The 222,895-nt window shown below is 62.1% G+C and carries 221 protein-coding genes, 6 pseudogenes and 1 riboswitch (2 of these 228 only partly in view); of the genes and pseudogenes, 133 read left to right on the top strand and 94 right to left on the bottom strand.

Annotation, left to right across the window (positions count from 1 at the left end; all coding sequences use genetic code 11):
* The 5 genes from AMC88_RS13745 to AMC88_RS13725 form a co-directional block, all read left to right on the top strand.
* On the top strand, positions 1-274 hold the 3' end of the coding sequence (locus AMC88_RS13745) for an adenylate/guanylate cyclase domain-containing protein (protein ID WP_064825434.1). Its footprint begins 821 nt before the window's first position; only the last 274 of its 1,095 coding nucleotides appear in the window; the start codon falls outside the window, past its left edge; the stop codon is at positions 272-274.
* A gap of 151 nt (positions 275-425) precedes the next feature.
* The gene (locus AMC88_RS13740) at positions 426-1,391 is read left to right on the top strand and encodes an ABC transporter substrate-binding protein (protein ID WP_064825433.1); all 966 of its coding nucleotides are present in this window, start codon (positions 426-428) and stop codon (positions 1,389-1,391) included.
* Between the two features lie 18 nt (positions 1,392-1,409).
* A complete protein-coding gene (locus AMC88_RS13735) occupies positions 1,410-2,414 on the top strand; it encodes a FecCD family ABC transporter permease (RefSeq protein ID WP_064825432.1) in 1,005 nt (334 codons plus the stop codon).
* Positions 2,415-2,455: 41 nt separating this feature from the next.
* The gene (locus AMC88_RS13730; protein ID WP_012484354.1) at positions 2,456-3,448 is read left to right on the top strand and encodes a FecCD family ABC transporter permease; all 993 of its coding nucleotides are present in this window, start codon (positions 2,456-2,458) and stop codon (positions 3,446-3,448) included.
* 7 nt (positions 3,449-3,455) lie between these two features.
* Positions 3,456-4,274, top strand: coding sequence for an ABC transporter ATP-binding protein (locus AMC88_RS13725; RefSeq protein WP_064825431.1), 819 nt, complete (start codon positions 3,456-3,458; stop codon positions 4,272-4,274).
* On the opposite strand, the gene AMC88_RS13720 is transcribed toward AMC88_RS13725, so the two are convergent.
* Positions 4,255-4,938, bottom strand: a complete 684-nt coding sequence (locus tag AMC88_RS13720; RefSeq protein ID WP_012484352.1) for a class I SAM-dependent methyltransferase — start codon at positions 4,936-4,938, stop codon at positions 4,255-4,257. The two genes, AMC88_RS13725 and AMC88_RS13720, sit on opposite strands and share 20 nt — an antisense overlap.
* Positions 4,939-5,097: 159 nt before the next feature.
* Here AMC88_RS13720 and AMC88_RS13715 point away from each other — a divergent pair, with 159 nt between their 5' ends.
* Both AMC88_RS13715 and AMC88_RS13710 read left to right on the top strand, forming a co-directional pair.
* Entirely contained in the window at positions 5,098-5,739 is a 642-nt protein-coding gene (locus tag AMC88_RS13715) for a winged helix-turn-helix domain-containing protein (protein WP_012484351.1), read from the top strand.
* A complete protein-coding gene (locus AMC88_RS13710; RefSeq protein ID WP_064825430.1) occupies positions 5,736-7,013 on the top strand; it encodes an MFS transporter in 1,278 nt (425 codons plus the stop codon). Before AMC88_RS13715 ends, AMC88_RS13710 begins: the two co-directional genes overlap by 4 nt.
* On the opposite strand, the gene AMC88_RS13705 is transcribed toward AMC88_RS13710, so the two are convergent.
* From AMC88_RS13705 to AMC88_RS13685, 5 genes are all read right to left on the bottom strand, one after another.
* A complete protein-coding gene (locus AMC88_RS13705; RefSeq protein WP_064825429.1) occupies positions 6,976-7,881 on the bottom strand; it encodes a LysR family transcriptional regulator in 906 nt (301 codons plus the stop codon). The two genes, AMC88_RS13710 and AMC88_RS13705, sit on opposite strands and share 38 nt — an antisense overlap.
* Positions 7,882-7,987: 106 nt before the next feature.
* Positions 7,988-9,010: an LLM class flavin-dependent oxidoreductase gene (locus AMC88_RS13700; RefSeq protein ID WP_064825428.1), complete on the bottom strand. Its 1,023-nt coding sequence runs from the start codon at positions 9,008-9,010 to the stop codon at positions 7,988-7,990.
* Between the two features lie 369 nt (positions 9,011-9,379).
* The gene (locus AMC88_RS13695; protein WP_010018093.1) at positions 9,380-10,093 is read right to left on the bottom strand and encodes a DNA helicase; all 714 of its coding nucleotides are present in this window, start codon (positions 10,091-10,093) and stop codon (positions 9,380-9,382) included.
* Between the two features lie 317 nt (positions 10,094-10,410).
* Positions 10,411-10,764, bottom strand: coding sequence for a hypothetical protein (locus tag AMC88_RS13690; protein WP_012484345.1), 354 nt, complete (start codon positions 10,762-10,764; stop codon positions 10,411-10,413).
* Between the two features lie 5 nt (positions 10,765-10,769).
* Positions 10,770-11,567, bottom strand: a complete 798-nt coding sequence (locus tag AMC88_RS13685; protein ID WP_064825427.1) for a DUF899 domain-containing protein — start codon at positions 11,565-11,567, stop codon at positions 10,770-10,772.
* Positions 11,568-11,683: 116 nt separating this feature from the next.
* On the opposite strand from AMC88_RS13685, the gene AMC88_RS13680 reads away from it, so the two are divergent.
* Both AMC88_RS13680 and AMC88_RS13675 read left to right on the top strand, forming a co-directional pair.
* Positions 11,684-12,904: a hypothetical protein gene (locus tag AMC88_RS13680; RefSeq protein WP_064829964.1), complete on the top strand. Its 1,221-nt coding sequence runs from the start codon at positions 11,684-11,686 to the stop codon at positions 12,902-12,904.
* Positions 12,905-12,932: 28 nt separating this feature from the next.
* Positions 12,933-13,562, top strand: coding sequence for a Vgb family protein (locus AMC88_RS13675; RefSeq protein ID WP_004675022.1), 630 nt, complete (start codon positions 12,933-12,935; stop codon positions 13,560-13,562).
* 303 nt (positions 13,563-13,865) lie between these two features.
* Here the strand turns inward: AMC88_RS13675 and AMC88_RS13670 are convergent, their stop codons facing one another.
* Entirely contained in the window at positions 13,866-14,402 is a 537-nt protein-coding gene (locus tag AMC88_RS13670; RefSeq protein WP_064825425.1) for a GNAT family N-acetyltransferase, read from the bottom strand.
* A 114-nt stretch (positions 14,403-14,516) separates the two neighbouring features.
* Between AMC88_RS13670 and AMC88_RS13665 the strand changes: the two genes are divergently transcribed.
* On the top strand, positions 14,517-16,256 hold the full coding sequence (locus AMC88_RS13665; RefSeq protein ID WP_064825424.1) for a sensor histidine kinase: 1,740 nt from the start codon (positions 14,517-14,519) through the stop codon (positions 16,254-16,256).
* A 10-nt stretch (positions 16,257-16,266) separates the two neighbouring features.
* Positions 16,267-16,668, top strand: coding sequence for a response regulator (locus AMC88_RS13660; RefSeq protein WP_012484340.1), 402 nt, complete (start codon positions 16,267-16,269; stop codon positions 16,666-16,668).
* A gap of 221 nt (positions 16,669-16,889) precedes the next feature.
* On the opposite strand, the gene AMC88_RS13655 is transcribed toward AMC88_RS13660, so the two are convergent.
* The gene (locus tag AMC88_RS13655) at positions 16,890-18,215 is read right to left on the bottom strand and encodes an IS1182 family transposase (RefSeq protein ID WP_049772018.1); all 1,326 of its coding nucleotides are present in this window, start codon (positions 18,213-18,215) and stop codon (positions 16,890-16,892) included.
* 131 nt (positions 18,216-18,346) lie between these two features.
* Entirely contained in the window at positions 18,347-19,768 is a 1,422-nt protein-coding gene (locus AMC88_RS13650; RefSeq protein ID WP_064825423.1) for an aminotransferase-like domain-containing protein, read from the bottom strand.
* A gap of 182 nt (positions 19,769-19,950) precedes the next feature.
* On the opposite strand from AMC88_RS13650, the gene AMC88_RS13645 reads away from it, so the two are divergent.
* Positions 19,951-20,814, top strand: a complete 864-nt coding sequence (locus AMC88_RS13645; RefSeq protein WP_064825422.1) for a DMT family transporter — start codon at positions 19,951-19,953, stop codon at positions 20,812-20,814.
* A gap of 183 nt (positions 20,815-20,997) precedes the next feature.
* Entirely contained in the window at positions 20,998-21,447 is a 450-nt protein-coding gene (locus AMC88_RS13640; RefSeq protein WP_064825421.1) for a DUF4168 domain-containing protein, read from the top strand.
* Positions 21,448-21,611: 164 nt separating this feature from the next.
* On the opposite strand, the gene AMC88_RS13635 is transcribed toward AMC88_RS13640, so the two are convergent.
* A complete protein-coding gene (locus AMC88_RS13635) occupies positions 21,612-22,826 on the bottom strand; it encodes an ROK family protein (RefSeq protein WP_064825420.1) in 1,215 nt (404 codons plus the stop codon).
* Between the two features lie 205 nt (positions 22,827-23,031).
* On the opposite strand from AMC88_RS13635, the gene AMC88_RS13630 reads away from it, so the two are divergent.
* The 6 genes from AMC88_RS13630 to AMC88_RS13605 all read left to right on the top strand — a co-directional run bounded on the left by AMC88_RS13630 (position 23,032) and on the right by AMC88_RS13605 (position 30,289).
* Positions 23,032-24,306 carry an ABC transporter substrate-binding protein gene (locus AMC88_RS13630; RefSeq protein WP_064825419.1) on the top strand — a complete coding sequence of 425 codons (1,275 nt, stop codon included), beginning with the start codon at positions 23,032-23,034 and terminating at the stop codon, positions 24,304-24,306.
* Between the two features lie 230 nt (positions 24,307-24,536).
* Positions 24,537-25,421, top strand: a complete 885-nt coding sequence (locus AMC88_RS13625; RefSeq protein ID WP_037116707.1) for a carbohydrate ABC transporter permease — start codon at positions 24,537-24,539, stop codon at positions 25,419-25,421.
* Positions 25,421-26,272, top strand: coding sequence for a carbohydrate ABC transporter permease (locus AMC88_RS13620; protein ID WP_064825418.1), 852 nt, complete (start codon positions 25,421-25,423; stop codon positions 26,270-26,272). Before AMC88_RS13625 ends, AMC88_RS13620 begins: the two co-directional genes overlap by 1 nt.
* 37 nt (positions 26,273-26,309) lie before the next feature.
* On the top strand, positions 26,310-27,455 hold the full coding sequence (locus tag AMC88_RS13615) for an ABC transporter ATP-binding protein (RefSeq protein ID WP_064825417.1): 1,146 nt from the start codon (positions 26,310-26,312) through the stop codon (positions 27,453-27,455).
* A gap of 16 nt (positions 27,456-27,471) precedes the next feature.
* The gene (locus AMC88_RS13610; RefSeq protein ID WP_064825416.1) at positions 27,472-29,604 is read left to right on the top strand and encodes a beta-galactosidase; all 2,133 of its coding nucleotides are present in this window, start codon (positions 27,472-27,474) and stop codon (positions 29,602-29,604) included.
* 244 nt (positions 29,605-29,848) lie between these two features.
* On the top strand, positions 29,849-30,289 hold the full coding sequence (locus AMC88_RS13605; RefSeq protein WP_004676578.1) for a lipid-binding SYLF domain-containing protein: 441 nt from the start codon (positions 29,849-29,851) through the stop codon (positions 30,287-30,289).
* 85 nt (positions 30,290-30,374) lie between these two features.
* Here the strand turns inward: AMC88_RS13605 and AMC88_RS13600 are convergent, their stop codons facing one another.
* Positions 30,375-32,081: an adenylate/guanylate cyclase domain-containing protein gene (locus tag AMC88_RS13600; protein ID WP_016733459.1), complete on the bottom strand. Its 1,707-nt coding sequence runs from the start codon at positions 32,079-32,081 to the stop codon at positions 30,375-30,377.
* 150 nt (positions 32,082-32,231) lie between these two features.
* Between AMC88_RS13600 and AMC88_RS34510 the strand changes: the two genes are divergently transcribed.
* Positions 32,232-32,363: a hypothetical protein gene (locus AMC88_RS34510; protein WP_257784686.1), complete on the top strand. Its 132-nt coding sequence runs from the start codon at positions 32,232-32,234 to the stop codon at positions 32,361-32,363.
* Positions 32,364-32,400: 37 nt separating this feature from the next.
* Here AMC88_RS34510 and AMC88_RS13590 read toward each other — a convergent pair whose 3' ends face one another.
* The gene (locus AMC88_RS13590; RefSeq protein WP_064825414.1) at positions 32,401-33,609 is read right to left on the bottom strand and encodes an MFS transporter; all 1,209 of its coding nucleotides are present in this window, start codon (positions 33,607-33,609) and stop codon (positions 32,401-32,403) included.
* 166 nt (positions 33,610-33,775) lie between these two features.
* Entirely contained in the window at positions 33,776-34,792 is a 1,017-nt protein-coding gene (locus tag AMC88_RS13585) for a zinc-dependent alcohol dehydrogenase family protein (RefSeq protein WP_016733455.1), read from the bottom strand.
* Between the two features lie 142 nt (positions 34,793-34,934).
* Between AMC88_RS13585 and AMC88_RS13580 the strand changes: the two genes are divergently transcribed.
* Positions 34,935-35,831, top strand: coding sequence for a LysR family transcriptional regulator (locus AMC88_RS13580; protein WP_064825413.1), 897 nt, complete (start codon positions 34,935-34,937; stop codon positions 35,829-35,831).
* 201 nt (positions 35,832-36,032) lie between these two features.
* Here the strand turns inward: AMC88_RS13580 and AMC88_RS13575 are convergent, their stop codons facing one another.
* On the bottom strand, positions 36,033-36,635 hold the full coding sequence (locus tag AMC88_RS13575; protein ID WP_064825412.1) for a hypothetical protein: 603 nt from the start codon (positions 36,633-36,635) through the stop codon (positions 36,033-36,035).
* Between the two features lie 422 nt (positions 36,636-37,057).
* On the opposite strand from AMC88_RS13575, the gene AMC88_RS13570 reads away from it, so the two are divergent.
* Both AMC88_RS13570 and AMC88_RS13565 read left to right on the top strand, forming a co-directional pair.
* Positions 37,058-39,841 (top strand): bifunctional diguanylate cyclase/phosphodiesterase, encoded by a 2,784-nt coding sequence (locus AMC88_RS13570; protein ID WP_064825411.1) that lies wholly within the window; start codon positions 37,058-37,060, stop codon positions 39,839-39,841.
* A 178-nt stretch (positions 39,842-40,019) separates the two neighbouring features.
* Positions 40,020-40,322, top strand: a complete 303-nt coding sequence (locus AMC88_RS13565; protein ID WP_150128062.1) for a hypothetical protein — start codon at positions 40,020-40,022, stop codon at positions 40,320-40,322.
* Positions 40,323-40,444: 122 nt separating this feature from the next.
* On the opposite strand, the gene AMC88_RS13560 is transcribed toward AMC88_RS13565, so the two are convergent.
* From AMC88_RS13560 to AMC88_RS13490, 15 genes are all read right to left on the bottom strand, one after another.
* Positions 40,445-41,107, bottom strand: a complete 663-nt coding sequence (locus AMC88_RS13560; protein ID WP_064825409.1) for a LysE family translocator — start codon at positions 41,105-41,107, stop codon at positions 40,445-40,447.
* A gap of 287 nt (positions 41,108-41,394) precedes the next feature.
* Positions 41,395-42,027 (bottom strand): hypothetical protein, encoded by a 633-nt coding sequence (locus AMC88_RS13555; RefSeq protein WP_041683680.1) that lies wholly within the window; start codon positions 42,025-42,027, stop codon positions 41,395-41,397.
* 870 nt (positions 42,028-42,897) lie between these two features.
* Entirely contained in the window at positions 42,898-43,836 is a 939-nt protein-coding gene (locus AMC88_RS13550; protein ID WP_010024025.1) for a sialate O-acetylesterase, read from the bottom strand.
* Positions 43,837-44,371: 535 nt separating this feature from the next.
* The gene (locus tag AMC88_RS13545) at positions 44,372-44,710 is read right to left on the bottom strand and encodes a slr1659 superfamily regulator (protein WP_037116682.1); all 339 of its coding nucleotides are present in this window, start codon (positions 44,708-44,710) and stop codon (positions 44,372-44,374) included.
* 7 nt (positions 44,711-44,717) lie between these two features.
* Positions 44,718-45,278, bottom strand: a complete 561-nt coding sequence (locus AMC88_RS13540) for a slr1658 superfamily regulator (protein ID WP_004676530.1) — start codon at positions 45,276-45,278, stop codon at positions 44,718-44,720.
* 3 nt (positions 45,279-45,281) lie between these two features.
* On the bottom strand, positions 45,282-47,642 hold the full coding sequence (locus AMC88_RS13535) for a SpoIIE family protein phosphatase (protein WP_064818523.1): 2,361 nt from the start codon (positions 47,640-47,642) through the stop codon (positions 45,282-45,284).
* The gene (locus AMC88_RS13530; RefSeq protein WP_010021711.1) at positions 47,639-48,805 is read right to left on the bottom strand and encodes a class I SAM-dependent methyltransferase; all 1,167 of its coding nucleotides are present in this window, start codon (positions 48,803-48,805) and stop codon (positions 47,639-47,641) included. The genes AMC88_RS13535 and AMC88_RS13530 overlap by 4 nt, the downstream gene beginning before the upstream one ends.
* Positions 48,802-49,308, bottom strand: a complete 507-nt coding sequence (locus AMC88_RS13525) for a hypothetical protein (RefSeq protein WP_016733445.1) — start codon at positions 49,306-49,308, stop codon at positions 48,802-48,804. The genes AMC88_RS13530 and AMC88_RS13525 overlap by 4 nt, the downstream gene beginning before the upstream one ends.
* A 76-nt stretch (positions 49,309-49,384) precedes the next feature.
* The gene (locus AMC88_RS13520) at positions 49,385-51,037 is read right to left on the bottom strand and encodes a putative bifunctional diguanylate cyclase/phosphodiesterase (protein ID WP_037140058.1); all 1,653 of its coding nucleotides are present in this window, start codon (positions 51,035-51,037) and stop codon (positions 49,385-49,387) included.
* Between the two features lie 201 nt (positions 51,038-51,238).
* Positions 51,239-52,072 carry a sugar phosphate isomerase/epimerase family protein gene (locus tag AMC88_RS13515; RefSeq protein WP_010017788.1) on the bottom strand — a complete coding sequence of 278 codons (834 nt, stop codon included), beginning with the start codon at positions 52,070-52,072 and terminating at the stop codon, positions 51,239-51,241.
* Positions 52,069-53,274 carry an NAD(P)/FAD-dependent oxidoreductase gene (locus AMC88_RS13510; RefSeq protein WP_064825408.1) on the bottom strand — a complete coding sequence of 402 codons (1,206 nt, stop codon included), beginning with the start codon at positions 53,272-53,274 and terminating at the stop codon, positions 52,069-52,071. The genes AMC88_RS13515 and AMC88_RS13510 overlap by 4 nt, the downstream gene beginning before the upstream one ends.
* Positions 53,275-53,334: 60 nt before the next feature.
* The gene (locus AMC88_RS13505) at positions 53,335-54,279 is read right to left on the bottom strand and encodes a substrate-binding domain-containing protein (protein ID WP_064825407.1); all 945 of its coding nucleotides are present in this window, start codon (positions 54,277-54,279) and stop codon (positions 53,335-53,337) included.
* A 72-nt stretch (positions 54,280-54,351) separates the two neighbouring features.
* Complete coding sequence (locus AMC88_RS13500) at positions 54,352-54,663, bottom strand: MocE family 2Fe-2S type ferredoxin (protein ID WP_012484306.1); 312 nt, start codon at positions 54,661-54,663, stop codon at positions 54,352-54,354.
* Positions 54,660-55,694 (bottom strand): sterol desaturase family protein, encoded by a 1,035-nt coding sequence (locus AMC88_RS13495; protein ID WP_010024271.1) that lies wholly within the window; start codon positions 55,692-55,694, stop codon positions 54,660-54,662. Before AMC88_RS13495 ends, AMC88_RS13500 begins: the two co-directional genes overlap by 4 nt.
* A gap of 168 nt (positions 55,695-55,862) precedes the next feature.
* Positions 55,863-56,864 (bottom strand): LacI family DNA-binding transcriptional regulator, encoded by a 1,002-nt coding sequence (locus AMC88_RS13490; RefSeq protein WP_064825406.1) that lies wholly within the window; start codon positions 56,862-56,864, stop codon positions 55,863-55,865.
* A 253-nt stretch (positions 56,865-57,117) separates the two neighbouring features.
* Here AMC88_RS13490 and AMC88_RS13485 point away from each other — a divergent pair, with 253 nt between their 5' ends.
* Together AMC88_RS13485 and AMC88_RS13480 are read left to right on the top strand one after the other, a co-directional pair.
* Entirely contained in the window at positions 57,118-57,810 is a 693-nt protein-coding gene (locus AMC88_RS13485) for a type 1 glutamine amidotransferase domain-containing protein (protein WP_064825405.1), read from the top strand.
* Positions 57,811-58,074: 264 nt separating this feature from the next.
* Positions 58,075-58,518 (top strand): SRPBCC family protein, encoded by a 444-nt coding sequence (locus AMC88_RS13480; RefSeq protein WP_016733436.1) that lies wholly within the window; start codon positions 58,075-58,077, stop codon positions 58,516-58,518.
* Positions 58,519-58,650: 132 nt separating this feature from the next.
* Here AMC88_RS13480 and AMC88_RS13475 read toward each other — a convergent pair whose 3' ends face one another.
* On the bottom strand, positions 58,651-59,031 hold the full coding sequence (locus tag AMC88_RS13475; RefSeq protein WP_064825404.1) for a hypothetical protein: 381 nt from the start codon (positions 59,029-59,031) through the stop codon (positions 58,651-58,653).
* A gap of 140 nt (positions 59,032-59,171) precedes the next feature.
* Between AMC88_RS13475 and AMC88_RS13470 the strand changes: the two genes are divergently transcribed.
* Positions 59,172-59,681 carry a cytochrome P460 family protein gene (locus tag AMC88_RS13470; RefSeq protein WP_064825403.1) on the top strand — a complete coding sequence of 170 codons (510 nt, stop codon included), beginning with the start codon at positions 59,172-59,174 and terminating at the stop codon, positions 59,679-59,681.
* 1 nt (position 59,682) lies between these two features.
* Here the strand turns inward: AMC88_RS13470 and AMC88_RS13465 are convergent, their stop codons facing one another.
* Complete coding sequence (locus AMC88_RS13465; RefSeq protein ID WP_064825402.1) at positions 59,683-60,612, bottom strand: hypothetical protein; 930 nt, start codon at positions 60,610-60,612, stop codon at positions 59,683-59,685.
* Positions 60,613-60,819: 207 nt separating this feature from the next.
* Entirely contained in the window at positions 60,820-60,993 is a 174-nt protein-coding gene (locus AMC88_RS33620; RefSeq protein WP_016733432.1) for a hypothetical protein, read from the bottom strand.
* Positions 60,994-61,165: 172 nt separating this feature from the next.
* Here AMC88_RS33620 and AMC88_RS13455 point away from each other — a divergent pair, with 172 nt between their 5' ends.
* From AMC88_RS13455 to AMC88_RS13445, 3 genes are read left to right on the top strand one after another with little or no spacing between them, the layout of a single operon-like run.
* Positions 61,166-61,522 carry a DUF1772 domain-containing protein gene (locus AMC88_RS13455; RefSeq protein WP_237353144.1) on the top strand — a complete coding sequence of 119 codons (357 nt, stop codon included), beginning with the start codon at positions 61,166-61,168 and terminating at the stop codon, positions 61,520-61,522.
* A 58-nt stretch (positions 61,523-61,580) separates the two neighbouring features.
* Positions 61,581-61,781, top strand: a complete 201-nt coding sequence (locus AMC88_RS13450) for a hypothetical protein (protein ID WP_016733431.1) — start codon at positions 61,581-61,583, stop codon at positions 61,779-61,781.
* 1 nt (position 61,782) lies between these two features.
* Complete coding sequence (locus tag AMC88_RS13445; protein ID WP_037140039.1) at positions 61,783-61,992, top strand: hypothetical protein; 210 nt, start codon at positions 61,783-61,785, stop codon at positions 61,990-61,992.
* A 213-nt stretch (positions 61,993-62,205) separates the two neighbouring features.
* Here AMC88_RS13445 and AMC88_RS13440 read toward each other — a convergent pair whose 3' ends face one another.
* Positions 62,206-63,096, bottom strand: a complete 891-nt coding sequence (locus AMC88_RS13440; RefSeq protein WP_064829963.1) for an SDR family oxidoreductase — start codon at positions 63,094-63,096, stop codon at positions 62,206-62,208.
* 91 nt (positions 63,097-63,187) lie between these two features.
* Between AMC88_RS13440 and AMC88_RS13435 the strand changes: the two genes are divergently transcribed.
* Both AMC88_RS13435 and AMC88_RS13430 read left to right on the top strand, forming a co-directional pair.
* Positions 63,188-64,012, top strand: a complete 825-nt coding sequence (locus tag AMC88_RS13435) for a helix-turn-helix transcriptional regulator (protein ID WP_012484295.1) — start codon at positions 63,188-63,190, stop codon at positions 64,010-64,012.
* A gap of 416 nt (positions 64,013-64,428) precedes the next feature.
* The gene (locus AMC88_RS13430) at positions 64,429-65,955 is read left to right on the top strand and encodes an Ig-like domain-containing protein (protein WP_064825399.1); all 1,527 of its coding nucleotides are present in this window, start codon (positions 64,429-64,431) and stop codon (positions 65,953-65,955) included.
* Between the two features lie 23 nt (positions 65,956-65,978).
* On the opposite strand, the gene AMC88_RS32040 is transcribed toward AMC88_RS13430, so the two are convergent.
* Positions 65,979-66,739 (bottom strand): IS5 family transposase gene (locus AMC88_RS32040; RefSeq protein ID WP_097541909.1). Its coding sequence is split into 2 segments (ribosomal slippage): positions 65,979-66,412 and positions 66,412-66,739, totalling 762 coding nucleotides; the frame shifts between segments, so codons are not numbered across the junction.
* Positions 66,740-66,875: 136 nt separating this feature from the next.
* Positions 66,876-67,898 (bottom strand): cell division protein FtsZ, encoded by a 1,023-nt coding sequence (gene ftsZ / locus AMC88_RS13415; RefSeq protein ID WP_012484292.1) that lies wholly within the window; start codon positions 67,896-67,898, stop codon positions 66,876-66,878.
* A 249-nt stretch (positions 67,899-68,147) separates the two neighbouring features.
* Here ftsZ and AMC88_RS13410 point away from each other — a divergent pair, with 249 nt between their 5' ends.
* The 12 genes and pseudogenes from AMC88_RS13410 (at position 68,148) to AMC88_RS13355 (ending at position 79,067) form a co-directional block, all read left to right on the top strand.
* Positions 68,148-68,552 carry a hypothetical protein gene (locus AMC88_RS13410; protein ID WP_064825852.1) on the top strand — a complete coding sequence of 135 codons (405 nt, stop codon included), beginning with the start codon at positions 68,148-68,150 and terminating at the stop codon, positions 68,550-68,552.
* Between the two features lie 422 nt (positions 68,553-68,974).
* A complete protein-coding gene (blh, locus tag AMC88_RS13405) occupies positions 68,975-70,255 on the top strand; it encodes a bifunctional sulfur transferase/dioxygenase Blh (protein WP_064825398.1) in 1,281 nt (426 codons plus the stop codon).
* 128 nt (positions 70,256-70,383) lie between these two features.
* Complete coding sequence (locus tag AMC88_RS13400; RefSeq protein WP_064825397.1) at positions 70,384-70,947, top strand: hypothetical protein; 564 nt, start codon at positions 70,384-70,386, stop codon at positions 70,945-70,947.
* Positions 70,948-71,114: 167 nt separating this feature from the next.
* The gene (locus tag AMC88_RS13395; protein WP_037141702.1) at positions 71,115-72,038 is read left to right on the top strand and encodes an MYG1 family protein; all 924 of its coding nucleotides are present in this window, start codon (positions 71,115-71,117) and stop codon (positions 72,036-72,038) included.
* 172 nt (positions 72,039-72,210) lie between these two features.
* Positions 72,211-72,600: a c-type cytochrome gene (locus AMC88_RS13390; protein ID WP_029531344.1), complete on the top strand. Its 390-nt coding sequence runs from the start codon at positions 72,211-72,213 to the stop codon at positions 72,598-72,600.
* Positions 72,601-72,746: 146 nt separating this feature from the next.
* Positions 72,747-73,565: a cytochrome c oxidase subunit II gene (locus AMC88_RS13385; protein WP_012484286.1), complete on the top strand. Its 819-nt coding sequence runs from the start codon at positions 72,747-72,749 to the stop codon at positions 73,563-73,565.
* 81 nt (positions 73,566-73,646) lie between these two features.
* Positions 73,647-75,416 carry a cytochrome c oxidase subunit I gene (ctaD, locus tag AMC88_RS13380; protein WP_004676446.1) on the top strand — a complete coding sequence of 590 codons (1,770 nt, stop codon included), beginning with the start codon at positions 73,647-73,649 and terminating at the stop codon, positions 75,414-75,416.
* The gene (locus AMC88_RS13375; RefSeq protein WP_064825396.1) at positions 75,413-76,126 is read left to right on the top strand and encodes a cytochrome c oxidase subunit 3; all 714 of its coding nucleotides are present in this window, start codon (positions 75,413-75,415) and stop codon (positions 76,124-76,126) included. Before ctaD ends, AMC88_RS13375 begins: the two co-directional genes overlap by 4 nt.
* Positions 76,127-76,137: 11 nt before the next feature.
* Positions 76,138-76,857: a heme-copper oxidase subunit III family protein gene (locus tag AMC88_RS13370; protein WP_012484283.1), complete on the top strand. Its 720-nt coding sequence runs from the start codon at positions 76,138-76,140 to the stop codon at positions 76,855-76,857.
* A 7-nt stretch (positions 76,858-76,864) separates the two neighbouring features.
* On the top strand, positions 76,865-77,230 hold the full coding sequence (locus tag AMC88_RS13365) for a cytochrome C oxidase subunit IV family protein (protein WP_010006534.1): 366 nt from the start codon (positions 76,865-76,867) through the stop codon (positions 77,228-77,230).
* Between the two features lie 108 nt (positions 77,231-77,338).
* Positions 77,339-77,920, top strand: coding sequence for a dienelactone hydrolase family protein (locus AMC88_RS13360; protein WP_064825395.1), 582 nt, complete (start codon positions 77,339-77,341; stop codon positions 77,918-77,920).
* Between the two features lie 95 nt (positions 77,921-78,015).
* Positions 78,016-79,067 (top strand): annotated as a pseudogene (locus AMC88_RS13355) (helix-turn-helix domain-containing protein).
* 348 nt (positions 79,068-79,415) lie between these two features.
* Here the strand turns inward: AMC88_RS13355 and AMC88_RS13350 are convergent.
* Positions 79,416-80,741: an IS1182 family transposase gene (locus AMC88_RS13350; RefSeq protein ID WP_049772018.1), complete on the bottom strand. Its 1,326-nt coding sequence runs from the start codon at positions 80,739-80,741 to the stop codon at positions 79,416-79,418.
* Positions 80,742-80,941: 200 nt separating this feature from the next.
* Here AMC88_RS13350 and AMC88_RS13345 point away from each other — a divergent pair, with 200 nt between their 5' ends.
* The 4 genes from AMC88_RS13345 to AMC88_RS13330 all read left to right on the top strand — a co-directional run bounded on the left by AMC88_RS13345 (position 80,942) and on the right by AMC88_RS13330 (position 85,318).
* Complete coding sequence (locus AMC88_RS13345; RefSeq protein WP_225880776.1) at positions 80,942-82,114, top strand: efflux RND transporter periplasmic adaptor subunit; 1,173 nt, start codon at positions 80,942-80,944, stop codon at positions 82,112-82,114.
* A gap of 126 nt (positions 82,115-82,240) precedes the next feature.
* Complete coding sequence (locus AMC88_RS13340; RefSeq protein WP_064825393.1) at positions 82,241-82,939, top strand: ABC transporter ATP-binding protein; 699 nt, start codon at positions 82,241-82,243, stop codon at positions 82,937-82,939.
* Entirely contained in the window at positions 82,936-84,075 is a 1,140-nt protein-coding gene (locus AMC88_RS13335; RefSeq protein WP_064825392.1) for an ABC transporter permease, read from the top strand. Before AMC88_RS13340 ends, AMC88_RS13335 begins: the two co-directional genes overlap by 4 nt.
* Before the next feature lie 4 nt (positions 84,076-84,079).
* On the top strand, positions 84,080-85,318 hold the full coding sequence (locus tag AMC88_RS13330) for an ABC transporter permease (protein WP_064825391.1): 1,239 nt from the start codon (positions 84,080-84,082) through the stop codon (positions 85,316-85,318).
* A 442-nt stretch (positions 85,319-85,760) separates the two neighbouring features.
* Here the strand turns inward: AMC88_RS13330 and AMC88_RS13325 are convergent, their stop codons facing one another.
* Both AMC88_RS13325 and AMC88_RS13320 read right to left on the bottom strand, forming a co-directional pair.
* Positions 85,761-87,107 (bottom strand): GAF domain-containing protein, encoded by a 1,347-nt coding sequence (locus AMC88_RS13325; protein ID WP_064825390.1) that lies wholly within the window; start codon positions 87,105-87,107, stop codon positions 85,761-85,763.
* Positions 87,104-87,538: a hypothetical protein gene (locus tag AMC88_RS13320; RefSeq protein ID WP_225884176.1), complete on the bottom strand. Its 435-nt coding sequence runs from the start codon at positions 87,536-87,538 to the stop codon at positions 87,104-87,106. The genes AMC88_RS13325 and AMC88_RS13320 overlap by 4 nt, the downstream gene beginning before the upstream one ends.
* A gap of 211 nt (positions 87,539-87,749) precedes the next feature.
* Here AMC88_RS13320 and AMC88_RS13315 point away from each other — a divergent pair, with 211 nt between their 5' ends.
* From AMC88_RS13315 to AMC88_RS13300, 4 genes are all read left to right on the top strand, one after another.
* Positions 87,750-88,457 (top strand): hemerythrin domain-containing protein, encoded by a 708-nt coding sequence (locus AMC88_RS13315; RefSeq protein WP_010024559.1) that lies wholly within the window; start codon positions 87,750-87,752, stop codon positions 88,455-88,457.
* A gap of 67 nt (positions 88,458-88,524) precedes the next feature.
* On the top strand, positions 88,525-88,731 hold the full coding sequence (locus tag AMC88_RS13310) for a hypothetical protein (protein WP_010024558.1): 207 nt from the start codon (positions 88,525-88,527) through the stop codon (positions 88,729-88,731).
* A 302-nt stretch (positions 88,732-89,033) separates the two neighbouring features.
* On the top strand, positions 89,034-90,527 hold the full coding sequence (locus tag AMC88_RS13305) for a right-handed parallel beta-helix repeat-containing protein (RefSeq protein WP_012484274.1): 1,494 nt from the start codon (positions 89,034-89,036) through the stop codon (positions 90,525-90,527).
* Between the two features lie 364 nt (positions 90,528-90,891).
* Complete coding sequence (locus tag AMC88_RS13300; RefSeq protein WP_041683675.1) at positions 90,892-92,364, top strand: right-handed parallel beta-helix repeat-containing protein; 1,473 nt, start codon at positions 90,892-90,894, stop codon at positions 92,362-92,364.
* A 20-nt stretch (positions 92,365-92,384) separates the two neighbouring features.
* Here AMC88_RS13300 and AMC88_RS13295 read toward each other — a convergent pair whose 3' ends face one another.
* From AMC88_RS13295 to AMC88_RS13285, 3 genes are all read right to left on the bottom strand, one after another.
* Positions 92,385-92,666 carry a hypothetical protein gene (locus AMC88_RS13295; protein ID WP_010021220.1) on the bottom strand — a complete coding sequence of 94 codons (282 nt, stop codon included), beginning with the start codon at positions 92,664-92,666 and terminating at the stop codon, positions 92,385-92,387.
* Positions 92,667-92,883: 217 nt separating this feature from the next.
* Positions 92,884-93,660, bottom strand: coding sequence for a dioxygenase family protein (locus AMC88_RS13290; RefSeq protein ID WP_012484272.1), 777 nt, complete (start codon positions 93,658-93,660; stop codon positions 92,884-92,886).
* 95 nt (positions 93,661-93,755) lie between these two features.
* Positions 93,756-95,657 carry a potassium transporter Kup gene (locus AMC88_RS13285; RefSeq protein WP_010024654.1) on the bottom strand — a complete coding sequence of 634 codons (1,902 nt, stop codon included), beginning with the start codon at positions 95,655-95,657 and terminating at the stop codon, positions 93,756-93,758.
* 215 nt (positions 95,658-95,872) lie between these two features.
* Here AMC88_RS13285 and AMC88_RS13280 point away from each other — a divergent pair, with 215 nt between their 5' ends.
* A complete protein-coding gene (locus AMC88_RS13280) occupies positions 95,873-97,456 on the top strand; it encodes a Na+/H+ antiporter (protein WP_064825389.1) in 1,584 nt (527 codons plus the stop codon).
* Between the two features lie 358 nt (positions 97,457-97,814).
* Positions 97,815-98,237 (top strand): TIGR02594 family protein, encoded by a 423-nt coding sequence (locus AMC88_RS13275; RefSeq protein WP_012484268.1) that lies wholly within the window; start codon positions 97,815-97,817, stop codon positions 98,235-98,237.
* Between the two features lie 68 nt (positions 98,238-98,305).
* On the opposite strand, the gene AMC88_RS13270 is transcribed toward AMC88_RS13275, so the two are convergent.
* The 3 genes from AMC88_RS13270 to AMC88_RS13260 form a co-directional block, all read right to left on the bottom strand.
* Entirely contained in the window at positions 98,306-98,728 is a 423-nt protein-coding gene (locus tag AMC88_RS13270; protein ID WP_016733408.1) for a hypothetical protein, read from the bottom strand.
* Between the two features lie 366 nt (positions 98,729-99,094).
* Entirely contained in the window at positions 99,095-100,516 is a 1,422-nt protein-coding gene (locus AMC88_RS13265) for a pyridoxal phosphate-dependent decarboxylase family protein (RefSeq protein ID WP_064825388.1), read from the bottom strand.
* A 239-nt stretch (positions 100,517-100,755) separates the two neighbouring features.
* Positions 100,756-101,676, bottom strand: coding sequence for a phytanoyl-CoA dioxygenase family protein (locus AMC88_RS13260; RefSeq protein WP_064822275.1), 921 nt, complete (start codon positions 101,674-101,676; stop codon positions 100,756-100,758).
* 96 nt (positions 101,677-101,772) lie between these two features.
* Between AMC88_RS13260 and AMC88_RS13255 the strand changes: the two genes are divergently transcribed.
* From AMC88_RS13255 to AMC88_RS13245, 3 genes are all read left to right on the top strand, one after another.
* Complete coding sequence (locus AMC88_RS13255; RefSeq protein ID WP_064822274.1) at positions 101,773-102,588, top strand: helix-turn-helix transcriptional regulator; 816 nt, start codon at positions 101,773-101,775, stop codon at positions 102,586-102,588.
* A 1,045-nt stretch (positions 102,589-103,633) separates the two neighbouring features.
* Positions 103,634-104,140 carry a GNAT family N-acetyltransferase gene (locus AMC88_RS13250; protein ID WP_064822273.1) on the top strand — a complete coding sequence of 169 codons (507 nt, stop codon included), beginning with the start codon at positions 103,634-103,636 and terminating at the stop codon, positions 104,138-104,140.
* Between the two features lie 97 nt (positions 104,141-104,237).
* The gene (locus tag AMC88_RS13245; protein WP_041683674.1) at positions 104,238-105,185 is read left to right on the top strand and encodes an ornithine cyclodeaminase family protein; all 948 of its coding nucleotides are present in this window, start codon (positions 104,238-104,240) and stop codon (positions 105,183-105,185) included.
* A gap of 93 nt (positions 105,186-105,278) precedes the next feature.
* Here AMC88_RS13245 and dapB read toward each other — a convergent pair whose 3' ends face one another.
* The 4 genes from dapB to AMC88_RS13225 all read right to left on the bottom strand — a co-directional run bounded on the left by dapB (position 105,279) and on the right by AMC88_RS13225 (position 107,492).
* Positions 105,279-106,049 carry a 4-hydroxy-tetrahydrodipicolinate reductase gene (gene dapB, locus AMC88_RS13240; protein ID WP_081277731.1) on the bottom strand — a complete coding sequence of 257 codons (771 nt, stop codon included), beginning with the start codon at positions 106,047-106,049 and terminating at the stop codon, positions 105,279-105,281.
* A gap of 13 nt (positions 106,050-106,062) precedes the next feature.
* Entirely contained in the window at positions 106,063-106,416 is a 354-nt protein-coding gene (locus AMC88_RS13235) for a hypothetical protein (protein ID WP_016733402.1), read from the bottom strand.
* A 61-nt stretch (positions 106,417-106,477) separates the two neighbouring features.
* Entirely contained in the window at positions 106,478-106,693 is a 216-nt protein-coding gene (locus AMC88_RS13230) for a hypothetical protein (RefSeq protein ID WP_004677210.1), read from the bottom strand.
* A 214-nt stretch (positions 106,694-106,907) separates the two neighbouring features.
* Entirely contained in the window at positions 106,908-107,492 is a 585-nt protein-coding gene (locus tag AMC88_RS13225) for a nucleotidyltransferase family protein (RefSeq protein WP_016733401.1), read from the bottom strand.
* A 197-nt stretch (positions 107,493-107,689) separates the two neighbouring features.
* Between AMC88_RS13225 and AMC88_RS13220 the strand changes: the two genes are divergently transcribed.
* Positions 107,690-108,163 carry a VOC family protein gene (locus tag AMC88_RS13220; RefSeq protein ID WP_064822271.1) on the top strand — a complete coding sequence of 158 codons (474 nt, stop codon included), beginning with the start codon at positions 107,690-107,692 and terminating at the stop codon, positions 108,161-108,163.
* A 55-nt stretch (positions 108,164-108,218) separates the two neighbouring features.
* Here AMC88_RS13220 and AMC88_RS13215 read toward each other — a convergent pair whose 3' ends face one another.
* Entirely contained in the window at positions 108,219-108,620 is a 402-nt protein-coding gene (locus AMC88_RS13215; RefSeq protein WP_010004584.1) for a GFA family protein, read from the bottom strand.
* A 212-nt stretch (positions 108,621-108,832) separates the two neighbouring features.
* Here AMC88_RS13215 and AMC88_RS13210 point away from each other — a divergent pair.
* A pseudogene (locus AMC88_RS13210) lies at positions 108,833-110,720 on the top strand (ABC transporter ATP-binding protein).
* Positions 110,717-111,307: a demethoxyubiquinone hydroxylase family protein gene (locus AMC88_RS13205; protein ID WP_064822270.1), complete on the top strand. Its 591-nt coding sequence runs from the start codon at positions 110,717-110,719 to the stop codon at positions 111,305-111,307. The pseudogene AMC88_RS13210 and the gene AMC88_RS13205 overlap by 4 nt, the downstream one beginning before the upstream one ends.
* A gap of 136 nt (positions 111,308-111,443) precedes the next feature.
* On the opposite strand, the gene AMC88_RS13200 is transcribed toward AMC88_RS13205, so the two are convergent.
* From AMC88_RS13200 to AMC88_RS13195, 3 genes and pseudogenes are all read right to left on the bottom strand, one after another.
* A complete protein-coding gene (locus AMC88_RS13200; protein WP_064825387.1) occupies positions 111,444-112,217 on the bottom strand; it encodes a phosphodiester glycosidase family protein in 774 nt (257 codons plus the stop codon).
* A 229-nt stretch (positions 112,218-112,446) separates the two neighbouring features.
* Complete coding sequence (locus AMC88_RS33615) at positions 112,447-112,620, bottom strand: hypothetical protein (protein ID WP_004672451.1); 174 nt, start codon at positions 112,618-112,620, stop codon at positions 112,447-112,449.
* A gap of 212 nt (positions 112,621-112,832) precedes the next feature.
* Positions 112,833-114,046 (bottom strand): annotated as a pseudogene (locus tag AMC88_RS13195) (argininosuccinate synthase).
* A gap of 125 nt (positions 114,047-114,171) precedes the next feature.
* On the opposite strand from AMC88_RS13195, the gene AMC88_RS13190 reads away from it, so the two are divergent.
* Both AMC88_RS13190 and AMC88_RS13185 read left to right on the top strand, forming a co-directional pair.
* Positions 114,172-114,639: an Lrp/AsnC family transcriptional regulator gene (locus AMC88_RS13190; protein ID WP_004672453.1), complete on the top strand. Its 468-nt coding sequence runs from the start codon at positions 114,172-114,174 to the stop codon at positions 114,637-114,639.
* 335 nt (positions 114,640-114,974) lie between these two features.
* Entirely contained in the window at positions 114,975-115,211 is a 237-nt protein-coding gene (locus AMC88_RS13185) for a hypothetical protein (RefSeq protein WP_064825386.1), read from the top strand.
* Between the two features lie 124 nt (positions 115,212-115,335).
* On the opposite strand, the gene AMC88_RS13180 is transcribed toward AMC88_RS13185, so the two are convergent.
* Complete coding sequence (locus tag AMC88_RS13180; RefSeq protein WP_064825385.1) at positions 115,336-116,175, bottom strand: SDR family oxidoreductase; 840 nt, start codon at positions 116,173-116,175, stop codon at positions 115,336-115,338.
* A 131-nt stretch (positions 116,176-116,306) separates the two neighbouring features.
* Between AMC88_RS13180 and AMC88_RS13175 the strand changes: the two genes are divergently transcribed.
* Complete coding sequence (locus AMC88_RS13175; protein WP_037114584.1) at positions 116,307-116,684, top strand: winged helix-turn-helix transcriptional regulator; 378 nt, start codon at positions 116,307-116,309, stop codon at positions 116,682-116,684.
* Positions 116,685-116,771: 87 nt separating this feature from the next.
* Here AMC88_RS13175 and AMC88_RS13170 read toward each other — a convergent pair whose 3' ends face one another.
* The 3 genes from AMC88_RS13170 to AMC88_RS13160 all read right to left on the bottom strand — a co-directional run bounded on the left by AMC88_RS13170 (position 116,772) and on the right by AMC88_RS13160 (position 119,646).
* A complete protein-coding gene (locus tag AMC88_RS13170) occupies positions 116,772-117,767 on the bottom strand; it encodes a DUF808 domain-containing protein (protein ID WP_064825384.1) in 996 nt (331 codons plus the stop codon).
* Between the two features lie 117 nt (positions 117,768-117,884).
* Positions 117,885-118,697, bottom strand: coding sequence for a hypothetical protein (locus tag AMC88_RS13165; RefSeq protein WP_064825383.1), 813 nt, complete (start codon positions 118,695-118,697; stop codon positions 117,885-117,887).
* A gap of 295 nt (positions 118,698-118,992) precedes the next feature.
* Positions 118,993-119,646 carry an O-methyltransferase gene (locus AMC88_RS13160; protein ID WP_064825382.1) on the bottom strand — a complete coding sequence of 218 codons (654 nt, stop codon included), beginning with the start codon at positions 119,644-119,646 and terminating at the stop codon, positions 118,993-118,995.
* Between the two features lie 93 nt (positions 119,647-119,739).
* Here AMC88_RS13160 and AMC88_RS13155 point away from each other — a divergent pair, with 93 nt between their 5' ends.
* Positions 119,740-120,366, top strand: coding sequence for a TetR/AcrR family transcriptional regulator (locus AMC88_RS13155; protein WP_064825851.1), 627 nt, complete (start codon positions 119,740-119,742; stop codon positions 120,364-120,366).
* Positions 120,367-120,520: 154 nt separating this feature from the next.
* Here the strand turns inward: AMC88_RS13155 and AMC88_RS13150 are convergent, their stop codons facing one another.
* Positions 120,521-120,724, bottom strand: coding sequence for a hypothetical protein (locus AMC88_RS13150; protein ID WP_010014174.1), 204 nt, complete (start codon positions 120,722-120,724; stop codon positions 120,521-120,523).
* A gap of 261 nt (positions 120,725-120,985) precedes the next feature.
* On the opposite strand from AMC88_RS13150, the gene AMC88_RS13145 reads away from it, so the two are divergent.
* Together AMC88_RS13145 and AMC88_RS13140 are read left to right on the top strand one after the other, a co-directional pair.
* Positions 120,986-122,431: an adenylate/guanylate cyclase domain-containing protein gene (locus tag AMC88_RS13145; RefSeq protein WP_064825381.1), complete on the top strand. Its 1,446-nt coding sequence runs from the start codon at positions 120,986-120,988 to the stop codon at positions 122,429-122,431.
* Positions 122,432-122,658: 227 nt separating this feature from the next.
* The gene (locus AMC88_RS13140; RefSeq protein WP_064825380.1) at positions 122,659-122,925 is read left to right on the top strand and encodes a hypothetical protein; all 267 of its coding nucleotides are present in this window, start codon (positions 122,659-122,661) and stop codon (positions 122,923-122,925) included.
* Between the two features lie 54 nt (positions 122,926-122,979).
* Here the strand turns inward: AMC88_RS13140 and AMC88_RS13135 are convergent, their stop codons facing one another.
* The gene (locus AMC88_RS13135) at positions 122,980-123,621 is read right to left on the bottom strand and encodes a dihydrofolate reductase family protein (RefSeq protein ID WP_064822267.1); all 642 of its coding nucleotides are present in this window, start codon (positions 123,619-123,621) and stop codon (positions 122,980-122,982) included.
* Positions 123,622-123,710: 89 nt separating this feature from the next.
* Between AMC88_RS13135 and AMC88_RS13130 the strand changes: the two genes are divergently transcribed.
* The 4 genes from AMC88_RS13130 to AMC88_RS13110 all read left to right on the top strand — a co-directional run bounded on the left by AMC88_RS13130 (position 123,711) and on the right by AMC88_RS13110 (position 127,784).
* Positions 123,711-124,232: a winged helix-turn-helix transcriptional regulator gene (locus AMC88_RS13130; RefSeq protein ID WP_012484239.1), complete on the top strand. Its 522-nt coding sequence runs from the start codon at positions 123,711-123,713 to the stop codon at positions 124,230-124,232.
* 541 nt (positions 124,233-124,773) lie between these two features.
* Positions 124,774-125,445 (top strand): response regulator transcription factor, encoded by a 672-nt coding sequence (locus AMC88_RS13120; protein ID WP_016733387.1) that lies wholly within the window; start codon positions 124,774-124,776, stop codon positions 125,443-125,445.
* Positions 125,445-126,791: a sensor histidine kinase gene (locus AMC88_RS13115; RefSeq protein WP_404817295.1), complete on the top strand. Its 1,347-nt coding sequence runs from the start codon at positions 125,445-125,447 to the stop codon at positions 126,789-126,791. The genes AMC88_RS13120 and AMC88_RS13115 overlap by 1 nt, the downstream gene beginning before the upstream one ends.
* Before the next feature lie 42 nt (positions 126,792-126,833).
* Entirely contained in the window at positions 126,834-127,784 is a 951-nt protein-coding gene (locus AMC88_RS13110; protein WP_016733386.1) for a DUF3313 domain-containing protein, read from the top strand.
* Between the two features lie 96 nt (positions 127,785-127,880).
* On the opposite strand, the gene AMC88_RS13105 is transcribed toward AMC88_RS13110, so the two are convergent.
* On the bottom strand, positions 127,881-128,459 hold the full coding sequence (locus AMC88_RS13105; RefSeq protein ID WP_016733385.1) for a GNAT family N-acetyltransferase: 579 nt from the start codon (positions 128,457-128,459) through the stop codon (positions 127,881-127,883).
* Between the two features lie 141 nt (positions 128,460-128,600).
* Positions 128,601-129,110, bottom strand: a complete 510-nt coding sequence (locus AMC88_RS13100; protein WP_064825379.1) for a BA14K family protein — start codon at positions 129,108-129,110, stop codon at positions 128,601-128,603.
* A gap of 199 nt (positions 129,111-129,309) precedes the next feature.
* On the opposite strand from AMC88_RS13100, the gene AMC88_RS33885 reads away from it, so the two are divergent.
* Positions 129,310-130,212, top strand: coding sequence for a hypothetical protein (locus AMC88_RS33885; protein WP_064825378.1), 903 nt, complete (start codon positions 129,310-129,312; stop codon positions 130,210-130,212).
* Between the two features lie 110 nt (positions 130,213-130,322).
* On the opposite strand, the gene AMC88_RS13090 is transcribed toward AMC88_RS33885, so the two are convergent.
* Entirely contained in the window at positions 130,323-130,538 is a 216-nt protein-coding gene (locus tag AMC88_RS13090) for a hypothetical protein (protein ID WP_012484231.1), read from the bottom strand.
* Between the two features lie 605 nt (positions 130,539-131,143).
* A complete protein-coding gene (locus tag AMC88_RS13085; RefSeq protein WP_064825377.1) occupies positions 131,144-131,980 on the bottom strand; it encodes an alpha/beta fold hydrolase in 837 nt (278 codons plus the stop codon).
* A gap of 567 nt (positions 131,981-132,547) precedes the next feature.
* Here AMC88_RS13085 and AMC88_RS13080 point away from each other — a divergent pair.
* Positions 132,548-133,504, top strand: coding sequence for a S1C family serine protease (locus tag AMC88_RS13080; protein ID WP_064825376.1), 957 nt, complete (start codon positions 132,548-132,550; stop codon positions 133,502-133,504).
* A 65-nt stretch (positions 133,505-133,569) separates the two neighbouring features.
* Here AMC88_RS13080 and dusA read toward each other — a convergent pair whose 3' ends face one another.
* From dusA to AMC88_RS13060, 4 genes are all read right to left on the bottom strand, one after another.
* A complete protein-coding gene (gene dusA / locus AMC88_RS13075; protein WP_185171493.1) occupies positions 133,570-134,535 on the bottom strand; it encodes a tRNA dihydrouridine(20/20a) synthase DusA in 966 nt (321 codons plus the stop codon).
* A gap of 192 nt (positions 134,536-134,727) precedes the next feature.
* The gene (locus tag AMC88_RS13070; protein WP_225884177.1) at positions 134,728-135,099 is read right to left on the bottom strand and encodes a DUF1643 domain-containing protein; all 372 of its coding nucleotides are present in this window, start codon (positions 135,097-135,099) and stop codon (positions 134,728-134,730) included.
* Positions 135,100-135,307: 208 nt separating this feature from the next.
* Positions 135,308-135,520, bottom strand: coding sequence for a cold-shock protein (locus AMC88_RS13065; RefSeq protein ID WP_003540801.1), 213 nt, complete (start codon positions 135,518-135,520; stop codon positions 135,308-135,310).
* 498 nt (positions 135,521-136,018) lie between these two features.
* Complete coding sequence (locus tag AMC88_RS13060; RefSeq protein WP_064829962.1) at positions 136,019-136,486, bottom strand: DUF3828 domain-containing protein; 468 nt, start codon at positions 136,484-136,486, stop codon at positions 136,019-136,021.
* Between the two features lie 282 nt (positions 136,487-136,768).
* On the opposite strand from AMC88_RS13060, the gene AMC88_RS13055 reads away from it, so the two are divergent.
* The 3 genes from AMC88_RS13055 (at position 136,769) to AMC88_RS13040 (ending at position 139,289) form a co-directional block, all read left to right on the top strand.
* Positions 136,769-137,491, top strand: a complete 723-nt coding sequence (locus tag AMC88_RS13055) for an SOS response-associated peptidase (RefSeq protein WP_064825372.1) — start codon at positions 136,769-136,771, stop codon at positions 137,489-137,491.
* A gap of 68 nt (positions 137,492-137,559) precedes the next feature.
* Positions 137,560-138,320 (top strand): IS5 family transposase gene (locus tag AMC88_RS32015; protein WP_097541909.1). Its coding sequence is split into 2 segments (ribosomal slippage): positions 137,560-137,887 and positions 137,887-138,320, totalling 762 coding nucleotides; the frame shifts between segments, so codons are not numbered across the junction.
* 249 nt (positions 138,321-138,569) lie between these two features.
* Positions 138,570-139,289: a hypothetical protein gene (locus AMC88_RS13040; protein WP_064825371.1), complete on the top strand. Its 720-nt coding sequence runs from the start codon at positions 138,570-138,572 to the stop codon at positions 139,287-139,289.
* Here the strand turns inward: AMC88_RS13040 and AMC88_RS13035 are convergent.
* Entirely contained in the window at positions 139,276-139,662 is a 387-nt protein-coding gene (locus tag AMC88_RS13035) for a GNAT family N-acetyltransferase (RefSeq protein ID WP_064825370.1), read from the bottom strand. The genes AMC88_RS13040 and AMC88_RS13035 overlap by 14 nt on opposite strands.
* Positions 139,663-140,012: 350 nt before the next feature.
* Entirely contained in the window at positions 140,013-143,054 is a 3,042-nt protein-coding gene (uvrB, locus tag AMC88_RS13030) for an excinuclease ABC subunit UvrB (protein WP_012484220.1), read from the bottom strand.
* 318 nt (positions 143,055-143,372) lie between these two features.
* On the opposite strand from uvrB, the gene AMC88_RS32010 reads away from it, so the two are divergent.
* Positions 143,373-143,627 carry a DUF982 domain-containing protein gene (locus tag AMC88_RS32010; protein WP_318656764.1) on the top strand — a complete coding sequence of 85 codons (255 nt, stop codon included), beginning with the start codon at positions 143,373-143,375 and terminating at the stop codon, positions 143,625-143,627.
* Between the two features lie 161 nt (positions 143,628-143,788).
* Here the strand turns inward: AMC88_RS32010 and AMC88_RS13025 are convergent, their stop codons facing one another.
* On the bottom strand, positions 143,789-145,528 hold the full coding sequence (locus tag AMC88_RS13025) for a rhomboid family intramembrane serine protease (RefSeq protein ID WP_012484218.1): 1,740 nt from the start codon (positions 145,526-145,528) through the stop codon (positions 143,789-143,791).
* Positions 145,529-145,983: 455 nt separating this feature from the next.
* Between AMC88_RS13025 and AMC88_RS13020 the strand changes: the two genes are divergently transcribed.
* Positions 145,984-146,373, top strand: a complete 390-nt coding sequence (locus AMC88_RS13020) for a hypothetical protein (protein WP_004672813.1) — start codon at positions 145,984-145,986, stop codon at positions 146,371-146,373.
* 195 nt (positions 146,374-146,568) lie between these two features.
* Entirely contained in the window at positions 146,569-146,946 is a 378-nt protein-coding gene (locus AMC88_RS13015) for a hypothetical protein (RefSeq protein ID WP_016733374.1), read from the top strand.
* 140 nt (positions 146,947-147,086) lie between these two features.
* Here AMC88_RS13015 and AMC88_RS13010 read toward each other — a convergent pair whose 3' ends face one another.
* Together AMC88_RS13010 and AMC88_RS13005 are read right to left on the bottom strand one after the other, a co-directional pair.
* Positions 147,087-147,542 (bottom strand): DUF805 domain-containing protein, encoded by a 456-nt coding sequence (locus tag AMC88_RS13010; protein ID WP_064825369.1) that lies wholly within the window; start codon positions 147,540-147,542, stop codon positions 147,087-147,089.
* Between the two features lie 161 nt (positions 147,543-147,703).
* Positions 147,704-148,474, bottom strand: a complete 771-nt coding sequence (locus AMC88_RS13005) for an adenylate/guanylate cyclase domain-containing protein (protein WP_029531315.1) — start codon at positions 148,472-148,474, stop codon at positions 147,704-147,706.
* A 274-nt stretch (positions 148,475-148,748) separates the two neighbouring features.
* Here AMC88_RS13005 and AMC88_RS13000 point away from each other — a divergent pair, with 274 nt between their 5' ends.
* From AMC88_RS13000 to AMC88_RS12985, 4 genes are all read left to right on the top strand, one after another.
* Positions 148,749-149,537, top strand: a complete 789-nt coding sequence (locus tag AMC88_RS13000) for a DUF899 domain-containing protein (protein WP_010024307.1) — start codon at positions 148,749-148,751, stop codon at positions 149,535-149,537.
* 109 nt (positions 149,538-149,646) lie between these two features.
* Entirely contained in the window at positions 149,647-150,012 is a 366-nt protein-coding gene (locus AMC88_RS12995; protein ID WP_012484214.1) for a DUF4087 domain-containing protein, read from the top strand.
* 183 nt (positions 150,013-150,195) lie between these two features.
* On the top strand, positions 150,196-150,573 hold the full coding sequence (locus tag AMC88_RS12990; RefSeq protein ID WP_004672819.1) for a response regulator: 378 nt from the start codon (positions 150,196-150,198) through the stop codon (positions 150,571-150,573).
* Positions 150,574-150,627: 54 nt separating this feature from the next.
* Positions 150,628-150,882, top strand: coding sequence for a hypothetical protein (locus tag AMC88_RS12985; protein ID WP_010024310.1), 255 nt, complete (start codon positions 150,628-150,630; stop codon positions 150,880-150,882).
* A 125-nt stretch (positions 150,883-151,007) separates the two neighbouring features.
* Here the strand turns inward: AMC88_RS12985 and AMC88_RS12980 are convergent, their stop codons facing one another.
* On the bottom strand, positions 151,008-151,922 hold the full coding sequence (locus tag AMC88_RS12980) for a LysR family transcriptional regulator (protein ID WP_012484213.1): 915 nt from the start codon (positions 151,920-151,922) through the stop codon (positions 151,008-151,010).
* 101 nt (positions 151,923-152,023) lie between these two features.
* Here AMC88_RS12980 and AMC88_RS12975 point away from each other — a divergent pair, with 101 nt between their 5' ends.
* The 6 genes from AMC88_RS12975 to AMC88_RS33105 all read left to right on the top strand — a co-directional run bounded on the left by AMC88_RS12975 (position 152,024) and on the right by AMC88_RS33105 (position 158,157).
* The gene (locus AMC88_RS12975) at positions 152,024-152,905 is read left to right on the top strand and encodes an NmrA/HSCARG family protein (RefSeq protein WP_012484212.1); all 882 of its coding nucleotides are present in this window, start codon (positions 152,024-152,026) and stop codon (positions 152,903-152,905) included.
* 122 nt (positions 152,906-153,027) lie between these two features.
* Complete coding sequence (locus AMC88_RS12970; RefSeq protein WP_064825368.1) at positions 153,028-153,834, top strand: class I SAM-dependent methyltransferase; 807 nt, start codon at positions 153,028-153,030, stop codon at positions 153,832-153,834.
* Between the two features lie 519 nt (positions 153,835-154,353).
* Positions 154,354-154,701 (top strand): DMT family protein, encoded by a 348-nt coding sequence (locus AMC88_RS12965; RefSeq protein ID WP_004672825.1) that lies wholly within the window; start codon positions 154,354-154,356, stop codon positions 154,699-154,701.
* A gap of 121 nt (positions 154,702-154,822) precedes the next feature.
* Complete coding sequence (locus tag AMC88_RS12960; RefSeq protein WP_064825367.1) at positions 154,823-156,334, top strand: DUF1800 domain-containing protein; 1,512 nt, start codon at positions 154,823-154,825, stop codon at positions 156,332-156,334.
* A gap of 115 nt (positions 156,335-156,449) precedes the next feature.
* Positions 156,450-157,634, top strand: a complete 1,185-nt coding sequence (locus AMC88_RS12955) for a DUF1501 domain-containing protein (protein ID WP_064825366.1) — start codon at positions 156,450-156,452, stop codon at positions 157,632-157,634.
* Between the two features lie 316 nt (positions 157,635-157,950).
* Positions 157,951-158,157, top strand: coding sequence for a hypothetical protein (locus AMC88_RS33105; protein WP_150128061.1), 207 nt, complete (start codon positions 157,951-157,953; stop codon positions 158,155-158,157).
* A 56-nt stretch (positions 158,158-158,213) separates the two neighbouring features.
* Here AMC88_RS33105 and AMC88_RS12945 read toward each other — a convergent pair whose 3' ends face one another.
* On the bottom strand, positions 158,214-158,597 hold the full coding sequence (locus AMC88_RS12945; protein WP_004672829.1) for an acyl-CoA thioesterase: 384 nt from the start codon (positions 158,595-158,597) through the stop codon (positions 158,214-158,216).
* Positions 158,598-158,868: 271 nt separating this feature from the next.
* On the opposite strand from AMC88_RS12945, the gene AMC88_RS12940 reads away from it, so the two are divergent.
* The 6 genes from AMC88_RS12940 to AMC88_RS12915 all read left to right on the top strand — a co-directional run bounded on the left by AMC88_RS12940 (position 158,869) and on the right by AMC88_RS12915 (position 165,127).
* Complete coding sequence (locus AMC88_RS12940; RefSeq protein ID WP_064825364.1) at positions 158,869-160,689, top strand: methyl-accepting chemotaxis protein; 1,821 nt, start codon at positions 158,869-158,871, stop codon at positions 160,687-160,689.
* Between the two features lie 151 nt (positions 160,690-160,840).
* Entirely contained in the window at positions 160,841-162,151 is a 1,311-nt protein-coding gene (locus tag AMC88_RS12935; RefSeq protein WP_064825363.1) for an extensin-like domain-containing protein, read from the top strand.
* Positions 162,152-162,276: 125 nt separating this feature from the next.
* Positions 162,277-162,624: a CAP-Gly domain-containing protein gene (locus tag AMC88_RS12930; RefSeq protein ID WP_008535048.1), complete on the top strand. Its 348-nt coding sequence runs from the start codon at positions 162,277-162,279 to the stop codon at positions 162,622-162,624.
* 182 nt (positions 162,625-162,806) lie between these two features.
* Entirely contained in the window at positions 162,807-163,424 is a 618-nt protein-coding gene (locus tag AMC88_RS12925) for a hypothetical protein (RefSeq protein WP_064825362.1), read from the top strand.
* 163 nt (positions 163,425-163,587) lie between these two features.
* Positions 163,588-163,983 carry an Ohr family peroxiredoxin gene (locus tag AMC88_RS12920; protein WP_010007112.1) on the top strand — a complete coding sequence of 132 codons (396 nt, stop codon included), beginning with the start codon at positions 163,588-163,590 and terminating at the stop codon, positions 163,981-163,983.
* Between the two features lie 106 nt (positions 163,984-164,089).
* On the top strand, positions 164,090-165,127 hold the full coding sequence (locus AMC88_RS12915) for a DUF3095 family protein (protein ID WP_064825361.1): 1,038 nt from the start codon (positions 164,090-164,092) through the stop codon (positions 165,125-165,127).
* A 24-nt stretch (positions 165,128-165,151) separates the two neighbouring features.
* Here AMC88_RS12915 and AMC88_RS12910 read toward each other — a convergent pair.
* From AMC88_RS12910 to AMC88_RS12900, 3 genes and pseudogenes are all read right to left on the bottom strand, one after another.
* Positions 165,152-165,568: pseudogene (locus AMC88_RS12910) on the bottom strand (NUDIX hydrolase).
* Between the two features lie 27 nt (positions 165,569-165,595).
* Positions 165,596-166,093 (bottom strand): MarR family winged helix-turn-helix transcriptional regulator, encoded by a 498-nt coding sequence (locus tag AMC88_RS12905; RefSeq protein WP_064818440.1) that lies wholly within the window; start codon positions 166,091-166,093, stop codon positions 165,596-165,598.
* Positions 166,094-166,236: 143 nt separating this feature from the next.
* On the bottom strand, positions 166,237-167,007 hold the full coding sequence (locus tag AMC88_RS12900) for a siderophore-interacting protein (protein WP_064825360.1): 771 nt from the start codon (positions 167,005-167,007) through the stop codon (positions 166,237-166,239).
* 266 nt (positions 167,008-167,273) lie between these two features.
* On the opposite strand from AMC88_RS12900, the gene AMC88_RS12895 reads away from it, so the two are divergent.
* Both AMC88_RS12895 and AMC88_RS12890 read left to right on the top strand, forming a co-directional pair.
* Entirely contained in the window at positions 167,274-167,879 is a 606-nt protein-coding gene (locus AMC88_RS12895; protein ID WP_064825359.1) for an O-methyltransferase, read from the top strand.
* Between the two features lie 211 nt (positions 167,880-168,090).
* A complete protein-coding gene (locus tag AMC88_RS12890) occupies positions 168,091-168,486 on the top strand; it encodes a hypothetical protein (RefSeq protein WP_010013771.1) in 396 nt (131 codons plus the stop codon).
* A gap of 64 nt (positions 168,487-168,550) precedes the next feature.
* Here AMC88_RS12890 and AMC88_RS12885 read toward each other — a convergent pair whose 3' ends face one another.
* Positions 168,551-169,891, bottom strand: a complete 1,341-nt coding sequence (locus AMC88_RS12885; protein WP_064825358.1) for an epoxide hydrolase family protein — start codon at positions 169,889-169,891, stop codon at positions 168,551-168,553.
* Between the two features lie 109 nt (positions 169,892-170,000).
* Between AMC88_RS12885 and AMC88_RS12880 the strand changes: the two genes are divergently transcribed.
* Positions 170,001-170,960 (top strand): acetylxylan esterase, encoded by a 960-nt coding sequence (locus AMC88_RS12880; protein ID WP_064825357.1) that lies wholly within the window; start codon positions 170,001-170,003, stop codon positions 170,958-170,960.
* Positions 170,957-171,685: an esterase family protein gene (locus AMC88_RS12875; RefSeq protein WP_064825356.1), complete on the top strand. Its 729-nt coding sequence runs from the start codon at positions 170,957-170,959 to the stop codon at positions 171,683-171,685. The genes AMC88_RS12880 and AMC88_RS12875 overlap by 4 nt, the downstream gene beginning before the upstream one ends.
* A 1-nt stretch (position 171,686) precedes the next feature.
* On the opposite strand, the gene AMC88_RS12870 is transcribed toward AMC88_RS12875, so the two are convergent.
* Positions 171,687-173,318 carry a dihydroxyacetone kinase subunit DhaK gene (locus AMC88_RS12870; RefSeq protein WP_064825355.1) on the bottom strand — a complete coding sequence of 544 codons (1,632 nt, stop codon included), beginning with the start codon at positions 173,316-173,318 and terminating at the stop codon, positions 171,687-171,689.
* A 476-nt stretch (positions 173,319-173,794) separates the two neighbouring features.
* Between AMC88_RS12870 and AMC88_RS12865 the strand changes: the two genes are divergently transcribed.
* The 5 genes from AMC88_RS12865 to AMC88_RS12845 all read left to right on the top strand — a co-directional run bounded on the left by AMC88_RS12865 (position 173,795) and on the right by AMC88_RS12845 (position 180,162).
* Positions 173,795-175,240 carry an MFS transporter gene (locus tag AMC88_RS12865; protein WP_016733350.1) on the top strand — a complete coding sequence of 482 codons (1,446 nt, stop codon included), beginning with the start codon at positions 173,795-173,797 and terminating at the stop codon, positions 175,238-175,240.
* 189 nt (positions 175,241-175,429) lie between these two features.
* Positions 175,430-176,494 (top strand): sensor histidine kinase, encoded by a 1,065-nt coding sequence (locus tag AMC88_RS12860; protein WP_016733349.1) that lies wholly within the window; start codon positions 175,430-175,432, stop codon positions 176,492-176,494.
* A gap of 89 nt (positions 176,495-176,583) precedes the next feature.
* Entirely contained in the window at positions 176,584-177,135 is a 552-nt protein-coding gene (locus AMC88_RS12855; protein WP_010012933.1) for a DUF924 family protein, read from the top strand.
* A 122-nt stretch (positions 177,136-177,257) separates the two neighbouring features.
* Positions 177,258-179,783, top strand: coding sequence for a mechanosensitive ion channel family protein (locus AMC88_RS12850; protein ID WP_064825353.1), 2,526 nt, complete (start codon positions 177,258-177,260; stop codon positions 179,781-179,783).
* Between the two features lie 112 nt (positions 179,784-179,895).
* A complete protein-coding gene (locus AMC88_RS12845) occupies positions 179,896-180,162 on the top strand; it encodes a hypothetical protein (RefSeq protein ID WP_064825352.1) in 267 nt (88 codons plus the stop codon).
* 7 nt (positions 180,163-180,169) lie between these two features.
* Here AMC88_RS12845 and arsC read toward each other — a convergent pair whose 3' ends face one another.
* From arsC to AMC88_RS12825, 4 genes are read right to left on the bottom strand one after another with little or no spacing between them, the layout of a single operon-like run.
* Positions 180,170-180,592 carry an arsenate reductase (glutaredoxin) gene (gene arsC, locus AMC88_RS12840; RefSeq protein WP_016733346.1) on the bottom strand — a complete coding sequence of 141 codons (423 nt, stop codon included), beginning with the start codon at positions 180,590-180,592 and terminating at the stop codon, positions 180,170-180,172.
* The gene (locus AMC88_RS12835; RefSeq protein ID WP_012484174.1) at positions 180,589-181,290 is read right to left on the bottom strand and encodes an MIP/aquaporin family protein; all 702 of its coding nucleotides are present in this window, start codon (positions 181,288-181,290) and stop codon (positions 180,589-180,591) included. Before AMC88_RS12835 ends, arsC begins: the two co-directional genes overlap by 4 nt.
* Complete coding sequence (locus AMC88_RS12830) at positions 181,290-181,820, bottom strand: arsenate reductase ArsC (RefSeq protein ID WP_012484173.1); 531 nt, start codon at positions 181,818-181,820, stop codon at positions 181,290-181,292. Before AMC88_RS12830 ends, AMC88_RS12835 begins: the two co-directional genes overlap by 1 nt.
* Positions 181,817-182,170, bottom strand: coding sequence for an ArsR/SmtB family transcription factor (locus AMC88_RS12825; protein WP_012484172.1), 354 nt, complete (start codon positions 182,168-182,170; stop codon positions 181,817-181,819). The genes AMC88_RS12830 and AMC88_RS12825 overlap by 4 nt, the downstream gene beginning before the upstream one ends.
* 42 nt (positions 182,171-182,212) lie before the next feature.
* Here AMC88_RS12825 and AMC88_RS33100 point away from each other — a divergent pair, with 42 nt between their 5' ends.
* The 3 genes from AMC88_RS33100 to AMC88_RS12815 all read left to right on the top strand — a co-directional run bounded on the left by AMC88_RS33100 (position 182,213) and on the right by AMC88_RS12815 (position 185,105).
* Positions 182,213-182,542, top strand: a complete 330-nt coding sequence (locus AMC88_RS33100; protein WP_150128060.1) for a hypothetical protein — start codon at positions 182,213-182,215, stop codon at positions 182,540-182,542.
* 214 nt (positions 182,543-182,756) lie between these two features.
* Positions 182,757-183,587 carry a response regulator gene (locus AMC88_RS12820; protein ID WP_004680626.1) on the top strand — a complete coding sequence of 277 codons (831 nt, stop codon included), beginning with the start codon at positions 182,757-182,759 and terminating at the stop codon, positions 183,585-183,587.
* A 186-nt stretch (positions 183,588-183,773) separates the two neighbouring features.
* Entirely contained in the window at positions 183,774-185,105 is a 1,332-nt protein-coding gene (locus AMC88_RS12815) for a diguanylate cyclase (protein WP_012484169.1), read from the top strand.
* A gap of 129 nt (positions 185,106-185,234) precedes the next feature.
* Here the strand turns inward: AMC88_RS12815 and AMC88_RS12810 are convergent, their stop codons facing one another.
* Positions 185,235-186,254: a GlxA family transcriptional regulator gene (locus AMC88_RS12810; protein WP_003579912.1), complete on the bottom strand. Its 1,020-nt coding sequence runs from the start codon at positions 186,252-186,254 to the stop codon at positions 185,235-185,237.
* Between the two features lie 462 nt (positions 186,255-186,716).
* On the opposite strand from AMC88_RS12810, the gene AMC88_RS12805 reads away from it, so the two are divergent.
* A complete protein-coding gene (locus AMC88_RS12805) occupies positions 186,717-189,509 on the top strand; it encodes a DEAD/DEAH box helicase family protein (RefSeq protein ID WP_064825351.1) in 2,793 nt (930 codons plus the stop codon).
* Between the two features lie 168 nt (positions 189,510-189,677).
* Here the strand turns inward: AMC88_RS12805 and AMC88_RS12800 are convergent, their stop codons facing one another.
* Positions 189,678-189,878, bottom strand: coding sequence for a hypothetical protein (locus tag AMC88_RS12800; protein ID WP_004680618.1), 201 nt, complete (start codon positions 189,876-189,878; stop codon positions 189,678-189,680).
* A 292-nt stretch (positions 189,879-190,170) separates the two neighbouring features.
* Complete coding sequence (locus AMC88_RS12795) at positions 190,171-191,007, bottom strand: carbon-nitrogen hydrolase family protein (protein WP_041683892.1); 837 nt, start codon at positions 191,005-191,007, stop codon at positions 190,171-190,173.
* Between the two features lie 228 nt (positions 191,008-191,235).
* Here AMC88_RS12795 and AMC88_RS12790 point away from each other — a divergent pair.
* A pseudogene (locus tag AMC88_RS12790) lies at positions 191,236-191,915 on the top strand (redoxin domain-containing protein).
* Positions 191,916-192,060: 145 nt separating this feature from the next.
* On the opposite strand, the gene AMC88_RS33610 reads toward AMC88_RS12790, so the two are convergent.
* Entirely contained in the window at positions 192,061-192,228 is a 168-nt protein-coding gene (locus tag AMC88_RS33610) for a hypothetical protein (RefSeq protein ID WP_157050079.1), read from the bottom strand.
* A gap of 294 nt (positions 192,229-192,522) precedes the next feature.
* On the opposite strand from AMC88_RS33610, the gene AMC88_RS12785 reads away from it, so the two are divergent.
* Genes AMC88_RS12785 through AMC88_RS12775 form a run of 3 tightly spaced genes read left to right on the top strand, consistent with a single transcriptional unit; the run spans position 192,523 to position 193,236 of the window.
* Complete coding sequence (locus AMC88_RS12785; RefSeq protein ID WP_003564293.1) at positions 192,523-192,756, top strand: DUF2171 domain-containing protein; 234 nt, start codon at positions 192,523-192,525, stop codon at positions 192,754-192,756.
* Between the two features lie 53 nt (positions 192,757-192,809).
* Entirely contained in the window at positions 192,810-193,019 is a 210-nt protein-coding gene (locus AMC88_RS12780; protein ID WP_010024503.1) for a hypervirulence associated TUDOR domain-containing protein, read from the top strand.
* A 31-nt stretch (positions 193,020-193,050) separates the two neighbouring features.
* On the top strand, positions 193,051-193,236 hold the full coding sequence (locus tag AMC88_RS12775) for a DUF3008 family protein (RefSeq protein ID WP_012484163.1): 186 nt from the start codon (positions 193,051-193,053) through the stop codon (positions 193,234-193,236).
* A gap of 17 nt (positions 193,237-193,253) precedes the next feature.
* Here AMC88_RS12775 and AMC88_RS12770 read toward each other — a convergent pair whose 3' ends face one another.
* The gene (locus AMC88_RS12770) at positions 193,254-193,970 is read right to left on the bottom strand and encodes an MgtC/SapB family protein (RefSeq protein ID WP_010024507.1); all 717 of its coding nucleotides are present in this window, start codon (positions 193,968-193,970) and stop codon (positions 193,254-193,256) included.
* 240 nt (positions 193,971-194,210) lie between these two features.
* Here AMC88_RS12770 and greA point away from each other — a divergent pair, with 240 nt between their 5' ends.
* Entirely contained in the window at positions 194,211-194,693 is a 483-nt protein-coding gene (gene greA / locus AMC88_RS12765; protein ID WP_010024509.1) for a transcription elongation factor GreA, read from the top strand.
* A gap of 114 nt (positions 194,694-194,807) precedes the next feature.
* On the opposite strand, the gene AMC88_RS12760 is transcribed toward greA, so the two are convergent.
* On the bottom strand, positions 194,808-195,737 hold the full coding sequence (locus AMC88_RS12760; RefSeq protein ID WP_012484162.1) for a LysR family transcriptional regulator ArgP: 930 nt from the start codon (positions 195,735-195,737) through the stop codon (positions 194,808-194,810).
* A gap of 99 nt (positions 195,738-195,836) precedes the next feature.
* Between AMC88_RS12760 and AMC88_RS12755 the strand changes: the two genes are divergently transcribed.
* Positions 195,837-196,445 (top strand): LysE/ArgO family amino acid transporter, encoded by a 609-nt coding sequence (locus tag AMC88_RS12755; RefSeq protein WP_010020265.1) that lies wholly within the window; start codon positions 195,837-195,839, stop codon positions 196,443-196,445.
* A gap of 116 nt (positions 196,446-196,561) precedes the next feature.
* Here AMC88_RS12755 and AMC88_RS12750 read toward each other — a convergent pair whose 3' ends face one another.
* Positions 196,562-196,780, bottom strand: a complete 219-nt coding sequence (locus AMC88_RS12750; protein WP_029531298.1) for a hypothetical protein — start codon at positions 196,778-196,780, stop codon at positions 196,562-196,564.
* A gap of 71 nt (positions 196,781-196,851) precedes the next feature.
* Between AMC88_RS12750 and AMC88_RS12745 the strand changes: the two genes are divergently transcribed.
* Together AMC88_RS12745 and AMC88_RS12740 are read left to right on the top strand one after the other, a co-directional pair.
* Positions 196,852-197,793 carry a LysR family transcriptional regulator gene (locus AMC88_RS12745; RefSeq protein WP_004680590.1) on the top strand — a complete coding sequence of 314 codons (942 nt, stop codon included), beginning with the start codon at positions 196,852-196,854 and terminating at the stop codon, positions 197,791-197,793.
* A 100-nt stretch (positions 197,794-197,893) separates the two neighbouring features.
* Positions 197,894-198,049 (top strand): entericidin domain-containing protein, encoded by a 156-nt coding sequence (locus AMC88_RS12740; RefSeq protein ID WP_004680588.1) that lies wholly within the window; start codon positions 197,894-197,896, stop codon positions 198,047-198,049.
* A 104-nt stretch (positions 198,050-198,153) separates the two neighbouring features.
* Here the strand turns inward: AMC88_RS12740 and AMC88_RS12735 are convergent, their stop codons facing one another.
* Entirely contained in the window at positions 198,154-198,507 is a 354-nt protein-coding gene (locus AMC88_RS12735) for a hypothetical protein (RefSeq protein ID WP_012484160.1), read from the bottom strand.
* A gap of 32 nt (positions 198,508-198,539) precedes the next feature.
* Positions 198,540-199,544 carry a glycine betaine ABC transporter substrate-binding protein gene (locus tag AMC88_RS12730; RefSeq protein WP_012484159.1) on the bottom strand — a complete coding sequence of 335 codons (1,005 nt, stop codon included), beginning with the start codon at positions 199,542-199,544 and terminating at the stop codon, positions 198,540-198,542.
* Positions 199,545-199,634: 90 nt separating this feature from the next.
* On the opposite strand from AMC88_RS12730, the gene AMC88_RS33090 reads away from it, so the two are divergent.
* From AMC88_RS33090 to AMC88_RS12720, 4 genes and pseudogenes are all read left to right on the top strand, one after another.
* Positions 199,635-199,919, top strand: coding sequence for a hypothetical protein (locus AMC88_RS33090; protein WP_012484158.1), 285 nt, complete (start codon positions 199,635-199,637; stop codon positions 199,917-199,919).
* A gap of 265 nt (positions 199,920-200,184) precedes the next feature.
* Entirely contained in the window at positions 200,185-201,639 is a 1,455-nt protein-coding gene (locus AMC88_RS12725; protein WP_012484157.1) for a cobyric acid synthase, read from the top strand.
* A gap of 13 nt (positions 201,640-201,652) precedes the next feature.
* Positions 201,653-201,832 (top strand): annotated as a pseudogene (locus AMC88_RS32000) (SDR family oxidoreductase); the annotation flags it as partial.
* Between the two features lie 259 nt (positions 201,833-202,091).
* Entirely contained in the window at positions 202,092-203,180 is a 1,089-nt protein-coding gene (locus AMC88_RS12720) for an adenylate/guanylate cyclase domain-containing protein (RefSeq protein WP_064825350.1), read from the top strand.
* Between the two features lie 4 nt (positions 203,181-203,184).
* Here AMC88_RS12720 and AMC88_RS12715 read toward each other — a convergent pair whose 3' ends face one another.
* A complete protein-coding gene (locus AMC88_RS12715; RefSeq protein WP_012484155.1) occupies positions 203,185-204,975 on the bottom strand; it encodes a chloride channel protein in 1,791 nt (596 codons plus the stop codon).
* Positions 204,976-205,205: 230 nt separating this feature from the next.
* Positions 205,206-205,599: riboswitch (cobalamin riboswitch) on the top strand.
* A 302-nt stretch (positions 205,600-205,901) separates the two neighbouring features.
* On the opposite strand from AMC88_RS12715, the gene cobU reads away from it, so the two are divergent.
* Genes cobU through cobO form a run of 4 tightly spaced genes read left to right on the top strand, consistent with a single transcriptional unit; the run spans position 205,902 to position 212,063 of the window.
* Entirely contained in the window at positions 205,902-206,423 is a 522-nt protein-coding gene (cobU, locus tag AMC88_RS12710) for a bifunctional adenosylcobinamide kinase/adenosylcobinamide-phosphate guanylyltransferase (protein ID WP_012484153.1), read from the top strand.
* Between the two features lie 4 nt (positions 206,424-206,427).
* Positions 206,428-207,474 carry a cobalamin biosynthesis protein CobW gene (gene cobW, locus AMC88_RS12705; RefSeq protein WP_012484152.1) on the top strand — a complete coding sequence of 349 codons (1,047 nt, stop codon included), beginning with the start codon at positions 206,428-206,430 and terminating at the stop codon, positions 207,472-207,474.
* Positions 207,475-207,478: 4 nt separating this feature from the next.
* On the top strand, positions 207,479-211,411 hold the full coding sequence (gene cobN / locus AMC88_RS12700) for a cobaltochelatase subunit CobN (protein WP_064825349.1): 3,933 nt from the start codon (positions 207,479-207,481) through the stop codon (positions 211,409-211,411).
* A 16-nt stretch (positions 211,412-211,427) separates the two neighbouring features.
* Positions 211,428-212,063, top strand: coding sequence for a cob(I)yrinic acid a,c-diamide adenosyltransferase (gene cobO, locus AMC88_RS12695; RefSeq protein WP_012484150.1), 636 nt, complete (start codon positions 211,428-211,430; stop codon positions 212,061-212,063).
* 22 nt (positions 212,064-212,085) lie between these two features.
* Here the strand turns inward: cobO and AMC88_RS12690 are convergent, their stop codons facing one another.
* Positions 212,086-212,871 carry a TSUP family transporter gene (locus tag AMC88_RS12690; RefSeq protein ID WP_012484149.1) on the bottom strand — a complete coding sequence of 262 codons (786 nt, stop codon included), beginning with the start codon at positions 212,869-212,871 and terminating at the stop codon, positions 212,086-212,088.
* Positions 212,872-212,969: 98 nt separating this feature from the next.
* Between AMC88_RS12690 and AMC88_RS12685 the strand changes: the two genes are divergently transcribed.
* The 8 genes from AMC88_RS12685 (at position 212,970) to AMC88_RS12650 (ending at position 219,784) form a co-directional block, all read left to right on the top strand.
* A complete protein-coding gene (locus AMC88_RS12685) occupies positions 212,970-213,389 on the top strand; it encodes a cobalamin biosynthesis protein (protein WP_010012054.1) in 420 nt (139 codons plus the stop codon).
* Between the two features lie 69 nt (positions 213,390-213,458).
* Positions 213,459-214,409 carry a nucleoside hydrolase gene (locus AMC88_RS12680; protein ID WP_041683663.1) on the top strand — a complete coding sequence of 317 codons (951 nt, stop codon included), beginning with the start codon at positions 213,459-213,461 and terminating at the stop codon, positions 214,407-214,409.
* Between the two features lie 301 nt (positions 214,410-214,710).
* A complete protein-coding gene (gene cobA, locus AMC88_RS12675; protein ID WP_012484147.1) occupies positions 214,711-215,550 on the top strand; it encodes a uroporphyrinogen-III C-methyltransferase in 840 nt (279 codons plus the stop codon).
* Positions 215,547-216,854 (top strand): cobyrinate a,c-diamide synthase, encoded by a 1,308-nt coding sequence (locus tag AMC88_RS12670; RefSeq protein ID WP_012484146.1) that lies wholly within the window; start codon positions 215,547-215,549, stop codon positions 216,852-216,854. The genes cobA and AMC88_RS12670 overlap by 4 nt, the downstream gene beginning before the upstream one ends.
* Entirely contained in the window at positions 216,851-217,936 is a 1,086-nt protein-coding gene (locus AMC88_RS12665) for a threonine-phosphate decarboxylase (RefSeq protein ID WP_012484145.1), read from the top strand. The genes AMC88_RS12670 and AMC88_RS12665 overlap by 4 nt, the downstream gene beginning before the upstream one ends.
* Positions 217,933-218,913, top strand: a complete 981-nt coding sequence (cbiB, locus tag AMC88_RS12660) for an adenosylcobinamide-phosphate synthase CbiB (protein ID WP_012484144.1) — start codon at positions 217,933-217,935, stop codon at positions 218,911-218,913. The genes AMC88_RS12665 and cbiB overlap by 4 nt, the downstream gene beginning before the upstream one ends.
* A 91-nt stretch (positions 218,914-219,004) precedes the next feature.
* Complete coding sequence (locus AMC88_RS12655) at positions 219,005-219,205, top strand: ECs_2282 family putative zinc-binding protein (RefSeq protein WP_010005318.1); 201 nt, start codon at positions 219,005-219,007, stop codon at positions 219,203-219,205.
* A gap of 150 nt (positions 219,206-219,355) precedes the next feature.
* On the top strand, positions 219,356-219,784 hold the full coding sequence (locus AMC88_RS12650; RefSeq protein ID WP_064825348.1) for a L,D-transpeptidase: 429 nt from the start codon (positions 219,356-219,358) through the stop codon (positions 219,782-219,784).
* 140 nt (positions 219,785-219,924) lie between these two features.
* On the opposite strand, the gene AMC88_RS12645 is transcribed toward AMC88_RS12650, so the two are convergent.
* Positions 219,925-220,644 carry a Crp/Fnr family transcriptional regulator gene (locus AMC88_RS12645; protein ID WP_012484142.1) on the bottom strand — a complete coding sequence of 240 codons (720 nt, stop codon included), beginning with the start codon at positions 220,642-220,644 and terminating at the stop codon, positions 219,925-219,927.
* Between the two features lie 373 nt (positions 220,645-221,017).
* On the opposite strand from AMC88_RS12645, the gene AMC88_RS12640 reads away from it, so the two are divergent.
* The 3 genes from AMC88_RS12640 to AMC88_RS12630 form a co-directional block, all read left to right on the top strand.
* A complete protein-coding gene (locus AMC88_RS12640; protein ID WP_003540486.1) occupies positions 221,018-221,296 on the top strand; it encodes an acyl carrier protein in 279 nt (92 codons plus the stop codon).
* 116 nt (positions 221,297-221,412) lie between these two features.
* Complete coding sequence (locus tag AMC88_RS12635) at positions 221,413-221,895, top strand: 3-hydroxyacyl-ACP dehydratase FabZ family protein (protein WP_004678659.1); 483 nt, start codon at positions 221,413-221,415, stop codon at positions 221,893-221,895.
* A protein-coding gene (locus tag AMC88_RS12630) for a beta-ketoacyl-ACP synthase (RefSeq protein ID WP_012484140.1) crosses the window boundary here: on the top strand, positions 221,892-222,895 show its 5' portion. Its footprint extends 202 nt past the window's final position; 1,004 of the gene's 1,206 nt are visible here — the first part of the coding sequence; its start codon is at positions 221,892-221,894; the stop codon falls past the right edge of the window. The genes AMC88_RS12635 and AMC88_RS12630 overlap by 4 nt, the downstream gene beginning before the upstream one ends.

Genomic DNA, 222,895 nt, shown 5'->3' with positions numbered 1-222,895 from the left:
GGGGCTGACGCCGCTGCCTTTCGGCGCCGCGCTGCATTTCGGCGAAATCCTGTGGGGCAACATCGGTGCGGCCGACCGGCTGGATTTCACCGCCATCGGCCCCGCCGTCAATCTTGTCAGCCGGCTCGAGGGGCTCTGCAAGCCGCTCGGCCGCAGCGTGCTGATCTCCGGCGCGGTAGCGGCGAACACGACAGCGGCGCTCGTGCCGCTCGGAGAACACGCCTTGCGTGGCATCGCCGATCCTTGTGCGGTCTTTACCCTGCCCGAGGATTGACCTCAGCGCTGATGCTGCCGAAAGGCGCAGCAGATGCGGCGGTTACTCGCGGCCGCGGCCTTCTCCGCTTCGTGAAACTCCGGCGAGAATCATGATTGTGAAACTCCTCTTTTTTGGCTAAAGCCTGTGCGCACATCGAATGGGGGCAAACATGACTCGATATACGCGCAAATTTTTATCCGTGCTGGGGATGTCCGCAATCCTGGCGGCAGGCGCCGCGCATGCTGAAGACAAGACGGTCTCGATCGTCGACGACCGCGGCGTGACCGTCGAAGTCCCGGCGCAGCCGAAGCGCATTGCCTCGATTTCCTATTTCGCCGACGACGTCGCGCTCGCGCTCGGCATTAAGCCGGTCGCCAGCACCTATATGACGGCAGGCCGCGAGCCGGGCTTCCTGCTCGGCCTGACCGCCGGGATGAAGCAGATCGGCCAGCGCGCCAAGCCCAATCTCGAGCTTCTCTCCGAAGCCAAGCCGGATCTGATCATCGCGATCCGCCGCTATACGGTCGGCAATGCCGCGCAGCTGCAGAACATCGCGCCTTACGTCGCCTATAATATGGAGCTGCTCGAAGAGAGCTACAGCGAGACCGCCGCTCTTTCCAAGCTGCTCGGCAAGCCCGAGCGCGGCGAGCAGCTGAACGCCGATTTCCGCAAGCATCTGGCGGAGTTCGCCGCAAAGGCGCCCAAGGACAAGCATCCGCGCTTTCTGATCATGTGGGGCGGCGCAACGCCTTTCGCCTTCCACACGGAAAACACTTCGGCCTCGATCGTCGCTGCGATCGGCGGTGACAATATTCCCGGCCCGAAGACGCCGGGCGGCGAGTTCGGCATCGATCTCAGCCTCGAAACCATGCTGGAGAAGGATCCGGAGGTGATCTTCGTTTACGATTCCGGCCCGGATCGTCCGCATGAAGGCAATCCGATCTGGTCGCAGCTGTCGGCGGTCAAGAACAACCGGGTGTTCTATGTCGGCGACCAGTGGGTCGAGACCAATGGTCCGATCGCCCGCGAAATCGTGCTGCGCGAGGCCGCGCACTACCTCTATCCCGACACGTTCCCGGCCGTCGACGTCAAGGCGGAAGCCGCCAAGCTGATCCCGGCCGAACTGCAGAACTAAGCCGGGGACAGACCGGCGATGAGCCCCCGGCAATCATTCATGGCCATCGGGCTCATCGTCATCGCCGCCATCTTGGCGGCGATGTTCGGCTTGCTGATCGGCGCCAAGACGCTGTCGATTGAGACCGTCATTCGCGTGCTCCTGGCGCCCGACGGCAAGGTCGAATCCATTCTCGTCTGGACGCTGCGGCTGCCGCGCAGCCTGACGGCGGCTGCCGGTGGGGCGGGCCTTGCCGTTTCCGGCTATGTGCTGCAGACGCTGACGCGCAATCCGCTGGCCGATCCCGGCATCACCGGCGTCACATCGGGGGCGGTCGCGCCGATCGTCTGCTGTTTCGTCTTCCTGCCGTTGGTATCGCCGGGCTATTATCCCTTCATCGGCCTTGCCGGCGGGCTTGCGGCAGCCTCGGTGACGTTCTGGGTGTCGCATGGCGGGCAGGGGCGGCCGCTGCAGCTGGCGCTCGGCGGCGTCAGCGTCTCGCTCTTCCTGGGTGCGATCACCACCTATGTGCTGCTTTTGACCGGGCCGCAATCGGCATCGCTGCTCTTCTGGCTTGCCGGCGGTTTCCAAGGGCGCACCTGGTCGCATCTCTTCTACATGCTGCCCTGGACGATCGCCGGCGTCGCCGGCGCGCTCTTGCTGCGGCGCGTCATCGCCATGTTCATGCTGAGCGATCATGCGGCGGCCGGCATGGGCCTGCAGCTCGGCCTGTGGAAGCCGCTTATCCTCGTTCTCGCCGTCCTTCCGGTCGCCGGCGTCGCGCCGGTCGCCGGACCGGTCGCGTTCGTGGGGCTGGCCGCTCCCCACATCGCCCGGCTGCTCAAGCCGCGCGGCACGGGATGGGAGATTGGGCTCTGCGCTGCCCTTGGCGCGCTGATCGTCACCGTCGCCGACGTCTTGGCGCGCAGCATCGCCATCCCGCGCGAGCTGCCCGTCGGCATCGTCACCGCGCTGCTTGGCGGCCCTGTCTTCATCTATCTCGTCCAGCGCGGGCGGCTGAGCCTAGCGGGTGAGACCCGATGAGCGCCCCGGCATCGACATCGGCCTCTTCGCCGGGCTTCGGCATGGCCGCTGTGTTTGCTGTGTTGGCGGTCCTGTCGCTGGCAGCGGCGATCTTCCTCGGCGTCGCCGATATTCCGATGGGCGATGTCGCGGCCGTCTTGATCGGCGGCGGCTCGGCGGAAGCGCGGCTGATCATTCTCGATATCCGGTTGCCGCGCATCGCCACCGGCATTCTGGCCGGCATTCATTTTTCGCTGGCGGGATATCTGCTGCAGACGATCACCCGCAATCCGCTGGCCGATCCGTCGCTGATGGGCGTGTCGCAGGGCGCGACGCTGTCGGTGACGATCTTCCTGCTTTTCACCGTCTATATCTTCGAGCCCGGCTCGAACACGCTGGCCGAACTGCCGGTCGCCTGGCTGCCGGCGGCCGGGCTTGCCGGCGGTCTGCTGGCCGGCGGCGTCATCTATCTCCTGGCCTTCCGCCTCGGCCTCAGCGCGCTGCGCATCACGCTCTGCGGCGTGGCGGTCGGGGCGGTTCTGCATGCGGTGGCGATCGGCCTCATCGCCGGTTGGGGATCGGCCCGTATCGAGATCATCCTCGAATGGCTGTCGGGCAGCCTTTATGCCCGCAGCTGGGATCACGCGCTCTTCCTGCTGCCCTTCACCATCGCCGGGATCGCCATGCTGCCGGTCATCTACCGGCCCTTGACGCTGCTGCAGTTCGATGCATCCGTCGCCCGTTCTTTCGGGCTCGGCTATAAGAGACAGTTCTCGCTCGTGCTGATGGTATCCTGCGCGCTTGCGGCAAGCGCGGTCGGCGCCGTCGGCCCTGTCGTTTTCATCGGTCTCGTCGTGCCGCATCTCGCCCGTTTCCTGGCGGGACGGAATTTCTTGCTGTCGCTGGTGCTGACGATCGTGCTCGGCGCCGTCATCGTCACGCTCGGTGATCTTATCGGCCGGCTGCTCGGCCAAGCCGAGGAAATCCCGATCGGTGTGGTCACGGCCGTCTGCGGCGTGCCGCTCCTGCTCGCGCTGCTGCGCAAAACCATGTGAGGCCGAAATGCCCTTGTCCTGTTCCGACCTCTCGGTGATGTACGGCCAGCGAAAGGCGCTCAGCGCCTTCAGCCTTTCGCTCGAAAAGGGCGAGATCCGGGCGCTGATCGGCCCGAACGGCTCGGGCAAGAGCACGGCGCTGCATGCGCTGGCCGGGCTGATCCGGCCGGCCGGGGGCCGGGCGTCGCTCGGCGGCGTTGCTGTCGCCTCCATGTCGCGCCGCATGCTGGCGAAGAGGCTTGCCTTCCTGCCGCAGCAGCCGACCGCGCCCGACGAAATGACCGTCGCCCAGCTCGTGCGTCAGGGCCGCTATCCGCATGTCGGCCTGTTCCGCTCCTATGACAGACGTGACGAAGACGCGATCGGATGGGCGCTCGAAAGCACCGGCCTGTCCGGGCTCGCCGACCGCAGCCTTCGGGATTTGTCCGGCGGCGAGCGGCAAAGGGCCTGGATATCGGCCGCTCTCGCCCAGGAAGCGGAGATCCTGCTGCTCGACGAGCCGACCTCCTTCCTCGATATTGGCTACCAGGTGGAGGTGCTCGATCTCGTGCATCGGCTGAGCCGGGAAAAGGGCGTGACCGTCGTCATGGCGATCCACGACATCAACCAGGCTGTCGCCATCAGCGACCGCATCTCGCTGCTCGAAAAAGGCGAGCTCCGATTCGACGGCGCCCCGCGCGAGCTTGCCGAACGCGGGCTGATCCAGGAAATCTTCCGCGTCAGAGGCCGTTTCGTCCAGGTTGCGCCCGACAGTCCGCCGCATTTCGATGTCGAGCTGATGCGGCTTCAGCGGCCCGACACCGGGTCTAGCGCTTCACCAGCCTGAAGACGATTTTCGTCTGAGTATAGTAATTCAGCGCATCTGCGAAATCAGGCGTCCAGCCGTCGGCGACGAAGGGAATGAAGCCGTCATATTCGAGCTTGCGGGCGGAGACGTCGAAGCCCGCCTTTTCGAAGGCGCGGCCGTAGTCGGTGATCGATCGGTCCTGGACGACGGTGTTGGTGCGGTTGGCGACGAGTTCGCGCCATTTCGGCCAGAGCGGGTTATCGGTATGGCATCCGGTGACGGCATAATAGACGCCGCCGGACTTCAGCGCCCGCCAGATGTCGGCGGCGTGCGCGTCGATATCGGGAACGAGGTAGATGACCTCGTGGCTGAGGGCGAGATCGAATTCTTCACTCCAGCCGTCGAGCCTGCCGCCGACCTGATGCTGGATCGGCAGATTGCCCTTCAGCGTCTCGGCCTTGGCGATCGAGGTTTCGGCGATGTCGATGCCGAGCGCCTTGCGGAAGGGGCGGATCGCATAGAGATGGCGCAGCAGGCCGCCCTGATTGCAGCCGAAATCGAGCACGCTCTTGTCGGTCAGGTCGCGCTCGAGGATGAGGTCGATCAGGTGGCGCCAGATGGGCGCATGTCCATCGGCCATCCTGTCTTCGGCGTCGGGATCGATATACCACGTGCCGATGTTTTTCTGCGCGTCCTCAGCCATCCCCTTGCCCCTCGCATCATGCCGATCACGGTGACGGTCTTAGGGGGCATGACGATGCTTGGCTAGATCAGAAGGAGGTTTTCAAGAGGCTTTCACAGCCGCCGAATATTTTGCAAAGAAAGTTTTGCAAATATATGTTTGCGGGTATATGCTTTAGGGATGAAACATCCGCGCCCTAAACCTGCCGCAGATCCCCGCACCGTCAGCCGGGTCGTGCCCGAGCCGACCGCGCTGAAGGCGCTGGCCCATCCCGTCCGGCTGCGCATGCTCGGCATGCTCCGGATCGACGGGCCTGCCACGGCGACGCAGCTGGCCGCGCGGCTCGGCCTGAACAGCGGCGCGACGAGCTATCATCTGCGCCAGCTTGCCCAATACGGCTTCATCGAGGAGGCACCGCATGCTTCGCGGCGCGACCGCTGGTGGCGGGCGAGCCACGAGCTGACCTCGGTGCCGGCGAGCGAATCCGAAGGCGAGGCGCTCGATCTCGACATCGCCTTCAACCAGGCAGCACTCTCGCTGCAGGTCGGCCAGATGCAGCAGGCGCTGGAGGAATATGCCGAGCTGCCGGCCGAATGGCGCAAGGCGACGGCCGCTGACGACATCATCATCCCGATGACGGCGGCACAGGCCGAGGCGCTGACGAAACGGCTGAGGGATATCATTCTGGAGGCGATGCAGTCGGCCCCTCGGCTGGGGGAGGCCGCGTCTCGGGAAGCCGGCATGGTTCCATTCTACGTCATGCTCCATGCCTTTCCCTATCCGGGCCGCCTTCCGCATCGCGAAGGGGAGGACGCGCCGTGAGGAGGGGCGGGCCCTTCCTGGCGCTCGCCGCCGCCGAGACATTCTCGCTCTCCGGCACGCGACTTTCGACCATCGCCATTCCCTGGCTGGTGCTGAGCACGACGGGCAGCCCGGTGCTGACCGGCCTGACGGTAATGATGGAGATGCTGCCCTATGTCGTCGCCAGAGCGCTCGGCGGACCGCTGATCGATCGCGTCGGGCCAAAACGCATCGCCGTTTGCTGCGATGTCGCCTCCGTAGCTGTCGTGGCGCTGGTACCGCTCCTCGATTTCTTCGGCCTGCTCGGCATGCCGGCGCTGTTGCCCGTCGTCTTTGCCATGGGCGTGCTGCGCGGGCCGTCCGATGCCGCCAAACAGGCGATGGTTCCCGATATCGCCGCGCTCGCGGCCGTGCCGCTGGAGCGCGTCACCGGCGTCGTTGCGGCGATCGAACGCCTTGCGTCGACGGTGGGCGCTGCCGGGGCTGGAGCGCTGATCGGCCTGATTAGCCCCGGACAAGCGCTGCTCATCAATGCCGCCAGCTTCGCTGCGGCCGCGCTGATCGTCGGAGCGGGCATGCCAGGCTCGCGGCGCATCTGCGAACCGTGCGGCACGCAGGATGCGCGAACGGGGGCCGCAACGTCCTATCTCGACGAGCTCCGTGAAGGCTGGCGGTTTCTGCGCGGCGATGCGGTGCTCGTCGGCATCGCCGCCATGGTGGCGATCACCAATCTGCTCGACCAGGCCTATCACGCCGTCCTGCTGCCCGTCTGGATGCGGGAGTCCGGCCACGGGCCGGAACTGCTGGGTGCTATGCTGGCGGTCTTCACCGGCGCCTCCATCGCCGGTGCGGCGATTGCGGCGGCGGCCGGGGAGCGGCTGCCGCGGCTGACGGTCTATACCGTCGCCTTCCTCTTGACCGGATGTCCACGTTTCCTGGTGCCCGCGCTGGATGCTCCGCTCGCCCTTGTCTTTACGACCTTGGCCATCGCCGGGTTTGCCTCGGGCTTCCTCAATCCGACCCTTTCGGCTGTGATATTCGAGCGCATCCCCAAGCCGCTGACCGGCCGCGTCAGCGCGCTGAACGTCGCCCTGTGCTTCGCCCTCATCCCCTTCGGCGGCCTGGTCGGTGGCGCCCTGATCAGCACTATCGGTCTTTCCGCAGCACTGCTGTTCACCGGTCTTGCCTATCTTGCAGCGACGCTCGCGCCCCTGGCGTTGAAGAGCTTCCGCGAGTTCGACGGCAAGAGTACTGTGGTCACCGATGCCGCAGCTCCTCGACCAGCAGGTCGATGAAGCGGCGCACTCGCGGTTCCAGCAAGCGTTTGTCGGGATAGAGGGCCACGATCTTGGCTTCGTCGATTTCAAGCTCCGGCAGGACATGGCGGAGGCGGCCGGCGGCGAGATCGCCGGCGGCGAGAAAGCCGGGCAGCAGGGCTATGCCGAGACCCGCAACGGCAGCGTCGCGGATCGCCTCGCTGCTGTCGAGCCTCAGGCGGCTGCGGCCCTGCGCCTTGACCCAAGCGCCGTCGTTGCCGCGAAAGCGCCAGCCTTGCCGTTGATCGCGGCTGGAAAAGACGAGACAATCATGGGCGGCGAGATCGTCAATGTGGCACGGCTCGCCACGGTCAGCGAGGTAGAACGGCGAGGCGCAGAGCCGCGCCCTGTCGGCGGCGATCACGCGCGAGAGGAGTCCGTTCTCGGATGCCGACGGCATCGCGCCGATCCGTATCGCCAGATCGAAACCTTCTTCGACGATGTCGGCCTTGCGATCGGTGAAGTTCACCTCGACCTGGATGTCGGGCCAGGCCAGAAGATATTTTTCGACGATGGGCAGCACGACAAGCCGCCCGAAGGCATCGGGAACGGTGAGCCTGAGAACGCCGCGTGGCGCGCCGCTCTGCCCCGCCACGCTCGCTTCCGCCTCGTCGACCGAAGCGAGGACTTCCAGCCCGTGTTCATAGAATAGCCGGCCTTCGTCGGTCAGGCTCAGCCTTCTCGTGGTGCGGTTGAGCAGGCGCGTGCCGAGGCGATCTTCCAGGCGGATGACGGCCTTTCCCGCTGCCGATCGCGACAGGCCCATGGCCTGGCCGCCGGCGATGAAGCTTCCGGCATCGACGACGGCCATGAAGATCAGGATATCGTTGAGGTTCGTACGCGGCATGGGGCAACTCGAGCGGTTGGGCTACGGCCTTAAGTCGGTCGTCATGGGATCGATTCAAGGCTCGCAGCATCAACGCCCGACGCGGCAGTAAGGTCCCGACGCCGCCTCAGCGCCAGCCGAGCGCTGGGGCGACGTGGGTCAGGATCGCCTCGATAACGTGGGCGTTGTAGGCAACGCCGAGCTGGTTGGGAACGGTGAGCAGCAGCGTGTCGGCCTCGGCGATCGCCTCATCCTCGGCGAGCTGCCGGATCAGAACGTCGGGCTCGGCGGCGTAGCTGCGGCCGAAGATCGCCCGGGTCTTCTCGTCGATGAAGCCGATCGTGTCGCTCTCGTCGTTGCCGTATCCGAAATAGGCACGGTCGCGGTCGTCGATCAGGGCGAAGATGCTGCGGCTGACCGAGACGCGCGGCTGGCGGGTGTGGCCAGCAGCCTTCCAGGCCTCGCGGTAAGCGCGGATCTGGTCGGCCTGCTGGACGTGGAACGGCTCTCCCGTCTCGTCGTCCTTCAACGTCGAACTCTGCAGGTTCATGCCGAGTTTTGCCGCCCAGACGGCGGTGGCGTTGGAGCTGGCGCCCCACCAGATTCGCTCGCGCAGACCCTCGGAATGCGGTTCGAGACGCAGGAGACCCGGTGGGTTGGGAAACATCGGCCGCGGGTTCGGCTTGGCAAAGCCTTCGCCGCGCAGCACTTCAAGAAAAACTTCCGCGTGGCGCCGCGCCATCTCGGCCTCGTCCTGACCTTCCTGCGGGGCATAGCCGAAATGGCGCCAGCCGTCGATCACCTGCTCCGGCGAGCCGCGGCTGATGCCGAGCTGCAGTCGCCCGCCGGCGATCAGGTCGGCGGCGCCGGAATCCTCGGCCATATAGAGCGGGTTCTCATAACGCATGTCGATGACGGCAGTGCCGATCTCGATGCGGCTGGTTCTCGCGCCGACGGCGGCCAGCAGCGGGAAGGGGGCGGCCAGCTGGCGGGCGAAATGGTGCACGCGAAAATAGGCGCCATCGGCACCGAGCTCCTCCGCCGCGACGGCAAGGTCGATCGATTGCAGCAGTGCGTCGCCCGCCGAGCGCGTCTGCGATTGCGGCGAGGGCGTCCAGTGCCCGAACGAAAGGAATCCGATCTTCTTCATGCCGATGCCGCACCTTGTTTTGTTGCGTCTGGGGTCGACAGGTCATGGCACAATTTGGGGCGGGAAGACAATCGGAACCGGACAGATACGGCGCATCGGACTGGCGAATGCGGGTTGCCGAGCCTCACTCCGGTCTCTCTCTCCGGTTCATCGTCGGTGCGTCGTGTCCCGTGAGAGTTCTGCGGATCGCAGGTATCGGACATACTACTCGAAAGAGTTATCCCGTCCGCTCATGCCAACCCTAAATTAAAAGGGCGCAGCGGAGCGAGATCTGCCATCTGGTCTGCGTGCCAGAAGCGCGAATTGGTCCGCTCGTAAACACCCGGTCGCGGGTCAGGCGTGAGACCTGCGACCGGGGCAGCGCAGACCCTAAGCCGCCGCGCCGAAGACCATCTTTCCGTTGTTCAGAAAACACGTTTTGTCGAACAGCTGCAGGTCAAGTGGGTTCGGCAGCCTGATGTCGCCGATGTCGGGCAGCGGTTTTTGCGCCATCTCGAAGGATCGGTCGATCTGAGCGATGAAAACCATGATTATGCCGCGTTGGCGCGCGAAAACCTTCAGAATGCCGACCTGGGCTGAGAGTTCCGGGTTTTCCCGCTTCTGGTCGAGCAGCTGGAGATAATCGACGACCACGAGGGTGCCGCGCGGAGCGGAGACCAGTCTCGCGGTCATGTGGTCGGCGCTGATAGCGTCGGAGCCGTCGAATTCGAACAGGTGATCGAACTGAGACCGGTCGACACCGATAGCGCGAAAGCGATCGTCGACATTCTCTCGTGTGTACTCGAGCGAGAAGAACACACCCGGATGGCCTGATTTCATCGCCTCGACCGCGAGTTTAAGCCCCATCAGGGTCTTGCCGTGGCCGGGCCGGGCGCCGACGAGCAGGAGGTCGCCGGGCCGCAAGTGCGCAAACAGCTCGCTGGCGGGCGTAGTCTCCGATGCCTTTGCCGCCAGTAGGCTCCAGCGGCCATAGCCTTCGTCCCTGGCAATGCGGTCGAGCGCCTGATGCAGCGGTATGTCCTCGGCGCGCGATAACGCCTTGGCCTTACGCTTAAGGTGATAGATGGGCTGAGTCGTCTTCATGGATAAACCTCCTATTGCGAGCGTCGTTCGCAATCCCTCCTTTTGCCAAGTGCTCGAACAGTCGGTTCGGTGTCAGGTAGCCCCGCATGACGTCTGCTTTCCCGATGGAGGGGGGAGGCGTGGGCTGCGCCGGAATCAGATGATAGCGCAGGACCAGGCGGCCGAGAATTGCCTCGGCCGTCCTGCAGAAAAAAAGGTTTCAATCTCTCAAGCGGAAGCGGAGTGGCCCCAAAGGAGTCCGGCATTTTGTCGCCTAGAACGCCGGCACCAATAAAACGGAAGCAATCGATTTTCTCCTATTGAGAACGGGCATGTGCCTACAGGCTTCGCCAGCTGGCCATGAGCCGCAGCCATGGCGCCAAGTGGAAGCCGCTCATCAACAGATACATCGGCACCATTCCGCCGATCGGGAAGGTCTCGGGCGCGGCCATGCAGATCATGTCGGTGCTGCCGTTGGCAGCCGTCAGCAGTGCCATGATCGCGAAGGTCGGCGCGGCGGCGAGCGACAACCATTCGGCGGCGGGCAAGCTCCGGGCGGATTTGCCCGGCTTGGCGGCCGCCCCGTCAGCGGCCGCGGACATCGACAACCATTCAGCCGTATTGAAGGCGGCGCTGCCGCCTGGTGCGGCGTGTTCGCTGCCGCTTATCGAGCTGTGGAGGAGGGGCCGCATCACCGTCACTCCTTGCCGTAGCGGTCGTGGTGGCGCCACCAGATGCCGGTTTCGTTGCGGCCCTTCGGCGCCCGGTCGAGCCACTGGTACATGCCCCAGAGCCCATCCAGTCCGCGTGCGTAGCTGGAATAACTGTGGTAGACGGCGCCGTCGATCAGCTCAAAGGCGCTGACACCCGGCCGGTCGCGGACATAGGTGGGCACATCGGTGCCGGTCATGGCGGCAATCTGCCCGATCGGGCTTTCGCCGTTCGGCTGCTCCCACTCGGCAACGGTCCTGCCTGTGCGCGGTTCGGGGGCAGGCGGTTCGCGGCGGTAGTTATATTCGATCTCGCCGCGCAGCTGCTGCTCAGCACTGAACCAGACGCTGAAATCGCTGTTGAAATCGCTGCCGGCGGAGGAAGCCCAGGGAAAGCTCCAGTCCATGCGTTGCCTGAAGGCCAGAAGGTTTGTAAGCGGTGCGCGCGAGACCGCCCAGAAGGCGACGTCGTGGTTTTCGAGATGGACGAAGAAGCCGTTGAAACCGTCGGCGATCGAGGAGCATGACGGGCATCCGGCGCTGTAATCGGGGCCGAACATGAAGTGGTAGACGAGCAGCTGCGAGCGCCCGCCGAAGAGATCCTGCAGCGAGGCATTGCCGCTTTCGGTGTCGAAGCGATATTGCTTGTCGATCCTCACCCGCGGCAATTGCCGGCGCTTGAGGGCCAGCGCGTCGCTGCGCCGCGTCAGTTCCTTTTCCTCTTCGAGCAGATCGAGTCGCGCCGCCAGCCAGCGCTCGCGCGTTGCGTTCAGTTCACCAGTCATGGGTCTTCTCCTTTGCTTGCCAATTGTCGTAGCATCCGGCGGCCTTGCCGGCCGGTTGCGAGAAGACTACCGCCGGTCAGGCGAATGGTGGGAGTGACAAGTATGACGGGATTTGAATGGACTCGCTGATCACCGCCGCCGCGCGGGCACTGGCATCGGGGGACGCGCTTGGCGCGCTGAAGCGGGTGGCGCTGCGCGAGGATGCGCCGGCGCTTGCCTTGCGCGGCATCGCCATGGCGCAGCTCGGCGATCTCGTCCGCGCCAAGGCGTTGCTGAAGAGTGCGGCCCGCGCCTTCGGCCCGCGCGAGGCGGTGGCCCGCGCCCGCTGCCTCGTCGCCGAGGCCGAGATCGCGCTCGCCTCGCGCGACCTCACCTGGCCGGTCAAGGCGCTGGAGGCGGCGCGGGCAACGCTTCAGGCGCGCGGCGACCGAGTCAACGCCGCCCATGCCGGCAATATCGCCATTCGCAGGCTGGTGCTGATCGGTCGGCTCGATGAGGCCGAGCAGGCGCTCGGCGCGCTCGACCCGACGCCGCTGCCGCCGGCCTTGCGAACCGCCCATGAGCTGGTGGCATCGGGCATCGCCGTGCGCCGACTCCGGACCGAAGCGGCGCGCGCGGCGCTCGAGCGGGCAAGGCTTTCGGCGAAGGAAGCCGATATCCCGGCGCTGACGGCGGAGGTCGAAGCCGCCGCCCGCGTGCTCGACATGCCGACGGCGCGGCTGATTTCACATGGCGGCGAGCGCCCGCTGCTGCTTCACGAGGTGGAGACGCTGTTCTCCGGGGAGACGCTGGTCGTCGATGCCTGCCGCCATGTCGTGCGCAAGGGAGATACCGTCGTGCCGCTGGCGTCGCGGCCGGTGCTTTTCGCCCTTGCCCGTGCGCTTGCCGAGGCCTGGCCGGGCGATGTCTCGCGTGGCGCGCTCATCGCGCGCGCCTTCCGCGGCAAGCATGCCGATGAATCGCATCGCGCCCGGCTGCGCGTCGAAATCGGCCGGCTGCGCGCCGCCCTGCAAGGTCTTGCGGAGATTTCGGCGACGAAACGCGGCTTTCGCCTCGCGCCGCGCGGCCTCGGCGAGATCGCCGGGCTTGCGCCGCTCGTCGAAGGACCGCATGCGGCGGTGCTCGCCTTTCTAGCCGATGGCGAGGCGTGGTCGACTTCGGCGCTGTCGATCGCGCTCGGCGCGAGCCCCCGCACCGTGCAGCGGGCGCTGGATGTGCTGGCCGGGGAGGGCAAGGCGCAATCGCTCGGGCGCGGGCGGGCGCGCCGCTGGCTGAGCCCGCCGCTCGCAGCTTTCCCGACGATCTTGTTACTCCCCGGGCCGCTGCCGAGCGACTAAGATCGGGCAAATCCATAAGGAGGAAGAGATGAAGAAATCGGCTGCAACGATCCTGCGTGAATACGGGCCTTTTCCCGGCGCTGAGCGCGTCAACGGTGTCACCTTCGATGGCCGGCATGTCTGGTTCGCCTCGGGCGATAGGCTGAACGCGCTCGATCCCGACAGCGGCGAGGTGGTGCGCTCGATCGAGGTCGCCTCCCATGCCGGAACGGCTTTCGACGGCGAATTCCTCTACCAGATCGCCGAGGATGTCATCCACAAGATCGACCCGAAGACCGGCCGCATCCTTTCCACCATCCCCGCGCCCGGCAACGGCGGCGATTCCGGCCTTGCCTGGGCCGAGGGCACGCTCTGGGTCGGCCAGCATCGCGGCCGCAGGATCCATCAGATCGATCCTGAGACCGGCAAAATCCTGCGGACCATCGAATCCAACCGCGTCGTGACCGGCGTCACCTGGGTCGACGGCCAGCTTTGGCACGGCACCTGGGAGGGCGACGACAGCGACGTCAGACGCATCGATCCTGACACCGGAGAGCTGCTGGAACGGCTGGATATGCCGGAAGGCGCCGGCGTCTCCGGCCTCGAATCCGACGGCGCCGACCGCTTCTTCTGCGGCGGAGGCGGCAGCGGCAAGATCCGAGCGGTGCGCCGGCCGTGAGCGTCGGCGGGTGAGCGCAAGCGCCACCGGGGTGAGCGCAAGCGCCACCGGGGTGAGCGCAAGCGCCACCGGGCGAGCCCTTGCATCCGGCGATCGCCGGAGCACCCGCCTCGTCCTTCGAGGCCCCTGCGGGCGCCTGAGGATGAGGCTCTCGTGGCCGCAGCGGCGGCATCCTCCCGGCCCTTGCCAATGGCGCGCGGTAACTTCCAACGTTCCCTCATGTTGAGGTGCACGCCCGGAGGGGGCCTCGAAGCACGCCGCAACGCTGTTCCTAGTATCCTCCGATGCCGGTGCGCTGCCGATTTATGCCGACCCATCCACATCGAACAAAAGCGCCATGCCGATGGCATCGATGAATCGGCCGTCGATGCGTGCAGCCCGCCGTATTATGCCCTCGCGCACGAAGCCCATTTTTTCGTAGAGAGCGATCGCCCGGCTGTTGTCTTCGTAAACATCGAGTTCGACTCTAGCGAAACCGGTCTGCTGTGCGGCTCTTAGTGTCTTCTCCATCAGCTTTCGTCCTAGACCCCGGCCGCGATAGGCGGGAAGGACTCCCATTCCGAGATTTCCGCGATGGGCATGCGACGGGAAAAAGTGCCGGCTGATGTCGCACCAGCCGACGACCTCTTCGCCGGCCACCGCAACGAATTGCGGATTGCCTTTTGCGATCATACCCATCACGAACTCGCGCGTCTGCGGCAGGGGAGTCGCTTCCAGCATAGACAGGTATTTCTTCTCGCGGGCGACGGTGTCGAGCGCGCGATGAAAGCTCTCGATATGTGCGGCAGCGATTGGTTCGATCCTGATGTCCGACATGTCCGGCGACGATCCGGCGTTCATGCTCTTCTCCGTCGATTGCTACTGTAGGTGCCCGCGGTTGAGAGTACGTGCAAGCGAGCATCCATCCACCAGCTGCGCCAGTCCTATGGGGCACAATTCACGGTCCGTCAACTTTTGCGTGTCAATTTTCGTCGAACGGGCGCCGTCAAAAGGTTGCGGGGATTGAAGGTCAGGCTCACATCGCACATCACGCTGGTCCTGGTGACGCTCACCTGCGCGGCGGCCGTGTTGCTGTGCGGATTTGCGTGGCTTGCCGCGGTGAAGGTCGATGATTTCTATTTGCGCCGGCAGGCGGATTTCGTGGCCCAGGGATTGGAAGAGCAGATCAAAGCACTTCCGCGGGAACAGGAAAGCGTCACCAAATGGGACGACGCCTTCCTTTATGCCAAGCAGCGGAACCATGAATGGCTGCTCGACAATGTCGGCCGCTGGACCAGCCAGTATTTCGGGCATGACAGAACTTACATCTTCGACGATAGCAATCGCCTGATGTTTGCCTTCCGCGACGGAGCCGACGCCATGCCGCCGCGCCTCGGCAGCGATGACGGCGAAGAAATGACGGCGTTGGCCCGAGAGATGCGGGCTGCTCTCCTCGAGCCCAGAAAGCCCGGCGGCGAACCGCTTGGCCAGCTGGCCAGAGTTCGCACGGTAATGATCGGCAACAGGCCGGCGATAACGAGCGCGCGTCCCATTCTGCCGAGCTCGACAAGGATGCAAATCGAGGCGGGCCAGGAGTTCATCGCCATCTCGGTCAAGTTCATCGACGCAAAGGCTGTCGAAAGCATCGCCCATTATGCGCGGCTCGAAGGGATGCATTTTGCCGCGTCGAAGAATGGTGCGCGGGCGCAGGTGCCCGTATCGACTCGCGACGGCGGCACGATCGGCTATCTCGTCTGGAACCCGATCCGGCCGGGCTTCATGCTGCTTCAGCAGATTGCGCCGGCCGGGCTCGGCTGCCTGGCGCTGCTGATCGCCGCGGTGTTCTGGCTCGGGCGGGGACTGCATCGTACGTCGCTGACGCTGATCGACAGCCAGGCCGAGCTTACCCACCACCGCAATCACCTCGAAGAGATGGTGGGCGATCGGACGGCCGAAATCGAAAGGCAAAGGGCCGAGCTGGACCGCCTGCTGGCCCACGAACGCCAGGTAAACGCGCTCCAGCGCCAGTTTGTCGCCATGGCCTCGCACGAATTTCGAACGCCGCTTGCCATCATCGACGCCGCCGCCCAGCGGCTCTGCCGCTCGACGACCAATGTCAACGGCGACTACGTTCACGAAAAAGCCGGAGTAATCCGAAGCGCGGTCGTGCGCATGGTCGATCTGATGGAGAGCATTCTCGCCAGCGGCCGCCTCGAAACCGGACAGATCATCCTGAAGCGGAGCGAAGGCGATCTGAAAGCTCTGCTCGTTGCCTGCTGCGACAGACAGCGCGAGCTTGGCCGCTCGCACGTCTTCCATCTCGATCTCGAGCTGCTACCTGACGTGTTGACGTTTGATCGCAGCGCGATGGAACAGGTTTTCACCAACCTGATTTCGAATGCCGTCAAATATTCGCCTCATGCGCCCGACATTTATGTTCGCGCCTGGGTTGACGAAAAGATGGTGAAAGTCGCCATTGCCGACAGTGGCATCGGCATGGATGCGGATGATCTGCCGAAATTGTTCCAACCCTATTATCGGGCCCGTAGTGCCACGGGCATTGCCGGAACCGGTATCGGACTCAACGTCGTCAAGCAGGTCGTCGAGCTGCATGGCGGCAGCGTCGAGGTGGCGAGCGAGCTTGGCAAGGGCACAACAGTTACAATTTCTCTGCCAATAGAGGTTCTATTGTCGGATCAACAAGTCGCAGCTTAAGGAAGAGCTCATGGTTACAGTCCTGTGCATAGAAGACGAAGTCGAGATCCGCAATCTCCTCGTCGAAGAGCTGAGCGAGGCCGGCTACAAGACGCTCGAGGCCTCGAACGGCGCCGAAGGCCTGGAAATGATCCTGTCGAAATGGCCCGACATCGTCATCAGCGATATTTCCATGCCTGTCATGGACGGGCACCAGCTTCTGGCGGAAATCCAGATCAACCACCCGGAACTCTCCAACATCCCCTTCATCCTGCTGACGGCGCTGACCGACCGGGAAAACACGCTCGCCGGCCTGCGCGCCGGTGCTGCCGACTATCTGACCAAGCCGCTCGACTTCGACCTGCTGCTCGCCAAGCTGGAGGGCTGCGTGACGCGCCTGGAGAACGACAAGGCGCTCAATCGGTCGTTTTGAGGTGTGGGGCGCGGCGACGGTCCCAGGATAGCTCTTCCTGACGTGCTCGCAGCGGTCCTGAAGGAGAACGCGGCCTTCAAGAGAGCCTCATCCTGAGAGCTTGTGAAGCTTTTGAGTTGGTGCGGTTCTGGCCGGTCTTGGCTGACCGATGCAATCGAACGTTAGACGATTGCGCGGTGCGTGCGGATGGTCGCTAGTTGGCGTTTGGGTGATGGCACTAGCTATCCATTGGCAAGCCGACGGCCTTGCAAGATATTGTTGGTGAGTGCGTAGCAGAGCACGACGGCACGGACCTTTTCGATACCGCGGACCGTCAATTGTCGCAGATTCCAGTTGCGCCAGCGGGCATGGATGCATTCGCAGATCGATCGGGGTTTGTACTGAGCCTTGCCCGCCTCGCTTGCCATGCGGGCCCGCCAGGTCGACACACCCGGACCGTCGCCGCGCCGCGGCAAGAAGGGATCGGTTCCGTGCTTGGACTGAGTGGGCGGACAAAAGACCTCAACCCCTTCGCCGTGCGCCCACTCGATATCTTCAGCGCTGCCAAAGCCGCCATCGGCGAGATAGCGCCGCGGCAGATGGCCGCTTAACGCGCGCAACCGCTCCAGCATCGGCCGCATGAGGCCGCGATCGGAGCCGGCATTGGTCACCTCGAGCCCGACCACGAACTGCTCACCGGCCGTGCTCGCAACCTGCACATTATAACCCGGACGGAAGCCGCCGTCGGCCATCTTCATCACCCGCGCCTGTGCATCCGTGCTGGAGGCGCGCGGCTCCTTCGGCTTTTTGCCATTGCCGCGCTTTTCTTCGCGCGCCTGACGCTGGCGCTGGATCTCGTCAAGAGCGACCTGGGCTGCTCTGACCCGCTCACCACGCTCGCGCGCCGCTCGTTCCCTGGCCGCTTTGATACGCCGAGTGCTGGCATCCGAACGCGCATCAACCTCGTGCTTGAGCTGATCCACAACCGCCTCGGCAATCGAAAGATGTCGATCAAGCTTCGCCTTGCGGCCGAACGAGGCGGCCCCCGCGCTCGCCCGGATCCGCACGCCATCCTGCGCCAGACTGTCGAGAGTGACGAGGCCGGCATCGGCAAGCGCCGCCAGATGCTCGGCCAGCAGCCGGTCGAGCAGATCGGCGCAACCAACCCGAAAATCCGACAGCGTGTGATAGTTCACCGAGACACCGCCGCACAGCCAGCGATAGACGTCGTGGCTCTCGCACAGCCGTTCCAGAGCCCGCGCGCTGCCTACACCGTCGCTGCTGGCATAGAGCCACAGCGCCAGCAAAAGCCGTGGCGAAATCGGCGGATGGCCCGGCCGGTGCTCGCGCGCTTTGATCCGACCTTCAAGCGCGCTCAGATCCAGCCCCTCGACATAGCTCCAAATGACGCGCACCGCGTGATCCTGGCCGATCAAGCTGTCGATATCGACGGCACGCAACTCGATCTGATCGCGCACCGGCTCGCGCATGCGCGCCGCCCCGCGCCCCACCTGAGCACTGCGCCGCGATCCCTGCGCCGGCAATCCCTCGAACAGCTCGTCGTCCATCACCGTCCTCCAAGCAAATCAACGACCCAACAGAATCACAATAAAATCGCCTCCGCCACTAAACATTCACAGGCTCTGAGGTGCCCCGCAGGGGCCTCGAAGGACGAGGCGGGTTCTCTACGACACCTTTCTTATCTCCTCTGCCTCCCCAACACGTCCCCCAGCACCTCGAATACCCTCGCATCCAGCGTCTGCGATACATTGAACCGCATGAAATTCGTCGCCGATTGCGACAGGCTGAAAGCATTGCCGGGTGCCAGCACGATCTTTCTCTCCAGCGCGGCTCGCGCGACATCGGCCGCATCGACGCCGTCAGGCAGGCGGCACCAGAGGAACATCCCGGCTGGCGGCTCCAGCCAGGGCGTTATGCCAAGGCCTTTCAGCCGGGCCGACACCTCGCCCATCGCACGGGAAAGCCGGTTTCTCAGCGTCTCCATATGTTTGCGATAGCTGCCATCGCTCAAGACGTTCAGCACCAGTTCGGCGGTCAGCCGGCCGCCGCCGAAGGAGGTGGCGATCTTGAGATCGGTCAGACCGTCGATCCATTCCGGTTTGGCGACGACGAAGCCGCAGCGAGCCGAGGCCGACAGGGTCTTCGAAAAACTGCCGATGTGGATGACCCGCTCGAGCCCGTCGAAGGCGGCAAGGCGAGGCGCCGGCGTATATTCGAAATCGGCGAAGATATCGTCCTCGATGATGGTGAGATCGAACTGGTCGGCGAGTTTCAGAAGCCGGTGCGCCGTCACGGGGGAAAGAACCGCACCGGTGGGGTTGTGAATGGCGGAGTTGGTAATGTAGAGCCGCGGTCGCTCCTGGGCGACGACCTGGGCAAACAGCTCGATATCGGGGCCGGACGGAGTGTAGGGGACGCCGACGATCTTGGCCCGATGGGCGCGCAGCAGCGCATGGAAGTTGAAGTAACAGGGGTCGTCGACCAGCACCGTGTCGCCCGGTTCCAGCAGGAAACGGCAGAGCAGATCGATTGCCTGCGTGCCGGATTCGGCTAGCATGATCTGATCCGGCGAGGCTTCGATGCCCCGTTCGCCCATGCGCCGCGAGATCAGCTGGCGCAGAGGCGGCAGGCCAAGCGGCTGGCCGTAATCGGCAAGCGCCGGCCCATCGGCGCGGGAAAGCGTTCTGAGCCCGCGGCGCATGGCTTCGCCCGGTAGCCAGGCGGGCGGCAGCCAGCCGCAGCCGGGCTTCAGGTCACTCTCGCCGGCCTCCAGCGATTGCCGCGATATCCAGAACGGATCGACCGCACGGTCGAGTTTCGGCCCGGCCTCGGCAAGCGCAAAGGGCGCTGCCTGGTTGGCGACATAGAAGCCGGAGCCTGGTCTTGCCAGGATCGCGCCTTCGGCGACCAGGCGCTCATAGGCATCGACGACGGTCGACGTCGACAGCTTCATGCTCGCCGCGAGCCCCCGCACCGAGGGCAGCCTCGCGCCCGGCGTCAGGCTGCGCCCTGATATACGCTGGTGGATCGTCGCGACCACCATCTCCACGCGTGTGCGTCCTGCCAATTCTGCGTTCATCTGTATTGCCTTCCGCACCATAACAGTTTGTCGAAATCGTATCAGACTGTCACTATCCCGGCCATCCGTCCCGACCGATAAAGGTGGCAGCGCGTCGCTGTGAATTTGATTCAAGTGACGCGTCTCAAGTGGTTGTTTTCATGCTTGTCGTCCAATAGCCGAGGACGGTTTTGACGGCAGGTGTCGGGAAGGAAGAGTGGATAATGGAACGCATGACGTCAGGATGGATCAACGGCTTGATCGGCGTGGTGATCTTCAGCGGCTCGCTTCCGGCGACGCGCGTCGCGGTGGCGCAGTTCGATCCCGTATTCCTGACCGTCGCGCGCGCGGCCATCGCCGGGGCGTTGGCGCTCTGCCTGCTGGTCGCCTTTCGTGAGAAGCGGCCGTCGGGGCGCGATATCGTCTCGCTTGTCGTCGTCGCGCTCGGCGTCGTGGTGGGCTTTCCGCTGCTGACGGCGCTTGCGCTGCAGCACGTCACCTCGGCCCATTCCATCGTCTTCATCGGTCTCCTGCCGCTGGCGACGGCGACCTTCGGCGTCATCCGCGGCGGCGAGCGGCCAAGGCCGGCCTTCTGGCTCTTTTCCATTCTCGGCAGTGCGCTGGTGGCGGGCTTTGCCTTGACGCAGGGGCTGAACGCATCGCCGCTCGGTGATCTCTTGATGCTGGCGGCCGTCCTCGCCTGCGGGCTCGGTTATGCCGAAGGCGGCAGGCTGTCGCGTACGCTCGGTGGCTGGCAGGTGATTTCCTGGGCGCTGGTGCTGTCGCTACCGGTGATGGTCACGGTCGCGTTTCTATACCGACCGGCGAGTTTTGCCGGCATCGAAACGCCGGCGCTTGTCGGCCTTGGCTATGTCTCGCTGTTTTCAATGCTGATCGGCTTCATCTTCTGGTATCGCGGCCTCTCGCAAGGCGGCATCGCCGCCGTCGGCCAGCTGCAGCTGCTCCAGCCCTTTTTCGGCCTGGCGCTCGCCGCCACCCTGCTGCATGAGCCGGTGACCTGGGCAATGCTTGCGGTGACGGTCGCCGTTATCCTGTGCGTGGCGGGGGCGAGGAAGTTTGCGCGGTAGGGCTTGCGCCGGCCTCCGCCGGTCACAAAGCCGCCGCTCAATCGTCAGCAAATGGCCCCGTTACCGCCGCATCGTGCCCATTTCAGGCTTCATCGTCGCGACTTCGCCAGCCTTTCAGCGGCTGAGCGATCGACCGAGGCGGTGTTGCTGCCGTCAAATCACGCACGTGAAAAAGGAACGAATATGATCACTCGTTACACACCTGTCGCAACGATGACGGCTGCGGTTTTCAGCCTGCTGGCGTTCAGCTCGGCTTCGGCTGTCGAGATGGCCCAGGCAGGGCAGCAGCCGGCCGCGCAGGGCCAGGCGCCGATGCAGGGGCAGGGCGGCGGCACGGCTGCGCCGGCGGCCGTCAGCGATCAGAAACTCGAGGCCTTTGCCGTAGCCTACCTGCAGGTCGACAAGGTCAGGCAGGAATATTCGGCCAAGATCGACGCGACGAAGGACGAAGCCGCCAAGCAAAAGCTGCAGGAAGAGGCCAAGAAGCAGATGGTCGATACCGTCAAAGCCTCCAACGCGATCTCTGTCGAGGAATACTCCTCTATCCTGACGGCGGCACAGAGCGACCCGGCCCTGGCCAAGAAGGTCCTGGACAAGATCGGCACCCCGCCGCCGGCGCAGTCGAAGCAATAGGCTTTAACCGGAATGAAAGGGGCGGGCGGTCAACAGTCCAAGAATGGATTTCCGTGCCCGCCTCTACCCTGATGTCGCCCGGCTTGACGGGCAAGTGGCTCGCCTGTCCTGCCCATCTATCGTCTCGTCGAGTTGCAAAGCCGATGTTTGGAGAAGCCGGTGCCTCAAGCCGCCGACGTCGCGCCTCCGACACTCCCGAGTGTTGCAATATCCGTCACCCCGCCCGAGGACTCGAAGTCGAATATCTTTTGCGTCACCAGCGCCGCGGCACCCCGGGCCCAGGAATTGTCTTCCCAGTCGGGCAAAAGCGGCGGGGCGGTGCGGAAGGTGCGGGCGGAAAGCGCGTCGCGCAGAGGGGTGAGGAAATGGTCGCCGAGGGAGACGGCTTCGCCGCCGGCGACGATGACTTCGGGGTCGGTGATGTTGACGAGGTTGGCGAGTGCGGTGCCGATGCTGCGGCCGGAATGGCCGACGAGGTCGGTGGCGATCGGGTCGCCTGAGGTGAGGGCCTGGCGCAGTTCCTGCAGGCCCAGGTCCTCGCCGCGGCCGGTCTTCTCGCGCCAGCGGCGCAGCATCGACAGCTCGGAGTGATAGGCCATCAGGCAGCCGCGTTTGCCGCATTCGCAAAGGCGGCCATCCTCCTCGAACAGCGTATGGCCGAATTTGCCGGCCGCGCCGTTGGCGCCGCGATAGAGCTTGCCGTCGATGACGAGGGCGCAGCTGATGCCGACGCCGACGGCGAGAACGGCCATGTTGCGGTGTTGGCGGCCGAGGCCGAAGAGCTGTTGGGCGATGGCATAGGCGTTGGTATCGTCCTCCAGCCAGACCGGCACGTGGACGCGGGCGGCCACCAGCGAGGCGAGCGGCACGTTATCCCATTGGAAGCGGTGGCTGCGCACGCAGGCAGTCTGCTCGTGATTGATGACGCCCGGCATGGAGATGCCGATGCCGGCGAGCCTGGCCTTCGGGCGGCCGGCGAGCTTGACCAATTCAGGGACGGTGCCGGCCAGGAGATCGGCGACGTAATCGGGATCATGGCCGGCAAGGCCGACGCGCATGGCGGCGACGGGATTGGTGGCAAGGTCGGTCGCCACGCATTCCACCGAATCCACCATCAGCTTGAAGCCGACGGCGAGCGCATGCTGATAATTGATCTCGACCGGGATCGGGCGGCGGCCGGCAGGCCCCGGCACCGCCTGTCCCTCGACGACGATGCCTTCCTCCAGGAGATCGGCGACGACGAAGGTGACGGCGGCGGGGCTCAAGCCAATCACCGTCGCGATATCGGCGCGGCTTCGCGGCCCTTCGCGTCTGAGAAGGTTGAGGATGAGGCGTCGGTTCATGGCTCTCGCCGTGGTCTGGTCGCCCTTTAGCTTCACTTTGCATTCCTTAATTTTGTAAATTAATTATTGCGGGTCGGTTCAATTTATGCATAAGTCTGCCCGCCGATCAACAGAACGAGCCAAACGGATTAGGGGCGTTGCATCGTGGAGGGTCGGCATGTCGAGCGCCTGATCGGGCGGGCCTCAAGGAGGAGGCCGCCGGCAGCAGGGCGGAGTTGATTGATCAACCGGGAGGAATTCAATGGCATATTCGAAGCAATTTCCTGCAAGCACCCGCAGAACCTTTCTCAAAGGGGCGGGCCTCGTCTCGGCTGCAGCTGTCACCGGCAGCTTTCCGATGCCTGCGATCGCGCAGGCGCAGGACGTCACGATCATCTCGTCGGAAAACAACGGTGCCGCGCTCGATGCGCTGAAATCGATCGCGGCGGGCTTCGGCAAGGAAGCCGGCGTCAACGTCGTCGTCAACAATATGGATCACGAGGCGCACAAGACGGCGATCCGCAATTATCTTGTCGCCGGCGCGCCGGATATCTGCTTCTGGTTCTCCGGCAACCGCATGCGCGCCTTCGTCAAGCGCGGCCTGTTCGACGATATTTCCGATCTCTTCGAGAAGGAGAAGTACAAGGACGTGCTCGGCGCCACGGCCGGCGCGGTCACCGATGACGGCAAGCAGTATGGCCTTCCCACCGGCGGCACGCTTTGGGGCATGTTCTATCGCAAGGATGTGTTCGAGCAATATGGCCTGACCGTGCCGAAGACCGCCGAGGACTTCATGGCCTATGGCGAAAAGTGCAAGGCGGCCGGCATCACGCCGATTGCGATCGGCACCAAGGAATTGTGGCCGGCGGCCGGCTGGTTCGACCAGATGAACCTGCGCGTCAACGGCCTCGACAAGCACATGGCGCTGATGAACGGCGAGATGAGCTATCTCGATCCGGCGCTCACCCCCGTCTTTGACCAGTGGGAAGCGATGATCGGCAAAGGCTTCTTCACGCCGAACCATACCTCCTTCGGCTGGCAGGAGGCCGCAGCACTGCTGGCGCAGAAGAAGGCCGGCATGATGAACCTCGGCGCCTTTCTGCGTTCGGCCTTCACCGAAGCGGACCTGCCGCAGCTCGCCTACGCCACCTTCCCGGTGCTCGATCCGAAGGTCGGTCATTTCGAGGAATTCTCGGTCAACTCCGTCCATATTCCGGCTAAGGCCAAGAACAAGCAGGGCGCGCGCGATTTCCTCGCCTATTTCTACAAGCCGGAAAACCTCGCTGCCTATCTGGAGCCGGGCGGCAACGTGCCGCCGCGCCATGACCTGCCGCCGAGCAAGGATCCGCTCGTCAATGTCGCCGTCGAGACCATGAAGTCGGTGCAGGGCGCCTCGCAATATTACGACCGCGACAGCGACCCCGACATGGCCCAGGCCGGCCTCGTCGGCTTCCAGGAGTTCATGGCCAAGCCCGATCGGCGCAAGGCGATCCTGACGCGGCTCGAGGGAACGCGGAAGCGGATTTATAAGATCTGAGGCTGGCACGTCCTCTGAGGTTTGCCCCTCACCCTAACCCTCTCCCCGTTCTGACGGGGAGAGGGGAGGTGCCTTACGAGACATCGATGGGGACGGAGAGGTTGCGGCATGTTTCCTTCGCCCCGCGAGCGGGGAGAAGGTGGCGGCAGCTGGATGAGGGGGCAGCCCTACGTGGGCAGCCGGATGAGGGGCATCAGCCCGCTCCCGAAATAATTTGAGGCTCCAGAGAGATGCAGACATTATGGCGCCGCCAGCGTTGGTGGCTTACCCCGACTTTGCTTATCGCGCCGGCGATCCTGCTGTTCTTCATCGTCATTCTGCTCTCGGCGGTCCGGAGCGTGTGGATCAGCTTTCACGAATGGGACGGCTTCGGCGAGATGATCTGGGTCGGGCTCGGCAACTACGTCGAGCTATACAACGATCCGCAATTCTACGTGTCGCTGAAGAACAATCTGATCTGGCTTGTCATGTTCATGGCGGCACCACCGATCGGGCTCGCCATTGCGCTCCTGGTCAACCAGAAGATCGCGGGCATGCGCTTTCTGAAGTCGCTGTTCTTCATTCCGCTGGTGCTGGCTTCGGTCACGGTCGGCGTCGTCTTCACCTGGGTCTATACGCCGGAGTTCGGGCTGCTGGCGCTGATCTTCCGGGCCTTCGGCGCGGTGGCGCCGGCGGTGCTGTCGGACGAGCATTTCGTCACCTTCGCGATCGTCATCGCGGCGCTCTGGCCGCAGATCACCTTCTGCATGGTGCTCTATCTCGCCGGGCTCAACAATCTGAGCGAAGAGCTGATCGGGGCAGGGCGCGTCGATGGGGCGAGGGGCTGGAACATGCTGCGCCACATCGTGCTGCCGCAGCTGACGCAGGTCACCTTCATCGCAATTGCGGTCACGGTCGTCGGGGCGCTGCGTTCCTTCGACATGATCTCGGTGATGACATCCGGCGGGCCGTTCGGCTCCTCCTCGGTGCTCGCCTACCAGATGTACGAGCAGTCGATCTTCTCCTATCGCTTCGGCTATGGCGCGGCGATCGCCTCGGTGCTCTTCGTGATCATGGCCGTCTTCATCGCCTGGTATCTCACCCACATCATCCGCAGCGAAGAGAGGGGAGGCTGATGTATCCTCGTCCCATTCCCGAAACCGCGATCTGGCCGCGCCGCCTCTATATGCTCGCCGTCGTCATCGTGCTCCTGCTCTGGCTCTGCCCGCTCTTTGCGATCATCCTCACCTCCTTCCGCTCGACGGCTGACGTGATGGGCGGCAATCTCTGGGGCTGGCCGACCGAGATCGGCGTCATCGACAATTACCGGGCCGTCTTCACCGACACGCCGATGGCGCGCTATTTCCTCAACAGCCTGATCATCACCATTCCCTCGGTGATCGGCGTGCTTGTTCTCTCCACGCTCGCCGGCTACGTGCTGTCGCGCTATCGCTTTCGCGGCAACATGCTGATCTTCGCGCTCTTCGTCGGCGGCAATTTCCTGCCGCACCAGATCATGATGATCCCGGTGCGCGACCTGATGGTGCGGCTCGACCTGATCGACACGACGGCGGCGCTGATCATCTTCCACGTCGCCTTCCAGACCGGGTTCGCGACGCTCTTCATGCGCAATTTCATCGCTGCACTCCCGGACGAGCTGTTCCAGGCGGCCCGCGCCGAAGGCGCTTCGCCCTTCCAGACGCTGATCCATGTGGCGATCCCGCTGGTGCGCCCGGCGCTCGCGGCGCTCGCCATCCTGATCTTCACCTTCGTCTGGAACGACTATTTCTGGGCCGTGGTGCTGACGGTCAGCGACAGCGTCAAGCCCGTGACCGCAGGTCTTGCCAATCTGCGCGGCGAGTGGGTCTCGGCCTGGAACTTGATTTCGGCAGGCACGATCATCGTCGCTGTGCCGCCCGTCGTAATGTTCTTCCTGATGCAGCGGCATTTCATCGCCGGCCTCACCATGGGCGCGGTGAAGGGATGAGCCGGCGTCTTCCGTTTCAACAAGAGAGGGCCAGGTTATGACCAGTCTCGAACTTCGTCAGATCAACAAGAATTACGGCGCCTATCATGCGCTGCGCGGCATCGATCTTTCCGTGGCGCAAGGCGAGTTCATCGTCATGGTCGGCCCGTCGGGCTGCGGCAAGTCCACGCTCTTGAAATCCATCGCCGGCCTGGAGACGATCTCCTCCGGCCAGATCGTGATCAACGGCCGCGATGTCAGCCGGCAGGAGCCGGGTGACCGCGGCATCGCCATGGTCTTCCAGTCCTATGCGCTTTATCCGCATATGACGGTGGCGGAGAATATGGGCTTCGGCCTCAGGATGGCCAAGCGCCCGAAGGCCGAGATCGATGCGGCGGTGGCCCGCGCCGCCAAGATCCTCCGGATCAGCGACCAGCTGGACAAGCGGCCGAAGCAACTATCAGGCGGCCAGCGGCAGCGCGTGGCGATCGGCCGGGCGATCACCCGCTCGCCGGAGGTCTTCCTGTTCGACGAGCCGCTGTCGAACCTGGATGCGGCGCTCCGCACCCAGATGCGCGTCGAATTGAGCAGCCTGCATGCCGAGCTCGGCGCCACCATGGTCTACGTTACCCACGATCAGGTGGAGGCGATGACCATGGCAAGCCGCATCGTCGTGCTCAATCAGGGGATCATCGAGCAGGTCGGCTCGCCGCTGGAGCTTTATCGCAACCCCGACAATCTCTTCGTCGCCGGCTTCCTCGGCGCGCCGCGCATGAATTTCCTTGGCGTCACTCTCGACGACGTCAACGGCCGCAGCGTGACGGTTTCGGCGCCGGGCCTTGCGCCGCTGACGGTGGAGCTTGCGCAGCCGACGACGCTTTCGAAAGGCACGGGCCTGACGCTCGGCGTGCGGCCGGAGGCGATCTCGGTGGTGGCCGAAGGCAGCGAGGACGGAGCCGTGCATGGCGAGGTGCGCCTCGTCGAGCATCTCGGACGCGAGACCATTCTCTATGTCGACGCCGGCAATCTCCAGACCATCGCGTCGGAAAGCGGCACCGGCAATATCACCGCCCAACTCAGCTACGTCGCGCCCTTTACCGCCGGGCAGAAGGTGGCGCTGAAGCTCGATGCCGGCGAGCTCTATCTCTTTGCTCCCGACGGCGGCCGCACGATCAGCGCCCGCAAGACCATTCTCGACAGATAATCACAGGAAAAACCCCGTGTCCGACAAGACCCTCTCCGTATGGAACACCGTCAAGACCGACCGCTTCCTCGTCGGTGCGCCGCATTATCCCGAGCATGTCGATGAAAGCTATTGGGAGCGCGACGCTGAGCGCATGGCCAAGGCCGGCTTCAACGTGGTGCGCATGGCCGAATTCGCCTGGCACATTCTCGAGCCGAAGCTCGGCACCTACAATTTCGATCTGTTCGACCGCGCCATATCAATGCTCGGCCGCTACGGCATCGATACGATCATGTGCACGCCGACGGCGACCCCGCCGCGCTGGCTGACGGAGGCGCACCCTGAAATTTTAAGGGTCGACGGCAAAGGCCGGCCGATGAGCCATGGCTCGCGCCAGCATTGCGACACGGCAAGCCCGGTCTTCCGCGAGCACAGCAAGCGCATCACCAAAGCAATGGCCGAGCACTACCGCGACAACCCCTTCGTCGTCGGCTGGCAGACCGACAACGAGCTGAACACCAGCATGCCGGAGAGCTTCTCCAAGGCGACGCTCAGCGAATTCCAGCTGTTCCTCGCCGACAAATACCGCGAGATCGCCGAACTCAACCGCGCCTGGGGCGGTGATTTCTGGGCGACGGCCTATGACAGCTTCGATCAGGTGGTGCTGCCGATCGAGTTCGGCCCGACCTTCCCAAGCCCCGGCCACCTGCAGGATTACCACCGCTTCCTCGCCTTCTCGACGGCGCGCTTCCAGCACGACCAGGTGGAGATCCTGCGCGCGGTCAAATCCTCCTGGTTCGTCTTCCACAATCTCGGCGGCTTGAGGGATATCGATTTCCGCGGCCAGTTCAGCAAGGATCTCGATTTCGTCGGCTACGACATCTATCCGATGCTTTATGACGAGTTCATGCGGCTCGGCAACCACGCCAAGGTGCAGGCGCTGCATCTCGATATCTGCCGCGGCTTCTCCGGCAATTACATCGTGCCCGAGCAGCAATCCGGCTTCGGCAGCCAGCCGGGCTTCTGCACGCTGACGCCGGAGCCGGGGGAACTGCGCCGCATGGCGCTCTCCTCCGTTGCTCATGGTGCTGACGGCCTGATGTTCTTCCGCTGGCGGCCGGCTCATTTCGGCGCCGAGATCTACTGGATGGGCATCATCGACCATGACGATATCGGCCGCCACCGCTATGAGGAGGCCAGCCGCTTCGCGAGCGAGATGATCGCGCTGCAGCCGAAGATCCTCGGCACCTATGTGCGCATGGATGTCGGTATCGCCGGCTCGGATTTCGACAATCAGGAAGCCCACAAGACCTATCCGATCGGCCTGCCGAGCCCGCAGGACGATGCGATCCACATGCATCAATATTGCTATGATCGGGGCATCGCCTGCGGCTTCATCCATCCCGAGGACGATCTTTCCAGGCTGAAGCTCTTTTATGTCCCCCATTGGGTGATGTGGAAGGACGAATGGACGGCCAAGCTCGAAGCCTTCGCTGAAGCAGGCGGCACCGTCGTCATCGGCGCCCGCACCGGCACCCGCAATGAAGACAACCACGTCATCCGCGAGACTGCGCCGGGCACGGCACTTTCGAAGCTCACCGGCGTGCGCGTCGAGGATTTCGGCCGCTTGGCCGCCCCCGGCGCCAACGGCCTGTTCGACGTCATGGAACGCTCCGGCGGCCTTGTCATCCCGCCGAACAAGCCGGCCGAAAGCAACCGCCGCCAGCGCCGCTTCAAGCTCGGCAACCGCGAACTGACCGCCGGCCACTTCTACGAAAACCTGACCGTCGAGCCCAACGTCGAGGTGATCGCCGCCTGGTCCAACCGCTACGCCGAAGGGCAGGCGATGGCGACCTCGCGCAAGGTCGGCAAGGGGCAGGTGGTCTATCTCGGCACCTACCTGACGCCTGAGCTGACCGAAGCGCTGACCGAACGCCTGTTTGCGCCGGCCGGCGTGGAGCCGCTGGTGGGCGGGCTGCCCGAGGGCGTGGAGGTGACGATGCGGATGAACGACGAGCGGCGGCTGCTCTTCGTGCAGAATTATACGGATCAGGCGGTGACGGTGAGTGGCGTGCCGGCCGGGCGGGATCTGCTGGATGGGGAGAAGGCTGTGCGGAGGACGCTGGAGCTTGGCGGTTATGGCTGTGCGATCGTGGAGTTGGAGGGGTGAGGGTTCGCAGCCAACGATGACGAAAGGTGTCCCCGCGCATTCATGACGCGCGGGAACGTGCTTCGCTGCTCGAGCAGCGGTTCAGATCCAATTGGCGATGTGGTTTGGTAGCGCCTTCTCCCGGCCGGATTCTGGCCACCTGTTTGGAACCAAGGACGGGCGAGGCTGTTTCAATTGTGACTTTGGCTTGACGCTGACGTGCCCTCCTGGCTGGGTAAGCCTCGATTTTGAGGAGATTCGCATCATGAAGACTTCGTCCAGATTTCGTTCAGTCGCAGCTGCGGTTATCGCAGCAGCAGGAGTGAGCTTTGCCGGCTCTGCGTATGCCGACAGCGGTACGATCAGCTTTTCAGTCTACAAGGCAGCCTTCTTTGTGGGTGGTTCTGGAGGCGAGGGCACGCTGACCTTCCATGGTCGCCATTATCCCATCTCTGTCGGCGGCATCTCGGGCGGCCTCGCCTTCGGGGCTTCCAAGACCAATTTTCATGGCACTGTTCGCCATATTCGCCGCGCTCGAGATGTGACCGGGGTCTACGGTGCGGCGGGCGGTGGCGGCGCGGTCGGCAAAGGGGCCCAGGTGATCGTCATGACCAATGACAAGGGCGCCGAGCTCGAGCTCTCAGGCAAGCAGGTAGGCCTGCAGGTCAACGCCGATATCAGCGGCCTTGCCATCACGGTAAAGTAATGTAAGGCATGCCGTGCAGCCGGATGGGGGCTGCCCGGCACGCCGCTGCTTACATAGGTTCGGCCCACAAAACCTGCTCTCACTGTCACGTCTCCGGCAGGCCGGCCTTTCGAAAGCCGTCGACAAAGTGGTCTCGTACAGATGCATCCCGCAGCGGCTGGGAGCTGAGCCAATGACCGATCGTGAAATGAGGGTGGGCGATCAGGAACAATTCGGCTTCTCGCCGCGCCTCGTCATGGTGGCCCAACTGCGCAAGCGCAGCAGCCAGGAATTTGCGTGAGTTGGTGCGATAGGTTTCTTTCCTGCGCAGTGTAGCGGTTGCCGCCTCATAGTCGCCCGCGGCGTATTGCGCCTGCCCAAGGTGACAAAGGTACCAGCAGGCTGGATAGGGATTGAGCCGCAGGGCTTTTTCGATCTGCGCCAGTCCGTCGGCAATCCTGCCGTCCAGCACAGACATGTCCGACATGGCGGCCCAGGTGTCGGCGTGGTTGGGGTCCAGCTCCAGGGCCTTGGCAAAGGCGGCCTCCGACTCCTCCCATCGCCGCTCATAAGCCAGAATCGTACCCAGGACGTAACGGCAGCCGGCATCGTTGGGATCCAGCTCCACCGCCTTCTGCGCTGATGTCACCGCCATCCGACGGTTCGGATCTTCGGGCTCGCCGAAATGGGTCCAGGCGAGCCAACGGTTATAGGCGAGCAGACCGAGCGCCTCGGCATATGATGGCTCGAGCTTGACCGCGCGCTGGAGCAGCATATAGGCCTCACGCTCGGTTTGCGGCGACTCTTCCGTCAGGAGGCGAGCGCGCACACACAGGTCGTACGCCTCGAAGTTTTTCGGCCGATTGCGCTGCGGCGGGATGGTCAGCCGGCCGACGAGGGCTTCGACAATCTTGGCGTTGACTTCATCCTGTAGTTCGAAAACATCTTCCACCGTCCTGTCGAACCTCTCGGCCCACAGGTGCCCGCCGGCAAGCGCGTCGATCAATTGGGCATTGATGCGGACACGGCCCATTGCGCGTCTGGCGCTCCCCTCCAGGACGTAGCGGACGCCGAGTTCCTGGGCGACCAGCTTTACGTTAACCGGCTTGCCCTTGTAGCTGTAGACGGAATTGCGCGCGATGACGAACAGGCCAGCCGTACGGGAAAGGTCGGTGATTAGGTCTTCAGTCAAGCCGTCGACGAAGGGCGCGTCCGCTTCATCCCCACTCATGTTCGTGAACGGCAATACAGCGATCGAGGGACGGTCGGGCAGCGGCAATATGCTCTGCAGCGCATCCGGCCAATGCCACACGTGGACCGGGCGGGTCAGGTTCTTCAGGTAGCGTTCGCCTGCGTCGAAGAACTGGTCGCCGATCTTGCCGACGATCTCGCCGTGAACGCCGGCTGAAATGCAGATGCCTCCCGGCGCGGCCTGTGTCTCCAGGCGCGCCGCGACATTGACCCCGTCGCCGAGGACGTCCGAACCATCGTCAATGACATCTCCCAGATTGACACCTACACGTAAAAGTAGTCGTCGATCTCCGGATGGCTCGACAGGAGTGTTGGCCCGTTGCATTTCCAACGCCGCTTCGACCGCGTCCACCGCGCTGCCGAATTCGATCAGGAAGCCGTCGCCCACGACCTTGAAGATGCGGCCGTTGTGGCGCATCACAGCCGGCTCGATAACGCCAGAACGGAGTTCCCTGAGGTTCGCCAGCGTTGCGACTTCATCAGCCTCCATCAGGCGTGAATATCCCACCACATCGGCAACGACGATGGCAGCGAGACGACGCTGAAGAGATTGATCCGTCATCTGAGGACAAGCCCAACGACCAAATTAGCAAGTTATTGTTCAACTGCGGGTGAGTCAACAAGTGGTGAAGGGTAATGTCCAGCGATCTCCACCTCCATCGAGCCGTCATCCTTCTGTGTGACCGACAGCGTCGAGGTGGACGACACGGAAATGAGTATCCACGGAAAGCGGACGGTTCTTGAACGTCTGGTGATGGGCGGGGAGCAAGCCTTCGAGAAGCCGGTGCGGGCGACGCTGGAGCTTGGCGGTTATGGCTGTGCGATTGTTGAGCTGGGGAGGTGAGGGCATCGGATCGTGACAGTGTAAGTTATGCCGGCGCCTACAAATGTCCAACCGATATCGCCGCTTGCCGCCTCACCCCCCGCGTCACACCAACTGCAATCGCCGCCGCACCCGCCATGGCCGCGGCGCTCAACACAAACGGGCTCCACCAGCCGACATGATCGAACAGCAGGCCGCCCGCGAAGGCGCCGGAGGTGATGGCAAACTGAATGAGGGCGACGAACCAGGCGCCGCCTTCCTCCAGATGGTGCGGGATGGTGCGGGTCATCCAGGTCGTCCAGGCCGCCGGCACCGGCGTCGTCAGCAGGCCCCAGAGAAGCAGCAGGCCGGCGGTTGCCAGCGCGAAGGGGCCGAGGCCGATGAGCGCCAGGGCCACGGTCACCAGCACCGCCGGAAAACCGATCAGCACATGCGCCATATGCGAGCGCAGGATCGAGGGGATCAACGAGGTTCCGGCGAGGCCGGCAAGGCCGATGCCGAGCAGTACGAGCGACAGCGAGTTGACGCGGAGATGGGTGATGTCTTCGAGAAACGGCCTGAGATAGGTCGAGAGCGCGAACTGCCCCATGAAGAACAGGACCATCGACGCCATGCCGAGGGCGAAGGTGCGGTTGCCCATCAGGCTGAACGTCCTGCCGAGAGACCCGCTTCGGCCGCCCGGCATCCGGGGCAGGGCGATGGCTTGCCAGATGAAGGCGGCAATGCCGATCGGCACGACCACGAAGAACGCGCCGCGCCATCCGACCAGGCCGCCGAGGAAGCTGCCAAGTGGGGCCGCGATCACTGCGGCCAGCGCACTGCCGCCTTGCAGCATGGCAAGGGCCTTGGGCACGTCGGGACCGGCGGCGAGCCGCGCGATGATCGCCGTCGCCAGCGACCAGTAGCCGCCGATCGACACGCCGATCAGGGCGCGGCCGAACATGAACACGAGGTAGTTGGGCGCAAAGGTGACCGCTAGGCCCGACGCCACCAGCACGACGGTATAGGAGAGGATCACCCCACGCCGGTCGAAACGCGCGAACAGCACGTTGCTGAACAGGGCCGTGATGACGGCGAAGAAGCCCGAGATCGAGATCGCCTGACCCGCCTGGCCTGCGGTGCTCGCGAGGTCGTCGGCGATCGGCGTCAGCAGGCTCACCGGCATGAATTCCGACGCGACGAGCACGAAGGAGGTCAGCATCATGCAGATGACGGCGCTCCACGGCGTCGTCTTGGTTGCCGGTCTCATATTGTGGATGGTGTCCATCGGGCTTTCACCTCAAAAGAGCTGTTCATGGAAACGGGCGACGGCTGCGTGTCGCCCTCCCGGCGACGGGATCACGCCGGCGCCGCCGATTTCGAAATTCGCAGGGTCGAGGTCTCGGGGATGTGGGATCCTCGCCGTTCCCTCGGTGTGATCCGGAATGCGGATTTCACATCCGCAGCAGCGTCTTGATCGCCGAGCGTTCGTCCATCGCTTTGTAGCCCTTTGCGACATCGGCGAGCGGCACTTCCAGATCGAAGACCTTTCCGGGGTTGATCTTGCGCGACAGAATGAGGTCGATCAGGTGCGGCAGGAAACGTCGCACCGGGGCCGGGCCGCCCAACAGGTTCTTCTGGGCGAAAAACAGCATCTGCCCGTCGAGGCTGACGCCATGGGGAACGCCGACATAGCCGATCGATCCGCCGGGGCGGCAGGCATTGATCGCCTGCATCATCGACTGCTCGGTGCCGACGCATTCCAGCACCGAGTCCGCGCCGACTCCACCGGTCAATTCCCTGATTCTGGCCACGCCTTCGTCGCCGCGTTCGGTGACGATGTCGGTCGCGCCATATTCGAGCGCCAGCTCCTGGCGCTGCTTGTGGCGGCTCATGGCAATGATGCGGCCGGCGCCAAGCTGCTTGGCGGAGAGCACGCCCATTAGGCCGACCGCGCCGTCGCCGACCACGACCGCGGTGCATCCCGGCGTCACCCGCGCAGCGTCGGCCGCATACCAGCCGGTGCCGAGCACATCCGAGGCGGCGAGCAGGCTCGGGATCAGGTCGTCGGCCGGCATTGTGTCGGTCGCCACAAGCGTGCCGTCTGCCATGGCGATCCGGGCATAGGGCGCCTGCGCGCCCGACATGAATTCGCGATGCTCGCAGGAGGACTGGAAGCCATAGCGGCAATGCGGGCAGGTGTTGTCGGAGAGGCAGAACGAGCCGACGACGAACTGGCCGGGCCGGATGTTCCGGACTTCGCTGCCGACCTCGACGACGACGCCGCAATATTCGTGGCCCATGTGCTGCGGACCATTGACCGGTTGAAGGCCGCGGTAGGGCCAGAGGTCGGAGCCGCAGACGCAGGACGCCGACAGCTTGATGATCGCGTCGGTGGGTTTCTGGATTTTCGGTTCTGCGACTTCCTCGCAGCGGATATCGCCGGGGGCGCGAAGGACGGTGCCGAGCATGGTCATCTCCTGTCGGGCGGAATGCCCGTCTCATCTTTCGGCAGATGCAATAGCACCCTTCGATAGCTCGGATTAGCCGTCGCAATTTGCATGGACTTATCGAAATCGGCTATTAATGCGCCGGAGAGCGGAGATATCCACTATGGCGCGCGAAAACTTCAATGAGCTGCTTCTCTTCCTGGCGGTCGCGGAGGAGCGCAGCTTCACCCGGGCGGCCGCGAAACTGGGGGTCGCGCAATCGACGCTGAGTTACGCTGTCAAGGAACTCGAAGCGCGCATGGGGCTGCGGCTCCTCACGCGCACGACGCGCAGCGTGGCGACGACGGAGGCCGGTGAGCGTCTGCGGCAATCGCTTGCGCCGCGCATTTCCGAAATCGAGGCCGATATCGAGGCGTTGATGGCCTATCGCGACAAACCGGCTGGCACCGTCAGAATCACCCTGTCGAACCACGCGATGGAAAGCGTGGTGTGGCCGAAGCTCGCCCCCATCCTCGGCGAATATCCCGATATCAAGCTGGAACTCAGCGTCGACAACAGCTTCCGCAACATCGTCGAAGACGGCTTCGATGCCGGCGTGCGCCTCGGCGAGAGCCTGGAGAAGGACATGGTTGCGGTGCGGATCGGGCCGGACTGGCGGCTGGTGGTTGTAGCTTCCCCCGATTATTTCAAGACAAGACCCGTGCCGACGACGCCGCAAGAGCTGATGCAGCACAACTGCATCAACAGGCGTCTCGACAGGATCGGCGGGCTTTACGCCTGGGAGTTCGAAAAGAACAATGAGGAGGTCCGTGTGAGGGTGGAAGGCCAACTCACCTTCAACACCGATCGCGAGATGGTCGGCGCAGCCCTTCAGGGCTACGGCATTGCCTTCGTCCCGGAAAGCTACGTCGCAACGCATCTTGCCGAACGGCGTCTCACCCTCGTCCTCGATGACTGGACCCCCCAATTCGCCGGCTATTACCTCTATTACCCCAGCCGCCGCCAGAACCTCCCCGCCTTCTCGGTCATCATGGAGGCGCTTCGAGAGAGAAGCTCCTGACGCCGAGCACCCGCCTCGTCCTTCGAGGCCCCTGCGGGGCACCTCAGAGACTCTCTCTTCAAGGCGGTGCAAATTCCTCTGCGCCCGCGATTACAGCGCGGCATCCTCCAACGCCCCTCATGCTGAGGTGAGCAGCCTGCAGGGCGGAGCCTCGAGGCACGCCGCGACGCTGCTTCTTGCATTTGCCGAACAGCATCCCAATCAGTTGCCCCAGCCAATTTGGAACCGATCAAATCGAACCTCGCTCAACGGCTGGTTGGAAGGGCCTAGCCTTACCGAACGAAGAACGAGACGAAGCTCGGGGGAATAGTATTGTTCAAAGATAATCGGAGGCAATCCCGTCAGTTCCAGACGGCTGTTGATGGCCCAAACCTTGTAGGAACAAGATGCGATCGTTTCCTCTCCCAAGCCGTCGAACCGAATAAAAGTGGTGCCCGAAACGGATTTTTTGCCATTGAGGAAAAGCGTGGTGTCGGATTGCCAGGTCTTCTTCTGCGGCAGATCGTCCAACGCAATCGCATTCGCGTATTTAAGCTCATGCGTCCCGTTGGGACCAACTCTCTTTTCGACGAGCAAGGGGTGCAAATAGACGGCCGACACCGGCTGCAGTGAATGGTTACGCTCCACCAGCTTCTGTTCGGTGAGACCCGGACCGTCGGGCTTGTAGAATACGGAAAAGAAAGGCACTTCTCTGGTCAGCAGCACGCCCTGTCTGGTCTCATTGGCGGTTAGGCAATTGCCAAAGGCTGGCACTGCTAAAGTTATTCCGACCAGCAGCAATAAACTTCTCAGCAAGGTCGACATTCCAGAGTCCCCTCATCCAAATCCGCTGCCATGCTTGGATGAAATTGCTCCATCTTGGTCAAGCCGTCCCATCCGCTCGGCTGTCTTCATCCAGATTATGAACCGGCAGATACGTATTCTTCTCCAATAATCCGCCGACTGCTAGGCAGCCACAGTTCAAATTGATCTTCACTCAATCAAGCTTCCCCATAATTAGTTTTCTGCTGCGCCTCGAGATGTCCAAAAGAAACAGATATCAGGACCTCAACCTCAACCACACCTTCCATTCACTATACCCAAACACCCACAATAAACCCTAATTCCACAACCCCCTGAACAACCCGCCCAAACACCCGCATTCGCCACCCCTACACCCCACCCATTTCAACCTTCCTTAAGCGCCCACTCGCTAGCGTGGCCCCCGAAAATCGAGGGCCACTTCCATGTTCACCGTTCTGACGTGCATCGCCCAGCAGCATGATCTCACGCTGGTCGGGCTTGCGGGTCTGATCTGCTTTCTCGCCAGCCATTGCGCGCTCGTTCTCTTGGATCGGGCGACGTTGTCGGAGGGCGTGGTGCGGTGGGTGTGGCTGGTGACGGCGGGAGCGGCGGGTGGTTTCGGCATCTGGGCCACCCATTTCATCGCCATGCTGGCCTATGATCCCGGCGTCGTTGTCGGTTATCATGCCGGGCTGACGCTGGTCTCGCTGCTGGTCGCGATCGTCGCGACGACGGCGGCGGTCGCCGCCAAGATTGCCTACGACAGCTGGGTGGCGAATAGTCTGGCCGGCGTGTTTTTCGGCGCCGGCATCGGGCTGATGCATTTCAGCGGCATGCTCGCCATCGAATTTCCGGGAGAGATCTCCTGGGATGCGAGCTTCGTCGTGGTCTCGGTCGTGCTCGGCGTCGCCTTTTCGGTCGCCGCCTTTCGTTTTGCCGGCCGCAGCGGCCGCTCGACGTTCGGCCGGCTGGCGCCGACGGCTTTGCTGACGCTCGGCGTCGTCTCCCTGCATTTCACCGCAACGGCCGGTGTGACGGTCATTCCAGGCATTACCGCGCTCGATCCCGCCATGCTGCTTTCGCCGGCGCTGATGGCGGTGACGATCGCCGCCGTCACCTTTTCGCTGCTGACGGCGGGTTTTGCCGCCGCCATTTTCGCCGTGCGCTCGCAGGGCAAGGCCGCCAGCGCCGAGCGCAACTTCAAGCTCCTGGTGCAGGGCGTCACCGACTACGCGATCTATATGCTCGATCCTGACGGCAAGGTCAGCAACTGGAATGCGGGCGCCGAGCGCACCAAGGGCTACAGCGCCGATGAGATCGTCGGCAAGGATTTCTCGCTGTTTTATTCTGAGGAGGACCGCCGGAAAGGCCTGCCGCTGCGGGCGCTCGAGACTGCCCGCAGCGACGGCAAGTTCGAAGCGCAGGGCTGGCGCTATCGCAAGGACGGCTCCTCCTTCTGGGCCCATGTCGTCATCGATCCGATCTATGACGAGACCGGCCAGCTGATCGGCTATGCCAAGATCACCAAAGACAACAGCAAGCAGAAGGCGGATGCCGACCGGATCGAGGAGGTCAGCCGCAATCTCGACGTCGCGCTCGAAAATATCGGCCAGGGCATCTGCATGTTCGACGGGGATGAGCGGCTGCTGCTCTGCAACAAGCGCTATCTCGAAATCTTCAAATTCCCCGAAGGCTCGGTGCATGCAGGCATGGGTTACCGGCAGATCGTCGAGGTCGGCTATGCCGCCCATGCGGCGGACCCCAACGAGGCAACGGCGCAGGCCGAGGCGCATTATATCAGGAACATGGCGCTGATCCGGGCCGGCGCCGGCAGCGCGGTGCATAAATATCCGAGCGGCATGTCCATCCAGCAGCATGTCAACATGCTCGCCAATGGCGGCTGGGTCGTCACCTTCGAAGACATCACCGATCGGCTGAAATCGGAGGAGCAGGTCGTATTTCTGGCCAAGCATGACGGGCTGACGGGCCTGCCGAACCGGCTGCAGTTCGGCGAGAGCGTTGCGGAAGAAATGATGATCGCTGACCGGGTGAGGGGGAATGTCGCGGTCATCGGCATTGATCTCGACAAGTTCAAGGAGATCAACGATCAGCACGGCCACGCCACCGGCGACAAGGTGCTTGTCGAGCTTGCCCGGCGTCTCGAAGAGGCGCGGCAGGAGGGCGAGTTCATTGCCCGGTTCGGGGGAGACGAGTTCGCGGCGACCAAGCGCTTCGATGAGCTGAGCGCGCTCCACGATTTCATCGGGCGGCTGGAAGGCGCGCTCACCGGCACCGTTGCCATCGACGGCTTCGAGATCAAGACCGGCGCCAGCCTCGGTGTCGCGCTCTATCCGAGCGATGCGGTAAGCGTCGACGGGCTTATGGCCAATGCCGATCTTGCCATGTACCGCGCCAAACAATCGCTGCTGCAAAGGGTCTGCTTCTACGAGGCCGCCATGGACGAGAATGCACGCCGCCGCCGCGCGCTCGCCAACGACCTCTGGGCGTCGATCGACCGCAACGAGCTGCATCTGCACTATCAGGTGCAGAAATCGGTGCGCACCGGCGAGATCACCGGCTACGAGGTCCTCCTGCGCTGGCGGCATCACGCTCGCGGCAATATTCCGCCGATGGATTTCATCGGCTTGGCCGAGGAATGCGGCGCGATCCTGCCGATCGGTGAATGGGTGCTCCGGGAAGCCTGCCGGGAAGCGGCAAGCTGGAACAGCAGCTACAAGATCGCCGTCAATCTGTCGCCGATCCAGCTCGGCCACGCCGACATGGCCGTCGTCATCTCAGGCATCCTCGCTGAGACCGGCCTGAACCCGCGGCGTCTCGAAATCGAGATCACCGAAAGCTCGATCATCGTCGACAAGGATAAGGCGCTGCGGACGATGCGGGCGATCAAGGCGCTCGGCGTCTCGATCGCCATCGACGATTTCGGCACCGGTTACTCCTCGCTGGAAACCCTGCGCTCCTTCCCCTTCGACAAGATCAAGCTCGACAAGAGCTTCATGGCCGAGGTCGAAACCAGCCCGCAATCCAAGGCGATCGTCCGCGCCATCTTGGCGCTCGGTCGCAGCCTTGAAGTGCCGGTGCTGGCGGAAGGCGTGGAGACCCAGGCCCAGCTCGACACGCTCTCGGAAGAGCAATGCGACGAGGCACAGGGTTATCTGCTCGGAAGGCCGCAGGCGATGGGCGAACCGGCGGTTGAGAGGGCGGCTTGACCGAAACTGGTTCTATAAAAATAGAGAGGTGCCGATGGACAAGTGAAATCTCATACGATCGGTTTGAGTGATTCAGATAGCCCTGCAACAGAACGAGCAAATAGACGCCCGGAGACTATTCATGCGCATATGTGTTTCCATATTGGGGCTAATTTTCCTACTCCTCGGATGTGCGGCCATGGCCAAGGCTGACGGCTGGAACGAGGAAACATTCGAATATTACGCCTCGATCGTCCGCCAGTTGCCGGAAACGCACAGCCGTATGATTGACGACTGTGCCAGGAACGGAATCGCCAAGATGGATAATGAGACGAAAGAGCAGCTCAAGCGCGCGGTGCCGAAACCGATTGACGAAACGACCAGAGAAATTTGCCGCCGATTGGTCAAGGGAATCGCTTCGGGCGCGGTGACCTACGAAGTCTTTCGGACTTGGCTTGATTCACCGGATGGAGGGAAGGTCAGCCTTCCTGACCACCAGTGATACCAGGAAACTAAAAATGTGATCCTCGGCCACCTTCGCCGCTCAGAATCTACGCGCGCCTAAATCGCCAACACCGCTTGAAATCTAAGGCGCGGACGCGTGGCGCAGCCAAAGGCTCGGTTTTATCGCGCGGCAGCCGGAGCCGGACCCGAATGGCCGGACAGAAGAAGCCTGATGCCGAGGGCGATCATCACCAGGCCGGTGAACCGCTCCTGCCATCCCAGCAACTGCGGCCAGCGATAAAGGAAATGACCGACGGATCCGGCCGCAAGCGCAACCGATCCCAGCGAAAGCAATCCCATCAGCTTCTGGATCGAACCTAGAATGAGAAGCTGGAGCCACACCGGCCCTGCCGCAGTATCGACGAACTGCGGCAGGAAGGCGAACATGAAGAGCAGGGACTTGGGGTTGGTCAGATTGTTGATAGCCCCCTCGCGCACCGCCTGCCACGCCGATGCCGGCTTGATCTTGAGCGCCGCGCCGGAATGCTTCCTGAAGCTTCCCCATATCATCCTGCCGCCGAGATAGATCAGATAGATCGCCCCTGCCCATTGCAGCATTATCAGCGCGGCCGGATAGGCACTCAGCAGCGAGGCGAGCCCGAGTACCAGCAATCCGACCTGCACGACACCAGAAACGAAAATCATGCCGGCGACGGCTAGCAGCGCCACCTTGCGACCTTGCCCGACACCGCGCGCCATGATCAGCATCATGTCCGGCCCCGGCGTGATCTGCAGCACCGTCAGCGCAAGGAGAAAAGTGAAAAAAGCCGAAGCATTTGCCATTGCGGTCTCGATCGAAATTGGGATGCGGAAGCGCTCGCTTCGATAACACTCTGCGGCCGGATGCTGGAGCAATTTTTGAAATTGGGTCGAACGAAAAAGGTTAGAGCGGTTCTGCGCTGAAAGCGCTGAGCCGCTCTAACCTGATTCTGAAGCCCGGTTCCCGGGAAAGACGTCTAAAAAGCGCAAAAAAATAGAGCATTTCCGAACTCAAACAAAATCGGAAATGCTCCTATAGTTCGGTGCGAAGCTATTCCGGTGGCTTCGCACCGCTCGCAACTCACTCGTGGCTATTCATCTGACGTCGTCGACGCGGCGTTCTCGAGCGAGGTGCGGATCTGATCAATCTTGCCGTCGGCGTCGCCAACCCCGAGAATGGTCTTGGCTCTGTCTAAGACCGCCGGGCTGACCTCGCCGGTCTTCGTTGCTGAAGCCAAGGCATCCTCCAGCGCCTGATCGCCCAGCACGGGATCGTCGGCCGCGGGCTCGATACCGTTATCGATTTCATACTGAGCATAAGCCACGGCATAGGCCGAGATGGCGGCCATGCGCGGGTCCGATGTGTTCATCAGCGCCCGGTAATTCCGCTTCAAAGAATTCAGGCCGGCCATTTGCGCCGAAAGGTTCTTCTCTTTCTTGCTGGACGCGGTGTCCGTTTTGTCGGATTTGGACTTGCCCGGCGCCTCTGATGATTTGCCTCTCACCGATTGCGATTTGGAGCTGCCATGATCGGAACCGCTGTTATGGCTGCCACCGTTTCCGTTGCCGCCGCCATGACCGCCGCCGCCGCCATTGCCGCCCCCGCCACCATTGCCGCCACCGTCCTTTGCAAGTGCAGCCATGTCGAGCCCGACAATCGTTGCCGGGCTTGCTGCAACTGCCAGCGAAAGCGCGGCCAGGGACGCTAAGGTTGCTATCCGCATCGTTTTCCTCCGAAAGGGACCATCAGATGCCGTGCACCGCACGACGTGAACTGACACGAAAGATAGATTGCTATCGACCGTTGCACATCGGACTGAGGTCCGGTTCAGGGTACCGTCTATGGTCCTAGGCCACGCAGCCGCTCCTGACCGCCGGCGTGTTGTGGCCATCGTCGCGACCGATCTCTCCTAGCAGGTCCAGCAGAGGATTAATAAGTTCAGGTAAATTGAAGATTTTGCGATCTCTGTCATCCTTCAACCTGCCGCGCCCCTCCGCGCGGCATCGCTGATTAATGCGGCATCATGTAGTACGAAATGCCCCGTCCTGGCGGGGCGTTTCGCTTATTGGCACTCCGGTACCGCAGAAAGGCTTCGCACGCGACCTAACCAAAGGAATCACTGGTGCGAGTGGCGCCCCTCAGTCGGAGACCGTACCGGAACCTTGCAGGCACCCTTCTCGTTGAAACAGTAGGATCGCACGGTGTTCCTCCGTGTGGTTCGTTGCCAGAACTTGCCCCGTCTCGGCGGGGCATTTTTTGCGTCCGGCGCTCACCGCGCTCGCGGAACGGGGCAAACCCCAGCAAGTCTGAACCTCGAGATGAGTCTGTTGGATCGATGTCTGCCGTGCTCCCCGGTTTCGGCAGACGCAGCTTGGGAAGAAGGAGTGGACGACGAAAGCGATCACGGTTCTGGCCTCATTATGCTGGCCTTCGCATCCGGCCCATTTCGATAAGGAAAAATGCGCAACGATCAATTCGCTTGGAGGGAAGAAATACTCCAAGGGGGCCGGAACGCTTACGGTTGAATAGTGCTTTTGATTTCCGTCACCAGGCGGCGTAAATCGCGAAGGCGCGAAATCCGGTTCGGAGAAGACTATCGCGAGGTTTGCAGGCGGCCATCGCCGCGCAGCAGGTTCAGCCAGGCCCGCGAGACTTTCTCCGCCCCTGTGCCCCCGATATGGCAGTCGTCGTAGCGGTCGTCTCCATTGAGTAACGCGTCAGAATTTATGCCCTCTCGGATACCGTGGCCGCTTTTTGACAGGGACAGTTGCGCCCGTACGATCGGATTGTCGGGTATATGCTCCTTGAAGCCGCCGTTGCTCGGTTCAAGGCATTTCGATGCGATCGAAATGTAAACGGGTGCCTCGATGCCGTGCTGGCGCAACGTATCGACCATCGACAGGAAATATTCCCGATAGGCCTCCGCAGTGGTGCCGATAACGAGATCTTTTTCTCCTTGCACCCAGAGGACGCTCGTTGCCCGATAGCCGGAAGCCTGAAGCTGTTTCATCGTTTCGACCAGCACAGCGTTGAGGTCACCGCCTGCCGCCCATCGGGCGACCTCAGATCCGGAATAGGCGAGAGGTGCGAGGATGACGCTGTCATTTTGTCCCGATGCGATCAATTCGTTTCCGAGCAGCGTCCAGTACTCTCCCTTGGTATCGGTCGAGCCAAGAAGCGGCGACGCTGCGATGAAGCACCGTCCGTCAAAGGCATTTACGACGCGAGCGCCATACTCTGACCGGTGCCGTTGTCCACCGTCGTTGGCCGCGTTCGATTGGCCAAGAAGCAGCAAGACAGCAGTTCGATCTGTTTGCGCCGGGCAGGCCACCGGCGTTTTCGATTCATCCCCGATGAGGCGTTCCTTGTCGTCGAATGTATAACGGCTTGGCGGCGCCGGCTTCTCGCCGCCAACTATTTTCTTCAGCGCGGAAAGCTGCGGCCAAGGAAAGATCTCATGTCTCGCGCTCACGCCGCCGACAAAATACAGGGTGATCAAGGCGGCCAGGCCGACTGCTACTGTTTTGCGCATGTCGTTGCCTTTAGAACATCGTCCGATGAGCCTGCGGACCGATCAGGGCTGCTCCTGCCATGAAGGCTCCTTTACATCAGCCTCATCTGCTTGCTCTGGCATGCTCTCTAAAAAAGAGTTCGTCGCGAAGATCGAGCCCCAATCGACGACATCTCGCACGGAGTCGTCGGAAACCTGCTCTAAACTATAGTCCGGACCAGTGAATCCAATCATCCGGTTGGGTGAGGGATCGCGCCGGCTAAGCAGCACGCACTGCCATGGAGATAGCCCGTTTCCGCAGATTAGGGCGCGCACTCCGGCATTCCCATGGTTGGACGCGAGGACAAGATGAGGATTATAGTGCCGGCCCGGGAAAGCATCCGATAGGCTGGCCTGACGAAGCATCCGCGCCCCCGCATTGTAGAACGCTGGAGTTTGGCGAGAGGCCAACGTCTACCTCCGTCATCCCAGGGGCTTGACCCAAGGACCTGGAATGACGGAGGTGGGGTGGTCGTCGTCACCTCACACTCCTGGCCGAAACCGGCTTCACCCTAACTCACGCCAGGCGCAATTCGAGCAGCGGGTGCAGCTTCTTGAGATTCGGCAGCGATTTTGCCTGCCACGGATGTTGGTTGGTGCCCTTCACAATGAGCAGGAGGTCGCCCATTTTTCTGGCTTCGATCGTCAATTTCGCCAGGAGATTGATCCCCGACGAATTGAGGAATTCGAGACCGGTCAGGTCGAAGGTCACCTGCTGGTGCCCCTCGTGAAGGAGGGTTGCTATCAATGAATAGATCGGTGCGTAGGCATCGGGTCCCGCCAGGCGGAACACGCCGTCGAAATAGACTTCATTCTTCTCCGCCCATACGCGGAAATTTTCGTCGCTGATTTCCATTCTTGGCTCACAAATTGGAGGAGGGTGGCATCGCCACAGCTGCCGTCGTCGTCAGTATGATCTGCTGGTCGTTATTCTCTTCAAATGTCCATGCCATTCTTGCATCGTAATCACTCAGAAGGGTGAGCAAACCGAGGCCGGAACCGCCTGCTGACGATATGGCGTTGGTTTCGATTTGCTCAAGAAGCAGAACGCCGGGTTCCCTCGATTGCAGGCGTTGCAGGAGTTGCTGAAAGCGGGACGATGTCGCGTTGTCGATGGCGTTCCGCACCCTGATCAAAAAGCTTCCCTCGACCATGCCGGCTTCGATCAGGATCTCGCCCGGCTGTCGAAATTTGACGGCGTTTTCGATCAGCTCGTTGCTGAGGTATCCGATGTCATGGTGCGCCTGCAGGTAATCCTTCCTCGAACGGGAGTAGGGCAGGGCCATGATCTCGGCGATGAAATCGGACGTCATTCCCGAATGCCGCCAACCAAGCTGAAGCGGCCCATCGCTCAACGTGAGGCGAGCGCCTGAATCCAGGCTGATGTCCACCAGAGATTCCAGACCGTATATTTTGGCCGTCATGTCTCACCTATGCCGCACTGCGAGAAGCGTGATGTCGTCGTAGATTTTCTGCGATCCGATAAAGAGCATTAATGTCGCGACAATTTCCGAAACGACCTTCTCAGCGCTCTGATCCTTCAAGCGGAGCGCTTCCCTGCACAGGCGTTCGATGCCGAACAGTTCTCCTGCATCGTTTTCGGCTTCCGTCACTCCATCGGTATGCAGGAGTATCAGGTCACCTTTCTCAAACGCTATTTCCCGGGTCTTGATGAAGGCGGAAATATCGGCTTCCAACCCGATCGGGATGCCGAGATCCATGGTGTCGATGCGTTGAATCTCGCCGTTTGCCCGCACGATGACGACTTCCTCGTGCTGCCCCGACAGGATCATGTCTTTGCCGTCATAGTCGAGAAAGGCGAGAGTCAGATGCTTGTCGATCCTGGTCCGCTCGATGTTTTTGAACAGGGCGCTGTTCAGATTAGCCAGAAATTCGACGGCGTCGGTGTTGCCTGCTTCCTGCAGCGCGCGGGCGACGGATTGGACCATCAGCATCAGCACGCCGCTTTCGAGCCCATGGCCGGTGACGTCGCCGATGCCGATCTTCAACCGCCTGCCGTTCTTCAGGACGTCATAATAATCGCCGCCGACCTCTTCCGCGGGCCGCATATAGGCTGCGATCTCGATATCCTGAAAGTCTTCCAGCTCCTGTTGCAGCGGCAGAACCATGAGCTGGATTTGCTTGGCGACCGCGAGCTCCGTTCCGAGCCGACGGTTTTCCCGCTGCAGCTGGGCGTTCAGCGCCGAGATCTCTTCCTTCGCATCTTCGATCTGGGCCGTTCGTTCCTCGACGAGCTGTTCAAGATTTTCGGTGTGGTAGCTGATCTGTTGGGCCATTCGATTGAAGGCTTCACCGGCCGCGCCCACCTCATCCTTGCTCGTTATCGCCACTCTGACGGAATAGTCCTGTGCCTGGATCCGCTTGGCGGCACCGGCAAGGGCGCTGATCCCGCTCGTGATGCGCTTCGAAGCCGCAAACACGGCGATCGTCACGATCAGTAGCGACATCAGGATTGCCAGGATCTGGTAGATCACGATCCGGTTGGTGGCCTCGGAAATCTTGGCCTGGGCGGCATAGAGGGAGGCGTCGATTTCCCGCTCCGGCACAACCACCCCAAGCAGCATCGCCTCTTGCCGAACCGGGCCGCTGGACCAGAGGTTGGTCGCCGGCAGCTTCTTGACAATGACGATATAGGGAACCTCGTTGCCGTCCCGCTGCAGCAGCAGGTGCTGAATGCCCTGTTCGCGGTCGAGCGCCAGTTTGGCGATCGCCGGCTGTGAGCTTCCTTTCAGGGAGCGCTCCAGCCCGGTCACGCCAGTTCCGCTCGCGCCGCTCGCCGACACCAAGCCGAGCGTCTTTTCGCCCGTGGCGTTGATTGCCACCACGTTTCCGTCGGACATTGCCAGGAATCCGAAACCGGACTGCGCCACTTTGACGTTTTCCACGGTCTGGGCGAGCTGGTCGAGCGTAATATCGGCGCCGGCCGTCCCGGCGACATCCTTCCTGTCGGCGGTCCAGAGCGGATGAAAGAAACTGACGATCAGCTTGCCGGTAATGGCATCCGTATAAGGCGCCGTCTGGGTGATGTCTTCGGCGACCGGCCGCGTTTTCCCATCCTTGGCCCAGCCCTGCCAGGACTCGTAAAGTCCGGGGAAAAAGAAGTCCCAGAAATTGGCTTCGTTGTGGCCGGGATAAAGCCGGTCGAAGGTCTGGGCCTGGTCGGTGTAGGGCGCGGTCCTGAAGATCGGCCGTTCTTTCGATCCGATGTAATACATCTGCAGCTTGGAGGCGCCATGCTGCAGCAGGCTCGGCGCGACGAGGTCGAGAACCGCGCTTGTCTCGATATCGCGCGCAATGTCGGGCCTCGGCTGGTGGTCCTGTCCGAGCAGGTAACCCCAGACGCTGACGACCGAAGCGGAGCCGGGCGCGTTCTGAGACCATTTCCCCTTTTCGTCGTAAACCAGGCTGACGCTGCCGGGAGAGGTGCGGGCCATCGCCGTGCCGACATCGGAATTGCGGGCGGGATTGTCGATCTGCGCCTGGAGCACGCCTGCCAAAGTGTCGACGTCGTTGTGGACCTGCCGCAGCAGCAAATTCACCTGGGCCGCGGTCGAATCGGCATAGGTGCGGATATATTCCTGACTTGCGGCTTCAAGGCCCTGGCCGACCTCGAGCGTTGCATCGCGCGACAGCCGCTGAACGTTCCAAAGTGCCAGGCCACCGCTGACCAGCAGGTCGAAGAGGACGGCGCCGCCGACGACGAGGATGAACTTTGCTCGAAACGAGCCCAACCCCACCGGTCTCTTCGATACATGCCCGTCCATCATAGCGGCTTTCGACCAGAGGCTGCCCAGATCGGCCAGCCTGCATAACCCTTGGGGTGAAGAGCGGCAAAGACGTGATCCTTGAATCCCTGCCGGAACCTGCGAATGAAATCCGGCGAGTCGCCGCGGCGCACAGCCATCTCGCCGGCATAGACATTTTCCCAGGCTTCGATGACATCCGCGAAATCCTGGGGGTCGCCGTCGAGATTCGTCACCATGAAGCAGTCGACCTTGATGTCATCGAAGCCGGCGTTGAGGAGAAGATGGCGGCTTTTCGGTCCCATCTCGACATCCATGTCGAAGTGGCTGAACAGCTTGGCGACTTCCTCGTAAGTCCATTTGATCGATTCGGCATGCGGCTCGCCCAGGCAGTGCGAATTCTTTTCGTTGGTGATGTAGACACGACCGCCGGGCTTGCAGATACGAAAAAGCTCCCGTAGCAGCATCTCGGGGCGGTCGAAAATCTGCAGCGAGTGCCGGCAGGTAACAAAATCGAACTGATCGTCTCTGAGCAACATCTGGGAGGCGTCGCCATAGGTGTATTCGATGCCTCGCATATCGAAGTCGGCAGCGACCCTGCGGGCATAGTCGAGACTGCGCACGGAATGATCCAGCGCGACAAGGCGCGCCGGTTTGAATTCCCGCTGAACCAAGGCGGCGAAATCACCGATGCCGCAGCAGATATCCGCCATAGCAAGGCCGCTGCGCAGACCGTGGCGCGGCAAGAGTTCGCGCTCATGCCGCCAGGTCATTTTCGTCTGCGTGCGCAGGATGGGAATGAAAGACTCGTCCTCGACAAAGCTCTGGCCTGGATAAAACGCCGAATCGTAAACCTCGACCGACAGGTTCGGCAGCGATGCCGCCAGCATCTCGAACAGCGAGGCAGACCATGCCATTACGCTCGACGTAATGATCTTGATGTTCCGGTCCGGCCTCGTTCGGCAGCCGGCCGCGAGGATGTCGCACAGAGCGGCGAAGGCCGTCATGTTGATGTGCGTCAAGCGTTTGACGTTGAGGTAAACGATGCCGCTGTATTTTTCCAAACTCTGCCGCACCAGCTCGAGCGCATCGGCAATCTCGGCAACACTTTCGGGCCGCATCTTGCCGGACAGAACAAGCTCCTGATTTGTCGGATCAAATCGCACGGTGAATGGCAGCAGGCTCATTGAAAATCCTCGGCCGATGGGAAATCGGCAATGATGCCGATCCTGTCCGCGCCGTCTTTCTCGATGTGGATGGCGGCGCCGAATATTGCCGCCAGATTGCTGAGCAAAGCCCCATCGGACTTCGTGACCAGCTGACCGGACCCGTCGTCGAGGCCAGGCTGGATTTCGCGTGATCCGGTCTGCATGTGTTTGCGGGGAAACTCCTCGTCGCAAGGGAACGCAATTCGCAGCCGATTGGAGGTCGCGCTGCGAGCGAGGCTGAAACTTATCTTGCCTCGTCCGTTGGTCGCGCGGAAAGCGAGTTCGATGAGTTCGTTTGCCGCGACTGAAAGAAAGTTGGCGTATCGTGCGGGATCGCTGTGACCCTGGCCGAGAATGTCGGAGAGATATTCGGTAATCTCGTCGCAAAACTGCCATTGAGATTTGAACACCGCCACGTTCATTTCCAGCGATACCATCGGCACAAATGCGTGATCGTCGAAGCGGGATGCTTCCTCTTCCAATGCACCCTCCTTTCGGTCTGTCTGGGGCGTCAGATTTGCATGCGATCTAAAAGCACGGCGAAAAGTCGGTAAAGCACTATTGTCGAGCGTGGACTTTGGATGCGTCCGCGCGGGTAATGAATTCTTCAATTGCCTCCACGGGAAGCGGCCTGCTCACCAGATAGCCCTGCAACCTGTCGCAGCCGACGCTGTGCAACCATTCCGCCTGACCGGGCGTCTCGACCCCCTCGGCCGTCACCTGCATGTCGAGGTCATGTGCAAGGTTGACGATGCAGCGGACGATTGCCTGGCTTTTCTGATCGGTTTCGAGATCGGTGATAAAATACTTGTCGATTTTGATCGTATCGAAAGGAAATGTTTTCAGATAGCTCAGGGACGAATATTCCGTCCCGAAATCATCGAGAGAAATTCGGATGCCGAGCACATTGAGCGTGTTCAGGGTGTCGATGTTGTTGACGGTCCGCTCAAGCAGCACGCTTTCGGTTATTTCGAGCTCGAGGCGTTCGGGCGGAAGTCCGACAAGATCCAGCGTCTGTGAAATCCGGTCGGTGAGGCCGCTTGTCAGGAACTCGGCCGCTGACAGATTGACGGCGACAATGTAGTTCTCGGGCCACTTCATCGCCTCATGGCATGCCTGCTCCAAAACCCACGCGCCGATCTCGGGCATCATTCCATCCGCTTCGGCCATTGGAATGAACGACGCCGGCGGAATCTTTCCGAGTAGGGGATGGTGCCATCTCAACAATGCTTCGAAGCCGACCATGCAGCCGCCCTCGGCGATGGGCTGGTATTCGACATAGAATTGCTGTTGCACCAGGGCCATACGCAGGCTGCGGCGGAGCAATTCCCGCTGCTCCAGCAGTTCAAGCATTGCCGGGTCAAAGGCTTTTGCCCGACCGCGCCCCTCTTTCTTGGCGGTGTAAAGTGCGAGGTCGGACGCCTTCATAAGCTCCTCCGGAGTTGTACCGTCCGATGGAGCCGTGGATATGCCGATGCTGGTGCCGACAAAGACTGCGATGCCGTTGATCGTGAAGGGCTTTTTGAACGCAGCAACCAGATCGTCCGCCAAACGGTGCGCTTTGGCTGGATGTCCCGAGCCCACGGATATCACCGTGAATTCGTCACCGGCCAGCCGGTAGGCTCTGTCATCGCTGGAAAGGCAGGCCAGGATACGCATTGCCGCCGATTGGAGGAGCTTGTCGCCGGCGGCATGCCCGAGCGTGTCGTTGACGGGTTTGAAATCGTCGAGGTCGAGTTGCATCAGCGACAGAGTCTCGCTCGCGCCTGCGGTTTCCTGCAACAGGGCGGTCAGGTCTTCGCTGAACTGGCGCCGGTTCGGCAGTCCGGTCAGCGGATCATGGGTCGCGAGATGCAGAAGCGTTGCGCGCTCATCGTCAATCCGTTCCTCGGATCGGACCACGGCAAACAAGTCGCCGATCCGGTAGATCGTCAGACCGTGTGAGCCGGCGGCGCCGAGATCGCCCGATATGCGCAAAGGCTGGGCATTATCATCCAGAGAACGGAACGCCAGCGTGATTGCCGATTTGTCCAGCTCCGGGAAATGCTCCCAGAAAGAGGCGGCTGGCTTGACGGATGAGGGCAGCACATTGCCGTGCAGATCCTCGATGGGATTGAAATCGCGGTCAAAGAACAAAAGCCGGTCGATCAAGCTCGAAGCTTCTGCCTCCGGCTTTCCGAGGGCTAAACGGGCAGCAGGAACTTTCCGCATGCAGGAGGTTCTCCCTAATCGAATATCCTACCAGATATTATAGCAACTCCGTTACTACACAACTTGTGCTCGGTAAGATTTACATTAGGCATTCCTGATTAACAATCCTTAACCTCCGCACCGATTTTGATCGCGGCTGTGGACGCACCTACAGCTCAGACCCCGACGAGATAAGGAATCGTGCGAACGTCGTTCGCCGACTCAGGCAAGGGCATCCCAAAGCTCGCGCACCATCTGGCGCAACGCCAGAGCCTCGGCCCATCTGTCCGTCGAGTCGTTGCCGTCTCTGCCGGTGATCGCATAGGGCTTGGGACCTAGCTCGCAGGTAAAAACCAGCTCGGCATCATCGGCGGCACGGGATCGCCAATGGCGAAAACCATAATTCCACCATTGCAGGAAGAGATCGACCCAGGGCCGATGATGCGGAAAGGCGATTTCGATCTGCACTTGTTCGCGTGAAGCGACGCGCCCATGAAATGCGCGGGCATTCTGCAGGATGCGCCGGATGTGGGCGTGGTTTTCCCCATCGACCGGAAAGGCGAATTCGCGGCCGACCAGGAAATGCGACAGATCGGCCAACAGCGGCAGTTCGGGACGCTGCTCGAGCAGATCCAACGTGAAGAACAGGTCCGTCGTCATCCTGTCGCGATGGGTTTCGATGAACACGGGAATGCCGGCATCTTCGGCGAGCCGCATCCAGCCGTCGAGGAGCGGCAGGCAAGCCTCGACGCGGCGGAGGCGAATATCGGGCTGCAGATTGATGTGGCTGACGGGAAAGGCCGCGGCAAGCTCCAGCGGCAGCCGCAGATCCTCGACCGAGCGCGGAAAGCAGACCGCCTCGATCTTCAGCCCGCTGCCGCGGATCGTCTCGTTGAGCACAACAACATCGCGGCGGTTGGTGTAATGCGCGCTGATGCCGTCGAAGCCCGCCTGACGGATCATCGCGATGTTCTCGTCGAGTGTGCGCTCGAATCCGTCGGTGTGCCGGCGCTCCATGGCCCAGAGCGACTGGAAGATCAGCAGATTCTGCGTCATGCGGCCCGCGCGCCCTTCAAAAGCATTTTGAGATTGACCCCCGGATCGGCCAGCGCCGCGGCCGCGGGACTGACAGCTGCGGCAATCAGCAGCTCGGCAAGCTTGATATCCTTGGCGAGGCCATTGCCGATACCAAGGCCGGCGGCCGCCACCAGACGGCCATCGTCGAGATAGAATTCGAGCTCGCCCGCCGGCATCAAGCGCCGGACAGTCTGATGAGCCGGCTGCGGCTGTCCCGCCACCTGCAGTCCGAGATCGTACTGGTCGGACCAGAACCAGGGAATGGCGGCAAAAGCCGCGGCGCTGCCGGCCATGTTCCGCGCCGCGGTCTCGGCCTGCGTTCTGGCGCTGCGCCAGCTTTCATAGCGGATATGTCCTCCGCCGGGCTCAGCCACCGCCGCGCAATCGCCTGCGGCAAAAATATTCGGCGCGCTGGTGCGAAGATAGGCATCCGTCAGAATGCCGTTGCCGGTGGCCAGTCCCGCCGCTTCCGCCAGGGCAATGTCAGGCAGGACCCCGATGGCGCTGACGACGAGATCGGCGGGCACGACGCTGCCGTCGGTCAAGGTGACACCATCGTCGCCGATTGCCGCAACAGCCCGATCGAGATGAAAACGCACACCCTCGGCGGCATGTCGGGCGTGCAGTCTATCGGCAAAGCGGGCAGGGACGGCGCGGCCCAAAGGTTTCGGCGCGGCTTCGATCACGCTGACCGCAACGTTTCTGCCGCGAAGCACCGCTGCAAGTTCCATCCCGATCAGACCCGCGCCGATGATCACGACGCTCCGGCCGGGGTCGATATTGGAGAAGATCGCGTCGGCGTCGGCGTGGGTGCGGAAGTCGAGTGCGCGCTCGGCGCCGGGGCAGGCAAGCCGTCTCGGCCGTGCGCCGGTGGTCAGAAGAAGCTTATCGTACCGCAATATGCGACCGTCGCTTACCGTCACGGTCGCGGCATCGGCATCCAGCCGGGTGGCTGACAATCCCTTGAGATAGGTGATGCCTGCTGCATCAAGCGCATCGGCGGCGCAGATCAGCTTCATCTGCACCGCACCGTCGACGGTTTTCGACAGGGGCGGCCGTTCATAGGGCAGATGGGGTTCGGCTCCGACCAGCGTGACGGATCCGTGATAGCCTGCTTCGCGCAGTGCGAAGGCCGCCCGGGTTCCGGACTCGCCCGCACCGATGATGACGATACCGTCCATGGCGTACTCCATAAAGAGAGCGGCCGGCGCTCGTGAGGAGGAGACGCCAGCCGGGGAGGATCAGTTCTTCTTGGCGTATTCGGTCATGTTCTTGGGCGTGACCAGTTCGAAGGGCACCCATACTTCCTTGTCGACGCTGTTGCCGTGGGCAAGCGCGACGGCTGCGTCGACGGCGCTTGCCGCCTGCTGTTTGGCGTTCTGGAAGACGGTCACGTCAAGATCGCCCGCCGCCATCGCCGCCAGTGCGTCCTGCGTCGCGTCGATGCCGACGACGATGACGTCGTCCATCGACACGCCGGATGCCTTGAGCGCCTGAATGGCGCCAAGCGCCATCTCGTCATTATTGGCGAAGATCACGTCGATCGGACGGCCTGCCGTGAGCCAGTTCGTGGTCAGATCCATGGCGTTCGTGCGCGTCCAGGCGGCGGTCTGCTCGTCGGCGATGGTCACGCCCTTGCAATCGCCCGCCGCCAGCGTCGCCTTGACCGACGAGGTGCGGTCGCGCGAGGCCTGATGCGCGAGATCGCCCATCAAGATGTAAGCCTGCGCGTTACTCGCCTTGCCTTTCTTCTTCAGCAGTTCACAGGCGGCTTCGGCGCCGAGCCTGCCGGAGTCGGTTTCCTTCGAGCCGACATAGGCCTGCTTTTCCGGCAGCTTCTCGATATTTTCCGGTTCGAGATTGAGGTAGACGAGCGGAATGCCGGCCTTGCGGGCGGCCTCGCTGATGCCGGCGGCGGCCGACGTATCGGCGAGCGTCATGATGATCGCATCCACGCCCGATGCGATGAAGTTGTCCACCTGGCTGCGCTGCTTGGAAACGTCGGTCTGCGCGTCCTCGAGCTGCAGGTTGACGCCGGTGAGTTTGGAGGCCCTTGCTTGCAGCCCTTCGCGTAGCAGCGTCTGGAAATTGTTGTCGAAACTCTGCATCGAAACGCCGATCGTCTCGGCCGAGGCAGCAGTCGTCGTCAGGGCGGCCAGGATGGCCGCCACACAGATTGATTTCATGTTTTCCTCCCAAGGGGCGCCGGGCCGCCCGATCCATACCGGAGGCTGTTCAGGCCTGCCTATGTTGCGGGCTCAGATCAGAGCCACGCGAACCTCTCCGTCGATCACCTCTGTCGGATAGGTTTTCAGATTCTCGCAGGCGGGCAGCCTCAAGGCTTCCCCGGTGCGGTAATCGAAGGCGCCGGAATGCTTCGGACATTCGACCTCGAAATCCATGACCAGTCCGCCGGCGAGATGGATCGCCTCGTGGGTGCAGAGGCCGGCCGTGCAATAGACGCTGTCGTCGGGGCCGCGATAGATGGCGTAGGTGCGGCTGCCGTGATCGAAACGGATGGCGCCTTCCTGCTCGATGTCGTCGAGCTTGCAAGCAGTAACCCAGCTCATTCGGCTGCTCCCGTGACTTCCATGCGCGTCTTGCGGGCGGCGAGTTTTTCCTTGCGCCGGCGGTAGCGCGCCTGCATCTGCGCCTCGCCTTCGGCGGAGCCGTCGTGCCAGGTGCCGAACCACTTATCGAGCGGGATCAGCGCGTCGCCGTAATTGACCTCGAAATATTTGTGATGGAGGTAATGCGCATAGGCGTGGCTATCTATGAGCTTGTCCCCGCCGATTTCGACCTTGTCGAAGCCGACATGGCCGGGAATGGCGCCGAAGCCGGCATAATGCAGCTGGTAGAGCATGAGGATCGGATTGGACGGCAGGATCAGGTGGTAGAGGGCGGTGCCGAGATAGAGCAGGTGCTCGACTGGATGCATTGACAGCGAAGACCAAGGCGAGGGATTGACCGAGTTATGGTGGACCGAGTGCACCCACTTATAGAGGAAGGGCGTATGGATGAGCCTGTGGATGCAGAAGAAGTGGAACTCGTGAATGATCGGCACGACGAGGGCCACGGCGGCAATCGTCCAGGGGCGCTCTGCGAAGCTTAACCAGGGCGCATAGCCGTTGGCATAGGCCCAGAGCATGCCGACCTCGACGGCGGTCCAGATCACCACGCCCGATAAGAAAGTGCGCAACATGTTGTCGACGTTCTGGCGCTCGAACCAGAAGGCTTTGTTCTTCTGCTCGGACGGAAACTTTCCATTGTATTTGAAGCGATTTTCCTGCCGCTTCAGCACATAGAGATGCACCTCGAAGGCGCCGTAGAAGAGTAAAACGCAGATCGCGTTCACGGCGTAAAGCCAGGCGGCCCAGCCGATGCCGAGCGTTTGCATCGTCTCCATCGATGGAATGACCAAGGCCCAATAAGCGATCGCGGAGGCGGCGAAAATCGCATTCCAAGGAAAGAAGTAATGCGGCAGCCATTTCAGGATCGCCATCAGCCGCGGCGGAAACGCAAACAGCGGGGCGGTTTCGGCTGGCTGGTTCGGTGCCCAGTCGCCGCGCTTGTTGCGCGTGCCGAACTTCAGATCGTCCATTGTTCTCTCCTTCGGGCTGACGGAATCGTCGGCCCGCATTTGCATCTTGATCGCAGGAGAGCGCCTTTCGTGTCGGGATGTCGCGGCTGTCGACGCATCGGCTCTCCTTCTGTCTTGAAAGTAGCAGGAGACCGCCGCGGCGCCGAAACCATTCTTGATCAAATCAGATCAAAGACTTTCCTTGGTGATGGTGATGAAGCGGATGGGCGCCCGATCCGGCTCAATATCGGTCAAGCCAATTCGGCGCAGGATCAGATCGAGCGATCGCCTGGCCTGCGCCTCGGGCGCCTGGTCGAGGACCACATCCATGGTGCCGTCCTGCAAGGCGCTGCGCGTATAGTCGGTGAGTTCGTGGCCGACAAAGAAGATGCCGCGTTCGCGCGCATGCCGTCGCAGCACATTGATCAGTGCGGAATTGCCGCCGCCGGCATTGTAGAGGCCAGCAAGGTCCGGATACATCCGCAAGGCCGAGGTCAGGAGTTCCGCGCCGAGATGCTCTTCGTCGAGACCGAACCCCAGGCTCTGGAAGCTGCTGGCGCCGGGGTGCTCAAGAAAATAGTCCGAAAAGCCGCGGATTCGATCGCGGTGCACCTGATAGATCGGATGGCAGATCGCAAAGACGGGACCGGTCCGGCGTCCCATTCGGCCGATGAAGAGCGCTGCCGTCCGGCCGGCGGCATAATTGTCGATGCCGACGAATTCGCCTGTATGTTCCGAGGCGCGAGTGACGACGTGGACAACCGGCAAACCTTGGGCGCTGACCTTCTCGACGGCCGCGCCGATCAGCGGATTGCTGGGTACCGCCAGGATCAGGCCTGCGCGCCGCAGGCCGGCCGACAAGATTCGGCGCGCAATTTCTTCCGGCTTCATCTCTTCGGTAAAGCTGCGATGCACGATCACCAGCGGGTCGAGAGTCGCCGCGATCCTCTCGAATGCCGCGGAGAGCCGCTGATAGAAGGTGGTTTCGGGACGCACCATCAACACCTCTATGCGCAGCAGGCCGCGATGGGTGTCCGGGAGCTTGCGGGGATAATCCAGCGCGCGCGCGGCAATGATCACCTTCTCGACCAGCTCCGGCCGAACGCCGCCGCGCCCGTTCAGGACGCGCTCGACCGTTGCAGTGCCGACGCCGGCATGGCGGGCGATATCCCGATAATTCGGCTTGCTCACTTTCCAACTTCCCCGAAGGCTTCGCTGAACCGATGCGCAACAGCGTTACCGATCTTCTATGCGTCTCCAATAAGAATTTGAAGGGCGGGAGGATCAGGCGCGTCCTCATCATTCCGAATGGAACTGGAGGCTTGTGTCGCACCGGTGGCCGATCTATGATTTTGCCAGTTCAGCATGAGATTGCAGGCAGTATTTCACCGTTAAACCGGACGCGGAAGGTTTTGTCCTCTGGCTGGAGCGAAGGAGCTGGGCAATGAAAATTCTCATGGTTCTCACATCACATGATCAGCTTGGAAATACCGGCAAGAAAACGGGATTCTGGCTCGAAGAACTTGCCGCCCCTTATTTTGTCTTCCGCGACGCCGGAGCCGAGGTCGCACTCGCTTCGCCCAAAGGAGGTCAGCCTCCGCTCGATCCGAAGAGCAACGAGCCGGCCTTTCAGACGGAAGACACGCGACGGTTTGAACGCGACTCGGAGGCCACGGCCGCGCTCGCCAACACGCTGAAACTGTCCGACATCGACCAGGCCGATTACGACACCGTGTTTTTTCCCGGCGGCCATGGCCCGCTCTGGGATCTGACGAACGACAGCAGCGCCCACGCGCTCATCGAGGCGACGCTTGCGGCCGGAAAACCGCTGGCGCTCGTTTGCCACGCGCCGGGGATCCTGACGAAGGTCAAGGCGCCCGATGGCGGGCCGATCGCCAAGGGGCGGACGGTGACCGGATTCACCAATTCCGAGGAGGCCGCCGTGAATCTCGTCGAGGTCGTGCCCTATCTGCTCGAAGACGTGCTGAGAGGGCAGGGGGCGAAGTTTTCGGCGACGGAAGACTGGGCCGTGCATGTCGTCCAGGACGATCAGTTGATCACCGGACAGAACCCGGCGTCTTCGAAGCAGGCCGCTCGGCTGCTGCTCAATGCGCTGGGCGAGCAGGCCGCGGCTTGAGGCCAATTGAGCGGACACCCGATCGTCGGCATTCCAACATCAGGGGAAAGGCGCTTGGCATGAGCAAGGAAATGCGCCTGCGGCGCAGTGCGGTTCGCCTTCGATACCGGTCCGACCTGTCGCCGACTGCCATTGCCTAGCATGCCGAGCTGACACGCACGCTTGCGCGCGATTTTTCTTGAAGAAAAGATCGATCCCATGTCGGATCGGCAAAGGCTTGTCCGTCCTTAGCTCGTTCATTCCGTCCATCAAAGGATCACCACCATGCCGAACACTATACGCCTGCACCGCGTCTTCGCGACCAGCCCGGAAAAGGTCTATCGCGCCTTCATCGAGGCAGACGCGCTCGCCAAATGGCTTCCGCCGAACGGTTTTCTCTGCACCGTGCATCATCTGGAACCGGCCGTCGGCGGCACCTTCAGAATGTCCTTCCGCAATTTCACGACCGGCAACAGTCATGCTTTCGGCGGCGAATTCCTTGAACTCGTCCCGGGCGAATTGGTCCGCTACACCGACAAGTTCGATGATCCGAACCTCCCCGGCGAAATGGATGTTACCGTGACTCTGAAGAAGGTTTCGGTGGGCACCGAAGTGGAAATCACCCAGGCCGGCATACCCGACCTCATCCCGCCGGAGGCTTGCTATCTCGGCTGGCAGGAATCGCTGCGCAATCTCGCCAAGGTCGTCGAGCCGGATATCAACGAATAAGCGGCTGCGCCAGGCTTGAACGTGGTGCTTGCCTCTTCGCCCTCATCCGGCAAATAGCCTGGACTGAGGGCGGAAAGGTGGGCCTTGTGTAGAGGTCCGGACGTCGCTGGCGGCGGGCGATCGGTTGCTCCGCTAAGCCGCGCGTTGACCGATCGGATCTGTCGTTCCGCCTGCGGGCGGCAGCGAGGATAGCCAGAGGGAATAGGCCAGGGATAGGCCCGTCGACCAGAAGACCATGGGCAGTGTCATCACCTCGGAGGTCAGCTTAAGCATCTCCCGGGGATCGAGGTCCCAGGAGAACGGCGCCGCTGCCGGCGCCGGCGCGGCCTGAAGGGGCTGCAGGCTTGCCTTTTGCATGTCTTCAAGCACCGCCGCAGTGGCGACTTGCTCTGCCAATGACGCGTTCTGAACGGGAACGATGGCGGTTTTAGCGTGGTTTTCGGCTTCGCCGGACATTTGCAGCTCCTTGTTTCGCTTCGTTGTAGAAAGCCGATCCGGGACAAGAAGTTTCATGACATCTTGATGAAATGATCGGCGCGACGAGCCGGTGCGAACACGGCTACACTTCGATACATTTCGGCTGGAGCCTGACATTCGTCAGATACAATCCGAAAGGATCCTGCCTGAGAACATCGGTCCGGCAGGAGTTTTCAATGAAGCTTGCTCTCCTTGGCGTATTTGCCATTTCCAGTCTCCCCCTCAGCGTCGCCATCTCCTATTCCGAGTCACCGGGCGCATCGCCGGAAAACGCCTCGCCGATCTACGGCGTCACTGTTCCTGACGGCTACAGGGACTGGAAATTCATCGCGCCAGCACAGGAGGCGCCGCCCCTTGATGAATTGCGCGCCCTCCTCGGCAACGACCTTGCCGTCGAGGCATACAAGAAGGGCACCTTGCCGTTTCCCGACGGGTCGATCCTCGTGAAACTTGCCTACAAACGCATGCAGTCGACGGAATTTGCGCCGGCGACGGTGCCGGGGGCTCCGACCACCGTGCAGGTGATGGTGAAGGACTCCAAGAAATATCCCGACAGCCATGGCTGGGGCTTCGGAAGGTTCGTCAATGGCAAGCCGGTTGACCTCGCCCAGCACGAAACCTGTCTTTCCTGCCATGTCGGCAATGTGAAAGACCACGATTATGTTTTCACACGTTACGCGCCTTGAGCTAAAGCGCGATGCCGCGTTTCGCCAGCGCTTGGCGCGCCGCCGATGCGCCCCAGTCCTCGTCTAGATCGCCGCCCTCGATCTCCGTTTCGGCGATTGCCGTTGCCCGGATCAGCGGCACGGAGCCGAAAGGCATGCCGTCGATCCGGCCAGGATCAAGGCCCAGGACGATGCGGGTCAGGGGGAGGTAATCCGCCGTCAGCCGGCAGAACAGGATGGCGCCATGTTTTTCGACATCGCGGGCAACGCGGTAGCCGTCGGCCACGAGATCGCCGAGGTTGATCAAAAGGTTTCCCCAGTCGGCGATTGTCGTCGCATCCAGCGTGGCGGCGCCGAATCCCATGAAGAGTTCGCATTCGACGCCGTTCTCGGGATCGGAGATACCGGCCCAGGGTGTGGAGAGGCCGTCGGTGGCAAGGAACATTCTCCCCGGTGCATCGATCACCAGGATCCGGCGGTGCGGGCCGAACCATTTGGTCTGGGCGTAGACATTGGTGGTGGCGCGCTCGGCGGCAAAACCTCCGCGCACAGTGCCGCGGCTCTGCCAGAAGGCACGGCGGGCGCTTGCGGCGCGCTCGTAGATCGCGTCGTCGGGGCCGCGCGGCACGATCGCCTGGTCGAAGCTGGTTTCGATCGTGACCTGCGCCCGCATGAAGGGAAGGGCCGGCTTCTTCCAGCGGACGACCACCTGGTTGAAGCGCTCGGTCGCCGCTGCATCGAGTTTTTCGACGACATCGCCGATATCTCGCAGCAGATCGCGTGAATCGTCCGAGACGGTCTTCCCCGCCGCATCGCGGTAGCCGCCCGTGCTTGAGGAATGCCCGGCCTGCATGGTGGTGGAGGTCCATTCGCCGCTGACGGCGCGCGCCGGCGCCTTGGAGAGCGCCGGAGCAAGCTCCCGAATTGCATCGTCAATCGAATAGGATGCCACGTTGCCCCCTGCTGCGCTCAAATACCCGTCCCGCCGACGGCAGAAGGTAGTGCAGAGGCGTTGCCGTTCAATGACCGGCGCTGAAGCGGGGAGACGTTCGCGGCAAGCGGCCCTACGCTCAGTTGTTCCCAAGAATCATTCACCGCGCAGACGCGCGGTGAATGATTGTGAGCGGCCGGCATATCTTGCCCTTGAGACCGCACTCGCTTAATTGCTGCCGTCGTTGGGCCGGGCCTTGGCGCTGTCGTTGGTCGTCTCCGAGGCGGTTTTTCCGTCGGGTTGCTGACCGAAATAGGTGCCGCCGAGGTGGCCGCCGGCGCTGGTGTTTCTGACCTGCTGTTCGGCGCGTTTCTGAAGTTCGCGGACGTTGGTCTTGCTCATGTCGGGCTCCATGTCTCGGGTTGGTGACTTGAGGGGAACCGTTCGGGCAGGAGTGTGTTCCATATTTTCCGGGAACCTTGCCTGCCGCCGACGGTTCAGCTCTCATGAGATTCCTTGCCGTCATCCTCACCCGGCCTGGCGCTCATCGCGCCGGCGGCGCACGCCCTCTCGCTTGTCAACAAGATCGGGATGGCGAAGGCATTATTTCGTCGCGCAACAGGCCTATGCCGGCTGGTGGATCGTCGGCCTGCTGCTGCCGCTCGCCTTCCTCGCCAATACAGGCAATGCCATCGTGCTCAGGGCCGACGCGCCGGCTTTGACGCTCTCGGTCGCTGCTGCGGCACTGATCGTGCTCAACCTCGTCATCTTCATGCTTTTCACCCAGCCGGCGAACGCGGCGACCGAAAACTGGACCGTGCAGCCGGACAATTGGGAGACGCTGCGCCGCCAGTGGGAATATTCGCATGCGGTCAATGCCGCAGTCACCCTGCTTGCCTTTGGCTGCACGACGCTTGCCTCGCTGCGATAAGGCCGGGAACAGTTGGCGCTCTTTGCGGTTTTCCCTGTTCAACCAAGGAGAAACGACAATGGGCATGACGACCCCCAGGGACGGTGCTCCCGGCACCACCGATCAATCCCCCCGCTGGGAAGGGCCGAAGGGCAATACCCCGCGCGGCTACCTGAAACCCAAGGACGATCCTGACAAGAACCGCGACGCAAAAGGCGAAAACAACCGCGACCCCGAGATGAAAGATCTCGGCGACGCGATGAAGCAGAAAGGCGAATGAAATGGCCAACCCCGAAAAAGACGCCGCCGGCCAGTTCGCCAAATCCCGCGCCGACCGCAGGGCCAGCGGTGTCGCCAGCGCCAAGCCGACCGTCATCACCGGCTCGGAGGACGCGACGGTGAACCGGGATCCGCCGGGGAAGAAGAAGCCGAAGAAGGATTGGGACGTGAATTACGATCCGGCCGACACGAATGAAGGGCGGATGCGGTAGGAGACACGCCGTGCCTCGTGCTTCGGGGCTGTCGAGGCCCCGAAGGAGGCGAGACGTTGCCACGATTCCGCTTCTCCCCTCGGGGAGAAGATGCCGGCAGGCAGATGAGGGGGCTGAGGAGCATATGCGACGAGCGCTTTGAGCGGCAAGCGAAAGGCAAATGACTTGCATGACGCACGCACTTCGCCGCCGCTTCGCTCCATCACCGGAAGCCTATCCGCCGAAATACGCCGGATGATCGATGTCCGCGAGCAGCCCCGGCTGCTCCGGCGCCCAGCCGAGTAATGCCCGCGTATGCGCGCTCGAAGTCGGCACGTCGAAGCCGGCGAACATTCCAAACCAGCCGAAGTGGTTCGCCGCTTCTTCCGGCGAAAGCGAGACGGCGGGCACGTTCAACCGACGGCCGATCAGTTCGGCGATCTCCTTGAACACGACGCCGTCTTCGGCGACTGCGAGGAACGGCCCGCCGGCAGCGCCGTGTTCGATTGCCAGGCGATAGACGCGGGCGGCATCGCGCCTGTGGACAGCCGGCCAGCGGTTCTGTCCGTCGCCGATATAAGCGGAGACGCCGGTGCGCCGGGCGGTTTCGATCAGGATCGGCACGAAGCCGTGATCGCCATGGCCATGCACCGAGGGCGGCAGCCGGACGGTGGAGGCGCGCAGCCCACGCGCCGCAAGCGATACCGCGGCAATTTCCGAGGCGCGGGGATAGATCTCCGTGGTCGGCATCGGCGGGTCTTTCTCGGTGCCGATGCGGCCGGGCGCGTGGCCAAGGCCTGCGGTCACCAGCAGCGGCCGGTCGGTGCCCCGCAGGGCTTCGCCGAGCGCCTCGATGGCGCGCCGGTCGAGCGCGCAGTTTTCGGCGAATTTCGAGAAATCATGGTTGAAGCCGGTATGGATCACGCCGTCAGCCTCGGCCGCGCCGCGCTTCAGACTTTCCAGATCTTCCAGCGAGCCGCGATGGACTGCAGCGCCGGCGGCCGCCAGTTCTTCAGCCCCTTTTTCCGAGCGGGTGAGGCCGAGCACCTGATGGCCGGCGGCGATCAGTTCGTTGACGACGGCCGAGCCGACCCAGCCCGTAGCTCCGGTGACGAATATGCGCATGTCGATATCTCCTGATTGGCTGGAGACAGATATCGGCGAGACTGCTATCATGGTAAAGTAGTGATCTTATCATGGTATAATGGCTAATAGGATGAGCGAATTCGTGACCTCCGAAAACCGGCTGGGCGCCTATCTCAAGGGCCGCCGCGCAAAGCTCGATCCCGCCGCCTTGGGTTTCGCCGGGGAGAGGCGGCGCACGCCGGGTCTGCGCCGCGAGGAGGTGGCGAGCCGCGCCAATATCAGCCCCACCTGGTATACCTGGCTGGAGCAGGGCCGCGGCGGTGCGCCGTCCGCCGACGTGCTCGACCGGATTTCACGAGCGCTGATGCTGACCGATATCGAGCGCGAGCATCTCTTCCTCATCGGTCTCGGTCGGCCGCCGGAGGTGCGCTATCGCAGGCAGGAAGGCGTAACGCCGCGCCTGCAGGGCGTGCTTGATGCGCTGGATCCGAGTCCGGCGCTGATCCGCAACGCCATCTGGGATGTAGTCGCCTGGAATCGTGCGGCGACCGTGCTGCTCACAGATTACGGCGCGCTGCCGCCGGAGGAGCGCAATGTGCTGCGCTTCATCTTCCTCGACCCGCGCGTGCGCGCCGCCCAATACGACTGGGAAAGTGTCGCCCGCTTCGTCGTCGCCGCCTTCCGGGTGGATGCCGCCCGCGCGGGGGCTGCAGAGCAAGTCGAGCCGCTGGTCGACGAACTCTGCCGCAAGAGCCCGGAATTCCTGGCCATGTGGCGCGACAACGACGTGCGCAGCCACGGCGAGGGCGCCAAGCACATCAAGCACCCGTTGCTCGGGCTGCTTTCCTTCGAGTATTCGGCGTTTCAGGTGGACGGGCGGCCGGACCTCAGCATGGTGGTGTATAATCCGGCAACGGTGGAGGATGCGGAGAAGATCAGGCGGGTGGTGGGGTGACATACGTCACCATCATACTTATGCCCAGAAGCGCCAGCGACGAGAACCAAATGCCGATCAATCTTCCTTCGCGCAATACTTCCGGATTGTCCTGTTTGGACATAATGCTTCCCGCAATCGTTACGAGACGTAGGTCTCAATCCCGACAAATCTGCCGTCATGCTGTCGATCGACGCGCGCAAGATTTCGAGCCGCGGTGGGGAATTCAATAGATTTATATCGTGCCGCGGCGCGGCATCCTCCCTCGTCTGCCATCCGGGTGCGGCATTGTCCCACGCTTCGCATGCTGAGACGCACAGAACAACGAAGCTGTGGAAATCTAAATTACTACTTTCACTAGAAAATAAATTGACGCGCGCCGCGTCGGCTGCTTTCCTTCCGGCCGACCAGCGAAATGGATCTTTAAGGAGATATCCATGACAGTGTCTGTACCCACAGCGAACGACGATTACCTCAGTGCCTCCGAAAACGACGTGATTTCGGGCAATCTGCTCGCCAATGACGTGGCCGGCCCCGGCGGCCATATGGCTCTCAACTTCTTCGATGGCGAGCGGGTTGTCGCCAAGCAAAGCGGGCAGGTCACCGAAATCGCCGGCGAGTACGGGACGTTTCACGTCAAAGCCGACGGTTCCTATACCTACACGCTGAACGAGGCGGCCAAGCTGGATTTCCGGGACGGGATGACGCTGCGCGAGACGATCGGCTACAAAATCTCCGATGGCGCCGGCAATACCGATTTCGGCCATTTCACGCTCGACATTCATGGGGTGACCAGCCCACCGGTCGCGGTCGACGATGCCTTTACGTTCCGGGAAGGCGGCGCGATGACGGGCAATGTGCTTGCCAACGACATCGCCGGGGAGGCGGGCCATCTCTTTCTCCGCTCGGTCGAGGGCGCCAGCGTCAGCGCCGATCGGAGCACCGATGTTGCCGGCCAATTCGGCACCTTCCATTTCGCGGGCGACGGAAGCTTCACCTATGATCTCGACCCGGCCGTGAAGGCAGGACTCAACGATGGCGCGCATGTCACGGAGACGCTCGAATATTACAAGGTCTCCGACGGCACCGGATACGCGGATGTCGGTGTGATCTCGCTGACCGTGAACGGTGTCACGGATGGGAAGTCGGTAAATACGGATCATGTCGAGGCGCAGGCAGAGGTCGTGCGGCCTTTCCTCGACCATTACGAGCTCCAAGGGGTCGCGGTCGATCCGCTGACGGGCAAGTATTACGTCAGCTCTGGCCATGGTTTCCCTGACGATTCTATGGTTTACGTCTACGACAACGCCTCGGCATTCGAGGCTGACCAAGCCAGCGGCGCCATCTCTCTTGGCGACTATGACCTGGGCCAATATGACATCGGCGGAACCTATTTTGCGGTCCGCGGCGGCGCAATCATCGGCAGGACCAACGAGGCGAGGGGCGGAGAGGATCCTTTCCCCGATCAGACCTATCTCGCAAAGTGGGATGCTTCGGACGGATCACTCGACCAGAAGGGCGATCCGATCCCCGGCCTTATCGGCAAGAATGGGTCGGGTACCTTCGACTGGGGCGGGTTCACCGCCGTCAACACGATGCAGGATTCGACCGGCATTTACGTCGTGGGCCGCATCGATGATACCACCTGGCAGGTCTCCAGGATCGATCCCGACACGCTGGACCCGATCGAATCCAAGACTTTCGCGGCGGGCGGGCTCGGCTATGGCTTTGCCGTCGACGGCACCTTCTTCTTCGGCGATTCCTCCGGCAGCGAGCACATCGGCACGGCATTCGATTTCAAAACCGGCATCAAGACGGCAATCGATGTCAACATCGCCATACCGGGCGACGATTCCACCACCAACGTGGTCTATGACGCGGCGGCGGATTCCATCTACATCACCAACTCGATGACCGACGAAATCTCCGTGGTGCACAACATCTCGGAGATATTGTTCGCCTGATGAGCCTTAGGAGCTGTGGACACTTATCTGAGCCATAAGATTGTTGCGGCCAGAGCGATCATGGCTTTGTAGTTTCGAACGGTTTTCTCATATCGCGTGGCGATGCGTCGAAACTGCTTGAGCTTCGAGAAGCAACATTCGACGAGATAGCGCTGAGCGTAGAGTTCCTTGTCGAGTGGATACTTCTTGGCACGCGAGGGGTTGTTCGGGATAACCGCTTGCGCGCCCTTGTCGGCAATGAGTTTGCGTAGCCGGTCGCTGTCATAGGCCGTATCGGCCATGACGACCTCGGCTGGCAGGTCTTCGATCAGGAGATCGGCTTGCGGTGCATCGCCTTTCTGGCCGGCGGTCAGGATGAAACGAACAGGACATCCAAGGCCACGCACGGCCATATGGATTTTGGTGCTCAAGCCGCCGCGCGAGCGGCCAAGGGCCTGATCTTCAGCCCCTTTTTTGCGCCGGAGGCGTGCTGGTGGGCGCGAATAATAGTACTGTCGACGATCAGGTATTCGAAGTCGGTATCCTCCGACATTGCTTCGAAGACACGCCACCAGACACCCTTTTGGCTCCAGCGGCTGAAGCGGCGAAACACGCTGTTCCAATCACCGAACACCTCCGGCAGATCGCGCCAGGGCGAACCCGTCCGCACGATCCACAAGACCGCTTCCACAAACATGCGATTGTCACGTCCAGACGAACCGCGCGTGCGATCGTCGCCAATGATATGACGAGACATCCGCTCCCACTGGTCATCTCGAAGAATGAGACGATCTAAAACACCCATGACTGCCTCCAAAAGACAGTCTTGAATCTGATTTGCTCAGCTTTGGGAATCCCAAGAGTCCACGGCTCCTAGCGCCCGAACGGTGACGTCGCCCCGTCTCGTACTTTATACGATGGAGCGACGCCATACTGCCGTGTTACTGCAACGTGCGCGTCTGGATTTGTTCAGCCGTGTGATTGGGCGCCGATAGCGGGGGAGCGCTGGCTTCCAGGCCGGTCGCCACGACCGAAACGCGGAACCTGCCGTCCAGGCTGCGGTCGAAGATCGCGCCGACGACGATATCGGCGTCGTCCTGCACTTCGTCGCGAATGCGGCTTGCCGCCTCATCGACTTCGAACAGCGTCATATCAGAACCGCCGGAAATCGAGATCAGCACGCCCCTGGCGCCCTTCATGGAAATATCGTCCAGAAGCGGGTTGGCGATTGCCGCTTCCGCCGCCTTCATCGCCCGGCTTTCGCCGGCGGCTTCACCGGTGCCCATCATGGCGCGGCCCATGCCTTGCATGACCGACTTCACGTCGGCGAAATCGAGGTTGATCAGGCCTTCCTTGACGATGAGATCGGTGATGCAGCCGACGCCGGCAAAGAGCACGCGGTCGGCCGTCATGAAGGCATCGGCGAAGGTGGTTTTTGCGTCCGCGATGCGGAAGAGGTTCTGATTGGGAATGACGATGACGGTATCGGCGGCCTGACGAAGCGCCTCGATGCCGACTTCGGCCGTGCGCATGCGGCGATTGCCCTCGAAGGTGAAGGGCTTGGTGACGACGCCGACCGTCAGGATGCCGGCCGCACGCGCGGCGCGCGCGATGACGGGGGCCGCACCGGTGCCCGTACCGCCGCCCATGCCTGCAGTGACGAAACACATATGCGAGCCGGCTAGGTGATCCATGATCTCGTCGATCGACTCCTCGGCGGCTGCATGACCAACCTCAGGCAGCGAACCGGCACCCAAGCCTTCCGTCACATTCGCGCCGAGCTGAATGCGGCGCGACGCCTTTGAGGTGGCGAGAACCTGGGCGTCCGTATTTGCGGCGATGAATTCGACGCCCGCCAGCTTTTCCGCAATCATGTTATTGATGGCGTTGCCGCCGCCCCCGCCGACGCCGATAACCGTAATATGCGGCCGTAATCCCGAAATGCCGCTCTTGGCGTCCGTCATCGCACTCTCCTTTGATGCAATCTTGCGCCCGCGCCCTCGTCGCGGACAGCGAATCGACGGTGAGGATAAACGCGCAACAAGGCGGAGGCGAGGCGAAAGAAGTCCGGGGCGGCGACACACCTGTGATTGTTGCTCTGGGATCGCTGCCATATCCTCTGCGGATTTCGCTCACCAGCGGAGGAGGGTGTGAACCAAAGGCCGGCCGCGGTGTTTATAGACATGCCTCACGTCTCCGAAAGGACCGATCCCATGCAAAGACTTTTGCTATCAAGCCTTGCTCTTGCCGCACTCGCCGGCACCGCCTTCGCACAACAACCGCCAGCCCCGCCATCGGCAGGAACTCCGCCCGCAGCGGCCGAGCCCAGCCCGCCGCCGCCGCCGCCGCAGTCTGCTCCCGGTGACGACGAGCGGATGATGGGCTCGCCGGATGGACGGTCGGGAGATCGCCCCGATTACCGATGGCATGGTTCGAGGGGCGACATGGGCTTCCGTGGTTTCCGCGGGCATCGCATGCCACTGCCGTCCAAGGCCGCGCATTTCCAGATCGAGGACGGAAACACACGGATCGATCTGAAATGCGCCGAGGACGAGCCGATGAAAGCCTGTGCCGACCTGCTGCTGGAGGTGATGGACCGCTTGCAGGGTCAGAACTAGTCTCGTTCAGCCGCGGCTGCGGCCGACGAGGACCGCCGATCGGTGATGCTCCAACTGGAGGCAGCGGGCTTTGAGCCGCGATTCAACTGGATTGACCGCGCAAGGTTCGCACCAGCTTTGGGTGGCAGAAGCCAATCATTGATTCCTCCCAGGACGTAATGCCGATCAATTTTCAGCATGAACAGCCCCGCCAATGATTGGCGGGGCTTTTTGCTGCCGGGCGGACAAGTGCCTGCCGTCATCTGGCGCCGTGCGTGCCGAGATCAAGCGGGTCCTGCGGCACTGTCGTTTTGACCAGAGAGCCGAGCCGGGGGCCCGGCCGGTGGCATATGCCGGGTAACTCTTCTTGCGCTCGGCAATATACTCGTGAGATTGTACTAAAATACATGTGATCTGCTTGATGCGGACGGCGCGGGGCTTCGATGACATTCGTGAGGGTCAATGAGCTGATATCGGTGGCGGGTCAGCCCGAGCCCGCGGATTTTGCCGATTTCGCGGTGCGTGGCTTTGCCGGCGTCATCAATGCCCGGCCGGACGGCGAAGATCCCGGCCAGCCGGGCAATACGGCGGAAAAGGCGGCTGCGGTCGCCGCGGGGCTTTCCTACAGCTTCGTGCCGGTGAAGGGCACCGAGATCACCGAGGCCGATATCATCGCCTTCCAGGCGGCGATGGCGGATGCCAAGGGGCCGGTGCTTGCGCATTGCAAGAGCGGTACGCGGGCGCTGACGCTTTATGCGCTCGGCGAAGCGCTCGACGGGCGGATGAGCGCGGGGGAGGTCGAAGCGCTGGGCAAGGACCATGGCTTGGATCTTTCCAATGCGCTCCGCTTTCTGGAGAGGCGGGCAGGGCAGCTGCCTCAGGTGAAGGCCTTCTTTCATGCCAGCACATCAAGCGTGCAATATGTCGTTGCCGATCCCGTCACGAAACGCTGCGTCATCATCGACCCGGTGCTCGATTTCGACGAAACCTCGGGAGCGACGGGTACCGCAAGCGCCGATGCCATTCTCGCTTATATCGCGGCCGAGCACCTGACGCTCGAATGGATCCTCGACACCCATCCGCATGCCGATCATTTTTCCGCCGCCCATTACCTCAAAGGCAGGACCCGGGCACCGACAGCCATCGGCGCGCATGTCACCGAGGTGCAGGCGCTCTGGAAGGAGATCTACAACTGGCCGGACCTCGCCACCGACGGCTCGCAATGGGACCGGCTGTTTGCTGATGGTGAGACGTTTGCGATCGGCGCGATGGAGGCCCGGGTGATATTTTCGCCCGGCCATACGCTTGCTTCGGTCACCTATCTGATCGGCGACGCCGCCTTCGTGCACGACACGGTGTTCACGCCGGATTCCGGCACCGCGCGCGCGGATTTTCCGGGCGGCAGCGCAGCCGCTTTGTGGCGTTCGATCCAGGCGATCCTGTCGCTGCCCGACGATACCCGCCTCTTTTCCGGCCACGACTACCAGCCGAGTGGGCGCCATCCGCGCTGGGAGAGCACGGTCTCCGCCCAGAAACGCGACAATCCGCACATATCAGGCAAGGACGAAGCCGGCTACGTCGCACTCAGGCAGGCGCGCGACCGCACGCTGCCCAAGCCGAAGCTGATGCTGCATGCGCTGCAGGTGAACATTCGGGGCGGCAGGTTGCCGGAGCCGGAGGAGAATGGCCGGCGGTATTTGAAGATACCGCTGGATGCGCTGTAGGAACGCTGGGAGCGACATTGTGGCGACGCTTCGAGGCTTCGCCCTTCGGACTGCGCACGCTCGCTGGTCTTTTTCTGCAATTTCGCTATGATTTTCCTGGGCCATGCCCGGTCAGACGGAGTTCCGCCATGCTCGAACGAAATCAGCTTCCCCTGCGCCCTGCCGCAACGAGTTTTGCCGCCGCCTGGGTCGCGATCATTGCCGGCGCCAGCGTCGCTCTCAGCCTGGTTCTTGCTTGCGTCACGCCTTTCGTGGCGCTTGCGGCGGTCTCGGCAGTCGTTCTTCCCCGGCGGATGGCGCTGATGGCGGTGCTGCTGGCCTGGCTCACCAACCAGATGGTCGGATATCTCGTCCTAGGCTATCCCCAGACCTTCGACAGTTTTGCCTGGGGACTAGCGATCGGGATTGCGGCTTTCGCATCGCTTGCGGCAGCGCTCGGCGTGCTGCGCCTTGCGGCCGATCTCATCGTCACCATGGCGGGCGCCTTCCTTGCTGGCTTCATCGCCTATGAGGGCGTGCTGTTTGCCGCCACGGCGGTGCTTCCGTCCGGCGACGGGGCGTTTTCGGCAGCTGTTGTCGCCGAGGTTCTGTTGATCAATTCTCTGGCCGCGATCGGACTCATCTGCCTGCATGCCGGCGCGGCGTCCAGCCGCGCGCTTGTCGCGGCGCAGCCGGGACCGGTGCTGTCTTAGAGTTGCCCTTCAGACATATCATTTGATCGTAAAGCTGCTGCTCCCTCCGGCAATTGGCTGGCGCCCTGCGGAATGCGCAAAGACGGGTTGAGATCGTGGCCGGCAACGGCTATCTGGTTCGGACCCCGCAAGCGGACCTGCTGCGAACGACAAGGCGCATTATTTTCATGATCCCCGATTTCCTCGTCACCCATTCCGGTGGCTTCCATGCCGACGAACTGCTGTCGAGCGTCATCCTGACCCGGCTTTTTCCGCAGGCGCGCCTGATCCGTAGCCGGGCGCCGGCTTGGATCACGCCAGGGCAGGACCGGATCATCTATGATGTCGGCGGCGTTTATGACGCTGATGCCGGCATATTCGATCATCACCAGCGCGGCGCGCCGCTGCGCGACGATGGCCAGCCCTACAGCTCGTTCGGCCTGATCTGGAAACATTATGGCCGCGACTATCTCGCGGCTTGCGGCCTTCCCGCAGACCATGTCGAAGCCGTGCATAGCTCTTTCGATGCCAGCTTCGTGCTGCCGATCGATCTGACCGACAATGGTGCGCTCAGCCCTTCAGGACCGTTGGCGAACTTGACGCTGCCGACGCTGCTCGAGACCCTGAAACCGGTTTTCGACGAAGCGGAGCCCGAGGCTGACGATCGCGCTTTCCACGCGGCTCTTGCCATCGCCCGCAGTTTCGTCGAGGCGAGGATCGCCCAGAGCGCCGCAAAATTGCGGGCCGAGGCAATCGTGCGTCAGGCAATCGACATTGCGGGGCAAGCGCGTGTTCTGGAGCTGCCGAGGGGCATGCCGTTCCGTCCTGCTATCGTCAAGGCCGGCGCCGATCACCTGCTGTTCGTCGTCCACCCGCGCGAAAAGGATTGGTGCGTTACCGGCATTCGCCGCGCCGAGGAGGGGTTCGCGCTCAGGGCCGACCTGCCCAAGGCCTGGGCCGGTCTTGCCAATGGAGAGCTGGAGGCGGTTTGCGGCGTAGAGGGCGCGAGCTTCTGCCACAACGGCCGTTTCATCGCGGCCGCCGCGACTCGGGAAGCGGCCCTTGCCATGGCCGAATTGGCGGTGCAGGAGGCGGTTTCGATCGGCGTCTAGGCCAAAGGCGTGGGATCGACGCGATATCAGACCGCGCTCAGATGCTTCGAATTTTGAGACCGATTGACTTGCACCGGCGAAGGACTAATCTTTAAGGCATGACAACCACCACCCACACGCGAATGATGCGGAGGGTGCGAGTGGCTGGCGACCTGGGAGGATGAGGTTTGCCGTGGACTATCGTGTTGTTCTGCTGATCGCCACATCCGTCATGGCCCTTTCCCCTGGTGTCGCAGGTGCGCAGGAGGGGGACGCGACGGCCGGTGCCACCGTTTTCAAGAAATGCGCGACCTGTCACATCGCCGATTCCGATACGAACAAGGTCGGTCCGTCGTTGAACAAGCTGTTCGGCCGTAAGGCCGGAACGCATCCCAACTTCGCCTATTCCAGCTCGATGAAGGAAGCTGGCGAGGGCGGCCTCGTGTGGGATGAGGCGACGTTGCGAGACTATCTCCACAATCCGAAAGCCAAGGTGAAGGGCACGAAGATGGCCTTTGCCGGCGTGAAGGACGATCAGGAAATTACCGATCTTATCGCCTATCTCAAGCAATATTCGCAGTGATGGGCAATACCCCAAATGACGGGTCGCGGGCCCGCGGCGGATGGCTAAATTGCCGTATTTGCCGGTATTTTCTATCTGTGCGATAATAAACACGGACTTTTTGCGGAATACGGTTTCACGGTCAACCTGCTCGAGGAGGAGCGGAAATGGCTGTCGTGCTGATCCTCGTCCTGATTGTCGTCGGCTCCGTGCTGTTCCATGTGCTGAGTCCGTGGTGGTGGACGCCGATCGCGTCCAACTGGACCTATATCGACAGTACCCTCGTCATCACCTTCTGGATCACCGGCATCGTCTTCGTGGCGGTGGTTTCGTTCATGGCCTATTGCGTCTACCGCTTTCGCCACAAGCCCGGCAACCAGGCGCATTACGAGCCTGAAAACCGCAGGCTGGAGGTGCTGCTCGCCTCGGGAACGGCGGTCGGCGTCGCCGCCATGCTGGCGCCCGGCCTCATCGTTTGGAACCAGTTCATTTCCGTGCCGGCCGACGCTGCATCGGTCGAGGTCGTCAGCCAGCAATGGCTGTGGAGCTTCCGCCTGCCGGGGGCGGACGGCAAACTCGGCCGTGCCGAGACGCGCGACGTCACGCCCGAGAACCCGCTCGGCCTCGACAAGAACGATGCGAATGGCCTCGACGACGTGATCGTCGAAGGCGGCGAGTTACACCTGCCCATGGGCAAACCGGTGCACATCCTGTTGCGCTCGATCGATGTTCTTCACGATTTCTACGTGCCGGAATTCCGCGCCAAGATGGACATGATCCCCGGCATGGTCACCTATTTCTGGTTGACACCAACGCGGACGGGCACCTTCGAGATCCTTTGCGCAGAACTCTGCGGCGTCGGTCATCCGCAAATGCGCGGCACCGTCGTGGTCGACAACGACGCTGACTACCAGACCTGGCTCGGGCAACAGCAGACATTCACCCAGCTTACGGCGTCATCGGGAGAGCTGCCGCCGGCAAATTGACGCGGTGACGCGGTCGTTAGGCCGGTTCAGGGAACCGAGGGAAGACGGCCGGAGGCCGCATCGGGAAAAGGAAGAGAGATCATGGTCGAGATTCCGTCCGGCAGCATCCCCTCCGCCGAAGTCGAGGATGTCGAGCTTTATCATCCGCACAGCTGGTGGACGAGATATGTGTTCAGCCAGGATGCCAAGATCATCGCCGTGCAATATTCGATCACCGCGATCTCGATCGGCCTGGTGGCGTTGGTGCTTTCCTGGCTGATGCGGATTCAACTGGCATTTCCAGGTTATTTCGCCTTCATCGATGCCGATCACTATTACCAGTTCATCACCATGCACGGCATGATCATGGTGATCTATCTTTTGACGGCGCTCTTCCTCGGCGGTTTCGGCAATTACCTCATTCCGCTGATGGTCGGTGCGCGTGACATGGTATTTCCTTACGCGAACATGCTGAGCTACTGGATCTATCTGCTCGCGGTGCTGATCCTCGCCGCCGGCTTCTTCGCCCCGGGCGGGCCGACGGGGGCCGGCTGGACCCTTTATCCCCCGCAATCCGTTCTTTCCGGCACGCCGGGCGGCAAGGATTGGGGCATCCTTCTGATGCTCACCTCGCTGATCGTCTTCATCATCGGCTTCACCATGGGCGGGCTGAACTATGTGGTAACGGTGCTGCAGGGGCGGGCGCGGGGGATGACGCTGATGCGGATGCCGCTCACCGTCTGGGGCATCTTCACCGCCACCGTGATGGCGCTGCTTGCCTTTCCGGCACTCTTTGTCGCCTGCGTCATGATGCTCTTCGACCGGGTGCTCGGCACCAGCTTCTTCATGCCCGCCATCGTTGAGATGGGCACGCAGCTGCAGCATGGCGGCGGCAGCCCGATCCTGTTCCAGCATTTGTTCTGGTTCTTCGGCCATCCCGAGGTCTATATCGTCGCGCTGCCGGCTTTCGGCATCGTCTCGGACCTGATCAGCACGCATGCGCGCAAGAACATCTTCGGCTACCGGATGATGGTCTGGGCGATCGTCATTATCGGGGGCTTAAGTTTTGTCGTCTGGGCGCACCACATGTATGTCAGCGGCATGCACCCGGCCTTCGGCTTCTTCTTTGCCACCACGACGCTGATCATCGCCATTCCGACGGCGATCAAGGTTTACAACTGGGTGCTGACGCTCTGGCGCGGCGACATCCACCTGACGCTGCCGATGCTCTTTGCGCTCGCCTTCATCGTCACCTTCGTCAATGGCGGGCTCACCGGCCTCTTTCTCGGCAATGTCGTCGTCGACGTGCCGCTGTCGGATACGATGTTCGTCGTCGCGCATTTCCACATGGTCATGGGGGTTGCGCCGATCCTCGTCATCTTCGGGGCGATCTATCACTGGTATCCGAAGGTGACCGGGCGCATGCTGGACGAGACGCTCGGCCACATCCACTTCTGGATCACCTTCCTCGGTACCTATGCAATCTTCTTTCCGATGCATTATCTCGGCCTGCTCGGCGTGCCGCGCCGCTACTTCGAGATGGGAGAGACCGCCTTCGTTCCGCCTTCGGCGCATACGCTGAACATCTTCATCACCGTCATGGCGCTCGTCGTCGGCGCCGGCCAGATGGTCTTCCTGTTCAATCTGGTCTGGAGTCTTTTCCGCGGCCGGGAGGCTGGCGGCAATCCTTGGCGGGCAACGACGCTTGAATGGCAGACGCCGCAGACGCCGCCTGCCCACGGCAACTGGGGCAGGGATCTGCCCATCGTCTACCGCTGGGCCTATGATTACAGCGTGCCGGGGGCGGCCGAGGATTTCATTCCGCAGAATGTTCCGGCAAGCGATGGCGTTACCCGGGAGGTTCCGGCATGAGCGTCATGTTGATTTTCCTGGCCGCCATCGCCGCTATCATCATCTGGTGGCTCGCCGGGCAGCGGTTGGCCTCCAAGCCCTGGCTCGAAACGGGGTCGGTTCAGCTGCCGGCCCATGACGGGGTCGACCGGCCGCCGCTGCCGGCGGTGAAGATCGGCCTCTTCGTGTTTCTCGGCGTCGTCGGCGCACTCTTCAGTCTTGCCGTCAGCGCCTATTTCATGCGTGCGGCGTCGGCGGACTGGTGGGGGATGCCGGTTCCGCGCCTCCTCTGGGTAACCACCGTAGCACTTGCGCTCAGCAGTGCTGCGCTGCAATGGGCGAAACATGAAGCGGGGCATGGCCGCATGGAAAATCTGCGGCCGGCGCTTGTCGCGGCATTTGCCCTTGCCGTCTTCTTTCTCGCCGGGCAGATCCAGGCCTGGCGGGAGCTGACGGCAGCCGGCTACGTGCTGGCCGACAATCCCGCCAACAGCTTCTTCTATATGCTCACCGGCCTGCATGGGCTGCATATTCTCGGCGGGCTTGCCGTGCTCGCGCACACGAGCTTGAGGGCATTTTCAACGGAGGTCGCGGCGGACAGGCTGCGCCTAAGCGTCGATCTTTCCGCGATCTATTCTCATTTCATGCTCGCCGTCTGGCTGCTGCTCTTCGCGCTGTTTGCCGGCTGGGCGAACGACTTCGTCGATCTCTGCCGCACACTACTGAATTAAGGAGTTTGCAGATGGCACAGACTATTGAGACACACGGCGGGGCAGACCTCAGGCCGGCGGGCCTTCGAGGTGTCGCCGCCGATTTCAGCTCGGATCAGCGCGCCTTCAAGACCGCCTCCTGGGGCAAGGCGATGATGTGGATCTTCCTGCTCAGCGACACTTTCGTCTTCGGCTGTTTCCTGATCGCCTATATGACCGCCCGCATGTCGACGCCCGTTCCATGGCCCAATCCCAGCGAAGTTTTCGCGCTGCATATCGGCGGTGCGGACGTGCCGCTGATCCTGATCGCGATCATGACCTTCGTGCTGATCTCGAGCAGCGGCACCATGGCGATGGCGGTCAATTTCGGCTATCGTCGCGACCGCCGGGTGACCGCGATACTGATGCTGCTGACGGCGCTTTTGGGCGCAACCTTCGTCAGCATGCAGGCCTTCGAATGGACGAAGCTGATTACTGAAGGCGTGCGCCCCTGGGAGAACCCATGGGGGGCGGCACAATTCGGATCGACCTTCTTCATGATTACCGGCTTTCACGGCACCCACGTCACGATCGGCGTCATTTTCCTGCTCATCATTGCCCGCAAGGTCTGGCGAGGCGATTTCGACGTGGAACGGCGCGGCTTCTTCACGAGCCGGAAAGGCCGCTACGAGGCCGTCGAGATCATGGGCCTCTACTGGCACTTCGTCGACCTAGTCTGGGTCTTCATCTTCGCTTTTTTCTATCTGTGGTGAGGTCGTCATGAACGAGACAACGGCGCATGCACACATCGAAACGGCGCATGCACAGGCACATACCGGACAGCAGCACCCGATCGGGCTCTACTTCTTCGTCTGGGGCCTGCTCTTCGTGCTCAGCGCGGCCTCCTACATGGTCGATTATCTCGGCATCCAGAGCTATCTCAGGTGGACGCTGATCCTGCTGTTCATGATGCTGAAGGCCGGCCTCATCGTCGCCGTCTTCATGCACATGGCCTGGGAACGGCTGGCGCTCGTCTACGCCATCCTGCTGCCGCCGGTGCTGGTGCTGGTCTTCGTCGCGCTGATGGTATCGGAATCGAACTATACGATCTTCACCCGGCTCGCTTTCTTCGGCGCGGCGCCCTAGAAAACCGGTCATCGCGGCAGAGGTGCGGCATGGGGCGGCCGCCGCGAGCCTAAATCCGGACTGCTCAGAACATTATCAAATGTGCCGACATCTCGACCGGAGGCGCCTATGGCTGAAATGTTGCTGTTCCATCACGCACAAGGGCTGACGCCTGGAGTACACGCCTTCGCCGACGATATCAGGGCTGCCGGCCACATCGTGCACACGCCTGACCTGTTCGACGGACGCACGTTCGGAAGTATCGAGGAGGGGCTTACCTATATCGGCGAGGTCGGCTTCGACGCCATCCGGGAGCGCGGCGTCCGGGTTGCCGACGAATTGCCTGCTGAACTAGTCTATGCCGGTTTCTCATTCGGTGTGCTGCCGGCGCAGAAGCTGGCACAGACGCGGCCAGGGGCCTGCGGCGCTCTGCTTTTCTATTCCTGCTTGCCGATCAGCGGCGAGTGGGCCTTCGGACCCTGGCCGGACGGCGTCGCGGTTCAGATCCACGGCATGGACAACGATCCGATCTTCGTCGGGGAGGGCGATATCGATGCCGCCCGCGAGATCGTCGCGACGGTCGAGGACGCCGAGCTTTTCCTTTACCCCGGCAACCAGCATTATTTCGCCGACAGCTCGCTGCCGTCCTATGACGCGGATGCGACTGCGCTCCTGACTGCCCGCGTCATCGAATTCCTGCAGCGCGTCTGATCCTAGCTCGATCGGCGGACTCCAATCCTAAAATATCCGCGGAAAAATCAGGTCCTAAAACATGATGGAGGTCGCGCCGGACGAGGATGCCGGCGATGATGGCCATCCATTCGCCTTCCGATCCCGCAGGCCCATGTTATTCATTCCGCTCCCGTTCGTCGTCGCCGTTCTGCTGCTTATCCTTTTCGTCATCGTCTTCAAACGCGACGAGGAGGGGCAGCCCAACCGGCCGTTTCTGGTGCTCATCCTACTCTCCGTGCTGCAATCCGTCCTTTCCGGCCTGCGCTGGGGCTATGGGGTGCAGGTGGTCGGCGTGATCGCGCCTGTCATTGCGGCGATGGTGCCGCCGCTTGCCTATGCCGGCGTTTCCAGGCTGGTGAGGACGAGCCGGCGGCCATTGCCGGCGCGCATTGCGCTGCATGCCATACCCGCCGCCGTCATCCTGTTGCTGATGGTATTCTGGCGGGAAGCGATCGACATCGCGCTGGTGCTCATCTTCGTCGGTTACGCCCTGGCGATCCTGCTGCTGATGCGTCCGGGCGCGGATGCGCTCCGGCTTGCGCCTTTCGAGGGAGCGGTGCCGGCCTATCGGGCGATCATCTTCGCGGCGGCGGCGCTGTGCCTGTCGGCCGCCGTCGATGCTTTCGTCTTCTTCGACTTCACCTGGGCGCATGGCGAGCACGCGCTGACGCTGATCAGCGTCGGCAATCTTGTCGCCCTCGTCATTCTCGGTATTGCCGCGGCCGCGGCCAGCCGCAGCCGGGCGCCTGATGAAACGGTAGAAACCGCGCCGAGGCCCGAAACGACCGAGGACAGGGAGACGATCGCAACTGTCGATGCGTTGATGGAGGCAAAGAAGCTCTATCGCGACGCCAATCTCAATCTCGACCGGCTGGCCCGCAAGGCCGGCATTCCCGCGCGCCAGATCTCGGCAGCGATCAATCGGGCGATGGACAAGAACGTCTCGCAATATGTCAATGATTACAGGGTCGGCGAGGCATGCCGGCTGCTCGCCGGAACGGAAAAACCGGTGACCGAGGTGATGTTCGAGGTCGGCTTCCAGACCAAGTCCAATTTCAACCGCGAATTCCGCCGGGTGACGGATATGACGCCAGTGGCCTGGCGGCAGAGGAAGGCGGAGGGGTAGGGGATATTCAGGCTGATCTCATAAGTGCCGCCGCGTCGCGCCCTCTCTGCGCTTTCATCTCACCTGCCGCCCGGCACGACGATCAGCCCTCGTGGTTCGAGACGGCCCTGCGGGCCTCCTCACCATGAGGGCTGGTTGTCGTGCCTGCGGCTAGGCTTTCGGCGGCAGGGCCCCGGCGTTCTCCAGTGAGGTAAGCCGCTGCCTGCCTCCGCCCTCATCCTGAGAGCTTGTGAAGCTTTTGAGTTGGTGCGGTTCTGGCCGGTCTTGGCTGACCGATGCAATCGAACTTTAGACGATTGCGCGGTGCGTGCGGATGGTCGCTAGTTGGCGTTTGGGTGATGGCACTAGCTATCCATTGGCAAGCCGACGGCCTTGCAAGATATTGTTGGTGAGTGCGTAGCAGAGCACGACGGCACGGACCTTTTCGATACCGCGGACCGTCAATTGTCGCAGATTCCAGTTGCGCCAGCGGGCATGGATGCATTCGCAGATCGATCGGGGTTTGTACTGAGCCTTGCCCGCCTCGCTTGCCATGCGGGCCCGCCAGGTCGACACACCCGGACCGTCGCCGCGCCGCGGCAAGAAGGGATCGGTTCCGTGCTTGGACTGAGTGGGCGGACAAAAGACCTCAACCCCTTCGCCGTGCGCCCACTCGATATCTTCAGCGCTGCCAAAGCCGCCATCGGCGAGATAGCGCCGCGGCAGATGGCCGCTTAACGCGCGCAACCGCTCCAGCATCGGCCGCATGAGGCCGCGATCGGAGCCGGCATTGGTCACCTCGAGCCCGACCACGAACTGCTCACCGGCCGTGCTCGCAACCTGCACATTATAACCCGGACGGAAGCCGCCGTCGGCCATCTTCATCACCCGCGCCTGTGCATCCGTGCTGGAGGCGCGCGGCTCCTTCGGCTTTTTGCCATTGCCGCGCTTTTCTTCGCGCGCCTGACGCTGGCGCTGGATCTCGTCAAGAGCGACCTGGGCTGCTCTGACCCGCTCACCACGCTCGCGCGCCGCTCGTTCCCTGGCCGCTTTGATACGCCGAGTGCTGGCATCCGAACGCGCATCAACCTCGTGCTTGAGCTGATCCACAACCGCCTCGGCAATCGAAAGATGTCGATCAAGCTTCGCCTTGCGGCCGAACGAGGCGGCCCCCGCGCTCGCCCGGATCCGCACGCCATCCTGCGCCAGACTGTCGAGAGTGACGAGGCCGGCATCGGCAAGCGCCGCCAGATGCTCGGCCAGCAGCCGGTCGAGCAGATCGGCGCAACCAACCCGAAAATCCGACAGCGTGTGATAGTTCACCGAGACACCGCCGCACAGCCAGCGATAGACGTCGTGGCTCTCGCACAGCCGTTCCAGAGCCCGCGCGCTGCCTACACCGTCGCTGCTGGCATAGAGCCACAGCGCCAGCAAAAGCCGTGGCGAAATCGGCGGATGGCCCGGCCGGTGCTCGCGCGCTTTGATCCGACCTTCAAGCGCGCTCAGATCCAGCCCCTCGACATAGCTCCAAATGACGCGCACCGCGTGATCCTGGCCGATCAAGCTGTCGATATCGACGGCACGCAACTCGATCTGATCGCGCACCGGCTCGCGCATGCGCGCCGCCCCGCGCCCCACCTGAGCACTGCGCCGCGATCCCTGCGCCGGCAATCCCTCGAACAGCTCGTCGTCCATCACCGTCCTCCAAGCAAATCAACGACCCAACAGAATCACAATAAAATCGCCTCCGCCACTAAACATTCACAGGCTCTGAGGTGCCCCGCAGGGGCCTCGAAGGACGAGGCCGGCCACTGCAGGGTACACAATCGCGATCGAGGACGTTTCGGATCGCGTTCGAGGGCGCGATTTCTGCCGGGTCGGCGATGTTCGGCGGCATGAACACGATATCAGAACACGACCGAGACCTTGCCGCCAAGCTGAGATCGCTTTCGATCGAGCCGGCGGCCTTCAAGACAGCGTTGCCGGAGGCTCTTCCCCGGCGGCGCATCATCCCTGGGACAATGCTCCTCCTTGCTGTGGCGGCATCGCTGGCGCTGGTTCCTTTTTATGGACCTCCGACCATGGAACGTATCGACGCAGTGATTGCGGGTGGCCAGCTTGCGATAGCTGCTCATGAAGCGGCGGCGCCGGCGGGACGCGGTGCCGCTGTCGAGGGAAGGCGGACTCCGGTCGATGATGGCGCGAACCACACGGCCTTGCCGACCCGTGAGGTTACCGGCTCCGGCTATGTCGTGGCGCCCGACACCGCCGTCGTCTTTTCCAAATATGAGGGCCGGATTGTCGCCGTCGAAGTCGAAGAGGGCGACAAGGTCGCGGTGGGGCAGGTGCTGGTGCGGCTCGACGATGCGGGCGCCCGGTTTGCGCTTCGCGGCGCGGAGATATCATGGCGAGCGGCGGAATTGGTGCTTGCGGCGAGGAATATAGCGCTTGCGCAGGCGCGGTCTTCGCTCACGCGCATCGAGCGGCTTGCCGGGCGCGATGCAATGTCCGCGCAGGCGCTGGAAGAGGCGAAAACCGCTTTCGACACGGCCGAGAATGGCGCGGAGCAGGCCCGGCAGGATCTCGAAAAGGCCAGGCACGATATCGACAGGGCGCGCGAACAGGTTGAGGCGCTTGTCGTGACCGCACCGATTTCGGGCACCGTGACGCGGCTTGATGCGCAGGTCGGCGACACCGTGCTGTCGCGCGAGGACAGCGTGCGGGAGGATGAAAGCCTGCTTGCGATTGCCGACACGGCAAGCCTGGTCATCGATGCTGATGTGGCCGAGACCAATATCGCGCTGATGCGGCCGGGTCTCGCAGGCGAAGCGGTGCTCGACGGTTTTCCCGATCAGCCTTTCGCGGTCGAAGTGGCGAAGATCGCGCCCGTCATTTCCCGGGAGAAGGGGACGGCGACGCTGCGCCTGTCGTTCACGTCGCCGCCCTCCGGGATACGGCCTGCCATGGCGGCGCGCATCCGGCTTGTGGTGGGCGAGGGGAGCGCGGGCCCTCATCACCCGCCCCCGTCCTTCGAGGCTCCGGCCGTTGGCCTACGCACGTCAGGATGAGGGCTGATCGGTGTGCCGTGTGGCTGGGCGATCGGTCTCTCCGCCTCATCCTGAGGCGCCCCGCAGGGGCCTCGAAGGACGCGGGCGGCCCCTGCGACGTGACATTCATCACCAAGGAGAAAAACAATGACCGACACGCAAGATCCCTTCATCGCGCTCGCCGGCGTCAAAAAGGCATTCAGGATCGGGACGGAGACCATCCCGATCTTTTCCGGCCTCGATCTTGCCATGCCGCGCGGCGACTTCGTCGCGGTCATGGGGCCGTCGGGTTCGGGAAAATCGACGCTTCTGAATATGCTCGGCGGCATCGACAGTCCCGACGCGGGCGAAATCCGGATCGGGCGCAGCCGTCTCGAGCAGATGGGCGAGGGCGCCAGGGCGGCCTGGCGGGCCCATGGGATGGGGATCGTCTTCCAGTTCTACAATCTGCTGCCGATGCTGAATGCGGCAGAGAATATCGAGCTGCCGCTGCTTTTGAAGCCGCTGGGGCGGAGGGAGCGGCGGGCGCGCGTCGATACGGTCATGGATCTCGTCGGGCTTTCCGGGCGGCAGCGGCAGTTTCCCTCGAGCATGTCGGGCGGGCAACAGCAGCAGGTGGGCATCGCGCGCGCCATCGTCGGCGATCCCGATCTTCTTTTGTGCGACGAACCGACCGGCGATCTCGACCGGAAATCGGCGAATAACATTCTCGAAACGCTCGGCTTCCTCAACCGCGAGCTCGGCAAGACCATTGTTATGGTCACGCATGATCCCGAGGCCGCTGCCTTTGCCCGGCGCACGCTAACGCTCAACAAGGGCGAATTCACCGAGGGGCGGGGCCGATGACCTTCTTCCAGCTGATGCGGCGCAATGCCTGGCGCAAGCGGCTGCGCGCCGTCCTGTTGATGCTTTCGGTCGGCATCGCCTTTCTGATCTACGGGCTGACCGCGAGCTTCGTTGCCGGCAGCCAGGGGGCGGCGGGCGCCAGGGACAATCTGCTCGGCGTCTTCAACAAATCGGGCCGCGGCCTGCCGCTGCCGCTTGCCTATCTGAGCCGGATCGCCGCCGAGCCCCATGTCGCTGCCGTCGCCTATACCGCGCACATGCGCGGGTTCGTCGATGTCGAGAAGAATGTGGTGGCCGTCAGCGCCGTCGATCCGCAGGCGATCGCCGCCGCCAATGGCAAGGAGCTCGGGTTGACGCCCGATCTGATCGCGGCGCTCGTGGAGGGCGACGACCGGGTGCTGGTCGGCCGGGCGCTGGCTGATGCGCAGGGCTGGTCTGTCGGCCAGCGCATCGGCATCACCAGCCAGATGATCAGGGCCGACGGCAGCCGCAACTGGAGCTTTACGATCGCGGGTATCTTCGAGGGCGCCGATGCCAGCACCGACACCTATTTCATCATCGCCCGCTACGATGCAGTCAATGCGGCGCGCGCCCGCGACAGGGATACGGTCGATGCCTTCGTGGTGCGTCCGCGCCAGGGCATTTCGCCGGCCGTGCTGGCGGCGCGCATCGATGCGCTCTTCGCCAATTCGGCGGCTGAGACGCGCACGCAATCGGAAAAGCAGTTCCTCGAGGCGTTCCTCCGGCAATTCGCCGACATCGGCCTCATCGTCGGTTTCGTCGTCGGCGCCGCTTTCGTGACGATCCTGATGATCGCGGTCAACACCATGTTCTTTGCCGTGAGAGAACGCCGCTTCGAGATCGGCGTCATGAAGGTGCTCGGCTTTTCCGGCGGGCGGATCGTGGCGCTGATCCTCGGCGAGACGCTGTTCATCTTCGCCGTTGGCGGCGCAGGCGGGCTCATCGTCGCCAAGCTCGCGACGTTTCTGATCGGGTCGGAATTCGGTCTCGTCTTCGGCGCGGCGGTGCTGCTGAAATCCGCCGCCATCATCGCCGGGCTCGGCTTGCTGACCGGGCTGCTACCTGCGCTCAGCGCCATGCGCCTGCCCATCGTCCACGCTTTCAGAACGAGATAGTCCAATGTCTTCAGCACTCAAGCAGATCTTTCTCATGATCAGAGTCAATCTCGGCAGCCTGCCCAGGCGGCGCGCGATCTCGCTGTCGATGGTGCTGTCGGTGGCGCTCGTCGTGGCGGTGCTCGCCGGATTTCTGGCGATGGCGCGCGGCTTCGAGGCAGCGCTTGCCGGGGCGGGCTCTCCTGATATCGCCGTCATCCTCGGCGGCGGCACCAACCAGGAGGCCGGCTCGGACGTGCCTGCCGAAGCGATCCGCAGCCTTGCGGCGGCGAGTGGCGACACCGGGATTGCTCGCAACCCCGGGATTGCTCGCGGCGGTCCGGGCGATGGGGCGGGCGGATTGGCGATCTCGCGCGAGGTCGTCGTTCCCGTCGATGTCAGGGCCGCCGATGGTGTCGAGCAGACGCTGTCGCTGCGGGGCATGGACCCGGCCGGGCCTGCGATGCGCGAGCGTGCCCGGCTTTCAGAGGGGCGGCCGTTTGTGCCGGGCGGCCGTGAGATTGTCGTCGGCGCCCGCCTCGCGGATGCCTTCCCAGGCCTTGCCGTCGGCGACACGGTGCGGCTCGGCGCGGTCGACTGGCGGGTCGCCGGCCATTTCACATCAGGCGGTAGCGCCTTCGAATCTGAGATCTGGGCTAATCTCGAGGCCGTGCAATCGGCCTTCGACCGGCAGAGGCAGGTGCAGAGCCTGCGGGTGCGGCTTGCCGGCGACGATCCGCAAAAGGCGCTGGCGGCGCTGCGGGAACGGCTGTCCACGCTGCCGGGTCCGCCGCTTGCCGCCGTCTCCGAGGCCGATCTCTATGCCGGCCAGGCCGAGCGCACCAAGAGCCTGATCCGCCTGTTCGGCTGGCCGATCGCGCTTCTGATGGCAATTGGCGCAACCGCCGGAGCCTTGAACACGATGATGAGCTCGGTTTCCGATCGCGCGGTCGAGATTGCCGCGCTGCGCCTCCTCGGCTTCGCCCGCCTGCCGGCCTTCGCCGCCACCTGGGTGGAGGCGGTGCTGCTCTCGGCTGTTGGAGCGGCAATCGGCGCCATCGCCTCCCGGCTCGTCTTTGACGGCTGGCAGGCGAGCACGATGGGCGCCAACAACACGAAGATGGCATTTCAGCTGGTCGTGACGCCGGAGATGCTTTTGACGGCGGGTTTGCTCGGGCTGGCGGGCGGGGTGATCGGCGGTACCCTGCCGGCGCTGGCGGCCGCGCGGCTGCCGCTCCGCGCGGCGTTGCGGGCGAGAGGGTAGGCTTGCTCCTCACCGGTTGTCACTCAATGGCAGATATCACATCATCGATTAGGTCGCTGGTGGGTGGTGGCATTGGGCCGGAGTTCGACCTGTCACGCCAAGGCGACAAGGTCTCCTTCGACAGGCTTAGCCCTACTGCATGACCTTGCTTGGGGCACCGAGGCCACCCCAACCTCCCTCATCCCTGTGCTTGTCACAGGGATCCAGCCTGCCCAAGTCCTTGGGCAGGAAGAGCTCTTTTCCGGCGGCATATGGTGAGCCATTCACCGCGCAGACGCGCGGTGGCTGGATTCCTGTGACAAGCACAGGAATGACGGAGAATGGGGGGACTGCGCCGCTTCTTCAGCACCTGCACAGCACTACAGCTAGTCAAGCCTCCACAAAACCAGCGCCTCGGGGCTCTGCACACCGAGCCGACCAAGACCGAAAACCCGCTACCCCTTCACTCCTCCACCACCTCAATCTCCGGCCGCCCGGCGAGCGTCAGCCGCAGGCGGCCGCGGTCGGCGCGTTCGAGTGTGATCGGGCCTGCCTTCTCCTCCAGGCGCCGGCGCAGGAGGATCAGCCGGGTTTCGAGGTTGTCCTTGAAGTCGGGCAGTTGCAGGCGACGGTCGCGGCGGATCTCTCGGTTCAGAAAGTCCCGCTTGCCGGTGCGCGCATAATCTTCGAGGAAATGCAGGAGCAGCCGCCCCGGCACGCCGCGGATCAGATAGTCGTCGTCGACGAACAGCGAGCCGTCGCGCGGATAGAAGCGCACGGCGATGCGCCGGCCGGCGGGCAAGCTGCCGGCCTGATCGACCGGGGCGTCGGCCTTTTCCCGCCCATTCGTCTCCGCCCGCTCGCGTTCCTCGGACAGGAAGGAGAGCGCGGTGGCGAGATGGGCTGCGATCACGATCAGCGCCTCCTCGTCGCGATGGCGGAAGGTGAAGCGCTCGGTCGATTCCGAAAACAGCACGCCGACAAGCCTTCCCCGCGCGACAAGCGGCAGCGCGATCTGGCTCAGCGGCTTGTCGAGCGCCGGAAGCGGGATCGGTGTCGCATCCTCGACGCCCGCCATGGCCCGCACGGCCTGGAGATAGCGCAGACCGCGACTGAGATCGGTGATCCGCACGTTGCGGCGCCGCTCGGCCGCAAGCCCGATAATACCGCGCCCCGCCGGAACCTCGGCGCCGAAGCCGAACTGGTCGTAGCCTCGGCTGGCAATGGTCGTCAGCCCGCCGCGTTCGCCGTCCGGCACCAGCACCATGGAATTGTGGTAGCCGAAGAGCTCGCCCAGGCCCTCGAGCGTGGCGTCGAGCAGTGATTCCGGATCGCCGCAATCCGACATCCGTGCCGTCAGCCGTGCCACCTTGCCCATCAGGTCGGGCAGAAAGAGCGGCTCCGGTTCGACCAGCGTATTGGCCGCCGGCACGGCCCGACAGTTCTCAACCCGGTAGATGTCGACGGCGCGCAGCTTCATGATCCCGCTCATCCGGCTTTCCAGGATCTCCAGGTGGATCGCCACCTGCTCGAACGTCTCGCCCTCCGTCTCGGAACGCTCGAACACCAAGTCGAGCATGTGCTGCTGGCCGCTATAGCCGTCGACCACCATCACGCTCGCAAGCCCGTTGCGCTCCACATTGGTGGCGGTCTTGGAGAAGAACTGGTTGGAGAGTGCCACGTGCCTCTCATCGACGTAATGCACGTGCGACAGATAGGAAATATTGGGCATTCCGTCGGCATCGGCGGTGGCGATGATGGAGGGAATGATGCCCTCGAAGCTGTCCCGCAGCGCTTCCAGCGGAATCACGCGGCGGCTTCCGGCATCAGCCTGCGTCCGGCGCCTGGTCCCGGCGTCTGCTCGAAGATCGCCTGCGGCTCGATCGTCAGGCAGACGAGGTCCCGGTCCGACAGCGTGCTGGAGAGCTGCATGCGGGTGACGCCCAACGCCAGCATTCGCGCCAGCTGTTCTGCGACATAGGCTTCGCCCTGTGCCCGGGCGGCGGCATCCGCCGGCCCCGCCGTGAGGATCCGGCCCTTGATCTGGCAGGCCTTATAGTCGGCGGGCCGCACATAGGTCATGGCAATCGGCCGGCCGACCTGCGCCTCGCTGACGGCTTCCGGCCATTGGCAGCGGGAGGCGAGAAAGTGCAGATGCCCGCTCTTCCGGTCGACGCGCACGCCGGAGCCGCGGCCGATCATCGGCCGGCCGGCCTCGTCGCGCGTCGCGAACAGGATCATGACAGGACTTTCTATGAATTCTGCGAGTTCCGGCCCCAGCATGCTTTTCCCCTCCCCGAAGTGAGGCGACAATAGTGACTTAGGATATTCTTAGCAATCGTTCCAAGTGCTTAGGATGGTTTTAGGAAGCGCCTCGCAAGCGCCTCGGTTATCTCCCGGTCATCAGCCCGGCGCACGAAAAGAGGCGCCTGATAACGAGAGGAAAACCATCATGAGCCATGAATTCTCGCTTACCAGCATTCCAGATCTCAACGGCCGTTACGACATTTACGGTGCGATCCACAAGGGCCTGCGCAAGGCCGGCTGCGACCTGCTCGGACGCCTCGGCACGGCCGATTTCCAGAATGTCGAGGAGACGGTCTTCCTGATCGGCGACCTGCGCCATTACCTGATGCTGGCCGCCTCCCATGTCACGCACGAAGACGACAACATCCACACCGCGCTGGCCGACAAGGGCGTCTCGACCGTCACGCTCGACGAGCAGCACGACGACCACCGCACCGCCTTCCGCGAGCTGGAAGAACTTGTGGTCGCCTGGGAAAGAGCATGGCCGCTCAACAAGGCGGCCCGCGGCCGGAAGCTTTATCTCGCTTTTGCCGCTTATCTCGCCGACGACTTCGCGCATATGCACGAGGAGGAGGCGGTGACCGGCCCGCTGCTGTGGCGCAACTTCGACGACCAGGAAATCTTCGGCATCGAGATGCGCATCATCGGCTCCCTGCCGCCGGAGAAGAGCATGGCCTTCATGCGCATCATGATCCCGGCCATCAATCCGGCGGAGCGGGCCGCACTGCTCGGCGCCATGAAGAAGGATGCGCCGCCGGAAATCTTCCAGGCGGTCATCGACTTCGCCGTCCGCCCAGGGCTTTCAGCCGGCGACTTCGCCAAGCTTGCCGACGCGCTGAAGCTGGCGGCCTGAGAAAACGGCCGCGGGCGGCGGACCGAAGCTCCGCCCGCGGCATCCGGTGAATATCAGGAGAAGACCCATGTGCAAGCCAAACGGCGAGGCCAGCATTCCGGCCAAGTGTCCGCGCCGCGGCGACTGTCGCGGCTGCCCCCATTTTGCTTTCGATGATGGCGAGCGAGAGGATCGCCGCACAGCGCCCGGTCCACGGATCTGGGCCGGGCGCCAGTCCGCCGATCTGGTGACGAAATTCGCCGAAGGGCTCGGCGCGGCGGGTCTTCCTGAATGACGCGAGACCCGGGGCGAATCATCTGTGCGGGTTCGAAGGGGAGGGAAGGTACGATAGGGTACAACCGCGATTTATTCGCCCTTGGGTCGCCCGTTTATGAGGCTGGATTGCAGCTTTCTCGCGGATGATCGGAGCTCGCGCCATTGCCTGGGAATAAGATTCGCGAACTGGACCGCTGCCGCATTGACAACATCTTCTCGCCTTTTTGCCGTGGACGTTTGCCCGCGCCGCATTCCCGATCAGCCGATTCCGGCCGGTCGCGCGGCGACATAGCGATCCGATGAACAGGGCAACATGGCGATATGACAATCTACTATGTGAACTCAGCGACTGGCTCCGACCGCAACAGCGGAACGGGCGAGAACTCGGCTTTTGCGACTTTGTCCAAAGTGGAATCCTTGACGCTGAAACCGGGCGACAGCGTGCTGCTCGCCAAGGGAAGCGTCTTCAACGAGCAATTCGATATCAAATATTCCGGCACCGAGAGCGCGCCGATCAAGATCGGCAGCTACGGCACGGGTGCCGCACCCGTCATCCATAGCGGCGATGACGGCATTCACAGCCTTTACGCATCGAACATCGTCATCGAGAATCTCAAAATATCCAATAGCGGCGGTGCGGCCATTTATGGCGGCAATGTCTCGAACTGGACGGTCAGACACGTCGAGGTCGACAAGGCCGGATCGTCGGCAGAAGCGGGGTCGGTGACTTTTCGCAACAGCAAGAACATCACGGTTGCAGACAGCAAGATAGCAGGTGTCAACAGCGACGGCATCTGGATCGAAAAGGTCGATGGCATCAAACTTCTCAACAACACGGTTACAAACAGCCATGGCGCCAGGGCCGATGCGGTCCAGGTGAACGACAGCAGCAATATTCTGATCCAGGGCAATCATCTCGATCAGACGCAAGCCGACAGTTCGAAAGGCGTCATAGCGCTGGTGCGGGCGACCAATGCCGTAGTCGAGGACAATACGCTGACCGGCGGCGGCTTTGGTATCAGCGCCCCCGCGGGCAAGAATGTCGCCATCCGCGACAATGATATATCGGGCTTTCACGGCTACGATTGGTCGTTCGCCGTCGGTCTCGGCGATCAGGGCAATAGCAGAGATTACGATATCGCGGGCAACCATATCCACGATGGAGCATGGGGCGTGGTCGTCACTGCTCCCGTCGACGGCACGAGCTATGTCCGCAGCGGTATCAAGGTCCATGACAATGTCTTCGACGACCTCACGCAGTCGGCGCTGAAAGTCGACCGGCCGGCATCCGGCTCCTTCTACAACAATACCATCGAAAGCGGCGTCAAGGCCTACAGCATATCGCCCGCGGTCGCCGACGCGCATACTTTTTCCGTCAGCAACAACCATACAGTCGCCAATGTCGAGACGGCGCTGGCGACGACTGCCACCACGGCGGCGGCAACGACGGACGCGGTCGCGGATCAGGCGGTTGTCGCGGTTCATGACAATTTGAAGATCATCACAGATACGGGCGAGGCCCATCGCGGCAATCTCCTGGAAAACGACAGCTCCGACAGTGGCACCCTGTTGCTTCGCCGCTTCGGGAATGAAAGCGTCGGGAAGCATGGTCTGACCCTGACCGGAGAATACGGTGTCATCCACGTCGACCGGGACGGGAGCTATGCCTATACGCTCGATGAAACGAAGCTGCCTGCCGATCATGACGGACATGTGAGCGAAACCTTCCACTACGGGGTCAACGATGGAACCTCGCAGCATAGCGACGGGGATACGATGACCGTCTTCATCCATATGGATGGTCTGCTGAGCTAAGGGGCGGGCAAGCGGCCCTCGCGGACTTGACGCAGAGGCGCCCTGGGAGGGCGCCTCGAAGGATTTCCTGTCGGCAGCCGCCGCTCGTCGGCCTGCTGTCCAGCTTGCCGGACGTGAATTGCCGGACGCTCCGTTACCATTTGTTCACCTTCCGGTCGTTGTTTTCTAGATTATTTTCTTAAAAGTTGTATTGTTGAGCATGCAGCCACCGCCAGGCGCTTCTCGGGAGCGGGGCAGGCCCCATGCCTGCCGCCGCCGTAACGGCAATCAACGTCATCCTGGATGGCCTCCGCCCCCGACCGCATCCGATCCACGCGCTTCAGCCGTCTCAGACGGCTGAGCGACAATGCGAGAACAAGGCGAAATGACAATCTATTATGTGAATTCAGCGACGGGTTCGAACACGAACGCCGGAACGAGTGAGGACGCGCCCTTTGCAACCTTTTGGGCGGTTGAAAACCTGAAGCTGCAGCCTGGCGACAGCGTGCTTCTCGCCGCCGGAAGCGTGTTCAACGACCAGCTCGACCTGAAATATTCTGGCACGGTTGACGCCCCGATCACCATCGGCAGTTACGGCATCGGCGACGCCCCCGTCATTCATAGCCCTGGCGACGGGATTCACAGCCTCTATGCTTCCAACATCGTTATCGAGAACATCAAGATTTCAGACACGGGTGGCGCGGCCATCTATGGCGGCTATGTTTCAAACTGGACAGTCAACAATGTTGAGGTTGACCACACCGGCTTGGCGGGAAAGGCCGGTTCCATCACGTTTCGGACCGGTTCGAACATCACGATCGAAAACAGCACGATCAACGACATCAATGGCGATGGCCTCTGGCTCGAGAAGATCAACGGCATCACTCTGCTCAACAATACCGTCACCAACGCCCATGGAACTGCGGCAGATGCCGTTCAGATCAACGACAGCAGCAACATCGTCATCAGTGGCAATTATCTCGACCAAACGGGTGCGGTGACGCCGAAGGGTGTGCTGACGCTGGTCCGGCCGGTGGATGCGGTGATTGAGGGAAATACGATTATCGGCGGCGGCTTCGGGATCAGCGCGCAGGCCGGCACCAATATCGCTATCCATGACAACGATATCTCCGGCTATGGCGGCTACAGCTGGTCTTATGCCATCGGCCTGGGCGACCAGGGCGATACGCGCAACTACGATATTTCCGGCAACTATATCCATGACGGCGCGTGGGGCGTGTCAGTCAGCGCGGCCGGCACGACAACATACGTTCGTGAGGACATCGATATTTACGGCAACCTTTTCGACGACCTGACGCAGGCGGCGCTGAAGGTCGACCGGCCGGCATCCGGATCCTTCCACGACAATTTCATTGCGAGCGATGTCACGCCTTACAGCATCTCCCCCTCGATCATTGCCGCAGGCACGTTTCCGGTCAGCGACAACACGATTATCGAAGGAAGTGCCGCCACGCTGGCAAGCGCCGATAGTCTGGTCACCACGGATGCCAGCCTCAACCTCGTGTCGGACACCGGGCTCACATCCCATGACGGCCCGAAACTTAGTGCCGACAAGACCGCAGCGGATAAGGCCGGCGCTCATCACGACGATCCTGTCGGCGAAAACGGCGTGTCGGATGGAACCTTGCTGCTGCGTCACTTCGGCAAGGCTGCCTTCGAAAAACACGGACCGACCCTTGGCAACGATGATCACAGCTTCACGATCGAAGCTACGGATCTCGCCGGCCCGGAAAACGGCAGCGGAATTTTCCATCATGAAATCGCACCTCAGCCGTTGCATCATTCACAAGCGGACGGGACGATCGCCTCCATCCTTCAAGACGACCTGCTGCACTGAGGGGCGCCGCGGCAGAGCACTCAGCGGTCGCCGAGCAGGATCCGTTGGACGTCGGCTTCGATTTCCGCACAAATGATCTCGTATTCGGCGATGATCGCAGGATCGGCCGATCTATCCTTGCGCATGCGGTCGAGGACGGAGCAGGCTTCGCCATAGGCGCCGCACAACTCGTAGAGAAGGGGCTGGCTTGCTGCGGCGGCTCTGATCGTCTTCCGCGTGGCCGGCAATTTCATCATCAGCCGGGCCAGCCCCTGTTCGGCGGCATGCCTTGCGATCGGGGCGACGCCTTCCTTTCTGATCATGCCATCATCCCTCGCTGCCTGAATCTAAAGCGTGTCGCGATCCTTCAGATTCGCTTGTAACGCTTTAGGTCATTGTTTTTACGCATGTTCTTATCGCCAAACCGCTGCACCCTTTTGCGAGACATCTTTGGTGAGGTTCTGCGGTCGAGAGGTAGTACGCAGAAGTCCTGCGTCTGGTTTCATGGCTGAAGCAGGAAAGGTTCTCGCTCCTACAGGCTCAGGAGGAAAGACCGATCGTAATCGTGGCGGAAAGCACGCCGCCGTCGAGCCTTTCGAAATCGAATATGTGATCGACGGCGTCCTGCGGGATCAGGCCGTCCTCACCGTTGCGCGTATCGCGGGGAGGGCGTTGGAAATAGTCGGGATGGCCGCCATAGACGATATCGCTCAGCGCATCGTCGAAATAAATCTGGCTGACGAGAAGTTCCCTGCCTTCGACAAGAATGCGGCAGTGAACATGCGGCGTGCGGCCCTTGTACCATCCGGGATAGACCGTCAGAAAGCTTGCCTGCCCGGCCGCATCCGTCAGCTGGCGGCCGCGAAAGGCAAGCCCGCTTATCGCCTCGGCATCGTTGAGCGTACACATGTTTGCAGCTTCTCGGCCCGAGTAGATACCGCGGTGATTGGTATGCCAGATTTCGATATCAGCGTTTTCGACCGGTCGGCAATCGGCTGCATGGACAATGCGGACGGCCAGCCGCAAGGGCAACCCAGCCTTCCCTTCGGTGACGTCCTGACGAGCAGGGATGTCGTCGACATGGCAGGGACCAAGGGTCTGGGCAACGGTCGCTACGCAATTTGGGCGCGTCCGGAAGCGCGGCGCGGGCAGCTTTTCCAAAGCAACAGACCGTGTGCCACCGCTGAGGAAATCAGTGCCCTTCCAGTCGAATGTCCTGGCGGCCATGACGATATGCCGCCGCGGCCAGATTGCCACCGCAGCGACGGATGATGCGACAATCGCCGCACCGCCAAACACAATGGTCCGCCTTTTCATATATTCTCCTCGGCCTCAAGGCGTAGCGTGTAAGGAGGATAGGCCGAGGCTTCCAGTTAATTCCAGGCAATGTTCGGCAGCGACAATGTCAGGCTTCAAATGGCAATCTGTTCGCCAAGTTCGACGACGCGATTTGAAGGCAAGTTGAAATAATCGGACGGGTCGATTGCCAAGCCCTCCAGCGCCATGAAGATCCGTTCCTGCCAGCCGGGTAGCCCGGTGTTGGGGGTCCTGACGAGGTTGCGGCGACCGAGATAGAAGGAAGTCTTCATGATCTCGAACTTGAACCCTCCCTCCCGGCAGAGTGCCAAGGCCCTGGTGACATCAGGGTCGTCCATGAAGCCGAAGGTGATGTCCAGGCGCACGAAACGCGGCGAGAGCTGGCTGATTTTGATGCGTCTGTTGTCCGGGACGTAAGGTTCGTCCTCGGTCCAGACGGTCAGGATCACGTTCTGTTGGTGGAGCACATGGTTGTGCTTGAGATTGTGCAGCAGAACATTCGGCGTCCGATCAGGGACGCTGGTCAGAAAGACCGCCGTTCCCGGCACGATGACCGGTGCATGGTCGGACTTTCGCTCGATCGAACGGATGAAGGAATCGAGTGGGATCTCATTGTTGGCGCGCAGTCTCTTCAGGTAGGCCTGCCCGCGGGTCCAGGTCCACATCAAAATCATGATCGCCAAGGCGAGGGCAACCGGAACCCAGCCGCCGTCGTAGATCTTCATCAGGTTGGCCGCCAGGAACATGACTTCGATGGTGAAGAGCGGCAGCAGCAGGGCGGCGGCGAGCACGAGGGAGTAGCCCCAGACGACACGTAGGAACTGAAAGACCAGCATGGTTGAGATGACCATGGTCCCGGTCACAGAGATGCCGTAAGCGGTCGCGAGCGATTCGGAGTCGCCGAAGGAAAGGATCAGCATCAGGACGCCGACCAGCAGCAGAAGATTGACGCTCGGCACGTAGATCTGGCCGGTGTTGGTCTCCGAGGTGAATTTGATGCGCAGTCTTGGCAGGAAGCCGAGATGGACCGCCGAGCGGGCGAGCGAAAACGCGCCTGTTATGACAGCCTGGCTGGCAATGATCGTCGCCATCGTCGCCAGAATGACCACCGGCAGCAAGATCCAGTCGGGATACATCAGAAAGAACGGGTTGGTCGCCGTTTCGGGATGGGCGAGAACCAGCGCGCCCTGGCCGAGATAGTTCAGGAGCAATGCCGGAAAGACGAGCACGAACCATGCCGTCTGGATTGGCCGCCGCCCGAAATGTCCAAGATCGGCATAAAGCGCTTCGCAGCCCGTCACCGTCAGAAAGACGGCGCCGAGCACGATCAGACCAACGGTACCGGCATGGGCGAGGAATGAGAGCGCGTTGATCGGATTGAGCGCGGCCAGGATCCTCCAATCGTCGCCGATATGAATGAGGCCGCCGGCTGCCATGGCCAGAAACCACAAAACTGTTATCGGCCCGAAAAAGATTGAGACGGCGGCCGTCCCCCTCGACTGAACGGCAAAGAGAACGATCATAATCGCGGCTGAGGCAAGCGGGACGTAGTCGGCAAAAGTCGGCGTAACCAGCTTCAAGCCCTCGAGCGCCGACATCACCGACAGGGCAGGCGTGATCATCGCATCGCCGATGAAAAGGGCCGCCCCGATCAGGCCGGCGAAGAACAGTACCGGAACGTTTCGCCCCATCTTCTTCATCAGGAGGGCGAGAAGCGAGAGGGTTCCGCCTTCGCCGTCATTGTCGGCCCTGAGAAGGAACAGCACATATTTGAAGGTCACGATGACGGTGAGCGTCCAGACCATCAGCGAAATCAGACCGATCACCTCCGGCTCGTGTATGCCATCGGCGGCAAAGGGCCTCAGCGCCTCGCGGAAGGCATAGAGCGGGCTGGTGCCGATATCGCCATAGACGACGCCGATTGCGCCGACGACCAATCCGACAAAGCCGCTCCGGCTGCCGGCGTCACCGGTCTTGTCTGCATGTGTTGAAGTCATAGTCCCCCGCTTATGCCGCTTGCTTACATGCAGAAACATATGCCGCATTGGAGAACGGCAAGTAAATTGACGCTGATCCAAACTTTTCGTGACGGCCAGGCGCCAGACGCGGGCCTACATGATGGCCCGGAACACGGCCCGAATGAAACGATTTCGATCCGGGATATTTTGTTGTAGGCATTCGAAATCAGTTTCCGAGCCGGGGGGCGAGGCAGATGGAACCAACCCAATTGTTCGAGCTTGTCATCGCGATGTTCCTTGCGATCATCGCGCTGCACTACGCCGCCCACAGGCTCGGACTGCCGCCCTCCGTCGCGCTGCTGGCAGGTGGCTCTTTGCTCGCCTTCGTGCCGGGGCTGCCGGCGATCATCGTCGATCCCGGGCTGGTGCTCGTCATTTTCCTGCCGCCGCTGTTGATGGATGGCGCCTGGGCCATCGCGCTGGCGCGCTTGCGGCGCCATATGATCGGCATCGCTTCGCTCGCCGTCGGTGCGGTGTTGTTCACGTGCGCCGTCGTGGCGGTGACGACCCATCTCCTCTTTCCATCACTTCCCTGGGCTGCCTGTGCAGCGCTCGGCGCCATCGTTTCGCCCCCGGATGCGGTGTCAGCACGCGCCGTGCTGGAGCGTGTCAGGCTGCCGAGGCGAATTCAGATCCTGCTCGAGGGCGAGAGCTTGCTTAATGATGCGAGCGGTCTGGTTCTCTTCCGTTTCGCCGTTGCCGCCGCCGCGACCGGAACATTCGGCGCGGTGGAGGCGGTTGGCAATTTCTTCGTGCTGGCGCTCGGCGGCGCCGTTGTCGGCTTGGTGGTGGGCGCGACATGGGTCAAGCTAGTCCGGCGTCTCGACGACGAATATCTCATCATCGCCGCCACGGTGCTGCTTGCCTGGATATCCTATCTGCTCGGCGAACTGCTGCATGTTTCCGGCGTCATCGCCACCGTGACAACAGGACTGATCGCCTCCTGGCACCAACATACCGTCTTTTCAGCGGCCATGCGCATGCGCGGCACGTCATTCTGGACCGTGATGATCTTCCTGATGGAAGCCGCGGTCTTCACATTGATCGGGCTGTCGCTTCGCGACGTAGTCGAGCGCGGCGGCGGCTTCGCCACTGTGATTGCGACCATGGGCCTGCCGATGCTGGCGATCCTCGTGACGCTGGTGATTGCGCGTTTTGCCTGGGTCTTTGGTTCCGATCTCGTCATCAGGCTCTGTGCTGCCTTCGGCTTGAAACACGCACATCCGATCGGCGCCGGCGGCGCTGCGGTGCTGGGTTGGGCGGGTGTACGCGGCGTGGTGACGCTCGCTCTGGCTCTCAGCCTGCCGGAGACATTCCCGGGCCGCGACTTCATTCTCGTCACATCGTTCGCTGTCATTCTGGGGACGGTGCTCGTCCAGGGCACGACACTGGGGCGGGTGATCGCCTGGGCCGGGTTGGTGGAGCCGCAGTCCGAAAGCGCGCGCCTGACAATGAGCCAGGCTGAAGCCGCCATGGCCCAGGCGCAGCTTGGGACCGTGCAAAGCCTCGCCTATGACCCAGACGGCAAACTCATCCATCCTCAATTGCTGGAGCGATATCAGCGCCGAGCGACAGCGATCGTCGACTATGCCGCGCGGACGGAACACTACGTGCCGATGCTCCATGCGCATTTCGACGTCGTTCTCGAGGCGGTCGCTACCGGCCGCCGGGAACTTATCCGTCTTCATCGTGCCGGCGAGATCGATGACGAGACATTGCACGAACTGGAGCGCGATCTCGATCTTGAGGAGCTGAGTGCGATCTCCTCCAAGGCCTGATCTTGCAAGTCCCACGACGTATTACCGTCTGTGCCGAAAGTATTACCCGTGTCGTTGGAAATATAAGTCCTGCGGGCGATGACGGTGTTATGCGACGTCGTCCAATGTGGCTTGTCGACGATGGCCCCTCCTGCGGTAGGATTCTGGTTTCGTCTGCGATAGGCCGAACCTTCCGAGATGACCTTTTTCAAGACAGTATTGCATTTTGAATGCCGCGGCGATTGTCTGCGCAATTTAGAAAAATTCGCCGCCAGATTGTTTCTAATTGCCGCCATGATTCAAATATACGTTCCCGGCCGCGATTTTTTCTTCGCCACATTTCGGATGTTCCAAATTGTCCAAACAATGGTGAGAAACAATGAAAATTATTCTCGTCATGGCCCTCGCGCTTTTCGCCATTCCCTGTAAGGCCGATATGTTGGGTGCGGCTTCCAAATACGACCGCATGCACGAACGCTCCATCTCTTTTCTCGACATCAATCCTCGCAGAACGTCCTGGTGCGGCGCCTTCCTCGCCTTCATCGCCAAACGATCCTCGCGGCAGCCGCCGGCAAACCCAAATATGGCGGTGTCCTGGAAAAACTTCGGTCAGCCCGTCTTCTTCCGCTTCGCCAGGCGGGGAGATGTGGTGGTGATCCGAAGCGGCAGACGGTTCCACGTCAGCCTGTTCGATCATTTCGATCAGCGGCGTCAGTACGTCTATCTGTTCGGCGGCAACCAATCCAACCGGGTTCAGCTCTCGCGTTACCGCGCGAGCTCGGTCGTCGCCGTGCGACGATGAAGCCGGACCTCCTCTCTCTTAAGAACGTCCTTCCAGACCTCCTTGGCGGGGTGTCGTTGGACGTCCGCTCAAGGCGCTTGTATTGCGCCTGATTTCAATATTTCTCGTATGCTTTCTGCCTGATCGCTCGTGCTTTCGAAAATGAACTCGGGTGCGCATGGAGCCTGCAGGACGGTCAGGTAAGCCGGCTCTGGAGTTGGCAGGATCGTGGCGGTAGGACCGCGCATCGGCGGCTGTGGCGAGTCCGCATTACGCAGTGCGATCAGGAATGGCCCCGGCGGCATATTCCTGGGCTCGCCAAATGTGGAATTGTCCCAGGTCACCGTCAGCCTATCAGACGCCGTGCCGCGCAAAACCTCCTCAACCACAATGTCGAAACGCGCGTAATCGCTGAGAAAGGTGGACTGTGTTTCAAGAATCTCACGGAATTTGCCGCTGGTGCGGGCAAGCAGTTCCTGACGCCGCCGCCGCGCTTCCGGGTCGAGAACCATCGTGTAATTCCCCACGCGACCGACAACCACGACGTCGGCATGGGAGACATCATTCAATTCCAGCCGTTCGAGCCAGGGACAAGCTCTGGCCGGGCCGGCTCCCGCCAAAACTCCGAAACTCAACAACGCGACAGTTAAGACACCCCGCACTCTTCCACCCCCAGCAATTTTGCTGGAGCTAACGCGGCGATTGCGGCGAATGTGAAGCCGACTTCTCAGCGTTGCAAAATTTCTTGTTCTATGGAGATACCCAGGCCGATTTCGTCCTTCGAGGCGATTCTGCGGATCGCATCTCCGGATGATGTGCGAGGGAGGGCGTCGCTTGGCTCGTTGCAAGCTATGGGGGCATGGCCCAACGAGCAGTCCTTATCCTGAGCCGTGACCGGCAGAATCGCTCACGCTCTTGTAAGCGGCAATGATGCTCTCGGCCGCCAGCCGCGCCTGATCCGATGTCGTCTGGAAATTGGTGACGGAGAGGCGCAGGACGTCGCGGCGGCGCCATTTGGCGCCACCGGCGAAGAGGATGCCGTCCGACTGGATCTTTTCGATCGCCTTTCGTGTCAGCGCATCGCCTTCGTCGTCCGGGCAATCGACTCCGAAACGGACGACGAGCTGGTTCAGCGCCACCTCGTTCAGAATGGCGATGCCGGGTTCGCGTGCGAGCCGGTCGGCCATCAGGCGGGCAGAGGCGCAACATTGGTCGATGAGCGCCTCGACGCCGTTGCGGCCGAAATGTTTCAGCATCGCCCAGGTGGCGAAACCGCGTGCCCGGCGCGAAAGCTCCGGCACGTAATGGGAGGGATCACGCTCGCCTTCGCCGGCGAGCGGCAGGTAGCTTGCGGCGATCGTCATGGCGCGGCGGTGGGCGAGTTCATCGCGGACGATCGCATAGCCACAGTCATACGGCGTCTGCAGCCATTTGTGGCCGTCTGTCGCCCAGCTGTCGGCTCCCTCGATGCCGCGGCTGAGATGGCTGACCTTCGCCGATGCCTGCGCCCACAGGCCGAAGGCGCCGTCGACATGCACCCAGGCGCCTTTCGCCTTCAGCGGCGGGATGAGCCTGTCAAAATCGTCGAAAGCGCCGGTATTGATCTGACCGGCCTGAAGGATGGCGATCAAGGGACCGGTGATCGCGTCAAGCGCTCCGGGAAGCGCCGCCGGGTCGATCCGCCCCATCGCGTCGGCGGGCAGGCGCAGCACACGGTCGTGGCCGAGACCGAGGAACTGAAGCGCGGAGAAGACGGTCGTATGGGCGTCGTGGCCGATCAGCACGGTGATCTCAGGCGCGCCGAACAGGCCGTCGGCATCGGCATTCCAGCCGACCATTCGCAGCACCTCGCCGCGGGCGGCGGCAAGGCAGGTGAAATTAGCGACCGTGGCGCCGGTTACGAAGCCGACCGAGCTTTCGGCCGGCAGCTTCAGCAGATCGAGAAGCCATCGCGCCGCTATGGTTTCAACGGCTGCCGCAGCCGGAGCGGCGACATGGTTTCCGGCATTCTGGCCCCAGGCGCTGGTGAGGAAATCGGCTGCAACGCCGACCGGATGGGAGCCGCCGATGACCCAGCCGAAAAAGCGTGGACCGGTGGTTGCATGCAGGCCCGGTTCGGCGCCGTCGGAGAGCTGCCGGATGACATCGAGCATATCGGAGCCCGCCGCCGAAAGCGGTTCGTCGAAGACGGCAAGGGAGGCGGCGTAATCGCTGCTTGGCATATGGCGGGCAAAGGCCGTTTCCCTAAACCCGGCCGCAAGCCGGGCGCCCTCCTGAAACAGAGTTGCAATTGCCGACATCGGATCCCCCGCGCCAACGGCTGCCGGCCCCGGACAGGACCTCCTCACAGCAGGCTGTTGACGCAGGCAGTCTAGTCGATATTGCCGACGCTGTCTTGCCGCTCCTCTGAACAGGTGGCCGCGACGGGGGCATGGCTTCGTGAGGCATTCAGCCGGAAATCATGAAACGGATGGCGCCTGGATCCTCAGGCGATCGGATAGGCACAGGGGTCTTTTCGCTTCCTGCGCGGCCATCGGCGCTACAGCATATCCCGGAGGCTCCAGTGATTGTTCCAGCGGGCGTCGATTTCGTCATCGACGTTCTGGAAGCGGATGTCGGTGGAGAGACGCAGACGTCCGGCGCGGTCCTGGTTGGTCGTGGCTGCGTGGATCATGTAGGGCGAGTGCAGGACCACGTCACCGGCTTCATAGTCGGCGGCGAGCCAGCGGGCATTGAAACGGTCGGCCATATCGGGGAGATCCTTCGAGACCCAGCCGCCTTCGGCCATATGGCTGTTATAGGCGCTGATCCGCTCCTCTGGCGAGAGATCGCCGCTGCGGCGCCGGAATTCGGCCTCCATCCCCCGCCCGATGGCATGCGAGCCTTCGAGATAGACAAGGCCGCCCATTTCGGCGGGGACATCGCCGATCGGAAGCCAGGCAGTCACCAGCCGGCTGGTGCCGCCGCGGAGATAGACGAGATCGTAATGGGCAGGGGTGGCCGTTGCCGTGCCCGGCTTGGTATAGCGCATCAGCTTGCGCTTATGGAGATAGGAAATGCCCTGGAGAAAGGCGTCCATGAAGCGCACGAGCGGCGGCTGGGCGCAGAAGCCTTCATAAGCCGCCGACCGGACGATCGACATCAGGCGCCGGTCGGCCAGGCTCCAGTCGACGTCTTCGGCGGCGGCGATGCCGAGAGCAAAATCATGGCCCGGCTCCAGCAGGCCGGTTTCGGCAAGGCGTGAAAAGACCCAGCGGCGAAAATCGATCACTTCGGAGCGCGGCAAAAGGCCTTTCAGCCAGACATAGCCGTCCTCCTCATAGCGGTGGCGGATGGCGTCGATGCCGATGGCCGAGTCGGTCGGCTGAAGCGGACCAAGCCTTTCCGCCGGGATCGTCCGGCCATGGGCGGCAAGGGAAAGGTCGGCCTTTGGCGCCTCGACATTTGCAGCAATTGACATTTCGTCCGTCCGTCGCTTGGTCTATTGTCGCTCAAAATGACTGATAAAAAGGCCGGAAGACATGGAGGAAAGTCAAAGCTGGACTTTTCGCTCAGAATGAAAGCGGCTGAGGCCATCTATCGATCGCCGCTGGACGCAGCTGGCGGGCTTGCTGTAACCGGGAGCGGCAGACAACATGCGCGCCACGTCGTGAAGAGGAGGAAGCTCCCAAGTTTTGCGGTCGTGCTGGTGGAGCGCGGGCGAGGCTTTCTCGAAACCGCCGGCGTGCGCCGGCACATCGAGGGACCGGCGCTCTTCTGGCTGTTTCCCAATCGCCTCCATTCCTATGGGCCGGATGAGGGCGGCTGGGACGAGCGATGGGCGCTGTTCGGCGGCTCGTTCACGCGGGATTTCATACGCCTGCGCCTGATCGGCGAGCGGCACCCTGTCGTGGCGCTACGCCATGTCGAGGAGGTGGCGCGGCTCTTTGCATCTCTGCACGCTGACCTCATCAACGACACCCCTCTAGGCCAAGCCTCAGCGGCATCGGCGCTGCATCACATCGTGATCTCGGCCGCAAGGGAGGTTAGCGCTGCGGCAAGCGAACGCCAGGTTGATGCCGGCCACATCGTCGAGACCTTGCGGGGGCGGGCGCTACAGCCGCTCGACCTTGCTGCTTTCGCTGTCGAGCACGGAATGTCGCCGGCCACACTGCGGCGCAGATTCGTGAGTGAAACAGGTTTACCGCCTAAGGCATTTCAGCTCCGTGTCCGCATGGATCAAGCCAAGCAATTGCTGGCCACCAGCGATGAAAAGATTGAATCCATCGCCGCCAGGATCGGCATCGACGATCCATTTTATTTCTCGCGCCTCTTTCGCGAGCGTGAAAGCTGCAGCCCAAGCCAATTTCGAGCGCGGTACCGGAGAATGTGAGGTGCGCGGCCAATAGTCCTTATGTGAGGATCCTTCATCTTCGCCGCGATACGCACGATGAAATCGATCATTGCGTGAAGTAATTATCAATATTGTTAGCGTTTTCCTGCCGGAACTTCTAATCATTCCGGGTAACTTTAAAATTCATTGCCTTTTTGTAAGTATCGATCAAAGATGTGAAAATATCATTCGCAGTTCTGCAATGTCGTTCTGCCAACAGCGAGGGATATACGCTGAAATATTTTGTTCTCTACGCGCTCGTGTGCTCGACGGTTGGGGTAGTCCTTCTCGTCGTTATCCATCAGATCACACCGTTCGATACGGACGGGCCGAGCCATTCTATCGCCGACCGAATGATTGATGACACTGCGACCGGGACGGTAGGCAGTGCGCCAATCCGGCCAGATGACCTCGTTGTAAGGTCAACTCCTGCGCCTGCGCCCTATGAACCACCCGTCCGGAAATCTGATCAATGGGACCTTCGGCCAACGAATTCGCCGGCGGGGGACCCATTCGATTCAGCGGTCGCACGAAAGGGCGGTCGGGTGGGAACGCCGATGCAGTGACCGGTGGAGCGCCGCGGGCGCGACACCTGATGAGCCTATAAGCATCACCGAAAATAGAGCTGATACTCGCGTGGCCCCTGTTTCGGCGTCCTTTGCGCAACTTCCAAGACGCTGTTCCACACTGCGCAGGAACACGATCCCCCTTGGCCATATTTATGGCAACCTAAACGACGATTGCCAGGCAAAAGGCAGCATCCACACAACGCCGTCAGGCCCTCGGCAGGACCGATGAAAATCACGGCGACGCCACCAGGCAGAATCGCAGCCATCGCCGGCACAAGACTGGTAACGCTCCTCATGCTTGTGCACAGCCTACAGAATAACAGTTGGTAATTTCAGGCTGCCCCTACCGTTCGGCGCCAGCGACTTGTGGGCATCACACGGCTGCGATGCCGCGTCGCGTTTGTCGGCACCGGCCTCGGTTGCATTGTGCCGCACTGTCAGTATTGACAGTATCGCGTTGATTGCAGGAGGTTTCGATGGATGCGAACTGCGTGACGATTAGGCTTATCCAGGCAGACGAGGTGGAGTCTTTCCAGCGTGTCCGACTGGAAGCGTTGCGCGCCGAACCGTCGCATTTTGCCAGCCGCTACGAAGACTGGGAGGTTCTTTCCATCGAGGAGTGGCGCAATCGGCTGAGCGACCCGGTTTTTGTCGCTTTTCAGAATGGCGAACCGGTCGGCATTATGGGCCTGCTTCGGCAACGGTCGAGCAAGATGAACCATCGCGCCACCATTATTATGGTCTATGTCCGCGCGGAGCTGCGCGGAACGGGCCTTGCCGTGAAGCTGCTGGGGACAATCTCGGAGCATGCGCGTGGTATCGGCGTCCGGCAGCTGGAGCTGTTCGTCAGCGCGGAGAACCCGGCGGCAATCCGATTCTATCAGCGTGAGGGTTTCTCCGAAATCGGTAGGATCCCCGGCGGGGTGCTGGAGGAGGGCAGGGAGATCGACGACGTGATGATGGCGCGGCGCATCGTCGATTAGACTTCGCATGGATTTTTTTCGCGTAATGGTTTGTCTCACCTCTTGACCTCAACCGCGGTTGGGGTCGCAGGATGCGGCCATGAGCGGGAGGTGTGCCATGACGAAAATTCTGAGAGACGAGGATCTGGTCGGCGGCGCGTTGATGCCCATCGCCATTGACGCGCTCGAGGCCGCCTTTCTCGCGAGAGCCAGCAATCGCTTGATCTCTCCGCCTCGGCATCATGTGTCGTTTCCCGGTCGAGGCGATCTCGTTTTCACTGTTGGTGGCCTTATCGATGAGACGCCGATCGCCGGTTTTCGCGTCTACGACACATTCAATGGGGCGGAGCATACGCAGATCGTCGCGGTTTGGTCGGCCGATAGCGCCAGGCTCGAGGGTGTCATTCTCGGCGAACGCCTCGGCAGCCTCAGGACCGGCGCCATCGGAGGGCTCGCCGTCCGCCATCTCAGCGCGCCCGATGCCAGGAATGTCGGGATCATCGGCAGTGGGGCGCAGGCGCGAACACAGCTTGCCGCTGCAGCCGCCGTTCGCAACCTAGACCGCGCCCGCGTCTATAGCCGCGACGAGACAAATCGCAAAGTCTTCGCAAAGGAGATGCAGCACGCCCTGGGCCTTGATGTGGAGCCGGTCAACAGCGCCTCGAAAGCCGTTGATGACGCCGACATTGTCATCTGCGCGACCACGAGCCAAACGCCTGTCGTCCAATCCGGGGATTTGAAGCCCGGCGTGCATGTCAACACCGTCGGCCCGAAAACGCTTCAAGGATACGAACTCGGGTTGGATGTCGCCGATGTCGCAGCCGTGATCGCAACGGATTCTCCCGAACAGGCACGGGGCTACGCTTCGCCGTTTTTCCTCACCGGCTCCGGCAACAACGATCGCATCGCCGATCTTGCCGACATCATTGCCGGGAAAGCGCCCGGACGGCGATCGTCCGAGGAGATAACGCTGTTCTGCTCGGTGGGCCTGGCTGGAACGGAGGTCGTCGTCGCCTCGGCGATACTCCGATCACCCGCCCTCGACCTTCGAGGCCCTTCAGGATGATCCTTCGAGGCTCCTTCGGGCACTTCAGGATGATCCTTCGAGGTCCTCAGGATGAGGGCTGATCGCGGTGCGCGCAGCGTCTGTTCGCCTGTCTCACGTCAGGCCCAGGACGTCCCGCATATTGTATTCGCCGGGCGCGCGCCCGACGATCCAGCGGGCAGCGGCAAGCGCGCCGCGGGCGAACATGCCGCGATCGAGAGCCGAATGCGAAAGCGTGAGAACTTCCTCGGCGGCGGCAAACAGCACCTTGTGTTCTCCGACGAGCCCGCCGGCGCGCAGCACGGCGAAGCCGATCTCGCCGGGCGGCCGCACGCCGGTGATGCCGTCGCGCCCGCGCCGCTCGACCGATGCGAGGGAAACGCCGCGTCCTTCGGCGGCTGCTTCACCGAGCATCAGCGCCGTGCCGGACGGCGCGTCGATCTTCTGGTTGTGATGCGCTTCCAGGATTTCGATATCCCAACCATGGGCAGGAAGAGCGCGCGCGGCCTGGGTGACGAGGCCGACCAGCATATTGACGCCGATCGAGAAATTACCGGAGCGCAGGATCGGAATGCTGCGCGCGGCCCTAGCGATCCGCTCGAGCTCCTCCGGCTCGAAACCTGTGGCGCCGATCACCAGAGCCGGTCCGCCCGCCGCGGCGCATAAGCCGGCAAGTTCGGCGGCGGCAGCTCCCGTCGTGAAATCCAGGATCACGTCGGCGGCTGCCATCGCGGCCGAACGATCGATCAACCCGGCGCCGTCGGCGGCCTCGCGGCCGATGCCGCCGACGAAGGCAAAATCCGGATCGGCCGCCAGCAGCGACAAGATGGCTCGACCCATGCGACCGTTCGCGCCGGCGACGGCTACTTTGATTGGTGTGGTCACGTTCGTTCCTAACTCAGGAGAGTGAGCGCGCGGCGGAGGGGTTTTGTCGCGCTGGACGCAAATAAAGCAGGGCCATGGTGTAGACAACGAGTACGATCGGTATTTCCCCTAAGACGGGAATCAGCATGATGCCGTCGCCAAGCCCGGCCTCTTCTCCCGGCGCCATCGTCGGCGTTGCCAAAAGGGCGAGCGTGATTGGCGAGAAAAACACCCATAGAAATGCCGATGCATGCGGTGCCCATCTATGTCGCCTGAGCATTCGCGTGATGACAATCGCCGAAACAGGGATTAGGACGTTCGAAACAAAGACAATCGAAAGCGCGAGGAATTCCGGCAGGATTGTCGGGTAATGTGGATCGTATTCCATCAGGTGTCTCAGAGACTGGTATTTATCGGATGCGCGTTAGCCCCCTGGGCTGCCCCGGCATCTACCAGTTGCCGGGGTCGGCGGTGTGATCGATGCTGGCAAACTCGTCAGCTTTATCCCGGTCCAGCTTGACCTCGGTCGTCACCTTCGTCTCGTCGGTGACCGAGTAGCCGTCAGGAACCGGCCCTTTTGATAATTCCTGGTACAGGAGCAGAGCGGCCTCCTCGGCGGTATCGGCCTCGATCTCGCGGGTAATTGATACGGTGTACTTGTGCATGGCTTCGGCCTCTTGATGGTCGCGCAGGCATGGCAGTCTGACACGAGTTTCGCGTTGAGGACACAAAAACCGCGCCGCGCGGAATTGGATTCATGCGACGGCTTCAGGCCCCATTTCGAAGCCGGTGCGAAGATCCGCAGCGTTCTCGGTCTCAGGCCTGTTGTAGCCTGCGTCGCCCGAACGAGGATCGCCGCCCCCGCAGGTCATCCCAAACTCACCTTGGCTCGTCGATTGCAGCCTCCGACCCGATGCGCAGCCATGGCCAGCGCTGCCGATATTGTTCGCACTTCCGACCGAACAATTCCGGCTGCACGTTCAGAGGGTTCATCCTGAGCCTGCCATGCCACATGTCGTCGAGGTTATCGGGCGCGTAAAGACCGCCATCCGAAACTCTCACCCCTAGCCGGGTACAGGAAATGAGATAATGATCGATGCCGTCTTCGGTGCGTTTGAAGGCCGGGAAGTCTTTGCCGAACTTTGCGCCATACCAAAGATGGACACGAGCCTGGTTCTTTATGTCGACCTTGTCCGCGAGGTTTCCGAGTAGAGCGCCGGCACAGCGAATCACTTCGTTCTCGGCTTCCCACGAGAGATCACGGTCGTCGAAATAAAAAACGTCGTAATCCTTGATGCCGTGCTCTGGATCTTTTCCAGTCTTCAAGTTCCAGATCGTCTGAAAGAGGCAACCGGCCGTCAGCATGCACTGTGGCAGGCCAAGAGCCGGCAATTTTTCCAGGAGCAGGAGGTTCACCGGGTTGAGCCGAATGCCGGCCAGGAATCGTTCGGGAGTGATTGCCACGCGAGTCCTCCAAATCTTGTGAGGGATAAGCGATTCTTGTCGCCTGCCTATCGGCGGCATCCGGCGAGTCGACACGCTGCAACCATGTGGAAGATCGATCGTCATCGGTTGCAAGAAATACTTCGCATGGGCTGGAGAAAGACGGTTCGGCTCTTATTTCACGATGGACCAGGGAACGAAAAGCGAAAGGCCCCGTGATGGCAAAGAATACGATTTGCGTATGGTACGACAAAGAGGCTGAGGCTGCCGCCCGCTTTTATGCCGCGACTTTTCCGGATAGCGCCGTCGGTGCGGTCATTCGTGCGCCGGGAGATTATCCCGAGGGTAAGCAGGGAGACGTGTTGGTTGTTGAATTCACCGTTGCGGGTATTCCTTGTATTGGCCTGAACGGCGGTCCTACTTTCAAACACAACGAGGCTTTCTCATTTCAGATCGCAACCGAGGATCAGCAAGAGACCGACCGCTACTGGAACGCCATTGTCGGCAACGGTGGCCAGGAAAGCGAGTGCGGCTGGTGTAAGGATAAATGGGGCGTGTCCTGGCAGATCACGCCGCGGGTATTGAGCGAGGCGCTTGCCGCAGGTGGTGATCAGGCAAAGCGCGCCTTTGATGCAATGATGACCATGCGGAAGATCGACGTTGCCGCAATCGAGGCCGCCCGGCGCGGCTGAGCCGGCCCGGGCGGACGATCTGTGCCCACCCGCTGCGGCAGGTGCACGGCTGTTTTCAGAACCAGAGATCGCGCACGCAGCGCCCTTGGGAAGGAAGGTCTTCGAACGTCTCAAGCCCATCGAAATGATCGATGGGCAAGTCGGCCACGCGATCCGGTGGCGCAAGCCGAATGTTGACGGCCATGCGGCGACGGCCGTCCTTTTGAAGCCGCAGGCCGCGCCAGCTCAAGACGCAGGCGCAGGAGGGGCAGAACAGAATTTCGAGAGATGGATTCTCTCTGTCGGCGCGGGTGTAGGAAGCGGTCTGCCCGGTGAGAGCGATACGCTCTCCCTCATAGTCATAGGCCCACAGAACGCCATAGCGTCGGCAAAGGGTGCAGTTGCACGCGGTAATCGAGCCGGGATCGCCCTCGAGCGTCCAACTCGCCTTGCCGCAATGACATGAGCCCGTCAGCATGCGCGCGTTCAATCCCTGCGCCTCTTCACGCACGGCATCCTGCCTCAATCCGATAGCGCCCGCAATTGGACATGCGACGCCGCTTCCCGAGCCTGAGCCGCCGCGGTGACGATCATTTTAAAATTTCTAATTGAGGTTGATGTCGGAAGATGATCCGATGCGACCTGGCGTAGTTGAGTCCACGTCTCTTTCCCATTTGATCGGGTGGCCAAATGTCGATCTCAGATGCGATCTATCGTCCTTTCGAAACCTGGATCCGGCCGCTCGACATTGCCTATCGGCCGCTGCCGTCCAAGGGGCCCGTGGCCGTCCTTCTGCACTTCATTTCGATGTTTCGCGGCGTGCTGATCGCACTTGCGCTTTGCTCGATGGTATTCGAGGTGATCAACCTGACGATCGTCTGGGGGCTGTCGGTCATCGTCGATGGCGTGACGCAACAGGGTGCTGCCGCCTTCCTGGAGAAGGAATGGCGGCTGCTTGCTGTCCTCGGCTTTCTGATCTTTCCCGTGATGCCGATCGTTTCGTTCACACTCAACACGCTGAGCTCGCATACATTGGGCATCGCCATGCCGGCTGCCATTCAGTGGCAGGGCCACAAGGCGGTGGAGCGGCAGGATCTTGTTTTCTTCCATGATCTTTATGCTGGCCAGGTTTCCTCGCGGCTGCAGCAGGTCTCTTCCGCCGTCCAGCAGCAGATCCTTGCCGGCTTCCAGACCATTCCGCGTTTCCCGATGCAACTGTTCGGCTCGGTTATCCTGCTCAGCGCTCTGGCCTGGCAGCTTGCCCTGCCGGTCGTCGTCTGGATCGCGCTCAACGTTGCATTCACCGCCAGGATCGTGCCTGTTTTCGTCGAACGCTCGCGCCGCACCGCCAAGCAGCGCAGCATGGTGGCCGGCGCCATCACCGATCTCTATACCAACATGCAGATGATCAAGCAGTTTGCGGCCGAGGACAGTGAGGCAGGCGCAATCCGCCGCATCATTCAGAAAGCCGTGCAAACGCAGCACAGCGAGCAGCGTATCTATCGCTCGTCGGAAGTGACCGTCGTGGTTCTCAACACGCTGCTGTGGCTGGCCATGCTGTCGATCGGATTTTCCGGCCTCGTTAAAGGCTTCCTCACAGTCGGCGAGTTCGTCGGCGCGGTCTACATCCTCCACCGCCTGTCGTCGCAGATCTTCGTCTTCCTGCAGATGGGCCAACAGATCTTCCAGGCCATCGGGTACGATCAAGGACGCGATGCCCGTCATGACGACGCCGCCGACGATCCGTGACCGGCCGGATGCGGGCGAACTCGCCGTGCACCAGGGCGAGATCCGGTTTGAGAATGTCCGCTTCGCCTATAAGTCGGGCAAACCAGTCATCGACGCGCTGTCGCTGACGGTGCAGCCCGGCGAGAAGGTGGGGCTCGTCGGTCTCTCCGGGGCCGGTAAGACCACGCTCACAAACCTGCTCCTGCGTTTCTACGACATCAAGGAGGGCGCGATCATGATCGATGGACAGGATATCCGCGCGGTCATTCAAGCAAGCGTTCGCCGTGCCATCGGCGTCATCGCCCAGGATGTCGCGCTGCTGCACCGGTCGGTCGGCGACAATATCCGCTACGGCCGGCCGGGGGCGTCGCAGGAAGAGATCGAAAGGGTGTCGAAGATGGCGAGTGCCGATGCCTTCATCGCCGATCTTGCCGACAGCGAGGGCCGCAAGGGCTATGACGCCTTCGTCGGCGACCGCGGCATCAAACTGTCAGGCGGCCAGCGGCAGCGCGTCGCCATCGCCCGCGTGCTGCTGAAGGACGCGCCGATCCTGGTGCTTGACGAAGCGACCTCCGCCCTCGACAGCGAATCGGAAGCGGCGATCCAGGAAAGACTCAACCTCGTGATGGAAGGCAAGACAGTGATCGCCATCGCTCACCGCCTCTCGACCATTGCCAGGATGGACCGCATCGTCGTGCTCGATCACGGGCGGATCGTGGAAGAGGGCAGGCCGGACGAACTGGTCGAACGGGATGGCCTGTTTGCCCGCCTGTGGAAACGCCAGACCGGCGGTTTCATTCCTGAAGACATCGACGATCCATTGCCGGGCTCGGGGGCGGCTGTGTTATGAGTCATACGCCAATCCGGTCGGGCATGTGCGACGTCGATGTCACCATCCGTTGCATTCTCAAAGTCAATCATGCCGGCGAATTCGGCGCCGTCAGGATCTACGGCGCCCAACTTCTGGTGGCCCGGCGACTGTTTCCCGACATGGTGCCGGCGCTCGAAGAAATGCGCGAAGACGAGATCGACCATTGCCGCCTGTTCCGCGAGGCAATGCCCGCAAGAGGCGCCAAGCCTTGCCGAGTGATGGCGTTCTGGAGCCTCGGCGGTTACCTGCTCGGCTTAATGACATCGCTTGGCGGGCGCAACATGATCTGGATTTGTACCGAGGCCGTCGAAGTCCATCGCCATCTCGAAGACCAACTGGCCTTCCTCGCCAAGCGCGATCCCGAGCTCCATGCCATCATCGCATCGATACAGGAACAGGAACTGGCGCATCTGAGGAAAGCCGAGGACAGCCAGAAGAGGCGGGGCCTGAGCCACGCCTTGCTCCTGCCTCTCATCAGCGCTCTGACCGATCTGATGATCTGGCTCTCCACCTGGGGTGACTCGAGCTGGATGCGCGCCGAAATGGCGGGTGCGGGAAAGGATTAGACCCGGATTGGAAATCTTAGAGGAAGGTGTGGCGTTCTCGACATCCGGCCTGGAGCATGATGCCGAAAACTGTGAGCGGTTTTCGGACGACATCCTGTTCTAGCGCAAAGGTCAGCTGGCAGGACTTTCCCGTGCGCTATTCCACCAGCCCGAAGATCGGGCCATAGCCGCCGTGCCAGGACCAGTCGTTGCGCCCCATCGCCGGGTTGTAAAGTCCGACGCCGCGTCCGCCATCGAGAAACAAGGCATCGGGACATTGCAGGCGATCGCGGAAGAGCCGCGCGAAATCGTGGAAATTGACACCGTCTTCGCTGATCGCGAAGCGAACGGTCCCGTTCTCGCAGACACCGACACCGCTTCGGCGGGTCCGGTCGGTCGAACCGATGATGAAGATTGGGTTGAGCTTGTTGGCGATGACGAGCATCGGGCCGGACTGGGTGGCGAAGCGCGCCTTGGGAGCAAGTTTGAGGAATGCGTCGGTCGCAAGGATGCCGGCGCCGGCTTCGCCCAGAAAGAACACGCCGTTCGGCTTCTTGTAGAAATTCGGCACCTGACCGGCGGCGCGTTCGGCAGCCGCCATATTGGCGGGTTTCAGTTCCCTGCCGTTCTCGACATACAGTCCCATCGGCGAAAAGTCGGCCCGGTACATGCCGGCATTGACGGCGAAAGTCAGTTTTCGCCCTTCGGCGCGAACGGCTTCGGCAAGGCTCGAAAAAGCGCGGTATGGCTCGCCGTCGGCGCCCTTCCAGAATAGACGCAGGTCTGCTTTCTCCACGTCCAATGTGCAGACGACGTATTTCGATTCATTGAAGGCGACCTTTTCGCATTGTTCGGCCTGCGCGTGGTGCAGGGGCAACAAGGCGGCCAGCATTGGAGCCAGAGCGAGCATGCCAAGTTTCAGATAGGCCATTTGGGTCACGCATTCGATTTGCCGCCGCTGAGTTGGAATCCGGTTTCCGCTGGCACCGCGGGGAGTAAGAAGTTCGTAGATACCGCAATGATCGCTTTTCTGTGGCCGGCAGCCAATGATGTCTGCTGGCCTCCATCCGACGGGTGCGCCGAAATTCTGTCACCCTCACCTGACCGCCGGCAACATGAGGGTGGGAGCGTAAGCGGCGAAGAACGTCTGAATCTCAGTTCTACCAGGCAGTACGAGCCGTGCCCAGGGCCGTTGTGTGCGAGGATGAAACCTGGGCGACGTGCGCCTTGAGCGATACGACGCAGTTTCCGGGATAGGTGAGCTTGTACAGCGTCAAATGGTTGAGCAACGCTTCTGCATCGCGCTTCTCGGTCAGCGGAAATGTCACAGTCATGCGAGTCCTCCAAACGACAAACTGAGCATCTGCCAAGAGTTAATGCCGAGTTTCTTTTGCGCCGCAACAAGAAAATTTTATTGATAAAATTAAAATCGATTACTTTCTCGATGGGATTTTTTAAAATCGTTTGAAATGCTGCGGGATGACCGATCGGGTTAATCGGGGGATGGCAGCGGTCAATCAGGTTGGCCGCTGCCAGGTCAGGCGCGTTATCTTTCGTTGCGGGCGGCCCAGCTTTTAAGGCGCAATCCGTTCAGCCTGATGAGCCTTCGGCGTCGTGGTGGTTATAGGCGCGCCGTCCTTCCTCGAAAGTCACGAGATCGGCGGAATAGAGCGACGACGGCGAGGTCCGCGATATGACCGAGGCGTTTCCCTTGTAGAGCCTGAGCGTGACTTCGCCGCTGACGAAGGCCTGGCTGCGGTCAATGAGGGCTTGCAGCATTTCCCGTTCAGGGGAAAACCAGAAACCGTTATAGATCAACTCGGCGTAGCGGGGCATGAGCTCATCCTTCAGATGCGCGGCGGCGCGATCGAGGGTGATCGATTCGATGCCGCGATGGGCTGCAAGCAGGATTGTGCCTCCCGGCGTCTCATAAACGCCTCTCGACTTCATGCCGATGAAGCGATTTTCCACCAGATCGAGCCGCCCGACGCCGTGTCGCCCACCGCGCTCGTTGAGTTCGGTGAGCAAGGCGGCCGGCGTCATCGGCCTGCCGTCCACGGAAACCGGGTCGCCGCTTTCGAAGCCGATCGCGACAATCTCGGGCCGATCCGGAGCGTCGACGGGATCGACGGTGCGCTGATAGATGTAACCGGGCGCGATCTCCGCCGGGTCTTCAAGGACCTTACCCTCGGTCGAGGTGTGCAGCAGGTTGGCGTCGATCGAGAAGGGGGCGTCGCCGCGCTTGTCCTTCGGCACGGGGATCTGATGCCTCGCGGCATATTCGAGCAACTGGGCCCGGGAGCGGATATCCCATTGGGGCCAGGGAGCGATGACCTCGAGTGAGGGGTCGAGTGCATTGACGGCAAGCTCGAAGCGGACCTGGTCATTGCCTTTGCCGGTCGAGCCGTGGGCGACAGCATCGGCGCCGACTTCCCGGGCGACGGCGACGAGATGTTTGGCGATCAACGGCCGGGCGATGGAACTGCCGAGGAGATACTGGCCCTCATAGAGCGCGTTCGCTCTCAGCATCGGAAAGACGAAGTCGCGGACGAACTCCTCCCTGAGATCGACGATCCGAACGTCCTTGATGCCAAGGATCGCAGCCTTCGCCCGCGCCGGCTCGAGCTCCTCGCCCTGGCCGAGATCGGCAGTGAAGGTGACCACCTCGCACCCATAGGTCTCCTGCAGCCATTTCAGGATGATCGAGGTATCCAGCCCGCCGGAATAAGCGAGCACGATTTTTCCTATCTTTCTTGCCATCAGCTCGTCTCCACATCGATGCGTGGAACGATAGGCCAAACATCGCGCAATGAGCTTGCGAAACACCCCCGAAATTGCGAAGGATTGGCATTACATGCCACTAATAAATATTATGGAGCTATAAAATGTCAGCCACCTTGGATGCGATCGATCGGCATATCCTGCGCGTGCTCCAGCGCGACGGGCGCATTTCGAATGTCGAGTTGGCAAGGGAGGTGGGGCTGTCGCCTTCACCCTGCCTGCGCCGCGTGCGGCTGCTGGAAGAGTCAGGCATCATCGATCGTTATGTCGCGGTGCTCGACCCCACAAAGGTCGGGGCGGGGCTGACGGTGTTCGCCCGCGTCTGGTTTAAGACGCAGGATGCCGAGGTGACGCTGCGCTTCGCCGAAGCTGTGCGGCGGTTTCCTGAAGTCATGGAATGCTACCTGACGACAGGCGAATGCGACGCCGTGCTGCGCATCGTCACCGCCGACCTGCACAGCTACTGGCGCTTCCAGGCAGACCATCTGACGCGCATTCCAAGCGTGCTCAGCGTCAAGACCGACGTGCCGATGGAAACGCTGAAGCGGAGCTACGAGCTGCCGCTGCGATAGGTGTCGCTCATTCCTCCAACCATATGGGCCTCCAACCATCTCCAACCATGTGGGTGGCCAGCCCCGTCCTTCGAGGCCCCTTCGGGGCGGCTCAGGATGAGGCTGGAGAGAAGCGGGCGCCTGAGACGGCTGGAGAAAAGGCGTGTTTGGCATTGCTAGGTGGGGACCTCTGGATGCGGGTGGGAGAGAAGGGCGTGTCGATACAGAGGCACGCCGATCAGCCCTCATCCTGAGGGCGGAGGCTGAAAGCAGCAGCCTCGAAGGACGAGGGCGGTGGCCGGTTGCAAGATCGTCGCCGCATCACCACGTGTCAAGGAAGAGGCTATGGAGCAGCCATGGACAGCCAAGAGCAGAAGGCAAGCAATGGGGGATTCTTTCGTTATTTTGAGACGCCGCTTGACATTCTCTTGGAGGCAGATTGCGACATCACTTTTCTGCTGGCGATAGCAGTCTTCGCAGTCCTAGTTATCCTCTACGCATGCCGCGCCCTGTACCGCCTGGGACATTGGATCTGGAGCGTTTGCCGATCCGGCCACGTCAAGAAAGCTGTTTCCAGGTCGGCTGATGCGTGATCGAGGAGCGCCGCTGCTGCTCGAGATCGGCAGCAAGGCCGCGCAAGCAGGTGCGCGGCCGATCGGTTATCCTTGGTGCCGCGGGCAGACGGCGGAGAACCGCCGTCTGCATGCATCGTTCTGATTACGCCTTCAGTGCGGCTGCATAATCGGCCGCATAAGTCTGCAGTGAACGCGGGGCCTTGCCGGTCAACGTCTCGACTTCGCCGTTGACGACGGCGGTCCAGCCCTCGCGCACGGGATAGAAGATCGAGGCGAGGAAGCTTGCGTAATCGGCCGATACGCCGGCGCCGGTCAGCATGTCGATTAAGGCTTCGTCGGAGACAGCGTTATAGGAGACAGGCTTGCCGATCGCTTCGGAGAGGATGGCGGCGGCTTGCGTATAAGAGAGCGCTTCCGGCCCCGTCAGGTTAAAGGCCTTGCCGTCGAAGGAGGAGGAGGTAAGCGCCGCCACGCCGCTTGCCGCGACGTCGCGGGCATCGATGAAGCTCGACTTGCCTTCGGCGGCGGGAAGGGCAATCTGGCCGTGGTCGATACCGGGTTTCCAGAAAGTGTGGAAGTTGTCGGAAAACCAGTTCGGACGCAGGATGACATAGGGCGTGCCGGATTTTTCCAGGGCGATCTCGACCTGGCGATAGGGAATGGCATCATCGGCATCTACTCCGAACGCACTCTGGAGCACGACCTTGACCTTGCGGGCCGCGGCCGCCTCGATGACCGGCAGCAGCATGCCTTTGGAGTCGGCATAGCCGGAGGCAAGCAGCACATAGGCGCGATCGACGCCGTCGAAGGCCGGCCCGAAGGTCTCCGGCTTGGCATAGTCGAAGACGACCCCCTCGGCGCTTGCCACGGGTTTGCCGGCGCGGGAGGCGGCCTTGACGGCCTCGCCCTTTGCCAGGAGCCCATCCACTACATGACGGCCGACGGTGCCCGTCGCGCCGATAACCAGAATCTTGCTGCTCATGTCATTCTCCATGGTTTCTATTGGAAACTATCTCTCCGTGGGATAGATACAGGGAAAATGGGATTGGAAAAGAGAGCACTTTTTTCTCACTTGGTTTCTCCGAGGAAACCAGAGCGGCAAGGCGGGAGCGGATGACGATGCCAGAGCAGGCTTATAATGTTTACGAGGATCGTTGTCCGACGAGGCTGGTACTCGACCGGCTGGCGGACAAATGGGCGCTTTTGATCCTCGACCGGCTGCGGGGCGGGCCCTTGCGCTTCAACCACATCCGCCGGGAAATCAAGGGCATCTCGCAGAAGGTTCTGTCGCAAACGTTGAGAAAGCAGGAGCGCGACGGCTTGATCACACGCGCCATCTTCCCGACCGTGCCGGTGACCGTCGAATATGCGCTGACGCCGCTCGGGCGCACCCTGACGGAGACCATTTCGGCGCTCACCCATTGGGCGGAGAAGAACATGGACGCGATCCTCGCGGCGCAGCGTGCTTATGACGAAAGAGATGCTGGTTGACGGGCGGGGGCCTTGCCAATGCATTAGTCGGCCCGCAGTGCCCGTATCTCTGCCGTGGTCAGGATGGCGTAGCGCCGCTGCCACCTCTCATGCGGTCCTGATCCGGCGCAGGCGTGTTGCGCACCACTGCCATGCGGGTGCAACGACGTAGCCGACAGCCGGGATCGCTGCGAGCCCGATCAAAATGCCGACGAGGCCTGAGCCGGCCGCCTGGACCAGCCAGGAAAGCACACCGCCGACAGCCGGCAATGCATGGGCGGCGCCTTCACCGGCATCGTGGAGGAGGTGGCTCAGCCAGCCGAAGCCGAAGGTTTCGGCGCCGTGCACGATGATGCCACCGCCGACCCAGATCATCGCCGCCGTCCCGATCAAACCGAGTACCTTGAGAAGGTAAGGCATGCCCTGCACGAGGCCGCGCCCGAGCATGCGCAGGAATGCGCCGGCTTGAGACGGGGAGGAGCGCTGGGCAAGCCAGAGGCCGAAATCATCCGCCTTCACGATCAGCGCGACGACGCCGTAAACGGCAGCCGTGATCAGTGTTCCGACCAGGGCGAGAACCAGCGCCTGCACCGCCAGCCCCGACTCGGACAGCGAGCCCAGCGTGATCGCCATGATCTCGGCCGACAGAATGAAATCGGTCCTGACGGCGCTCGCGACCTTTTCGTCCTCGAAGGTTTTGGCATCACTGATCGTCTCAAGCTCCGCCTCGTGGGCATGGGCAGCATGCGGCACGACGAGCTCGTAGATCTTTTCGGCGCCTTCGTAACAGAGGTAGAGCCCGCCGAGCATGAGCAGCGGCGTCACAGCCTGCGGCAGGAGAAGGCTGAGGGCGAGTGCTGCCGGCAGCAGGAACAGAAGTTTGTTCTTGAGGGAGCCGACGGCGATTTTCCCGATGATCGGCAGTTCGCGCGCTGCCGACAGGCCGGTCACATAACGCGGCGTGACGGCAGCGTCGTCGATCACGACGCCGGCGGCTTTGGCGCCGGCTCTGCCCGCCTGAGCGACGACATCGTCCAGGGAAGCAGCAGCCGCCTTTGCCAGCGCGGCAACATCATCAAGCAGGGCAATCAGGCCGACACTCACAAGCAAACCTCTCGTTTAGGGATATGGACAGCGAAAATAGTCAATCGGGCGGCAGCTGGAAAGGGGCGCTGCCACGGATGGTTGCGGCGCCCGATGCGAGCTGACGTTCGACTGCGTTCACTCGACCTGGATATGAAGATGGTCGTCGTGGCGAGCAGCCCGGCAGCCCTGAAAGCGGACATGGGCATCGGTGATGCCGAGCGCGTTCTTCAGATGCGGTTCGATGAAGATCTTCTGCAGACCGAAGCGCGCGACTCCTTCCGTCGTCAGCCAGGCTACCGCCGCCGCGGTGCGCTGCTCCTCGATCCGGTAGGCCGGGAACAACGGCTGCAGCGCGTCGAAATTCCAGCGGGTGGTGAGCCAGTCGTGGCGACCCGCACAGGGCAGTTCATCACCCGGGCCAGGTTCCTCGAAAGCGAAATAACCAATCGGTGAGCGGGTGGCGCCGTTCAGGAAGGCGCCGCCAGCATCCTTGTAATAGTAAGCGAAATCAAGCTTCTTGCCGTCGGTATGCGAGAGATGCGGCAGCAGCGGGAAACCGTTGACGAAGGGGAAGTTGGCATCCAGCGCGACAGTGACGGTGCCGGGGAATTGCGCGTCCATATGGGCGGCGAGCGCCTCTGCGAGATCGCGAAGCTTGGGCGTGACGTAGTTACGGTTCAGCGCGCAGTAGATCGCCGAGCGGACCATGAGCCTGTCTTCGGCGCTTGACAGGCAGGAGAGTGGAACGCGGCCGAATGCCGGTGCCGCAAACTGTGTGGCGACGGTCGCGGCGGCGTAGCAGAAAAGGAAGAGCACGAACTTGGCGGGAAATCGCCTGAGGCCGCATATGCGCGCGGCGGCGAGAGCGATGAGATAGGCGACGCCGCCGATCTGGGTGAGCAGCGTCAGGATGAGAGCGGCGAGGGCGTGGAGGATGAAGCGGAGCACCGGGCGGCCTTGCGGAAGGGAGGTTGCATTGCCTTAGGTGAGGGAATGGGGATGTGCAAGATGGGTGGTGAGTGTGAGGGCAGTGGGTTGCTCGATATTTGCCGTTCGCTTTGTGTAGCAACGCCAAGGCAGTGAAGGATGTGCCGTGTGGCCCATCTGCCTGCCGGCATCTTCTCCCCGAGGGGAGAAGAGAGGCAAGCCAAGCCGATGAGGGGGCGAGCGACGGTAGGAGCGAGTGCCTGAGCGCAAGCGAAAGGCAGACTTCGCTGTGGAGCGCCCACTCAGGCTCCCGATATCAAATCCGCATCGACAGCTCGATATCGTCGGCGAATGGCGTCGAGAGGTAACCGGCGGCGGGGGTGCGGACGCGGGCGAGATAGCCCGGGCTGACATCGGCGTTGTCGGCGACGATGAGGGCGCCCGGTCTCAGGCGGTCTTCCACCAGTTCCAGGATATCGCGATAGAGCGCTTTGGCGCCGTCAAGGAAGAGCAGGTCGATCGTTTCGGGCAGGTCGACGCTCAGCGTTTGCAGGGCGTCGCCCTCCCTTATGTCGACGAGATCGATCAGGCCGCCGGCCGTCAGGTTTTCGCGCGCCCGCTTGAGCTTCGACGGCTCGAACTCGCTGGTGATTAGCCGGCCGCCGCCATTGTCACGCAGGGCTGCGGCGAGATGGAGGGTCGAGATGCCGAAGGAGGTGCCGAACTCGACGATGGTGCGGGCGCGGCTGCTGCGGGCCAGCATATAGAGCAGGGCGCCGGCTTCGCGCGAGACGGGAAGCCAGAGGTCCTTCAGGCGGCCGTAGAGATCGAGATATTCCGTCTTGCTCTCAATAAGGCGCCTGCGCTCCTCGCCTGTAAGCCCTGACATTGCCGGGCTCGTTGCCGCGGCGGCTTCCGCAAACAGGCCATCGAGCAGGGGTGCCAGCGGTGCAGTCGTCAGTGTGGTCATGGGTGAATCTCCTTGGATTTGGGAGGGTGTTGCCTCGGGTGAAAAAATACGAATAATTCGTCGCATTTGCTAATCGCATTGCAGGACGCCGCCATGACCGACCGGACAAGTGCCCGGATTTCCTCGCGAAAGCAGCCGAAGCAGGCCCGCTCGACGGAGCTGGTGGCGGCTATCCTCGATGCCGCTGCTCAGGTTTTGGCACGGGAGGGCGCGCATCGCTTCACCACGGCGCGGGTAGCGGAAAGGGCCGGTGTCAGCATCGGATCGCTTTACCAATACTTCCCCAACAAGGCGGCAATCCTCTTCCGGCTGCAGGGCGATGAGTGGCGCGAGACGACCGGCCTGCTCGCGACGATCCTGGAGAATGGGCAGAAGCCGCCGCTCGATCGGCTGCGGAGCCTCGTTCACGCCTTCCTGCGCTCAGAATGCGAGGAGGCGGCAATGCGGGTGGCGCTCCACGACGCCGCACCGCTCTACCGTGATGCGCCGGAGGCGCAGGCGGCGAGGGCGTCGGGAGACCGCATCATCGAGCTATTCATGCGCGAGGCGCTGCCATCGGCGCTGGAGGCGACCCGGGCGCTGGCCGGTGATCTGATTGGTACGACGCTCGGCACCGTGGGAAAGCAGTTTTCGGAGGTTCCACGCAGCTCGGCGGAGATCGAGGCCTATGCGGACGCGATGGCCGATATGTTCTGCGCCTATCTGGAAAGGCTCGGGTGAGGCAGAGACGGCAGGCGAAGGAAGAGCCCGAGAAAAGGCCTGCTGATCGCTTATCAGCTGCTGCACTGCCGCCCCGAAGGTCTTGCGATAGAAGGGAACGCGCAGGTTCACCTACCGTTTCACGCAGCGCAGTGTCTCGCGTCGATGGCCGCCGCTACTGGTGGGCCATCTGTTTCGACAGTTCGGCAAGGATCTGGTCGTGGCGGGGATTGGTCTGGATGAGATCGACGGCAATCGTGATGGCACGGCGGCCTTCGATGCTGTCGATGTCGAGCTTCCGTTCCTCGCACCATTGCCGGACGGCGTCGGTGACGATAGTTATCTCGCGATCGTCGAGCGGGATTTGGCATAAGAGCACGGTCGTTCCCCCCGTGAAGCGGCGAGAGCATATATGGTCTCTCAAGCGGTCTCGCCGATGAACCAGTGGGCCGACGCAGCGACTCTACGCTTATTCCGAAGCAAAGCTACAGCTATTTTGGTGCGGTGCGGAGGCCGCCGGGAAGGCTTTGCCGTTGCCGGATCCAAGGCGGCGGAAGGCGGACGCACGGCCTGTTTTTTGCTATAATTGCTGGAGCCGCCGTGGATCCCATGGCCTGGCCAATCGAGGCGCAGCTGTGAGATGAGCGATGTTCAGGAACGACTCCTCGACAATAAGATGACCGAGATGGAGCTTGCCCGGTCCTGGAGCCCGCGCGTCATCTCCAAATTCGAAAGCCTGATCCGCAGCGGCGAGGATTTCTCGCTCTATCGCATCAACCCGCTGGCTTTCGCGCGCGACCATGCGATCTCCGAGGCGGAAAGCATCGATCTCTTTCTGCATGCGACGCGCAGCGGCCTGTTCGAGATGAGCTGGGATGTCGTGTGTCCCCAGTCCGGCATGGTGCTCGACAGTTTTGGCGCATTGCGGACGCTCAAGACCCATTATGTCTGCGGGCTCTGCGACGTCTCCGGTGAAACCGATCTCGACGATTTCATCGAGGTGACCTTCACGGTGTCGCCGCAACTGCGGCGGCTGTCGTTTCATGATCCCGGTTCGCTTTCGGTCGAGGACTTTCACTGGAAGGCGCGGTTTCTGAGCGATGCGCGGCTGCCCGGCCAGCATGCCCGCTTCCTTGACGTGCTCAAGGGGATGGTGCGCGGCCTCACCTACCTGGCGCCGGGGTCGGTCACGACAGTGAGGGCCGAGCTCGGCCCCGGGGCGCTCGCAGGCATCAATGTGCAGACCCAGGCGAGCTTCGCGCTGCCGGTGGCGGGCGACCCCGTGACGGCGCCGACGCGCCTGCGTGTCCGGTATGACGGGCAGCGGTTCTGCGCTTCGCTGCCCGCGGTGCAGCCCGGCCCTGTCATCGTCGAAATCGAGAACTCGGCGGCCATGCGCGGCTCGCTGCTGCTGATCAATTGGCCGCCCGAGATCCTGGCGCAAACCGCCAAGCCGGTCCTCGACTTCGATCCCTACATGTCGGGCGGAATGCTGCTGGCACGCCAGACCTTCCGGCGCCTGTTCCGCTCCGAGCGCGTCGATGAGAGGGAGGGGCTCGGCATCCGCCAGGTGACGCTTCTGTTCACCGATCTCAAGGGCTCGACCGCGATGTACGAACGGCTCGGCGATCTCAATGCCTATGCGCTGGTGCGCGAGCATTTCGCCTTGCTCGAAGCCACAGTGCAGGCGCATTCGGGCGCAATCGTCAAGACGATCGGCGATGCCGCGATGGCTGCCTTCTCCCGCCCGGCCGACGCCGTCTCAGCGGCGCTGCACATGCTTGGAGAAATCGAGCGCTTCAACAGCGAACATGGCGATCCCAGCATCATCCTGAAAATCGGCGCCCATTGCGGCCCGTCCATCGCCGTGACCTTGAACGACAACCTCGATTATTTCGGACAGACGGTCAATGTCGCCGCCCGGGTGCAGTCGCTGGCCGACGCCGGCGAGATCTGTATTTCCGAAGCGCTGTTTTCGGCACCTGGTGTCGCCCAGTTGCTTTCCGGCCACAGGCTGGCCGCCTTCGAGGCCCCGCTTCGCGGCGTCGAGGGGACGGCATGCGTGTACCGGGTGATGCCGGGCTAAGGCGCTGCGTCGCCCCGATCAAAAAGTCCGCCGCTGATGTAACCAATCAGGTTCGGCCTGCGTAGACTCTGGCGGGGGATGCAGGCCGCGCGGTGTGACCCGTTCGCGGCGGGCGCTTCCAGTCGTCGTTTCGTGCATGTCTTCATCCCAAACCGCTGCACGCTCATGGGCGATGTGCATTTCACGATCTTGCAACGGGCAATGATGCCCACAAGGAGGAGAAGACAATGTTGAAATGCACAGTTGCCGTCATCGTTTTCGCATTGGCATCAGCCATGCCTGCTTTCGCACAGGATACGATGATGAAATGCGACGACGCATCGATGATGAAGATGCAGTCCGACATGGACGCCATGACCGATCCGGCCATGAAGGAAAAGAAGGAAATGGCATCCAAGGAGATGAAGATGGCGAAGGATTCCATGAAGGCCAAGAAGATGGACGACTGCAAGATGCACATGGAGAACGCCATGAAAAGCATGGGCAAGATGTGACGCCCATGACGCAGGAGCAGGCGGCCCTCAGGGCCGCCTTGCCTGATGCCGGCGCTATTTTGCCAGCACGATATGGGTGGCGTGTTCGCTGGCGACATGCTCGGTGACACGGAAGCCGAGCGCGGGGAGATCGATGCCCGCAAACATCGCTTCGCCCATGCCGAGCACGACGGGGGCGACGGCGAAATGTAGTTCGTCGACGAGGCCCGCCTGCAGATACTGGCGCACGGTGGCGACGCCGCCGCCGATCTTGACGTCCTTGTCGCCGGCGGCGGCCTTCGCCTTGTCGAGCGCTTCCTCGATGCCCCCTGTTATGAAGTGGAAGGTCGTGCCGCCTTCCATGACGATCGGCTCACGCGGATAATGGGTCAGGATGTAGGTCGGCGCGTGGTAAGGCGGGTTCGGACCCCACCAGCCTTTCCAGGCGTCATCCGGCCACTCGCCGCGGATCGGGCCGAACATATTGCGGCCGAGGATGAAGGCGCCGAAACCGGCCATGGCGCGGGCGGCGTAATCCTGGTCGATGCCTTCGGAGCCGTCATCCTTGCCCGTCATGGCGCGGAAGGTGCGGGTGTGGAAGAACCATTGGAACATTTCCGGCCCCCGCTTTCCCAGGGGATCATTGAGGCTCTGCTCGGGGCCGGCGCCGAAACCGTCCAAGGAAACGGAAAAACCTGCGACACGCACTTTGGACATGCTTTCCTCCATCTGATTGCAAATTGAAACTAGTTGTCTTTTCGCATAAGTGGTCCTACGATGCAACTGGTTTTTTCTGGAGATGTATCGTGGATATCGAATTGCGGTCGGGCTGCCCGATCAACCTGACGATGGAAGTGCTCGGCGACCGGTGGAGCCTGATCATCATACGGGACATCATGTTCGGCAACCGCCGCCATTTTCGCGATCTCCTCACCCATTCCGAAGAGGGGATCGCCTCCAACATCCTTGCCGCGCGGCTAAAGCGGCTGCACTCGCTCGGTTTTATCAGCCGGCGGGACGATCCGAGCCACAGCCAGAAAGCGATCTACAGCCTGACGGAGCCGGCGATCCAGCTCGTCCCGCTCTTCGCCATGATCGGCGCATGGGGGCGCAGGCACCTGCCGGTGAGCGAGGATCTGAGCATCCGCGCCGAGCTGCTGGAGGAAGGCGGGCAGCCGCTCTGGGATGAGTTCATGGAGGATCTCCGGCAGATCCACATCGTCGACCCGGTCGGCGGGGCGAATGGAACGGTCACCTCGCCGGTGCTGGCGCGGCTGACGGCGGCGTTTCTGGAGGTGCGGGAGAAGATGGCGGCTGGGGTGGCGTGATTTAGGCGAAGGGCGATGGTGGAAGGTGTGCCGTGCAGCCCCCTCTCCGACCCTTCGGGCCACCTTCTCCCCGCTGGGGAGAAGAGGGAGCAAGGCCTGCGCATGGTGCCAAACGACGCGCCTGTTCAGGGGCACTCTATCTGATGGGGCGCTGGCGAAGCGGCAATCTCCCCTTCTCCCAAGCGGGGAGAAGGTGGCTTGAAGGGTCGGATGAGGGGGCCGCACGGCACGCCTTTGCTCCATCTTCGCTGGCCGGAAAAGCCAATTACGATCAATCTTCGGCTGTCGTTTCCTTGGGTTGCTACCTCACAAACAAAATGATCAGCGGCCCAGCCAGCAGGCTGGCGAGGATGAAGGCGGAGAGGAGGTAGGTTTCGAGGAGGCGGAGGATGGATTTGAGGTGGATCATGTCGAGGTCCTGAATTGTGCCGCCGGATCCTCGGGAGCAACAATTGCAGCAGCATGACCGGCTGCCTTTCAAGTTCCGCAATGTTGCTGCAACCCTTGCGGCCGAAACAGGGGTGCAACGGTTGGGTGTGCGATGCGGATTCTGCTGATTGAGGATGAGAAGGAGTTGGCCGCAGCGCTGACTGCGGCGCTCGGCAAGCATGGGATCGTGACCGATCACACGGCGCATCTAGGTGATGCCGTGGAGCTGACGCGGCAGAATCCCTACGACGCGATCCTGCTCGACCGGCGCCTGCCCGACGGCGAGGGGCTGCGCTTCATTCCAGAGCTGAGGCGGACCGGCAAGGATACGCCGATCATCGTGCTGACGGCGCTGAACGCGCCTAAGGAGCGGGTGGAAGGGCTCGATCTCGGCGCCGACGACTATCTCGGCAAGCCGTTCCTGGTCGAGGAGTTGATGGCGCGGCTCAGGGCCGTGCTACGGCGGCCGCCTAGCCTTTCCGAGCTGAAGATCACCGCCGGGCGGATGGTGATTGATCCCCTGCATTTGAGCGTCACCGTCGGCGATACGCCGCTCGATCTCCCGCGGCGCGAGCTTCTGGTGCTGGCCGCGCTCGCCAGGCGCAAGGAGAAGACGGTGCTGCGCTCGACGCTCGAGGCAGCCGTTTACAATTATGAAGAAGAAATCCAGTCGAACGCGCTCGATGCTCATATATCGCGGCTGCGCAAGCGGCTTGCCGATGCCGGTGCTGAGGTTTCGATCCACAATATCCGCGGCGTCGGCTATCTCCTGAAGGAAGAATGATGCGCGGGGCAGAAAACACCAATCCGTCGCTCTGGTGGCGGCTCAGCTGGCAGCTCAGCCTGGTCTTCGTCGGCGTGGTGACGGCCGTCACCATCGGGCTCTGCTTCTATGGCGCGACGATCCTTTCTCCGAATGTCGCGCTGGAGGATCATGTTACCGCGGCGCTGGCTCCTGCCGTTGCGCTCGATGCCCAAGGACGGCTTGAGATACGGGATACGCCGGAGCTCGATGCGCTCAAGCAGCAATATGATGGGCTCTGGTATGTCGCCGCGACGACGAACGGTTCTTTCGTCTCCTACGGGACCATTCCTCCAGCCTACGCCGAGCTTGCGCGTCTGACCTATTTGTTCGAGGGGGCCGATATCCGGGGATCGGTCGGCACGAACGAAATTGCCTCGGTTGAAAGCGTGGAGACCGGCATTGGCGAGCTCAGGGTTCTGTTCGGCGGTGTCGCCGACAAGGGCTGGCCCGTCCTGACCCTTATGGGCGCGGTTTACCCAATCTACGTGCCGCTGTTTGTCATTGCCTTGCCGGCGGTTTTTCTCGCCGTCCCCAGGATTGTCGGGCGGGGTCTTGCCAGCGTCAGCGAGGTTGCCCGCAAGGCCTCGGAAATCGACGCCCGCCGCTACGATGCGCGCCTGCCACTTGACGGCATTCCGAGGGAGGTCGCGCCGCTGGTAATCGCCTTCAACGAGGCGCTCGACCGGCTGGAGAGCGAGTACCGCAAGCGGCAACACTTCCTGATCGATGCGGCGCACGAGCTGAGGACGCCGATCGCGATCATGCAGACCCGGATCGACGGAACGCCGGAAGGGCAGGACCGCCGGCGATTGCTCGATGACGTCGCGCGGCTGGCGCAGACGGCCGAACAGCTGCTCGATTTTGAGCGCAACGACCAGGCGACCGATCTCCATGAGATGGTCGATCTCGTCGAGATCGCCCGCTCCGTCGTTGCCGATCTCGCGCCGCTGGCGATCGGCGCAGGCTACCAGATCTCATTTCAAAGCGAGGTCGAGAGCCTGAAGCGCAAGGGTAGCCCCTCGGCGCTGCCGCGGGCGGTAAGCAACCTCGTGCGCAATTCCATCGACCATGGCGGCGGGAACGGCATGATCACGGTCTCCGTGTCGGCCTCCGGCGGCGGGCGGATCGGCGTGGCCGACGAGGGGCCGGGCATTCCGGCCGAGCACCGCGAGCTAGTGTTCGAACCCTTCTACCGCGTCACGCCGAAGAGCACGGGGGCGGGGCTCGGCCTCAGCCTCGTCAAACAGATCGTCTTGAACCATGGCGGCGAGGTCCGCATCGAAAGCGCTGCGGCCGGCACCGAGGTGGCGATCCAGCTCGGATGACGCCGGTTGTTTGCGGCAGCCGATGCTGCCGGAAACAATGTAATGCTGCGGCAATTCTTCACCGCCACTTTCCCCGCACATTATCGGCGACGGAGGCCAGAGAGAGTGCGCAGCAATCCATTTATTTCGTCTTTTTCAAAGGCTTCGAAAGCGGTGTCCCTCGCATTGCCGCTGGCGTTCGCCGCGGCTGCGGCCGGGTGCAGTTCGGTGCCGCTCAAGGAGAGCGGGACGCTCTCCACCTATTCCAACCTCGGTGCGCCGAAGGGCAAGCTTTCGAAATCGCGCGCCTATGTCGACGGCCTCAGTCTTGCCCCGATCAAGACGGTCGCCATCGAGCCGACGCGCTTCGGCTTCGCTGCGGCAAGCCGGATCAAATCGCCTGATGACCGGGCGATGGTCTCGAACGCGCTCGACCGGGCGCTCTGTATTTCCTTGAGCGACAGATACCAGATGGTGGCGGCAGGCGAGAGCGCTGACCTGACGATCCGCTCGATGGTCACCGACATCGTGCCGACCAACAAGACGATGGCGGGCGTTTCGACGGTCGTCACCGTTGGCACGGGCTTTGCGCTGCCGATCGGCGTGCCGCGCCTGCCGGTCGGGCTCGGCGGACTGGCGGTGGAAGCCGAGGCGGTCGACAAATCAGGCGCGCAGCGAGCAGCGATGGTCTGGGCGCGCGGGGCGAACTCGCTGCAGAACAATCCGCGCGTTTCCGAGGTTGGCGACGCCTACGGCCTGGCTTCCAAATTCAGCAGCGAATTCTCGCGCATGCTGATCGCAGGCAAGGAGCCGAAGGGGTTGGACCTTTCGCTTCCCTCGCGCCAGCGGATGAAATCCTGGCTCGGCGGCAAACCGAAATACGTCGCTTGCGATGCCTTCGGCCGCGAGCCCGGGCCGGTCGGCGCCGTCGCCGCCAAATATGGCGCGCCGCCGCAATGGACGGAGAAGAAGCCGAAGCCGGCCGCCGTCTACCAACCGAGCGCTCAGCCCTGACCCCGAGGGAGTGAACGCAACCTTCGCTCCTGGGCTGACGGAGCGGGCGGAGTAAGGCCGACAGGCTTTGCTCCGTCCGTCTCTGCTAATTGATTGTCAGACGGGCACGGGATGCAGCCAGAAATATAATTTCAACTGGTCCTGCCGGTCCGAGGGGTGCGGGCCGCGCAAGAAGAATTGCCCGCCATTGCGCTCGATCACGCGCCGGGAGACATCGTTCTCCTCATTGCAGAGGATCACCAGGCGGGCGAGACCCTGTTTCGCCGCGAATGCGAGCAGCAGCCCGAGAGCGGCTGTCGCATGGCCATTGCGCTGTTTCCACGGCACGACGGAATAGCCGACATGGCCGGAGACCTCCGGCGGCAGCTCTTCCGTGCCAGGCTGAAAGCGCAGGCTGATGCTGCCGCAGAATTCGCCGTCCCAGATCCAGAAGAGATGGGTGGTGAGCGGCGCTGCCGATCCGGGTTCACCGCCGCCCAAGAGATCCGCCAAAAAGCGTGACCTATCCCGGCGCAGCCGCTGAAGCTCGCCGCCGATATAGGCCTCGTCGCCGGCCCGGCGCGGATCGGGTGACCAGCCGGCGGCGAGCGCTGCCTCGAAGCCGGACAGGTTTTCGCGATCCGGCGCCAGCAGGGTCACGCGGCCGGCGGGTTTTGCTGGATCTCCTGGGGTCATCGCTCACCTGCGCAATGCGGCCGGACGAAAGGCTCGATACGGAAGACAAGCACGGCTGAGGGGCGCTGGGAAGTGCGGCCTTCGATGCGTAAAAAAGCCCCGCATGTCTCTGCGGGGCTGCTCCGGTGCCGGCGGACTGGGTTACCGGCACTGGCGGCGTGGGCCGTAGTTCGGCTGGTAGGTGTTGTCATAGGCGCGGTACGACCGATAGCGGGCGTAGCAATATTCGGCATGCGAGCTATAGCCACTCGAACCATAGGCGCGGGGTTGCGAGGCGATGATGCCGCCGATCAGCGCGCCGGCCGCCAAGCCGCCGATAATGGCCCCGGTATTGTCATGATGGTGATACCGACGGTGATAGCGGCGATCCCAGCCGTAGCGGTCGTCACGATAGTAATCGCGGTTGCGATAGTAGCTGCGGTCGCGGTAGTGGTGGCGCTTGCGGTACCAGTCGTCGTTGTTGCCGAACTGGCCAGGGCAGTTCGTGAAGTTATTGCAGCCGACCGTGATAATCCTGGCCTCGCCATCTCCGGGGACTGGCTGCGCGGTCGCCTGTTGCGCCGAGCTCGGCACAAAGACGGGGCCTGCCGATGCCGGCATTCCGGAGAGGGCCGTCGCTATCGACAGAGCAATGATGGCGAATTTGTTCATTTCACTCACCTTGGGTAAACGGATGTATCGAGAGGATAACGCAAGGGCAGGGACTTAGTTTCATTCTAGGAATGATGAAGGCCTTTCTCGCCGAAATATTCGGCAGGAAGTTCAAATTGGAAGCAGTTGCTCAATTAGATCTTTATGAGCTTGCTGGTTCAATCCTGATGCGACGGCACTCCAGTGCGGAAGGATTATCATGCGGCTCTCCAGGTTTCTCGGCGTTCTCTGTCTCTCGACGACAGTGGCGCTTTCACCCCTCACCATAGTTTCCACCGGTCTCCCGCCGGCGTTCGCCAAGGGCGGCAACGGCGGCGGTAACGGCGGAGGCGGTGGAGGCGGCGGCCACGGCGGTGGCGGTGGCAGCCACGGCGGCGGAAGCGGCAGCGGCAACAGCGGCGGAAGCCATGGCGGCGGCGGCAGCAACAGCGGCGGCACTGGCAAGAGCGGGACCCACTCCAGCGGCAAGACCGAAAACGGCCGTAGCGCCAAGGGCGCCGGCCAGGCGAAGTCGGCCAAGCAGACCGTCAGCACGAAGGGCTCGGCCAAGAAGACGACCATCGCCTCGGCCCCCGCGGCAAAGATCGCGAAGAAGCCTGCGGCCGAGCTCGCCGGTCTCAATTCGCTCAAACGCAACTTCCATGCCCTGATGAATACGGCGGATCCACGCATGGCGGCGATCTCGGCATTCGCCACCGCCTATGCGCAGTACGAACTGGCCAACGGCGCTGCACCGCCGGCCGACGATCCCGCTCTCGGCGACGCCGCGCTGGCGGCCGCGCTCGCTTCCGCCACCAAGACCGGCACGGTCAGTCCTGAGGCCCTGAGCTGGGCAAAGGATACGCTTGGCGTCGGCACGGCGGTCGGCACCATTGACCAGATGCGGGAGACCATGGCGGCGCAGGCTCCGGCGGCGGAAACCCCTGCGGACGCAACCGATACGGCCGAGGGTAGCGACACGACTGATCCTGCCGTGACTGCGGAGACGCCGGAAGCCGGCACGGGCAGCTCGGAAGAAGTATCGGGAACGACCGAATCCACGCCAGCCATCGATCCCACTGAAACCTCGGCGCCGACGAGCACGGAAACCACCGGCCTCTGATCGCCCGCTAAGCAGGCGTCATCGGAAAAGGTCGATCTTTCTCGGTCGTGGCGAGGAAGGTCAGAGGCGTGGACAAGAAGGGGAAGCCGGGCATCGCAAGTCCTGCCCGGTCAGCCTCGTTTCCCGCCGGCAAGCAGGCGAAGCTGGGTCTCGTCATGCACACCCTGGCGATAGAGCTCGATGATGAGGGCGCCAAGACGATCGGCTTCCTCGCCTGACCTGTCGATATTGAGCCCGCTGCAAAGCGCTTCGTGGACACGCCTGCAGACAGCAAGGTCCTCCGAGGCGAGCGGTTCGTCACGCGTGCTGAACAGCTTGTCTGACATCGCAATCAGCCCTTTTTCGATGCCGTGAATCGCTATTGCGAAAAAGATAATTTCGCAGAGCTCGCTCTGCAAGATGGGCGAACGTCCGAAATGAAAAACCAGAGCGCCGCTTCAAGATGCTGCAGCACCCTTTGCGCTTCAATGCGCGGCGTTGGAAACAGGGCGTGCGAAAACGCAGGCGAGGGCATGGAGATGCGCAGGTTGATGGCATTGGGCTAGGTTTACCTCGGTGGCGGGTCCTTGCCGCCCTGCTGCGACAAGCGCAATTCTTTCAGCCGCTTGGTCTTTTCCCGGCGAGCCCGCTGCTCCGCCTCGATGGTTTCCTTGGCGGCTCGCTCGGTGTTTTCAAAACGATCCTGCCGATAAGCCTTTGATGAGGGTTCGCGTTCTCTTTTCATGGCCGCTAAACGCAAATCGGCGAAAACGGTTTCATATGAAAGCCCGTTTTGCCGGAAAACGGCGTGGCCGGCCGGCGCCTCGTTAGAGCATGTCTCGCAAAAGTGTGCTGCGGTTTTGCGATAAAGACATGCGTAAAAACAAAGATCTAAAGCGTGACAAGCGAATCTGAAAGATCGCGATACGCTTTAGCGCCCGCCGGCCTGGCATCAGCCCTTGATGAAGGCGAGGATGTCGGGGTTTACGATATCGGCATGGGTGGTGCACAAGCCGTGCGGGAGTGTCTCGTAAACCTTGAGCGTGGCGTTCTGCAGCAGCTTGGAAGAGAGCAGGGCGGAATCGGCGATCGGCACGATCTGGTCGTCATCGCCATGCATGACGAGGGTCGGCACGGTGATGATCTTCAGGTCCTCGGTGAAGTCGGTCTCCGAGAACACCTTGATGCCGTCGTAATGCGCCTTGGCGCCGCCCATCATGCCCTGGCGCCACCAATTGGTGATGACCGGTTCCGACACCTTCGCGCCCGGCCGGTTAAAGCCGTAGAACGGGCCGGCCGGCAGATCGTGATAGAACTGGGAGCGATTGGCGGCGAGCTGCTGGCGCAGGCCATCGAAAACTTCGATCGGCAGACCGCCGGGATTGGCATCCGTCTTGACCATCAGCGGCGGCACGGCGCCGATGATGACGAGCTTGGCAACGCGGCCCTGCGGCTGGCCATGGCGGGCGACATAATGGGTCGCTTCGCCGCCGCCGGTGGAATGGCCGACATGGACGGTGTTCCGGAGATCGAGATGCTCGACGACGGCTGACGCATCGGCGGCGTAATGATCCATGTCGTGGCCATCGCCGACCTGGGTGGAGCGGCCGTGGCCGCGACGATCATGGGCGACGACGCGGTAGCCCTTGTCGAGGAAGAACAGCATCTGAGCGTCCCAGTCGTCGGCGCTCAGCGGCCAGCCATGGTGGAACATGATCGGCTGGGCGGTCTTCGGCCCCCAATCCTTGTAGAAAATCTCGACGCCGTCCTTGGTTGTGACTGTGCTCATGTCATGACTCCTTGATTGGTTGGATTGGACTAAACAGAGGTTGCCGGGCGGGATCGCCAAGCCACGAGCGCCGCCGTTACGCCAGGGGCCAGACAACCGCGCCTGCGGGGATCAAATCAACTCACGATATGCTGATATGCTTATTGAACGTATCATTCTATTTCATTGATATGACATATGTTTGATAGGCGCTTCTTCGTGCGTGGTGCCCATCCTTCCCGGCGTGGCGACAGGACATGGCGCGCCTTGTCCGACTGCTTCGCGGTGCGAACGTTCCTTTGATCCCCCGCGTCTCGGTTGCGCAACGCGGCCGAGATGCCGACGGTAAGCAATGAGCCATTTTATTTCCGTTCGTTCAAGATATCTGTCGAGGTAGGTCGATTTATCCGTCCGGCTAGGTTCGGTTTCGTCCTGTTGCACCAGGATGCGGGCTCTGCCGGCGCTCACTTGAACGCGGATCAATGCCCAACCATCTAATCCTCACAACAGCGCCATGGCCAAACGATCGCAATCGCGATTGCTTTGCCGGCGGCGGGACGGCCGTTGCTGCCGCCAGAGGATCAGATCATGGGTTTCATGGACAAGGACATTGCGCCCGGGGATGACGGGGCGCTGATCGACGCCTATTCGCAATCGATCGCAGCCGCAGTCGACACGGTCGGGCCGGCGGTCAGCCGGATCGAGCGGGTGGGAGGCCGGCAGGGGCACGGGTCGGGTTTTGCCATCTCTCCCGATGGCCTTGTTATCACCAACAGCCATGTCGTCGACGACGCCAAGCTCGTGCGCATCACGACGCCGGACGGATTCATCACCGAGGGGCGTGTGCTCGGCCGCGATATCGATACCGATATCGCTCTTGTTCGGGCCAATGCGAGCACCGGTGCCTGGGCGAGGCTCGGCGACTCCCAGCGCCTGCGCCGGGGGCATATCGCGATCGCGATCGGAAACCCGCTGGGCTTCGAATGGACCGTCACTGCCGGCATCGTCTCGGCGCTCGGCCGCTCGATGCGGGCAGCAAGCGGCCGGCTGATGGAGGATGTCATCCAGACCGACGCGGCGCTCAACCCCGGCAACTCCGGCGGGCCGCTGGTGTCGTCTGGCGGCGAGGTCATCGGCGTCAACACCGCGGTGATTCAGGGTGCGCAGAGCATCGCCTTTGCCGTGGCATCGAATACGGCCAATTTCGTCGTTTCGGAAATCCTCCGCTACGGCCAGGTCCGGCGCGCCTTCATCGGTATTTCGGGCGACACGATCGTGCTGCCGCGCCGGGTTGCGCTCGCAGCGGGCACGGTGCTGACGACCTCCGTCCGCATCCGGCGTGTCGAGCCGGAAGGGCCGGCGGCAAAGGGTGGGCTGCAGGAGGGCGATTATATCCTCGCCATCGACGCCAGCCCGGTCGGCGGCGTCGACGATATTGTCAGGCTGATGGATGGCAGCAGGATCGGCCGAGAAACGGAAATCCTGGTGTTCTCGGTGGCCGGCCGGATCGAGAGAAAGACCTTGCTGCCGATGGCGCGCTCATAAGCCGTGGCAGAGTTCGTAAGGCACGGTAAGCACATGCGGACGTGGCGACGAAGGTATATGCTGCGTCAGGCGCTGACCGCCTCCTGCTCCGCCCCGGAAAAATCCACCGCTGCGAAGGCCGCCGCCAGCACCTCTGGTCCGGCGCCGCTTTTTGCCGCGTCGGTGGAGAGGATCTGGCGGTAGCGCCGGGCGCCGGGCAGGCCGGTGAAGAGGCCGACCATGTGGCGGGCCACGTGCTGCAGCCGGCCGCCGCCGGCGATATGGCGCTCGGCATAGGCCATCATCCGCTCACATAGCGCCGGCCAGTCGGGTTCTGCCGCCGGCGCGCCGAAGAAGCGGTGGTCGACGTCGGCCAGCACCGCCGCATTCTGGTAGGCCGCCCGGCCGAGCATGACGCCGTCGACATGGGCGAGGTGGTCGGCGGCCTCGTCGAGCGTGCGGATGCCGCCGTTGATGCCGATGAAGACGTCGGGCCAGCGCTGTTTCATCCGGTAGACGATCTCGTAGTCGAGCGGCGGAATCTCGCGGTTCTCCTTCGGGCTCAGCCCTTTCAGCCAGGCCTTGCGCGCATGGATCCAGATAGCGTCGGCGCCGGCGTCGAGAACGCGCGTGATAAGCGCGGGCAGGGCCTCTTCCGGCTCCTGCTCGTCGACGCCGATGCGGCATTTCACCGTCACCGGCGCGGTCGAAACCGCCTTCATCGCCGCGATGCATCCGGCCACCGTCTCCGGCGTCAGCATCAGGCAGGCGCCGAAGGTGCCCGATTGCACGCGGTCGGAAGGGCAACCGACATTGAGGTTGATTTCGTCATAGCCATAAGGCTCGGCGATCCTCACCGCCTCGGCAAGCTTCACCGGATCCGACCCGCCGAGCTGCAGCGCCAGCGGATGTTCCGCAGCATCATGGCCGAGCAGCCGTTCGCGCGGGCCGTGGATGATGGCGTCAGCCACCACCATCTCGGTATAGAGCAGCGCCTGGCGGCTGATCTGGCGGTGGAAATAGCGGCAATGCCGATCCGTCCAGTCGATCATCGGCGCTACTGCGAAAACATTCTTAAACTCAGTCACTTAAGCGCCGTTTTATATTAGAGGATGATTGTCCCGACGCCCTTTGTCGGCGTCGTTGCCACAAATTTTGCTACATGAGCGGTTTGTCGGGATTTTGACCGCTCGTATAGCAAATGAGGGAAGAAGAGTCTAGAAAACAGAAAAGTATTCAGGTGATTAGCACCACTGCGCAAGCGGCGTGTCGTAGCCGAGCATTAGCGGATGCTTAGGGTCGCCGCTATCGGTGAGTCCAAAATGAAAAACCGGCTTACCGCTTGTGCGGAGGTTGTGTAGCATCGTCACGATAACGGGGCGAAGTTTCTTCGGCACCTTACCCGAGTTACCCCAGCACGGAACCAACACATCAGCTTCAGCAATGATCTGGTCGAGGTGTTCGAAATGGTCTTCTCCCGTGCAAACATCGGCGGTGCCGAGTTCGCACACGTCAGTTGCGCGATAGCTGAATACATTCCCGACGATGAAACGATGTCCGCCGTTCCGGATAGTGAAGCCGCGCCATTTGCGTACGGTGGCGTCGTCTCGCAGCATTCTCTTTCAAGCCTGTAGCGGAATTGGCCGCATGAAGAAATCACAGCACTCATGGCTGTCTCCTTGAATAGGGACAGCGCCGGGGTGTCTGGCTGGCCGCATCGCAACCATTTTACCGTGGATCAGAGCCCGTTCATTCGCAAGCGCAAACGAAAACGGCGCCCCTTGCGGAGCGCCGTTCATGCCGCAGAAAGCGGAAAAATTCGACTTACGAAGCCGAGATGTTGACAGCCTTCGGGCCCTTGCCCATGCGGTCCGGCTCGGTGTCGAAGGTCACCTGCTGGCCTTCGCGCAGCGACTGGATGCCAGAAGCCTGCAGAGCGGAGATGTGGACGAAAACGTCCTTTGCGCCGCCGTCCGGCGTGATGAAACCAAAACCCTTGTCCTGGTTGAAGAATTTTACGGTGCCTTTGGTGGCCATTGGGATCGTCCTTTTCCCTTAGTCTGTCTAGTATCCGCGCCCCCGAGGGGAAGCGGACGGCTTTAGCTTTCGCCCCGAATCGATGGGACGAAGGGTCAGTCGGAGAAGTCACGTACGGGGAAAGAACGTCTACGCAGGCGGGTATTCCCGCGTCTCCTTCCGTAACGGAAGGGATTGCCACATCAGTCCAGTCACCGGCATGCAAATGCCCGAGTAGGTGAATTGGTGCCATCATTTCGGTCAAAATGCAAGCGCCATTATTGTGGCATGCCGGTTATCACGACAGGAAATGCCGAAGATTCAGATACTTGACGAAAAGTTAGCAGATCCTTGCATGGCTGTTGCATTTCGGGATCGGCGTGCCGAAACGGAACGAGGCAGCGCGCAACAACCCTGCATTGCTCTTTGCTCGTACTCGGTGCATGCGCTTCCTCCTTGCTCACCTCACCGCCGGCTCGTTTCTCTGACAGGTGCAGCGTGCCTTGGATCTGTCGCTGCCTACTGCGCATCGCCCAACAGCGCGGTCAAGCTCCAGGGGGCATCCCCCTTCTGATTGGCGATGTCGTCAACCTTCCAGCCGCCGTGCTCCCGCACCAGGGTATAGAAGAGCGTCACTTCCTCGCCGTTTTCGAACTGCACTTCCACCTCGGCCTTGTCGTCCAGCAGGATTGGCTGGCCGATCCGGACGTTGCTCGCTTCGCCGTCCTGGCCCGCAATGACCGGATCGAAATCGACCGCGCCGACGTCACCCTCCGGCGTGTTGTCGAGATCGGCCCGGAGAAGCTTGTTCAGGTGATCGGAAAAGAAGATCGAATAGGGCGAGGGCGCCTCGGCGTCGCTTCTGTCGGTATCGTAGCTGTAAAGCGCCTTGAGCAGCGCTTTCGGCGTCTTGTAGGTCTCCGCCAAGGCGGGCAGGGCCGTGAAGGCCGAGACGGCGAGGGCGAGGATGAATGTGGGCAGACGCATGCAGGCTCTCCTCGGATGGGTGGAGAATCATAGCCGAAACCGGCGTCGACGTGGAGCGGCATTTTCGGAGGGTGTCCGCATGGCCGCCGGCCTCGCCATTTCCGATTGGTGCGAAACTATTCTTCCCGGCGTGCGTCAATTTAGTAAGATCGGCAATCGGCCTGCCGCTCCGGCACCCGGCGGGAGGGGCATTCCGGCAAGTGCACAACTGACGCTTTGTTGACCGGACTTGGTTCCGGAACATAATAAGAACATCTAATCTTCTGTCGGCAGCGAGGGCCCATGTGCGGACGCATTTTCGTCAAGACATCGCTTGAAGAACTGATCAGCAATTTTCCCTTTGCCGTGAAGGGCGGGGATATCGATGGGCTTGGAAATCGCTTTCCCCGCTGGAACGGCGCGCCGTCGCAGGATTATCCCGTTATCATCAGGGATATCGTGCGCGAACCGGATACGTCAGGTCCTATGTTCGTCGTGGCGCGATGGGGCCTGATGCCCGCCTGGGCCAAGCCCGGCGGCCGGCCGCCGCCGGTCAATATCCGCTGCGAAGGGATCAGCTCCAATGGCATGTCCCGTGCCGCATACCGCTCGCGCCGCTGCCTGGTGCCGATCAACGGCTTCTTCGAATGGAAGGACATTCACGGCACCGGCAAGAACAAGCAGCCCTATGCCATCGCCATGAAGGACGGCTCCGCCTTCGTGCTCGCCGGCATCTGGGAGACGTGGAAGGACGAGAAGGGCGTGTCGATCCGCAACTTCGCCATCGTCACCTGCGAGCCGAACGAAATGATGGCGGCGATTCACGACCGCATGCCTGTTATCCTGCATCGCGAGGATTACGAGCGCTGGCTGTCCCCCGAGCCGGACCCGTACGATCTGATGAAACCTTTCCCGGCCGAGCTGATGACGATGTGGAAGATCGGCCGGGATGTCGGCTCGCCGAAGAACGACAGGCCCGAGATCATCGAAGAGGTCGAGGATGATCCCGAACCGACGCTGATCTAGGAGCCGTGGACTCTTGGGATTCCCAAAGCTGAGCAAATCAGATTCAAGACTGTCTTTTGGAGGCAGTCATGGGTGTTTTAGATCGTCTCATTCTTCGAGATGACCAGTGGGAGCGGATGTCTCGTCATATCATTGGCGACGATCGCACGCGCGGTTCGTCTGGACGTGACAATCGCATGTTTGTGGAAGCGGTCTTGTGGATCGTGCGGACGGGTTCGCCCTGGCGCGATCTGCCGGAGGTGTTCGGTGATTGGAACAGCGTGTTTCGCCGCTTCAGCCGCTGGAGCCAAAAGGGTGTCTGGTGGCGTGTCTTCGAAGCAATGTCGGAGGATACCGACTTCGAATACCTGATCGTCGACAGTACTATTATTCGCGCCCACCAGCACGCCTCCGGCGCAAAAAAGGGGCTGAAGATCAGGCCCTTGGCCGCTCGCGCGGCGGCTTGAGCACCAAAATCCATATGGCCGTGCGTGGCCTTGGATGTCCTGTTCGTTTCATCCTGACCGCCGGCCAGAAAGGCGATGCACCGCAAGCCGATCTCCTGATCGAAGACCTGCCAGCCGAGGTCGTCATGGCCGATACGGCCTATGACAGCGACCGGCTACGCAAACTCATTGCCGACAAGGGCGCGCAAGCGGTTATCCCGAACAACCCCTCGCGTGCCAAGAAGTATCCACTCGACAAGGAACTCTACGCTCAGCGCTATCTCGTCGAATGTTGCTTCTCGAAGCTCAAGCAGTTTCGACGCATCGCCACGCGATATGAGAAAACCGTTCGAAACTACAAAGCCATGATCGCTCTGGCCGCAACAATCTTATGGCTCAGATAAGTGTCCACAGCTCCTAGAGCATGATGCCGAAAAGTGTGAGCGGTTTTCGGACGACATCATGCTCTAACTCTTTAATTTAGAACAGGATTCAGATTTTAGGCCGCCCGAGCCTAAAATCATCCTGTTCTAGAGCAGTTCCGGCAAAAGCCGTGGCGGCCTTGCGGCCGGAATTGCTCTGATGTCACCGGCTCGGGCGGGAGCCTTTTACGAAACCATGCGGCAAACATCCTCACGGGGAGAGGACCACGCATGCAAGACGATATCGGAACGCTCCTGCGGTCGTTCCTCAACAATGCCCTTCGCAAACAGTCTCAGCGCCGCATTCGGGATTTCGGCGGCTATCAGGTCGGTCAGCGCCGCAAGCTGCATGTCATCGAACCGATCGCGCGGGATACGGCGGAATTTCTCTGCACCTATCTCTGCATCAGCCTGCGCGGCGAACCGGCGAGCAAGGAAGGCGTCGCCGCCGCCATCGCCGCGGCCTTGAGGAATGTCTCCGACGAGCTTGCCTTCAAGCTGACCCGGCACAGTGACGAGGCGTGGACGACCCTCTGTCATTCTGTGGCGGGCTTTCTGGAAGGCTGCCTGCAGATCGACCATAGGCCCTATGACGGCTCCCTGACCGCGCAATCGGACTATAATGGCTGGAAGAGCTGGGAGCTGATCACAAGCGGCGAGAAGCCGAAGGGCAAATGGCGCCACGCCTGGAAGGAAAAGCCCGGCGACGATTTCATCGGCTTTGACGGCGATGCCTGCATGGGACGGATATTCAAGATCGACCTGATGGATGCAAGTGAGCGCTGGTATTGGCTGATCGCGGCCGATGGAAGCCCCCGGCGCGGCTGGCCAGCGGCGGGGTATGAAGCGAGCGCGAGGAGTGCGGCCTGTCGGGTGGAGCGGATTTATTTTGCGCTGGTGAAGGGCGAGGAGAGGATGGTTTTGGGTGAGGGCGAGACTAGGCGAGCTTGATGAGGCCAGCTTCGGTCGGCCGGAAACCGCAGGCGCGATAGAAGGAGGTCAGATGCGGTTCGAAATCGACATGCAGCCATTCGGCGCCGCGCGCACGGGCAATCCGCGTGGCTTCCCCAACCAGCTGCGTGGCGATGCCCTGCCGGCGCATGTCGGGGTGAACGCAGGTGTCGAGAAGGAAGGCATGAATGCCGCCGTCCCAGGCGACGTTGACGAAGCCGACGAGGCTGCCGTCGTGATAGGCGCCGACATGGGCGAGGCTGCGGGGCAGGATGCGAGAGAAGTCCGGTGGGTTGGGGGTGTTCCAGGTGGCGGACCAGAGGGTGTTGAGTTCGTTGGGTGAGGGGAAGGGGTCTATGCGAAATTCGGGCATGGGATGGGACCGGTTTGTTTGTCGCCGTGCTTGCTAGGTATTTGTGCGGATCGCGATCACTTCGCAATAGGTTTCATCGCTGCGGCGGGCAAACTCCTTCTGCCTTGACATGAGGCCGGTCACTTCTCCTCCGTCATTCGGGCTTGACCCGATCCAGCCACGGTGCGCCCGCGCAGTGAATGACTCTCCCACTGAAAAGGAAGTTTCCCGCGCCCAAGGACTTGGGCGCACTGGATTCCTGTAACATCCCCGAAGACAGCAATGATGGAGGAGAGTAGGGCGGCGAGCGTCGCCGTTCTTTCAGGGGCAAAGAAAATAGCGAAATCACGGCGCGCTTTTAACGTCGAAGTTCACCGCCCCGGCCGCCCGGTCTTCCCCTTCGTCCGCCCCTTGCGCTTCTGCTCACCCGGCTCCTCGTAGCTCCCGGCGCCCACGCGTCCACGCACCACCGGCCGCACGCCGTCATCGCGTTCCGGCTGGCCTTCAAGTAATGGTGAGAAGTGCTTCGTGCCCTTTGAGGCCTCCGGCTTTTCCGGCACGCGGCCGGTCACCGGCTTCTCCGTGCGGCCAACCGTCATCTCGTCGAGGTCGTTCTTGCGGAAGAGGCTTTTGCCGGCGGGGGTGGTGGGGTCGCGACCCATTTCGTCGAGGTGGGGTTTGCGGAAAAGGGGCGTGGCTGTGTCGGTGCCTGGGCCCATGTCGTCGAGAGAGGGCCTGGAGAAGTAGGAGGGTGTGGCCCCCTCATCCGCCCTGCCGGGCACCGACCGGGGTCGAGTCGCTTGCCTCGACCCGTCCTCCGGACCCCCGGCGGGGAGAAGGGACTCGCGGGTCGCTTTGGCGTTCCGCTTGATGCCCTCCATTGCCTTTGACGCTTCGCGCGCCATCGGGTCATCCATGACCGCCAGCTCGGCGGCTTTGAGGCGTTTGATTTCGTCTCGCAGGCGGGCGGCTTTTTCGAAGTCGAGGTCGGCGGCGGCGTCGCGCATGCTTTTTTCGAGCGCGTTGAGATGGGCCTGCAGGTTGTTGCCGACGAGATTGCCGCCGTCGGCGAAGCCTTTGCCCGAGACGCCGGATATGTCGGCGCGGACGTGGTCGCGTTCGTAGACGCTGTCGAGGATGTCGGAGATCTTGGCCTTGACCGACTCCGGGGTGATGCCGTTTTCGAGGTTATAGGCCATCTGCTTTTCGCGGCGGCGGCCGGTTTCGTCCATGGCGCGCTGCATCGAGCCGGTGACCTGGTCGGCATAGAGGATGACCTTGCCGTCGACGTTACGGGCGGCGCGGCCGATCGTCTGGATCAGCGACGTCTCGGAGCGCAGGAAGCCTTCCTTGTCGGCGTCGAGAATGGCGACGAAGCCGCATTCAGGAATGTCGAGGCCTTCGCGTAGGAGGTTGATGCCGACGAGCACGTCGAAGGCGCCGAGGCGCAGATCGCGGATGATCTCGATACGCTCCAGCGTGTCGATGTCGGAGTGCATGTAGCGCACGCGCACGCCCTGCTCATGCAGATATTCGGTCAGGTCCTCGGCCATGCGCTTGGTCAGCACGGTGCACAGCGTGCGGTAGCCCTTGGCGGCGGTTTCGCGGATCTCGCCAAGCACGTCGTCGACCTGGGTGCGGGCGGAACGGACCTCGACCGGCGGGTCGATCAGGCCGGTGGGGCGGATCACCTGCTCGGCGAAGACGCCGCCGGATTGTTCCATTTCCCAGGCGCCAGGGGTGGCCGAGACGGCGATGGTGTCGGGACGCATGGCGTCCCATTCCTCGAAGCGCAGCGGCCGGTTGTCCATGCAGGAGGGCAGGCGGAAGCCGTATTCGGCCAACGTCGCCTTGCGGCGGAAGTCGCCGCGGTACATGCCGCCGATCTGCGGCACGGTGACATGGCTCTCATCGATGAAGACGAGGGCGTTGTCGGGAATATATTCGAACAGCGTCGGCGGCGGATCGCCGGGGTCGCGGCCGGTGAGATAACGCGAATAGTTCTCGATGCCCTGGCAGGAGCCGGTGGCTTCGAGCATTTCGATATCGTAGCGAGTGCGCTGTTCCAGGCGCTGCGCTTCCAGCAGGCGGCCGGCCTTTTCCAGCTCGGCGAGGCGAAGCCGGAGTTCCTCCTTGATTGATTTGATGGCGCCGTTCAGCGTCGGGCGCGGGGTGACATAGTGCGAATTGGCGTAGATTTTCACCGATTTCAGATCGCCGACCTTCTGGCCGGTCAGCGGATCGAACTCGGTGATGGCGTCGATCTCGTCGCCGAACATCGAGATGCGCCAGGCGGCATCCTCCAGGTGGGCGGGGAAGAGCTCGATCGTATCGCCGCGCACCCGGAAGGAACCGCGGGTAAAATCCATGTCGCGGCGCTTATATTGCTGGGCGACGAGGTCGGCCAGCAGCTGGCGCTGGTCCAGCCGGTCGCCGACCGACATCTGGAAGGTCATCGCCGTATAGGTTTCGACCGAGCCGATACCATAGATGCAGGAGACCGAGGCGACGATGATGCAGTCGTCGCGTTCGAGCAGCGAGCGCGTCGCCGAGTGGCGCATGCGGTCGATCTGCTCGTTGATCGAGCTTTCCTTCTCGATATAGGTGTCGGAGCGCGGCACATAGGCTTCCGGCTGGTAATAATCGTAGTAGGAAACGAAATATTCCACCGCATTGTCGGGGAAGAAGTTCTTGAATTCGGAATAGAGCTGGGCGGCCAGCGTCTTGTTCGGCGCCAGGATGACGGCCGGACGCTGCGTCGCCTCGATCACCTTGGCCATGGTGAAGGTCTTGCCGGAGCCGGTGACGCCGAGCAGCACCTGGCTGCGGTCGCCATTCTCCAGCCCCTCGACGAGGTCGCGGATGGCTGTGGGCTGGTCGCCGGCCGGCTCGTAATCCGATTTCATCAGGATGCGGATGCCGCCTTCGGATTTGTCGGGGCGGGCAGGGCGGTGCGGTGTCCAGATCTTGCCGTTCTTGTGCAGCGGATTGCCGCTCTCGATCAGCTTCGACAGCGCCTCGACCGTAGCGGTGACGCCGCCGGGCGAGATCTTGCCGGCATCCTCCAGTGAGATATCGAGGCCGGCGACCGGGTTGAGCCCGGCGGCGGCACGCGTCTTCGGATCGCTGGAACCGCCGATGGAAACGCCGCGCGCGGTCTTGCCCACCGTCGCCTTTTTGTTGACGCTGACGGCTTCGGAATGCTTGCGCGCCGCGTTTTCCACCGCCTTACGGTGCTTGCCGGCCTTGGAGGCGATATCACGCTGGCTTTCGACGCCCGATGCTTCCGCATCCGCCTCGAGCTGCTTCACCCAATCGGCAACGGAGCCCGAGAGGGGAGCGCCTTCAAAGGACGATTGCGGGGCTTCCTCGAAGCCATTCGGGGCGGGGGATTTCTTCGGAGATTTGGCCATGGCGCGAATATGGAGAGAGTCAGCGCGAAAGGGAAGAGGGAAAGAGTACAAAAGGGAAACGAATGAATCGTTCGGATTGGTGAATAAGTGCCGCCTCTGGATGTTGGCGGCTGTCTCGGGGCCTTTTGAGCGCCGGCGCGGCATTCTCCAACACTCCTCATCCCGAGGCGCGCAGCCCATCGGGCGAAGCCTCGAAGGACGCGCCGCAGCGATGCTTCTTGCATGTTGAACGCCAGTAAGGCTGTCGAGCACACACTGGAACCGAGATCGGCATTCCGCAGTTAGTCTGCAGTCAATCCAGTTCCAGGTGCTGCTGCCATTAACGACCATTCCGCCTTCTGGAAGAAACCGATTTCGATCGATCTTGATACCGGCGAACGGCTGGTTCTCCGCTCACCGCAGGATGCGCTTTATGCACTGGTCTCCGACTGGCCGGTCAATGGCGGTGTCCATCAGCAGAGGGCGATCGATTTCTGCCGTGCCTGGCTTGCGGGCCGCATGCCGGCCGAGACAGTGCGTCAGGCCTTTATCCTCGCAGCACTGGAAGCCGGCGTGGCGATCAATGATGATTAGGGGGAGTGAAAGCTCCGCTTTGCAGCAGCTGCCAGAGGGACTTGCAACACGAGATGATATTGTACCTGAAGAAGAACGATACTCGCTGCCACGATGAACGGCTCCGTTACTACGATTTTCTGGAATGACGCAACATGAAGGACTGAGGACGCGGCGCGGCCTCATTTCGCGTCGAGCCTGGCCAGTTCGCCGCGTGCTCCATCATATTCGATGAATGTTCTTGGGCAGGATGCCAAAGCGGCCTGGAACCTGCGGCGCGCCTCATCTCTGGCTCCGGCTAGCAAATACCATTCGCCAATATAGAAGATCGACTCGCAGGTCTGGTTGCTGTCGGCCGCTTTCGCCGTCAGCTCTCCCGGCGTTAGTTCGCGGAGGAAAAGACGATAGATGGGATAGGGCCAGGCTGCTTGATCGATCGCGCCGGCTGCAGCCCTGAGCTCATCGAGCGCTTTCGGATCGCCGCCCCGGCTTTGAGCAATGAAACGCCAGAGATGAAAATAGGGGGCGGTACGCGGATCCTCGCTTGCCAAGACGGCAAACCCCGTCGCGGCCTGCTCGTACCTTCCCCCGAAATAGTTGGTCATCGGGTCGTTGACATAGAATTGGCGCGCATTGGTGATGGGCCAAAGCGACCCGGCCGCAACGAGGACGAATGCAGCGCTGACGGCGATCGCGGCCGCGCCGAAACGCGGCGTGGGGCGTTCCCGCGGCCAAAGGGTCAACAGCAGGAGCGAGAGCGCCGCGCCGGTCACCGCGCCGCCGAAATGGCCGGCATAGTCGATGGTCTGCCCCTCCTTCGCCGCAGACAGGAACGGCAGCAGCGAGGGAACCAGAATCTGGATGGCGCCCACCTGCAGGGAAGATGCGACCGGCGTCGACCGGAAACGAATGCTGCCGGCGATCACGGCTGCGAAAAGCCCGACAATGCCGCCGGAAGCGCCGACGCCAACCGTATTGACGTCGTTGATCCAGACCGACGCAATGGAGCCGCCAAGGGCGCTGGCGAAGAAGATCGCCGCAAACCAGCGCCAGCCGATCAGCCGTTCGAACAGCATGCCCGCCACCAACAAGCAGAAGCAATTGGAGGCGAGATGGATGATGCCCCCATGCATGAAGGGTGCGGTGAACAGCCGCCACCACTCGGCGCCCTCGACGATGCTCGGGCGAAACGTGCCGCCGAGCATCAGCAATGTGCGAATACTGGGAGAGCCGGCCCTGGATGCTTCGACGCCGAAGGCAAGTTCGCCGGCATAGACGGCGACGAGAGCGGCAAGAAGAGCATAGGTGAAGACGGGATAACGGGCGCCATCGAAAGCGGGTTCCGGCACTTCGTCTTCTTCCTCCTCGGCGATCGAACCGGCTTCCTGCAAGGCTTGCCATCTGGCCTCGAACGCTTCGGTCGCCACTTCCGCGAATTCATGGAATATGAAGTTCGAACGGCCCCGCAACATATGCAGAGGGATGCCGACCTTGAGGCGCGAACCGACGAACCATTCCGGCAGCCTGGCGGCCAGCCCGCGTCTGATCAACGCCTTGGCAGCGCCGGGATCAAGGTGGAGGACAATGGAATCTACACCTTTGCTCTGGAATCTTTCGAAGCTCCGGATGTCCGACCAGCGTATGATCTGGTCGGGGAAATTCGGCAGCCGGACGCCGGCCGTCGATATGACCAATCCTGGCCCCCTGGAAAAGAGCTTTGGCACGAGCAGTAGTGCGAGGAGGCCAAAGAACACTGCGCCCAGCAGCGAGAAGAACCAGACGGCATGAGGGTCCTTGTCCTTCGGCGGATGGAAGCCCAACAGGATGGCCCCGGCCGCGATGGCGATCAAAATCAGGATGATGAGCAGCAATTTGCCTTTGTTGTAGGCGTATTCCGATCTGCGCAATTCTTCCGGCTTCATTCAAAATTCTCGCTGAAAAGGCATTCATGGCACCGCGCTGGTCCGAGATCGCAAGCGAGTGATTTCCGTATCAAGAAGTTTTCCCCCGAGAGAGACTATCTACTTGCAATAGAATTTTGCAAGCCGGGCTTCGAAGAACTCGAACGCGGATGCGAATGACGGTCGGCCGGTAGGCGCGCCATGCTCTGACGGTCCTCAGCTTTGTACGTTGCCGATCGCGTAGAATGCCGCGGCAGGCGCGTCATCATGCTTGCACGCTGGAAGCCGGCGTGGGGATCAACGATGGATAACGTGCCCCAAGTTGCAGTGGAGCGACGCAGCCATATCTACACGTCACGCGGTAACATGCGCAACGTCAGCATTGTTTGATTTCATGTATTGCAAATATTATTCCCGCTGTGTTTGTAGGAATGCGCAGCGTTTACAACGCTCCGATTCTTTGGAGATTCGCCTGAATGAGAATAAAAGTCCTTGCTTGCGCTGCCCTGCTGATGCTGGCCGGCTGCAACGCCCCCGTGTCGCAATCCGTTGCAGATTCCCAGCGGCCTCCCTCGAATGACGTCCGGCAGAACTTCATCAACATCGTATTCAAGAGAAGTTATAGACACGAAGCGGGTGAGGTCGTCTGGGCGCGCATTTCGAGCGTTGTGCTGCTTGATCCCGAAAAGAAGATCTATGCTTACTGTGTACGCGTGGTGCCCAAGCGCAGCTGGGGAGACTGGGCCTATCTCGGCGTCTCCTTCACGGAGGGCCAAATCCTAGGCGCGACGGCGAATGATGATCGCTGCAAAGACAAGCGGCTGCGTTACTACCCGTTTCCTGAGATGAACGGTATGAAGACCTGACGCAGGCGCGAAGGCTCGGGCCGCGTCGCCGCTCCAGGCTTTGGCGAGCGGCGGCGCGGCTTCCCAGCCTTCCTCATGCGGCGGTGCGCGCCCCGCAGGGCGGAGCCTCGAAGTACGGGCTGTGAGTTGCCGTTTGCAGCCACAGCCTTTTGGAAAAGGCCGATCTATCGACCTCGATACGGGAGATTCAACTGAATGAAGATCAAAATCCTTGCTGGCGCTGCGCTGCTGGCACTTGCCGGCGGCCAAGCCGCGATGGCGCAATCCGTTGCAGACTCCCAGCGGCCGCCTTCCAGCGCAGTTCGACACGAGTACGTTGACGCTCTACGGGGAACCATTAAACCGGGGAACTTCGTGAAGGCCGAGATTTCCAGCCTGGTTCTGCTTGATCCGGAAAAGCAGATCTATGCTTATTGCACGCGCACTACGGAGCGGAGCAACTCAAACTGGTCCTATATCGGCCTTACCTTGAAAAACAACATGATTGTGGACCTGTCAAAAAATGCCCCTCGCTGCCACGACAAGCGGCTGCGTTACTATGATTTTCCTGAATTGCGAAACATGAGGTACTGAGGCACAGGCGGGCTTTTGCCAACCTCGCCGGTCCCTTCCGGATGCCGTCAGAAGCGGACCGCGCACCCCGCAGTCCGCGTATCGACGATGACCGGTGCCTCGGACCCGTTCAACCCGCGAGGACCATCCTCACACCTTGCTCAAGCAAAAACGGCTTCCCTGGAATCATCCATTGTCGACGCCCTGCAGTACCATACGAGCACAACGACGGATCCAACGAGAGGTAATAGTCCAAGAAGCTGCCACCATCCGCTTCGGTTGATGTCGTGAAGGCGTCGGGCGGCCACGGCGATCCACGGAAGAAACGTGGCAAGCGACCAGATCCGGCTCAAGGTTTCGCTCCGATCCACGACAAGCAAAGCGATGGCGACGAGAAAGACGAAGAGTACCGAATACCAGAATTCCGATCGGCTCGCTCTGCCGCTGAAGTTCACATAGTTCTTGAAATAGCTTCCAATCGCCTGGCCGAAACCCATGGCCTGCGGCCGGCCGCCGAAGCGGTTGGGCCCAACCAGCGGTTTTCTGAAGACGAAGAACAATGGCACGCCGAACAGGATCAAGACGATCAACCAGTGAAACAGAGAAAAACTGCCCATGAGAAACCCCAGCTGTTAAAACGGCTTAGAGATAAGCGATGCTTGTTTCCGGAGGATTAATCGGCTGGTAATCGAATATGTATCGCAATCACAGCATGAGAAACTGCAGCTGCCATGTTGGCGGCAGGATGATGCTTTGAGCAGGCCGCAATCGCCGTCGCTCAGTGCTTGACCAGCACACGTGCCTCCACCGGCTGCTCGATGCCCTTCAGGGCCAGCATGCGGGTTTCGGCGCCTGCCGCCAGGTCGGGAGCGTTCGCCGCCGTTTCCGCCGAGACCAGGATCTCGCCGGCGGCGGCCCGGGACTCCAGCCTGGCAGCCTGATTGACGACGCCGCCGATTGCGGTGAAATCGCTGCGGAAGCTTGAGAATTCGCCGATCTGCACCTCGCCGGAATGGATGCCGACGCCGACGCCGAGGGTGCGGCCGGGCAGGGCCTCGAGCGCCAGGCCGTTCAGCGCCGCGGCGCAGTTTCGCTGGATCTCCTGTGCGGCCCGGATCGCGGCGGCGGCGTGATCTTTTCTCACGATCGGGAAATTGAAGATCGCCATCAGCCCATCGCCCATCTGCTTGTTGACGATGCCGTCATGCGCCCAGATCGCCTGGGCGCAGCGATCCTGGAACAGGCTGACGATCTCGCTCAGTTGCACCGCCTCGATGCGCTCCGACAGGTCCGTGAATCCCCTGATATCGGCAAACAGGATGGTGGCGTCGACGGTGATCTGGCGCTGCTTCTTGACGTACTGAAAAGAGCGCTCGCAGATCGTGCAGATATCGGGGTTCATCTTGCTGCGGGTGATGCCGAAGGCGCGGAAGGGCAGGGCGAGCGGACCGCCGATGGGGATCGGCATGTGCATCTGGTCCCAGCAGCCGCGGCAGATCCTGGCGCTGCCGTGGCTGGCCGGCTCCCTGGAAGTGGATTCTGTCGTCATCTCACGCAATCCGTCCACAATGGCCGGCATCAAGCTTCCGTCAGTCCGCGGCTTTTGGCAACTCATCCATTTGGCGCGGAGTCTGCTTCGTCGTGCCCGAATCTCTGCCCGAATTCCCGCCGGGCTGTTGCTACAGCGGGTGGCGGTGGAAATGCGGTCACACTTGTTACTCCCACTGTTCGAATTCGGCTGCGAAACTATGTCCGACCAATGCGCGAAAAACCGCGGTTCGACGAAGAGTCGCGGAAATTCGCCCCAATGAGGAGATTGAGCGATGACTGCAACAGCCGAGAATGGAACGGGCGGACAGCCCATGCAGAAACCTGCGGTGGTGTCGGCGGATGCGTGGGAGGCGGCCCGCAAGCAGCTGCTGGTGAAAGAAAAGGCACAAACCCGTGCCCGTGATGCGCTGGCCGCCGAACGTCGGCGCATGCCGTGGATGGCCGTCGAGAAGAATTATGTTTTTGAAGGGCCTGACGCCAAGGTGGGCCTGTTCGACCTGTTCGAGGGACGGCACCAGCTCATCGTCTACCGCGCCTTCTACGAGCCGGGCGTATTCGGCTGGCCCGACCACGCCTGTCGCGGCTGCTCGATGGTCGCCGATCAGGTCGCCCATGTCGCCCATCTCAACGCCCGCGACACGACGCTGGTCTTCGCCTCGCGCGCACCGCAGGCCGAGATTGCCCGGCTGAAGGCGCGAATGGGCTGGAGCATACCATGGGTGACGATCACCGACAGTTTCGACAAGGATTTCGGGGTCGACGAATGGCACGGCACCAACGTGTTCTACCGCGACGGCGAGCGCATCTTCCGCACCTATTTCATCAACAACCGCGGCGACGAGCAGATGGGCGGCACCTGGAACTATCTCGACATCACGCCGCTCGGCCGGCAGGAGGTCTGGGAGGAATCCCCCGACGGCTATCCGCAGACGCCGACTTACAAATGGTGGAACTGGCACGACAGCTATGTTCCGGATGCGGCGCCCGACAAGAAATGGGTCGAGGTCTCCGACGCCGGCGAGGCGGCGTTCCGGGCCGAGAGCGCCAATGAGAAGCCCTGAGCAATCTGCCACGACCATCGCCGTAAATCTTCGTCGCGAAAACGAGCCGACAAGGCGGTTGCCTTGCCGGCCGCAGGCCATGCATAGTGGCGGCGACGCGGAGGAGCCGATGGCCAGGTTGCATGCGCTTGTTTTGATGATGCTTCTCGTACCCGCCGCGGCGCAGGCGGAAAAACGCTGCGGCTGGCTGGACAATCCGGCGACGGCGACCTGGTCTCTCCATGATGCCAGCGGCGGCTGGATCATCATGGAAAGCGGCAGCGGCTACAAGGCTGAGGGAGTGGATCGTATTCCCGATCTGACGACCGGCGAATATGTCTATACCCACGCCGTCCATGGCTATGCCTGTGCCTGCATGGATGTCGACACGGATGGCGAGGGGGGGATCAGCCGCATTCGTTCGGTGCGCCAATTGCCGCTTTCTCGATGCCGCAGCGATCCCGCCCTCGGATGGTTCCTCGACAAGGATCCGTGACGACGCCGGTCGCTGGATGGCATGCCGCGCAGCATCGAGCGGAAGCCGGCGATGGTGTTGCGGAATTGGTTACCATCTTCGATAGACATGTCTCTCCGGGCGGAAACTTTCGAGCGGGAGTTGCGTTAGGCAAATGGCCGGGGCTCTGTCCGCCGGCGCGCTTGCCACGGGAGGAGATGATCCATGAAAGTGATGATCGTTGAAGATGAGGGTTTCATCGCCCTGGAACTCGAGCGCATCGCGCAAGATGCCGGGCACCAGACCGTCGGCCCGGTTTCGACGATAGAACAAGCTCTCGCACACGCCCCGAGAAGCGACGTCGCCCTCGTTGATCTCAATCTCGCGGACGGCCTCAGCGGCGCCCAGCTCGCCCGCCGGCTGATCGACCGCTACGGCGTCGACGTCATCTTCGTCACCGGCAGTCCGGAGAGTGTCGGGAACGGCATCGAAGGCGCGCTCGACGTCATTCCCAAGCCTTTCACCGATGACAGGATTGCCGGCGCACTCTCGCGGGCGCAGGCTTTGCGCAGGGACTTCGATGGCAGCAATGCTATAATGTGACGCGCAGGCGTCGAGCGAGGTGTCCGGCTGCCAATGCATGCGGGAGATTGCCGGATGAAACATGCGGTCATTGCCATCTTCTTCGCGCTGACGGCTTGCGCCAGCGCGGCTGGCGGTCCCGAGCCTCTTCCCGGCAGCCTTACCTATGGCGGCAAGGTCGTCCATTCCCCCTATCGGCCGGGAACGGTGGTCAAGAACACTTTTCTTGGCCAGTTCGACTACCGCGTGTTCGAGACCTATGTCGTCCAGCCGGATGGCACGCTCAAGCTGACATCCCAGAGCACGGGACCGGATTTTCTTTGGCAGTAATTTGCGGCGTCCCTACGCATATTCCGAAGGTCGCGCGGGCATCGCCGTGGAAGTCGCGGGCCTCAATGAAGCCAGCGCCACCTTGACGGCAAGGTGGTGCTGAAGGAAGCGTAACGGGGCTACCGCTATATGATGGCGAAGTCGTCGCTGCCGTCGGCTCCCGCGTTCAACCGTCTGGCGGCGAGTTCGATAAAGGTCTTGACCAGAGGCGGCAGGTGCCGGCTGCTCGGATAGACGACGTGCAGGCCGCCGACCGGGGTCGTGTAGCCGTCGAGAACGCGGCACAGCCGCCCACCCCTGATGTAGGCATTGGCGACCCCATGGGGCAGTCGGGCGATGCCGTAACCGGCGATCGCTGCGGCCATGACTGCCTGCATTTCATTGGCGGCGAAGCGCCCCGAGACCGGAATCGTTTCCTGTCCGTGCGGACCTTCAAGCAGCCATTGCGCATGGGTGGATTGGCCGGCGACAACGCAGTCGTGGCGGACGAGATCTGCCGGACGATCGGGCGCGCCGCGGCGGGCAAGATAGTCGGGGCTCGCGCAGAGCAAGCGATGGGTAGAGCCGAGCTTGCGGGCGATCAGCGTCGAATCCTCCAGAATGCCGGTGCGGAAGGCGAGGTCTATGCCGTTTTCAACGAGATTCAGCCTGTCGTCGGTCAGCCGCAACTCGACCCTCGACTTCGGGTAGGTCGACAGAAGGTCGAAGATCGCGTCCTGCAGGAAGTGGCCGCCGAAGCCTACCGGCGCCGATATGCGGATCGTGCCGGCGGGCTCCGCCCTTGCCTCCGCAAGACGCAGGTTGGCGCCTTCGATCGTGCGAAGCGCTTGGCTGCTTTCCTCGTAATAGAGGCGGCCGGCATCCGTCGCGCTGAGGCTGCGGGTCGTGCGCTGCAGCAGGCGCACGCCGAGTTCGCGCTCGAGAGCGGCAATGCGTCGGCTGACTGTTGTCTTCGGCATGCCGAGCAGGCGCGCCGCGGCGGTGAAGCTGCCGGCCTCGATGACGCGGGCAAAGATCATGATATCGTTGAGGTCGAGCATTGTAGCCTGGCGTGGTACGATGTTTTCCAATTATAGGCCATTATGGTTCAATGCAACAGGCCGTAACTTTGCTCCATCAGTCACAAATAAGGAGCAGACAGATGAGCAACATGAGAAGCGTTCTGGTCACCGGCGCCACCGGCCAGCAGGGCGGCGCGGTCGTTCGCGCCCTGACCGCGCGGGGACACCGCGTCAAGGCGATCTCGCGCAAGCCGGATAGCGATGGCGCAAAGCGGCTGGCCGCGGCTGGGGTCGAGGTCGTCGCCGGCGATCTAAACGATGGCGCTTCCGTGGCGAGGGCGGCTGCGGGCGTCGATACGATGTTCCTGATGGGCAACAGCTATGAGGCGGGAACGGAAGCGGAAACGCGCCAGGGCATCCTCGTTGCCGATGCGGCGAAGGCCGCAGGCGTCGGTCACCTGATCTATTCCTCCGTCGGCAATGCCGACAAGAAGACCGGCATTCCGCATTTCGACAGCAAGTATCTCGTCGAGAAGCACATCGCAGGCCTCGGCATCCCCTATACGATCAGTGCGCCCGTCGCCTTCATGGAAAACACGGTGGCGCCCTGGGCGATCGACGGGCTGCGACAGGGCGTCTATGCGGCGGCCCTGCCGCCGACCCGCCCGCTGCAGCAGATCACCATCGAGGACATCGGCGCTTTCGTCGCAGCCCTGGCCGAGCGGCGCGAACAGGTGTTCGGCAAGCGTTTCGATATTGCCGGCGACGAATTGTCTGGCGAGCAGCAGGTGAAAATCCTGTCTCAGGCGCTCGACCGCCCAATACGCTACCAGGAACTGCCGATCGCCGCGATGCGGCAGCAAAGCGAGGACGCAGCGCTGATGTTCGAATGGTTCGACCGCACCGGTTACGACGTCGACATCGCTGCCCTGCGCCACGGTTTCCCTGATGTCGGCTGGCACAGCTATGCCGATTGGGCGCGCGGCTTCGACTGGAGCGTTCTCGGCAGGGCATCCGCCTGATACACTCTCCGTCGTCCCCGGCCTGAACCGGGGACCACGGAGAGCCGGACCCGCCTCGCGCAAGGCTACGGATCGCTCGGCTCTGCGGCGACAGATCATCGTCCTTGAACGGGGAGGCTTCGATGCCGTCGAGTTTCAATGTCGAAAGTGCGGATGGTTATGAAAGGCTGATGGGGCGCTGGAGCAAAAGGCTGGCGCCGATGCTGATCGATTTTGCGGGTGTCGCGGATGGCGAACGTGTGCTCGATGTCGGCTGCGGCACCGGCAGCCTGACCTTTACGCTGGCGGAAAAGCCAGGCCTGCAGGAAATCACCGCCATTGATTATTCGCCGGTTTTCGTCGAGGCGGCAATGCGGCGCAATACCGATCCGCGCATTACCATTCGGCAAGCCGATGCCTGCGCGCTGCCGTTCGAGGATAACCGCTTCGACAGGGCGATGTCCCTGCTGGTGCTGCATTTCGTGCCCGAGGCGGGCAAGGCGGTATCCGAGATGGCCCGCGTGGTGCGCCCCGGCGGCGTGGTCGCGGCCGCCGTCTGGGATCATTATGGCGGCATGTCGGGCATGCGGATGATGTGGGACACGGTGGTCATGCTCGACGAGAACGCGCTGCCACTACGCCGCAAATATTGCTTCCAGCCGATGATGCGGCCGGGCGAAATGAGAGAAAGCTTCGTCGCCCAGGGCCTCGTCGACGTCGAGGAGACGTCTCTTGTGATCCGGATGGATTACCTTTCCTTCGACGACTATTGGCAGCCGATCGCGGCCGGCGAGGGACCGCTCGGCAGGTGTGTGGCCGGGCTGGAGGCCGGCAAGCGGGAGGCGGTCGATGCTGCATTGAGGGCGGCTTATGAGGCCGGGGAGCCGGATGGGCCGCGGTCGTTCGCATCGGTGGCGTGGGCGTGTCGGAGCAGAGTGGCGACTGAATAGGTGTGGCGTTTAACGACTGTGAGATCGCGAGCATGCGAGATGGCGGCCTAAGGCCTTATCCTGAGGTGCTCCGTAAGAGCCTCAAAGCCGAGACGGTGTCGGGTGGATGCAAGAAGCAGCGTCGTGGCGTGCTTCGAGGCTCCGCCCTATGGGCTACGCACCTCAGCATGAGGGGCGTTGTAGGATGCCGCGCCGAGCGCCTCGGAGCCTCATCCTGAGGTGCCCCGCAGGGGCCTCGAAGGACGAGGCGGGTGCATTGGTGGCGAAGGGCTAAAGGAGCAATGTTGCCGCTTCGGGGCTTTGCCCTGCCGGGCCAGCACGAGGGATATTGGTGGATGCCGCGCTCCAGATAGGCAGCGCTATTCGCCGGCTTCGGCTGCGATTTTGCGCCCGGGCGGTGTAGCCTGAGACAATCCGCGCGAGCCTGCGGGGCTTGCCGTCAAGCGGCGGCGTGGTAGTTAGGGGCCGTCGGCGTCTCCCTGCCGGATCGGTTTTCCCTCACAGCTCCCGAGTTTCTCCATGCTATTTTCTCCTGCCGCCGTCTGGCCCGTCGTCATGTTGTTTGCCTCCAACTTCTTCATGACCTTCGCCTGGTACGGGCATCTCAAGCACAAGAGCAGCGCCATTTTCCTGGCCATCGTCGTCAGTTGGGGCATCGCTTTCTTCGAATATTGTCTCGCGGTGCCGGCCAACCGTATCGGCTCAGCGGTCTATACGACGGCGCAGCTGAAGACGATGCAGGAGGTGATCACGCTGATCGTGTTTTCCGGCTTTTCGATCTTCTGGCTCGGCGAGAACCTGACCTGGAACCACGCCATCGGCTTCGCGCTCATCGCAATCGGAGCATCCTTCATCTTCCGGGCCTAAATTGTAGTTTTTTCAATAGATTACAAATTGTCCATGTCTCGATATCGCCGCATTTCCTACAGATTGCCGTCGCAATCGGCTGGCAGCCTATCACTCTTCATTGATCAGGAGTTGACCGGCCATGAGCCTCTCTTTTCCGACGATGGCGGCGATCCGGTTCGGTTATGGATTCCGGCCGGGCGAGGCGCCGCCGCAAAGCAAGGATGAGCTGATCGGCCAGCTATCCCTAGGGGCCGCGGCCACGCCGGATTTTCCGCTTGGCGGCCCCGACATGCGTCACCGCGCAATCCTCAGCCTGCAGGAGCAGTTGAAGCAGATCCGCGAGGAGGCGAAGCAGACGGAAGACGATCCGGCGCGGCGCGAGATGCGCAAGGGCGTGCAGCGCCAGGCGCAGCAGCAATTCCAGCACGACGCGAACCTGCGGCTGATGCAGGCGGTGCTGTCGCCCTACGGCTTCTACGAGCGGCTTTCGACCTTCTGGACCGATCACTTCTCCACCAGCGCCAACAAAAGCCTGCCGATGCGTCTGATCGTGCCGCTCTACGAGGCCGAGGCGATCCGGCCGTTCATATCCGGCAGGTTCGGCGACCTGCTGCGCAGCGCCACGGCGCATCCGGCCATGCTGATCTATCTCGACCAGGCGGATTCGCTCGGGCCGGATTCGCCCGGTGGCATGAAGCGCAACAAGGGACTGAACGAAAATCTCGGCCGCGAACTTCTGGAACTGCACACGCTCGGCGCCGGCAGCGGCTATACCCAGGCGGACGTCACCGCTGCCGCCAAGGTGCTGACGGGGCTCACCATCGACCGCAAGGAGATGGACATCGCTTTCCGGCCGAATGTTTCCGAGCCCGGCGCGCATGAGGTGCTCGGCGTCAGCTATGGCGGGCGCAAGCGCTCGCGTGACGATTATCTCGACATGCTCGATGACCTCGCCCTCCATCCGAAGACAGCCGCGCATATCAGCCGCAAGCTCGCAATTCACTTCGTTTCCGATCAGCCCGACGAGGGCATGGTTTCTGACATGGCCGCAGCCTGGAAGAAGACGGATGGCGATCTCACCGCCGTCTATACCGCCATGCTCGACCATCCCGCCGCCTGGCAGAATGAAGGCGCCAAGGCGCGCCAGCCCTTCGATTATGTCGTTGCCGGTCTCAGGGCGCTGAATGCTGGGCCGGTCAATGGCGTCGTCGGCAGCTTCCTGACCGCCAATCAGCAGGGCACCGATGACGGCGACATGGCGGCGAATACACCTGGGATGGCCGGATCGCCGGTGCCGTCGGATCCCGCCCGCGAGGCCAGGGACAAGCGTCTCAAGGCCTTCCGGACGGCGCAGGCGCTGGGGCAGGGGGCGCTGAAGCGCATGGGCCAGCCGACCTGGCTGCCGCCGAGCCCGGCCGGCTTCGAGGAGGGCTTTTCCGCCTGGATCACCGGCAGCCAGCTCGCCGAGCGGCTGACCTGGGCAAGGCGGGCCGCAGCGCAGTTCGGCCGCGACGAAGACCCGCGCGAATTCCTGAAATCGACACTTGCCGATGCGGCCCGCGATGAGACGATCCGCGTGGTGTCGCAGGCGCCGAACAAGATCAGCGGGCTGACCCTGGTGCTGGCTTCGCCCGAATTCAACCGCCGCTAAGCAGACTTTCGTTGGCAAGCCAACGCTTCGTCTGATTAGCTCATTTGTTTTGTCGCAGGTTCTGACCGGAAAGCCGCTGGACACTTTTCCCGAACCTGCTCAGGAGGCCCCGCCCATGACGCTGTCGATGAACAGGATCTCGCTTTCCCGCCGCGGCTTTCTGACGTCGGCCTGCTGTCTTGCCGCCGCGCCCGTCTTCACACCCGTTACCTTCGCGGCGATGCCGGGTGATAACCGCTTCGTCACCATCGTGCTGCGCGGCGCGATGGACGGGCTGGATCTGGTGCAGCCCTATGGCGATGCCGGCTTTGCCGCGCTCCGGCCGACGCTGGCTTTGACGCCCGAGACCGGGCTTCTCGATCTTGATGGGCATTTCGGGCTTCACCCCGCCGCGGTGGATCTGATGCCGCTGTGGAAGAACCGGGAGCTTGCCTTCGTGCACGCCGTCTCCACACCCTATCGTGACCAGCGCAGCCATTTTGACGGGCAGGACATGCTGGAATCCGGCGGCGAACATGTCGCCGAGGAAAGGACCGGCTGGTTGAACCGGGCGCTTGCCGTCATTCCGCGCTCGGATGCGCGCAAGGCGATCGACGTCAACACCTCAACGGAATTGATCCTCTCCGGGCCGAACGAGGTCGATGTCTGGGCCTCGGATTCCAATCTGGCGCCGGCGCGTGACGAGATGCAGTTCCTGGCGCGGCTTTATGCCGGCGATCCGCCGTTTGCCGCAGCACTTGCCGAGGCGACGCGGGCCGATGCCACTTCGATGATGGCCGAGCCGGACGGCCAGCGCGGCGAAAAGACCGCCGATGTGGCGGCACTCGCCGCCAACATGCTGAAGGGCGATTACCGTATTGCCAGTTTCTCAATCACCGGCTGGGACACGCATATCGGCCAGGCCGGCCAGTTCAAGCGGCCGGCCCAGGATCTGGCGCAGGCGATCAATACGCTGAAGGCGACGCTCGGGCCGGAGATCTGGGCAAAGACGGTGGTGCTGGCGATGACCGAATTCGGCCGGACCGTCCGCCAGAACGGCTCTGCCGGCACCGACCACGGCACCGGCGGCTGCGCCCTGCTTGCCGGCGGCGCCATCAACGGCGGCCGCATCCTCGGCAAGTGGCCCGGGCTGAGTGACGGCCAGCTGCTCGACGACCGCGACCTGATGCCAATGGCCGACGTGCGCGAGGTGGCGGCGGCGATGCTCTACCGGCAGTTCGATGTCGGTGTGGACGATCTGACGGGGAAGATCTTTCCGGGGTTGGGGTTTGATAAGGGGTCGCAGTTTTTGAAGGTGTGAGTGGGTCGGTTCGGCGGGGACGATCGGCCGGTGAACTGGTAACTGGCCGCCGAACGCCTGACGGAAACGAAGAGTGCGGCTTCTCTCTCTCTCTCTCTCTCTCTCGGCAAAGCATAACTTCTCCTCCGTCATTCCTGTGCTTGTCACAGGAATCCAGCAGCCGCGTGTCCACGCGGCGGAAGACCTACAGCGTTGTCGGAGGAACGGTCATATCCTTGCTAAGCGACGACGCGTCTGTTTCCCGTTCAAGAGTCCTTTCGGCTTGCAGACGCAAGCCGGCTGGATTCCTGTGACAAGCACAGGAATGACGGAGGAGATGTTGTGCTTCGCTATGGAGCAGGCTGCGGTGCGGCCCTTCGATAGTGCTCAGGGGACCGCTCTGGCCCTTCGCGTGGCTCAGGGCGTCGTCGCTGCAATCGATTCACTGGATCGATTGCTCGGGCTGCGCCCGACCATGGACGATGCCGGCAACGCCGGTCAGAAGCCGCGCAAGGGAAAGGCTGCCATCACCACCTTGATGTGAAGGAAGACTTCCGGCGAGCTGACCTTTTCCATCCCTGATCCCCGCCCCGAAGCTTGTCACTCCTCGGGGACCGCCTTCGGCTTGCCCTCTTCGTCGAGCGCCACCATGATGAAGGTGGCGGCGGTGACCTTTTCCATCTTGGCATAACGGGCGCGATGCGCCCAGGCTTCGACGATGAGCGTGATCGAGGTGCGCCCGACGCGCTCGATATCGGTATAGACCGACAGCGTGTCGCCGATCTTGACCGGCAGTTCGAAGGCCATCTCCTTGACGGCGGCGGTGACGACGCGGCCTCTGGCGCGCTCGGCGGCGCGGATGCCCGATGCAAGGTCCATCTGCGCCATGACCCAGCCACCGAAAATATCGCCGGCCGGATTGGCATCACCCGGCATGGCGAGCGTGCGCAGCGTCAGTTCGCCTCTCGGCTTGGCTTCGGTCATCGAGGGTTCCTTCAGGCTGTGTGTTTCGATTCTGCAGCCGAGGTTAGGCGAACTCCGTGTACAGACCAATCCCTTTCCGGCGCCGGCACCCCGGTGCGGCACATGTTGCGGTCGGCGCGGATATAAATCTTCATCAATTTCAGGCGGTTGAATTATGCAACCAATGCGTCCCCTTACGTTATTTAATCTTTTTCTAATTAAGCTTTACGCTCCAGTAATTCCGGTGCTTCACAATGGATCAATCTCATACCCAAGAATCGCCGGGAACCTCATGCGCAACGTCAAGATTTCCACCCGCCTTTATTGTCTCGTCGGCTTCACGCTTGCCGTGCTGGCCGCGACGATGGTCTTTTTTCTGAACTATTCCTATTCCGAGCTGCAAGCGGAGCGGAAGGCGGGACTGGAGAAGATGGAGGCGACGGCGATCGGTATTTTCGACAAATATTACAAGATGGAGCAGGCGGGCACTCTGACCCGCGAGCAGGCGCAGGCGGCTGCCAAGGACGTGATCGGCGCGATGCGCTACGGCGCCGACGGCTATTTCTGGATCAACGACATGCATCCTGTCATGGTGATGCATCCGATCAAGCCGGCGCTGAACGGTACCGACATCTCGCAGATGAAGGATCCGACCGGCAAGTTCCTGTTCGTCGAATTCGTCAACAAGGTGAAGAAGGACGGCAAGGGTTTCGTCGATTATTACTGGCCGAAGCCGGGCGCTGATGAGCCGGTGCTGAAATATTCCTATGTCTCCGGTTTCGAGCCCTGGGGCTGGATCGTCGGCACGGGCGTTTACGCCGACGACCTCGCCGCGCTCTACCGCCAGAATGCGATCTGGGCGGCAGTGCTCTGCCTGCTCGGCGCGGCCTCCACAGTTGCCATCGCCTATGCCATCGTCCGCAGCGTCACCGCGCCGATCGCCCGGCTGAAGACGGCAATGAACGCGATCGCCGCCGAAGAGGCATCGGTGGAGATCGCCGGCAGCGATCGCCGCGACGAGATCGGCCAGATGGCCAAGGCGCTGCTGGTGCTGCGCGATTCCGTCGACGAGCGCAGCGCGTTGCGCGGGCGTGAAGACGAAAGGCAGCGGCAGATCGAGGACGAACGCCGCGGCAACGAGGCGAGCCTGCGTTCGGCTTCGGAGCGTCAGACCCGCGCCATGCAGGCGCTCGGCGCCGGCCTTGAGAAGCTTGCGGGCGGCGATCTTACGGTGGCGATCGGCGATATCGGCGAGGATTACGCCAAGCTCAGGAATGATTTCAACGCGGCGGTCGATGCGCTGAACGGCGTCATCCAGGCGATTGCCGAATCGAGCCGCGTGGTCAACGACAGCGCCTCCGACATCAGTGAAGCGACCGGCAACCTGTCGAAACGGACGGAGCAGCAGGCGGCGGCACTCGAAGAGACGGCCGCAGCCCTCGACGAGATCACCGCGACCGTCAAGACGGCATCGGAGCGGGCGAACGAGGCACGCGAGATGGTGGCCGAGACCAAGGCGAGCGCCGGACGCTCCGGCGAGATCGTCCGCAATGCTGTCACGGCGATGGGCCGGATCGAGGAATCCTCGAGCCGCATCAACCAGATCATCTCGGTCATCGATGAGATCGCCTTCCAGACCAACCTTCTGGCGCTCAATGCCGGCGTCGAGGCGGCGCGGGCGGGCGAGGCCGGCCGCGGATTTGCTGTCGTTGCCCAGGAAGTCCGCGAGCTTGCGCAACGCTCGGCCAACGCCGCCAAGGAGATCAAGGAACTGATCAGCCGGTCGGCGACGGAAGTCGAGGGCGGCGTGGCGCTGGTGCGTTCGACGGGCGATGCGCTCCTGGAAATCGAAGCCTTGGTCAATCAGGTCAATGATCACGTCGCTTCGATCGCGACGGCGGCGCGCGAGCAGTCGACCGGGCTCAACGAGATCAACAGCTCCGTCAACCACATGGACCAGATGACGCAGCAGAATGCAGCGATGGTCGAGGAAACGACGGCGGCAAGCCGCACGCTCGCCGACGAAAGCACGCAGTTGAAGACGCTGCTTGCGAATTTCCGCCTGCGCGGAGCGGAGCAGCAGCGGGACGGCCGATACACACGGGCAGCGTGAGTTCGGCAGCAGTTGAAAGGCGGCGAAAGCCGCCTTTTTCAATTCTGTCGCGTCCAGATTGTGCCGGTAAGTTTTCATTCACCGTTTTTAATTAAAATTGGACCGAGTTTTTTCGGTCACTCTGCGGCCGGCCTACGGAAGCGATAAGAGTATGGCGTTTGTTTCCTTTCCTCGGCGAGCCTTCCTGCCCGTGCTGCTCTCGGCGGCGCTGACGACGTGCTCGATCAGCGACGGGCTGGTGCCGCCGGTCAATGTCGACAACGGCGCCAAGGTCAGTTCGATTTCGCCGTCTCGGGGTGCCGCGCGCATGGCGCCGGCCGTGCGCATGGCGCCCGTGCAAAGCCAAGCGTCTTATCCGGTATCCGGCGCCCCGGTCGGCAACACGCAAGGTTCGGTCGATTATCTCAATACGCCGAACCTTGCCGGTACCGGCCATGCGGCTCGCGCGCCGGGGGCGCCGGGGCGAAAACTGCCGATGATCGACAGTGACGAGGCGATGGCAGCCGGCCAGCCGAACGGCAACTGGGGTGGCACGCAAAACCTTGCGATCCCTTCCGGTGGCGTCAACATGGATGATGAGCTCGGAGCAGAGCCCGTCGTCGGGCTGGCGCAGGAGCAGCAACAACAAATCGCGGAGGGCGATGCCACCGAGCCGGTCGTCGACGGCATCGGCACCGACAATCCGCTGCAGCTCAACCAACCGATGCGCCAGCCCGCGCCGCAGGCCATGCCGCAGCCGGCAGCGCAGTCACAGATGAGCCGTGTGCCCACTTGGAGCGACGGCAGCCCGGTCACTGCACCATCCCGCGTTCCCGAAGAGGACGAGAGCGAAGAAGTGGCGATGCTGCGGCCGAATAACCCGATGATGAGCGAGCCGGCCGCACCCGTCGACCCGAGCGTCATGCCGGCTTCCGAGCTCGCCTGCCGGCGCGAACTGAAGCGCATGGGCGTGATCTTCGACGAGAAGCCGCCGATCTCGCAAGGGCCGGCCTGCCAGGTGCCTTATCCGGTATCGCTGAAGGGACTTTCCGGAAATATCGGCGTGCAGCCGGCCGTGACGCTGAACTGCCAGGTGACGCTCGCCTTCGCCAAATGGGTGAAAAACGAGCTGGCGCCGTCGGCCCGCTACCGCTACTGGAGCGGCATCAGGACGATCCAGCCGCTCGGCGGCTACTCCTGCCGGCGCATGAACAACAGCCGGCAGCGATATAATCCGATGTCGGAGCATGCCCGCGGCAACGCCATCGACGTTGGCAAATTCGTGCTGAAGAACGGCCACGAGATCGACGTGCGCAAGAAGGGTCTGTTCTCGCTGCGCGAGGGCCGGCTCCTGAAGGCGGTACGCACCGATAGCTGCCGCTATTTCAACACGGTGCTCGGGCCGGGCAGCAACCCGGAACACTGGAACCACTTCCACTTCGATCTGCGCTCCCGCAAGAGCGGCAAGGTCTATTGCGACTGAGCGTGTCGCATGGTGGGCAGAGGCGCAGTCACGCCGCATGACGTCCGCCGGCAGAAAAGGGTTCATCCCCGTCGCCGGGCGCGCTATAGATCGGCGAGGCGGATTGCCGTTTGAGAGTTCGATCCATGAGCTATGAATTTCATGTCGGTCAGAAGGTGGTCTGCATCAACGACACCTTCAAGCATGTCAGCATCGACCAGCTGATCCGGAAGGGCGAGATCTATACGATCCGTTGGGTGGGCGAATATACCCATTATGTCGACGGCACGTTCATCGGGGTGAAGCTCGCGGAAATCCATCGCGGCAATGATGACGGACCGGAAGGCTACGGCGCCGCCGACATGCCCTATCGTGCGACGCGCTTCCGGCCGTTGGTGAAGGACAAGATCGCATCGCTGCGCAAGCTTCTGGCGCCGACGCCGGATGCGCCGGTCGAGCCGAAAGAAAAGACCAGGAAAAAAGAGAAGGTCTGAGCGCCCTCTGCGCGGGGGGGCAGGCGCCGCATCCGATCATCGATTTCTTCCTCGGCATGCGTTCGGAGGCGGAGACGTTCACTGGCGCTGCCTAGACGGCCTGCCGGCAGACTGACGATGCGATTGTGCCGTCGTGCGGCCTGTGCGACAGTTCGCGCCGGGGATGTGCCGAGGAAGGGCCGGTGCGAGGGATTTCGACAATTCTGGCGTTGTGCGCTGCCATCGCCATGACAATCGCCACGGCCGGAGCGGCGGCCGCCGATCCACTGGTTTTCAGCTATCACGGCTGGCAGGTCGATCTGACCAATGCCAGGGGGGCGGAGCCCGACAAGGAGATGATCCTCCCCGTCAAGCGGCAGCTCGATATCGTCGAGCATGTCGATCTGAAGCCTGACATTCTGAAATTCATGCAGACGATCCGGATCTGGGCCAATCCCGCCGCTGCGGGCTTCGGGCCGGGCCATTACAGCCGCAAGACCGGCGTCGATCTGCGGGTCGCGAGCCTGGAGCCCGACAAGCCGATCATCCTGCATGAGCTTCTGCATGCCTATAACGACCGGATGCTTCCGGGAGGATTCGACAATCCCGATATCCGGCAGTTCTTCGATAACGGCCGCGGGCTCTGGCCGAGCGATTCCTACGTGATGAGCAATAGTCACGAATTCTTCGCGGTCACTGCCAGCGTCTATCTCTATGGCGATATCGAACGGCCGCCACATTCGCGCAGCGAACTCCGGAAGAACCAACCGCGATATTACCAGTGGCTCGCCACCCTGTTCGACGGCCGCCCACACTCCTGAGAGGCCGCCCGCCGGCTGGCGACCGGGTCTTACAACTTTTGTTCAAATGAATCGCATCCGATTAAATCGGAATAGTGTTGACATCCGTTTCGACCCGGCATATTAAATCGCATCCGATCTAATCTGATACGCTGTAAAAAATCAAACCCGAAAGGACACCACAATGACCGAGAAGCTTCTTTTCACCGGCAAGACCCATATCGCCGGCGGCAGCAACGGCTATGCACGCAGCAACGATGGCACGCTCGACATCAAGCTGCCGCAGCCGCATCCGGCTGCCGAAAACCTCTTCGGCGCGGCCTGGTCAGCCTGTTATATCGGCGCCATCGAGCTTGCCGCCCAGCAACGGAAGGTCGCGCTGCCCGCCAGCCCCGAGGTCGATGCCGAGATCACGCTCAACAGCGATAACGGCTCCTACTTCCTGCGTGCACGGCTCAACGTCAGCCTTGCAGACATCGACCGCGAGATCGCACAGGAACTGATCGAGGCGGCCCACGGCATCTGCCCCTATTCCAAGGCGGTCCACGGCAATATCGACGTCGAAACCAAGCTTGTCTGAACGGGAAGGCCGGTCTCGCGCCGTCACCTTCAAGCGGGGGTCTGCCGATTGGCGGCAGACCCGTTTCCCAGCCAACAGCCAAACCCGCCGATCCGGAGAACCTGCCATGATCAACAGCCACGCCGAGCCGCACCAGGCATATGACGAGTTTTCGCTGGTGCTCGATCCAGATGCCTACGAGCCGTTGCCTGACGATTGGCTGATCGGCATCACCGACATCGTCAGCTCGACCGCGGCGATCCGGTCGGGGCGCTATGAAGACGTCAATTATGCCGGTGCATCGATCATCGCCGCCCTCGGCAATGCCTGGGGTTCGTTTGATTTTCCCTTCGTGTTTCGCGGTGACGGAGCAGGTTTCGCCTTGCCGGCGAACGGCATCATGGCTGCGACATCGGCCTTGCGTGACGTCGCGAGCTTCGCCAAAACCGACCTTCATCTCGACCTGCGTGTCGGGCTCGTCACCGTCGGTGAAATCCGCGCCAGCGGGCGTGATGTCAAGATCGCGCGCTATGCCGCTTCCGAGAGTGCGACCTACGCGATGTTTGCCGGGGGCGGGCTCAAATGGGCGGAGCAGCAGATCAAGAACGGCCGCTTTCTGGTGAAGCCCGGCCGTTATGCGATGCGGCCTGACCTGACAGGCTTGAGCTGCGACTGGGCACCGTTTCCGAGCCAGCGCGGCGAGATCCTGTCTTTGTTGGTCGAGCCGCGCGACCAGACGCGCCCGGAGGTCTTTGCAGCGCTGGCGAAACGCGTGCTCGCGGTTTTCGATGCCGCGCCGCGCCGGTCCCATCCGCTTTCCGGAGGAACGGCCATAGCAAGAGAGAAGCAGGTCAGCGCGAAACGCTGGTCGGAAGTCGCCTCCAATTCGGATTTTCGCAAGTTCGACGACGGCCTGCGGCTGACGCTGGATTGCACGCCGGAACAGATCGACGAGGTCGAAGCCATCCTCGTCGTGGCAAGGGCGCGCGGCGAGATCGATTTCGGGCTGCACCGCCAGTCGCATGCGCTGATGACCTGCCTTGTGCCGTCGGGCCAGCCGGATTCGCACCTGCATTTCCTCGACGGAATGGGTGGCGGTTATGCCAAGGCGGCCGAGATGATGGAGGAGGGCGCACTTGTGGAGGTTCGGCAGCGCGCTCTGTAGGGGCGCGCCACTTCTTTTCCGTCATCATGCCTGCCGGTTCGTTTTCGGTCTGAGCAGATTTAAGAGCATTGCACCAAGCTGAGGCGGCGCCAGTTCGGTTTCGCATTCTATCTCCGCGGCGGTAAACCATCTGAGCGCCGTGTGTTCATCGCCAACAAGGCGCGGAGAGTCCTGCCATTGCTCGACGCGATAGACATGGAACGTGGCGGATGCCCCGGGCGGGCTTTCCGAAACGAACTCTCCGGCAAACAGCCAGTGCTGTGGCGTCACGCCGATTTCTTCCAGCAATTACCGGCGCATTGCCGTCTCGGCATCTTCGCCGTCTTCGACGTGACCACCTGGCAGGCTCCACCGATCCGGGTGCGTCCTGCGCTTCGAACTTCGCCTGGCGAGAAGAACGGCTCCATTCTCAATCAATGCGCCGATTGAAATCTCGGGCATGTCATCAGATGCAGACATGTGCCGCGATCATGATTTTTGCGGCTCCGCTTGCGCCCGTAGCAGGTTGTCGCGCAGCCGCGTCACCGATTTCTGCACGACGGGGAAATCGTCGCCGAGGCCGATGGCGTCGATCAGGGCGGAGCCGGGATCGGTTTCGAGAAGATCGCGCCCTGCTGGCGTCAGGCTGACACGCACCTGCCGTTCGTCGGCGGGATCGCGATGGCGGGTGATAAAGCCGACCGACTCCAGCTTCTTGAGAATCGGCGTCAGCGTGTTGGATTCCAGGAACAGTTTTTCTCCCAGCGTGCTGACCGTCTGGTCGTCCTCCTCGGAGAGGGCCACCATGGCGATATACTGGGTATAGGTCAGGCCGAGCGCGTCGAGGATCGGCTTATAGGCGCGGCCGAAGGCGAGATTGGCAGAATAGACCGCAAAGCAGAGGAAGTTCGAAAGCTTTCTACTGCCGGCCTTTTTGAAGGCGGGGGCAGCCGTATCCGACTTTTGTGCGGTTTTTGACGTGGCCATGGCGCTCTATCCTGTCCGGCGTTTGAATAGGACCTATATATATCGCATCCGATTAAATCGCAATAGTGTCGATGACGTTTCGAACACCGGCCGGCCGTCGCTTCCATCTTCGGGAGCGGCGGCCGGTGCCCTCGGCCCTAGGCTTAAGCGAATTTCTCCGTCGCATCGGCCTTACCGAACACCCAGTAGCCGGATGCCTTGATCCAGCTCAGGGGATAGGCTCGCTCGGTGAGCAGATAATTGCGGATCTCGCGCGTCACCGTCGCCTCCGCCGCGATCCAGACGAAGGTTTCCGGCGGGATATCGACCGTGGCCAGGAGCCGCAGCAGCGATGCGGCATCGGTTGCCTGCGAGAGCGGCCGGTGCGCCCAGTGCAGATGCAGGTCGGCGCGGGTCTCGAAGGCCTGCTCTTCGACCGGGCCGGCGACGGCGGCGATCGTCGTGATCATGGTCCCGGCGCCGCTCTCCTCGATCCGGCGGCCGATCGCCGGCAGTGCTGTTTCGTCGCCGATCAGCAGCCAACGTTTGACGCTTGCGGAAACGACGGCCGAGCCGCGCGGTCCGCCGATCTCGAGCCTGTCGCCGGGGCGGGCGCCGAGCGCCCATTGCGTGATCGGACCTGCCTCATGCAGGGCAAAATCGATCGTCAGCCTGCGTTCGGCATTGTCGTAGCGGCGCGGCGTATAATCCCGGCGCTCTTCGCCCTCGGCCGTGGGGATGAAGATCTTGATGTGGTCGTCGGGCGCCAGGCTGATGAAATCGGCGAGCTCGTCGCCGGTGAAGATGATGCGGCGCATGCCGGGGGTGATGTCGGTGATGCTCTCGACCGTCAGCGAGCGCCGGCGCGTGTCGTGGCCGACCCGTTCGATGCCGGGCGCCGATGAAGCCTGTTCGTTGAAGTGTTTGTTGTCCATGTGTCCTCAGGAGCTTTCAAGGCTCGATCCGCAGGACACAGTCGCGCAGATCGAAGCCGCAAAGCCGTTCGATCATACGCGTTGAGTGACGTTAACGCTTACGTGGCCGGGATTGCCCGACCATTGACGGGCTTGATGTAGCCGACCGCGGCGGGATGCGCAACGGCTTGACAGCTATCAAAGCCGATCATTGTCGAAGTTTAACTTTCGGCCGCCGATCCGGTCGGGCAAAGTCGGCTCATTGACCGCAAAGACAGGATAGGCATATGGACAGCCGCATCGGGCGGGTGCTCGACATCTATCACGAAATGATCGAGATGGAGCGCAACAGCCCGCGCGACATGCCGCCCGGCGGCCGCGACGGCGGGCAGGACCAGCGGCTGCGCGCGGTCGGCCGCGAGACCGGGCAGTTCATCAATATCCTCGCACGCAGCCTGATGGCGCCGACCATCCTCGAACTCGGCACCTCCTTCGGCTATTCCGGCATCTGGCTCGCGGAAGCCGCGCGCGCTTCGGGCGGGCGGCTGATCACCATGGAAATGCACGGCTACAAATCTGCCTATGCGCAGGACATGGCCGCCAAGGCGGGGCTGGCCGATCACGTCGACTTCAAGGTCGGCGACGCCGTCGAGATGATCGGGGCGCTTTCGACGGGCATCGATTTCGTGCTGGTCGATCTCTGGAAGGATCTCTACGTTCCCTGCCTCGACGCCTTCTATCCCAAGCTCAATTCGGGCGCGATCATCGTCGCCGACAATATGATCCGGCCCGGAGGCGAGGATGTGAAGCGCTACGGTGAGGCGATCCGTGCCAAGCCTGACATAGTGCTGCTGCCGGTTGGAAGCGGCCTTGAGGTTAGCCGGTTCGGTTGAGGTTGGCGGCGCGGCACCCAACTCTCCTCCGTCATTCCTGTGACGAGCACAGGAATGACGGAGGAGAGGGCGCGCCGTGTCGACCTCGCAAACGCACTTAATCGCCGCTCATTTCTACTTTTGCACGCGGCGCCAAAGATGACACGTTTGAAGCTAATTTCCGACACTTTCCCGATCGAAGCTCCGCGGCATCGAGACTTGGGGAGACGTAATGTCGGGCATTCTTATCGCCACCTTGTTGGCAACGGCTTCAGCAAAGATTCCCGCTGGATTGTCTGGCGGTGAGGTTCTCTATTCCGACTGTGGCGGGTCCCGGCAGTTCGTTGTCGGATATGCCGCAGGTTGGTTGGACAAATGGAATAGTGACGAGTATCTCGCCCGGCGCATTTTTATCGAGGCGCATCCCAGCCCCAGCAGGATGGTGAACTCGGCGCATTTTGCAATCGCCGTTGGCGTCAATGTCTGTATTCCCGAGGGAACCACGGCGGAAGCAGTCGGCAAGACGCTGTGCACGTTCCTGGAAGAGAATCCCGGTATACGCGAGGCGACCGGCGACGAACTGATGACCACCATGGCTCATTATAAATACCGCTGCCCGATTCCTTAGAGATGGTCACAGCGGCCTGGTTGGCCTCGCTGGCTGCCCTTGGCCGGACGCTGCGATAGGTGCGTCAGATCGGGTGCCGCAGCGGCCTGAAGGCGGCCCGAAGCTCGACCGCGAAGAGTTCCGGTTCTTCCCAGGCGGCGAAATGGCCGCCCTTGTCGACCTCGTGGAAGTAGCTGAGATTGCGATAGGCGCGCCGCGCCCATGTCTCGGGCGCCTGGTAATTCTCGCCGGGAAAGACAGTGATGGCGACAGGAAGCGCGATCTCCGAGGTCATCTCGCCTGCCGCAAAGACAGGACTGCGGCCGCCGCCATATTCCCAGTAGAGCCGCGCCGAGGAGGCGGCACTGTTGGTCAGCCAGTAAAGTGTGATGTCATCAAGCACCTCGTCGCGCGATTTTTCGGGATCGCTGTCGTCATATGTCCAGCGGGTGAAGCCGGGATGGCCGAGCATCCATGCGGCAAGGCCGGCCGGGGAATCCGATATGGCGTAGCCGATCGTCTGCGGCCTCGTGCCCATCATCGTGGCATAGGACCGGCTTCCCATTTTGGCGCCGGCCGCCAGCGTCTCGAAGGCCGTGCGCTCTTTCTCCGAGAGACCGTCCGGCGCCGGGCCGTTGATGGCAAGCGCGGCGGCGATCTCCGGCGGCACCACGGCCGGCAGGTTGATGTGGATGCCGAGCAGGCCCTCCGGTGCCAGCCGCGCCATCGCACTGGAGATGGGAGAGCCCCAGTCGCCGCCCTGGGCGACGTAGCTCGCATAGCCGAGACGTCTCATCAGCTCGGCCCAGGCCCGCGCGATGCGGTCCGTTCCCCAGCCGGTATTCGCAGGTTTACCCGAGAAGCCGAAGCCCGGCATCGACGGGATGACCACATCGAACGCATCCTCGGCGCGGCCGCCATGGGCGGTCGGATCGGTCAACGGGCCGATCGCCTTCAGGTTTTCGAATACCGATCCCGGCCAGCCGTGGGTGACGATGACGGGCAGGGCATTTTGATGTTTCGAGCGGACGTGGATGAAGTGGATATCGAGACCGTCGATCTCCGTCATGAATTGCGGCTGGGCGTTCAGTTTCGCCTCGGCCTTGCGCCAGTCGTAGCCGGCGGCCCAATATTCGACCAGCGGCCTGATCTTTTCGAGCTGGATGCCCTGCGACTGGTCGTCGACCGTCTCGCGTTCGGGCCAGCGTGTGGCGGCCGCGCGCCGGCGAAGGTCGGTGAGTTCGGTCTCCGGAATATCGACACGGAACGGGCGGATTTCATTGGCATCGGCCGCCGAAGCCGGACGGAGCGAAAACAGACGGATCGTGCCGGCGGCTGCGATCCCGATTGCGGCGGCGGCGAGGAACCTGCGCCGGGCCCAGTCGACGACTTCCGGGTTCATGCGCATTCCTGTGATGATGGTCATGGCATTGTCTCCCCTTTGACGCCGGCCCCCTGGACGGCCGCCGTCAGGATAGCACAGACGGGGGCGGCCAAGCCTTGCGCCGCCGGGCTTTTCGCGGGACAAAGTCCGGATGAGCATTCCCACGACACATCCCTTCGCCTTCGATCCCGCCTACGGCATGACGCTCGAAGAGCTTCTTGCAGTCAAGCCGCCGGAAGAGCCGGATGGTTTCGACGCGTTCTGGCAGGAGCGGTATCGTAAGGCGCTGACGGTCGATCCGCAGCCGGCGCTTTCCCGCAGCGAACTCAACCATGCCGATTGGCATGTGCTCGACCTCGTCTACCTCTCGACCGGTGCGTTCAAGATCGGCGGTTGGCTTCTTCTGCCGCGCGCGGGGCAGGTGCGGCGCGGCCTCGTCGTCGGGCATGGTTACGGCGGACGCGTTCGTCCCGATTTCGATCTGCCGGTCACGGAAACCGCGCTGCTCTTTCCCTGCTGCCGCGGACTGTCGCTCAGCGCCTATCCGCTGATCTCCGAGAACCCGTCATGGCATGTGCTGCACGATATCGACAGTCGGGACAAATACATCATCGGTGGCTGCGTCGAAGATATCTGGCTTGCCGTCTCGACGCTCGTCGTGCTCTATCCGTGGCTTTCAGGGCATATCGGCTACAGCGGCATCAGCTTCGGCGGCGGCGTGGGGGCAATGGCGATCCCCTACGACCCGCGCATCGATCGCGGCCATCTGGCGCTGCCGAGCTTCGGGCATCAGCCGCTGCGGCTCAAGCTGCCGAGCGTCGGCAGTGCTGAGGGCGTGCAGGAATATCGGGCGAAACACGGAGACGTGCTCTCGACGCTCAGCTTCTACGATGCGGCGACAGCGGCGCGGCGGATCAAGGTGCCGATGCTGACGGCGGTGGCGCTTTTCGATCCCGCCGTCGCGCCGCCCTGCCAGTTCGCTGTCGCAAATGCGATACCGAAATTTAATGAAATCTTCATCCTGGACGCCGGCCATTTCGACTACTCTGGAAGTGCTGCGCAAGAGGCGGCTCTGCGCGACAAGATCGGACAGCTTTTCAGGGTGTCATGAACCGCGAATATCTGCGCTGGTACAGTCAGCGTCTGCATCGAACCATGGAGATGCTGGTGTTCGGCCATGCCGGCGCCAAGGTGCTGGTCTTTCCGACGCGGGAAGGGCGCTTCTTCGAATATGAGCAGCTCGGCATCGTCGCCAGCCTCGCCGACAAGCTGCAGGCCGGTCATCTTCAGCTCTATTGCATCGAGGGGCTGGCCGCCGATAGCCTGTACGGCTTTCATCATCATCCGGCCGAGCGCATCCGCCGGCATGCGGCGCTGGAGGATTATATCCTCCACGAGGTGCTGCCGCTGATGGCGGCGAAGAATCCGCATGACTGCACCATCGTGCATGGATGCAGCCTCGGCGCCTTCCAGGCTGCGAGCCTCGTCTTCCGCCATCCGCATCTCTTTCGCAAGCTCGTCGCTTTTTCCGGGCGTTACGATCTGACGATGAAGGTGGAATCCTTCGGTGACCTGTTCGATGGCTATTATGACGACAGCGTTTATTTCCACACGCCGACACATTTTCTGCCCGGCCTTGGCGCCGACTGGCGGCTCGACCGGCTGCGCGAGATCGACATCGTGCTGACCATCGGCGATGCCGATCCCTTTCTCGACAACAACCGCTATCTCAGCCGGCTGCTCGGCGAGCAGAACATCCGCCACCAGCTGCATGTCTGGGATGGCCGCGCCCATCGCGCCGGCGCCTGGCGAAAGATGGCGCCGCTTTACGTCTGATCTAGCCCAGGCTAGCCGCCACCGCGAATGCCGCGGCAACTGCCACAGCGCCTGGGTCGGCGACATCGGCCAGATCCCGCTCGCCGACATAGGAGGAGCGACCGGCTCTCGCCCTGGTCATCGCCTTGGTCGATTCCGCGCCTGATGCCGCAGCCCTGGCGGCGGCCGCGATGCCGCCGGAGGCCAGCGCATGCAGGGCAGGCGAGAGCGCATCGACCATCGTCCGGTCGCCGACTTCGGCTCCGCCGTAGAAAGTCATCCTGTCCAGCCCGGCGAGCAGAGCTGCCGGTATATCGGGTTTGTCGGCCATTGCCTTGGCCGCCGCGGTAAAGAAGATCGACAGCAGCACGCCGCTCGATCCGCCCATGCTGGTACCGAGGATATCGCCAATCGCGGCAACGGTTTCGGCCGGCCGGTCGAGCGGCAGCGTGTCGAGGCGGGCGAGCAGGCTGCGGGCGCCCGTTGCCACCGTCGAGCCGGTATCGCCGTCGCCGACGCGGGCGTCGAGGCGGTTGAGCTCGCCTTCCAGCGAAATCAGATGTTCGCAGAGCGCGGTGATCAGCCGCCGGTTGCCGGGGTTTTGACCGGATGAGGCTTTGCTGACAGCCGTTCTCGGTGCGGCGATGATCTCGATATCGTGGCGCTCGACGGCGGGCATCCAGGCATGCGGTTCGACGGCTGCCGCCAAGGCGGCCTCGCGCTCGGCATCGAGGGGGATCAGCGACAGCGAGAAGCCGTTCATGTTGAGTGCGGTCATGAGAGGCGCCGGGCCGATGATCAGGCGGACGCGGCGGCCAAGCGGGGCGGCCAGCACGGCATTGGCGATGACGGCCATTTCGAGCGGCGGCACGGCGCCGAGATTGTTGATGAGGAGCGCGTGATCACCGACATCGCCAAGCGTTGCGGAGAGGCGGGCGGACATGGTGGCGACGATCTCGGCGACCGGCTGCAGCGCGATGCGCTCGACGCCCGGTTCGCCGTGGATGCCGAGGCCGAGTTCGCCCTCGTCGGCGCCGAGACGATCCTCATGCGTCTGGCCGGGCACACTGCAGGTGGAAAGCGACATGCCGAGCGAGACGATATCGCCGGCCGCACTTCTCGCCTGGGCTGCGACCGTCTTCAAGTCCTCGCCGCGTTCGGCGTAGTAGCCCGCGATCTTATGGACGAACAGCGTGCCGGCGACGCCGCGCGGCTGGCTGATGTCCGGCAGGGCGATATCGTCGGCGACGATGACCATCTCGACATCGAAGCCTTCGGCGCGGGCCTTTTCTGCGGCAAGACCGAAATTCAGGCGGTCGCCGGTGTAATTCTTGACGATCAGCAGGGCGCCTTTCGGCCCGGTCACCGCCCGGATTGCCGTCAGCACAGCGTCGACGCTCGGCGAAGCGAAGATCTCACCCGAGACGGCCGCGGTCAGCATGCCTCTGCCGACGAAGCCGGCATGCGATGGCTCGTGGCCGGCGCCGCCGCCCGATATGATCGCCACCTTCGACTTATCCCAGTCGGCGCGCAGGATCACCTTGATATCAGGAAAGCTGTCGAGGCGGGCGAGGCGGCCCCTGCTGCTGGTCAGAAGCAGACCGTCCAGGGCTTCGGTGACGATCGTTTCCTTGCGGTTGAAGAAGTGTTTCATCGGTTGAGATCCGTCCCTTGGTTTTCGTGCCATCGCTCTGTCTTTTTTGCCGGTCGCAAGAGGCGCTGTCCACCCGTGTCGCGATAAAGCGATTGGGTCGGTCAGGCTGTGGGCGGTGAGGGCGGGCGTTGCTTTTGACGAATCGCAAAATTTCATTGGCGAGCGTACCGATACGGCGAATTCTGGCCTCGCTGCAGGACGGACCGCAGGCTATGGACTTCGCGCCGCTCCTGTTTTCCCGGGAGCGGTTCAAACTTGGCCTCGCTTCGGCGGGGCCTTTTTCTTGAAACACAGAGGCAGCGCTGCTGCAGCAGGAATATTCCCCGCCGGTGTGAGATTTAGCCTTTCCGGCTGGCGGCAACGGGCGTATTCAGCCAATGCGCGGCTCTCGATCCGCGTATCTCCGCGCGGCAGATATCCATTCGGCTTCCTTTCCGCTTCCCGCCGCGTCATCCGGAATTTTCATTGGCAGATCGATGACGACGGCAGAGACGAGCGAGAATGGGCAGGAGGCGGCAGGCGGCCGCCAGGCGAAGATCGTGGCGCTGGTCGTCGCCGTTTCCTTCTTCATGCAGATCCTCGACGGCACGATCGTCACCACCTCGCTGCCGCAGATGGCGGCGAGCTTCGGTGTGCAGCCGGTATCGATGAGCATTGGCATAACAGTCTATATGCTGACGATGGCGGCCTTCATTCCGCTGTCTGGCTGGCTCGGCGACCGCTTCGGCGCACGCCGCGTTTTCCTCATGTCGATCGGCGTCTTCACGGGCGCATCGCTCTTCTGCGGGCTCTCCGGCGGCCTGGCGGAATTCGTGCTGTGGCGCGCCGTACAAGGCGCGGGCAGCGCGCTGATGACGCCGGTCGGGCGCATCATCGTGCTGAAGAACGCTCGGAAGTCCGAATTGGTCCAGGCGATCGCGCTAATCACCTGGCCGGCGCTGACCGCGCCGGTGATCGGCCCGGTTCTCGGCGGTTTCATCACCACCTATGCCAGCTGGCACTGGAATTTCCTGATCAACATCCCGATCGGCGTTCTCGGCATGGCGCTGGTGCTGCGCTTCGTGCCGGAGCAGCGCGATGCCGATCCCAGCCCGCTCGATCTCATGGGTTTCATCCTTAGTGCGGCAGGGCTTACGTTCCTGCTTGCGGCCCTGGAGCTCTCGGTCAAAGGGGACGGCGGGCTCTTGCCTGTTTTGGCAATGCTCGCAGCCGGTCTCGTCCTCTCCGTCATGGCGACGCGGCATTTCCTCGCCGTCGACAATCCGTTGCTCGATCTTTCGGCCTTCCGTGTCCAGACCTTCTCGATGTCGACGCTGTCGGCGGGCACGGCCTGCCGGATGGCGATCAATGCGACGCCGTTCCTGCTGCCGCTCTTGTTCCAGCTCGGCTTCGGGCTGAGTTCGATTGCGGCCGGCACCTATCTGCTCGTCTATTTCCTCGGCAATTTCAGCATGAAAGCGGTGACGACGCCGCTTCTGCGCTTTTTCGGCTTTCGCACCGTGCTTGGTCTCAACGGATTGATCGCGGCCCTTTCGATCGTCGCTTGCGGGTTCCTCTCGCCCGAGACGCCGCCGTTCCTCATCCACGCGCTGCTCTTTCTCGCCGGTCTGTCGCGGTCGATGGAATTTACCGCACTGAATACGCTGGCTTTCGCCGATATCAACCCGGCGCAACGAAGCTCAGCCTCGACGTTGTCGAGCATGCTGCAGCAGGTGTCGATGCTGCTCGGCGTCGCCGTGGCGGCGGCCGTGCTCAACATTGCCTCGGCGCTCAGAGGGGCCGAGACCCCCGTTCTGGCTGATTTTCGCTGGGCGTTCGTCTTGGTCGGGGCGATCGGGGTGATCTCGTCGCTGCGCTTCCTGCAATTGCCGGCGGAGGCCGGAGCGGAAGTTTCGGGTCATCGGAGATTTCAGAAAAGTTAGCCGGCCGACGAAGCCAACCAAGCCGCTCTGCGATGCCGGTTTTCCGATATCGTCCTTGCGCGCCGCCTGCGACAAGAGCGGGGGACAACGGCTGTTTACCTCGGGCGGCCAATGCAATACGACATTGCCATGCGGACGACTCGGACGCTTGCTGTCGGTCGTCGCTGTGGGAGAACGCCGGGAGATGGAATGAGCAATTCTAGCGGCGATGCGGATGTCCTGATTCACATCCTCTATATCGACGATGACGAAGGGCTGGCATCGCTGATGCAGGAGAATCTGCTTCGGCGCGGCTTTTCGGTCGAGTGGGCGAAGAACGGTGCTGCCGGACTTGCAAGGCTTAACGAAGGTGGAATCGATGCCGTCGTGCTCGATCACGTTCTTGGTGACGAGACCGGCCTCGACATTCTGCCCTGCATCACGGCGATGCCGGATCATCCGCCGGTCGTCTATGCGACGGGTTCGGACGACACCAGCATCGCGGTCGCGGCGCTGAAGGCGGGCGCCGACGACTACATGCTGAAAGGGATTTCGGCCGATTATTTCGATCTGCTCGCCGCTGCCCTCGAACAGGCGTTGGAACGGGCGCGTTTTCGCCGCGAGACGGCGCAAGCGCAGGAGGTGATCCGCCAGCAGCGCGATCTTGCCGAGATGCTGCTTTCCGAGGTCAATCACCGCATTGCCAACAGCCTTGGGCTGGTCGGCGCGCTGATCCGCATGCAATCCGCGATGACAAAGGACCAGGTGGCGATCGACGCGCTGCACGAAACGCAGATGCGCATCAATGCCATCGCCAGCGTGCACCGCCGGCTCTACACGAACCGGCAGGTCGGATCGGTACAGCTCGATGAATATCTGAACAGCCTGCTGACCGAACTCGAAGCGTCGATGCGCGACGACAAGCGGCCGCACCGTATCATGCTGACTGCCGCACCGGTCAATCTGGCAACTGACAAGGTAATCACGCTCGGGCTGATCGTTAGCGAGCTCGTCACCAATGCATTCAAATATGCTTATCCGGACAGCGTGACGGGCGAGATCCGCGTCAGCGTCGACCAGACCGAAGAGATGCTGAAGGTCATCGTCGAGGATGACGGCGCGGGGTTTGATCCTGAAGGCCCGGCAAGGGGAACGGGGCTCGGTACGCGTATTTTGACGGGGATGGCCGCGAGCCTGAAGTCGGATTTCGCCTATGATCCCGATCATAATGGGACGAGGGCGACGCTGGTGTTTGCGCTGGGCGAAGGGAAGTAGGACGTCTGGTACACGGCACATCATTATCCTTTTTCCGCAATAGCTTACTGACATCGCATCATCGAACCTAACGCAAGGGGAGGGCAGACATGACGACGATCCGCACGCCGCGTGAAGTCTATGATTTCTGGATCGTACGATGCGGCCGGGAGCTGTGGTTCCAGCCGCCGCCGGAACTCGACGTGGAGATCCGCGAGGCCTTCCGCGACACCCATCTTGCGCTCGCCGCAGGCATCGGCGACGAATGGCACGCCAATGCGCTATGCCGGCTCGCTGCCGTCATCGTGCTCGATCAGTTCCCCCGCAACATCTATCGCGGCACGCCGCTTGCCTTCGCCACCGACGGGCTCGCGCTTCGGGAAGCGAAACTCGCTCTTGCAGCCGGCGCCGATCAGGCGGTGGAGCCTGCGTGCCGGACCTTCTTCTACCTGCCGTTCGAACATGCCGAAAGCCTCGAAGAACAGGGCCGTTCGGTGGCCTTGTTCACGGCCCTCGGCGACGAGGAATATCTCGATTATGCGATCCGCCACCGCAACGTGATCGCCGCCTATGGCCGCTTTCCCCATCGCAATGCCATCATCGGCCGGGAGTCGACGGCGGTGGAGCTTGGCTATCTCTCCCGGCCCGACGCCGGTTTCTGAGTGTTCGGCGTTTGGTTGGATTTCGCAGCCAAGCGCTTTAGGCGTCCTCCGCCTTTCTGTCGCCTTTGTTTGCAATGAAAAGCTGACATTCTATCCTGACGACAACCTTCCCGGAGGCGCTTTTGCGGCTGAGAACGATCCTGCTTCGCACAATTCTTCTGATGACGCTGGTGTCTGCCGGGGTGCATTTCGAGAGTGCTGCAGCCTTGGCGCAGGAACAGCAGACGCAGGCGACAGCGGAGACGCCGCTTGTCGATACGCCATCCGCTCAGGCGGCGAAGGAACTCGAAAAGGCGAAGGTCCAGCTGGGTTCGCTCCAGGACAGCGTCAAGCAAAACGCTGATAATGATGATGCGCTGGTCGGGATTGCGACCAAGGCCGACGAACTCAGCCGCGCCGTCATCACTATCTCGGTCAATCTCAGGCCGCGTTTCGATCAGATCAAAAACCGCCTTGGCGAGATCGGCGACCCGCCGAAGGATGGGCAGCCGCCCGAGGCTGAGATCGTCACTCAGGAACGCAATGCACTTGCCGCCGAGCGTGCGCAGATCAATGCGGTGACAGGCGACGCCGAAAACCTGTCGATCGCGGTGACGAAGCTTGTCAACGAGATTATCGAGATGCGGCGGCGGCTTTTCGCCGACACACTCTTCAGACGCACCGAAATCTCCGTCTCGGTTCTCGACGATGCCGCCGGCGCTTTCGTGCACGAGGTCAGCGAATTCTCGCAGGCCCTGTCCAGCTGGGCTGCCTTCGTCTGGAAGTTCAAGCGCTTCCCGTTGTTTGCAGCGATCTTCCTGTCGCTCGCCTCGGCGCTCATCCTGCTCTCCGGCAGTTATCGGCTGTTCGGCGCCTATCTGCTCCGTGATGAGGCGGTCGAGAACCCATCATATATCGGCCGGTTGTCGATCGCCTTCTGGTCGACATTGATCCGCACGCTGGCGCTGGCGGTGCTGCTCGTCACATCGTTCTTCTTCCTCAACAGTTTCAACGTGCTCAGGCCCGATATCGCGCCCGTCATCGGCGCGCTGTTCGGCACGATCGGGCTCGTCTATTTTGTCGGCCGGTTCGTCAACGCCATCTTTGCGCCGCGTGAACCGCATTGGCGGCTGGTGAAGCTTTCCAATCTCGGCGCCCGCTCGATCGGCTACTGCCTGCTGGCGATGGCAGTTGTCAACGGGCTCGACTATCTGTTCGGTACGGTCAGCGAGGCGATGGGTTCGCCGCTGGTGCTGACGGTGGTCCGCAGCCTGATCGCCGCGCTGATCATCGGCATCATCCTGATCGCTGCCTCCTTCGGCAAGCCGATGCTGGCAAGAAGCGGCGATCCGGATGCGCCGGGCCGGCATTGGCCCCGCGGCATGGCGATCATCCTGCGCGTCGTCGGCGCCGGCCTCATCGTCACGGCCCTCTCAGGCTATGTCGGGCTGGCGCGCTTCGTCGCGACGCAGCTCATCATCACCGGCGCAGTGGTCGCCACCATGTATGTCGGCCTACTCTCCGGCAAGGCGATCTCGCGGCAGGAGAGCTTCGGCGATACCTTCTTCGCACGCTTCCTGACGCGCCGCTTCAATCTCGGGCCGGTGGCGATCGACCAGGTCGGCCTGCTCGTCGGCCTTGCCATCTATGCGGTGGCGCTCGTCGTCGGCGTGCCGCTGATCCTGCTGCTCTGGGGCTTCCATGTGCAGGACCTGCAGCTGCTCGCCTACCGGCTGTTTACCGAGGTCAAGCTCGGCGGCATCAGCATCTCGCTGCTCGGCATCTGCACCGGCATCCTGCTGTTTGCTGGCGTCTATCTTCTGTCGCGCTGGCTGCAGCGCTGGCTCGACAGCAACGTGATGGCGCGCAGCCACGTCGATCTCGGCGTGCGCAATTCGGTCAAGACGGGCATCGGCTATCTCGGCGTCGGCCTGGCGGCGATCATCGGCGTTTCGTCGGCCGGCATCGATCTGTCCAGCCTGGCGCTCGTCGCTTCTGCGCTTTCGGTCGGTATCGGTTTCGGCCTGCAGAACATCGTCTCGAACTTCGTCTCCGGCCTGATCCTGCTGGTGGAGCGGCCGTTCAAGGTCGGCGACCATGTCGTGTCGGGCACGGCCGAAGGCATCGTCAAGCGCATCTCGGTGCGCGCCACCGAGATTGAGACCTTCCGCAAACAGTCGATCATCGTGCCGAATTCGGAGCTGATCAACGGCCTCGTCGGCAACTGGACGCATCGCAACAAGATCGGCCGCTCGGAAATTCCCGTTTCGGTCAGCTACGACGCCGATCCGCAGCAGGTCATGGATATCCTGCTCGAACTGACAGCCAAGATCCCGCTCGTCATGCGCAATCCCGAGCCGCATGTCGAGTTCCTGCGTTTCGGCCCGTATTCGCTGGATTTCGAGTTGCGCTTCTTTCTCGCCGACATGGGCGACGGCATGACGGTGCGCAACAATCTCAGGATCGAGATTCTCCGACGGTTCAAGGCCGAAGGCATCGAGATTCCGCTGCCGCAGAGCGATCTTACCATCCACCGCGAAGCGCCCGCCGCCATCGCGAACGAAGCGCGGGACGTCAGGTCCAGTTCCGCGGACGCGGCTGCCGGCGAGGAGGAACATCGGGTGAGACAGTTGCGCGGCCGCACCGCCGAGGCCAGTCTGAAGAGCTGAACGGCTCATTCAGCCATCATTCACAGGTCTATGTGCATGATCCCTTGCATCGGGATCGCTGCCGAGGGCAGCACCGATCGTTCGAGGGGAGGGCGCACACGCGCCGCCGCACATGATGGCAAGATTTGCCGCCGTTCTGCTTGTCCCGCTGCTTGCCGCGCCGGCGGCCCGTGCGGCATCCGTCACCAACACCGATCCTGCCGCCGTGGTGCTCGTCATCACCGAGGGCGGCCAGCGCGTCGAGGTCGTGGTCGATGCCGGGGCTTCGGAAAATCTCTGCCCTTCCGGCTGTTTCATGACGACGCCCGACGGCGACCGCATCGGTCTCGACGGCGGCGAGACGATCGATATCATCAAGGGTTCGGCCGTCGTCAAATAGTCAGGGATCAGCCGATGCGCTTGCCCTCGGCATCGAGCACCTTCTCGCCGTCTTCCTTGGTGAAGGCGCCCTTGTGCGTCTCCGGCAGAATTTCCAGGACCAGTTCGGAGGGCCGTGACAGCCGTGTGCCGAGCGGAGTGATGACGAAGGGCCGGTTGATCAGGATCGGCTGGGCGAGCATGGCATCGAGCAACTGGTCGTCACTCAGATCGGGATTGCCGAGGCCGAGTTCGACGTAGGGCGTGTCCTTCTCGCGCAGGGCCTGGCGCACAGTCAGGCCGGCATCGGCGATCATCTTCATCAGCTCCGTGCGCGACGGTGGTGTGTTGACATATTCGATAACGGTCGGCTCGATACCGGCATTGCGGATCATCGCCAGCGTGTTGCGCGAGGTACCGCAGGCGGGATTGTGGTAGATGATGACGTTCATAGCTTCGCCTCGGACGACAGGGTTGATGACGATGATGCGGCTGGCTGCAGCAGCCAGGTGATCAGGAGGAGGGCTGCGACCGCACCTGATATTTCGGTAAGCCAGAAGCCCGGAACATCGATCGGGCGGATGCCGGAAAAGGTGTCGGTCAGGGAGCGGGCGAAGGCCACGGCCGGATTGGCAAACGAGGTCGAAGCGGTGAACCAGTAGGCGGCGGTGATATAGAGGCCGACAAGCCATGGAACGGCCTTCTGCTCGAAGCGGATGCCGGCGAGAATGACTGCGACGAGGCCGAAGGTCGCAATCGCCTCGGAAAACCATTGGGCGCCGCCGGTGCGCACCGTGCTCGACAGTTCCAGCAGCGGCAGGTTGAACATCAGGTGGGCGCAGACCGTCCCGGCCACGCCGCCGGCAAACTGCGCCAGCATATAGACGCCAAGGTCGCGCTTCGGCAGCGAGCCCGACATGGCGAAAATCAGCGAGACGGCCGGGTTGAAATGGGCGCCGGAAATCGGCCCCAGCACGGTGATCAGCACGACCAGGATTGCGCCGGTCGCCAGCGTATTGCCGAGCAGGGCGAGGCCGACATCCGCAGTCAGCGATGTCGCCATGATGCCCGAGCCGACCACGGTCGCCACCAGCATGGCGGTGCCGAGCGCCTCCGCGACCAGTCGCCGCGATAGATCGTATGAGGCCATCAGCCGGCTCCTGCCGGTTTTGCCGTCGCGCCTTCCATCGCGCCGATCTGGCGCAGGTGCTGCTCCAGCGCCAGCTTGTCGATCGAGGCCAAGGGCAGGCTGAGGAAGGCCATGATCCTGTTTTTCAGGAAACGGGCGGCCTTTGCGAAGGCGCGGCCCTTCTCGACGTCGCTGCCCTCGACGGCAGCCGGATCCTCGACGCCCCAGTGAGCGGTCATCGGATGACCGATCCAGACAGGGCAGGCTTCGCCATGGGCGGTATCGCAGACGGTAAAGATGAAATCCATCTCCGGTGCATCGGGTTCGGCAAACTCGTCCCAGCTCTTCGAGCGAAAGCCGGTTGCGGGATAACCCAGCGCCTGCAGCTCCTTCAGCGCCAATGGGTTGACTTCGCCTCTCGGCTGGCTGCCGGCGGAATAGGCCTTGAACCGACCCTTGCCCTCTGTCTCGAGGATCGACTCCGCCAAGATCGAGCGCGACGAATTGGCAGTGCAGAGAAAGAGCACATTGTAAACGCGATCTGTGGTCATTGCAGTTCCTCCTTGGTTGCAGGTGCACAGCATGCGGCAACGGCGGCGGGAGCGCAGATCTCGGCATTCCCGCCGCAGCAATCCTCCGTCAGGAAACGGATCAGCCCGCCAAGCGCATCGTAATTGGCGGTATAAATGATCGAGCGGGATTCACGCTGCTGGGTGATCAGCCCGGATCGTTCCAGCTCCTTCAGATGGAAAGACACGTTGGACGGCGACACCTCCGCCTTTTCGGCGATGGAGCCCGCCGCCATTCCGTCAGGACCAGAGACGACAAGCATGCGAATGATGTGGAGGCGCGTTTCCTGTGAAAGCGCGCCGAACGCGGCGAGGGCTTGACGTTGATCCATATTTCAATGGTCCTTGAATAGTTGAAACGAGGATTAGCGCAGATGAAGGCCGTCGACAATGATGAAATTCAGGCGGAGGAGATCAGCCTCGGCCTGCTGCTTGATGCGCTCTCCGGCAACGAGGACGCACGCTGGTTTTCGATTGCACGGCCGGCCGGTGAAGCCGGGCTATCATATCACCGAGGTCAAGGCGGCCAATTCTGCTCCGCCAGCCGGACGGGCTCAAGGCAACTCGCTTTTGTCTCGCGGCGTTGGACGGGTTATCGCCGCGCCGGCCGACCTGATTTCGGGCATCGTATACGGCCCACGATTAATGGTAAGCAGGAGCTTGCAATACCGCGGTGCGACTGTGCTAAAGAGAGCCGAAGCTGAGATCAAGGTCCACGACCCATAAGGCGACAATTGTCGGCGAAAGCCGCTCGCGGCACAGAACGCGGCGCTCCGTGCCTGATTTCTTAATCATACCGGCAAGAATTCCCCGGTGGCTCTATCTGGCCGCTTTGTCGTCTCTCGCCGATTAATGATTAGTCAAATCAATTGATGTATCAGTTTGGGCCGGGGATGAATTTTACATTAAAGGTTTACCATGGCGTTTTTGGGTATTTCGGGGATGCAATATTCCGGAGAGATGTTTGCCGGCGCGCGTATTATTGTCGCCGAAGATTCAAACGTATTCACCTCGATGATCAGCAAACGCCTCAAGGAGTTGTTCGACATTAATGTCGAAATCTGCCGCAACTTCGAAGATTTGCAATTTGCCTACGACAAATCTTCCGATCCGATCACCCTGGCGATCTCGAACATCAATCTGCCCGGCGCCGAAAACGGCGAGGCACTGGAATATCTGGTCGATCTCTCCATTCCGACCATCGTCTTTACCGGCACCTTTCATGAAAGCATGCGGGACAAGCTGATGGCCAAGGATATCGTCGACTATATCCTCAAGGACAATATTTTCGCTGTCGATCTGCTGGCGGAGTCGATCTGCCGGTTCCTGACCAATCATCGCCACCATGTGCTGATCGTCGACGACAGCGCCACGGCGCGCGCCCTGCTGTCGAGCCGGCTAAAACGCTATAATTTCCGCGTCAGCGTCGCCGAGAGCGGCGGCAAGGCATTGGAGATCCTGAAAGCCAACCGGGATATCGGCCTGATGATCACTGACTACAACATGCCCGACATTGACGGCTTCGAGCTGACACGGCGCATCCGCGCCAATATCGGCTCGCATGAGTTGCGCATCATCGGCGTTTCCTCCTCCTCGAACCGGTTGCTTTCGGCGCGGTTCCTCAAGGCCGGCGGCAATGATTTCATGCTGCGCCCCTTCATCGACGAGGAGTTCTACTGCCGCGTCAATCAGAATCTCGATACGCTTTTGCAAATCCAGTCGATGCGCAAGGAGCGGGCAGTTGCCTGACGGCTCTCCCAGCTTGAGCATTGCCAGCGAGGCGGGGATGCCGGTCGGGGACCGGCATCGAATTTTTGCAATTACAAGTAACAGCATCATTTGTCCCCTTCACGCGCACAGGCCTCTCGGTTATCGTCCGCCCCGCCGGGGGAAGGGCCGAGTCGAGCCCGTGGGGCGCAGGGGAGAATAGCGGCTGTGGCTTTTCAAGCGGATTTTCAGCGAGATGGAATCGGGCTGCGCTCCGGCGGGCTCAAGATACTTCTGGTTGAAGATTCCCGAATGTTTTCAGCCGTGCTCTGTCACCGGTTCCAGACGGAACTTGGGCTTGCCGTCAAATCCTGCTCGTCGCTGAAAGCGCTTCGCAGGGAGCTTGCCGAAGATGGTCACGGCTACACCATGGCCGTCGTCGATCTCAACCTGCCGGATTCGCCCTATGGCGAGGCGCTCGACTGTACAATCGAGCACGATATTCCGGCAATCGTCTTTACCGCCACATTCGATCTCAACACGCGCAACAGGATCATGGAGCGCAATGTCATCGACTACGTGCTGAAGGACAATGAGTTCGCGCTCGATAATCTGGTCGCTACCGTCCGCCGGGCGATCTCCAACCGCAAGACGCGGGTGCTCGTCGTCGACGATGTCGTCTCGGCGCGCCAGGTTCTCGTCGACCTTCTCAAGGCACAGCAATATCTCGTCGTCGAGGCAAGCTCGGGACTTGAGGCGCTAGCCGCTCTCGAAGCCTACGGCGACATCGAGCTCGTCGTCACCGATCACCATATGCCCGATATGAGCGGTTACGAGCTGACGCGGCGCATCCGACACCGCTTCGGCTCGGACAGGCTGCGTGTTATCGGCGTTTCCTCCTCCAACGACCGCATGCTGTCTGCCAGTTTCCTCAAGGCCGGCGCCAGCGACTTCCTCTACCGGCCCTTTGTCGCCGAGGAGCTGCAATGCCGCATTGCCAACAATGCCGAGACGCTGGCGCAGATGCGGCAGCTGAGGGCGGCGGCGGCGTGCGACTACCTGACCGGTCTCTATAACCGTCGCTATTTCTATGACAATGGCCCGAAGCTGGTGAACGAATGTCTGCGGCTGAAGGTGCCGAGTTCGGTCGCCATCCTCGATATCGACCATTTCAAGCGCCTGAACGATACCTACGGTCACGAGATCGGTGACAAGGTGCTGAAGGCGGTCGCAAACCGGCTGTTTACGATCTTCGAGGGCAGCGACAATCTTCTCTCCCGGCTTGGCGGCGAAGAATTCGCCATCCTCTTTCCGCAGATGGATTCGGCTGCCGCGACCAAGCTTTGCGACGAGATCCGCTCGGATATTTCGCGGTTGAAGGTCACCGCCGACGACGAGGAGCTCGGCGTCACGATTTCGATCGGCATCGCCGAGATTGGCGGCTACGAGACCTTCGAGAATTACCTGAACGCCGCCGACCAGTTCCTCTACATGGCGAAACACCGGGGCCGCAACCAGGTCTATTCCGACGCCAGGATGACGGAAGAAGCGGCGCAGTAGCGTGACCCGTCGCCACTGGCCATCATCCTCGGCCTTGTGCCGAGGATCTGCTGCCCTATCAACCCGTGGTTAGATGCTCGGCACAAGGCCGAGCATGACGACTGGTCAGCTTCTTGTGTTGCGGCCACCTCAGGCGGCAACGGCCTGACGCGCGGTCGCCATGGTCATCTTGCGCTCGGCGCGCTCCTGCTGCGGCGAGCGATGGTAGAGTTCGCGATAACACTTGGAGAAATGCGAGGCCGAAACGAAGCCGCAGGCGACGGCGACTTCTACGACCGGCATCGAGGACTGCACCAGCAGGTGACGGGCGCGGTCGAGACGGATTTCCAGATAGTAGCGGGCGGGCGAGCGGCCCATCTCCTGGCGGAACAGCCGCTCGATCTGGCGCCGGGAAAGGCCGGCGCCATCGGCGATCTCGATCAGCGACAGCGGCTCGGCGAGATTGCCTTCCATCAACTCGATGATCGACAGCACCTTGGCGTTCTGCACGCCGAGGCGGGCGCGCAGCGGCAGGCGCTGGCGATCATGCGGGTTGCGCACGCGGTCGGTCAGGTGCTGTTCGCAGATGCGATTGACGAGGCTTTCGCCGAAATCCTCGCCGACGAGGTTCAGCATCATGTCGAGCGAGGCGGTGCCGCCAGCGCAGGTATAGAGGTTGCCGTCGATTTCGTAGAGATCGGCATAGACCTCCGCCTGCGGGAAGGCTTCGGAGAAGCCCGGCAGGTTTTCCCAATGGATGGCGCAGCGCTTGCCGTTGAGCAGGCCGGCCTGGGCGAGCACGTGCGCGCCCGTACAGAGGCTGCCGACGGCGACGCCGCGATTGTAGCATTCGCGCAGCCAGGCATTGACCGACTTGTTGTTGAACTGCTCGACATCGATGCCGGAACAGACGAGCACCATGCCCGGCCGGTTTTCGCCACCGAGATGGCGGCGCTCCTCGGCGAGCGAGGAATTGGCCTCGACGCCGATGCCGCAGGAAGAATAGACTTTTTCCCCGTCGAGGGAGGCGAGCCGCCAGGTATAGGCCTGGTAGCCGAGCATGCGGTTGGCGATGCGCAACGTGTCCACGGCCGCCGAGAAAGGCAGCATGGTGAATTGCGGTACCATAAAGAAGACCAGCGAACGCTTCTTGATCTGCATCCTGTTCATTGCACAAATCCATGCTCGAGGGGCGATGACATATTCGTTGCGCGGAATGCGTCGCGCCGATGTCCTGAAAGCGACACTGGCATGGAAAAATGCGGCCGGGAAGAGCAAATATGCGACATTGACCGCGATTTGACCGGTTAGACCGCCCAAATAGGGGCAGGTCGGAGGCCGGGCGCCTTTATAGAGTACTGAAATTCAAATCTGAAGACGGCTTGGGAACGAAAGGGCACGCACGAAAAAGGCGGCGTTGCGTGATGCAGACGCCGCCCTCATCTTGGAAGGAATGTCGCATTCACTACATGGTCCGGTGCCCATTGCGGATGCTGTTGAAATTCCCTCGAAAGGCAGCGAGAGGAGACCTAGCGTTGCATGATCCAAGCCAAGATGGTGCAATGCTGCTGAAGAATTTTAATCGCAACTTTCACCACAGCTCGTCGCATTTAATCCAAAAGGTAGATTTGAATGAAGGACCTCGCTTTTCAGGGTAAGTGGCGAGCATACCAGCAGAAGATACTTGATGATCTGGCAAATCTCATAGGCGATGACAGTTTGCATATCGTCGCAGCACCCGGCTCGGGCAAAACGATTTTAGGCCTTGAGGTGATGCGCAGGCTTGGTGAGGCGACTTTGATCCTGGCCCCGAGCAAGACCATCCGAGACCAATGGGCGCAGCGGCTGCGCGCCATGTTCCTGCCCGCTAACAACGCTGAACCGGACTGGATTTCTCATGATGTAAGGGCTCCTAGCACTATCACGATCATCACCTATCAGGCTCTACATGCGGCGTTCTCGGGGCATACGTCTGAAGAAGAAATTATCGACAGCGAAGAGGAGCACAGCGACGGAGCACGATCCGTCGAAGCAAGCAAGCAGCAGGCCGAGAAAGCGAGAAAGAAGATCATCGCGAAGCTGCGCGACGAGAACGTTCGCACCCTTGTGCTCGACGAGGCGCACCATCTTAGAAACGAGTGGTGGAAGGCCCTGACGATGCTCAAGCAAGCGTTGGGCAAGCCCACCGTTGTCGCGCTCACCGCTACGCCGCCATATGATGTCGATCCGCAGGAATGGGACCGCTATCAGGCGCTTTGCGGGCCGATAGATGGTGAAATTTCCGTGCCTGAACTCGTGCTGCAGGGCGACCTTTGTCCCCATCAGGACTATGTCCATTTCAGCCTGCCGAGTGCGCTGGAAGCACAGAAACTCGCGGAGTTTCGCGCTGAGGTCGCTGAGTTCATCGAAACGCTGCTCGAGAGCGCAGAATTCAAGCAGGCAATTCTGCATCACCCGTGGATTACGCAGCCGATCGAAAATGTAGAGCATATACTGGATGATGCCCGCTTTTTCTCCAGCATGCTGATCTTCCTGAATGCGCAGTATGTCGACCTGCCGCAGTCGACTCTCGACATTCTCGGCGTCAAGGCGCGGGAAATACCGGATCTGACGCTTGAATGGATAGAGGTGTTGCTGAACGGGGTGGTCTACACCTATCGCGACGATTTCGAAGACGCGGAGCCGACAGTCCGCTACCAGCAAGACAGGCTAAGGGAGATCAAGGCCGTGGAGCACGGCAAAGTGCGACTGGCTGATCCGCGATCGGTTCAGAAGCTGTTGGTGTCGAGCTTGAGCAAGCTCAGCGCGATCGTCGATATCGCCCGGCTCGAAAGCGCGTCGATGCGTGACCAACTCCGTATGGTTATCCTTTCCGACTGTATAAGGAAGGATATGTTGCCCACCGGGCCTGCAGACGTACCGCCGATCGGGAGAATGGGCGTCGTGCCTATCTTTGAGACCCTGCGGCGGTCCGGACTTGAGGTGAAGCTTGGAATTCTGACCGGTAGTCTGATTCTCATTCCTGCGGAATCAAAGGTAATTCTCGACGAGATCGCAGACCATCTTGGCATCGGTGCAGAACATATCCGTTATCAGCAGGCGGCGTTCGATGTCGGTTTCCTCAGCGTGGAACTTGCGGGCGAGCGGAGCCGCAATATCGTCCATATGATCACCGAACTGTTCGGTCGGGGCGGGATCACGGTCCTGGTCGGCACCCAGGCTTTGCTGGGCGAAGGATGGGACGCGCCCTCCGTAAACACCTTGATCCTGGCGAGTACGGTAGGATCATATGTGCTCTCCAATCAGATGCGGGGTCGCGCGATACGCGTCGATCCGCAAAAACCTCAGAAGGCTGCGAACGTCTGGCATCTGGCAGTCATCGATCCTGAAAAACTCGAGCAGAGAATCCCGCTGCGCTTCGGGAGGAAATCGACCGACAGAAAAGCGTCGGATCCGTTTGACACCATGACAATAGACCTGGGAATCGACGTCGATGCACTGAAGCGCCGGTTTTATGCCTTTGAGGGGTTGTCCTTCGGCGAGCCCCCGTCGATCGAAAGCGGCTTTCAACGATTGATGCTCGGCACGGCGCGGTGGGACGCGCGCGGTATTGATGACACCAACAAGATGATGGAACGGTGGGCCATCGACCGCAAATCGCTGAAAGCCCGCTGGCATAGCGCGCTGCACAGCAAGCGCGCAATTGCCAGGATGCAGGAAACATTGGAGAGCAACTATATCCCCAAGGGGCTGGTCAACTGGAACACGACAAAATTTCTGCTTGCGCAGAGTGGCACGCTCGCCGGCCTGATCTTGACCGGATTCTTTCAGAGCCTTCGGGCGACCCATATTCGAACGCTGCAACAACTGGAGGTGGTCCTATTCGTTGTCTTCGCGTTGCTGGCTATCTACTGTTTGCCGGGCGCGCTTAAAGCCAGCCGGCTGCTGCTCAGGAACGGCTCATTGGAAGGGAGGATGAAGCAGGTGGGGACAGCCGTTCTAGAGGCGCTTCATCATATGGGTGTCATAAGGTCGGAACTGGAAAAAGTAAGCGTCGAGGCGACGCTCGACCAAAACGGCATCATCTATTGCCGGCTGGAGGGTGCGACTACAATCGAACGATCCCGCTTTCTCGACGCCCTGCGGGAGGTCCTCGTCCCCCCACAGAATCCCCGCTACATTCTCGTCAGGTCGTCAAAACTCTGGCGGTGGAAGCGGGTGGATTATCACGCGGTTCCTTCGATCATCGGCCGAAAAAGAGAGGATGCCATATATTTCGCTCAGCTGTGGAATCGCTATGTCGGTGATTCAGAGCTTGTCTACACGCGCAGTGCCGAGGGCCGCCTGACGCTGCTCAAGTTCCGCGCAAAATCATTTGCTTCGGCATTTGCCAGGAAAGCTGAAAGAGCCAGCCGTTGGGAGTGACTGCAAGTGGTTAGCCGGTGCTTAGCTGCCGAGGGACGCATTGCTAACTCACATACTGGCGGGAGAAATGGGTGCGTCCCGAACGGAAGAAATCCGACGCTAGAGACGAAAAAGGCGGCGTTGCGAGATGCAGACGCCGCCCTCATCTCAGGAGGAATGTCGCATTCATTACATGGTCCGGTGTTTGCTGTCGTCGGTGCTCGGCCAGCCGATATCCTTGCGGACGTCAAACGGCATGGCTTCGATTTCGCGGGCGGTCTGCCAGCGGGTCCAGGCGAGCACAAGCTTGTGGGCATAATATGCCAGATCGAAGCGGCCTTCGCTGGAGGTGAGGGTCTTGCCACCACCCCGATAGGTGAGCGTGGTCATTTTCGGTTCCTTTCTTGAGCCGGGACATGGTCGCGATGGGAGGTTCGTCCATGTCCATGCTGCTAATATGGGCCTCGCGAACCCATCATACAAACGAATAGGGTTTATGGATAACATCAATGATTTTGAATGATCGCAGCGCACTCATGGCGTGGCTTCGTGGCTAAAAGCATGGCCCATGGACGAAGGATTCTTGGGCGCGGCTGTAGCGGAGAGCGGCAAGACCGCTGAGAATGACCTGGTGGCCATGGGGCGATGGGATGGACGGGCTTTGTGACAAGCGATCGCCGCATCAGTATTCGTTTCTGTCACGACTCCTTGGGTCGTCCACCATCTTCTCCCGATAGATGTCTCCTTGCCTTGCTTTGGCTCGCCATGGCCGCGCCTTTTGTAGCGGGATGTCGTAGGCGGCATCGTTACGGTCCAACATCGCCATGGCGAAGTCAGGTTCGGGCAGCGCCGCACATCGCGCGGCCCAGTCTCCGTCCGGTCCAATCACTCCGGCAGGTCCCTTATGGGCTTTCTGTACGGGCGTAGCTGCGATGATCCAAATGCAGTTCAAGCCTGCATGGGCTCGCAAAGCGATCTGAAAGTAGGGCGCAATTCCATATGAGGAGAAGAGAACGCCATCGACGCCCAATCGCTCATATTCGCGGAAAACCTCCTCGAACTGAGATTCGATGCAGATCGCGCAGCCAAATCGATAGCTGTCCACCTCGAAGATGATCGGTTGGGTTCCAGGTGTGTACCAGCCGCCCAGTTCCGAATTCGACAGAAACCTCTTGTCGTATCTGGTGATCAGAGCGCCTCTTTCGGAGAGGACATAGAGACTGTTGTGGGGAGGATGACCATTGGAGAGCCGATGTGCTCCGCCGACAACCGCGAAAATGCGAAGTTTCCCGCAAAGCTCAGCGATGGCACGCAGCTCGGCATCTTGAGCCGCCCAATCATAGGTCTGCCAATCATCCTGCGCCATGATCTGGAATTTTCCATATCCGGAAAGCGTGCCTTCGCAGAAACTGATAAGTCGCACGCCTTGAGCCGCCGCGCTCGAGATCAGCTTTCGTATCCCCCTTCCGTTCGCGGCGATATCAGCCGAAACGAACGTCTGCGCCGCAGCTACCTTCAGCATGGAGTCCTCTTCCTTAATTCCAGACTCACATTGTTCACCGAATTGAAGCTCCATGAAAACTGTTACCGGATTATCTAGCAGGTGCCACGGGTCGGCTTCGACGCGTCGGAACGCGAATCGCATACCGCACCGGTCATCTCAAACATCGAGCGCTTGGCCTTCTTGCGACAAGTGATACAGTTGAATTTCGGTCGTCCACCTGGACGATGCGAAAGAGGATTTTTCATGGGAGACCAGAAGCGCCCGCTGCAGCCAGGAGATTCCGCGCCCGCGTTCGCGCTGGCCACGGCCAACTTCAACGGAACGGTCTCGCTCGCCGACTTGAGCGGTCGCCCGTTTTTGATCGGCTTCTTTCGCGGGCTGCACTGCCCGTTCTGTCGGCGCCAGGTGGAACAGCTTGCCAGCGTGCAGCCAACCCTGCGCGCCGCCGGGGTGGAGACGGTGGCCGTTATCAATACGCCGGTGGAACGCGCCCGCTTTATTTCCGCCACCGGCCGACGCCGGTAACGCTTCTGTGCGATCCCGACTGCCACACCCATCGCGCCTACGGCGTGCCGCATGGCGAGTTCCTGCCCGATGGGAGCAGCGAACAACCCAAATGGCCATATGGTGCAGCGATGGCGCAATTCCAAGCGGCACGCATCAACCCAACGGGCGAGCTGCCAGAACCGCTACACCCGATGGAAGCCAACACGATCCTCAACGCCAAGGACCGCTTCGAGCTTGATGAAACCGATAACGCAATATTCGAGAACCACGCTACCCAGCTCGTCGGGCACTTCCTGGTCGATGCGAACGGCACCATCGGCTGGGTACAAATCGAAGCGCTCGACGGGCCGAACAACCTCTGCATCTTCCCGACCGCGGCAGAGATCATCGCCGCCGCTGGCAGCCTCGGACGCTGACTGCAGCGACGAATATCTCGATTCGTCAGCTTGGCGATTTATGTCCCAATAGTGCGGGAGTAGTGGTCACGGCATGCAGGGGCGGGGCTGTGTCGTTTGCGAGGACTGATCGCATGCGCCGAGCGCTGGACATCGATGCACTTCCTTAGCCCGCATGTCCTTGGTGCCAACTCTCGAACTCATCGACAGTTCGAACCCCATGATCCATAACGGCCTCATAGACGAGCGTGCTTGAAATCGTACCCTTCGTCTGCAGTCGCTCGGCCAGGGCTTTTTTGATCCGCAGGATCGTTTCCCGGTCCTGATCGTTCATGCGCGGCATCAGCAGTGCGCGAGATCCCTGCTGCTTTTCTTTGGTCAGGAAGCCAACCTGGTGAGCGTTTCCGCTGAGTGAGCGAAGTATTCAGGTGCCGGTGAGGCGTCTCCTTGGGATTATGGGAGACGAGGTCGAAGTTTCACAAATAATTTTAAGTGTTTGCCCCGCCGCCGGCGACACCCATTGGTTCGCTGATCAGGCTGGGTTTTGAGATGCGGTAAGACGCATTGGAACCATGTGCTCTCCACGCCGTTGCCGTCAGGTACTGACAATGGCGCAAAGGAGGAAACGATGATTTCCGCAGATCAGATTCGCGAACATATGGAAGTGCTGACTGCCGATGGCACGCATGTCGGGACGGTGGATCATCTCGACGGTCCGACCCGCATCAAGCTGACGAAGACCGATTCAGAGGATGGCAAGCACCATCTCATTCCGCTTGACTGGGTCGACCACGTCGACGCCCACGTTCACTTGTCGAAGAACGCCAGGGACGTCCGCAGCCAGTGGGCCACCATCAATTGACGGGCAATCGGCTGCGGCTTCGGCCGCAGCCTGCTCGCGGCAAGGGAAGCCACATGTCCGGGCGATTGAAAAAAGGCGATGAAGTGAGCTGGGATACCAGCCAGGGAAAGACCGAGGGCAAGGTGGTCAGGAAGCAGACCAGCCCGACCAAAATCAATGGTCACAAGGTCAAGGCGTCGGCGGCGGATCCGCAATGCATCGTCCAAAGCGATAAATCGGGGAAGCGCGCGGCGCACAGGCCCGACGAACTCAGCAAACGTTGAGGGCCTCACCAAAGCAGAAGGAGATTTCCATATGCCAGCCAAGTCCAAGGCCCAGCAGAAGGCGGCAGGCGCCGCACTCTCGGCCAAGCGCGGCGAGACGCCCAAAAAAGAACTGAAGGGCGCTTCGAAGCAGATGGTCGAGTCCATGAGCGAAAGGCAGCTGGAAGAATTCGCCTCGACCAAGAGAAAGGGCAAACCCGAGCACGCCGCCAAATAAGAAGGCCGTCCGGGATCTCAGGTCGTCGTCGATTGCATCGAGAAACCCGCGACATCATGGGCGGACAGTGCGTCCAGAATCGCCCGGGACGACGCCTCGCGGTCCTTTGCCATCCATCGTAGCTCGAAGGTCACGCCTGATCGGCCGTCGCTCGTCGGCCCGTATGAAACAAAAAGGACACGGCATCCCAAGGGGTTAAGCACCCCTGATAAGTCGGGTACATTGGTTTCGGAGCTGTGGATGACGAGTGTTGCCTTGCGTTCGCAGGTTAGCCAAGTATCCAGCCGCTTCATCGGCGACAGGACGATGTAGGCGACAGCCGTTGCCACCGTTCCGGTGACAATCTGGCCGCCGCCGAAGCAGAGGCCGACCACCGTCATGAACCACAGGGTCGCCGCCGTGGTGACGCCGGTCATCATATCGCCGCGCCTGAGGATCGCTCCGCCGCCGAGGAAGCCAACGCCCGTGAGGACGCCGAGAGGGAAGCGCAGTACGTCCATCTGCGTGAAGTAACTAAAGGTTTTTCCGTAGGTCGACAGAAGAAGATTTGCCTGGACCATTGCCAGACAGGCGGCAAGCGCTACAAGGATCGTGGTCCTGAAGCCCGCCGAATGGCCGCCGCGCTCGCGATCGAGGCCGATAAGGCCGCCGGCGATCACCGTCAGTGCGATGCGCGCGGCGATATCCCACCAGCTCGGTGTCAGCGGCATGCTGTCCGTCAGGAACGAAGGCATGTTTCGCTCCGGTCCTTGTCGGAGTTATCTCGCCGTTCGCAGGGCATTCGATCCTCCTCAACGCTATGCGGCGATAAACGCTGTGCGGCGCAGGACGTTCCCGAGGTCGTCACCGGGAAAGCCGCTGCCGATGGGCAAGATTGGCGTTCGTGCGCAGTCGGTATATGTATGGTCTCGATGAATATAGGGCGCAGCCGCCGTCGGTGATTGGCGCGCACTGCGCCTGACATGGAGTTTTGATTGGCCGTTGCCTTCACCAAGGAAGAGAGTTTCGAAACCGCGTCGGAAACCCTGTTGCCCGACCGCCCGGTTTCGCCGCATCCAAATCTCGTTACGGAAGCGGGACTGAAGGCTCTCGAACTGCAATTCCAGCAGGCGCGCGAGGCCTATGATGCGGCGAATACCATTGAAGATGTGAATGAACGGCGGCGGCATGCTGCCAATCCATTGCGTGATCTTCGCTACTTAGCGGCAAGACTTCGCACTGCCCAGGTGATGCCTAACCCTACGTCAGTCGACGTGGTTGCCTTCGGCAGCACGGTAACCTTCCGCCGTGACGACGGGCGCGTGCAAACCTATCGGATCGTCGGAGAGGACGAGGCCGATCCCAAGGCCGGATCGATTTCCTACGTCTCGCCGGTGGCGCGGCTTTTGATGGGCAAGGCTGCCGGGGATGCCGTGGAGGCGGGCGGCCAGGAACTGGAGATCATCGCTATCGCATAGGGACGATGCTGGAAGCGGCCATGGGAAGCGGAACCCACCGTTTTCATGGTCAGCGCAATTTCGAGTTCTGCATCTAAACGGCTTATGTCTGATCGCTTCAGATATCAGGCGCGATCAAAGGCCCAGGGTATCGGTTTTCGATCTGTCTTTTTCGAGATTGCGCCCAGCTACGTTGATGACTTCGCGCGTCAGCTCCGCCAGCCGATCGGCGGCAAATCGGTTTATCTGCCAGAATAGGGGAACATCAAGGGGGGTGTCCGGCACCAGCTCGACCAGCCGCCCCGATGCAAGATGCTCGCGGGTCAGCTGAGTCGGATTCATTCCCCAACCCATGCCTGACAGGCTTGCCTCGACGAAACTTTGCGGCGAGGGGAGCCAATGGGTGGGATAATCGAGATCGCGTCCGAAGGTTTGGCGGACCCACGTGCTCTGCAGCCTGTCCTTCTGGCTGAAAGTCAGCGCCGGAGCGTTGCGGATCGCCTCCGCGGTCACTCCCTGCGGAAAGTTGCGGGCGACGAAATCGGGGGTTGCCGTCGCATGATAGCGTAGAACGCCAAGCGCGAAACGCCGGCATCCCCTTATCGGCTTTTCAAGGCTGGTGACGGCCGCGATCACCCGCCCGCGCTGCAGCCATTCGGCGGTGTGATCCTGATCGTCGACGGCGATATTCAACAGATAGGAAGAGCTTCTGGCGAAGTTCGACATAGCTTCCACGAACCAGGTCCCGAGACTGTCGGCGTTGGTGGCAATCTGCAGCGTCACCCTTTGGCGTGGCTCGTCGGGATCAACGAGCGCGGGCAGATGGCCGAAAAGCTCAGCTTCGAGCATGCTGACATTTTCCATATGACGGCACAACCATTCTCCCTTTTCGGTTGCCGTGCACGGTGTGCCTCTAACGATGAGCACGACGCCGAGACGCTCCTCGAGCTGCTTGACGCGCTGCGAAACGGCCGAAGGAGTGACATTCAGTACCGTCGCGGCGCGTTCGAAGCTGCCTGTCTGGACGACGGTGGCGACGGCACGGAGGGCGGGGTAGTCAAGCATGGATTAGCGCTGCTTAATTGAGGTTAGGCAGATTAATTAGCCTAATTCTCTTCGGTGCGATAGCGAAGTCTCGTCGAGCGAGAGGCGTTTGCAGAAGCGATGAATTTATCAATCTATTTCACCGGCCTGACGATGGGCCTCAGCCTCATTGTCGCGATCGGCGCTCAGAACGCCTTCATCCTCCGCCAGGGCTTGCGCAACGAGCATGTCCTTGCCGTCTGCCTCGCATGCGCGCTGTCCGACGCCGCGCTGATCGTGCTCGGGGTGACCAGCCTGCAGCAGATCGCCAGGCTCATGCCCTGGCTCGACCCTGTCATGCGTTACGGAGGAGCGGCGTTTCTCGCCTGGTATGGCGCAAAAAGCCTCCATTCTGCCGTGCGGTCGAACGCCGCCCTGGCCGCGGCCGAGGCCAAAACGGCAAGCTTCAGGCAGACGCTCGCGACCTGCCTTGCGCTCACTTGGCTCAATCCGCATGTGTATCTCGACACGGTCGTGCTGCTCGGCACGATCTCGACGCGTTATCCGGGGCAGCAGGCTTCTTTTGCCGCAGGCGCCGTGACCGGCTCCTTCCTGTTCTTCTTCTCCCTCGGCTATGGCGCGACATGGCTGCGGCCGATCTTCTCGAAGCCCTCGTCCTGGCGGATGCTGGAAACGCTGGTCGCTGCGACCATGTGGATCATCGCCTTCAAGCTCATCGGCGGAATGTGATGGCTGTTCGACGGACCGATCAGCCGGTTCACGACATCTCGGCGGCAGGTTCTTCGTCTGCCGACGGTTCGGTCAAGGGTGCCGGAACGATCGCAAGAAATGCCTCAAGCCGCGCATCACGCGCGGCTCGGTGATTCAACCACCCTCAGGACCCGTTTCGGTCGACCGGCCGTGCTCAGGCGGGGCAGCTCGATTTCACGCTGGCAATCGGCCAGTAGGTGCGAGGGAAAACGCTTCAGCTCCCGCAGCGCCTGCTCATGATTGGCATCGCGGCGTCTGCGTGACTTGAATACGGAAAGAGCCTGTACGATATTCCAGGGGCTTGTTTGCGCCATGTCGGGCCTCCTTTGCTGATAAGTTTCCGACGGTCCGAATATGCGGTGCGATTGACTTTCAATCAAACCAAATGATATGGGGTTATAAATCAGAAAAATTGAAAGATGCGACGATGAGCCTTCCCTTTCGCCGTCCCATTCCTTTGCTTGACAACGATGTGCTGCGCACTTTCGTCGCTATCGCCGAAACGGGCAATTTTTCCACCGCCGCGGAGGCTGTGTTCCGCACGCCGTCGGCAGTCTCCATGCAAATCAAGAAGCTCGAGGAACAGCTCGGTGCGACGCTGTTTTTGCGCGACGCCCGGTCAGTGACGCTGACGCGTCATGGCGAGATGCTGCTCTCCTACGCCCGCAACATCCTGGCGCTGTCGAACGAGGCGGTGTCCCGCTTTATCATGCCGGAGCTGACCGGTGTCGTCAGGCTTGGCGCGCCGGAGGATATCGGCGAGCGGCTGCTGCCGAGGATTCTGAAGAGCTTTGCCGAAAGCTACCCGGGCATCATGGTCGACGTGACGATCGACATGAGCGTCGGTCTGAAGAAGCGCATGGAGGAGCAGCGGCTTGACCTGGCGCTGATCAACTGCGCCACGCGGCCGTTCCCGACCGGCGGCGAGGTGGTGTTCCGCGAGCGCCTGGTCTGGGCCGGCGCCCGCTGCGGTTCGGCGCATCGACGCGATCCACTGCCGATCTCGATCTGGGAGGACGGCTGCATCTGGCGGCAGGAGGCGCTCGCCCAGCTCGAGCGCAACAAGCGGCCTTATCGCGTCGCCTATCTCAGCGGCCATACCATGGCGCAGCGTGCTGCCGTGCTTTCCGATCTCGCCATCGCGCCGCTGCCGCTTTCCTATGTCAGCGAGGACATGGCGATCCTCGGGCTGCAGGAAGGGCTGCCGGAACTCGGCTCCTTCGATATCCGGTTGCTGACCGCCGCGCAGGTGTCCGGCCCAATCGAGACGGTGGCCGATAGCATTCGCGGCGCTTTTGCCGAAAGAGCGAAGGCTGTCGCCGCCTGAGGATGTCTTTCAGCCGTTGAACCTTTTGTTCCCTTGTGCGTTATCGGCGCGAACGGCATAAAGTGCCGTTCGGGGTTGATTTCAAACAAGGATATTCAAAATGACGACGACGGCCAAAATTGCTGCAGCCTTCATGGTTCTTCTCGCGCTTTCCTCCTGCGGCAACACGATCCGCGGCATGGGAAAAGACACGGCGAACGCCGTCAACGCCACGCAGGATGCCGGCCGTTCGGTCGATCGCGCTGCGAAGAAGTGATCGGTCGGTATTGCCGGGCTGATAAGGCTGGCTGAGGCCTAAAACCGGACCACTCTGGCGAGTGGACGGACCGGGCCGGACCGTCCTAATGGACGGCCGGGAGATCACCTTTCAGGTGACCGGGGATATGCCTTTTCGAGGCCGCCGGATCGGCCGAGACCGATCCGGAAGGCTTGGTAGGCAGGATGCTGGCTTGAGCGGGCTGTTTCCATCAGCCGTATCTGCAGCCGATCCGGCGCCTGCGCACCGAGCCACAATCCAAGATTTTCAAGCTTCAGTGAATTCAGCAAGCGCGATTCTGCGGCAAGGTCGAGATGGCGTCGCAGACCGTCAAGCAAGTTATCGTCCTGCGCGGCGTTTTCCATGAGTAGAGCCAGATAGGACTTATCGGCTTCCGACAGCGCGGCGAGCTTTTCCGCGACGGTATCGCGGTCGGGGAAGGGAACGTTGGCTGTCATTCGAATCGTCCAGTCGTTGGTGCTATCTGCCGTTATAGGCTCGCTTTGACTTTCTCGGCTACATCGAGCGGCACCCATCTCATCCACAGGCTTTCGTAGTTGCGCAGGAAATAGATCGCGGCATCCTCATTGCTTTCGCGGTTTTCATCTTGCCAGGCGAGCACCTGATTGATCGTCTCATTGTCCCATTTGCGGCTCTTGAGATAGGCGGTGACGGGCCCGGCGCGGCTGGCGAAAGACCTGGTCATCAGCGTGAAGGCGCGAGAAACCGGATAGGAGTTGAGCTGGGGCCTGACACAGCCGGCAACCGCTGTGCAGCGGTCCCATTCCGTTTTGTTGTGTCCGACGCCGAAGCTCAGCCGCGTCATATCGTATTTGCCGAGGATGGCGGTCGGCGCCCAGTAATAGCCGAGCCAACCGATCTTGTTGTCGAAAGCTCGGGCGATCGAGGCGTCGAGCCGTTCGGGGCTGCCGGTCTCGACAAGTTCGAAGCCCTTCTTGTCGGCGGCAAGGGCCTTGAAGAGGTTGGTGGTCGATATCTGGCAGCTCCAGTCGGCGGGACAGTTGTAAACCGCGCCCTTCGATGCATCATCTTCGGCAGGGAAGAGGTCGGGACGTCTCAATGCGTCTTCGACCGAGCGGATATCCGGATTGGCGTCGGCAATGAACTTCGGGATCCACCAGCCTTCAACGGCGCCATCGGCAAGGATTTCGGCGCCCTGCACCAGGCGGCCGGCGTTGACCGCCTGAGCGAGCAAGGCCCTGACGGAGTTGATCCAGTATTCCGAGGCGATGTCGGGTGTGCCTTTCTCGTTCATCGAGGCGAAGGTCGGAAGGGTGTCGCCGTCGACGATGCTGACGGAGCAGCCATAGCCCTTTTCCAGAATGATCTTGTCGAAATTCGCCGCAATGCCGGCCGAGGCCCATTTCATCTCGGCAATCGAAACCCTGCCGCATTCGGCAGCCTCTACGGCCGCAACGGTGGTAAAAAGAGCCGCGGCAAAGACGGCCGGAACCAGAAGCCTCTTCATCGTCATCCCCAAATTCTTCTTGGTGGACGCGCTCTTGGATGTGAAAATCCGCCGATAAGTCTCTGCGGCGCCTGACCAGGAAATGCCTGCCGGGCGATGCCGCAACAGGCTTTCCGGTTTACGGGCGCCGTCGTCCTTGCGGCTCCAACAGCTCGTCGCAGGTTATATTCAACAGTGGCGCATTTTGGTGAAGCCTACGCGCTCGCTCGCAGAAATCAACCGTCTTCTGTTCATGGTTGCGTGTCTAAATCATTGAATTCGAAGAATTTATCTCCCAATCCCGAAAATGGCGGCTTTCAGCGAAAATACGCGCTATCGGCGAGCGCCGGCGCGCCTTTTCGCAGAAATCTTGGCGAGAATATCAAAAAAAGTCAAAATTAACATTTGCGTAAGCCTTCAATAACTCTCCGGTAAGAATGTGCCGCTATCAGTGGGGTCGTAGCGGCAACGACCGCTGCTTCTCTGGTTCAGGTAGTGCGTACCGGAGGAAGCGAGCTTCGCCGTGTAGGGGCGAAGACGCCTGAGTTTTCGGCAAACCGCGCAGAGCCACGGCCATGCGCGGTTTTCGCGTTTTGACCGGGCAGATCACGCCTTGACCCGGGATTAGCGGCCATTGTAGGCCTCGCCTGAACGAAAGGCGGCCTCCATGGCAAGAGCGATTATGCTGCAGGGAACCGGCTCGGATGTCGGCAAGACGGTGCTGGTTGCCGGGCTCTGCCGGCTGGCGGCCAATCGCGGGCTTACCGTGCGGCCGTTCAAACCGCAGAACATGTCGAACAATGCGGCGGTCGCCGACGACGGCGGCGAAATCGGCCGGGCGCAGTGGCTGCAGTCGCTTGCCGCCCGCACGCCGTCCTCGGTGCACATGAACCCGGTGCTTCTGAAGCCGCAATCGGAAAACGGCAGCCAGATCATAGTGCAGGGCAGGGTGTTCGGGCAGGCCAAAGGCCGGGATTACCAGCGGCTGAAGCCGCAGTTGCTCGGCGCAGTGCTCGCAAGCTTCGAGAAAGTGGCCGACGGCGCCGATCTCGTCATCGTCGAGGGCGCGGGATCGCCGGCCGAGATCAATCTGAGAGCTGGCGATATCGCCAATATGGGCTTTGCGACGCAGGCAGGCGTGCCGGTCGTGCTCGTCGGCGATATCGATCGCGGCGGTGTCATCGCCTCCCTGGTCGGCACGCATGCAATTCTGGCAGACGCCGATCGGGCGATGATCTCGGGCTATATCATTAACAAGTTTCGCGGCGACGTTTCGCTGTTCGATAACGGCATCCGCGCCATCGAAGGCTTCACCGGCTGGCCGTGCTTCGGCGTCGTGCCCTGGCTTTCAGGCGCCGCACGTCTGCCGGCCGAGGATTCCGTCGTGCTCGAACGTCTGGCAAAGGGTGGCGGGGGCGCGCTGAAGATCGCCGTGCCGGTATTACCGCGCATCGCCAATTTTGACGATCTCGACCCGTTGAGGGCGGAGCCGGATGTCGAGCTGGTCTTCATACGATCAGGCGAGCGGTTGCCCGCCGATGCGAGCCTGGTCGTCCTTCCCGGCTCGAAATCGACGATATCGGATCTTGCCGACCTCAGGGCTGCGGGTTGGGATCGCGATCTCTTCGCGCATGTCAGGCGCGGCGGCCGAGTAATCGGTATCTGCGGCGGCTACCAGATGCTCGGCCGCACCGTGCATGATCCGCTCGGGCTCGAGGGCGGGACGCTTGAGACGCCGGGGCTGGCGCTGCTCGACGTCGAGACCGAGATGGCGCCGGAGAAGACGGTGCGCAACAGCCATGCGCGTTCGACCGAATATGATGCACCGCTTGCCGGCTACCAGATCCACCTCGGCATGACGCGCGGCCCGGATTGCGGCCGGCCTTCGGCAATCGTCGACGGCGTGCCCGACGGGGCGCTCTCGGCCAATGGCCTGATCATGGGTACCTATCTCCACGGGCTGTTTGCCAGCGACGCCTACCGCACTCGGCTGCTTCAAAGCTTCGGACTGTCCGGCGAGCGAAGGAATTACCGCGAGAGCGTCGATAAGGCACTCGACGAGATCGCCGGAGAACTGGAACGTTACCTCGACCCGCGCTGGTTGGCCGGGCTGGTAGGTTAGCCCGCCCCCCCCGAATGCGGCAATGGCCGCGAACGAGGAGTTGATGCCCTTCGTGCGCCAGCGCATCCCGGTCCAACGCTGGGGACGCCCTGATGAGATCGCCGGCGCGGCGCTGTTTCTGGCAAGCCGTGCTGCCTCCTTCGTCAACGGCCATGTATTGACCGTCGACGGCGGCATGACGGTCAGGATGTGAGGGCATACCCGCCCGCGTCGTAGCGCCGCGGGATCAAAACTTCCCGTTGATCGCGGCTGGAAATATCGGCTTGGCGCGACTATCAATTGATATGAAGCCAGCGGGTTCGGCATTGCCGCCCATTTGCCCGAATTGCGGTCATAAGATCGCGCCGGCTCATGCGGAGGTTTAGGAAATTAAAGATCATATTCAGTGGCTTATCGATCAGGGAATCACCTGCGAGCATATCGGTGATCTCGTTTCCGGTCTGTGCGAGCGGTTGATCCAGGATGGATTTCCGATCTGGCGGGCGAGCATCAGGATGCCGTCCCTGCATCCGATGTATCGCGGCGTTTCCGCCAGTTTCGTGCGCGGCGGCGCGACCATTCTCGAAAATGCGGAGCACGGCAGCGAGACCGAGCGCAGCTTCGAGAAGACGCCGATCTTCTACCTTTTGAGCCGCGACGAAAGCCGGGGGCGATGGAACCTGGCCAAAGGCGAGGGCCTCCACTACAGCGAGCTCAACGAGTTCGCGCGTGGCGGCGGCACCGACCACGTGATCAGCATTTTCGAATTCCCGAAAGAGGTGGCGCTGCGCGGGCTCGGTTTTTCCCTTACCAGCGACGCGCCGTGCGGATTTTCCGACGGGCAACTGGAGGTCATCGAACAGCTTTTGCCGGCGCTGGGGCTCGCCGCTTACCGGGTGGCTGTGTCGAAGACCGCCACTGAGATTCTTGCGGTCTATACCGGCGCCAAGACGAGCGCGCGCATCTTGGCCGGAGAGACTCAGAGGGGGATGGGCGGTTCTATCAATGCCGCGATCCTGCTTGCCGATCTTCGCGATTTCACGGCCTTGACCGATGTCTATGATCCCGGTGAGATCGTCGGCTTTCTCAACGAGCATTTCGATCTGATCGACCGGCATGTCGAGGAAAATTCCGGCGAGATTCTCAAGTTCATGGGCGACAGCGTGCTTGCGATCTTCCCAACGGACGCCGTGGATTCGAAAAAGGCCTGTCTGGCCGCGTTGGCTTCCGCCAAGAACCTGCTGAAGGCAAACGAAGTGCTCAACCGCGAGCGGACGCTGAATGGCGGCCCGGATATCGGCGTCGATGTCGTGCTTCATGTCGGCGAGGTATTCTATGGTAATGTCGGCGCTCGGGGCAGGCTCGACTTCACGGTGATCGGCAGGGCCGTCAACGAGGCTTCACGGCTCGAAAAGCTTTGCGGCACGCTTGGAGAGAACCTGCTGATGTCGGAGAGCTTCGCGAAGACCTGCGCGGCCGCCAGCGAATATCTGGGCTCTTTCGACTTGCGCGGCGTCTCGAAGAGAGCCGACGTTTTCCGGCTCGCCGACACCGCCTCGTAGCGGCTCAGATCTCGCCCGACACTTCGCGGCGGCGGCGATCGAGTTCTTCGCTGTAGCGGCGCAGCGTGTGGCTTTCGCTAAGCTGGCCGACCACCTTGCGCTCGATCAGATTGTTGACGACGGCGAGCGCTTCGCTTTCGCTCTTGTCAAAGATTGCCGCGGCCTGCCTGGCGTTCATCTGCGGCTGCAGGAAGTCATTGCGGTAGCGGACGAAATCGGCAAGCATCTGGCTCTCGTCCTGAACATCGGTCGGGTTGGCGTAGATCTCGGGCACCAGTACGAGCCCGGCGTATTTGTCGTTCTCCTCGACGAGAATGACACGCTGCGTCGAGCCGATCGGGAAGGCCTTCTTGAACTCCTCCAAGGAGATGCCCGCTTTTGCGGTCTTGACGTCGGCGCGCATCAGCTTGTCGACCGTCAGGTTGCGGATCCAGCCGACGTCATGGGCGCTGCGGATGCTTTCGCCGCGCAGATGGAAGCGCCATGTAGCGAAGGAGTAGCCGAAGGTCGAGCGCACGACGAGCGAGGAGGTGATGACGGCGGCAAGCACCAGCGCCGTGATCGGAAAATCGCCGGTGATCTCGAGCGCCAGGAAGGTCATCGTCAGCGGCCCGCCGATGACGGCGACGGCAAGCGAACTCATTCCGACCACGGCATAGATGACCGGCGTCAGCGTCGCATCGGCGAAATAGGGACCGCAATAGGCAAAGAGCTTGCCGAGCAGGGCGCCCATAAACAGCGAGGCGAAAAACAGGCCACCCCTGAAGCCGGAACCGATCGAAATCGCCGAGGCCAGTGATTTCAGCAGAAACAGGCTTACCAGCGCCGGGATCGTCACGTCGCGTGAAAGGTTGAGATGCAGTGCGCCGTGGCCGGCCGAAAGGACCTGCGGCGAGATCATCGCCAGGAGCCCGACGATGATACCGCCGAGTGCGGGCCGGAAGGGTGGGGCGATCGAACTCTTGCGCGCCAGCTCCTCGATGAAGGCGACGCCCTGCATGAGGAGAATGCCAACACCGGCGCAAAAGCAGCCAAGCAGCAAGGCCGGGATATAATCGGCCGGAACGACGGAGCCGAAGGTGCCGATATCAATGGTGAAATCGCCCTCGGCAAGCAGCCTTGCGGTGAGGGTGGAAACGAGGGCGGAGACCACGACCGGGGTCAGCGAGACGATCGTGTAGGTGCCGATGATCAGTTCGAAGGCGTAGAAGGCGCCGGTCAGCGGCGCGTTGAAGGCGGCGGCGATGGCGCCGGCCGCGCCGCAGCCGACGAGAACGCGCAGGTCCGAGCGGCGCAGCTGCAGCTTCAGGCCGAACTTGGAGGCAATTCCGGCGGCAAGCTGGGTATAACCGGCCTCCAGGCCGACGGAAGCGCCGAAACCGTTTGAGATCAGGTTCTGGACGGCGACGATAATGCTGTCAGTGAGGGAGAGACGGCCGCCATGCAGCGCATTGGCCTCGATCGGATCGACCATCGGTTTCTTGCGCCGTTTCGCCAGCACAAAAAAAAGCAAGCCGAGCAGGACGCCGCCGATGACGGGGGCGGTGAGCAGCAGCATCTTGTCCTCGATGATCGACGCGCTGAGCCTTTCGTTGTCGGCTATGCCGAAGACCAGCTGGTGCAGCTCATTCGAAATGTAGCTCATGCCGGTGACCGCCAGCCCGGAGGCGATGCCGACGACGGCGCCCGCCAGCGACAGGCCGACCTCGCTGCGGCGCGTCAGGGCGCGCAGCCGCCCCGGGTCGAAGAACACACGCAGCGCACGGAAACGGCGCCGATCCAATTTCATAAGCATGGCTAGACAATTAGGCGGAGAGAGGCCCGGTCAAGGGCAGGGGTGCTGTCCGCTTGCGACGCAATTGCGGCAAAAACCCGGCGCGCGGGCTAAATTTTTATGACGTAAGCAACTGATATAAGACGACTTTTTAGCTGGGATAAGTCGCTTTTATGCGAGATCCTCTTCCGGCCGGCCGTCTTCGCAGTCATACCAAGGCCGTTGACTCCATCCCCCGGCTTGCCTAACCATCCTCGGATATAACGGATGGTTTCGGATCGGCAGTTGCCTTTCCGGATGAAAAGGGAATGTGACGGGGTGGACCCAAGCCGGGCGCCTTCATCACAGCCGACCCCGCGACTGTAGAGCGGTCAGGGTCTTCCATCCGGCATCGAGTTCTTTGGCTGACAGCTTGCAATGGTGCAGGCGGGCGAAGGGGCGACGTGCCGGAAAAGCCACTGGAAATGCATGGTGATCAACCGGGGTGGGACGCCTCTTTCTCTACGAATCGTCCGCCTTTTCACAAATGCAGCCGGGAAGGCGAGGCGGATCCGCTGGCACGATCAGGGGCGACCGGATTCCGGTCCGCCCCGATCGCGGCCGATAACCGCGAGCCAGGAGACCTGCCTTCCGTGCCGGGCGAGAAGCCCACCCTTGGGCAAGAGACCCGCTGCCAGCACGGAGGTTGTTTTGGCTGAACGAATGAATTCGGCGCTGCCTTGTGCGGTGCGACGGTGGGGTTTCCCCTTCTCCCCAGCGGGGAGAAGGTGGCCCGAAGGGTCGGATGAGGGGGCCGCGCGGCAGTTCCATCCTTTTGCCCTTCGCGTGCGCTCGGCGCATTCGCGGCTTAGCCGCTCACCCCCTCAACCGCCTGCCGGCACCTTCTCCCCGCTGGGGAGAAGGGGGATTCGGCGCCACCTCGCCCTTCCCAGCGGGAGCGCTTGCACATGACGGCTCCCTCCAATTCCACCTTCATCCTCGGCGGCGCACGCTCCGGCAAATCCCGCTTCGCCGAAAACCTCGTCATCGCGACCGGCCTCGATCGCCATTACATCGCGACCGGCCGAGCCTGGGACGAGGAGATGCAGGCGCGGATTGCCCAGCACAAGGTCGATCGCGGGCCGTCATGGACCACGCACGAAGAGCCCCTCGATCTCGTCGGCGCGCTTGCCGCCATCGATGGCGAGAGGCGCATCGTCCTGATCGACTGCCTGACGCTCTGGGTCACCAATCTGATGATGGAAGAGCGGGATATGGCGGCGGAGTTTGCCGCACTTGCGGATTTCGTCGCGCGGGCAAAGGCGCGGCTCGTTTTCGTCTCCAACGAGGTCGGTCTCGGCATCGTGCCCGAGAACCGCATGGCGCGGGATTTTCGCGATCATGCCGGCCGGCTCCACCAGATGATCGCGGCGAAAGCCGCCGAAGTCTATTTCGTCGCGGCAGGCCTGCCGCTGAAAATGAAGGGTTAGATTTATGAACCAGAAGATTCCCGCAACCGTCATCACCGGCTTTCTCGGCGCCGGCAAGACGACGATGATCCGCAACCTGCTTACCAATGCCGGCGGCAGGAAGATCGCGCTTATCATCAACGAGTTCGGCGATCTCGGCGTCGACGGCGATGTTCTGAAGGGCTGCGGCGCCGAAAACTGCAGCGAGGACGACATTATCGAACTTACCAACGGTTGCATCTGCTGCACCGTCGCCGACGATTTCATCCCGACGATGACCAAGCTGCTTGAGCGTGAACAGCGGCCCGACCACATCGTCATTGAAACTTCAGGCCTCGCCTTGCCGCAGCCGCTGGTCGCGGCCTTCAACTGGCCTGACATTCGCACACAGGTGACCGTCGACGGCGTCGTTACAGTGGTCGACAGCGCGGCTGTCGCCGCCGGCCGTTTCGCCGACGACCACGATGCGGTCGAGGCGGCGCGCAGCGAGGATGAATCGCTCGATCACGAGAGCCCGATCGAGGAGCTGTTCGAGGACCAGCTCACCTGCGCCGATCTGATCGTGCTCAACAAAACCGATCTGATCGACGTGGCCGGTCTCGGACGGGTGCGCGACGAGGTCGCTTCCCGCACCCAGCGCAAGCCGGTGATGATCGAGGCGAAAAACGGCGAAGTGCCGGCCGGCATTCTGCTCGGCCTCGGCATCGGCACGGAGGGCGACCTCGCCAACCGCAAGTCGCACCATGAGCTGGAGCATGAGGACGGTACACCGCACGACCACGACGAATTCGACAGCTTTGTCGTCGAACTCGGCCCGGTCGCCGACCCCGCCGGCTTCGTCGGGGCGCTGAAGAGCATCATATCAGCCCATGATGTGCTGCGCCTGAAGGGCTTCGTCGATGTAGCCGGCAAGCCGATGCGCCTGCAGTTGCAGGCCGTCGGCAGCCGCATCGATCATTATTTCGATCGCCCCTGGGGCTCAGGCGAAGCGCGCACCACCCGTCTCGTCGTCATCGGCCTGCATGAGATGGATCAAGGCGCGGTGAGGGCGGCGATCGAGGCGTTGGTGTAAACCCATGCATCTGCTTCTGGCCCAGCAGGGAACGATCAGCGACGGCGAGGATGCGATCGACCTCGGGCAGACGCCGGGCGATATCCTGTTCCTGTCGGCGGCCGACAGCGAGCTTGCGGCGATCGCGACCGCCCATCGCGCCTGCGGTGGGCCGTATTCGCTGCGGCTTGCCAGCCTGATGAGCCTCAAGCACCCGATGTCGGTCGATACCTATGTCGAGCGCACGGCGCGGCAGGCCAAACTCATCATCGTGCGGGCGCTGGGCGGCGCCAGCTATTTCCGCTATGCGCTGGAGGCGCTGCATGCCTGTGCGGCCCGTAACGGCGCGCTGGTTGCCGTGTTGCCGGGTGACGCCAGGCCGGATGTGGGGCTGGCGCCTTTTTCGAACATCGCGGCCGACGATCTCGATGCACTCTGGGCCTATCTGATCGAGGGGGGCGATGCCAATACGCGCTCCTTTCTCGATTATGCCGGGGCAATATTGTCGGGCGCGGAAAAGCCGGCGCCGGCGGTGCCGCTGATGAAGGCCGGCATCTGGTGGCCGGGGCAGGGGCTGATCGGGGTCGAGGAGTGGCGGCGGGTGACAGCGCCTTCATGGGCCGAGTTTGCGGCGGAGAGTATGGTTGTAGCGGAGGAGGGATTTGAACCCCCGACAATCGCTATCAGCTTCTATCGCGCCCTCGTGCAGAGCGGCGAAACCCGCCCCATCAAAGCGCTAATCGATGCCTTGCAGGCGCAGGGCCTCCGGCCGCTGCCAGTCTTTGCCTACAGCCTTAAGGATCCTGTCTCGACGGGCATTCTCGAGAGCGTGTTCTCGGCGCTGAAACCCGACGTCGTGATCAACACCACGGGCTTTGCGGTCTCCGCACCGGGCGCGGACCGGCAGCCGACGGTGCTGGAGGCGAATGGGGCGATGGTGCTGCAGGCGATCCTGTCGGCCTCATCACGAGAAGCATGGGCGGCCTCCTCGCAAGGCCTGTCGGCGCGCGATCTCGGCATGAATGTGGCGCTGCCCGAAGTCGACGGCCGGGTGCTGGCGCGGGCAGTCTCCTTCAAGACGGCGGCGCGTTATGATACGGCCGTCGAGACCAACATCGTCGCCAGCGAACCAGACGGCGGCCGGGTGCGCTATACGGCGGAACTCGCCGCCAATTGGGCGCGGCTGCGCGCCACGCCGGCACGTGACCGACGCATTGCCCTTGTCATGGCAAATTATCCGAACCGCGACGGTCGGCTCGGCAACGGGGTCGGTCTCGACACGCCGGCCGGCAGCATCGAGGTGCTGCGCGCGATGGAGGCAGCGGGTTACCCGCTCGCCGATATTCCAGCCGATGGTGACGCGCTGATCCGGCATTTGATGGAAGGGCCGACCAATTCAGGTCATGACGGCCGGGTCGTCCGCGAGACATTTTCCCTGAGTCTCTACAACAGCTTCCTGGCGTCTCTTCCAAATCAGATTCAGGGTGAGGTAAAGGCCCGCTGGGGCGAACCAGAGAACGATCCGTATTTTCGTGACGGCGTCTTCGCCCTGCCTTTCGCCCGCTTCGGCGGCGTCCTTGTCGGCATTCAGCCGGCGCGCGGATACAATATCGATCCGAAGGAGAGCTACCATTCGCCGGATCTCGTGCCGCCGCACGGTTATCTTGCCTTCTATGCTTTCCTGCGCCGCGAGTTCGGCGCCAATGCCGTCATCCACATGGGCAAACACGGCAATCTCGAATGGCTGCCGGGCAAGGCGCTGGCGCTGTCGGAAGGCTGTTATCCCGAGGCGGTGCTCGGACCGTTGCCGCATCTCTATCCCTTCATCGTCAACGATCCGGGCGAGGGCACGCAGGCCAAGCGGCGGACGGCCGCCGTCATCATCGATCACCTGACGCCGCCTTTGACACGCGCCGAGAGCTATGGGCCGCTCAAGGATCTGGAAGCTCTGGTCGACGAATATTACGAAGCCTCCGGCGGCGATCCCCGCCGCATCCGGCTGCTCAGCCGGCAGATTCTCGATCTTGTCACCGATATCGGCCTCGACCGGGATGCCGGTATAATCGGCGGCGAAAGCGAAGGCGAGGCGCTGAAGAAGCTCGACGCCTACCTCTGCGACCTCAAGGAAATGCAGATCCGCGACGGGCTGCATGTCTTCGGCGTGTCGCCCGAGGGGCGGTTGCTGACGGATTTGACCGTGGCGCTGGCGCGGGTGCCGCGCGGGCTGGGCGAGGGCGCGGATGCGAGTCTGCAGCGGGCGATTGCGGGGGATGTATTGGCTTTTCCCCTTCTCCCCAGCGGGGAGAAGATGTCCGTCAGGACAGATGAGGGGGCGAGCGACGTGAGGAGCGAGCGGCTGAGCGAACGCGAAGCCGAGAGCGCGGCCCCCTCATCCGACCCTTCGGGCCACCTTCTCCCCGCCGGGGAGAAGGGGAGTCGCGCCCGTCAGCCTTCTTTCGACCCTCTCGACACCGATATGGCCGCTTCGTGGACCGGCCCCCGTCCTCAGAGCCTCGTCGACATTTTCGACGCCCCCTGGCGCACCAATGGAGACACGGTCGAGCGCATCGAGCTGCTGGCGGCCAAGCTTGTCTCCGGCGAAACCGCATGCCCTGCGGAATGGACGGCCACGCGGGCTGTGCTCTCCGAGATCGAGACCCGACTCAAGCCTTCGATCCTGGCCTGCGGCCCAGCGGAGATATCAGGCCTGCTTGCCGGCCTGGACGGCCGTTTCGTTGCACCCGGCCCCTCCGGCGCGCCGACGCGCGGGCGGCCGGACGTGTTGCCGACGGGCCGCAACTTTTACTCGGTCGACAGCCGCGCCGTGCCGACTCCGGCGGCTTACGAACTCGGCAAGAAATCGGCGGAACTGCTGGTACGCCGCTACGTGCAGGATCATGGCGAATGGCCTGATACCTTCGGCCTGACGGCCTGGGGCACGTCGAACATGCGCACCGGCGGCGACGATATCGCTCAGGCGCTCGCGCTGATCGGGGTCAAGCCGCTCTGGGATATGAGCTCGCGGCGGGTCACCGGCTATGAGATCGTACCGCAGGCAGTGCTTGGGCGGCCGCGTGTCGACGTGACACTCAGGATTTCCGGCTTCTTTCGCGACGCGTTTCCCGAGCAGATCGCCTTGTTCGACAGAGCGGTTCGCGCCGTCGGCGCGCTTGACGAGGACGATGCCGACAATCCGATCGCAGCGCGCATGCGCGGCGAAGCGGCAAGGCTTGCGGCTGCCGGTCTCGACGCCGCCGCGGCGAAACGGCGAGCGGGCTACCGGGTGTTCGGCTCGAAACCTGGCGCTTACGGCGCCGGGTTGCAGGCGCTGATCGACGAAAAGGGCTGGGAGCGGCGTGCCGATCTTGCCGAAGCCTATCTCGTCTGGGGAAGTTATGCCTATGGCGCAGGCGAAGAGGGCACGGCCGAACGCGGCCTGTTCGAGGATCGGCTGCGCTCGGTGCAGGCGGTCATTCAGAATCAGGACAATCGCGAGCACGACCTGCTCGACAGCGACGACTACTATCAATTTGAAGGCGGCATGGCAGCGGCGAGCGAGGTGCTGACCGGCGCACGCCCTGCTATCTATCATAACGATCATTCCCGGCCGGAGCGGCTGGTAATCCGTTCCCTCGAGGAAGAGATCGGCCGCGTCGTGCGCGGGCGGGTCGTCAACCCGAAATGGATAGCGGGCGTCATGCGCCACGGCTACAAGGGAGCGGCCGAGATCGCCGCCACCGTTGATTATCTCTTCGCTTTCGCGGCAACGACCGGAGCGGTCGGCGCACATCATTTCGAGGCGGTCCACCAGGCCTTCGTCGCCGATCCCGAAGTGCGCAGTTTTATGATCGAGAAGAACCCCGCGGCCTTCGGCGAGGTGAAAGAGCGGCTGCACGAAGCGATCGACCGCGGCCTGTGGACACCGCGCAGCAATTCGGCCCGGTTCGACCTGGTTTAACAGAATGAGGTAAGCGATGAACGACGAAATCCCGGAAAATGCAGCGGTCAAGGACGACGCGCGCCACGCCGAGAAGATGGCGAAGAAGAAGGCTGCGCGCGACAAGATCATGGCGACAAAGACAGACGGCAAAGGGCTGATCATCGTCCATACCGGCAAGGGCAAGGGTAAATCCTCGGCCGCCTTCGGCATGATCTTCCGCCATATCGCCCACGGCAAACCTTCGGCCGTCGTGCAATTCATCAAGGGTGCGATGTGGACGGGCGAGCGCGATCTGATCGAGAAGCATTTCTCCGACCTCTGCCAGTTCCATACGATGGGCGAAGGTTTCACCTGGGAAACGCAGGATCGCGCCCGCGACGTTGCCGCCGCCTCGGCCGCCTGGGAAAAGGCCAAGGAGTTGATCCGCGACGAGCGCAATTCGATGGTGCTGCTCGACGAGATCAACATCGCGCTGCGTTACGACTATCTCGCCATCAACGACGTCGTCGCCTTCCTGAAAAGCGAGAAGCCGGCCATGACGCATGTCGTGCTGACCGGCCGCAACGCCAAGGACGAACTGATCGAGATCGCCGATCTTGTGACCGAGATGGAACTCGTCAAACATCCGTTCCGCTCCGGCATCAAGGGCCAGGCGGGCGTCGAATTCTGAGGCCCTGGAGATGGCGCGGCGGTTAGACCCCGAGCCAGACGCGCAGCGGGTTCGCGGGATCGGCAAGCAGCTTTACCGCGAGAGCGACGCAGACGATGACGAGCAGCGGCTTGATGAGCTTGGCGCCGATGCGCATGGCGAGCCGCGAGCCCAGCTGGGCGCCGAGGAACTGACAGATGCCCATCAGCAGGCCGATCTTCCAGAGGATCGCGCCGAAGCTTGCGAAGACGACCAGTGCGCCGAGATTCGAGCCGAAATTGAGAAGCTTGGTATGGGCGGTGGCCTTCAGCACGCCGAAGCCGGCGAGGGTGACGAAGGCGAGCATGAAGAAGGAACCGGTGCCGGGACCGAAGACGCCGTCATAAAAGCCGATGGCCGGTACCAAGGTCAGGCCGAAGACGAAAGGCGTGATGATCCGGTGTTTGTCGAGATCGTTGAGGTTCGGCTTGACGGCAAAGAAGATCGCGATCGCCACCAGCAGCACCGGCATGATCGCCTGTAGCACCTGTCCGGGCACGATCGTTGCGAGGGCAGCGCCGATCGCCCCGCCCATCACGGCCATCAGCGCCATCGGCAGCTGTTCGTGCAGCTGCACATGGCCTTTGCGGGCATAGGCGAGTGTTGCCGAAGCGGCGCCGAAGATCGACTGCACCTTGTTGGTGCCGAGCGTCTGCAGTGGCGGAATGCCGGCGATCAGCATGGCGGGGACGGTGATCAGGCCGCCGCCGCCGGCGATGGCATCGACGAAACCGGCAAAGAAGGCAGCGGCGCAGAGCAGCAGAAGCAGATGGAGGGCGATGTCAGGCAAGATGCTATTCCAGAAGGGCTTTCAGCCGGTCTTGTTGCATTTCCCCCTTCAAGCTGCAATGGCTGCAAGGACACAGCGAGGCGCATTCGACGGCTTTCATGAGCAATATTTCTTTCGATGGCACGAGGCGATATGTGCTCGGCCTCGGGTGCGAGCGCGGGGCGCCGCCTGCGGAGGTGCTGGCGCTTGCCAATGAGGCATTGAAGGCGGCCGGCATCGGCGGGCCGGAGCTTGCTGCCATCGCTTCCATCGACAGCCGCGGGCAAGAAGCGGCGGTCCTCGCCCTCGCCGCGCATTTTGCCGTGCCTGCCGTTTTCTTCAATGCGGCGCGACTGGAGCAGGAGACGCCGCGGCTCAAAAATCCCTCCGCTATCGTCTTTGCCCGCGTCGGCTGCCATGGCGTGGCGGAATCGGCAGCGCTTGCGGCGATCGGCGCAGATGCCGAACTGGTGCTCGGCAAGATCAAATCCGCGCATGCAACAGCGGCTATTGCCCGCATCGGGTTGCAGAAAGCCTGACGGTCGCTATGGTGGCGGCAATTCGCGGCGCCGACCGGCAAGTCAGCGATTCATATCTAGAGGACAATCATGCACAAGGTCATTTATGACACGGATCCCGGCGTCGATGACGCCATGGCGCTTCTTTTCCTGCACCGCCATCCCGAGATCGATCTGATCGGCATCACCACCGTTTTCGGCAATGCCTCGGTCGAGACGACGACGCGCAATGCGCTTTTCCTCAAGCGTGAATGGGATATTCCGGCACCTGTCGCCAAGGGAGCGGGCGTCACCATCGATGCGGCGCGCGCCGAGCGGGAGTTTCCGGCCATGGTGCATGGGGACAACGGCCTGGGCAATATCGAGGTGCCTCACACGATCGACCTGCCGCTCGACCCCCGGCCGGCGCACCGCTTCATCATCGACACGGTGCGGGCCAATCCCGGCGAGGTCAGGCTGGTGGCCGTCGGCCGGATGACCAATCTGGCGATGGCGCTGAAGGAAGACCCCGAGATTGCCGGCCTGGTCAAGGACGTCGTCATCATGGGCGGCAATTTCTATGTGCCAGGCAACGTGTCACCCGTCGCCGAAGCCAATATTCACGGTGATCCCGAGGCCGCCGACATCGTCATGACGGCGCCGTGGAAGGTCGTCGTCATCGGCCTCGACGTCACCTCGATCACCACGATGAGCCGCAGCTATCTCGGCGCAATGGCGGCCAAGGGCGATGCGGCAGTGAAGCTGCTCGACGGACTGTCGCAACATTACATCGACTTCTACAGCCATGCGGTCGATGACGGCATGATGGTGCATGACAGCTGCGCCGCCGTTTACGTCGTGGCGCCTGAGCTTTTCACCACCATCACCGGCGCGGTGCGCGTCGTCTGCGGCGGCATTGCCGATGGCCAGACGGTCGTCAAGCCGGACGGCCGCCGCTTCCCGCCGGGCGATTGGGATGGCCTGCCGAGCCAGATCGTCGCCACGGGAATCGAGTCGCAAAACGTGCTCGATCTGATCCGCGATACGCTGCTTCGCGCTTGATACGGTAGAAGGTCGGTTGCCGACGACTGGCAAGGCCGGCCAACGCCTCTTTCGTCATGCTCGGGCTTGTGCCCCAAGAATCTGCCTCCGTTCGATAGGGCAGCAGATCCTCGGCACAAGGCCGAGGATGACGACGCGCGGGAGGTGAGCGTTGTTTATTATAATATTCATAGTCTTGCCCGGCTTTCCCGAGAATTCGAATCCGCCGCCTCGCAAAGTGAGTCATCGCCGTCTCGGCAACTTCAAGTGAGGTGGCGCGGGCGGCGTTGACCTTGCTCCTCGCTGGGCCTAGATCAACAAAATGTCGATTAATCCACTTTCACATTTGCCGGCGCTGGAGCCGGGGAGCGTCTGGCTCGTCGGGGCCGGTCCCGGCGATCCCGGGCTGTTGACGTTGCTTGCCGCTAAGGGATTGGCGGAGGCGGATGTGGTGGTGCACGACGCGCTGGTCAACGACGACTGTCTGAGGCTCGCACAGCCAGGCGCGGAACTGGAATATGCCGGCAAACGCGGCGGCAAGCCCTCCGCCAAGCAGCGGGATATTTCGCTCCGGCTGGTGGAGCTGGCGCGCGCCGGCAAGCGGGTGCTGCGGCTGAAGGGTGGCGACCCCTTTGTTTTCGGGCGGGGCGGGGAAGAGGCGCTGACGCTGGTCGAGCATAACATTCCCTTCCGCATCGTGCCGGGCATTACCGCCGGCATCGGCGGGCTTGCCTATGCCGGAATTCCGGTCACGCATCGCGAGATCAACCACGCCGTGACCTTTCTCACCGGCCATGATTCCTCCGGGATCGTGCCCGATGCGATCAATTGGGAAGCGATCGGCAAGGGATCGCCTGTCATCGTCATGTACATGGCGATGAAGCATATCGCCCAGATCAGCGCCAATCTGATGGCGTCGGGCCGCCTGGCATCCGAACCCGTCGCTTTCGTCTGCAATGCGGCGACCGGGGCGCAGCGGGTGCTGGAGACGACACTCGGCAAAGCGACCGATGCGGCTGCCGCCTCCGGGCTCGAGCCGCCGGCGATCGTCGTGGTCGGCGAGGTGGTGCGGCTGCGGGCCTCGCTCGACTGGCTCGGCGCCCTTGCAGGCAGGCGGCTGCAGCCCAATCCGTTCGGGCGCTCCGGCAAGGTGACGGCATGAGCGGCCTCCTGATTGCAGCCCCTTCCTCCGGCGCCGGCAAGACGACAGTGACGCTGGGGCTGCTCAGGGCGCTTCGCCGGCGCGGCGTGGCGGTCGCACCCGGCAAGGCCGGCCCTGACTACATCGATCCCGCTTTCCATGCTGCGGCGAGCGGCTCGCCCTGCCTGAATTTCGACCCCTGGGCGATGCGCCGGGAACTGATCTCGGCCAATGCCGCGCTGCACCGTTCCGGCGACCGCATTCTCGTCATCGAGGCGATGATGGGCCTGTTCGACGGGGCGGCCGACGGGAAGGGGACGGCGGCCGATCTTGCCGCCCAACTCGGCCTTTCCGTCGTGCTCGTAGTGGATGCCTCGCGCATGTCGCAGTCGGTAGCGCCGCTGGTATCGGGTTTCGCCGGCTTCCGCGCCGATGTGCGGGTTGCCGGCGTCATCCTCAACAAGGTTGGTAGCGAGCGGCACGAGGCGATGCTGCGCCAGGCGCTCGAAGCAATCCGCATGCCCGTTATCGCCGTGATCGGCAGCGACAAGGCGCTTGCCTTGCCGGAACGCCATCTCGGCCTCGTCCAGGCCGGCGAACATGCCACCGTCGAAAATTTCATCGACCAGGCGGCCGACGCCGTCTCCGAGGAGTGCAATTTCGAATTCCTGCTGCGCATCGCCAGGCAGGGCCTCAACCGGCCGTCGGCCGCCAATATCGAACGGCTGATGCCGATCGGCGCCCGCATCGCCGTGGCGCGCGATGTCGCCTTTGCCTTTTCGTACGAGCATATGCTGCTCGGCTGGCGGCGGCGCGGGGCTGATATCTCCTTCTTCTCGCCGCTTGCTGACGAGGCGCCGGCCGGCGATGCCGATGCGATCTATCTGCCGGGCGGTTATCCCGAGTTGCATGCCGGGCGGCTTTCCCAGGCGCAGAATTTCCGCGCCGGCATGCTCGATGCGGCGGCTCGCGGCATCCGGATCTATGGTGAGTGCGGCGGCTACATGGTGCTTGGCAATGGGCTGATCGATGCTGAGGGCATGCGCCACGAGATGCTCGGCCTGCTGCCTGTTGTCACCAGCTATGCCGAGCGCCGGCGCCATCTCGGCTATCGCCGCGTGACGCCGCTAGACGGCGCCTTTTTCGCGCGGACGATGACGGCGCATGAATTCCACTATTCAACAGTCGTCTCCGAGGGGGAGGGAAAGCGGCTGTTTACAGCGCAGGATGCACTCGGCACTGATCTCGGTGCCGTCGGGCTCCGGCGCGGCCAGGTGGCCGGGTCCTACATGCATCTGATCGACCTTGCGAGAGCGGCCGGATGAGCGCGCCGATCGATCATGGCGGCGGTGTCACCGCCGCAGCCGCCGCCTTTGGCGGCAGGCCGCAGGACTGGCTCGATCTTTCCACCGGCATCAATCCGTGCCCGGTCGCCCTGCCGGAGATCCCGACAAGCGCCTGGCACCGCCTGCCGGACAGCTATCTGGTCGATGCGGCAAGGCGGGCGGCGCGGGATTATTATGGCAGCGGCGACACCCTGCCGCTGCCGGTGCCTGGCACGCAATCGGTGATTCAACTTCTGCCCCGCCTGCTTCGACAGGGAAGCCCGTTTGCCATGACGGACGATAAGATCGCCATGGCGGACGACAGGGTCGCCGTGACGGACGACAGGGTCGCCGTGACGGACGATAGAATCGCTGTGTTGTCGCCGACTTATGGCGAATATGCGCGCGCCTTCGCCTCGGCCGGTTTTGCCGTCGATGCGGTCGACGATATCGCTGCGGTAGGCGGCCAGCATAGGCTTGCCGTCGTCGTCAATCCGAACAATCCTGACGGGCGGATATGGCCGGCTGAAGCGTTGGCAGCGCTGCACGACAGGCTGAAATCGACAAACGGGCTGCTTGTTGTCGACGAGGCATTCGGGGATACGGATCCGGCGCTCAGCCTCGCAGCCCGCGCGCAGGAGCTTCCCAACCTGATAATCTTCCGTTCCTTCGGCAAGTTTTTCGGGCTTGCCGGCCTGCGGCTCGGTTTTGCAATCGCGCGCCAGGATATTCTCGCCTGTTTCGAGGACTGGCTCGGTCCCTGGGCGGTCTCCGGCCCGGCGCTGTCGCTTGCCGCCTCGCTGCTTCGTTCGGACATGGCTGTGATCCGCCGCTGCCTCGATGACCGCAGCGCCGCCTTGCAGGCGGCGCTGGGCACTGCCGGGTTGCGGATCAAGGGCGGAACGACGTTGTTCACTCTTGTCGCCGATCGCAGGGCGAGCGACATTTACACGCATCTTTGCCGGCATCATATTCTCGTCCGCAAGTTCGATTATGCGCCGGATTGGCTGCGTTTTGGGTTGACGCCCGATCCGGCAGCGGACAACCGGCTTGGCGCAGCCCTTCAAGGATTTGAGCGATGACGATCGACGAAAACCTCCTCGTGCTGCTCCTGGCGCTGCTGCTCGACCGGATCGCCGGCGATCCGCAATGGCTGTGGTCGCGGGTGCCGCATCCCGTCGTCATCTTCGGCGCGGCGATTTCCTACGCCGACCAGCAACTCAATCCCTCAAGTCTGACGGGCTCCCAGCGCCGGATGAACGGCGTCGCGGCGATCCTGGCGCTGCTTGTGCTGTCGATCGCCGCAGGCTTCGTGTTCGACCGGTTTTTTGCCCTCTTCGGCCTTGCCGGCCTCGTGCTGGAGGCCGGTCTGGTGGCGATCTTTCTGGCGCAAAAGAGCCTTGCCGACCATGTCGCGGCCGTCGCGACGGCCTTGCGCGGCGAGGGGCTTGCCGGCGGCCGGAACGCCGTCTCCCGTATCGTCGGGCGCGATCCCGAGACTCTCGACGAACCGGCCGTCTGCCGTGCGGCGATCGAAAGCCTTGCGGAGAATTTCTCCGACGGCGTCGTGGCGCCGGCCCTCTGGTATGCCGTCTTCGGGCTGCCGGGCCTGCTCGCTTACAAAATGCTGAACACGGCGGATTCGATGATCGGCCACAGGTCGGATAAATACATCGATTTCGGCTGGGCCGCGGCGCGGTTGGACGATATTGCCAACTGGCCGGCCGCGCGGCTCTCCATCCTTTTGATCGCCGCCGGCGCCTGGATTCGGCGCGGCATGAGCCCCTGCCGCGAGGCGATCCGGGTGGCGATGCGTGACGGCGGCCTGCACCGCTCGCCGAATTCCGGCCGGCCGGAGGCGGCAATGGCCGGTGCTCTTAACGTCCAGCTCGCCGGCCCGCGCATCTACGGCGGAGTAGTCGTGACCGAGCCGATGATCAACAACGCCGGCCGCGACGTTGCCACCGCCGGCGATATCGAGGATGGTGTGTCGGTGTTTTATGCCAGCTGCATGGTGCTCACCGGTCTGATCTTCGGCTTGTTTCTGTGTTTTCTTTAGGATGCCTCGCACCGCTTGCACACGCCGGTGGACAGTTTTGCCGCAAAGGTTTATGCGAAGCGCCTCATATCGATCAGACCGGAAGATAGCGATGACAGTTCAGGTTGAACTCCCGTGCCCGAAGTGCAAGAGCACCAAGATGAAATTCGAGCGGGCCGAGATCCGCGAGACCGACATCATCACCTGCGCGGCTTGCGGCCATAATCTCGGGACGATGGCCTCGATCCGTGAGAAGATGAACAAGGCCTACCAGCAGATCAAGCGGCCATCGGCGGCGCGCAAGCTTCAGTGAACAAGCGCTGCCGTCTTGCAGCGTCCCGATCACACTTACGCTCGTTAGAATTGTGATTACCATTCGGGTTAAAGCAATATAATAAGTATCGTCGTAGTCTCTCTGCCGTGAGGGCGCAATCACACTGCGCGGGTGCGAAGAGGGGTTATCATGAAGACGATTTTTGCGGCCGCGGCCGCAAGTTTATTGCTGCAGTTTTCTCCGGTTGCGGCTGAGGCAGCAACGCTGGTTGCCAATATCAGCATCGGCAAGCAGACGATGACGGTCACCGAGAATGGCTTCGTCAAGTATCGCTGGAAGGTTTCGACCGCGCGCGATGGCTATGTCACGCCGACCGGTTCCTGGAGCGCCAAGTGGCTGTCGCGCGATCACCGCTCCCGCAAGTACGACAACGCGCCGATGCCTTACGCGGTATTTTTCAACGGCGGTTACGCCGTTCACGCCACCTTCGATCTGAAGCGTCTCGGCAGGCCGGCCTCGCATGGCTGCGTTCGCCTGCATCCCGACAATGCGGCGGAGTTCTTTTCGCTGGCGCGGCAGGCAGGTCTCGCCAATACCTGGGTGGTCATTACGCGCTGACTAGAGCATGATGCCGAAAGTGTGAGCGGTTTTCGGACAACATCATGCTTTAACCCTTTAGTTTAGAACCGGATTCAGATTTTGGGCCAACCGGACCTAAAATCATCCTGTTCTGCACCTGAACCGGGCGGCTGACACCGTTATGCGCTGATCTTCTGCAGCTCATCCATATCAGGAACAACGATATGTCTGGAGTTCTCGATCAGGATGACTCCCCGCTTGCGCAATCTGGTCATCTGCCGGCTCACAGTCTCGATCGTCAGCCCGAGAAAATCAGCGATTTCGGCGCGCGATAACGGCAGGTCGAAGGCGGTGCTGATGGCGGTTTGCGGCTCGGCGTGGGTGGCGATGAGGTGAAGCAGGCTTGCGACCTTCTCCTCCGCCGTGCGGCGGCCGAGCGTCAGCATCCATTCGCGCGCCGCATCCAGCTCGTTGAGCGCCTGATCGTGCAGGCTGCGTTGCAGCTCCGGCGTCTCCGCTATCATGCGGTCGAGCAGGTTCCGGGGAAAAACACAAATTTCGGCATCGGTGGCCGCCTCGGCAGACAGCGTGCTTTCGCGCACGAAGGGTCGGCCGACGAAATCGGGAGCGAACTGCAGGCCGACGATCTGCTGGCGACCGTCCGGCATCATCTTGCAGAGCTTGATCACGCCACGCGTGATGTTGGAATAGAATGAGCTCTCCGACCCTTGAGCAATGATCTCCGAGCCGGCGTCGACCTTGCGGCGCAGGGAATGGCGGTTGAGCTCCTTCAGCTGGGCGTTCGACAAGGCGCCGCAGACGACGCCATGCCGCGCCTGGCAGGAGCGGCACGCGGTGGGCGTGCCGGCCTCGAAAACCTCACTGCGTGCGACGTCCATGTCCTGATCCCTTCGAAAATCCGACCTGTGCCAAGTCATGCCCGGACCGCGATCTCGATTTCTTCCAGCGCGGTTTGATGATTATCAAATCACCGGCGTCGCGATTTGATTAAGATCAAACTCAGGTGCGGATGTTGGGCACGCTCGCATCCAGCGAGTCAGCGATTTGATTCGCGCCGCCGCCCATCACGCGCCAAGACGGGCCTTGCATCGCGTTTCGGGTTCGCGCAACACTCCGGAACGTCCGGCACTCCATTGCTGTTTAGGCAACACCTCATTGCCAAATTGCCGCAACGCCCGGACGAAAGCATTGGCTTTTGAAATGGATTTGCCTATGAGGAGGTTTAAATCGTCATTTCATGAGGTACAGCGCGTGACCGCTACATTCGATAAAGTTGCCGACATTATTGCAGAAACCAGCGAGATCGACCGTGCCACGATCACGCCGGAGAGCCATACGATCGACGACCTCGGTATCGACAGCCTTGATTTCCTCGACATCGTCTTTGCGATCGACAAGGAATTCGGCATCAAGATTCCGCTCGAAAAGTGGACACAGGAAGTCAATGAGGGCAAGGTTTCCACCGAAGAGTATTTCGTGCTGAAGAACCTGTGCGCCAAGATCGACGAGCTCAAAGCAGCCAAGGCCTGAGAGATCTGACCGTCTTTTTTGAACGCCCTGCCGCCGGACTATGGCGGCCGGGCGGTTTCGTTCCTAACTAGGCGTCACCGGTGGGCGGATCTTGCCCGTCGGGCCGGAGGATCCGAATGCTGCTGGAATATTTCCAAATGATTGACCGCGTCGAAGCGGTGGACCTGAAGAAGGGCACGCTTGCGGCGCGATCCGTCGTGCCGGCCAAGAGCCCTGTCTTCGAGGGCCATTTCCCCGGCATGCCGCTGGTTCCCGGCGTGCTGCTGATCGAGACCATGGCGCAGGCCTCCGGCATGCTGGTGCTTGCCGCCACCGATTTCGCCGCCATGCCCTTCCTGATGTCGGTCGACGGCGCCAAGATGCGCACCTTCGTCGAGCCGGAAGCCGTGCTCGACATCGAGGCGGTGCTGGAGCACGACGGTTCGGGCTTCGCGGTCACCAAGGCCAAGATCACCAGCGGCGGCAAGAAGGTCTGCGATGCGCAGTTGAAGCTGCGCACCATGCCCTTCAGCGAGGTTCCGCTCGGCGATATCGTGAAAAAACGCGCCGGCGAGGTCGGGCTTCTCGACGCGATCGCAGCGCAGGGAGTGATTGGATGAGCAAGGCCGCAAACGACGTCGTCATCTCCGGCGTCGGCATCGTCACCTGTCAGGGCGTCGGCAAGGACGCGCATATCGCGCTGCTTTCGGCCGAAAGCGCGCCGAAGGCGATCGTCGAGACCGAAAAATTCAAGCCCTATCCGGTGCATCCGCTGCCCGAGATCGACTGGTCGCAGCAGATTGCCAAGCGTGGCGATCAGCGCCAGATGGAAAACTGGCAGCGCATCGGAGTCTTCGCCGCAGGGTTGGCGCTCGACGATGCCGGCTTCAAGGACAATATCGAGGCCTGCGGCACGATGGACATGATCGTGGCGGCCGGCGGCGGCGAACGCGACATCAACGTCGATACGCTGATCGTCGACGAGGGCCTGAGGCGCAACGACCGCGAGCTGCTGCTGAACGAGAAGCTGACGACGGAGCTGAGGCCGACGCTCTTCCTGGCGCAGCTTTCCAACCTGCTCGCCGGCAACATTTCCATCGTTCACAAGGTCACCGGCTCGTCGCGCACCTTCATGGGCGAGGAAGCCTCAGGCGTTTCCGCCGTCGAGACGGCGTTCTGGCGGATTCGCTCCGGCGAATCCACCCATGCGCTTGTCGGGGGCGCCTTTGCTGCCGAGCGCCCCGACATGATCCTGCTGACCGAGGCGATCGGCGCGCATACGCGCGGCGAGTGGGCGCCGCTCTGGTCGCGCTCCGGCCTCGATGGCGGCGGCATGATCACCGGTTCGGCCGGTGCCTTCCTGGTGCTGGAATCGCGCAAGCATGCAGAAGAGCGCGGCGCGCATATCTATGCGACGATCAGCGCCGTCGAAGGTGATCGCGGCAATCGCAGCGCCGGCAATTTCGAGGTGCGCATGGAGCGGCTGTTGAAGCCTGCCGCCGAGCTGCCGGCGGAGAGCACAGCGATCTTCTCCGGCTCGACCGGCATGCATGAGATCGCCGCCCGCGAAAAGGCGGTGCTGGAGCATCAGCTTCCCGGCGCTGCCATCCGCGGCTTCGG

Source organism: Rhizobium phaseoli, assembly GCF_001664385.1.
Lineage (GTDB): Bacteria > Pseudomonadota > Alphaproteobacteria > Rhizobiales > Rhizobiaceae > Rhizobium > Rhizobium phaseoli.
The sequence above is the reverse complement of the archived record's forward strand: the minus strand, read 5'-3'. Positions and strand labels throughout refer to the sequence as shown.

What these genes read in the sequence shown, in the direction of transcription:
- AMC88_RS13740 (WP_064825433.1), top strand. Translation starts at nt 426, where the DNA reads ATGACTCGATATACGCGCAAATTTTTATCCGTGCTGGGGATGTCCGCA.
- AMC88_RS13735 (WP_064825432.1), top strand. Translation starts at nt 1,410, where the DNA reads ATGAGCCCCCGGCAATCATTCATGGCCATCGGGCTCATCGTCATCGCC.
- AMC88_RS13730 (WP_012484354.1), top strand. Translation starts at nt 2,456, where the DNA reads ATGGCCGCTGTGTTTGCTGTGTTGGCGGTCCTGTCGCTGGCAGCGGCG.
- AMC88_RS13725 (WP_064825431.1), top strand. Translation starts at nt 3,456, where the DNA reads ATGCCCTTGTCCTGTTCCGACCTCTCGGTGATGTACGGCCAGCGAAAG.
- AMC88_RS13720 (WP_012484352.1), bottom strand. Translation starts at nt 4,938, where the DNA reads ATGGCTGAGGACGCGCAGAAAAACATCGGCACGTGGTATATCGATCCC.
- AMC88_RS13715 (WP_012484351.1), top strand. Translation starts at nt 5,098, where the DNA reads ATGAAACATCCGCGCCCTAAACCTGCCGCAGATCCCCGCACCGTCAGC.
- AMC88_RS13705 (WP_064825429.1), bottom strand. Translation starts at nt 7,881, where the DNA reads ATGCCGCGTACGAACCTCAACGATATCCTGATCTTCATGGCCGTCGTC.
- AMC88_RS13700 (WP_064825428.1), bottom strand. Translation starts at nt 9,010, where the DNA reads ATGAAGAAGATCGGATTCCTTTCGTTCGGGCACTGGACGCCCTCGCCG.
- AMC88_RS13695 (WP_010018093.1), bottom strand. Translation starts at nt 10,093, where the DNA reads ATGAAGACGACTCAGCCCATCTATCACCTTAAGCGTAAGGCCAAGGCG.
- AMC88_RS13690 (WP_012484345.1), bottom strand. Translation starts at nt 10,764, where the DNA reads ATGCGGCCCCTCCTCCACAGCTCGATAAGCGGCAGCGAACACGCCGCA.
- AMC88_RS13685 (WP_064825427.1), bottom strand. Translation starts at nt 11,567, where the DNA reads ATGACTGGTGAACTGAACGCAACGCGCGAGCGCTGGCTGGCGGCGCGA.
- AMC88_RS13680 (WP_064829964.1), top strand. Translation starts at nt 11,684, where the DNA reads ATGGACTCGCTGATCACCGCCGCCGCGCGGGCACTGGCATCGGGGGAC.
- AMC88_RS13675 (WP_004675022.1), top strand. Translation starts at nt 12,933, where the DNA reads ATGAAGAAATCGGCTGCAACGATCCTGCGTGAATACGGGCCTTTTCCC.
- AMC88_RS13670 (WP_064825425.1), bottom strand. Translation starts at nt 14,402, where the DNA reads ATGAACGCCGGATCGTCGCCGGACATGTCGGACATCAGGATCGAACCA.
- AMC88_RS13660 (WP_012484340.1), top strand. Translation starts at nt 16,267, where the DNA reads ATGGTTACAGTCCTGTGCATAGAAGACGAAGTCGAGATCCGCAATCTC.
- AMC88_RS13655 (WP_049772018.1), bottom strand. Translation starts at nt 18,215, where the DNA reads ATGGACGACGAGCTGTTCGAGGGATTGCCGGCGCAGGGATCGCGGCGC.
- AMC88_RS13650 (WP_064825423.1), bottom strand. Translation starts at nt 19,768, where the DNA reads ATGGTGCGGAAGGCAATACAGATGAACGCAGAATTGGCAGGACGCACA.
- AMC88_RS13645 (WP_064825422.1), top strand. Translation starts at nt 19,951, where the DNA reads ATGGAACGCATGACGTCAGGATGGATCAACGGCTTGATCGGCGTGGTG.
- AMC88_RS13640 (WP_064825421.1), top strand. Translation starts at nt 20,998, where the DNA reads ATGATCACTCGTTACACACCTGTCGCAACGATGACGGCTGCGGTTTTC.
- AMC88_RS13630 (WP_064825419.1), top strand. Translation starts at nt 23,032, where the DNA reads ATGGCATATTCGAAGCAATTTCCTGCAAGCACCCGCAGAACCTTTCTC.
- AMC88_RS13625 (WP_037116707.1), top strand. Translation starts at nt 24,537, where the DNA reads ATGCAGACATTATGGCGCCGCCAGCGTTGGTGGCTTACCCCGACTTTG.
- AMC88_RS13620 (WP_064825418.1), top strand. Translation starts at nt 25,421, where the DNA reads ATGTATCCTCGTCCCATTCCCGAAACCGCGATCTGGCCGCGCCGCCTC.
- AMC88_RS13615 (WP_064825417.1), top strand. Translation starts at nt 26,310, where the DNA reads ATGACCAGTCTCGAACTTCGTCAGATCAACAAGAATTACGGCGCCTAT.
- AMC88_RS13605 (WP_004676578.1), top strand. Translation starts at nt 29,849, where the DNA reads ATGAAGACTTCGTCCAGATTTCGTTCAGTCGCAGCTGCGGTTATCGCA.
- AMC88_RS13600 (WP_016733459.1), bottom strand. Translation starts at nt 32,081, where the DNA reads ATGACGGATCAATCTCTTCAGCGTCGTCTCGCTGCCATCGTCGTTGCC.
- AMC88_RS34510 (WP_257784686.1), top strand. Translation starts at nt 32,232, where the DNA reads ATGAGTATCCACGGAAAGCGGACGGTTCTTGAACGTCTGGTGATGGGC.
- AMC88_RS13590 (WP_064825414.1), bottom strand. Translation starts at nt 33,609, where the DNA reads ATGGACACCATCCACAATATGAGACCGGCAACCAAGACGACGCCGTGG.
- AMC88_RS13585 (WP_016733455.1), bottom strand. Translation starts at nt 34,792, where the DNA reads ATGCTCGGCACCGTCCTTCGCGCCCCCGGCGATATCCGCTGCGAGGAA.
- AMC88_RS13580 (WP_064825413.1), top strand. Translation starts at nt 34,935, where the DNA reads ATGGCGCGCGAAAACTTCAATGAGCTGCTTCTCTTCCTGGCGGTCGCG.
- AMC88_RS13575 (WP_064825412.1), bottom strand. Translation starts at nt 36,635, where the DNA reads ATGTCGACCTTGCTGAGAAGTTTATTGCTGCTGGTCGGAATAACTTTA.
- AMC88_RS13570 (WP_064825411.1), top strand. Translation starts at nt 37,058, where the DNA reads ATGTTCACCGTTCTGACGTGCATCGCCCAGCAGCATGATCTCACGCTG.
- AMC88_RS13565 (WP_150128062.1), top strand. Translation starts at nt 40,020, where the DNA reads ATGGCCAAGGCTGACGGCTGGAACGAGGAAACATTCGAATATTACGCC.
- AMC88_RS13560 (WP_064825409.1), bottom strand. Translation starts at nt 41,107, where the DNA reads ATGGCAAATGCTTCGGCTTTTTTCACTTTTCTCCTTGCGCTGACGGTG.
- AMC88_RS13555 (WP_041683680.1), bottom strand. Translation starts at nt 42,027, where the DNA reads ATGCGGATAGCAACCTTAGCGTCCCTGGCCGCGCTTTCGCTGGCAGTT.
- AMC88_RS13550 (WP_010024025.1), bottom strand. Translation starts at nt 43,836, where the DNA reads ATGCGCAAAACAGTAGCAGTCGGCCTGGCCGCCTTGATCACCCTGTAT.
- AMC88_RS13545 (WP_037116682.1), bottom strand. Translation starts at nt 44,710, where the DNA reads ATGGAAATCAGCGACGAAAATTTCCGCGTATGGGCGGAGAAGAATGAA.
- AMC88_RS13540 (WP_004676530.1), bottom strand. Translation starts at nt 45,278, where the DNA reads ATGACGGCCAAAATATACGGTCTGGAATCTCTGGTGGACATCAGCCTG.
- AMC88_RS13535 (WP_064818523.1), bottom strand. Translation starts at nt 47,642, where the DNA reads ATGATGGACGGGCATGTATCGAAGAGACCGGTGGGGTTGGGCTCGTTT.
- AMC88_RS13530 (WP_010021711.1), bottom strand. Translation starts at nt 48,805, where the DNA reads ATGAGCCTGCTGCCATTCACCGTGCGATTTGATCCGACAAATCAGGAG.
- AMC88_RS13520 (WP_037140058.1), bottom strand. Translation starts at nt 51,037, where the DNA reads ATGCGGAAAGTTCCTGCTGCCCGTTTAGCCCTCGGAAAGCCGGAGGCA.
- AMC88_RS13515 (WP_010017788.1), bottom strand. Translation starts at nt 52,072, where the DNA reads ATGACGCAGAATCTGCTGATCTTCCAGTCGCTCTGGGCCATGGAGCGC.
- AMC88_RS13510 (WP_064825408.1), bottom strand. Translation starts at nt 53,274, where the DNA reads ATGGACGGTATCGTCATCATCGGTGCGGGCGAGTCCGGAACCCGGGCG.
- AMC88_RS13505 (WP_064825407.1), bottom strand. Translation starts at nt 54,279, where the DNA reads ATGAAATCAATCTGTGTGGCGGCCATCCTGGCCGCCCTGACGACGACT.
- AMC88_RS13500 (WP_012484306.1), bottom strand. Translation starts at nt 54,663, where the DNA reads ATGAGCTGGGTTACTGCTTGCAAGCTCGACGACATCGAGCAGGAAGGC.
- AMC88_RS13495 (WP_010024271.1), bottom strand. Translation starts at nt 55,694, where the DNA reads ATGGACGATCTGAAGTTCGGCACGCGCAACAAGCGCGGCGACTGGGCA.
- AMC88_RS13485 (WP_064825405.1), top strand. Translation starts at nt 57,118, where the DNA reads ATGAAAATTCTCATGGTTCTCACATCACATGATCAGCTTGGAAATACC.
- AMC88_RS13480 (WP_016733436.1), top strand. Translation starts at nt 58,075, where the DNA reads ATGCCGAACACTATACGCCTGCACCGCGTCTTCGCGACCAGCCCGGAA.
- AMC88_RS13475 (WP_064825404.1), bottom strand. Translation starts at nt 59,031, where the DNA reads ATGAAACTTCTTGTCCCGGATCGGCTTTCTACAACGAAGCGAAACAAG.
- AMC88_RS13470 (WP_064825403.1), top strand. Translation starts at nt 59,172, where the DNA reads ATGAAGCTTGCTCTCCTTGGCGTATTTGCCATTTCCAGTCTCCCCCTC.
- AMC88_RS33620 (WP_016733432.1), bottom strand. Translation starts at nt 60,993, where the DNA reads ATGAGCAAGACCAACGTCCGCGAACTTCAGAAACGCGCCGAACAGCAG.
- AMC88_RS13450 (WP_016733431.1), top strand. Translation starts at nt 61,581, where the DNA reads ATGGGCATGACGACCCCCAGGGACGGTGCTCCCGGCACCACCGATCAA.
- AMC88_RS13445 (WP_037140039.1), top strand. Translation starts at nt 61,783, where the DNA reads ATGGCCAACCCCGAAAAAGACGCCGCCGGCCAGTTCGCCAAATCCCGC.
- AMC88_RS13440 (WP_064829963.1), bottom strand. Translation starts at nt 63,096, where the DNA reads ATGCGCATATTCGTCACCGGAGCTACGGGCTGGGTCGGCTCGGCCGTC.
- AMC88_RS13435 (WP_012484295.1), top strand. Translation starts at nt 63,188, where the DNA reads ATGAGCGAATTCGTGACCTCCGAAAACCGGCTGGGCGCCTATCTCAAG.
- AMC88_RS13430 (WP_064825399.1), top strand. Translation starts at nt 64,429, where the DNA reads ATGACAGTGTCTGTACCCACAGCGAACGACGATTACCTCAGTGCCTCC.
- ftsZ (WP_012484292.1), bottom strand. Translation starts at nt 67,898, where the DNA reads ATGACGGACGCCAAGAGCGGCATTTCGGGATTACGGCCGCATATTACG.
- AMC88_RS13410 (WP_064825852.1), top strand. Translation starts at nt 68,148, where the DNA reads ATGCAAAGACTTTTGCTATCAAGCCTTGCTCTTGCCGCACTCGCCGGC.
- blh (WP_064825398.1), top strand. Translation starts at nt 68,975, where the DNA reads ATGACATTCGTGAGGGTCAATGAGCTGATATCGGTGGCGGGTCAGCCC.
- AMC88_RS13400 (WP_064825397.1), top strand. Translation starts at nt 70,384, where the DNA reads ATGCTCGAACGAAATCAGCTTCCCCTGCGCCCTGCCGCAACGAGTTTT.
- AMC88_RS13395 (WP_037141702.1), top strand. Translation starts at nt 71,115, where the DNA reads ATGATCCCCGATTTCCTCGTCACCCATTCCGGTGGCTTCCATGCCGAC.
- AMC88_RS13385 (WP_012484286.1), top strand. Translation starts at nt 72,747, where the DNA reads ATGGCTGTCGTGCTGATCCTCGTCCTGATTGTCGTCGGCTCCGTGCTG.
- ctaD (WP_004676446.1), top strand. Translation starts at nt 73,647, where the DNA reads ATGGTCGAGATTCCGTCCGGCAGCATCCCCTCCGCCGAAGTCGAGGAT.
- AMC88_RS13375 (WP_064825396.1), top strand. Translation starts at nt 75,413, where the DNA reads ATGAGCGTCATGTTGATTTTCCTGGCCGCCATCGCCGCTATCATCATC.
- AMC88_RS13370 (WP_012484283.1), top strand. Translation starts at nt 76,138, where the DNA reads ATGGCACAGACTATTGAGACACACGGCGGGGCAGACCTCAGGCCGGCG.
- AMC88_RS13365 (WP_010006534.1), top strand. Translation starts at nt 76,865, where the DNA reads ATGAACGAGACAACGGCGCATGCACACATCGAAACGGCGCATGCACAG.
- AMC88_RS13360 (WP_064825395.1), top strand. Translation starts at nt 77,339, where the DNA reads ATGGCTGAAATGTTGCTGTTCCATCACGCACAAGGGCTGACGCCTGGA.
- AMC88_RS13350 (WP_049772018.1), bottom strand. Translation starts at nt 80,741, where the DNA reads ATGGACGACGAGCTGTTCGAGGGATTGCCGGCGCAGGGATCGCGGCGC.
- AMC88_RS13345 (WP_225880776.1), top strand. Translation starts at nt 80,942, where the DNA reads ATGAACACGATATCAGAACACGACCGAGACCTTGCCGCCAAGCTGAGA.
- AMC88_RS13340 (WP_064825393.1), top strand. Translation starts at nt 82,241, where the DNA reads ATGACCGACACGCAAGATCCCTTCATCGCGCTCGCCGGCGTCAAAAAG.
- AMC88_RS13335 (WP_064825392.1), top strand. Translation starts at nt 82,936, where the DNA reads ATGACCTTCTTCCAGCTGATGCGGCGCAATGCCTGGCGCAAGCGGCTG.
- AMC88_RS13330 (WP_064825391.1), top strand. Translation starts at nt 84,080, where the DNA reads ATGTCTTCAGCACTCAAGCAGATCTTTCTCATGATCAGAGTCAATCTC.
- AMC88_RS13320 (WP_225884176.1), bottom strand. Translation starts at nt 87,538, where the DNA reads ATGATCCTGTTCGCGACGCGCGACGAGGCCGGCCGGCCGATGATCGGC.
- AMC88_RS13315 (WP_010024559.1), top strand. Translation starts at nt 87,750, where the DNA reads ATGAGCCATGAATTCTCGCTTACCAGCATTCCAGATCTCAACGGCCGT.
- AMC88_RS13310 (WP_010024558.1), top strand. Translation starts at nt 88,525, where the DNA reads ATGTGCAAGCCAAACGGCGAGGCCAGCATTCCGGCCAAGTGTCCGCGC.
- AMC88_RS13305 (WP_012484274.1), top strand. Translation starts at nt 89,034, where the DNA reads ATGACAATCTACTATGTGAACTCAGCGACTGGCTCCGACCGCAACAGC.
- AMC88_RS13300 (WP_041683675.1), top strand. Translation starts at nt 90,892, where the DNA reads ATGACAATCTATTATGTGAATTCAGCGACGGGTTCGAACACGAACGCC.
- AMC88_RS13295 (WP_010021220.1), bottom strand. Translation starts at nt 92,666, where the DNA reads ATGATCAGAAAGGAAGGCGTCGCCCCGATCGCAAGGCATGCCGCCGAA.
- AMC88_RS13290 (WP_012484272.1), bottom strand. Translation starts at nt 93,660, where the DNA reads ATGAAAAGGCGGACCATTGTGTTTGGCGGTGCGGCGATTGTCGCATCA.
- AMC88_RS13285 (WP_010024654.1), bottom strand. Translation starts at nt 95,657, where the DNA reads ATGACTTCAACACATGCAGACAAGACCGGTGACGCCGGCAGCCGGAGC.
- AMC88_RS13280 (WP_064825389.1), top strand. Translation starts at nt 95,873, where the DNA reads ATGGAACCAACCCAATTGTTCGAGCTTGTCATCGCGATGTTCCTTGCG.
- AMC88_RS13275 (WP_012484268.1), top strand. Translation starts at nt 97,815, where the DNA reads ATGAAAATTATTCTCGTCATGGCCCTCGCGCTTTTCGCCATTCCCTGT.
- AMC88_RS13270 (WP_016733408.1), bottom strand. Translation starts at nt 98,728, where the DNA reads ATGGTTCTCGACCCGGAAGCGCGGCGGCGGCGTCAGGAACTGCTTGCC.
- AMC88_RS13265 (WP_064825388.1), bottom strand. Translation starts at nt 100,516, where the DNA reads ATGTCGGCAATTGCAACTCTGTTTCAGGAGGGCGCCCGGCTTGCGGCC.
- AMC88_RS13260 (WP_064822275.1), bottom strand. Translation starts at nt 101,676, where the DNA reads ATGTCAATTGCTGCAAATGTCGAGGCGCCAAAGGCCGACCTTTCCCTT.
- AMC88_RS13255 (WP_064822274.1), top strand. Translation starts at nt 101,773, where the DNA reads ATGAAAGCGGCTGAGGCCATCTATCGATCGCCGCTGGACGCAGCTGGC.
- AMC88_RS13250 (WP_064822273.1), top strand. Translation starts at nt 103,634, where the DNA reads ATGGATGCGAACTGCGTGACGATTAGGCTTATCCAGGCAGACGAGGTG.
- AMC88_RS13245 (WP_041683674.1), top strand. Translation starts at nt 104,238, where the DNA reads ATGACGAAAATTCTGAGAGACGAGGATCTGGTCGGCGGCGCGTTGATG.
- AMC88_RS13235 (WP_016733402.1), bottom strand. Translation starts at nt 106,416, where the DNA reads ATGGAATACGATCCACATTACCCGACAATCCTGCCGGAATTCCTCGCG.
- AMC88_RS13230 (WP_004677210.1), bottom strand. Translation starts at nt 106,693, where the DNA reads ATGCACAAGTACACCGTATCAATTACCCGCGAGATCGAGGCCGATACC.
- AMC88_RS13220 (WP_064822271.1), top strand. Translation starts at nt 107,690, where the DNA reads ATGGCAAAGAATACGATTTGCGTATGGTACGACAAAGAGGCTGAGGCT.
- AMC88_RS13215 (WP_010004584.1), bottom strand. Translation starts at nt 108,620, where the DNA reads ATGCTGACGGGCTCATGTCATTGCGGCAAGGCGAGTTGGACGCTCGAG.
- AMC88_RS13205 (WP_064822270.1), top strand. Translation starts at nt 110,717, where the DNA reads ATGAGTCATACGCCAATCCGGTCGGGCATGTGCGACGTCGATGTCACC.
- AMC88_RS13200 (WP_064825387.1), bottom strand. Translation starts at nt 112,217, where the DNA reads ATGGCCTATCTGAAACTTGGCATGCTCGCTCTGGCTCCAATGCTGGCC.
- AMC88_RS33615 (WP_004672451.1), bottom strand. Translation starts at nt 112,620, where the DNA reads ATGACTGTGACATTTCCGCTGACCGAGAAGCGCGATGCAGAAGCGTTG.
- AMC88_RS13190 (WP_004672453.1), top strand. Translation starts at nt 114,172, where the DNA reads ATGTCAGCCACCTTGGATGCGATCGATCGGCATATCCTGCGCGTGCTC.
- AMC88_RS13185 (WP_064825386.1), top strand. Translation starts at nt 114,975, where the DNA reads ATGGACAGCCAAGAGCAGAAGGCAAGCAATGGGGGATTCTTTCGTTAT.
- AMC88_RS13180 (WP_064825385.1), bottom strand. Translation starts at nt 116,175, where the DNA reads ATGAGCAGCAAGATTCTGGTTATCGGCGCGACGGGCACCGTCGGCCGT.
- AMC88_RS13175 (WP_037114584.1), top strand. Translation starts at nt 116,307, where the DNA reads ATGACGATGCCAGAGCAGGCTTATAATGTTTACGAGGATCGTTGTCCG.
- AMC88_RS13160 (WP_064825382.1), bottom strand. Translation starts at nt 119,646, where the DNA reads ATGACCACACTGACGACTGCACCGCTGGCACCCCTGCTCGATGGCCTG.
- AMC88_RS13155 (WP_064825851.1), top strand. Translation starts at nt 119,740, where the DNA reads ATGACCGACCGGACAAGTGCCCGGATTTCCTCGCGAAAGCAGCCGAAG.
- AMC88_RS13145 (WP_064825381.1), top strand. Translation starts at nt 120,986, where the DNA reads ATGAGCGATGTTCAGGAACGACTCCTCGACAATAAGATGACCGAGATG.
- AMC88_RS13140 (WP_064825380.1), top strand. Translation starts at nt 122,659, where the DNA reads ATGTTGAAATGCACAGTTGCCGTCATCGTTTTCGCATTGGCATCAGCC.
- AMC88_RS13135 (WP_064822267.1), bottom strand. Translation starts at nt 123,621, where the DNA reads ATGTCCAAAGTGCGTGTCGCAGGTTTTTCCGTTTCCTTGGACGGTTTC.
- AMC88_RS13120 (WP_016733387.1), top strand. Translation starts at nt 124,774, where the DNA reads ATGCGGATTCTGCTGATTGAGGATGAGAAGGAGTTGGCCGCAGCGCTG.
- AMC88_RS13115 (WP_404817295.1), top strand. Translation starts at nt 125,445, where the DNA reads ATGCGCGGGGCAGAAAACACCAATCCGTCGCTCTGGTGGCGGCTCAGC.
- AMC88_RS13110 (WP_016733386.1), top strand. Translation starts at nt 126,834, where the DNA reads ATGCTGCGGCAATTCTTCACCGCCACTTTCCCCGCACATTATCGGCGA.
- AMC88_RS13105 (WP_016733385.1), bottom strand. Translation starts at nt 128,459, where the DNA reads ATGACCCCAGGAGATCCAGCAAAACCCGCCGGCCGCGTGACCCTGCTG.
- AMC88_RS13100 (WP_064825379.1), bottom strand. Translation starts at nt 129,110, where the DNA reads ATGAACAAATTCGCCATCATTGCTCTGTCGATAGCGACGGCCCTCTCC.
- AMC88_RS33885 (WP_064825378.1), top strand. Translation starts at nt 129,310, where the DNA reads ATGCGGCTCTCCAGGTTTCTCGGCGTTCTCTGTCTCTCGACGACAGTG.
- AMC88_RS13090 (WP_012484231.1), bottom strand. Translation starts at nt 130,538, where the DNA reads ATGTCAGACAAGCTGTTCAGCACGCGTGACGAACCGCTCGCCTCGGAG.
- AMC88_RS13085 (WP_064825377.1), bottom strand. Translation starts at nt 131,980, where the DNA reads ATGAGCACAGTCACAACCAAGGACGGCGTCGAGATTTTCTACAAGGAT.
- AMC88_RS13080 (WP_064825376.1), top strand. Translation starts at nt 132,548, where the DNA reads ATGGGTTTCATGGACAAGGACATTGCGCCCGGGGATGACGGGGCGCTG.
- dusA (WP_185171493.1), bottom strand. Translation starts at nt 134,535, where the DNA reads ATGATCGACTGGACGGATCGGCATTGCCGCTATTTCCACCGCCAGATC.
- AMC88_RS13070 (WP_225884177.1), bottom strand. Translation starts at nt 135,099, where the DNA reads ATGCTGCGAGACGACGCCACCGTACGCAAATGGCGCGGCTTCACTATC.
- AMC88_RS13065 (WP_003540801.1), bottom strand. Translation starts at nt 135,520, where the DNA reads ATGGCCACCAAAGGCACCGTAAAATTCTTCAACCAGGACAAGGGTTTT.
- AMC88_RS13060 (WP_064829962.1), bottom strand. Translation starts at nt 136,486, where the DNA reads ATGCGTCTGCCCACATTCATCCTCGCCCTCGCCGTCTCGGCCTTCACG.
- AMC88_RS13055 (WP_064825372.1), top strand. Translation starts at nt 136,769, where the DNA reads ATGTGCGGACGCATTTTCGTCAAGACATCGCTTGAAGAACTGATCAGC.
- AMC88_RS13040 (WP_064825371.1), top strand. Translation starts at nt 138,570, where the DNA reads ATGCAAGACGATATCGGAACGCTCCTGCGGTCGTTCCTCAACAATGCC.
- AMC88_RS13035 (WP_064825370.1), bottom strand. Translation starts at nt 139,662, where the DNA reads ATGCCCGAATTTCGCATAGACCCCTTCCCCTCACCCAACGAACTCAAC.
- uvrB (WP_012484220.1), bottom strand. Translation starts at nt 143,054, where the DNA reads ATGGCCAAATCTCCGAAGAAATCCCCCGCCCCGAATGGCTTCGAGGAA.
- AMC88_RS13025 (WP_012484218.1), bottom strand. Translation starts at nt 145,528, where the DNA reads ATGAAGCCGGAAGAATTGCGCAGATCGGAATACGCCTACAACAAAGGC.
- AMC88_RS13020 (WP_004672813.1), top strand. Translation starts at nt 145,984, where the DNA reads ATGAGAATAAAAGTCCTTGCTTGCGCTGCCCTGCTGATGCTGGCCGGC.
- AMC88_RS13015 (WP_016733374.1), top strand. Translation starts at nt 146,569, where the DNA reads ATGAAGATCAAAATCCTTGCTGGCGCTGCGCTGCTGGCACTTGCCGGC.
- AMC88_RS13010 (WP_064825369.1), bottom strand. Translation starts at nt 147,542, where the DNA reads ATGGGCAGTTTTTCTCTGTTTCACTGGTTGATCGTCTTGATCCTGTTC.
- AMC88_RS13005 (WP_029531315.1), bottom strand. Translation starts at nt 148,474, where the DNA reads ATGACGACAGAATCCACTTCCAGGGAGCCGGCCAGCCACGGCAGCGCC.
- AMC88_RS13000 (WP_010024307.1), top strand. Translation starts at nt 148,749, where the DNA reads ATGACTGCAACAGCCGAGAATGGAACGGGCGGACAGCCCATGCAGAAA.
- AMC88_RS12995 (WP_012484214.1), top strand. Translation starts at nt 149,647, where the DNA reads ATGGCCAGGTTGCATGCGCTTGTTTTGATGATGCTTCTCGTACCCGCC.
- AMC88_RS12990 (WP_004672819.1), top strand. Translation starts at nt 150,196, where the DNA reads ATGAAAGTGATGATCGTTGAAGATGAGGGTTTCATCGCCCTGGAACTC.
- AMC88_RS12985 (WP_010024310.1), top strand. Translation starts at nt 150,628, where the DNA reads ATGAAACATGCGGTCATTGCCATCTTCTTCGCGCTGACGGCTTGCGCC.
- AMC88_RS12980 (WP_012484213.1), bottom strand. Translation starts at nt 151,922, where the DNA reads ATGCTCGACCTCAACGATATCATGATCTTTGCCCGCGTCATCGAGGCC.
- AMC88_RS12975 (WP_012484212.1), top strand. Translation starts at nt 152,024, where the DNA reads ATGAGCAACATGAGAAGCGTTCTGGTCACCGGCGCCACCGGCCAGCAG.
- AMC88_RS12970 (WP_064825368.1), top strand. Translation starts at nt 153,028, where the DNA reads ATGCCGTCGAGTTTCAATGTCGAAAGTGCGGATGGTTATGAAAGGCTG.
- AMC88_RS12965 (WP_004672825.1), top strand. Translation starts at nt 154,354, where the DNA reads ATGCTATTTTCTCCTGCCGCCGTCTGGCCCGTCGTCATGTTGTTTGCC.
- AMC88_RS12960 (WP_064825367.1), top strand. Translation starts at nt 154,823, where the DNA reads ATGAGCCTCTCTTTTCCGACGATGGCGGCGATCCGGTTCGGTTATGGA.
- AMC88_RS12955 (WP_064825366.1), top strand. Translation starts at nt 156,450, where the DNA reads ATGACGCTGTCGATGAACAGGATCTCGCTTTCCCGCCGCGGCTTTCTG.
- AMC88_RS33105 (WP_150128061.1), top strand. Translation starts at nt 157,951, where the DNA reads ATGTTGTGCTTCGCTATGGAGCAGGCTGCGGTGCGGCCCTTCGATAGT.
- AMC88_RS12945 (WP_004672829.1), bottom strand. Translation starts at nt 158,597, where the DNA reads ATGACCGAAGCCAAGCCGAGAGGCGAACTGACGCTGCGCACGCTCGCC.
- AMC88_RS12940 (WP_064825364.1), top strand. Translation starts at nt 158,869, where the DNA reads ATGCGCAACGTCAAGATTTCCACCCGCCTTTATTGTCTCGTCGGCTTC.
- AMC88_RS12935 (WP_064825363.1), top strand. Translation starts at nt 160,841, where the DNA reads ATGGCGTTTGTTTCCTTTCCTCGGCGAGCCTTCCTGCCCGTGCTGCTC.
- AMC88_RS12930 (WP_008535048.1), top strand. Translation starts at nt 162,277, where the DNA reads ATGAGCTATGAATTTCATGTCGGTCAGAAGGTGGTCTGCATCAACGAC.
- AMC88_RS12920 (WP_010007112.1), top strand. Translation starts at nt 163,588, where the DNA reads ATGACCGAGAAGCTTCTTTTCACCGGCAAGACCCATATCGCCGGCGGC.
- AMC88_RS12915 (WP_064825361.1), top strand. Translation starts at nt 164,090, where the DNA reads ATGATCAACAGCCACGCCGAGCCGCACCAGGCATATGACGAGTTTTCG.
- AMC88_RS12905 (WP_064818440.1), bottom strand. Translation starts at nt 166,093, where the DNA reads ATGGCCACGTCAAAAACCGCACAAAAGTCGGATACGGCTGCCCCCGCC.
- AMC88_RS12900 (WP_064825360.1), bottom strand. Translation starts at nt 167,007, where the DNA reads ATGGACAACAAACACTTCAACGAACAGGCTTCATCGGCGCCCGGCATC.
- AMC88_RS12895 (WP_064825359.1), top strand. Translation starts at nt 167,274, where the DNA reads ATGGACAGCCGCATCGGGCGGGTGCTCGACATCTATCACGAAATGATC.
- AMC88_RS12890 (WP_010013771.1), top strand. Translation starts at nt 168,091, where the DNA reads ATGTCGGGCATTCTTATCGCCACCTTGTTGGCAACGGCTTCAGCAAAG.
- AMC88_RS12885 (WP_064825358.1), bottom strand. Translation starts at nt 169,891, where the DNA reads ATGACCATCATCACAGGAATGCGCATGAACCCGGAAGTCGTCGACTGG.
- AMC88_RS12880 (WP_064825357.1), top strand. Translation starts at nt 170,001, where the DNA reads ATGAGCATTCCCACGACACATCCCTTCGCCTTCGATCCCGCCTACGGC.
- AMC88_RS12875 (WP_064825356.1), top strand. Translation starts at nt 170,957, where the DNA reads ATGAACCGCGAATATCTGCGCTGGTACAGTCAGCGTCTGCATCGAACC.
- AMC88_RS12870 (WP_064825355.1), bottom strand. Translation starts at nt 173,318, where the DNA reads ATGAAACACTTCTTCAACCGCAAGGAAACGATCGTCACCGAAGCCCTG.
- AMC88_RS12865 (WP_016733350.1), top strand. Translation starts at nt 173,795, where the DNA reads ATGACGACGGCAGAGACGAGCGAGAATGGGCAGGAGGCGGCAGGCGGC.
- AMC88_RS12860 (WP_016733349.1), top strand. Translation starts at nt 175,430, where the DNA reads ATGAGCAATTCTAGCGGCGATGCGGATGTCCTGATTCACATCCTCTAT.
- AMC88_RS12855 (WP_010012933.1), top strand. Translation starts at nt 176,584, where the DNA reads ATGACGACGATCCGCACGCCGCGTGAAGTCTATGATTTCTGGATCGTA.
- AMC88_RS12845 (WP_064825352.1), top strand. Translation starts at nt 179,896, where the DNA reads ATGATGGCAAGATTTGCCGCCGTTCTGCTTGTCCCGCTGCTTGCCGCG.
- arsC (WP_016733346.1), bottom strand. Translation starts at nt 180,592, where the DNA reads ATGAACGTCATCATCTACCACAATCCCGCCTGCGGTACCTCGCGCAAC.
- AMC88_RS12835 (WP_012484174.1), bottom strand. Translation starts at nt 181,290, where the DNA reads ATGGCCTCATACGATCTATCGCGGCGACTGGTCGCGGAGGCGCTCGGC.
- AMC88_RS12830 (WP_012484173.1), bottom strand. Translation starts at nt 181,820, where the DNA reads ATGACCACAGATCGCGTTTACAATGTGCTCTTTCTCTGCACTGCCAAT.
- AMC88_RS12825 (WP_012484172.1), bottom strand. Translation starts at nt 182,170, where the DNA reads ATGGATCAACGTCAAGCCCTCGCCGCGTTCGGCGCGCTTTCACAGGAA.
- AMC88_RS33100 (WP_150128060.1), top strand. Translation starts at nt 182,213, where the DNA reads ATGAAGGCCGTCGACAATGATGAAATTCAGGCGGAGGAGATCAGCCTC.
- AMC88_RS12820 (WP_004680626.1), top strand. Translation starts at nt 182,757, where the DNA reads ATGGCGTTTTTGGGTATTTCGGGGATGCAATATTCCGGAGAGATGTTT.
- AMC88_RS12810 (WP_003579912.1), bottom strand. Translation starts at nt 186,254, where the DNA reads ATGAACAGGATGCAGATCAAGAAGCGTTCGCTGGTCTTCTTTATGGTA.
- AMC88_RS12805 (WP_064825351.1), top strand. Translation starts at nt 186,717, where the DNA reads ATGAAGGACCTCGCTTTTCAGGGTAAGTGGCGAGCATACCAGCAGAAG.
- AMC88_RS12800 (WP_004680618.1), bottom strand. Translation starts at nt 189,878, where the DNA reads ATGACCACGCTCACCTATCGGGGTGGTGGCAAGACCCTCACCTCCAGC.
- AMC88_RS33610 (WP_157050079.1), bottom strand. Translation starts at nt 192,228, where the DNA reads ATGAACGATCAGGACCGGGAAACGATCCTGCGGATCAAAAAAGCCCTG.
- AMC88_RS12785 (WP_003564293.1), top strand. Translation starts at nt 192,523, where the DNA reads ATGATTTCCGCAGATCAGATTCGCGAACATATGGAAGTGCTGACTGCC.
- AMC88_RS12780 (WP_010024503.1), top strand. Translation starts at nt 192,810, where the DNA reads ATGTCCGGGCGATTGAAAAAAGGCGATGAAGTGAGCTGGGATACCAGC.
- AMC88_RS12775 (WP_012484163.1), top strand. Translation starts at nt 193,051, where the DNA reads ATGCCAGCCAAGTCCAAGGCCCAGCAGAAGGCGGCAGGCGCCGCACTC.
- AMC88_RS12770 (WP_010024507.1), bottom strand. Translation starts at nt 193,970, where the DNA reads ATGCCTTCGTTCCTGACGGACAGCATGCCGCTGACACCGAGCTGGTGG.
- AMC88_RS12760 (WP_012484162.1), bottom strand. Translation starts at nt 195,737, where the DNA reads ATGCTTGACTACCCCGCCCTCCGTGCCGTCGCCACCGTCGTCCAGACA.
- AMC88_RS12755 (WP_010020265.1), top strand. Translation starts at nt 195,837, where the DNA reads ATGAATTTATCAATCTATTTCACCGGCCTGACGATGGGCCTCAGCCTC.
- AMC88_RS12750 (WP_029531298.1), bottom strand. Translation starts at nt 196,780, where the DNA reads ATGGCGCAAACAAGCCCCTGGAATATCGTACAGGCTCTTTCCGTATTC.
- AMC88_RS12745 (WP_004680590.1), top strand. Translation starts at nt 196,852, where the DNA reads ATGATATGGGGTTATAAATCAGAAAAATTGAAAGATGCGACGATGAGC.
- AMC88_RS12740 (WP_004680588.1), top strand. Translation starts at nt 197,894, where the DNA reads ATGACGACGACGGCCAAAATTGCTGCAGCCTTCATGGTTCTTCTCGCG.
- AMC88_RS12735 (WP_012484160.1), bottom strand. Translation starts at nt 198,507, where the DNA reads ATGACAGCCAACGTTCCCTTCCCCGACCGCGATACCGTCGCGGAAAAG.
- AMC88_RS12730 (WP_012484159.1), bottom strand. Translation starts at nt 199,544, where the DNA reads ATGACGATGAAGAGGCTTCTGGTTCCGGCCGTCTTTGCCGCGGCTCTT.
- AMC88_RS33090 (WP_012484158.1), top strand. Translation starts at nt 199,635, where the DNA reads ATGCCGCAACAGGCTTTCCGGTTTACGGGCGCCGTCGTCCTTGCGGCT.
- AMC88_RS12725 (WP_012484157.1), top strand. Translation starts at nt 200,185, where the DNA reads ATGGCAAGAGCGATTATGCTGCAGGGAACCGGCTCGGATGTCGGCAAG.
- AMC88_RS12715 (WP_012484155.1), bottom strand. Translation starts at nt 204,975, where the DNA reads ATGCTTATGAAATTGGATCGGCGCCGTTTCCGTGCGCTGCGTGTGTTC.
- cobU (WP_012484153.1), top strand. Translation starts at nt 205,902, where the DNA reads ATGACGGCTCCCTCCAATTCCACCTTCATCCTCGGCGGCGCACGCTCC.
- cobW (WP_012484152.1), top strand. Translation starts at nt 206,428, where the DNA reads ATGAACCAGAAGATTCCCGCAACCGTCATCACCGGCTTTCTCGGCGCC.
- cobN (WP_064825349.1), top strand. Translation starts at nt 207,479, where the DNA reads ATGCATCTGCTTCTGGCCCAGCAGGGAACGATCAGCGACGGCGAGGAT.
- cobO (WP_012484150.1), top strand. Translation starts at nt 211,428, where the DNA reads ATGAACGACGAAATCCCGGAAAATGCAGCGGTCAAGGACGACGCGCGC.
- AMC88_RS12685 (WP_010012054.1), top strand. Translation starts at nt 212,970, where the DNA reads ATGAGCAATATTTCTTTCGATGGCACGAGGCGATATGTGCTCGGCCTC.
- AMC88_RS12680 (WP_041683663.1), top strand. Translation starts at nt 213,459, where the DNA reads ATGCACAAGGTCATTTATGACACGGATCCCGGCGTCGATGACGCCATG.
- cobA (WP_012484147.1), top strand. Translation starts at nt 214,711, where the DNA reads ATGTCGATTAATCCACTTTCACATTTGCCGGCGCTGGAGCCGGGGAGC.
- AMC88_RS12670 (WP_012484146.1), top strand. Translation starts at nt 215,547, where the DNA reads ATGAGCGGCCTCCTGATTGCAGCCCCTTCCTCCGGCGCCGGCAAGACG.
- AMC88_RS12665 (WP_012484145.1), top strand. Translation starts at nt 216,851, where the DNA reads ATGAGCGCGCCGATCGATCATGGCGGCGGTGTCACCGCCGCAGCCGCC.
- cbiB (WP_012484144.1), top strand. Translation starts at nt 217,933, where the DNA reads ATGACGATCGACGAAAACCTCCTCGTGCTGCTCCTGGCGCTGCTGCTC.
- AMC88_RS12655 (WP_010005318.1), top strand. Translation starts at nt 219,005, where the DNA reads ATGACAGTTCAGGTTGAACTCCCGTGCCCGAAGTGCAAGAGCACCAAG.
- AMC88_RS12650 (WP_064825348.1), top strand. Translation starts at nt 219,356, where the DNA reads ATGAAGACGATTTTTGCGGCCGCGGCCGCAAGTTTATTGCTGCAGTTT.
- AMC88_RS12645 (WP_012484142.1), bottom strand. Translation starts at nt 220,644, where the DNA reads ATGGACGTCGCACGCAGTGAGGTTTTCGAGGCCGGCACGCCCACCGCG.
- AMC88_RS12635 (WP_004678659.1), top strand. Translation starts at nt 221,413, where the DNA reads ATGCTGCTGGAATATTTCCAAATGATTGACCGCGTCGAAGCGGTGGAC.